The 228633-nt window shown below is 73.6% G+C and carries 190 protein-coding genes and 13 pseudogenes (2 of these 203 cut by a window edge); 123 read left to right on the top strand and 80 right to left on the bottom strand.

The window, feature by feature from the left end; translation table 11 throughout:
* On the bottom strand, positions 1-784 hold the 5' end (the start) of the coding sequence (locus tag ACGFQ9_RS21395) for a serine hydrolase (protein ID WP_393575660.1). 947 nt of this gene lie to the left of the window's left edge; 784 of the gene's 1731 nt are visible here — the first part of the coding sequence; its start codon is at positions 782-784; the stop codon falls past the left edge of the window.
* A 564-nt stretch (positions 785-1348) separates the two neighbouring features.
* Here ACGFQ9_RS21395 and ACGFQ9_RS21400 point away from each other — a divergent pair.
* The 5 genes from ACGFQ9_RS21400 to ACGFQ9_RS21420 all read left to right on the top strand — a co-directional run bounded on the left by ACGFQ9_RS21400 (position 1349) and on the right by ACGFQ9_RS21420 (position 7280).
* The gene (locus ACGFQ9_RS21400) at positions 1349-2455 is read left to right on the top strand and encodes an NAD(P)H-dependent flavin oxidoreductase (protein ID WP_393575661.1); all 1107 of its coding nucleotides are present in this window, start codon (positions 1349-1351) and stop codon (positions 2453-2455) included.
* A 17-nt stretch (positions 2456-2472) separates the two neighbouring features.
* Positions 2473-4065, top strand: a complete 1593-nt coding sequence (locus tag ACGFQ9_RS21405) for an acyl-CoA synthetase (RefSeq protein ID WP_393575663.1) — start codon at positions 2473-2475, stop codon at positions 4063-4065.
* An 89-nt stretch (positions 4066-4154) separates the two neighbouring features.
* Positions 4155-5255 carry a calcium:proton antiporter gene (locus ACGFQ9_RS21410; RefSeq protein ID WP_393575664.1) on the top strand — a complete coding sequence of 367 codons (1101 nt, stop codon included), beginning with the start codon at positions 4155-4157 and terminating at the stop codon, positions 5253-5255.
* A gap of 77 nt (positions 5256-5332) precedes the next feature.
* Positions 5333-6817, top strand: coding sequence for an AMP-binding protein (locus ACGFQ9_RS21415; RefSeq protein WP_393575665.1), 1485 nt, complete (start codon positions 5333-5335; stop codon positions 6815-6817).
* 109 nt (positions 6818-6926) lie between these two features.
* Positions 6927-7280 (top strand): hypothetical protein, encoded by a 354-nt coding sequence (locus ACGFQ9_RS21420; protein WP_393575992.1) that lies wholly within the window; start codon positions 6927-6929, stop codon positions 7278-7280.
* 48 nt (positions 7281-7328) lie between these two features.
* On the opposite strand, the gene ACGFQ9_RS21425 is transcribed toward ACGFQ9_RS21420, so the two are convergent.
* The 3 genes from ACGFQ9_RS21425 to ACGFQ9_RS21435 form a co-directional block, all read right to left on the bottom strand.
* Positions 7329-8216: a squalene/phytoene synthase family protein gene (locus tag ACGFQ9_RS21425; protein WP_393575666.1), complete on the bottom strand. Its 888-nt coding sequence runs from the start codon at positions 8214-8216 to the stop codon at positions 7329-7331.
* Between the two features lie 107 nt (positions 8217-8323).
* On the bottom strand, positions 8324-9139 hold the full coding sequence (locus ACGFQ9_RS21430) for a YhjD/YihY/BrkB family envelope integrity protein (protein WP_393575993.1): 816 nt from the start codon (positions 9137-9139) through the stop codon (positions 8324-8326).
* A gap of 146 nt (positions 9140-9285) precedes the next feature.
* Positions 9286-10005 carry a TetR/AcrR family transcriptional regulator gene (locus ACGFQ9_RS21435; RefSeq protein ID WP_393575668.1) on the bottom strand — a complete coding sequence of 240 codons (720 nt, stop codon included), beginning with the start codon at positions 10003-10005 and terminating at the stop codon, positions 9286-9288.
* 100 nt (positions 10006-10105) lie between these two features.
* Here ACGFQ9_RS21435 and ACGFQ9_RS21440 point away from each other — a divergent pair, with 100 nt between their 5' ends.
* The gene (locus ACGFQ9_RS21440) at positions 10106-11479 is read left to right on the top strand and encodes an FAD-dependent monooxygenase (protein ID WP_393575670.1); all 1374 of its coding nucleotides are present in this window, start codon (positions 10106-10108) and stop codon (positions 11477-11479) included.
* Here ACGFQ9_RS21440 and paaK read toward each other — a convergent pair.
* A complete protein-coding gene (gene paaK / locus ACGFQ9_RS21445; protein ID WP_393575671.1) occupies positions 11448-12737 on the bottom strand; it encodes a phenylacetate--CoA ligase PaaK in 1290 nt (429 codons plus the stop codon). The two genes, ACGFQ9_RS21440 and paaK, sit on opposite strands and share 32 nt — an antisense overlap.
* A 102-nt stretch (positions 12738-12839) precedes the next feature.
* Between paaK and ACGFQ9_RS21450 the strand changes: the two genes are divergently transcribed.
* Both ACGFQ9_RS21450 and ACGFQ9_RS21455 read left to right on the top strand, forming a co-directional pair.
* On the top strand, positions 12840-13697 hold the full coding sequence (locus tag ACGFQ9_RS21450) for an alpha/beta fold hydrolase (protein WP_393575673.1): 858 nt from the start codon (positions 12840-12842) through the stop codon (positions 13695-13697).
* Positions 13698-13774: 77 nt separating this feature from the next.
* Positions 13775-13993, top strand: coding sequence for a hypothetical protein (locus ACGFQ9_RS21455; protein ID WP_393575674.1), 219 nt, complete (start codon positions 13775-13777; stop codon positions 13991-13993).
* A 105-nt stretch (positions 13994-14098) separates the two neighbouring features.
* Here ACGFQ9_RS21455 and ACGFQ9_RS21460 read toward each other — a convergent pair whose 3' ends face one another.
* Positions 14099-15739, bottom strand: coding sequence for an acyl-CoA synthetase (locus ACGFQ9_RS21460; RefSeq protein ID WP_393575676.1), 1641 nt, complete (start codon positions 15737-15739; stop codon positions 14099-14101).
* A gap of 187 nt (positions 15740-15926) precedes the next feature.
* On the opposite strand from ACGFQ9_RS21460, the gene ACGFQ9_RS21465 reads away from it, so the two are divergent.
* The 11 genes from ACGFQ9_RS21465 (at position 15927) to ACGFQ9_RS21515 (ending at position 26962) form a co-directional block, all read left to right on the top strand.
* A complete protein-coding gene (locus tag ACGFQ9_RS21465; RefSeq protein ID WP_393575678.1) occupies positions 15927-16727 on the top strand; it encodes a crotonase/enoyl-CoA hydratase family protein in 801 nt (266 codons plus the stop codon).
* A 74-nt stretch (positions 16728-16801) separates the two neighbouring features.
* Positions 16802-17767, top strand: a complete 966-nt coding sequence (locus tag ACGFQ9_RS21470; RefSeq protein ID WP_393575680.1) for a Zn-ribbon domain-containing OB-fold protein — start codon at positions 16802-16804, stop codon at positions 17765-17767.
* Positions 17764-18840 carry a thiolase domain-containing protein gene (locus ACGFQ9_RS21475; RefSeq protein WP_393575681.1) on the top strand — a complete coding sequence of 359 codons (1077 nt, stop codon included), beginning with the start codon at positions 17764-17766 and terminating at the stop codon, positions 18838-18840. The genes ACGFQ9_RS21470 and ACGFQ9_RS21475 overlap by 4 nt, the downstream gene beginning before the upstream one ends.
* Complete coding sequence (locus ACGFQ9_RS21480; protein ID WP_393575682.1) at positions 18837-20036, top strand: thiolase domain-containing protein; 1200 nt, start codon at positions 18837-18839, stop codon at positions 20034-20036. The genes ACGFQ9_RS21475 and ACGFQ9_RS21480 overlap by 4 nt, the downstream gene beginning before the upstream one ends.
* A gap of 203 nt (positions 20037-20239) precedes the next feature.
* Positions 20240-20467, top strand: a complete 228-nt coding sequence (locus ACGFQ9_RS21485; RefSeq protein WP_393575994.1) for a DUF397 domain-containing protein — start codon at positions 20240-20242, stop codon at positions 20465-20467.
* A gap of 97 nt (positions 20468-20564) precedes the next feature.
* Positions 20565-21041, top strand: a complete 477-nt coding sequence (locus tag ACGFQ9_RS21490) for a GNAT family N-acetyltransferase (protein WP_393575683.1) — start codon at positions 20565-20567, stop codon at positions 21039-21041.
* 230 nt (positions 21042-21271) lie between these two features.
* The gene (locus ACGFQ9_RS21495) at positions 21272-24142 is read left to right on the top strand and encodes an ATP-binding protein (protein WP_393575685.1); all 2871 of its coding nucleotides are present in this window, start codon (positions 21272-21274) and stop codon (positions 24140-24142) included.
* A 95-nt stretch (positions 24143-24237) separates the two neighbouring features.
* On the top strand, positions 24238-25191 hold the full coding sequence (locus ACGFQ9_RS21500) for a helix-turn-helix transcriptional regulator (RefSeq protein ID WP_393575686.1): 954 nt from the start codon (positions 24238-24240) through the stop codon (positions 25189-25191).
* Positions 25188-25937, top strand: a complete 750-nt coding sequence (locus ACGFQ9_RS21505; protein ID WP_393575688.1) for an SDR family oxidoreductase — start codon at positions 25188-25190, stop codon at positions 25935-25937. Before ACGFQ9_RS21500 ends, ACGFQ9_RS21505 begins: the two co-directional genes overlap by 4 nt.
* A gap of 38 nt (positions 25938-25975) precedes the next feature.
* A complete protein-coding gene (locus ACGFQ9_RS21510; RefSeq protein WP_393575689.1) occupies positions 25976-26353 on the top strand; it encodes an NTP pyrophosphohydrolase in 378 nt (125 codons plus the stop codon).
* A gap of 108 nt (positions 26354-26461) precedes the next feature.
* Complete coding sequence (locus tag ACGFQ9_RS21515) at positions 26462-26962, top strand: hypothetical protein (RefSeq protein ID WP_393575691.1); 501 nt, start codon at positions 26462-26464, stop codon at positions 26960-26962.
* 25 nt (positions 26963-26987) lie between these two features.
* On the opposite strand, the gene kstD is transcribed toward ACGFQ9_RS21515, so the two are convergent.
* Positions 26988-28751, bottom strand: coding sequence for a 3-oxosteroid 1-dehydrogenase (gene kstD / locus ACGFQ9_RS21520; RefSeq protein WP_393575692.1), 1764 nt, complete (start codon positions 28749-28751; stop codon positions 26988-26990).
* Positions 28752-28872: 121 nt separating this feature from the next.
* On the opposite strand from kstD, the gene ACGFQ9_RS21525 reads away from it, so the two are divergent.
* Positions 28873-29532 (top strand): ankyrin repeat domain-containing protein, encoded by a 660-nt coding sequence (locus ACGFQ9_RS21525; RefSeq protein WP_393575693.1) that lies wholly within the window; start codon positions 28873-28875, stop codon positions 29530-29532.
* Between the two features lie 82 nt (positions 29533-29614).
* A complete protein-coding gene (locus ACGFQ9_RS21530) occupies positions 29615-30346 on the top strand; it encodes a flavodoxin family protein (protein WP_393575995.1) in 732 nt (243 codons plus the stop codon).
* Between the two features lie 67 nt (positions 30347-30413).
* Here the strand turns inward: ACGFQ9_RS21530 and ACGFQ9_RS21535 are convergent, their stop codons facing one another.
* Positions 30414-31538 carry an aminoglycoside phosphotransferase family protein gene (locus ACGFQ9_RS21535; RefSeq protein ID WP_393575694.1) on the bottom strand — a complete coding sequence of 375 codons (1125 nt, stop codon included), beginning with the start codon at positions 31536-31538 and terminating at the stop codon, positions 30414-30416.
* 230 nt (positions 31539-31768) lie between these two features.
* Here ACGFQ9_RS21535 and ACGFQ9_RS21540 point away from each other — a divergent pair, with 230 nt between their 5' ends.
* The gene (locus ACGFQ9_RS21540) at positions 31769-33262 is read left to right on the top strand and encodes a hypothetical protein (RefSeq protein WP_393575695.1); all 1494 of its coding nucleotides are present in this window, start codon (positions 31769-31771) and stop codon (positions 33260-33262) included.
* Positions 33263-33557: 295 nt separating this feature from the next.
* Here ACGFQ9_RS21540 and ACGFQ9_RS21545 read toward each other — a convergent pair whose 3' ends face one another.
* Together ACGFQ9_RS21545 and ACGFQ9_RS21550 are read right to left on the bottom strand one after the other, a co-directional pair.
* Positions 33558-34985 carry a PP2C family protein-serine/threonine phosphatase gene (locus tag ACGFQ9_RS21545; protein WP_393575696.1) on the bottom strand — a complete coding sequence of 476 codons (1428 nt, stop codon included), beginning with the start codon at positions 34983-34985 and terminating at the stop codon, positions 33558-33560.
* A gap of 235 nt (positions 34986-35220) precedes the next feature.
* Positions 35221-35469 (bottom strand): SCO4226 family nickel-binding protein, encoded by a 249-nt coding sequence (locus tag ACGFQ9_RS21550; protein WP_393575697.1) that lies wholly within the window; start codon positions 35467-35469, stop codon positions 35221-35223.
* A 282-nt stretch (positions 35470-35751) separates the two neighbouring features.
* Here ACGFQ9_RS21550 and ACGFQ9_RS21555 point away from each other — a divergent pair, with 282 nt between their 5' ends.
* The 6 genes from ACGFQ9_RS21555 to ACGFQ9_RS21580 all read left to right on the top strand — a co-directional run bounded on the left by ACGFQ9_RS21555 (position 35752) and on the right by ACGFQ9_RS21580 (position 43733).
* Positions 35752-37962, top strand: a complete 2211-nt coding sequence (locus ACGFQ9_RS21555; RefSeq protein WP_393575698.1) for a molybdopterin cofactor-binding domain-containing protein — start codon at positions 35752-35754, stop codon at positions 37960-37962.
* A 59-nt stretch (positions 37963-38021) separates the two neighbouring features.
* The gene (locus ACGFQ9_RS21560) at positions 38022-38477 is read left to right on the top strand and encodes a (2Fe-2S)-binding protein (RefSeq protein ID WP_393575699.1); all 456 of its coding nucleotides are present in this window, start codon (positions 38022-38024) and stop codon (positions 38475-38477) included.
* A 217-nt stretch (positions 38478-38694) separates the two neighbouring features.
* Entirely contained in the window at positions 38695-40284 is a 1590-nt protein-coding gene (locus tag ACGFQ9_RS21565; protein WP_393575701.1) for a helix-turn-helix domain-containing protein, read from the top strand.
* Positions 40285-40333: 49 nt separating this feature from the next.
* Entirely contained in the window at positions 40334-42352 is a 2019-nt protein-coding gene (locus tag ACGFQ9_RS21570; protein WP_393575702.1) for an APC family permease, read from the top strand.
* A gap of 40 nt (positions 42353-42392) precedes the next feature.
* Positions 42393-42992 (top strand): TetR/AcrR family transcriptional regulator, encoded by a 600-nt coding sequence (locus ACGFQ9_RS21575; protein WP_393575704.1) that lies wholly within the window; start codon positions 42393-42395, stop codon positions 42990-42992.
* Positions 42993-43133: 141 nt separating this feature from the next.
* Positions 43134-43733 carry a DUF6461 domain-containing protein gene (locus tag ACGFQ9_RS21580; protein ID WP_393575705.1) on the top strand — a complete coding sequence of 200 codons (600 nt, stop codon included), beginning with the start codon at positions 43134-43136 and terminating at the stop codon, positions 43731-43733.
* Between the two features lie 33 nt (positions 43734-43766).
* Here the strand turns inward: ACGFQ9_RS21580 and ACGFQ9_RS21585 are convergent, their stop codons facing one another.
* Together ACGFQ9_RS21585 and ACGFQ9_RS21590 are read right to left on the bottom strand one after the other, a co-directional pair.
* Positions 43767-44435 carry a response regulator gene (locus tag ACGFQ9_RS21585; protein ID WP_393575707.1) on the bottom strand — a complete coding sequence of 223 codons (669 nt, stop codon included), beginning with the start codon at positions 44433-44435 and terminating at the stop codon, positions 43767-43769.
* A gap of 19 nt (positions 44436-44454) precedes the next feature.
* Entirely contained in the window at positions 44455-45684 is a 1230-nt protein-coding gene (locus ACGFQ9_RS21590) for a sensor histidine kinase (RefSeq protein WP_393575708.1), read from the bottom strand.
* A 180-nt stretch (positions 45685-45864) separates the two neighbouring features.
* Between ACGFQ9_RS21590 and ACGFQ9_RS21595 the strand changes: the two genes are divergently transcribed.
* From ACGFQ9_RS21595 to ACGFQ9_RS21625, 7 genes are all read left to right on the top strand, one after another.
* Positions 45865-46152, top strand: a complete 288-nt coding sequence (locus tag ACGFQ9_RS21595) for a hypothetical protein (RefSeq protein ID WP_393575709.1) — start codon at positions 45865-45867, stop codon at positions 46150-46152.
* A gap of 458 nt (positions 46153-46610) precedes the next feature.
* On the top strand, positions 46611-47075 hold the full coding sequence (locus ACGFQ9_RS21600; protein ID WP_393575711.1) for a hypothetical protein: 465 nt from the start codon (positions 46611-46613) through the stop codon (positions 47073-47075).
* The gene (locus ACGFQ9_RS21605; protein ID WP_393575712.1) at positions 47072-47860 is read left to right on the top strand and encodes a transcriptional regulator; all 789 of its coding nucleotides are present in this window, start codon (positions 47072-47074) and stop codon (positions 47858-47860) included. The genes ACGFQ9_RS21600 and ACGFQ9_RS21605 overlap by 4 nt, the downstream gene beginning before the upstream one ends.
* Positions 47857-48324 carry a roadblock/LC7 domain-containing protein gene (locus ACGFQ9_RS21610; RefSeq protein ID WP_393575713.1) on the top strand — a complete coding sequence of 156 codons (468 nt, stop codon included), beginning with the start codon at positions 47857-47859 and terminating at the stop codon, positions 48322-48324. The genes ACGFQ9_RS21605 and ACGFQ9_RS21610 overlap by 4 nt, the downstream gene beginning before the upstream one ends.
* A 94-nt stretch (positions 48325-48418) precedes the next feature.
* Positions 48419-48793 (top strand): hypothetical protein, encoded by a 375-nt coding sequence (locus tag ACGFQ9_RS21615; protein ID WP_393575714.1) that lies wholly within the window; start codon positions 48419-48421, stop codon positions 48791-48793.
* Between the two features lie 187 nt (positions 48794-48980).
* A complete protein-coding gene (locus ACGFQ9_RS21620) occupies positions 48981-52559 on the top strand; it encodes a CDP-glycerol glycerophosphotransferase family protein (RefSeq protein ID WP_393575715.1) in 3579 nt (1192 codons plus the stop codon).
* 167 nt (positions 52560-52726) lie between these two features.
* Positions 52727-53212 carry a VOC family protein gene (locus ACGFQ9_RS21625; protein WP_393575716.1) on the top strand — a complete coding sequence of 162 codons (486 nt, stop codon included), beginning with the start codon at positions 52727-52729 and terminating at the stop codon, positions 53210-53212.
* 37 nt (positions 53213-53249) lie between these two features.
* Here ACGFQ9_RS21625 and ACGFQ9_RS21630 read toward each other — a convergent pair whose 3' ends face one another.
* Together ACGFQ9_RS21630 and ACGFQ9_RS21635 are read right to left on the bottom strand one after the other, a co-directional pair.
* Positions 53250-53987, bottom strand: a complete 738-nt coding sequence (locus ACGFQ9_RS21630; RefSeq protein ID WP_393575717.1) for an NAD-dependent deacetylase — start codon at positions 53985-53987, stop codon at positions 53250-53252.
* A gap of 41 nt (positions 53988-54028) precedes the next feature.
* A complete protein-coding gene (locus ACGFQ9_RS21635) occupies positions 54029-54328 on the bottom strand; it encodes a hypothetical protein (protein WP_393575718.1) in 300 nt (99 codons plus the stop codon).
* A gap of 247 nt (positions 54329-54575) precedes the next feature.
* On the opposite strand from ACGFQ9_RS21635, the gene ACGFQ9_RS21640 reads away from it, so the two are divergent.
* A complete protein-coding gene (locus ACGFQ9_RS21640; protein WP_393575720.1) occupies positions 54576-55199 on the top strand; it encodes a hypothetical protein in 624 nt (207 codons plus the stop codon).
* Positions 55200-55285: 86 nt separating this feature from the next.
* Positions 55286-56140: a GNAT family N-acetyltransferase gene (locus ACGFQ9_RS21645; protein WP_393575721.1), complete on the top strand. Its 855-nt coding sequence runs from the start codon at positions 55286-55288 to the stop codon at positions 56138-56140.
* Between the two features lie 62 nt (positions 56141-56202).
* On the opposite strand, the gene ACGFQ9_RS21650 is transcribed toward ACGFQ9_RS21645, so the two are convergent.
* The 4 genes from ACGFQ9_RS21650 to ACGFQ9_RS21665 all read right to left on the bottom strand — a co-directional run bounded on the left by ACGFQ9_RS21650 (position 56203) and on the right by ACGFQ9_RS21665 (position 59098).
* Positions 56203-56646, bottom strand: coding sequence for an SSI family serine proteinase inhibitor (locus ACGFQ9_RS21650; RefSeq protein ID WP_393575722.1), 444 nt, complete (start codon positions 56644-56646; stop codon positions 56203-56205).
* A 302-nt stretch (positions 56647-56948) separates the two neighbouring features.
* Positions 56949-57410: a Crp/Fnr family transcriptional regulator gene (locus ACGFQ9_RS21655; RefSeq protein WP_393575723.1), complete on the bottom strand. Its 462-nt coding sequence runs from the start codon at positions 57408-57410 to the stop codon at positions 56949-56951.
* 194 nt (positions 57411-57604) lie between these two features.
* Complete coding sequence (locus ACGFQ9_RS21660) at positions 57605-57940, bottom strand: hypothetical protein (RefSeq protein ID WP_393575725.1); 336 nt, start codon at positions 57938-57940, stop codon at positions 57605-57607.
* 171 nt (positions 57941-58111) lie between these two features.
* On the bottom strand, positions 58112-59098 hold the full coding sequence (locus ACGFQ9_RS21665; protein ID WP_393575726.1) for an Lrp/AsnC family transcriptional regulator: 987 nt from the start codon (positions 59096-59098) through the stop codon (positions 58112-58114).
* Positions 59099-59353: 255 nt separating this feature from the next.
* Between ACGFQ9_RS21665 and ACGFQ9_RS21670 the strand changes: the two genes are divergently transcribed.
* From ACGFQ9_RS21670 to ACGFQ9_RS21685, 4 genes are all read left to right on the top strand, one after another.
* A complete protein-coding gene (locus ACGFQ9_RS21670; RefSeq protein ID WP_393575727.1) occupies positions 59354-60799 on the top strand; it encodes an MFS transporter in 1446 nt (481 codons plus the stop codon).
* Complete coding sequence (locus ACGFQ9_RS21675; protein ID WP_393575728.1) at positions 60796-62058, top strand: amidohydrolase; 1263 nt, start codon at positions 60796-60798, stop codon at positions 62056-62058. Before ACGFQ9_RS21670 ends, ACGFQ9_RS21675 begins: the two co-directional genes overlap by 4 nt.
* 111 nt (positions 62059-62169) lie before the next feature.
* Positions 62170-64905, top strand: coding sequence for a DNRLRE domain-containing protein (locus tag ACGFQ9_RS21680; protein ID WP_393575729.1), 2736 nt, complete (start codon positions 62170-62172; stop codon positions 64903-64905).
* 119 nt (positions 64906-65024) lie between these two features.
* Entirely contained in the window at positions 65025-65699 is a 675-nt protein-coding gene (locus tag ACGFQ9_RS21685; protein WP_393575730.1) for a hypothetical protein, read from the top strand.
* On the opposite strand, the gene ACGFQ9_RS21690 is transcribed toward ACGFQ9_RS21685, so the two are convergent.
* Positions 65690-66046, bottom strand: a complete 357-nt coding sequence (locus tag ACGFQ9_RS21690) for an ArsR/SmtB family transcription factor (protein WP_393575731.1) — start codon at positions 66044-66046, stop codon at positions 65690-65692. The two genes, ACGFQ9_RS21685 and ACGFQ9_RS21690, sit on opposite strands and share 10 nt — an antisense overlap.
* A 73-nt stretch (positions 66047-66119) precedes the next feature.
* Between ACGFQ9_RS21690 and ACGFQ9_RS21695 the strand changes: the two genes are divergently transcribed.
* Together ACGFQ9_RS21695 and ACGFQ9_RS21700 are read left to right on the top strand one after the other, a co-directional pair.
* Positions 66120-68159: a heavy metal translocating P-type ATPase gene (locus tag ACGFQ9_RS21695; RefSeq protein ID WP_393575732.1), complete on the top strand. Its 2040-nt coding sequence runs from the start codon at positions 66120-66122 to the stop codon at positions 68157-68159.
* Between the two features lie 121 nt (positions 68160-68280).
* Positions 68281-69804: a hypothetical protein gene (locus tag ACGFQ9_RS21700; protein WP_393575734.1), complete on the top strand. Its 1524-nt coding sequence runs from the start codon at positions 68281-68283 to the stop codon at positions 69802-69804.
* Positions 69805-70148: 344 nt separating this feature from the next.
* Here the strand turns inward: ACGFQ9_RS21700 and ACGFQ9_RS21705 are convergent, their stop codons facing one another.
* The 3 genes from ACGFQ9_RS21705 to ACGFQ9_RS21715 all read right to left on the bottom strand — a co-directional run bounded on the left by ACGFQ9_RS21705 (position 70149) and on the right by ACGFQ9_RS21715 (position 72749).
* A complete protein-coding gene (locus tag ACGFQ9_RS21705) occupies positions 70149-71789 on the bottom strand; it encodes a penicillin-binding transpeptidase domain-containing protein (protein ID WP_393575735.1) in 1641 nt (546 codons plus the stop codon).
* A gap of 54 nt (positions 71790-71843) precedes the next feature.
* Positions 71844-72098, bottom strand: a complete 255-nt coding sequence (locus ACGFQ9_RS21710; RefSeq protein ID WP_393575736.1) for a hypothetical protein — start codon at positions 72096-72098, stop codon at positions 71844-71846.
* Positions 72099-72251: 153 nt separating this feature from the next.
* Complete coding sequence (locus ACGFQ9_RS21715; RefSeq protein WP_393575737.1) at positions 72252-72749, bottom strand: hypothetical protein; 498 nt, start codon at positions 72747-72749, stop codon at positions 72252-72254.
* A 140-nt stretch (positions 72750-72889) separates the two neighbouring features.
* Between ACGFQ9_RS21715 and ACGFQ9_RS21720 the strand changes: the two genes are divergently transcribed.
* Positions 72890-73327 carry a hypothetical protein gene (locus ACGFQ9_RS21720; RefSeq protein ID WP_393575738.1) on the top strand — a complete coding sequence of 146 codons (438 nt, stop codon included), beginning with the start codon at positions 72890-72892 and terminating at the stop codon, positions 73325-73327.
* Here ACGFQ9_RS21720 and ACGFQ9_RS21725 read toward each other — a convergent pair.
* Both ACGFQ9_RS21725 and ACGFQ9_RS21730 read right to left on the bottom strand, forming a co-directional pair.
* Positions 73264-74088, bottom strand: coding sequence for a MerR family transcriptional regulator (locus tag ACGFQ9_RS21725; RefSeq protein ID WP_393575740.1), 825 nt, complete (start codon positions 74086-74088; stop codon positions 73264-73266). The two genes, ACGFQ9_RS21720 and ACGFQ9_RS21725, sit on opposite strands and share 64 nt — an antisense overlap.
* A gap of 101 nt (positions 74089-74189) precedes the next feature.
* Positions 74190-74684 (bottom strand): hypothetical protein, encoded by a 495-nt coding sequence (locus tag ACGFQ9_RS21730; RefSeq protein WP_393575741.1) that lies wholly within the window; start codon positions 74682-74684, stop codon positions 74190-74192.
* Positions 74685-74862: 178 nt separating this feature from the next.
* On the opposite strand from ACGFQ9_RS21730, the gene ACGFQ9_RS21735 reads away from it, so the two are divergent.
* Positions 74863-76101 carry an MFS transporter gene (locus tag ACGFQ9_RS21735; protein ID WP_393575742.1) on the top strand — a complete coding sequence of 413 codons (1239 nt, stop codon included), beginning with the start codon at positions 74863-74865 and terminating at the stop codon, positions 76099-76101.
* A 33-nt stretch (positions 76102-76134) separates the two neighbouring features.
* The gene (locus ACGFQ9_RS21740; protein WP_393575744.1) at positions 76135-77289 is read left to right on the top strand and encodes a peptidoglycan-binding protein; all 1155 of its coding nucleotides are present in this window, start codon (positions 76135-76137) and stop codon (positions 77287-77289) included.
* Between the two features lie 36 nt (positions 77290-77325).
* Here the strand turns inward: ACGFQ9_RS21740 and ACGFQ9_RS21745 are convergent, their stop codons facing one another.
* Positions 77326-78066 carry an SDR family NAD(P)-dependent oxidoreductase gene (locus tag ACGFQ9_RS21745; RefSeq protein WP_393575746.1) on the bottom strand — a complete coding sequence of 247 codons (741 nt, stop codon included), beginning with the start codon at positions 78064-78066 and terminating at the stop codon, positions 77326-77328.
* A gap of 93 nt (positions 78067-78159) precedes the next feature.
* A complete protein-coding gene (locus tag ACGFQ9_RS21750) occupies positions 78160-79137 on the bottom strand; it encodes an SMP-30/gluconolactonase/LRE family protein (protein WP_393575747.1) in 978 nt (325 codons plus the stop codon).
* 123 nt (positions 79138-79260) lie between these two features.
* Here ACGFQ9_RS21750 and ACGFQ9_RS21755 point away from each other — a divergent pair, with 123 nt between their 5' ends.
* Positions 79261-80328, top strand: coding sequence for an RNA ligase (ATP) (locus tag ACGFQ9_RS21755; RefSeq protein WP_393575748.1), 1068 nt, complete (start codon positions 79261-79263; stop codon positions 80326-80328).
* 40 nt (positions 80329-80368) lie between these two features.
* On the opposite strand, the gene ACGFQ9_RS21760 is transcribed toward ACGFQ9_RS21755, so the two are convergent.
* The 4 genes from ACGFQ9_RS21760 to ACGFQ9_RS21775 form a co-directional block, all read right to left on the bottom strand.
* Complete coding sequence (locus ACGFQ9_RS21760; RefSeq protein WP_393575996.1) at positions 80369-81646, bottom strand: radical SAM protein; 1278 nt, start codon at positions 81644-81646, stop codon at positions 80369-80371.
* A gap of 126 nt (positions 81647-81772) precedes the next feature.
* The gene (locus tag ACGFQ9_RS21765) at positions 81773-82579 is read right to left on the bottom strand and encodes a hypothetical protein (protein ID WP_393575749.1); all 807 of its coding nucleotides are present in this window, start codon (positions 82577-82579) and stop codon (positions 81773-81775) included.
* Positions 82580-83209: 630 nt separating this feature from the next.
* The gene (locus ACGFQ9_RS21770; RefSeq protein ID WP_393575751.1) at positions 83210-86218 is read right to left on the bottom strand and encodes a poly(A) polymerase; all 3009 of its coding nucleotides are present in this window, start codon (positions 86216-86218) and stop codon (positions 83210-83212) included.
* Positions 86218-88092 carry an RNA ligase family protein gene (locus ACGFQ9_RS21775; RefSeq protein ID WP_393575753.1) on the bottom strand — a complete coding sequence of 625 codons (1875 nt, stop codon included), beginning with the start codon at positions 88090-88092 and terminating at the stop codon, positions 86218-86220. The genes ACGFQ9_RS21770 and ACGFQ9_RS21775 overlap by 1 nt, the downstream gene beginning before the upstream one ends.
* Positions 88093-88254: 162 nt before the next feature.
* On the opposite strand from ACGFQ9_RS21775, the gene ACGFQ9_RS21780 reads away from it, so the two are divergent.
* The 6 genes from ACGFQ9_RS21780 to ACGFQ9_RS21805 all read left to right on the top strand — a co-directional run bounded on the left by ACGFQ9_RS21780 (position 88255) and on the right by ACGFQ9_RS21805 (position 92924).
* On the top strand, positions 88255-88458 hold the full coding sequence (locus tag ACGFQ9_RS21780) for a DUF2191 domain-containing protein (protein ID WP_393575755.1): 204 nt from the start codon (positions 88255-88257) through the stop codon (positions 88456-88458).
* A 192-nt stretch (positions 88459-88650) separates the two neighbouring features.
* Positions 88651-88950 (top strand): hypothetical protein, encoded by a 300-nt coding sequence (locus ACGFQ9_RS21785; protein WP_393575757.1) that lies wholly within the window; start codon positions 88651-88653, stop codon positions 88948-88950.
* 110 nt (positions 88951-89060) lie between these two features.
* On the top strand, positions 89061-90092 hold the full coding sequence (gene galT / locus ACGFQ9_RS21790; protein WP_393575759.1) for a galactose-1-phosphate uridylyltransferase: 1032 nt from the start codon (positions 89061-89063) through the stop codon (positions 90090-90092).
* Between the two features lie 17 nt (positions 90093-90109).
* Entirely contained in the window at positions 90110-91252 is a 1143-nt protein-coding gene (galK, locus tag ACGFQ9_RS21795; protein WP_393575998.1) for a galactokinase, read from the top strand.
* A 200-nt stretch (positions 91253-91452) separates the two neighbouring features.
* Complete coding sequence (locus ACGFQ9_RS21800) at positions 91453-92025, top strand: GNAT family N-acetyltransferase (RefSeq protein ID WP_393575761.1); 573 nt, start codon at positions 91453-91455, stop codon at positions 92023-92025.
* Between the two features lie 71 nt (positions 92026-92096).
* Complete coding sequence (locus tag ACGFQ9_RS21805; RefSeq protein WP_393575763.1) at positions 92097-92924, top strand: class I SAM-dependent methyltransferase; 828 nt, start codon at positions 92097-92099, stop codon at positions 92922-92924.
* A 141-nt stretch (positions 92925-93065) separates the two neighbouring features.
* On the opposite strand, the pseudogene ACGFQ9_RS21810 reads toward ACGFQ9_RS21805, so the two are convergent.
* Positions 93066-94870 (bottom strand): annotated as a pseudogene (locus ACGFQ9_RS21810) (ABC transporter ATP-binding protein).
* A 371-nt stretch (positions 94871-95241) separates the two neighbouring features.
* On the opposite strand from ACGFQ9_RS21810, the gene ACGFQ9_RS21815 reads away from it, so the two are divergent.
* On the top strand, positions 95242-95466 hold the full coding sequence (locus ACGFQ9_RS21815) for an acyl-CoA carboxylase subunit epsilon (RefSeq protein ID WP_393575764.1): 225 nt from the start codon (positions 95242-95244) through the stop codon (positions 95464-95466).
* 63 nt (positions 95467-95529) lie between these two features.
* Here the strand turns inward: ACGFQ9_RS21815 and ACGFQ9_RS21820 are convergent, their stop codons facing one another.
* Entirely contained in the window at positions 95530-97188 is a 1659-nt protein-coding gene (locus ACGFQ9_RS21820) for an FAD-dependent oxidoreductase (RefSeq protein WP_393575765.1), read from the bottom strand.
* Between the two features lie 283 nt (positions 97189-97471).
* Between ACGFQ9_RS21820 and ACGFQ9_RS21825 the strand changes: the two genes are divergently transcribed.
* From ACGFQ9_RS21825 to ACGFQ9_RS21855, 7 genes are all read left to right on the top strand, one after another.
* Positions 97472-98590 (top strand): SchA/CurD-like domain-containing protein, encoded by a 1119-nt coding sequence (locus ACGFQ9_RS21825; RefSeq protein ID WP_393575766.1) that lies wholly within the window; start codon positions 97472-97474, stop codon positions 98588-98590.
* Positions 98591-98740: 150 nt separating this feature from the next.
* Positions 98741-99205 (top strand): cupin domain-containing protein, encoded by a 465-nt coding sequence (locus tag ACGFQ9_RS21830; protein ID WP_393575767.1) that lies wholly within the window; start codon positions 98741-98743, stop codon positions 99203-99205.
* Positions 99202-100485, top strand: coding sequence for a beta-ketoacyl-[acyl-carrier-protein] synthase family protein (locus tag ACGFQ9_RS21835; RefSeq protein WP_393575769.1), 1284 nt, complete (start codon positions 99202-99204; stop codon positions 100483-100485). The genes ACGFQ9_RS21830 and ACGFQ9_RS21835 overlap by 4 nt, the downstream gene beginning before the upstream one ends.
* Positions 100482-101762 (top strand): beta-ketoacyl synthase N-terminal-like domain-containing protein, encoded by a 1281-nt coding sequence (locus ACGFQ9_RS21840; protein WP_393575770.1) that lies wholly within the window; start codon positions 100482-100484, stop codon positions 101760-101762. Before ACGFQ9_RS21835 ends, ACGFQ9_RS21840 begins: the two co-directional genes overlap by 4 nt.
* Before the next feature lie 14 nt (positions 101763-101776).
* Positions 101777-102034 carry an acyl carrier protein gene (locus ACGFQ9_RS21845; RefSeq protein WP_365105103.1) on the top strand — a complete coding sequence of 86 codons (258 nt, stop codon included), beginning with the start codon at positions 101777-101779 and terminating at the stop codon, positions 102032-102034.
* Between the two features lie 2 nt (positions 102035-102036).
* Positions 102037-102483 (top strand): SRPBCC family protein, encoded by a 447-nt coding sequence (locus ACGFQ9_RS21850; protein WP_393575772.1) that lies wholly within the window; start codon positions 102037-102039, stop codon positions 102481-102483.
* A 13-nt stretch (positions 102484-102496) separates the two neighbouring features.
* Positions 102497-102823 (top strand): TcmI family type II polyketide cyclase, encoded by a 327-nt coding sequence (locus ACGFQ9_RS21855; RefSeq protein ID WP_393575773.1) that lies wholly within the window; start codon positions 102497-102499, stop codon positions 102821-102823.
* Here the strand turns inward: ACGFQ9_RS21855 and ACGFQ9_RS21860 are convergent.
* Positions 102812-103714 (bottom strand): LysR family transcriptional regulator ArgP, encoded by a 903-nt coding sequence (locus ACGFQ9_RS21860; protein ID WP_393575774.1) that lies wholly within the window; start codon positions 103712-103714, stop codon positions 102812-102814. The two genes, ACGFQ9_RS21855 and ACGFQ9_RS21860, sit on opposite strands and share 12 nt — an antisense overlap.
* 95 nt (positions 103715-103809) lie before the next feature.
* Between ACGFQ9_RS21860 and ACGFQ9_RS21865 the strand changes: the two genes are divergently transcribed.
* Together ACGFQ9_RS21865 and ACGFQ9_RS21870 are read left to right on the top strand one after the other, a co-directional pair.
* Positions 103810-104433 (top strand): LysE/ArgO family amino acid transporter, encoded by a 624-nt coding sequence (locus tag ACGFQ9_RS21865; RefSeq protein ID WP_393575776.1) that lies wholly within the window; start codon positions 103810-103812, stop codon positions 104431-104433.
* Between the two features lie 95 nt (positions 104434-104528).
* Positions 104529-105449: an NADP-dependent oxidoreductase gene (locus ACGFQ9_RS21870; protein WP_393575999.1), complete on the top strand. Its 921-nt coding sequence runs from the start codon at positions 104529-104531 to the stop codon at positions 105447-105449.
* 511 nt (positions 105450-105960) lie between these two features.
* Here the strand turns inward: ACGFQ9_RS21870 and ACGFQ9_RS21875 are convergent.
* Both ACGFQ9_RS21875 and ACGFQ9_RS21880 read right to left on the bottom strand, forming a co-directional pair.
* The gene (locus ACGFQ9_RS21875; protein ID WP_393576000.1) at positions 105961-108615 is read right to left on the bottom strand and encodes a SpoIIE family protein phosphatase; all 2655 of its coding nucleotides are present in this window, start codon (positions 108613-108615) and stop codon (positions 105961-105963) included.
* Positions 108616-108662: 47 nt separating this feature from the next.
* Complete coding sequence (locus tag ACGFQ9_RS21880; RefSeq protein WP_393575777.1) at positions 108663-110693, bottom strand: SpoIIE family protein phosphatase; 2031 nt, start codon at positions 110691-110693, stop codon at positions 108663-108665.
* Positions 110694-110802: 109 nt separating this feature from the next.
* Between ACGFQ9_RS21880 and ACGFQ9_RS21885 the strand changes: the two genes are divergently transcribed.
* Both ACGFQ9_RS21885 and ACGFQ9_RS21890 read left to right on the top strand, forming a co-directional pair.
* Positions 110803-112866: a SpoIIE family protein phosphatase gene (locus ACGFQ9_RS21885; protein ID WP_393575779.1), complete on the top strand. Its 2064-nt coding sequence runs from the start codon at positions 110803-110805 to the stop codon at positions 112864-112866.
* 183 nt (positions 112867-113049) lie between these two features.
* Positions 113050-113718, top strand: a complete 669-nt coding sequence (locus ACGFQ9_RS21890) for a DUF4360 domain-containing protein (protein WP_393575781.1) — start codon at positions 113050-113052, stop codon at positions 113716-113718.
* 121 nt (positions 113719-113839) lie between these two features.
* Here the strand turns inward: ACGFQ9_RS21890 and ACGFQ9_RS21895 are convergent, their stop codons facing one another.
* From ACGFQ9_RS21895 to ACGFQ9_RS21905, 3 genes are all read right to left on the bottom strand, one after another.
* Positions 113840-116626, bottom strand: coding sequence for an AAA family ATPase (locus ACGFQ9_RS21895; protein ID WP_393575783.1), 2787 nt, complete (start codon positions 116624-116626; stop codon positions 113840-113842).
* Positions 116627-116913: 287 nt separating this feature from the next.
* Positions 116914-118674 (bottom strand): S8 family serine peptidase, encoded by a 1761-nt coding sequence (locus ACGFQ9_RS21900; RefSeq protein WP_393576001.1) that lies wholly within the window; start codon positions 118672-118674, stop codon positions 116914-116916.
* Between the two features lie 428 nt (positions 118675-119102).
* Positions 119103-119918: a VOC family protein gene (locus tag ACGFQ9_RS21905; protein WP_393575784.1), complete on the bottom strand. Its 816-nt coding sequence runs from the start codon at positions 119916-119918 to the stop codon at positions 119103-119105.
* Between the two features lie 349 nt (positions 119919-120267).
* Between ACGFQ9_RS21905 and ACGFQ9_RS21910 the strand changes: the two genes are divergently transcribed.
* The 5 genes from ACGFQ9_RS21910 to ACGFQ9_RS21930 all read left to right on the top strand — a co-directional run bounded on the left by ACGFQ9_RS21910 (position 120268) and on the right by ACGFQ9_RS21930 (position 126772).
* On the top strand, positions 120268-122754 hold the full coding sequence (locus ACGFQ9_RS21910) for a TIM-barrel domain-containing protein (RefSeq protein WP_393575786.1): 2487 nt from the start codon (positions 120268-120270) through the stop codon (positions 122752-122754).
* 105 nt (positions 122755-122859) lie between these two features.
* The gene (locus ACGFQ9_RS21915) at positions 122860-123873 is read left to right on the top strand and encodes a DUF1996 domain-containing protein (RefSeq protein WP_393576002.1); all 1014 of its coding nucleotides are present in this window, start codon (positions 122860-122862) and stop codon (positions 123871-123873) included.
* Positions 123874-123990: 117 nt separating this feature from the next.
* Positions 123991-124572 carry a sigma-70 family RNA polymerase sigma factor gene (locus ACGFQ9_RS21920; protein WP_393575787.1) on the top strand — a complete coding sequence of 194 codons (582 nt, stop codon included), beginning with the start codon at positions 123991-123993 and terminating at the stop codon, positions 124570-124572.
* Positions 124569-125303 carry an anti-sigma factor family protein gene (locus ACGFQ9_RS21925; RefSeq protein WP_393575788.1) on the top strand — a complete coding sequence of 245 codons (735 nt, stop codon included), beginning with the start codon at positions 124569-124571 and terminating at the stop codon, positions 125301-125303. The genes ACGFQ9_RS21920 and ACGFQ9_RS21925 overlap by 4 nt, the downstream gene beginning before the upstream one ends.
* Positions 125304-125482: 179 nt before the next feature.
* Positions 125483-126772: a S8 family peptidase gene (locus tag ACGFQ9_RS21930; protein WP_393575789.1), complete on the top strand. Its 1290-nt coding sequence runs from the start codon at positions 125483-125485 to the stop codon at positions 126770-126772.
* Here the strand turns inward: ACGFQ9_RS21930 and ACGFQ9_RS21935 are convergent.
* Positions 126760-127725: a nucleoside hydrolase gene (locus tag ACGFQ9_RS21935; protein WP_393575790.1), complete on the bottom strand. Its 966-nt coding sequence runs from the start codon at positions 127723-127725 to the stop codon at positions 126760-126762. The genes ACGFQ9_RS21930 and ACGFQ9_RS21935 overlap by 13 nt on opposite strands.
* Before the next feature lie 119 nt (positions 127726-127844).
* Here ACGFQ9_RS21935 and ACGFQ9_RS21940 point away from each other — a divergent pair.
* Positions 127845-128225, top strand: a pseudogene (locus ACGFQ9_RS21940) (SDR family NAD(P)-dependent oxidoreductase); the annotation flags it as partial.
* Positions 128226-128380: 155 nt separating this feature from the next.
* Here ACGFQ9_RS21940 and ACGFQ9_RS21945 read toward each other — a convergent pair.
* The 5 genes and pseudogenes from ACGFQ9_RS21945 to ACGFQ9_RS21965 form a co-directional block, all read right to left on the bottom strand.
* Positions 128381-128659, bottom strand: a pseudogene (locus tag ACGFQ9_RS21945) (caspase family protein); the annotation flags it as partial.
* Positions 128644-130122 (bottom strand): glutamate-cysteine ligase family protein, encoded by a 1479-nt coding sequence (locus tag ACGFQ9_RS21950; protein ID WP_393575791.1) that lies wholly within the window; start codon positions 130120-130122, stop codon positions 128644-128646. The gene ACGFQ9_RS21950 and the pseudogene ACGFQ9_RS21945, both read right to left, overlap by 16 nt.
* Before the next feature lie 78 nt (positions 130123-130200).
* Positions 130201-130767 carry a TetR/AcrR family transcriptional regulator gene (locus tag ACGFQ9_RS21955; RefSeq protein WP_393575793.1) on the bottom strand — a complete coding sequence of 189 codons (567 nt, stop codon included), beginning with the start codon at positions 130765-130767 and terminating at the stop codon, positions 130201-130203.
* A gap of 5 nt (positions 130768-130772) precedes the next feature.
* On the bottom strand, positions 130773-131135 hold the full coding sequence (locus ACGFQ9_RS21960; protein ID WP_393575794.1) for a DUF1304 domain-containing protein: 363 nt from the start codon (positions 131133-131135) through the stop codon (positions 130773-130775).
* A gap of 88 nt (positions 131136-131223) precedes the next feature.
* On the bottom strand, positions 131224-131763 hold the full coding sequence (locus ACGFQ9_RS21965; protein WP_393576003.1) for a TetR/AcrR family transcriptional regulator: 540 nt from the start codon (positions 131761-131763) through the stop codon (positions 131224-131226).
* A 197-nt stretch (positions 131764-131960) separates the two neighbouring features.
* On the opposite strand from ACGFQ9_RS21965, the gene ACGFQ9_RS21970 reads away from it, so the two are divergent.
* Both ACGFQ9_RS21970 and ACGFQ9_RS21975 read left to right on the top strand, forming a co-directional pair.
* Positions 131961-132398, top strand: a complete 438-nt coding sequence (locus ACGFQ9_RS21970; protein WP_393575795.1) for a nuclear transport factor 2 family protein — start codon at positions 131961-131963, stop codon at positions 132396-132398.
* Entirely contained in the window at positions 132395-133267 is an 873-nt protein-coding gene (locus ACGFQ9_RS21975; RefSeq protein ID WP_393575796.1) for an NAD(P)H-binding protein, read from the top strand. The genes ACGFQ9_RS21970 and ACGFQ9_RS21975 overlap by 4 nt, the downstream gene beginning before the upstream one ends.
* Positions 133268-133354: 87 nt before the next feature.
* Here the strand turns inward: ACGFQ9_RS21975 and ACGFQ9_RS21980 are convergent, their stop codons facing one another.
* Entirely contained in the window at positions 133355-133651 is a 297-nt protein-coding gene (locus tag ACGFQ9_RS21980) for a hypothetical protein (protein ID WP_393575798.1), read from the bottom strand.
* Positions 133652-134047: 396 nt separating this feature from the next.
* Between ACGFQ9_RS21980 and ACGFQ9_RS21985 the strand changes: the two are divergent.
* The 27 genes and pseudogenes from ACGFQ9_RS21985 to ACGFQ9_RS22115 form a co-directional block, all read left to right on the top strand.
* A pseudogene (locus ACGFQ9_RS21985) lies at positions 134048-134640 on the top strand (MFS transporter); the annotation flags it as partial.
* Positions 134641-134653: 13 nt separating this feature from the next.
* Positions 134654-134956 (top strand): annotated as a pseudogene (locus tag ACGFQ9_RS21990) (PucR family transcriptional regulator); the annotation flags it as partial.
* A gap of 28 nt (positions 134957-134984) precedes the next feature.
* Complete coding sequence (locus ACGFQ9_RS21995; RefSeq protein WP_393575799.1) at positions 134985-137012, top strand: protein kinase; 2028 nt, start codon at positions 134985-134987, stop codon at positions 137010-137012.
* A 56-nt stretch (positions 137013-137068) separates the two neighbouring features.
* Positions 137069-137590, top strand: a complete 522-nt coding sequence (locus ACGFQ9_RS22000; protein ID WP_393575800.1) for an SMI1/KNR4 family protein — start codon at positions 137069-137071, stop codon at positions 137588-137590.
* Between the two features lie 170 nt (positions 137591-137760).
* Complete coding sequence (locus tag ACGFQ9_RS22005; protein WP_393575801.1) at positions 137761-139101, top strand: phytase; 1341 nt, start codon at positions 137761-137763, stop codon at positions 139099-139101.
* A gap of 202 nt (positions 139102-139303) precedes the next feature.
* The gene (locus ACGFQ9_RS22010; protein ID WP_393575803.1) at positions 139304-140869 is read left to right on the top strand and encodes a phage tail sheath family protein; all 1566 of its coding nucleotides are present in this window, start codon (positions 139304-139306) and stop codon (positions 140867-140869) included.
* Between the two features lie 51 nt (positions 140870-140920).
* A complete protein-coding gene (locus ACGFQ9_RS22015; protein WP_393575804.1) occupies positions 140921-141448 on the top strand; it encodes a phage tail protein in 528 nt (175 codons plus the stop codon).
* 3 nt (positions 141449-141451) lie between these two features.
* Positions 141452-142177, top strand: coding sequence for a hypothetical protein (locus ACGFQ9_RS22020; RefSeq protein WP_393575805.1), 726 nt, complete (start codon positions 141452-141454; stop codon positions 142175-142177).
* Positions 142174-143040: a hypothetical protein gene (locus ACGFQ9_RS22025; RefSeq protein WP_393575807.1), complete on the top strand. Its 867-nt coding sequence runs from the start codon at positions 142174-142176 to the stop codon at positions 143038-143040. The genes ACGFQ9_RS22020 and ACGFQ9_RS22025 overlap by 4 nt, the downstream gene beginning before the upstream one ends.
* Positions 143037-144248 (top strand): DUF4255 domain-containing protein, encoded by a 1212-nt coding sequence (locus ACGFQ9_RS22030; protein ID WP_393575808.1) that lies wholly within the window; start codon positions 143037-143039, stop codon positions 144246-144248. The genes ACGFQ9_RS22025 and ACGFQ9_RS22030 overlap by 4 nt, the downstream gene beginning before the upstream one ends.
* The gene (locus ACGFQ9_RS22035; protein WP_393575810.1) at positions 144248-146629 is read left to right on the top strand and encodes an ATP-binding protein; all 2382 of its coding nucleotides are present in this window, start codon (positions 144248-144250) and stop codon (positions 146627-146629) included. The genes ACGFQ9_RS22030 and ACGFQ9_RS22035 overlap by 1 nt, the downstream gene beginning before the upstream one ends.
* On the top strand, positions 146626-146970 hold the full coding sequence (locus ACGFQ9_RS22040) for a hypothetical protein (protein ID WP_393575811.1): 345 nt from the start codon (positions 146626-146628) through the stop codon (positions 146968-146970). Before ACGFQ9_RS22035 ends, ACGFQ9_RS22040 begins: the two co-directional genes overlap by 4 nt.
* The gene (locus ACGFQ9_RS22045) at positions 146967-147626 is read left to right on the top strand and encodes a hypothetical protein (protein WP_393575812.1); all 660 of its coding nucleotides are present in this window, start codon (positions 146967-146969) and stop codon (positions 147624-147626) included. Before ACGFQ9_RS22040 ends, ACGFQ9_RS22045 begins: the two co-directional genes overlap by 4 nt.
* A 10-nt stretch (positions 147627-147636) precedes the next feature.
* Positions 147637-147978 (top strand): LysM domain-containing protein, encoded by a 342-nt coding sequence (locus ACGFQ9_RS22050; protein WP_393575813.1) that lies wholly within the window; start codon positions 147637-147639, stop codon positions 147976-147978.
* 10 nt (positions 147979-147988) lie between these two features.
* Positions 147989-149089 carry a hypothetical protein gene (locus tag ACGFQ9_RS22055; RefSeq protein WP_393575814.1) on the top strand — a complete coding sequence of 367 codons (1101 nt, stop codon included), beginning with the start codon at positions 147989-147991 and terminating at the stop codon, positions 149087-149089.
* Positions 149086-149619, top strand: a complete 534-nt coding sequence (locus ACGFQ9_RS22060) for a phage baseplate assembly protein V (protein WP_393575815.1) — start codon at positions 149086-149088, stop codon at positions 149617-149619. The genes ACGFQ9_RS22055 and ACGFQ9_RS22060 overlap by 4 nt, the downstream gene beginning before the upstream one ends.
* Before the next feature lie 5 nt (positions 149620-149624).
* On the top strand, positions 149625-149975 hold the full coding sequence (locus ACGFQ9_RS22065) for a hypothetical protein (protein WP_393575816.1): 351 nt from the start codon (positions 149625-149627) through the stop codon (positions 149973-149975).
* Positions 149976-149979: 4 nt separating this feature from the next.
* Positions 149980-150378, top strand: a complete 399-nt coding sequence (locus ACGFQ9_RS22070) for a GPW/gp25 family protein (protein ID WP_393575817.1) — start codon at positions 149980-149982, stop codon at positions 150376-150378.
* On the top strand, positions 150375-153293 hold the full coding sequence (locus ACGFQ9_RS22075; protein WP_393575818.1) for a putative baseplate assembly protein: 2919 nt from the start codon (positions 150375-150377) through the stop codon (positions 153291-153293). The genes ACGFQ9_RS22070 and ACGFQ9_RS22075 overlap by 4 nt, the downstream gene beginning before the upstream one ends.
* The gene (locus ACGFQ9_RS22080; protein ID WP_393575819.1) at positions 153290-156805 is read left to right on the top strand and encodes a putative baseplate assembly protein; all 3516 of its coding nucleotides are present in this window, start codon (positions 153290-153292) and stop codon (positions 156803-156805) included. The genes ACGFQ9_RS22075 and ACGFQ9_RS22080 overlap by 4 nt, the downstream gene beginning before the upstream one ends.
* Positions 156802-158964 carry a hypothetical protein gene (locus tag ACGFQ9_RS22085; RefSeq protein ID WP_393575820.1) on the top strand — a complete coding sequence of 721 codons (2163 nt, stop codon included), beginning with the start codon at positions 156802-156804 and terminating at the stop codon, positions 158962-158964. The genes ACGFQ9_RS22080 and ACGFQ9_RS22085 overlap by 4 nt, the downstream gene beginning before the upstream one ends.
* Positions 158965-159057: 93 nt before the next feature.
* Positions 159058-160575 carry a DUF6519 domain-containing protein gene (locus ACGFQ9_RS22090; RefSeq protein WP_393575821.1) on the top strand — a complete coding sequence of 506 codons (1518 nt, stop codon included), beginning with the start codon at positions 159058-159060 and terminating at the stop codon, positions 160573-160575.
* Complete coding sequence (locus ACGFQ9_RS22095) at positions 160572-162167, top strand: DUF4157 domain-containing protein (protein ID WP_393575822.1); 1596 nt, start codon at positions 160572-160574, stop codon at positions 162165-162167. Before ACGFQ9_RS22090 ends, ACGFQ9_RS22095 begins: the two co-directional genes overlap by 4 nt.
* A 125-nt stretch (positions 162168-162292) precedes the next feature.
* The gene (locus ACGFQ9_RS22100) at positions 162293-163030 is read left to right on the top strand and encodes a BTAD domain-containing putative transcriptional regulator (RefSeq protein WP_393575824.1); all 738 of its coding nucleotides are present in this window, start codon (positions 162293-162295) and stop codon (positions 163028-163030) included.
* Positions 163031-163164: 134 nt separating this feature from the next.
* Positions 163165-163494 carry a 2Fe-2S iron-sulfur cluster-binding protein gene (locus tag ACGFQ9_RS22105; protein ID WP_393575826.1) on the top strand — a complete coding sequence of 110 codons (330 nt, stop codon included), beginning with the start codon at positions 163165-163167 and terminating at the stop codon, positions 163492-163494.
* A complete protein-coding gene (locus ACGFQ9_RS22110; RefSeq protein ID WP_393575828.1) occupies positions 163491-164795 on the top strand; it encodes an NAD(P)/FAD-dependent oxidoreductase in 1305 nt (434 codons plus the stop codon). The genes ACGFQ9_RS22105 and ACGFQ9_RS22110 overlap by 4 nt, the downstream gene beginning before the upstream one ends.
* Before the next feature lie 165 nt (positions 164796-164960).
* Entirely contained in the window at positions 164961-166427 is a 1467-nt protein-coding gene (locus ACGFQ9_RS22115) for a hypothetical protein (RefSeq protein WP_393575829.1), read from the top strand.
* 34 nt (positions 166428-166461) lie between these two features.
* Here ACGFQ9_RS22115 and ACGFQ9_RS22120 read toward each other — a convergent pair whose 3' ends face one another.
* The 3 genes from ACGFQ9_RS22120 to ACGFQ9_RS22130 all read right to left on the bottom strand — a co-directional run bounded on the left by ACGFQ9_RS22120 (position 166462) and on the right by ACGFQ9_RS22130 (position 169828).
* Complete coding sequence (locus tag ACGFQ9_RS22120) at positions 166462-168132, bottom strand: FAD-dependent monooxygenase (RefSeq protein ID WP_393575831.1); 1671 nt, start codon at positions 168130-168132, stop codon at positions 166462-166464.
* 117 nt (positions 168133-168249) lie between these two features.
* The gene (locus ACGFQ9_RS22125; protein ID WP_393575832.1) at positions 168250-168621 is read right to left on the bottom strand and encodes a hypothetical protein; all 372 of its coding nucleotides are present in this window, start codon (positions 168619-168621) and stop codon (positions 168250-168252) included.
* Positions 168622-168757: 136 nt separating this feature from the next.
* Complete coding sequence (locus ACGFQ9_RS22130) at positions 168758-169828, bottom strand: alpha/beta fold hydrolase (RefSeq protein WP_393575833.1); 1071 nt, start codon at positions 169826-169828, stop codon at positions 168758-168760.
* Between the two features lie 129 nt (positions 169829-169957).
* Here ACGFQ9_RS22130 and ACGFQ9_RS22135 point away from each other — a divergent pair, with 129 nt between their 5' ends.
* Positions 169958-170575, top strand: coding sequence for a nucleoside/nucleotide kinase family protein (locus ACGFQ9_RS22135; RefSeq protein ID WP_393575834.1), 618 nt, complete (start codon positions 169958-169960; stop codon positions 170573-170575).
* Between the two features lie 29 nt (positions 170576-170604).
* On the opposite strand, the gene ACGFQ9_RS22140 is transcribed toward ACGFQ9_RS22135, so the two are convergent.
* A complete protein-coding gene (locus tag ACGFQ9_RS22140) occupies positions 170605-171255 on the bottom strand; it encodes a DUF4360 domain-containing protein (RefSeq protein WP_393575835.1) in 651 nt (216 codons plus the stop codon).
* Positions 171256-171508: 253 nt separating this feature from the next.
* Positions 171509-172324, bottom strand: coding sequence for a hypothetical protein (locus tag ACGFQ9_RS22145; RefSeq protein ID WP_393575837.1), 816 nt, complete (start codon positions 172322-172324; stop codon positions 171509-171511).
* Positions 172325-172483: 159 nt separating this feature from the next.
* Between ACGFQ9_RS22145 and ACGFQ9_RS22150 the strand changes: the two genes are divergently transcribed.
* Positions 172484-172972, top strand: a complete 489-nt coding sequence (locus ACGFQ9_RS22150) for a hypothetical protein (RefSeq protein ID WP_393575839.1) — start codon at positions 172484-172486, stop codon at positions 172970-172972.
* Positions 172973-173364: 392 nt separating this feature from the next.
* Here ACGFQ9_RS22150 and ACGFQ9_RS22155 read toward each other — a convergent pair whose 3' ends face one another.
* The 5 genes and pseudogenes from ACGFQ9_RS22155 to ACGFQ9_RS22175 form a co-directional block, all read right to left on the bottom strand.
* Positions 173365-176184, bottom strand: coding sequence for a hypothetical protein (locus ACGFQ9_RS22155; RefSeq protein ID WP_393575840.1), 2820 nt, complete (start codon positions 176182-176184; stop codon positions 173365-173367).
* The gene (locus ACGFQ9_RS22160; protein ID WP_393575841.1) at positions 176181-177302 is read right to left on the bottom strand and encodes an AAA family ATPase; all 1122 of its coding nucleotides are present in this window, start codon (positions 177300-177302) and stop codon (positions 176181-176183) included. The genes ACGFQ9_RS22155 and ACGFQ9_RS22160 overlap by 4 nt, the downstream gene beginning before the upstream one ends.
* A gap of 46 nt (positions 177303-177348) precedes the next feature.
* The gene (locus ACGFQ9_RS22165; RefSeq protein ID WP_393575842.1) at positions 177349-178800 is read right to left on the bottom strand and encodes a VWA domain-containing protein; all 1452 of its coding nucleotides are present in this window, start codon (positions 178798-178800) and stop codon (positions 177349-177351) included.
* Entirely contained in the window at positions 178797-180239 is a 1443-nt protein-coding gene (locus ACGFQ9_RS22170; RefSeq protein WP_393576004.1) for a hypothetical protein, read from the bottom strand. The genes ACGFQ9_RS22165 and ACGFQ9_RS22170 overlap by 4 nt, the downstream gene beginning before the upstream one ends.
* A 66-nt stretch (positions 180240-180305) precedes the next feature.
* Positions 180306-180821, bottom strand: a pseudogene (locus ACGFQ9_RS22175) (hypothetical protein); the annotation flags it as partial.
* 182 nt (positions 180822-181003) lie between these two features.
* On the opposite strand from ACGFQ9_RS22175, the gene ACGFQ9_RS22180 reads away from it, so the two are divergent.
* The 3 genes and pseudogenes from ACGFQ9_RS22180 to ACGFQ9_RS22190 all read left to right on the top strand — a co-directional run bounded on the left by ACGFQ9_RS22180 (position 181004) and on the right by ACGFQ9_RS22190 (position 184474).
* The gene (locus ACGFQ9_RS22180) at positions 181004-182578 is read left to right on the top strand and encodes a PQQ-binding-like beta-propeller repeat protein (RefSeq protein WP_393575843.1); all 1575 of its coding nucleotides are present in this window, start codon (positions 181004-181006) and stop codon (positions 182576-182578) included.
* Positions 182575-183600 carry a hypothetical protein gene (locus ACGFQ9_RS22185; protein WP_393575845.1) on the top strand — a complete coding sequence of 342 codons (1026 nt, stop codon included), beginning with the start codon at positions 182575-182577 and terminating at the stop codon, positions 183598-183600. The genes ACGFQ9_RS22180 and ACGFQ9_RS22185 overlap by 4 nt, the downstream gene beginning before the upstream one ends.
* Before the next feature lie 45 nt (positions 183601-183645).
* Positions 183646-184474, top strand: a pseudogene (locus ACGFQ9_RS22190) (IS5 family transposase).
* 90 nt (positions 184475-184564) lie between these two features.
* Here the strand turns inward: ACGFQ9_RS22190 and ACGFQ9_RS22195 are convergent.
* Together ACGFQ9_RS22195 and ACGFQ9_RS22200 are read right to left on the bottom strand one after the other, a co-directional pair.
* Positions 184565-185431 carry a YncE family protein gene (locus tag ACGFQ9_RS22195; protein ID WP_393575846.1) on the bottom strand — a complete coding sequence of 289 codons (867 nt, stop codon included), beginning with the start codon at positions 185429-185431 and terminating at the stop codon, positions 184565-184567.
* A gap of 301 nt (positions 185432-185732) precedes the next feature.
* Positions 185733-185837, bottom strand: a pseudogene (locus tag ACGFQ9_RS22200) (IS5/IS1182 family transposase); the annotation flags it as partial.
* Positions 185838-186116: 279 nt separating this feature from the next.
* On the opposite strand from ACGFQ9_RS22200, the gene ACGFQ9_RS22205 reads away from it, so the two are divergent.
* A complete protein-coding gene (locus ACGFQ9_RS22205; RefSeq protein WP_393575847.1) occupies positions 186117-186629 on the top strand; it encodes a hypothetical protein in 513 nt (170 codons plus the stop codon).
* Between the two features lie 439 nt (positions 186630-187068).
* Here the strand turns inward: ACGFQ9_RS22205 and ACGFQ9_RS22210 are convergent.
* The 6 genes and pseudogenes from ACGFQ9_RS22210 to ACGFQ9_RS22235 all read right to left on the bottom strand — a co-directional run bounded on the left by ACGFQ9_RS22210 (position 187069) and on the right by ACGFQ9_RS22235 (position 191327).
* Positions 187069-187544 (bottom strand): annotated as a pseudogene (locus ACGFQ9_RS22210) (hypothetical protein).
* A 37-nt stretch (positions 187545-187581) separates the two neighbouring features.
* Positions 187582-188091, bottom strand: a complete 510-nt coding sequence (locus ACGFQ9_RS22215) for a hypothetical protein (protein ID WP_393575848.1) — start codon at positions 188089-188091, stop codon at positions 187582-187584.
* 124 nt (positions 188092-188215) lie between these two features.
* A pseudogene (locus tag ACGFQ9_RS22220) lies at positions 188216-188665 on the bottom strand (IS5 family transposase); the annotation flags it as partial.
* Positions 188666-188868: 203 nt separating this feature from the next.
* Positions 188869-189038: pseudogene (locus ACGFQ9_RS22225) on the bottom strand (transposase); the annotation flags it as partial.
* Positions 189039-189126: 88 nt separating this feature from the next.
* The gene (locus ACGFQ9_RS22230; RefSeq protein ID WP_393575849.1) at positions 189127-190155 is read right to left on the bottom strand and encodes a helix-turn-helix domain-containing protein; all 1029 of its coding nucleotides are present in this window, start codon (positions 190153-190155) and stop codon (positions 189127-189129) included.
* 179 nt (positions 190156-190334) lie between these two features.
* The gene (locus tag ACGFQ9_RS22235; protein ID WP_393575851.1) at positions 190335-191327 is read right to left on the bottom strand and encodes a hypothetical protein; all 993 of its coding nucleotides are present in this window, start codon (positions 191325-191327) and stop codon (positions 190335-190337) included.
* 85 nt (positions 191328-191412) lie between these two features.
* Between ACGFQ9_RS22235 and ACGFQ9_RS22240 the strand changes: the two genes are divergently transcribed.
* The 3 genes and pseudogenes from ACGFQ9_RS22240 (at position 191413) to ACGFQ9_RS22250 (ending at position 192653) form a co-directional block, all read left to right on the top strand.
* Positions 191413-191937: a hypothetical protein gene (locus tag ACGFQ9_RS22240; protein WP_393575853.1), complete on the top strand. Its 525-nt coding sequence runs from the start codon at positions 191413-191415 to the stop codon at positions 191935-191937.
* Positions 191934-192149, top strand: a pseudogene (locus ACGFQ9_RS22245) (transcriptional regulator); the annotation flags it as partial. The gene ACGFQ9_RS22240 and the pseudogene ACGFQ9_RS22245, both read left to right, overlap by 4 nt.
* 84 nt (positions 192150-192233) lie before the next feature.
* Positions 192234-192653: an SRPBCC family protein gene (locus tag ACGFQ9_RS22250; RefSeq protein WP_393576006.1), complete on the top strand. Its 420-nt coding sequence runs from the start codon at positions 192234-192236 to the stop codon at positions 192651-192653.
* Between the two features lie 50 nt (positions 192654-192703).
* On the opposite strand, the gene ACGFQ9_RS22255 is transcribed toward ACGFQ9_RS22250, so the two are convergent.
* Together ACGFQ9_RS22255 and ACGFQ9_RS22260 are read right to left on the bottom strand one after the other, a co-directional pair.
* Entirely contained in the window at positions 192704-193327 is a 624-nt protein-coding gene (locus ACGFQ9_RS22255) for a flavodoxin family protein (RefSeq protein WP_393575855.1), read from the bottom strand.
* A 137-nt stretch (positions 193328-193464) separates the two neighbouring features.
* Positions 193465-194835 carry a M64 family metallopeptidase gene (locus ACGFQ9_RS22260; RefSeq protein WP_393575856.1) on the bottom strand — a complete coding sequence of 457 codons (1371 nt, stop codon included), beginning with the start codon at positions 194833-194835 and terminating at the stop codon, positions 193465-193467.
* Positions 194836-194975: 140 nt separating this feature from the next.
* On the opposite strand from ACGFQ9_RS22260, the gene ACGFQ9_RS22265 reads away from it, so the two are divergent.
* Positions 194976-196364: a tetratricopeptide repeat protein gene (locus ACGFQ9_RS22265; RefSeq protein WP_393575857.1), complete on the top strand. Its 1389-nt coding sequence runs from the start codon at positions 194976-194978 to the stop codon at positions 196362-196364.
* 16 nt (positions 196365-196380) lie between these two features.
* Here the strand turns inward: ACGFQ9_RS22265 and ACGFQ9_RS22270 are convergent, their stop codons facing one another.
* Positions 196381-197682, bottom strand: a complete 1302-nt coding sequence (locus ACGFQ9_RS22270) for an MFS transporter (RefSeq protein WP_393575858.1) — start codon at positions 197680-197682, stop codon at positions 196381-196383.
* A gap of 129 nt (positions 197683-197811) precedes the next feature.
* On the opposite strand from ACGFQ9_RS22270, the gene ACGFQ9_RS22275 reads away from it, so the two are divergent.
* Positions 197812-198222 (top strand): YciI family protein, encoded by a 411-nt coding sequence (locus tag ACGFQ9_RS22275; RefSeq protein ID WP_393575860.1) that lies wholly within the window; start codon positions 197812-197814, stop codon positions 198220-198222.
* 289 nt (positions 198223-198511) lie between these two features.
* Here the strand turns inward: ACGFQ9_RS22275 and ACGFQ9_RS22280 are convergent, their stop codons facing one another.
* Entirely contained in the window at positions 198512-201241 is a 2730-nt protein-coding gene (locus ACGFQ9_RS22280) for a DUF6493 family protein (RefSeq protein WP_393575861.1), read from the bottom strand.
* Positions 201238-202680 carry an SWIM zinc finger family protein gene (locus tag ACGFQ9_RS22285; protein WP_393575862.1) on the bottom strand — a complete coding sequence of 481 codons (1443 nt, stop codon included), beginning with the start codon at positions 202678-202680 and terminating at the stop codon, positions 201238-201240. Before ACGFQ9_RS22285 ends, ACGFQ9_RS22280 begins: the two co-directional genes overlap by 4 nt.
* Positions 202681-202847: 167 nt before the next feature.
* Between ACGFQ9_RS22285 and ACGFQ9_RS22290 the strand changes: the two genes are divergently transcribed.
* Positions 202848-203561, top strand: coding sequence for a class I SAM-dependent methyltransferase (locus ACGFQ9_RS22290; protein WP_393575864.1), 714 nt, complete (start codon positions 202848-202850; stop codon positions 203559-203561).
* Between the two features lie 36 nt (positions 203562-203597).
* Here ACGFQ9_RS22290 and ACGFQ9_RS22295 read toward each other — a convergent pair whose 3' ends face one another.
* Positions 203598-204146: a 2'-5' RNA ligase family protein gene (locus ACGFQ9_RS22295; RefSeq protein ID WP_393575865.1), complete on the bottom strand. Its 549-nt coding sequence runs from the start codon at positions 204144-204146 to the stop codon at positions 203598-203600.
* Positions 204147-204304: 158 nt separating this feature from the next.
* Here ACGFQ9_RS22295 and ACGFQ9_RS22300 point away from each other — a divergent pair, with 158 nt between their 5' ends.
* A complete protein-coding gene (locus tag ACGFQ9_RS22300; RefSeq protein WP_393575866.1) occupies positions 204305-204751 on the top strand; it encodes a GNAT family N-acetyltransferase in 447 nt (148 codons plus the stop codon).
* Between the two features lie 158 nt (positions 204752-204909).
* Complete coding sequence (locus tag ACGFQ9_RS22305) at positions 204910-205587, top strand: DUF4232 domain-containing protein (protein WP_393575868.1); 678 nt, start codon at positions 204910-204912, stop codon at positions 205585-205587.
* A gap of 59 nt (positions 205588-205646) precedes the next feature.
* Here ACGFQ9_RS22305 and ACGFQ9_RS22310 read toward each other — a convergent pair whose 3' ends face one another.
* From ACGFQ9_RS22310 to ACGFQ9_RS22320, 3 genes are all read right to left on the bottom strand, one after another.
* Positions 205647-206372, bottom strand: coding sequence for a hypothetical protein (locus ACGFQ9_RS22310; RefSeq protein WP_393575869.1), 726 nt, complete (start codon positions 206370-206372; stop codon positions 205647-205649).
* A gap of 277 nt (positions 206373-206649) precedes the next feature.
* Positions 206650-208710: a DNA topoisomerase (ATP-hydrolyzing) subunit B gene (gyrB, locus tag ACGFQ9_RS22315; RefSeq protein ID WP_393575871.1), complete on the bottom strand. Its 2061-nt coding sequence runs from the start codon at positions 208708-208710 to the stop codon at positions 206650-206652.
* A gap of 325 nt (positions 208711-209035) precedes the next feature.
* The gene (locus ACGFQ9_RS22320) at positions 209036-209512 is read right to left on the bottom strand and encodes a hypothetical protein (RefSeq protein WP_393575872.1); all 477 of its coding nucleotides are present in this window, start codon (positions 209510-209512) and stop codon (positions 209036-209038) included.
* A gap of 245 nt (positions 209513-209757) precedes the next feature.
* Between ACGFQ9_RS22320 and ACGFQ9_RS22325 the strand changes: the two genes are divergently transcribed.
* A complete protein-coding gene (locus ACGFQ9_RS22325) occupies positions 209758-212124 on the top strand; it encodes an ATP-binding cassette domain-containing protein (protein ID WP_393575873.1) in 2367 nt (788 codons plus the stop codon).
* Positions 212125-212212: 88 nt separating this feature from the next.
* Here ACGFQ9_RS22325 and ACGFQ9_RS22330 read toward each other — a convergent pair whose 3' ends face one another.
* Positions 212213-213883, bottom strand: a complete 1671-nt coding sequence (locus ACGFQ9_RS22330; protein WP_393575875.1) for a multicopper oxidase family protein — start codon at positions 213881-213883, stop codon at positions 212213-212215.
* Positions 213880-214452, bottom strand: coding sequence for a hypothetical protein (locus ACGFQ9_RS22335; RefSeq protein ID WP_393575877.1), 573 nt, complete (start codon positions 214450-214452; stop codon positions 213880-213882). Before ACGFQ9_RS22335 ends, ACGFQ9_RS22330 begins: the two co-directional genes overlap by 4 nt.
* A gap of 360 nt (positions 214453-214812) precedes the next feature.
* On the opposite strand from ACGFQ9_RS22335, the gene ACGFQ9_RS22340 reads away from it, so the two are divergent.
* Together ACGFQ9_RS22340 and ACGFQ9_RS22345 are read left to right on the top strand one after the other, a co-directional pair.
* Entirely contained in the window at positions 214813-215952 is a 1140-nt protein-coding gene (locus tag ACGFQ9_RS22340; RefSeq protein ID WP_393575878.1) for a sensor histidine kinase, read from the top strand.
* 50 nt (positions 215953-216002) lie between these two features.
* The gene (locus ACGFQ9_RS22345) at positions 216003-216602 is read left to right on the top strand and encodes a response regulator (RefSeq protein ID WP_393576008.1); all 600 of its coding nucleotides are present in this window, start codon (positions 216003-216005) and stop codon (positions 216600-216602) included.
* A 39-nt stretch (positions 216603-216641) separates the two neighbouring features.
* On the opposite strand, the gene ACGFQ9_RS22350 is transcribed toward ACGFQ9_RS22345, so the two are convergent.
* The gene (locus ACGFQ9_RS22350; protein ID WP_393575880.1) at positions 216642-217139 is read right to left on the bottom strand and encodes a GNAT family N-acetyltransferase; all 498 of its coding nucleotides are present in this window, start codon (positions 217137-217139) and stop codon (positions 216642-216644) included.
* Between the two features lie 418 nt (positions 217140-217557).
* Here ACGFQ9_RS22350 and ACGFQ9_RS22355 point away from each other — a divergent pair, with 418 nt between their 5' ends.
* Both ACGFQ9_RS22355 and ACGFQ9_RS22360 read left to right on the top strand, forming a co-directional pair.
* The gene (locus ACGFQ9_RS22355) at positions 217558-218064 is read left to right on the top strand and encodes a hypothetical protein (protein WP_393575881.1); all 507 of its coding nucleotides are present in this window, start codon (positions 217558-217560) and stop codon (positions 218062-218064) included.
* A 118-nt stretch (positions 218065-218182) separates the two neighbouring features.
* Positions 218183-219628 carry an APC family permease gene (locus ACGFQ9_RS22360; RefSeq protein ID WP_393575883.1) on the top strand — a complete coding sequence of 482 codons (1446 nt, stop codon included), beginning with the start codon at positions 218183-218185 and terminating at the stop codon, positions 219626-219628.
* Between the two features lie 60 nt (positions 219629-219688).
* Here ACGFQ9_RS22360 and ACGFQ9_RS22365 read toward each other — a convergent pair whose 3' ends face one another.
* The gene (locus ACGFQ9_RS22365; protein WP_393575885.1) at positions 219689-220522 is read right to left on the bottom strand and encodes a glutaminyl-peptide cyclotransferase; all 834 of its coding nucleotides are present in this window, start codon (positions 220520-220522) and stop codon (positions 219689-219691) included.
* 119 nt (positions 220523-220641) lie between these two features.
* Entirely contained in the window at positions 220642-221868 is a 1227-nt protein-coding gene (locus ACGFQ9_RS22370) for a saccharopine dehydrogenase family protein (RefSeq protein ID WP_393575887.1), read from the bottom strand.
* 115 nt (positions 221869-221983) lie between these two features.
* On the opposite strand from ACGFQ9_RS22370, the gene ACGFQ9_RS22375 reads away from it, so the two are divergent.
* The 4 genes from ACGFQ9_RS22375 (at position 221984) to ACGFQ9_RS22390 (ending at position 226447) form a co-directional block, all read left to right on the top strand.
* Positions 221984-222694: a TetR/AcrR family transcriptional regulator gene (locus tag ACGFQ9_RS22375; protein ID WP_393575888.1), complete on the top strand. Its 711-nt coding sequence runs from the start codon at positions 221984-221986 to the stop codon at positions 222692-222694.
* 165 nt (positions 222695-222859) lie between these two features.
* Positions 222860-224425 (top strand): APC family permease, encoded by a 1566-nt coding sequence (locus ACGFQ9_RS22380; protein ID WP_393575890.1) that lies wholly within the window; start codon positions 222860-222862, stop codon positions 224423-224425.
* A 127-nt stretch (positions 224426-224552) separates the two neighbouring features.
* The gene (locus ACGFQ9_RS22385; protein ID WP_393575892.1) at positions 224553-225989 is read left to right on the top strand and encodes an amidohydrolase family protein; all 1437 of its coding nucleotides are present in this window, start codon (positions 224553-224555) and stop codon (positions 225987-225989) included.
* Positions 225990-226021: 32 nt separating this feature from the next.
* Positions 226022-226447 carry a VOC family protein gene (locus tag ACGFQ9_RS22390; protein WP_393575894.1) on the top strand — a complete coding sequence of 142 codons (426 nt, stop codon included), beginning with the start codon at positions 226022-226024 and terminating at the stop codon, positions 226445-226447.
* Between the two features lie 80 nt (positions 226448-226527).
* On the opposite strand, the gene ACGFQ9_RS22395 is transcribed toward ACGFQ9_RS22390, so the two are convergent.
* The 3 genes and pseudogenes from ACGFQ9_RS22395 to ACGFQ9_RS22405 all read right to left on the bottom strand — a co-directional run.
* A complete protein-coding gene (locus ACGFQ9_RS22395; protein ID WP_393575896.1) occupies positions 226528-226935 on the bottom strand; it encodes a hypothetical protein in 408 nt (135 codons plus the stop codon).
* 52 nt (positions 226936-226987) lie between these two features.
* Positions 226988-228344: pseudogene (locus ACGFQ9_RS22400) on the bottom strand (cytochrome P450).
* 119 nt (positions 228345-228463) lie between these two features.
* On the bottom strand, positions 228464-228633 hold the 3' portion of the coding sequence (locus ACGFQ9_RS22405) for an aromatic acid exporter family protein (RefSeq protein WP_393575897.1). Its footprint extends 883 nt past the window's final position; only the last 170 of its 1053 coding nucleotides appear in the window; its start codon lies off the right edge, out of view; it ends in the stop codon at positions 228464-228466.

Consider the following 228633-nt stretch of genomic DNA (forward strand, 5'->3'; position numbering starts at 1 on the left):
GCTGCACCTCGGTGGCTGCGGTGATCCGGCGCCAGGAGAGCGGTGGGTTGTAGCGCGTGCGGTGCATTCCGAGCGGAGCGGTGATCTCGTCGTGGAGCAGGGTGTCCAGGGTGCGACCGGTGATCCGTTCCAAGAGCAGCTGCAGCGCGATCAGGTTCAGGTCCGAGTACCTGTACACGCTCCCGGGCGTCTCCTGAGGCTGCACCGACCACAGCAGCCGCAGCCGGCCCTCCCGGGTGGACTCGTGGTAGAAGGGCGCCCACGAGCGCAGCCCCGAGGTGTGGGTGAGCAGCTGACGGACCGTGATCCGCTCCTTGCCGCCGCCGGTGAACTCGGGGAGGTACCGGTCGACCCGGGCCTCCAGATCCAGCCGGCCGCGTTCCATCTGCTGCACCGCGAGCACCGAGGTGAACAGCTTGGTCAGCGAGGCCAGGTCGAAGACGGTGTCCTCCGCCACCGCGATCCGCTCCGCGGCGGGGAACTCGCGCGGCCGGTCGGTCCGGCCGTCGTAGTCGGCGTACCGGACCGCGTCCCCCATCGCCCGGTGCAGGGCGACCGTACGCCCCCGTCCCGCGAGCACCACGGCACCGGCGTAGTAGGGGTGCTCCGGCGAAGGACCGAGGAAACGCCGGGCCGCGTCCGCCACCGCCTCCAGGTGCCGCTCCACCAGTCCCGCCTGCCGGGCCGATCCGTACCGCAGCCGCAGCCCCTGCAACGCCCGCCGCTCGGCCGGCCCGCCCGCCGCCCCGGCACTCCCGGGCAGCGCGGCCCCGAGCAGCACCACCCCGCCGAGGGCCAGCAGGCGCGCCCCGAGCCGCCTCCGGCTCAGCCCGCCTCCGGCCGCGCCCGGGCGCCCGCCTCCGTGCCCGCCCGCCGCAGGCGCGCAGTCCTCGCCCCCGCTCCGGTGCGGGGCATCCCCGGCCGCGGCATCCGTCCCTCCGCGCCCGCGGCCGCGGAGGCCGCTCGTGCGCGTGCCGCCGCCGTCCCGGTCGCCCCGCCAACTTCCGTGCCCGCAGGGGCTCGTCCGGCCGTCGTCGGCCGGGCCCCCGGCGGCATCCGCTGCCCGGGCCGTGGGGATCCCGTCCGGGGCGGCCGCCCCGGACGGTGCGCCCGTCCTGCCCGACCCGCCGGGGAGGCCGGCCGCCGGCCCCTGGTGCGCCCCCGCGCACGCCCCTTCGCACGCCCCCGTCTCCCCGTCCATGAGCCGTCCTCCTGTCCGTCCTCGCGCACGCTAACGGTTATCTGCCCGCCCGCCCGGCACCTGGCGCCCCGACCGGCCCGCAAAGAATCTGACGCTGCATCAGAAAACCTCTTCCCTCGGCTGCCGCGCTGCGGCATCCTGCGCCCCATGGAGACGGAGCTGAGCAAGAAACTGGGAGTCGAGCACGCCATCTTCGGCTTCACGCCCTTCCCGGCGGTCGCCGCTGCCATCACCCGCGCCGGCGGCTTCGGCGTCCTGGGTGCGGTGCGCTACACCGCCCCTGACGAGCTCAGGCGCGATCTCGACTGGATACAGGCCCACACCGACGGCAAGCCCTACGGCCTGGACGTCGTCATGCCCGCCAAGAAGGCCGTGGACGGTGTCACCGAGGCCGACATCGAGGCGATGATCCCCGCCGGGCACCGCGAGTTCGTCCGCGACACCCTCGCCAAGCACGACGTCCCCGTGCTCCCCGAGGGCGAGGCCTCCGGCTGGCGCATCACCGGCTGGATGGAACAGGTCGCCCGCAACCAGCTCGACGTCGCCTTCGACTATCCCATCAAGCTCCTCGCCAACGCCCTGGGCTCGCCGCCCGCCGACGTCATCGCCCGCGCCCACGACCACGGCGTGCTCGTCGCCGCCCTGGCCGGCAGCGCCAAGCACGCCCGCCGGCACGCCGAGGCCGGCATCGACATCGTCGTCGCGCAGGGCTACGAGGCCGGCGGCCACACCGGCGACATCGCCACCATGGTCCTGGTCCCCGAGATCGCCGAGGCCGTGGCCCCGCTGCCGGTGCTCGCCGCCGGCGGCATCGGCAGCGGCGAACAGGTCGCCGCCGGCCTGGCCCTGGGCGCCCAGGGCGTCTGGCTCGGCTCCCTCTGGCTCACCACCACCGAGGCCGACCTGCACTCCCGGGCCCTCACCGAGAAGCTGCTCGCCGCCGGCAGCGGAGACACCGTCCGCTCCCGCGCCCTCACCGGCAAGCCCGCCCGCCAGCTCCGCACCGAGTGGACCGACGCCTGGGACGACCCGAACGGCCCGGGAGCCCTCCCCATGCCGCTCCAGGGCCTCCTCGTCGCCGACGCCGTCTCCCGCATCCAGAAGTACGAGGTCCAGCCCCTGCTCGGCACCCCCGTAGGCCAGATCGTCGGCCGGATGAACAGCGAACGCAGCGTCCGGGCCGTGTTCGACGACCTCACCCGCGGATTCGAGCGGGCGGTCGACCGCATCAACCGCATCGCCGGCCGAGCCTGAGGAGGAGCGAGCCCGCCATGACCGAGCCCGCCAAGACCGAGCCCGCCGAGACCGAGACCGCCACCAAGGTGCCGAACGGATTCTGGGCCCAGGCCGCCGCCGACCCCGACCGGATCGTGCTCACCGCTCCGAACGGAGAGCAGTGGTCCGCCGGCCGCCTCCACGCCGACGCCAACCGCCTCGTGCACGGCCTGCGCGCCGCCGGTCTGGAACGCGGCGACGCCTTCGCCGTCGTCCTCCCCAACGGCGTCGAGTTCTTCACCGCCTACCTCGCCGCCTCACAGGCCGGCTTCTACCTCGTCCCCGTCAACCACCACCTGGTCGGCCCCGAGATCGCCTGGATCGTCTCCGACTCCGGCGCCAAGGTGCTGATCGCCCACGAGCGGTTCGCCGAGGCCGCCGGAGCCGCCGCCGACGAGGCGGCCCTGCCCGCGAGCCACCGCTACGCCGTCGGAACCGTCGCCGGCTTCCGCCCGTACGCCGGACTCCTCGACGGCCGGCCGGACACCGCCCCCGCCGAGCGCACCCTCGGCTGGGTGATGAACTACACCTCCGGCACCACCGGCCGGCCGCGCGGCATCCGCCGCCCCCTGCCCGGCAGGCTTCCGGAGGAGACTTACCTCGGCGGCTTCCTCGCCATCTTCGGCATCCGCCCCTTCGACGACAACGTCCACCTGGTGTGCTCGCCGCTGTACCACACGGCCGTCCTTCAGTTCGCCGGGGCGTCCCTGCACATCGGCCACCCGCTGGTGCTGATGGACAGGTGGACCCCCGAGGAGATGCTCCGCCTCATCGACGCCCACCGGGCCACCCACACCCACATGGTGCCCACCCAGTTCCACCGCCTGCTCGCGCTCCCGCAGCAGACCAGGGACGCGTACGACGTGTCCTCCATGCGGCACGCCATCCACGGCGCCGCGCCCTGCCCCGACCACGTCAAGCGGGCCATGATCGAGTGGTGGGGCCACTGCGTCGAGGAGTACTACGCGGCCAGCGAGGGAGGCGGCGCGTTCGCCACCGCCGAGGAATGGCTCAAGAGGCCCGGGACCGTCGGCAAGGCATGGCCGATCAGCGAGCTCGCCGTCTTCGACGACGAGGGCAACCGGCTGCCCGCCGGTGAACTCGGCACCGTCTACATGAAGATGAGCACCGGCGGCTTCAGCTACCACAAGGACGAGGGCAAGACCCGGAAGAACCGCATCGGGGACTTCTTCACCGTCGGCGACCTCGGGGTCCTCGACGAGGAGGGATACCTGTTCCTCCGCGACCGCAAGATCGACATGATCATCTCGGGCGGGGTCAACATCTACCCCGCCGAGATCGAGTCCGCGCTGCTCACCCACCCCGCCGTGGCCGACGCCGCCGCCTTCGGCATCCCGCACGCCGACTGGGGCGAGGAGGTCAAGGCGGTCGTCGAGCCCGCCGAGGGCTTCACCGCCGGACCCGCCCTGTCCGCCGAGATCCTGGCCCACTGCGCACGCCGTCTCGCCGGCTACAAACGCCCCAGGAGCGTGGACTTCATCGCCGCCATGCCGCGCGACCCCAACGGAAAGCTGTACAAGCGCCGACTGCGCGACCCCTACTGGGAGGGCCACGACCGCCCGATGTGACCCGGGGACCGGGAGCCCGGGGGCGGACCCGGCCCTCCACGAGGTGTCGGGTTCGTCCCGGCTGTCCACGTCATGGCAGGTTTGGGGGCATGAGTACGGCAACGCGGAGATCCCCCCTGACCGACTGGACCCTGCTGGTCCCCCTCGTGGCGCTCGTCGCGCTGATCCTGAGCTGGGGGCGGGCCCTGCCCGGCTGGGCGGTGGGACTGGTGGCGCTCTGCCTGGCCGGTGCCGTCCTGGCCGCCGTCCACCACGCCGAGGTGGTGGCCCACCGGGTCGGCGAACCCTTCGGCTCGCTGGTCCTCGCCGTCGCCGTCACCGTCATCGAAGTGGCCCTGATCGTCACCCTGATGGCCGACGGCGGTCCCAAGACCGCCACCCTCGCCCGCGACACCGTCTTCGCCGCGGTGATGATCACCTGCAACGGCATCGTCGGCCTGTCCCTGCTCGTCGGGGCCCTGCGCAACCGGGTCGCCGTCTTCCACGCGGAGGGCTCCGGCGCCGCCCTCGCCACCGTCGCCACCCTCGCCGTGCTGAGCCTCGTCCTGCCCACCTTCACCACCAGCAAGCCCGGCCCCGAGTTCTCCACGCCCCAACTGGCCTTCGCCGCAGTGGCCTCGCTCGCCCTCTACGCGCTGTTCATCGGCGTCCAGACCGTCCGGCACCGGGACTACTTCCTCCCGGTGGAGACCGGCGGCACCTCCTCCGAAGACGATCACGCCGAGCCGCCCGCCCTCCGCGCCGCCGTGCTCAGCTTCGGCCTGCTGCTGGTGGCCCTGGTCGCGGTGGTCGGCGACGCCAAGGCCGTCTCGCCCACCATCGAGTCCGCCGTCGCCGGCGCCGGCCTCCCACAGGCCGTCGTCGGCGTGATCATCGCCCTGCTGGTGCTGCTTCCCGAGACCCTGGCCGCCGTCCGCGCCGCCCGCCGCAACCGGGTCCAGACCAGCCTCAACCTGGCCTACGGCTCCGCCATCGCCAGCATCGGCCTCACCATCCCCGCCATCGCCCTGGCCTCCGTATGGCTGTCCGGGCCGCTGGTCCTCGGGCTCGGTCCGACCCACATGGTGCTGCTCGCCCTGACCGTGGTCGTCGGCGCGCTGACCGTGGTCCCCGGCCGGGCCACCCTCCTCCAGGGCGGCGTCCACCTGGTCATCCTCGCCGCCTACCTCTTCCTCGCGGTGAGTCCCTGACGGTCCGGAGCCCTGCCGGAAGACGCCCGGATCTGCCAGCATCCGGCTTGACATCCCATCGGTGAGACGAGGTCGGCGTGACGAAGCAGCAGGTCCGGCACCACACCGTCGACGGCCTGGTCCGGGACAGTGCGGCCCGGGTCCCGGACCGGACGGCCGTCCGCTACCGGGACCGGTGCTGGACGTACGCCGGACTCGACGCGGCGGTCTCCGCCGCGGCCGCCCTGTTCCGCGGGCCCTGGGGACTGGCCGCGGGCGACCGCGTCGCCACCTTCGCCCACAACTCCGACGCCTACCTGGTCGCCTATCTGGCCTGCGCGCGGGCCGGGCTGGTGCACGTACCCGTCAATCAGAACCTGACGGGCGAGGACCTGGAGCACATCCTGGGCAACTCCGGCAGCTCCCTGGTCCTCGCCGACCCGGAGCTCGCCGGGAAGGTCCCCGCCGGGTACCCGGTGCGTCCGCTGCAGGCCGTGACGGCCGCGCCCCCGGCCCCGTACGACCCGTCCGCCGACCCCACCGTGCTGCTGCAGCTGCTCTACACCTCCGGGACCACCGCGCTCCCCAAGGGGGCGATGATGACGCACGAGGCGCTGTGTCACGAGTACGAGAGCGCCATCGAGGCCCTCGACCTGGCGGAAGGGGACCGCCCGGTCCACTCCCTCCCGCTCTACCACTCGGCGCAGATGCACGTCTTCCTGCTGCCCTACCTGGCCGTCGGCGCGGAGAACACCATCCTGGACGCCCCGGTCGCCGAGCGGATCTTCGACCTGGTGGAGGAGGGCCGCGCGGACAGCCTGTTCGCCCCGCCCACCGTGTGGATCGGCCTGGCCAACCACCCGGAGTTCACCGTCCGCGACCTGGGCGCGTTGCGCAAGGCGTACTACGGCGCCTCGATCATGCCCGTCCCCGTCCTGGAACGGCTCCGGAGCCGGCTGCCGGGCCTGGCCTTCTACAACTGCTTCGGCCAGTCCGAGATCGGCCCGCTCGCCACCGTCCTCGGGCCGGACGAGCACGAGGGCCGGATGGACTCCTGCGGCCGCCCCGTACGGCACGTGGAGGCGAAGGTCGTCGACGAGGAGGGGGCGGACGTCCCCGACGGCACGCCCGGCGAGGTGGTGTACCGCTCCCGGCAGCTGTGCCAGGGCTACTGGAACGACCCCGCCGCCACCGGACAGGCCTTCCGCGAGGGCTGGTTCCGCTCGGGCGACCTGGCGGTCCGCGACGCGGAGGGCTACTACACCGTCGTCGACCGGGTGAAGGACGTCATCAACTCGGGTGGCGTCCTGGTCGCCTCCCGGCAGGTCGAGGACGCCCTCTACACCCATGCGGGCGTGGCGGAGGCGGCCGTGATCGGCCTGCCGGACGACCGGTGGATCGAGGCCGTCACCGCGGTCGTCGTCCCGCGCGGCACGGTGACGGAGGAGGAACTCCTCACCCATGCCCGCGAACGCCTGGCCCACTTCAAGGCCCCCAAGCGCGTCCTCTTCGTCGACTCCCTCCCGCGCAACGCCAGCGGCAAGATCCTCAAACGCGAACTCCGCACCCGCTTCACCGGCTGACACGCCGGAGACCAGGGGAAATCCCGTGGCCGACGGGCTCGGGAGACCGGTAGCGTCCGGTCTCCCGCGGGCCGTTCCAGTGGCCCGCCCAGCGCGGAGAGCGATGACGATGACCGACCGGCGACCTACGACGACCCTGTGGCGGCCCACCGGGCCCGAGGAGCTGGAGCTGGTCCGGGAGTCGGACTGGCGCGCCTGGCCGCCGCGGCTGCCCGACCAGCCGATCTTCTATCCGGTCCTGAACGAGGACTACGCGATCAGGATCGCGCGGGACTGGAACGTCAAGCACAGCGGCGTGGGGTACGTGACCCGATTCGAGGTCGAGTCGGAGTTCGCCGCCCTGTACCCGGTGCGGCAGGCGGGGGGACGGACGATCCTGGAGCTGTGGGTGCCGGCGGAGGAGCTGGCCGAGTTCAACGCGCACATCGTCGGCAGGATCGAGGTCGTGCACGAATTCCGTTAGCGGCGGACGGCGGACGGCGGACGGCGGACGGCGGGTGGCGTCCGGCTGTCAGCGGCCGGTGGCGGCGCGGGCCAGGATGCGCAGGGGGGCCAGTGTGCCGTAGCCGATGTCCTGGCTCAGGGCCGCGGGTCCGGCGCGTTCGACCAGCGTGAGCTGGTGGGCCATCAGCTCCAGCATGGTGCGGCCGACCCGGCGCAGACCCGGGTCGGAGTGGCCGACCACGTCCCGCGCGGCGTCGAGCGCGGCCCGGGCGAGGGCGCACTCACCGGCCAGGAGCGCCCGCACCCCGGTGGTGTCGCGCCCCTGTTCGAGGTCGGTACGGGTCACCCCGTGCCCGTCCAGCCGGTCCAGCGGCAGGCACAGGCGGCCCGAGGCCAGGTCGCCCGCCAGATCGGCGAGGAAATCGACCCGCTGCGCGGCGTCCACGAAACGGCGCCAGGCCGCGGCCTGTTCCGCGTCCGGTCCGCCCGGGTACTGCAGTCCGGTGAAGACTGTGATCCCCGGCCAGGCATAGGCCTCCACGTACGCCTGGAAATCGGCCTCGGTGGCGAAGCCGGTGAACCCCGCCTCGGCGGTCTCCGCCCCCGCGAGGAAACTCTTGATCCAGTGGTCGGGCAGCCCGCGCACCGACACGGCGTGCGCGTAGGCGCGCAGGACCGGATCCGTGCCGCCGCCGGCGGCGAGCCGCTCGGCCAGCGAGGCGAGGCCGGAGGAACGTTCCTCCGCCGTGCCGTTCTCGGCGATGTCGTCGACCAGGTTCATGAAGGCCAGACCCGCCGTCAGATACGGGACCAGGGGCGGCGCGGCCAGCAGGCGCAGGGCCAGGTAGGGGGCCTTCTCGCGGCTCAGCACCCGTCGGGCGGCGGCGGTGTAGTCGGCCCGCAGGGCCGGGCCGGTCACGTCGGCCGAGGTGAGGGTGCGGCGCCAACTGGGCAAGGGACTACTCCATTCGGGTGATCGTGTGATCACCGTACCCGGAGGGTTCCGGCGGGTCCTGGCAGGTCCCGGTGGGTTCGAGCGGTCCCGGAGGCCGGCCGGGGGAGTCAGTCGTGGGGGAGTACACCCGTCCGCCGGAGCTGGCGGAGGGTGAGGTGCTCGTGCATCATGCGGCCCACCATCGCCCCGCCGTAGACCACGAAGCCGACGCCGACCAGCCAGGACTGGACGACCAGGAGGGTGCCGAAGGGACCGTACGTGACGGCGTTCGACGCGATGAGCGGCGAGAACACCAGCTGGGAGAAGATGCGGAGCCCCAGCAGGCCGAGGCTGGTCGCCACCGCGCCCGGCAGCAGCGCCCGCCACCGCACCCGGCCGCCGAGCAGGACGCGTTGCGAGACCCAGAAGAACAGGCAGGTGCCGATGAGGTCCCCGAGGGTGCCCGAGACGGTGCCGAAGGTGTTGTGGGGCGGGGCCGGGATCAGGACCAGCAGGCCCAGGTAGCAGCACAGCAGGGCCAGCCAGACGACGTGCCGCCACATGGTGTGCCAGCGCGCCGTGGGTACGTCCCAGATCTTCTCGTAGCAGGTCTGGACGGCCGAGCCGAAGGTCAGGCCGAAGACGGTGACGGCGGCCAGGCCGAACGCGGTGGTGCGTTCCAGGGCCAGGTCGGCCGAGCCGAACAGGGCCTCCAGCTCCGCCCGCGAGGACCGTGTGACCCCGAGGGCCTGCGCGAACCAGCGGCCGAAGTTCTCGCCGCTGCCGGGCGCGGCCGCCGCCACGACGATCAGCAGCGGCACCAGGGTGAGGAAGCCGAGCGCGGCGAACCCCATCGCCCGGTGCATGAGCTCGATCTCCCGGCCACGGCTCCAGGCCAGACCGATCCGGGAGGCCAGGAGCCTGTCGTACAGGTGCCGGAACATCGAGGTCACACCAGGTGCCCTACCCGCCGTCCGGCCGCGGTCCGCGGGACCGGGCGGCAAGAGCGCCCGAAGGGGTGCATCCGGCCGTGCGTGCCGTCGCGGCCGCACCCCGGGCCGCCGGCCGGGCCGGAGTCCGCCCCGTACGGCTACCTCCGCGCGGTGACGAGCGCGTCCAGGCCGTCGAGGATGCGTTCGAGGCCGAACTCCAGAGCCTGGTTCCGCTCCTCCGGCCGGTTCGCGGCCCCGCTCAGGGCGGAGGTCAGGGCAGGGTAGCGGTCCGCGTGTTCGGCCGTCAGCCGGCCCATCACCGAGGCCAGCTGTTCCTCCGGGTCCTCGCCGGAGCCCGACAGGGCGCGGGTCTGCTGGGCGATGCCCCGGACGTGGCCGGTGAGCAGGACCACCGCGTCCAGCCGCTCGGCCCCGGTCAGGCCGGTCCCGTCCAGCGCGCCGAGCGCCTCCTCCGTCCAGTCGAGTTCCCTGGGGCCCGCCACCCGGGCTCCGAGCGTGGCGTCCAGCAGCCAGGGGTGCTGCCGGAAGACCGCCGCCAGGGACCGGGCCCAGTGGCCGAGCCGCCCGCGCCAGCCCTCGCCCGCCGCGCTTACCCCGGTCGCTCCCGGTGGGTCGCCGATCGCCGACTCGACCATCAGTGCGACCAGTTCGGCCCGGCCGGGGACGTAGCGGTAGAGGGACATCTTGGTCTTGCCGAGCAGTTCGGCCACGCGCTGCATGGACAGCGCGGACAGCCCCTCGGCGTCGGCGACCTCGATCCCGGCCGCGGCGATCCGGTCCAGGCTCAGCGCCGGCTTGGGCCCCCGTCGCGGTCCGGCCGGCGGACCCCACAGCAGCCGCACCGTCTCTTCCGTCACCGCTACCTCCCTTGCGAGGGTCAAAAACTGTGTCTACGGTACACATATAGAAACTGTGTCCCTGGGACACGGTTAATGTGATCCCGACCGAGGAGCGTTCATGACCCGCAGCGCCCGTACCGTCCTCGTCTCCGGCGCCGGCATCGCCGGCCCCACCCTCGCCCACTGGCTGGGCCGCCACGGCTTCGAGGTCACCGTCGTGGAGGTCGCCCCCGGTCCGCGCGAGGGCGGTCAGGCGGTGGACTTCCGTGGCGAGACCCACTTCACCGTGCTGGAACGGACGGGAGTGCTCGACCGGCTGCGGGCCGTGGAGACCGGCGGCAGCCCCATGCGCTTCGTCGACGAGCGCGGCAGGGAACTGCTGCACCTGCCCGCCGAGTTCGCGGGCGGCGACATCGAGGTCCTGCGCGGGGACCTCGCCCGGGTGCTGTACGAGCACAGCCTCCCGTACGCGGACTACCGCTTCGGCGACTCGATCACCTCGCTGAGGGACACCGGGGACGGGGTCCACGTCACCTTCCGCCACGCGGAGCCGGCCCTGTACGACCTCGTGATCGGAGCCGACGGCCTGCACTCGCACGTACGCCGCCTCGCGTTCGGCCCGGAGGAGCGGTACGTGCGCCACCTCGGCTACTGCGCGGCCACCTGGAGCCTGCCCAACCACCTCGGCCTCGGCCCCGGCGAGGGCTCCGTGGGCCTCAACGGCCCCGGCCGGCTCGCCAGTGTCGGCACCGACCACCTGCGCCCCGACCGGGCACGCGCCTTCTTCGTGTTCGCCGCCCCGGAGCCGGTGTACGACCGCCATGACCTCGGCCGGCAGAAGGCCCTGATCGCCGAGGCTTTCGCCGGCCTCGGCTGGGAGGTCCCGAGGCTCCTGGAGTCCCTGGAGGAGGCGCCCGAGGTGTACTTCGACTCCATCAGCCGGGCCGACGTGGACTCCTGGTCGGCCGGCCGGATCGCCCTGGTCGGTGATGCGGCCTGCGGTGCCACCATCGGTGGCATGGGCACCGGCACGGGCGTCGTCGCCGCCTACGTCCTGGCGGGCGAACTGGCCGCCACCCCCGACCACCGGACCGCGTTCGCCCGCTACGAGCAGCTGATCCGCCCCTACGCGGAGGGCTGCCAGAAGGGCGGCGACCGCACGGGCCCCTTCCTCGCCCCCGGCACCCGCGGGGGCCTGCTCGCCCGCAACGCCCTGCTCCGGCGGCCCCGGATCCTCCGCTGGATGATGGAGCAGGGCAGGAAGGCCACCAACACGGTCGCCCTGCCCGACTACCGACCGGCGGCCGCGCGCCCCGAAGCGGCCACGGCACCGGCCGCGGTTCCGGCGGCGGCCACGGCCACGGCCACGGCCACGGCTCCGGCTCCGGCTCCGGCCATGGTCCCGGCACCTGCCTCGGCCACCCCTCCCGCGGTGGCCACCACGACCTCTCCCGCCGCGGCTACGCGTCCCGCAGGTCCACGATCCGCTTGATCTTGCCGATCGACCGCTCCAGGGTCCCCGGGTCGAGGATCTCCACCGCCACCGAGACCCCGATGCCCTCCTTCACCGCGCGCACCACGGACGCCGCCGCGATCTCCCGCTCTGCGGCACCCAGCCCGGCGCGGGCCTCCGCGCGGACCGTCAGGGCGTCCATCCGGCCTTCCCGGGTCAGCCGGAGCTGGAAGTGCGGGGCCACCCCCGCCGTGCGGAGCAGGATCTCCTCGATGTTCGACGGGTAGAGGTTGACCCCGCGCAGGATGATCATGTCGTCGGTACGCCCGGTGACCCGCTCCATCCGGCGGAACGCCGGCCGGGCCGTGCCCGGCAGCAGCCGCGTGAGGTCGCGGGTGCGGTACCGGACCACTGGCATCGCCTCCTTGGTCAGGGAGGTGAACACCAGCTCGCCGGGCTCGCCTTCCGGGAGCACCTCGCCGGTCACCGGGTCCACCACCTCGGGCAGGAAGTGGTCCTCGAAGACGTGCAGCCCGTCCTTGGTCTCCGCGTACTCCTGCGCGACACCGGGGCCGATCACCTCGGACAGCCCGTATATGTCCACCGCGTCGATGCCGAGCCGTTCCTCGATCTCCCGGCGCATCTCCTCGGTCCAGGGCTCCGCCCCGAAGATGCCCGTCCGCAGCGAGGTCGCGCGCGGGTCGATGCCCTGGCGCTCCATCTCGTCCAGCAGGGTCAGCATGTAGGACGGCGTGACCATGATGATCCCGGGCCGGAAGTCCTGGATCAGCCGGACCTGGCGGTCCGTCATCCCGCCGGACGCGGGCACGACCGTGCAGCCGAGCCGCTCGGCGCCGTAGTGCGCGCCGAGGCCGCCGGTGAACAGTCCGTACCCGTAGGCGATGTGCACCACGTCCCCGGGCCGGCCGCCGGCCGCGCGGATCGCCCGCGCCACCACGTCGGCCCAGACCTCCAGGTCGTGCTCCGTATAGCCGACCACCGTGGGGCGGCCGGTGGTGCCGCTGGAGGCGTGGATGCGCCGGACCTCCGTCCGCGGCACGGCGAACATCCCGAAGGGGTAGTTGTCCCGGAGGTCCGCCTTGGTGGTGAAGGGGAAACGGGACAGGTCGGCCAGGGACCGGCAGTCCTCCGGATGCACGCCCGCCTTGTCGAAGGACTGGCGGTAGAACGGCACCCGGTCGTAGACCCTGCGCAGGGTCGCCCGCAGCCGCTCCAGCTGCAGCGCCGCCAGCTCGTCACGGCTGAGCCGCTCGCCCTCGTCCTTGCCCTCGTCCATGCCGTCGCCCCCTCGCGCCAACCGACCGATCATTCGGTAGCTTGCCGGACCGGGCCCGCTTATTCAATGACTCGAACGAGTGATCGCTGCTTTGATGACCCCATGCCGATCTTCACCACACATGACGGAACCCGCCTCGCCTACCGGGTCGAGGGGCAGGGCGATCCCCTGATCTGCCTGCCCGGAGGGCCGATGCGGGCCGCCGAGTACCTGGGAGACCTGGGCGGACTTGCCGCGACCCGGCGCCTGATCCTGCTGGACCTGCGCGGTACCGGCGACTCGGCCGCCCCGGCCGACGAGGGCACGTACCGGGTGGACCGCCAGGTCGCGGACGTGGAGGCGCTCCGCGCCCACCTCGGCCTGGAGCGCATGGACCTGCTGTCCCACTCGGCCGGCGGCCTCCTCGCCCAGCTGTACGCCGCCGCTCACCCCGGGCGGCTGCGGCGCCTCCTGATGGTCACGCCCAACGCCACGGCCCTCGGCCTTCCCGCCACCCCCGCACACCGGCTGGCGGCGGCGCGGCTGCGGCAGCACACGGTGCCCGGCTTCGACGCGGCGGTGGCGGCGTACGAGCGGATCCTCGCGGGGGAGGACGAGGACGACGCGCTGTGGGACCGGGCGATGCCGGTGTTCTACGGCCGCTGGGACGAGAACGCACGGGCGGACGTGGAGGCGGGCGCCCGGCAGCAGAACGAGAAGGCGGCCGCCGCCTACTCCGGGCCGGGCGCCTTCGACCCGCCCGCGACCCGTGAGGCGCTCCGGGCCGTGACCGCGGAGGTGCTGGTCCTGGCGGGGGAGTTCGACGGCAACCCGCCGCCCGTGCTCGCGGAGGAGATCGCCGCGGTCTTCCCCCGGGGCGCCGTCGCGGTCCAGCCGGGCGCCGCCCACTTCCCGTTCCTGGACGACCCGGCGTGGTTCGCCGCCCGCGCGGAGCGCTTCCTGGCGGAAGGCCTCGAGTAGAACGTCCGGCGGCGGGCGGTGGCCGCGCGCCCGGCGTACCGTCGGAAGGGAGACCACCGCCGAAGGGAGGAGCGGCGATGTCCGTCATCGACCCCGCGGTCTCCGTCCACCTGGGTGCCTCTGACGCGCGCCGGCTCGTCGGCATGCTGGCCGAGGTCTCCCGGCTGCTGGAGGACACCGGGCCCGACCGGCTCACCGACGCGCAGGTACGAGCGCTGGCCGGCTCGTCCGCGGACCGGCAGGAACTGGCCGAACGCACGCGCAACCTGGCCGCCGAACTCCGAGGCAAGCTCTAGAAGGCCGCTGCCTCGGCCTCGTTCCGGCGGCCCGGGGAACAGGTACGGCGGCTGCGTGAGCACTGGGGCCGGTGCGGTCCTCCCTCGGCGGACGGCAGGGCGTGGCTACGGGCCGGCGTCGGCGCCGGGGCGGTCGGCCTCGGCGGCGACCGCCTTGGCCCAGCGGTAGTCCGCCTTGCCGCTCGGGGAGCGGTGGATCTCCGGGGTGATGACCAGCTGGCGGGGGATCTTGTACCCGGCGAGCTTCGTGCGGCAGTGGGTCTGGATCTGCTCCAGGGTCGGGGCCGCGGCGCCCGGGCGGACCTGCACCACCGCCGCGACGTGGTTGCCCCACTTCGCGTCCGGAACCCCGGCGACCAGCGCGTCGTAGACGTCCGGGTGTGCCTTCAGGGCCTGTTCGACCTCCTCCGGATACACCTTCTCCCCACCGGTGTTGATGCACTGCGACCCGCGGCCCAGCACCGTGACGATGCCCTCCTCGTCGACCGTCGCCATGTCGCCCAGCAGGACCCACCGCTCCCCGTTCCGCTGGAAGAAGGTCTCCGCGGTCTTCGCCGGGTCGTTGTAGTAGCCCAGCGGTACGTGGCCGCGCTGGGCCAGGCGTCCGGGTTCGCCGACCGCGACCGGCTCGTGCGTCACCGGGTCGACCACCGCCGTGCGTTCGTTCACCTCCAGGCGGAAGCCCTTCTCCGGTCCGGAGTCCTCCGTCGCCTTCCCGTTGGAACCCGACTCCGAGGAGCCGAAGTTGTTCAGCAGCAGGGCGTTCGGCACCAGCTCCCGGAGTTCGGCGCGCACCGTGTCCGACATGATCGCCCCGGACGAGGAGATGCTGAACAGGGAGGACGTGTCCGTGCCCCGCAACGGCCCGCGCAGGGCGTCGATCAGGGGCCGCAGCATCGCGTCGCCGACCAGGGAGATGCTCGAGACCTTCTCCTTCTCGATGGTGCGCAGCACCTCCTCGGGCGCGTACTTGCGGTGGATGACGATCCGCTGCCCGTAGTTGAAGGCGACGAACGAGGTCAGTGTCGACGTGCCGTGCATCAGCGGGGGAGCGGGGAAGAAGGTCAGCCCGGCGCCGCCCGCGGCCACCCGTTCCGCCAGTTCCTCCGGCCGCTTCACGGGCTCTCCGGACGGCGCTCCGCCGAACAGCCCGGCGAAGAACAGGTCCTCCTGGCGCCACATCACGCCCTTCGGCATGCCGGTGGTGCCGCCCGTGTAGATGATGAACAGGTCGTCGGCCGAGCGCGGTGCGAAGCCGCGCTCCGGCGAGCCGGCCGTCTCGGCCGCGGCGAACTCCACCACCTCCAGGGCGGGTGCGTCCGCGGGCGGTTCCCCCACCCGGACCAGATGCCGCAGCTTCGTCGTCTGCGGCAGCGCCGCCGCCACCCGCCCGGTGAACTCCGCGTCGAAGACGAGCGCGGCCAGGTCGGCGTCGGCGTAGAGGTAGACCAGTTCCTCCTCCACGTAGCGGTAGTTCACATTCACCGGCACCAGCCGCGCCTTGAGGCAGGCGAGCACCGTCTGCAGGTACTCGACGCCGTTGTACAGGTGCAGCCCCAGGTGCTCGCCGGCCTGCAGCCCGCTGTCCAGCAGGTGGTGGGCGAGGCGGTTGGCCGCGTCGTCCAGTTCCCGGTACGTCAGCCTGCTCTCGGCTCCGGTGCCGGGGTGGTCCACGTACACGAGGGCCTCGCGGTCCGGCACCACGTCGACCACCGACTCGAACAGGTCGGCCAGGTTGTACTCCACCGTTCCTCCTGATCCCGTGCCCTGGGTTGTCCCGGTTGCCCTCGGCCTGCGATGGCGGTCATTAGAGCGCCGCCCACCCCAACAGGGAAGGGGCCCGGAGAAATTGATCTGACTGGCCGTCAGAAAGCTATTGAACTGCACCCGCCCCTCCTGCAACCTGTTCTAGTCTTGAGACGGGAGGACGGCAATGGGTGGGACGGAACACCTGACCGTGGAACGGCAGGGCGCCACACTGGTGCTCACCATGAACAGGCCCGAGGCCAAGAACGCGCTCTCGCTTCCCCTGCTGGTCGGCCTGTACGACGGCTGGCTGGAGGCCGACGAGGACGACGAGGTCCGCTCGATCGTGCTCACCGGCGCCGGAGGGGACTTCTGCGCGGGCATGGACCTGAAGGCCCTCGCAGGCCGGGGCATGGACGGCGACCACTACCGGGACCGCCTGAAGGCCGACCCGGACCTGCACTGGAAGGCGATGCTGCGCCACCACCGCCCGCGCAAACCGGTGATCGCCGCGGTCGAGGGCTACTGCGTGGCCGGCGGCACCGAGATCCTCCAGGGCACCGACATCCGCGTCGCGGGCGCGGGCGCCACCTTCGGCCTCTTCGAGGTCAGGCGCGGCCTGTTCCCGATCGGCGGCTCCACGGTCCGCCTGCAGCGCCAGATCCCGCGCACCCACGCGCTGGAGATGCTGCTCACCGGCCGCCCGTACAGCGCCGGGGAGGCCGCCCGCGTCGGCCTGGTCGGTCACGTCGTCCCGGACGGCACCGCCCTGGCCAAGGCCCTGGAGATCGCCGAGCAGATCAACGCCTGCGGTCCGCTGGCCGTCGAGGCCGTCAAGGCCTCGGTCTACGAGACCGCCGAGCTGACCGAGACCGACGGCCTCGCCGCCGAACTCGCCCGCGGCTGGCCCGTCTTCGACACGGCCGACGCCAGGGAAGGCGCCCGCGCCTTCGCGGAGAAGCGCCCCCCGGTGTACCGCCGCGCCTGAACCCCGCGCCGTACGCCCGCACCCCGCGCCGCACTCCACCCGCCGCCGTACGCCCCGCAGATTCGGAGAGCCCCATGACGCAAGCCGCGCCCCCGCCCGACCTGCTCCGCGCCCCGCTCGTCGTCGAGTTCCCCTTCACCCGCTCCCTCGGACCCGTCCAGAGCGCCTTCCTCACCGGCCTGCGCGAACGCACCGTGCTCGGCGTGAAGACCTCCGACGGCACCGTGATGGTCCCGCCCGTCGAATACGACCCGACCACCGCCGAGGAGCTCCGCGAACTCGTCGAGATCGCCCCCACCGGCACCGTCACCACCTACGCCTGGAACGACCACCCCCGCCCGAACCAGCCCCTGGCCACCCCCTTCGCCTGGGTCCTCGTACGGCTCGACGGCGCCGGCACCGCCCTCCTGCACGCCCTCGACGCGCCCGGCCCGGACGCCGTGCGCACCGGCATGCGGGTCCGGATCCGCTGGGCCGCCGAACGCACCGGTGCCATCACCGACATCGCCTGCTTCGAGCCCGGGGACGCTCCCGCCCCCGCGGCGGAACCCGCTCCGCACGACGGCACCTTCACCGACCCCGTCACCGGCATCGTCGCCCCCGCCCGGCTCGACTACACGTACAGCCCCGGCCGCGCCCAGACCGCGTACATCGCCGCCCTCTCCGAGCGGCGGACCGTCGGCGAGCGCTGCCCCTCCTGCCACAAGGTGTACGTCCCGCCCCGCGGCGCCTGCCCCACCTGCGGGATCGCCACCACCGACCGGGTGGAGGTCGGCCCGGCCGGCACGGTCACCACCTTCTGCATCGTCAACATCAAGGCGAAGAACCTCGACATAGAGGTGCCGTACGTCTACGCGCACATCGCCCTGGACGGAGCAGGCCTCGCCCTCCACGGGCGGATCGGCGGCATCCCCTACGACCAGGTCCGGATGGGCCTCCGCGTCGAACCCGTCTGGACCGAAGGCGGCCGTTACCCCGACCACTACCGCCCCAACGGCGAACCCGACGCCGAGTACGACACGTACAAGGAGCTGCTGTGACCGACGCGCCCCGGAACCGGAACCGATACGCGCGCGAGGTCGCGGTCGTCGCCTTCGCGCAGAGCGACCACCTGCGCCGCACCGACGAGCTCAGCGAGGTCGAGATGGTCATGCCGGTGCTGCAGGAGGTCCTGCGGCAGACCGGCCTGAAGGCCGGGGAGATCGGGTTCACCTGCTCCGGGTCCTCCGACTACCTCGCCGGGCGCGCCTTCTCCTTCACCATGACCCTCGACGGCGTCGGCGCCTGGCCGCCCATCTCCGAGTCCCACGTGGAGATGGACGGCGCCTGGGCCCTCTACGAGGCATGGGTGAAGCTCCAGACCGGCGAGGCCGACACCGCGCTCGTCTACTCGTACGGGAAGTCCTCGCCCGGACCGCTCCGCGACGTCCTCACCCGGCAGCTCGACCCGTACTACCTCGCCCCGCTGTGGCCCGACTCGGTTGCCCTGGCCGCGCTCCAGGCGCAGGCCCTCATCGACGCGGGCGAGACCGACGAAGCCGCCCTCGCCGCCATCGGCGCCCGCAGCCGGTCGGCCGCCGAGGCCAACCCGCACGCCCAGCTCCGCGGCACCGTTCCGCAGGGCGACTACCAGGTCCGGCCGCTGCGCACCGGGGACTGCCCGCCGGTCGGCGACGGCGCCGCCGCCGTGGTCCTCGCGGCCGGCGACGCCGCCCGCCGGCTGTGCCGTCGCCCCGCCTGGATCACCGGCATCGACCACCGCATCGAGGCCCACTCCCTCGGCCTGCGCGACCTCACCGACTCGCCGTCGGTCCGGACCGCCGCCGAACACGCCGGGCTCTTCGACGGGCCCGTCGACACGGCCGAACTCCACGCGCCGTTCACCGCGCAGGAGGTGGTGCTCCGCAAGGCCCTCCGGCTGGACGACACGGTCACCGTCAACCCCTCGGGCGGCGCCCTGGCCGCCAACCCCGTGATGGCGGCCGGCCTGATCCGGATCGGCGAGGCCGCCGCCCGCATCCACCGCGGCGCGTCCGACCGGGCCGTCGCCCACGCCACGTCCGGCCCGTGCCTCCAGCAGAACCTGGTCGCCGTCCTCGAGGGGGAGTCATGAGCAAGACCACGGCACCGGCGGCACGGGCGGCGGGGAAGGAGCCGGTGGCCGTCGTCGGCATCGGCCAGACCAAGCACGTCGCCGCCCGCCACGACGTGTCCATCGCCGGACTGGTCCGCGAGGCCGCCACCAGGGCCCTCGCGGACGCCGAGCTGACCTGGGCCGACATCGACGCCGTCGTCATCGGCAAGGCCCCGGACTTCTTCGAGGGCGTCATGATGCCCGAGCTGTACCTCGCGGACGCCCTCGGCGCCGTCGGCAAGCCGATGCTGCGCGTGCACACGGCCGGCTCCGTCGGCGGCTCCACGGCCCTGGTGGCCGCCAACCTGGCCGCCGCGCGGGTCCACCGGACCGTCCTCACCCTCGCCTTCGAGAAGCAGTCCGAGTCCAACGCCATGTGGGGACTCTCCCTGCCCGTGCCCTTCCAGCAGCCGCTGCTGGCCGGCGCGGGCGGCTTCTTCGCCCCGCACGTGCGGGCGTACATGCGGCGCACCGGAGCCCCCGACAGCGTCGGCTCCCTCGTCGCGTACAAGGACCGCCGCAACGCGCTGAAGAACCCGTACGCGCACCTGCACGAGCGCGGCATCACACTGGAGAAGGTCCAGTCCTCCCCGATGCTGTGGGACCCGATCCGGTACTCCGAGACCTGCCCCTCCTCGGACGGCGCCTGCGCGATGGTCCTCACCGACCGGGCGGGCGCGGCCCGTTCCCCGCGCCCGCCGGCCTGGCTGCACGGCGGCGCGATGCGCAGCGAGCCCACCCTCTTCGCCGGGAAGGACTTCGTCTCCCCGCAGGCGGGCAAGGACTGCGCCGCCGACGTCTACCGGCAGGCGGGCATCACCGACCCGCGCCGGCAGATCGACGCGGTCGAGATGTACGTGCCGTTCTCCTGGTACGAGCCGATGTGGCTGGAGAACCTCGGCTTCGCGGAGGAGGGCGAGGGCTGGAAGCTCACCGAGGCCGGGGTGACGGAACTCGACGGCGACCTCCCGGTGAATCCGTCGGGCGGGGTCCTCTCCACCAACCCCATCGGGGCCTCCGGCATGATCCGCTTCGCCGAGGCCGCCCTCCAGGTCCGCGGGCAGGCCGGCGAGCACCAGGTGCCGGGGGCGCGCCGGGCGCTGGGCCACGCGTACGGCGGCGGCGCCCAGTTCTTCGCGATGTGGCTGGTGGGTGCCGAGCCCCCGGCCTCCTGAGCGGAGCCGCGGCCGGAACGGGCGCGGTACGGCGGGACGAACGCCAACCGATCGGGACGGAAAGGGAATTCGGGACGGCGGGAACGGACCGGCCACGTGGGACGCGAGTGACGCACCGTGGCCTGTCCGGCACCGGCCGCTGTGGTTAACCTGGCCCCCGGACGACGTACGCGGTACGGGAGGAGCACCACGTGGCCGAGAGCATGACTTCGCAGCCCCTCGCCGGCTGGGGCAAGCCGGAGCTCGATCTGACCGGGGCGGACTGGCAGTCGAGCAGCCAGGGAACGGGCGACGTACAGATCGCCTTCGTCGAGGGCTTCATCGCCATGCGCAACAGCGAGCGCCCCGAGAGCCCCTCGCTGATCTTCGCGCCGGACGAGTGGCGGGCGTTCGTCCTCGGCGCCCGCGGCGGTGAGTTCGACCTCACCTAGTGCGGTGACCGGGGCTCCCGGACGGACCGGTGGGTTCCGGCCGGGGCCCCCTGCCCGCGCGGGAGCCGCGCGGCTCCGGTGCGCCAGGATGTCGTGCATGACCGACATGACGTTCCGCCCCGCCGGGCCCGGAGAACTGGCCGCCGTCGCCGAGCTGCGGTGGCGCTGGATGGAAGAGATGTACGGACCGGGCGGAGCCCCGGTGGAGGAGTTCGTTCCCCGGTTCACCGCCTGGGCGCGGGAGAACGAGCGCACGCACCGGTGCACGGTGGCCGTCCGGGACGGCCGCGTCATCGGAATGGCCTGGCTGGCGGTCACCCGGCGGGTGCCGCACACGCGGGCGTTCGAGCGGGCTTCGGGCGACCTGCAGTGTGTCTACGTCACGCCGGAGGAGCGGGACCGGGGCGTGGGCGGGGAGCTGATCGACGCGGTCCTCGAACAGGCCCGGGAGCTCGGTATCGAACGAGTGGTCGTGCACTCCACCGAACGCGCCGTGGCCGCCTACGCCCGGCACGGCTTCGCCTCTTCCCACCGGCTCCTGGAGGTCGAAGTCCCACGTGACGGCATGATCTGACGAACACTCGGCCCTGGGCCGGCCCGGGGCTCGGCCCAGGGCTCGGTCCGCCCTGCGGACCGCCGCCCGATATGGCCGGTCCGGGGATGTCCGGGCCTGCCGCGTCGTGTCATCGGAGGCACCCCCTCCGATCGCTCCGATGAAGATCCGATCTTTCGCGGACAGATGGCTCCACCCGCGCGTGCGCGGGCGTACGCTGAACCTCCGAACAGGCCGGGGGGTAACCAGCGATGACGGACCACCGGCGCCGGACGCAGATGCGGCGCACCATGCTCGAACGCGAGGCCGAACTGGTCACCGTCGACGATGCCCTGGACCGGCTCGCCGGTCCCGAGGCCGACGGAGGCGGAGCCCTGCTCGCCTTCTCCGGCCCGGCCGGCCTCGGCAAGACCACCCTGCTCGCCGAGTTCCGACGCCGCGCCCACGCCCGGCACTGCACCGTGCTCTCCGCCCGCGGCGGCGAACAGGAACAGAGCCAGCCCTTCCACGTCGCCCGCCAGCTCCTCCAGCCCCACCTGGCCGGCGCCGGCGAGGAGGAACTCCGATCCGCCCTCGGCTCCTGGTACACCATCGTCGGACCCGCCCTCGGACTGTGCGCACCCGAGGAAGGCGGTCCGCCCGACCCGCAGGGCCTGCGCGACGGCCTCGACTGGGTGCTCACCCACCTCGCCGTCCAGCGCGCCCCCATGGTCCTCGTCCTCGACGACGCCCACTGGGCCGACCCCGAATCGCTCGGCTGGCTCGCCGCCTTCGCCCCGCGCGCCGAACACCTTCCGCTGCTGCTGGTCGTCGCCTACCGGCCCGACGAACTCCCCGCCCACGCCGAGGCGTTCCGTACCCTCCCCGGCCGAGCCGGGCAGCGCCCCCTCACCCTCGAACCCCTCACCGCCGACGCCGTCCGCACCCTGGTCCGGGAGACCGTCGGCACCCACGCCGACGAGGTCTTCTGCCGGGAAGCCTGGACCGTCACCGCCGGAAACCCCTTCGAGGCCGTCGAACTCACCGCCAAGGTCCGCGCCCTCGCCATCGCCCCCGTGGAATCCAGCGCACCCCTGCTCCGCGATCTCGCCGCCGCCCAGCAGGGCGACGGACTCGTCGCCCGGCTGCACAGCCTCGGCCCCGCCACCGTCCGGTTCGCCTGGGCCTGCGCCGTACTCGGCACCGCCATCCCGCACGAGATCGCCGCCCGGATCGCCGCCCTCGGTACCGCGGAGACGTCCGCCGCCACCGCCCGGCTGCGCGCCGCCCGCATCCTCTCCGCCGCCGGAGAGGACGACGAGGGCCTCGAATTCGTCCACCCGCTCATCGCCACCGCCCTCTACCGCTCCATCCCCGAAGCCCTCCGGACCGCCCTGCACGGCAAGGCCGCGGCAGCCGTCGTCGATGCCGGGCTCGGCGCCTCCGCCGCCGCCCGCCACCTCCTCGAAACCCACCCGGAGAACGACCCCTGGGTCGTCCGCACCCTCCGCGAGGCCGCCCGCGAGAACCTCCGGGCCGGCGCCCCCGAAGCCGCCCGCCGCCAGCTCGCCCGCGCCCTGCTCGAACCACCCGACTTCGGCGAACGCGCCGCCGTGCTCTACGAACTCGGCTGCGCCTCCCTGCTCACCGAACCCGCCAACACCGTCAACCACCTGCGCGCCGCCCTGGACGAACCCTTCGACGACCCCGCCCTCCGCCAGGGCATCGTCATCCGGCTCGCCCAGGTCCTCGCCCACAGCGACCGCCTCGCCGAAGCCTCCGAGGCACTCGCCGCCGAGATCCCGCACACCGCGGACTCCCGCAGCAAACTCCGCCTGACCTCCGAACAGTTCATGTGGGACGCCTTCCGCTCCGACGAACCCGACTCCCCGGCCCGCTCCCGCCGCCTCGCCCGCCTCGCCGACCGGCTCACCGGCCGCGACCTCACCGAGCGGTACGTCATCGGCCTGCGCGCCTGGGACGCCACCCTGCGCGGCGAACCCGTCGACGTGGTCCTCCACCACTCCCGCCGGGCCCTCGGGGACCGGCTCAGCTGGGCCGAGGAGGACCGCGGCTTCGAAGTCCCCGTCCTCGTCGCCCTCACCCACCTCTACGCCGACCGCCCCGGCCGTGCCGAGGAGCTCTTCGAGGCGGGCACCGCCGAATTCGAACGCCGCGGCTGGCGCGGCGCCCACCTGTCCTTCGCGTACAACCTGCACGCCTACATACGCTTCCGGCGCGGCCGGCTCGCCGAGGCCGAGGAACTGGCCAGGGCCGGCCTCTGCCTCGCCGAGCGCGTGGGCCGCCGCACCCCCGTCCACTGGTACGCCGTCGCCATCCTCGTCGAGATCCTGCTCGCCCGCGGGCGGACCGGCGACGCCTGGGAACTCGCCCGGGAGCACGAGTACGGAGAACCCTTCCCGGCCGCCGTGGTCTTCCCCGACTCCCAGACCGTCTACGCCGAACTCCTCCTCGCCCGCGGCGACCGCAAGGCGGCCGCCGCCGAACTCGAGGCGGTGGACCGGCGGCTGACCCCGCGCGGCATCCAGAACCCGTCCTGGTGCCCCTGGCGGCTCCACCTGGCCCGCGCGGTGGCCCCCGACGACCCCGCACGGGCCCGCGACCTGACGGCCGAAGCCCTCCGCCGGGCCCGGGCGTTCGGCGCCCCCTCCGCCATCGGACAGGCCCTCCGGTACGCGGCCGAAGTGGCTCCGGAGGCCGACCGGATCCCGCTGCTGACGGAGTCCGTCCAGCTGCTCTCCGCCTCCCCGGCCGGCTACGAACTGGCCTGCGCCCTCGCCGCGCTCGGCACGGAACTCGGCGACACCGAACTGCTGACCCGGGCCGTGGTCACGGCCCGCGAATGCGGAGCCGACGGCCTGGAGGAGCAGGCCGTGAACGCCCTGCTCCGGCTCGGCGGCGACTTCCCCTGCAGATTCGCCGCCGAGGAGGGCCTGACCGAGGACGAACGGGAGGTGGCGGAGCTCGCCGTCCGCACCACCCCGCCGCCCCTGGTCATCCTCGACCACCCGCAGCGCCCCGCGGACGCCCTGCTCTCGGCCGTCTACCGCAAGCTCGGCACCGACCGGGCCGGCCTCGCCGAAGCCCTCGCCGCCGCCGGCGCGGGCTCCGCCCGCCCCTGAGAAGGAGCCCGGCGTCCGTGGCGTGAACGTTCAAGACGCCCGGCGGGCGCCGGCCATAACGTCTTCCCCGTCAGAGAACGACGGGGAAGAAGACCATGCACGAATACGGGAGTTCCACGCTGGTCACGGCGGTGCAGCGGGCACTCGCCGAGGACGGCATCACCGCCGCGGCACCACCGGTGAACGGAGCCCTGCTGCCCTTCGAGGCCAAACGCCGGTACCTCACCGGCATCGCGGCGCGCCACGGGCTGCTGCCCCTGCTGCGGGTCGGCCGCGTACTGCCGCGGATGGGATCCGACCCGGCCGTCTCGGCACTCCTGCACGCCGGCACCCCGCTCGACCTGTTCGAGCGCTGGGGCCGGCTGGAACGGTTCACCCACTCGCGGAACCGGGTCGTACTCGCCGGGACCGGAGAACGGGAGATACGCGCCCGGCACGCCGGCCCGCCCGGATCACCGCCCGAACCCGCGGCCGACGCCCTCGTCCTCGGGGCGCTCACGGAGCTGCTCAGGGCCATCGGCCTGCAGGAGGTCACGGTCACGGCCGGAGCCGCCACGGCCGGCCGGCCCCCGGTCCGCGTCTACGCCGACGGCGCCTTCACCCGGCCGGCGCACGGAGCGGACCTCGCGCACTGGCGGTTCACCTGGACGGCCGAGACCCGGCCGCCGGCCCGGCCGGGCGGCCCCACCTGCCCCTCCCAGGACCCGGTCTCCCGCGCCCGCAGGCTCCTGGACGGAGACCTCGGACGCCGCTGGAGCCTGGACGCCCTCGCCGCGGGCCTGGGCGTGTCCTCCCGCACCCTGCAGCGCCGCCTCCACCCGGCCGGCGGCTTCCGGGGACTGATCGCCACCGCCCGCGCCGAGGCCGCCGCCGACCTCCTCATGAACAGCCGGCACGCCCTGTGCATCGTCGGATTCGCCTGCGGCTACACCGACCAGTCGCACTTCACCCGCGACTTCAAACGGCGTACCGCCATCACCCCGGCGGCCTACCGGGCGGCCTTCACCCGCACGACCCGCCGATCCCACGCCATGAAGGGAACCGCATGAACCTCAGCGGCAGAACCGTCCTCGTCACGGGCGGCGCCCGCGGCATCGGCCGGGAACTCACCCACCAACTCGTCGGGCAGGGCGCCCACGTGGTGGCCGTCGGCCGCGACCCCGGCCGGCTCGCCTCCCTCGCCGCCGAGCACACCGGGCGCGTCACCACCCACACCCTCGACCTCGCCGACGCGCACGCCGTCGACGCCTTCGCCGAGGAACTGCCCGGGCGCCACCCCGAGCTCTCCGTGGTCATCAACAACGCCGGGGTTCAGGAGCACACCGACTTCTTCCGGGACGACCCGCGCACCGCCCGCCCCGCCCTCCGGCGGGAGCTGGCCGTGAACCTGGACTCCGTCGTCACCCTCTGCACCACACTGCTGCCGCACCTGGACCGCCAGGGATCCGCCGCCATCGTCAACGTGACCTCCGGCCTGGCCCTCGCCCCCAAGGCGTCGGCGCCGGTCTACTGCGCCTCCAAGGCGGCCGCGCGGACGTTCACCCGGGCCCTGCGCTACCAGTGCGAGGACGCCTCCTCCGGCATCCGGGTGATCGACGCAGTGCTGCCGCTGGTCGACACCGACATGACGCGCGGCCGCGGCCACGGGAAGATCAGCGCGGCGGAGGCGGCCGAGGCCGTGATCCGGGGCATCCGCCGCGAGACCGCGGAGATCCGCATCGGCAGGGTCAAGCTGCTGCAAGCCGTGCTGCGCCTTTCCCCGTCACTCGGCTACCGGATCCTCCGCAAGGGGTGATCCACCGGAGTCCGGCAGCGGCCTGGCAGAGTGGGACCGTGGAGCGGAACGTACTCATCGTGGACGGCGCCAACGTGGTCGGATCCGTCCCGGACGGCTGGTGGCGCGACCGGCGCGGCGCCGCCGAACGCCTCCGCGACCGGCTCGCCGCCGCCCCGCCCGGAACCCTGCCCGGCAGCGCCCCGGAGACCACCCCGGTGATCGTCCTGGTGGTCGAGGGAGCGGCTCGCGGGGTGACCTCCGTCCCCGGCGTACGGGTGGACAGCGCCCCCGGCAGCGGCGATGACCGCATCGTCGAACTGGCCGCCGAGTACGCCGGCCGCGGCTGCGTCGTGGTCACCGCCGACCGGGAGCTGCGCGCCCGGGTCGAGGTCCTGGGCGCCACCTGCACCGGCCCTTCGGCCCTCCGCCCCTGACCCGGCCCGGGGCCGAGCTCCGGGCCGAGCCCGGGGCCGGGCCCGGGGGCCGGGCCGGAAGCGGGCCCCCGAGCCGGAAAAACTCACACGGCCACGTACCATTGCCGCATGTCCTTCCTCCGCCGCCACCGCGCCGCCACACCCGCAGGCCCGGACTTCGACGTCCTGGCCATGGATCCGGGGGACTGGCCGGGCAATCTCGGGGCCGGGCTGCTGCCCGCCGCCGACGGCAGCTGCCAGGGTGTCTTCCTCCGCTACGACCTCTTCGGCGGCCGCGGCCCCGCGATGATCATCGGCAACCTGCCCGAGGGCTCGCCGGCCCGGGAGCTCGCCGAGAAGCAGGTCCCCTTCGAGGTCGCCCAGCTCCTCGACGCCCTGGAGAACGACGAGGACGTCGAGGTCACCGGGGTCGAGGACTGCCCCGTCATGCAGGGCGACAACCTCCTCATCGTCCGCCGGATCAAGCTGTCCGAGTCCCGGATCAGCTGTGTCCAGTTCGACCGAAGCGACAACGTGCTGGTCACCATCGCCAGCTGGGACCGGCCGATCACCGACGACCTCTACGCGCTGCTGAAGCCGCTCCCGGCCGAGCTCTTCCAGCAGGGCTAGACCCCGGGTCACCGCCGGGCGGTACCTACGTGGCGGAGTCCGCGATGTCGTTCGCCGCCACGTAGCCGAAGGTCATCGCGGGCCCGATCGTCGAACCCGCCCCCGCGTAGCTGTGGCCCATCACCGCCGCGCTCGCGTTCCCCGCCGCGTACAGCCCCCGGATCACCGATCCGTCCGGCCGCAGCGCCCGCGCGCGTGCGTCCGTCACGATCCCGCCCTTCGTGCCGAGGTCTCCCGGCACGATCCGGAAGGCGTAGAACGGCGGCGCCCACAGCGGGGCCAGGCAGGAGTTCGGGAGCACCCCCGGGTCGGTGTAGTAGTGGTCGTACGCCGTGTTCCCGCGCCCGAAGTCCGGATCGGTGCCGTTCCAGGCCTGCGCGTTGAACCGGTTCAACGTCGCCCGGAAGGCGGCGGCCGGCACCCCGATCTGCCCGGCCAGCGCGTCCCAGGTCCACGCCTTCCGCACCGCGCCCGACGCGTACCAGGAATCCGGGAAGACGAACGTCGGCAGCACGTCCTTGAACAGGTACTTGCTGCGGTAGTTCTGATCGACGATCAGCCACGCCGGGATGTGCGAACCGGGCGCCCCCCGGTCCTTCTCGTACATCACGTGCACCACGTCGCTGTACGGGGCCGCCTCGTTGACGAAGCGGGTGCCCCGCGCGTTCACGATCAGCCCGCCCGGCAGCGTCCGCTCGGCCAGACAGAAGTACGGCTCACCGGGCAGCGGGATCGACGGACCCCACCAGGCGTCCTCCATCAGCGCGAGCGCCGCGCCCGCCCGCTCCCCGGCCCGGATCCCGTCCCCGGTGTTCTCCTTCGCGCCCACCGTCCACTGGGTTCCGATGGGCTGCTGCTGGTACCGGGCGCGCATCTCCGCGTTGTGCTCGAACCCGCCCGAGCCCACGATCACCCCGCGTCGGGCCCGTACGACGCCCCGCACGCCGGCCTTCTCCACCACCACGCCGGTGACGGCCCCGCCCTCCTGGACCAGGTCGACCAGCGGGCAGTCCAGCCACACCGGGACTCCCGCCCGCTGCAGCCCCGCCCGCAGGCCCGCCGCCAGGGCCTGGCCCATGGTCAGCGGCTTCTCCCCGCACAGCGCCGCCTTCGTGCCGCGCGCGAGGCACTCCGCGGAGACGGCGGCGCCACGGGCGTTCACTGCCGCCAGCGTCAGCCATTTGTAGTCCTGGCTGAACACCACCATGCCGGCGGGCACCGGCATGTACGCCGGGTTCAGCCGGGCCAGTTCGGCGCCCAGGACGTTCCCGTCGAGCTGGTCGGGCTCGATGGACCGGCCGTTCGGCAGCCCGCCCGGCAGGTCCGGGTAGTAGTCGCTGTAGCCCTCCATGAACCGGAACCGCAGCGGGCTGTTCGCCATCACGAAGTCCAGCATCCGCGGCCCGTTGCCGAGGAACGCGGCCTGCCGGTCCGCGGGCACCTCGCCGCCGACCACCGCCGCCAGGTACGCGGCCGCCTTCTGCGGGGTGTCCGGCACACCGGCGGCGAGGATCACCGAGTTGTTCGGCAGCCAGATCCCGGCCCCGGACCGGGCGGCGGAACCCCCGAAGGTCGGGGCCTTCTCGACCACGACCACGCTCAGACCGCGTGTGGCGGCCGTCAGCGCCGCGGTCATGCCGGCCGCGCCGGAGCCGACCACCACGACGTCGTACGCACCGAGCGGCGAGGCGTCGGCGGCGCGGGCCGTACCGGAGGGCAGGACGCCGGCGGCGAGCAGCCCGGCGCCGGTCGCGGCCAGGACCGTACGGCGGGCGGGTGAAGAGGACATGGCGGCCTCCAGGGGCAGTGGGCGAGGGGACCTGATGCTGAATCAGAAAAGTGTTCGGGGGATCATGTGAAGTCAAGGCGCGTGCGGGGCCCCGCCCCGCCGCCGTTCGAGGGAAGGTGCCGTGACGACGAACGAACGAACCGACTGGGACGGTGTCACCACCGCCGACGTGTACGCCGACGACACCGTCCGCAAGCGCGGACGCCTGGCCGATGCGGCCCGGGACGGCCGCTGGGAGCAGGTGCTCGAACTGCTGGCCGAGGATCCGGAACGGGTCAACTCCACCAGGATCGGAGGCGCGAGCGGATACTCCCCGCTGCACCAGGCCGCCTGGCACGGCGCCGGCCCGGAGGTGACCGGCCGGCTCGTGGACCTCGGGGCCTGGCGCACCCTGCCCACCGGCTCCGGCGAACGCGCCGTGGACATCGCCCTGTCCCGCGGCCACACCGACCTGGTGCCGCTGCTCACCCCCGTGGTGCGCCACCCCCTGCCGCCGGCCGTGCAGGGCGGGCTGGAACGCCGACTGCACGCCCTGATCGCCGCGGACAGCCGCGGACTCGCCGAACGGCACCGGCTGAGGATGCCGCCGCTGGGTCCGCTCACCGAACTCACCCGGCCGAGGATGTACTTCCCGGTCCCGGGCATGTACGGGGGCTTCTCCTGGGAGCTCGACGGCGCGGCCCTCGTGGTGGAGAGCTGGAGCCGGGTGGCCGGCGGTTCGGGACGCCGGCACCGCGTCACCCCCGAGGCCACCGAGCTGATCGCCGAGGGATTCGTCTGAGCGGCCGGGGCCGCGCGTACGGCCCACACGGGTGGCGGCCCTCCGGACCCCGGCACACCCTGGAGCGGTGAACGACGATCAGATGCCGGGCCGGGACGGCCAGGAGCACCCGTACCGCTATCCCGGCCTGCGGGCCGTCTACGTGAACTGCACCCTCAAGCGCTCGCCCGAGGCCAGCAACACCGAGGGCCTCATCGCCCGCAGCCGCGCCGTCATGGAGGCGAACGGAGTCACCACCGAACTCATCCGGGCCGTCGACCACGACATCGCCACCGGAGTCTGGCCGGACATGACCGACCACGGCTGGGAGACCGACGAGTGGCCGGTCCTGTACTCGCGGATCATGGCCGCCGAGATCCTCGTGCTGTGCGGCCCCATCTGGCTGGGCGACAACAGCTCCGTGATGAAGCAGGTCATCGAGCGGCTCTACGCCTGTTCGAGCCTGCTCAACGAGCAGGGCCAGTACGCGTACTACGGCCGGGTCGGCGGGTGCCTCATCACCGGCAACGAGGACGGCGTCAAGCACTGCGCCATGAACGTGCTCTACAGCCTCCAGCACCTGGGCTACACGGTCCCGCCGCAGGCCGACGCCGGATGGATCGGCGAGGCCGGCCCCGGACCCTCCTACCTCGACCCGGGGTCCGGCGGCCCGGAGAACGACTTCACCAACCGGAACACGACCTTCATGTCGTGGAACCTGATGCACCTCGCCGCGATGCTGAAGCAGGCGGGCGGCATCCCCGCCCACGGCAACCAGCGCTCGGAGTGGGACGCCGGCTGCCGCTACGACTTCCCCAACCCCGAACACCGCTGAGCCCCCGGGCGGAGGAAAGCTCCCGGGGGCTCAGGGCGGGGCGGGCGGGGCGTGGGGTGGACCCCGGTCAGCGGGTGCCGACCGCCGCCCGCACCGCTCTGCGGGCCATCCCGCAGTCGTCGTGCAGCCGGCGCAGCAGCAGGCGCTGTTCCTCACCGGAGGACAGGGCGCCCACCGGCAGTGGCTGCGTCGGGGCGGTCGACAGCATCGAGCGCTGGACGGCCATCTCCGACATCCGGATCTCCCTGGTCAGCACCAGCATCAGGTTCACCAGGAAGGCGTCCCGGGCCGCTGCGCCCTGCGACTGGGCCAGCCGGCTGATGCTCGACCGGGCGGCCGGCGCATCGCCCAGCACCGCCCACAGCGTGGCCAGGTCGTACCCGGGCAGGTACCAGCCGGCGTGCTCCCAGTCCAGCAGCACCGGACCGGCGGGCGACAGCAGCACGTTCGACAGCAGGGCGTCGCCGTGGTTGAACTGCCACTGCGGCCCCGACACCGCCAGCCCGTGCAGCAGCTTCTGCAGGTCTCCCAGGTCCCGGTCGGTCAGCAGCCCCAGCTCGTGGTACCGGGTGATCCGCGAGGCGTAGTCCAGCGGCCGGCCGAACAGGTCGCCCGGAGGGCGCCACTGGTTCACCCGGCACACCGCGCCGAGGACCGCGCGTACGTCGCCCCGCGGCGGGGCCTCCATCGGGTGGCGCTGCAGGGCGGCCACCCGGCCCGCCATGCGCTCCACCACCAGCGTGCAGTTCTCCGGGTCGGCCGCGATCAGCCTCGGCACCCGCACCGGCGGGCGGTGCCGGACGAACGCCCGGTACGCACTTATTTCGTGCCGGTACCGCTCGCGCCATTCCGGCGAGTGGTCCAGTAAAACCTTCGCGACGGCGGTCGCCCGCCCGGTGGTGCCGACCAGCAGGACCGACCGTCCGCTCCGGCGGAGCACCTGAACCGGAGCGAACTCCGGACAGATCCGCTGCACCGAGGCGAGCGCGGTGCGCAGTTGCGCTCCCTGCGGCCCCGACAGGTCGATTCTTCCGCTCAGCGGCTGGGCTCCGGCGCCCGGCATCCGCCGCGCCCGAACGGCGCCCTGCGCCGGGACGGCGGCGCGGCCGGGTTCCAGGTACGGGCCGCCGCCCGCCTGGAGCGTGCGGTGCGGCCGGACGGGGGCGGACACGGAGGACGATGCTGCGTACATGGTGGATACGGATCCCTTCGTGTGCCGACGAGTTGCGTACGCCGCCCCGCCCGATCCCCTCGTCACCCTGGGGAGTTCCGCAGGGGACCGGGTCGGGGAGGCGCATTCCTACCTGACACCCCGGCGCGGGTGGCGGAACATCGGGCGTGCCCTGGCGAACCCTGGCGAATAGTCGCTCGGCATCTGACCCGGGGTTACTGTCAACTCAGCCGAGAACCTGGGGGCTTGACGTGAGCAGAGGACCAAACACCCGTCTGAACGACCTGTTCGGCCTGGCCGGCTGGTCGAAGGGCGAGCTGGCGAGGATGGTCAACCGGCAGGCGGCCGCCATGGGCCACCACCAGCTGGCCACGGACACCTCGCGGGTGCGGCGCTGGATCGACATGGGGGAGACCCCGCGCGAACCGGTGCCCACCGTACTGGCAGCCCTGTTCACCGAGCGGCTCGGTCGTGTCGTGACCATCGAGGACCTCGGGTTCGTACGGCAGAGGCGCACCGCCAAACGGCAGCCGGACGGGGTGAAGGACAACCCCGACGGTGTGCCCTGGGCGCCGGAGCGCACGGCCGCGGTCCTCACCGAATTCACGGGAATGGACCTCATGCTCAACCGACGCGGTCTGATGGGCGCGAGCGCCGTGCTCACCGGCGGCTCCGCCCTCAGCAACGCCATGTACGACTGGCTGCACACCGAACCCCGGCGGGACCGGGACCCGCTCCGGTTCGCCGACTCCCACCACGCCGACCAGGCGGGATCCGACCGCTACGAGGCGGCCCCCATCGGTTCCCAGGAGATCGAGGCGCTGGAGCGCTCGGTGGAGGTCTTCCGGGCCTGGGACGCGTCCAGAGGCGGGGGCCTGCAGCGGAAGGCGGTGGTCGGCCAGTTGAACGAGGTCGGCGGCATGCTGGCGTACCACCATCCGGACCACCTGCAGCGCCGGCTGTGGGGGGTGGCGGCCAACCTGGCGGTCCTGGCAGGCTGGATGTCCCATGACGTGGGCCTGGAGCCGACCGCGCAGAAGTACTTCATCATCGCCGCGCACGCGGCCCGCGAGGGCGGCGACCGCCCGCGGGCCGGGGAGGCGCTGTCGCGGGCCGCCCGCCAGATGGTCCATCTGGGCAAGCCGAACGAGGCCCTGGACCTGATGAAGCTGGCCCGTTCCGGGGCCGGCGAGGAGGCGCTGCCGCGGACCCGGGCCATGCTGCACACCATCGAGGCGTGGGCGCAGGCCGCCATGGGCAAGGGCCAGGCCATGCGGCGCACGCTGGGCGAGGCGGAGGACCTCTTCGTGTCCGACAAGGGCGACGTGCCGCCGCCCTCGTGGATGCAGCACTTCGACGAGGCCGACCTGCACGGCATGCAGGCCCTGGCGTACCGCACCCTGGCGGACCACGACGCGTCGGCGGCGCCGATCGCCGCCCGGCACGCGAAGGAGGCGCTGCGGCTGCGCGCCTCCGGGCACAACCGGTCGCAGATCTTCGACTACATCTCGCTGGCCTCGGCCTGCTTCATCGCCGACGACCCGGAGCAGGCCGACCGGTACGCCCGGCTGGCGCTGGTCTCCATGAACGAGACCTCCTCGCACCGGACGTGGGACCGGCTGCGCGAGATGTACCGGCTGACCGGCGAGTACGCGGGCTACGGCCGGATCGAGGACCTCCGGGCGGAGATCGCGCAGGCTCTTCCCGGGAGCCCGGGTGTGGGGGCGCGCGGGACGGAGGTCTGAGCGGGGGGTTCCCGTGGGGGAACGGGGGTTCCAGCGGGGCTTTGGGGCGCGGTGCGAGCCGGTTCGCCCATCCGGGGAGCGGGTACGGGAAAGCGGGGTTCGGGGAGGCGGGGTTTCATGGCGCCGAGGCGCGCTGCGGTGCCGTGTGCCCACCCACCCCCAAGCTCTCGACTTCGCTCGAGCAGGGGGTACCCCCATCGCCCTGCGGCACGATTGCCCACACGGCGGTGCGGCTGCCCACACGGCGGCAGGGGCCCACACGGTCGTCAGCCGGTCGTGAGCCCCGTCGGGAGGGTCAGGCGCCGATGCGGGCGACGAGTACGCAGGCGTCGTCCTCGCGTTCGCCCTCTCCGAACTCCTCGATGACCAGCCGCACGCATTCCTGTGCCGACTTCGCAGCCGAGAACAGCGGGGCCAGCGCCAGCAGCCGCTCCGTTCCGTCGGTCTTGCTGAACTCGATGCTGCGCGGGGTCAGTCCGTCCGTGTGCAGGACCAGGACGTCGCCCACCTCGAGCCGCTCCTCCGCCTGCCCGTAGACCGCCCCGGAGGTCGCACCGAGCAGGATGCCCTCCGGTGAGGCGAGCGAGCGTCCGGAACCGTGCCGGAACAACAGCGGGGCCGGGTGCCCGGCCTGGGCCCAGGTCAGCACCCGGCCGACGGGCTCGTACCGGCAGCAGACGGCGGAGCCCAGCGCGGGCTGCACCGAGGTCTCCAGCAGCTGGTTGAGCCAGCCCATCAGCGGCCCTGGCGCGATGCCGGCCATCGCCATGCCGCGCAGCGCGCCGAGCAGCATGGCCATGCCGGAGGTGGCGGTGACGCCGTGTCCGGTCAGGTCGCCGACCGTCAGCAGGGAGCAGCGGTCGGGGAGTTCCAGCGCGTCGTACCAGTCGCCGCCGATCAGCGCGCTGCTCGCGGAGGGCAGGTAGTGCGCGGCCACGTCCAGCGCCCCGGTGCTTCCGTGCGGGAAGCGCAGGGAGCCGCGCCACGGGGGGAGCACGGCTTCCTGCAGTTCTACGGCCAGCCGGTGCTCGGTCCGCGCGATCTCCTGCTGCCGCTGCAGCGAATCGCGGGTCTCGCGCACCGCGCGCTGGCTCCGGCGCAGTTCGCTCACGTCGCGCAGCACGGCCCACATGGAGGCCGTGCAGCCGTCGGGGTCGAGGGCCGGCTCGCCCCGCATGTGGAGTGTGCGCACCCGGCCGTCGGCGCGGACGATGCGGAACTCCCCGTCGATCGGCCGCCCGTCCACCAGACAGGCCGTCACCATCGCGGTGAGCAGGGGCTGGTCCTCGGAGAAGAGGGTGGAGCCCAGTTCGTCGAGGGAGAGCGGCCCGGCCTCGGGGGACCGGCCGAAGATCTGGAACAGCTCCTCCGACCAGGTGACCTCGTCGGTGAGCAGGTTCCACTCGGCGCTGCCGACCCTCGACAGGTCCGTGCCCGGCTCGTACGGGGCCGGCTCGGGCAGGGCCTCGTGGTCGGGGGCGACCACGGACGGGATGCCCTCCTTGAGCTGCCCGAGGTGCTCGCCGAGATCGTCGAGCTGATGGACCGCGAGGTCGCAGAGAGCGCGCTGCCAGCGGCCCTGGGCGTCGTGTTCGTCCACGACGGTGTCGCGGCGCACCGCGTCCACATCACCGCGCAGCCGCCGGGTCTGCTTGATCAGCGCGTCCACCGACCCGTGCTGGGGCGGTTGCGCGGGACGGTCCGCGAACAGGTGGGACGGCATGGGGACTCCGATACAGGCGCGGCACGGCGAAGTCTGAGGGAAGGACTCGTGACGACTGTGGCACAGGCCGGGACACGCTGTAAGGCGTTTGGCAACATCCGTTAAGTCCTTGCGTGTGGCATATGCCAACGGCCTTCCGGCCGAGCTGAGCCGTGCGAACGGTTCCGGCCAGGGCCTCGGCCCGCCCGGAACCGTCCGCACGGTCGGATGCGATCAAACAGGGATCAGAAAACGATCAGACGACGAGCGGAACGGGGTGGATCTCGTCCGCGGGATGCCCGGTCCGCCGGTGGATCGCCTGCACCGCCTCCGCCGAGGGCGCCTCGGAGAGGCAGTACACGTGGCCGGACTCGGGGTCCGCCCAGGCCTGCTTGAAGTGGACTCCCCGTTCGCTTTCGATCGCCAGGTCCGCCTTGTGGGCGGCCATCAGCTCGTCCTTCGTGATGCCCTTCATGCCGGTGTGCACGTCCATGAACGCGGGCATGTCGCACCTCCTCCTCGCGGGTGCTTGCTTCTCCCTTCCATGGTCGACCCATGGCCGGAAAACGTCCCTGCGAAACGGGTGCACCGTACGTGCGGGCGAGCTGTACGACTGCCGGGACCTGGGGAGTTCCCGGAATAACCACCCCGAACGGGGGACCCCGTCACTTCCGCCCGTTCCGCTTCCCCGCACCCCCCGTGCTCGCTACTCTACGTGGCGGTAATCAGCTGATACTCGCACGTCACTTCCCCGTGCGCACGTGCCGGCACAACAGGCGGAGAACAGATGACAAGACAGAGCCGGCGCACCTTCCTCACGTACCTGGTCGCGGCGCCGACGCTGGCCGTCGCCACCCGGGCCGGGGCCGAGACGCTGGCCCCGCAGCAGGCCCACGCGGTCATCCCCACCCTGCCCGCCCCCGCCGACCTGATCGACCTCGGCGACCTGTTCATCCTCGCCGGTGCGCCCACCGCCGGACTGCTGGTTCTGACCGTGGAGGCGGACGGCACCATCCGGTTCCGGCTGCCCCGCGAGGAGGTCGGCCAGGGCCTGACCACCGCCGTGGCCATGCTCGTCGCGGAGGAACTCGACACCCCGCTGGACCGGGTCCGGGTGGAACTCGACGACGCCCGCCCCGAACTGCTCTTCAACCAGCTCACCGGAAGTTCCAACTCCATCCGCTCGCTCTACGGGCCGGTCCGGCAGTGCGCCGCCACCGCCCGGGCCCGGCTGGTCGCGGCCGCCGCCGCCCGCTGGGGGCTCGCCCCGTCCCTCCTGACCACCGAGAACGGCGCCGTCCGCGCCGGCGACGGCCGGACCGCCTCCTACGGCGAGCTCGCCGAGGCGGCCGCCGACCCCGCGCTGCTCGTCCTCGGCGCCACCCCCAAACCCGCGGCCGAACACACCCTCGTCGGCCGGCCCACCTCCCGGGTGGACGCCCGCGCCATGGTCACCGGCCGCCAGCAGTACACCCTCGACCTGGACGTACCCGGGGCCAAGCCCTGCGTGGTGCGCCGACCGCCCACCCTCGGCGGCACCGTGGTCTCGGTCGCCAACACGGCGGCCGTCCGGGCCATGCCGGGCGTGCTCCACGTGGTCACGGTCCCCACCGGTGTCGCCGTCGTAGCGGAAACGTTCGGTCAGGCCCTTGATGCCAGGGCCGCCCTCCAGGTGACCTGGGGTCCCGGACCCGCGGACCACCTCTCGGACGACGGGATTCGCGCGAAACTCCGGGCCGCCACGCCGCCGTTGCTCGTGCCGCCGCTGCTCACCCCTTACCTGGACGCCGAGTTCGACTTCGCCTTCGTCAGCCACGCCCCGCTGGAGACCAACTGCGCGATCGCCGACGTACGCGCGGACCGCGCCGAGATCTGGTCCGGTCTGAAGTCGCCGATCGTGGCCCGCCAGACCATCGCCGCCGAACTGGGCCTGCCCGTGGACCGGGTGGCCGTCCACGTGGTGCAGGCCGGCGGCTCCTTCGGGCGGAGGCTCTTCTTCGACGGCGCCCTGGAGGCCGCCCGCGTCTCGAAGGCGTGCGGGCGGCCGGTCCGGCTGATGTGGACCCGGGTCGACGACACCCGGCACGGCCGGATGCGTCCCGCCACCCACCACCGCATACGCGCCACCTACGCGCTCGGCGAGGTGCTCAGCTTCGAGCACCGGGTGGCCGCCGCGGAGACCGACTTCCGGCACGGCCTGGGCGAGATCATCACCGCCACCGCCGCGCACCTCCCGCTGGGCATCGGCAACGCCACGCTCGCCCAGACCCTGTTCCTCACCACCGTGAAGTCCCCGTACCACTTCGGCCTGACCACCCAGGCGCTGACCGAGGTGCCCACCGGCATCCCCACCGGGTCCTGGCGCTCGGTGTACTCCGCCAACACCCGCGGCGCCGAGGAGATCGTGGTCGACGAACTCGCCGCCCGGCTCGGCCGGGACCCGTACCGGTTCCGCCGCACGTTCCTGAAGACCGCGGCCCAGCGCGCGGTGCTGGACAGGGCCGCGGCCGAGGGGGACTGGGGGCGGGCCATGGAGCCCGGCCGCGCCCAGGGCATCGCCTTCCACGAGGAGTACAAATCCCGCACCGCCTGCCTGGTGGAGATCGACGCCCGGGACCGGGAACGGGTCCGCGTCACCAAGGCGGTCATCGTGGTGGACGTGGGCCTGCCGGTCAACCCGCGCGGGCTGGAGGCGCAGATGGCCGGCGGGCTCGTCGACGCCATCTCGACCACCCTCCGGGCCGGGCTGCACATCGACAAGGGCCTCCCCGTGGAAGGCAGTTACAGCCAGTTCCACTGGGCCAGGCAGCAGGACACCCCGCGCGAGGTCAAGGTGATCGTGATGCCCGCCACGGGCGACGAGCCGGGCGGAGCCGGTGAGCTCGGGGTGCCCGCCGCCGTCGGCGCAATCGCCAACGCCTACGCCCGGGCCACCGGGACCAGGCCCCGCAGCTTCCCCCTCGACTTCGACATCGACTTCACTCCCTACCCGCGCTGACCCGGGCCCCGCCGACCCCCACCCGCCACCCGCTCCCTCCGAGATCCTGGAGTTCCCGCGTGCCCTCGCACACCTTCACCGTCAACGGGCGGAACGTCACCGTCGACGCTCCCGACGACCTGCCGCTGCTGTGGGTGCTGAGGGACATCCTGGGCATCCGCGGCCCCAAGTACGGCTGCGGGGTGGACGTCTGCAAGGCGTGCACCAGCCACCTCGACGGTGCCGACATCCGCCCCTGTGTGGTCCCCGTGTCGGCGTGCGCCGGGCGCGAGGTGACCACCATCGAAGGACTCGCCGACGGGGACACCCTGCACCCCGTGCAGGAGGCGTGGCTGGAACAGGACGTCGCCCAGTGCGGTTTCTGCCAGCCCGGCCAGATCATGGCGGCCGTCGCCCTGCTGAAGCGGACCACCGATCCCACCGACGAGGACCTCGACGCCATCGCCAACATATGCCGCTGCGGCACGTACGTCCGCATCCGCGAGGCGATCCGCAGCGCGGCCGCCCGTATGTGACGACCTGCGGGGAGGGCGCTCGGAGCAGCGTCCGAGGCGTGCCCGGGGCGCGTGAGGGGGCGTGTTCGGGGGCGGGGCCCGGCGCTCCCCCGTGAGTACCGGGACCCGACCGCCCGGGCACCAACCTAGGCCGGTCCGCGGTCCGTTGCAGGATTCGTTCTGCCCAGTGGTTCAAGGAGACCGGTATCACTGCGCACAGTGTGCGTCCCGGTGTTGAATGACCGGTCCCGCCATCCGAAGGGACCCCGCCATCCAGCCCTGGAACCGCTCCGACGACATCCTCAAGGCGCACCGGCTCGCCCACACCGGCGGCTCGGCCGCCCTGCTGCGCTGGCTCTCCGTCCGGCTGGGCGGCTGGACCGGTGTCCTGGAGGCCGGCGGCCCGCCGGCCGGGCCGGAACCCGGGCTGGCCGCCCGGGCCGCCGCCGAGCTGACCGCCCGCCAGGTCAGCTCCGCCGTCGTCGACGGCCCGGCGGCCACCGCCCTGCTGTTCGCGCTGGACGGGCGCGGCGCGCTGGCCGCCGTACTGCCCCGCCCCTATCCGCCGGGCGCGTCCGCGCTGCTGGCCGACGCGGCCGTGCCGCTGGCCCTGGTCCGCCGGGCCGAGGAGGCCGCACGGCGCGAGGAGCGGGTCGCGCTGGCGGAGTCCCGGGCCCGGGAGGCCGTGCTGCACCTGCTGATGAACGGCCGGCTGTCCACCGCCCACCAGGTCGCCGAGGCCCTCACCCCGTCGCTGCCCGACCCGATGCGGATGTACGTGGTCGAGTGCCGCACCGGGACCCGGGAGGAGGTGGGCCGACTGTGCGCGGAACTGACCGGCGGGCGGGCCTGGGTGGTGCGCTGCCCGGTGTACGTACGCCATCTCATCGCGCTGGTCCCCACCGACGTGGCGGCGGTCTCCGCCGACCAGGACCCACTGGCCGGGGCGCTGGCCGCGGCCGCTCCCGACTGCGTGACCGGGGTCAGCGAGGAGACCGCGCTGCGGGACGCCCCCGCGGCCTACTCCCAGGCGTTCCACGCCCTGGCCGTGGCGCGCGGGCGCGCCGAACGGCACGCCCGCTTCGGCCCCGGCCCGGAGCTCGAACTGGCCGCGCACGCCGCCGGGGCCGGGTGGGCCGAAACCCTGCTCGCGCCGCTGCACACGTATGCCCCCAGGCGCCCGCAGGACCCGGGAGCGCAGGAGCTGCGGGCCACCGCCCACGCCTGGCTGAATTTCACCTCGCACGCCACCCGGCTGCTGCGGATCCACCGGAACACCCTGGCCACCCGGCTGCGGCTGGTGGAGGACATCCTCGGGCTGGACCTCACGCGGCTCGGGCACCAGGCGGCGCTGTCGCTGGCCCTCCGCCTGACCCCCGGGGGCGCCGGCGGCAGGCCGGGTGCCGGGTCCGCATCGCATCCCGTGGCCGCGCCGGGTCCCGTGGCCGCGCCAGGTCCCGTGTCCGCACCGGGTCCCGTGTCCGCACCGGGCGGCTTCCCGGCGGGGGACTCCGGGCCGGTCGGCTCAGGGCTGGACGACGTACTGCGCGCCCCCGACCTGGCCGACTGGGCCCGCCGCCACCTGGCCCCGCTGACCGGGCCCGACGCACCGCCCGGCGCCCGGGACACGGTCCGCGCCTGGCTGCGCCACGAGGCCCAACTCGTCCCGGCGGCGGCCGCGCTCGGCATCTCCGTACCCGGCGTACGCAAACGGCTCACCCGGATCGAGATGCTGCTGGAACGGTCCCTGCTGCAGTCGCCCAGTGCCCGCCACGACCTGTGGCTGGCCCATCGGGCCGAGGAACTCACCGGGTGGCACACCCGCTGAACCACCCGGGGTCAGACGAAACGGGCTGATCGTCGCCGATCATTCCGGAATGAGGCGTATCAACCCGAAACGCGTGCTGGTCGGTGAACCGCTCGACACCGCCCGGCTGGGCGAGACCCTGCTCCCCAAACGGCTCGCCCTGCCGATCTTCTGCAGCGACCCACTCTCCTCGGTCGCGTACGCCACCGAGGAGATCCTGATCATCCTCGCCCTCGGCGGGGTGGCGCTGCTCCACCTCGCCTGGTATGCGGCGGCCGCGATCGTCTTCCTGCTGCTGGTCGTCGTCGCTTCGTACCGGCAGACCTGCCACGCCTACCCCAACGGCGGCGGGGCGTACGTCGTCAGCAAGGAGAACCTCGGCGAGTCCGCCGCGCTGACCGCCGCGAGCGCCCTGCTCGTGGACTACGTCCTCACCGTCGCCGTCTCCGTCGTCTCCGGGGTCGACGCCATCACCTCCGCGATCCCCGCCCTGGACGACCACGAAGTCGGCCTGTCCGTCGGCTTCGTGGTGCTGCTGACGGTGATGAACCTGCGGGGGGTGCGCGAGTCGGGACGGGTCTTCGCCATCCCCACCTACGGGTTCGTCCTCATCGTCTACGTGATGTTCGCCGTGGCCGCCGTCCGCCTCGGCACCGGCCAGACCATCCGCGCCGAATCCGCCGACCTCCCCATCATCCCGACCGGCAGCTACACCGGACTGGCCGTGGTGCTGCTCGCGATGCGCGCCTTTGCCTCGGGCTGCACCGCGCTCACCGGCGTGGAGGCCATCAGCAACGGGGTGCCCGCCTTCCGCAAGCCCAAGAGTCGCAACGCGGCCACCACCCTGACCGCGATGGGGGCGCTGTCGGTCACCATGTTCTCCGGCATCACCGCGCTGGCCATGGTGTACCAGGTGCACGTGGCTGCGGATCCGACGGAGCTCGGCCTGCCGCCCGGGACCCCGACCTCCACCGCCCTCGCCCAGATCGGCCGCGCCACCTTCGGGGACTGGCACTTCCTCTTCTACCTGCTCCAGGCGGCCACCGCCGGGGTGCTGATCCTCGCCGCGAACACCGCCTTCAACGGCTTCCCGATGCTCGCGTCGATCCTCGCCCGGGACCGGTACGCGCCGCGCCAGCTCGCCAACCGCGGCGACCGGCTCGTCTACTCCAACGGCATCGTGCTGCTGGCCCTCACCGCCATCACGCTGATCGTCGCCTTCGACGCCAGTCTGACCCGCCTGATCCAGCTCTACATCATCGGCGTCTTCGTCTCCTTCACGCTCTCCCAGTCCGGAATGGTGCGGCACTGGAACCGGGTGCTCGCCGATCCCGCCACCCCGGCCGGCGAACGCGTCCGGATCCACCGCAGCCGCGCGATCAACGCGGTCGGCGCCACCATGACCTGTGTGGTCCTGGTCATCGTCCTGATCACCAAGTTCACCCACGGCGCCTGGCTGGTGGTCATCGCCATGCCGCTGCTGTTCCTCGGCATGAAGACCGTACGACGGCACTACGACCAGGTCGCCCGGCAGGTGGCGGTCGCCCCCGGGGTGAAGCCGCGCAGGCCGGCCCGGCACCACGTCGTGGTCCTGGTCTCCGCCGTGCACGCACCCACCCTCAAGGCCCTCGGGTTCGCCGGCGCGCTGCGTCCGGACACCCTGACGGCGCTGAGCGTGGCCGCCGACGAGGCCGCGGCCGCCGAGCTGCGCGAGCAGTGGGCGGCGCACGATCCCGGCGTCCCGCTCACGATCCTGCACTCGCCCTACCGCGAGGTGGTCCGCCCGGTGCTGACGCACCTGCAGGAACTCGCCGCCCGGGAGTCCGGAGGCGTGCTGTCCGTGGTGATCCCCGAATTCGTGGTCGGCCGCTGGTGGGAGCAGCCCCTGCACAACCAGAGCGCGCTGCGGCTCAAGGCCCGGCTGCTGTTCACCCCGGAGGTGGCGGTGATCGACGTCCCCTACCTGCTGGAGTCGGCGAAGCGGACCTCCCGGCCCGGAGGCGGTGGCCGCGGCCGCGTCGACGGAGGGGAAGGGGACGGTGGGGGAGAGGACGGAAGGGAGCAGTGGGGCGGGGGTGGGCTAACGTGAGCTGAGCACTGCACTTGCAGTACTCACACACCGTACCCGCATGCCGCACGCGCATGCCGGATCCGAACCAGGGGAGGACGCCGTGCGCCAGAACCCGGAGCGCCGTGCCGCGCTGCTCGACGCCGCCATCGAGGTCCTCGCCCGCGAGGGCTCACGCGGCCTGACCCTGCGGGCGGTGGACAAGGAGGCGGGCGTACCCACCGGCACCGCCTCGAACTACTTCGCCAACCGGGCCCAGCTGCTCGGCCAGATCCTGCACCGGACCCGCGAGCGGCTGGTGCCCGACGAGTCCGTGCTGACCGGGCCGCTGGACACCGCGCACCTGCTGCGCGACCTGCTGGCCCGGATGCGGCGTGAGCGCAGCGTGCACATCGCGATGCTGGAGCTGCGGCTGGAGGCCACCCGGCGCCCCGAGCTCGGGGAGGAGCTGGCCGGCTTCCTGGCGGCCGAGCTCGAGGCCAACGTGACCTGGCACCTGGACGCGGGCCTGCCGGGCGACCGGACCGGCGTGGTGCTGCTGTACCTGGCCATGCTGGGGCTGATCGTGGACGACCTGACCGTGCCCGCGCTGCTCGATCCGTACCCGGTCGACGGGCTGATCGACTCCATGGTGCGGCGGCTGCTCCCGACGGAACGGTGATCCGCGGTGATCCGCGGAGGTCCGGCGGCGGCGCAACCGTGATCCGCTGCCGCCGAAACCGTAATCCACAGGCACCCGATCCGGATCGCATCGGGACGTATCGTGGTGTGCCGGGGAACCGACCGCACCTCGGGAGGCACCGTGGAGCACGGCATCGCATGGCTGGCCGACTGGCCGGACTGGTACGCGGGACTGACCTTCGCCCGGGGCATCGGCCCCGAGGAGCTCGCCGCCCGGCTCGGCGCGGTGCCCGGGATACGCCCGGGTGATCTCGGTGCCTCGGATGCCTGGAGCCTCGCGATGGACGCGGTGGACGGGGACGGCGTGGCCCGGGTCGGAACGTGGGGCGACTGGTCCTTCGCGGTGGAGCACGGCGCCCCGGCCGGAGCGGAGCTGCTGGCCGAGATAGGCCGTGGCGGCACCGAGGCCGTGCACCTGGACCCGCAGCCCGATCACCCGCCCAAGCAGTTCTGGTACGCCCGTGACGGCGTGGTCGTCTGCTGCTTCGGACTGGGCGAGGAGGTGTGGCGGGGCGGGCACGAGCCGGACTTCCTGCTGCCGGAGCTCGTCTCCGCGGGCATACTCCACCCCGACGGCACCGATGCCAGGCCCGACCACGAACCGGGTGAGGAACGCGACCGGCGCACCCTGACCATGCTGGAACACCGCTTCGGGCTCTCGCTGCCGCGCCGTCTGGTCGCGGAGGCGCTCCTGCCGGCCTTCGTGACCGGCGCGGCCTGACCCGGCCGCCGGGCCGCGTCAGTCCGGGCCGCGTCAGTCCGTGCCGGACTCGCCGGCGTCGTGCACGAGCAGGGCGAGCTGCACCCGGTTGTTCAGGTCCAGCTTGGCCAGGATCCGCGAGACATGGGTCTTCACCGTCGGCAGCGAAAGGTACAGCTCGCGGGCGATCTCCGCGTTGGGGCTGCCGCGTCCCACGGCGAGCGCCACGTCCCGCTCCCGGCTGCCGAGCAGGGCCAAGCGGGCGCGGGCGGCCTCGGCGCGCTCCTCCCGGCCGTCCCGTCCCTCGCCCGTGACCTGGTCGATCAGCTGCCGGGTGATGGCGGGCGACAGCACCGGCTCCCCGGCCGCCACCTTCCGCACCGCCGTGACGATCTCCTGCGGCGGGGTGTCCTTCAGCAGGAATCCCGCAGCCCCGGCACGCAGGGCCCGCAGCACGTGCTCGTCGGTGTTGAAGGTGGTCAGCACGATCACCTCGGGCGCGCCCGGCCGGGCGCGCAGCGACTGGGTCGCGGCCAGTCCGTCGGTGCCGGGCATCCGGATGTCCATCAGCACCACCGCGGGGGAGTTCGCCGCCACCAGCGCGGGCACCTCGCTCCCGTCGGCCGCCTCACCGACGACCTCCAGGTCCGGGGCCCCGCCCAGCATCAGACGCAGCCCCGCCCGCACGATCGGGTCGTCGTCGACCAGCAGCAGCCGTATCACGGGCGGTACCTCACAGTCCTCACAGTCCCGGCGCGGGAGACTCCCAGGGTAGCCAGGCGGAGATCATGAACTCCCCGTCCACCGCCCCGTACGCGCACCGGCCGCCGGCCAGCCGGGCGCGCTCCGCCAGCCCGGCCAGCCCCTGACCGCCGCCACCGGCCGCCGCACCGGCCGCGGCCTGCGGCGGACCGGAAGCCGGACCGGAAGCCGGACCGGACACCGGGCCGGGCAGCGGGTTGGCCACCCGGACGGTCAGGCCGTCCCCCGGTCCGCCAGACACCGTCAGGCGCACGGGCGTCCCGGGTGCGTGCCTGCGCGCGTTCGTCAGCGCCTCCTGGACGATCCGGTACGCCGCCCGGCCGACGGCCGGCGAGGGCTCCGGCGAGGGCTCCGGCGGGGCCGGCGTCCCGCCGTCCCGCTCCGGGGGCCCGTCGAAGCCGATGTGCATCCCGGCCTGCCGGGACTCCGCCACCAGCCCGGCCACATCGGCCAGTCCCGGCTGCGGACGGCTCCCGAACCCCCCGGGCGGGGACCGCAGGACGCCGATGACCTCGCGCAGGTCCTGCAGCGCGAGGTGCGCCGACTCCCGGATCACCCCCGCCGCCCGCTCGATCTCGGCCCGGGGCGCCCCCGGATTGAACTCCAGCGCGCCCGCGTGCAGGCTCAGCAGTGACAGCCGGTGCCCGAGTACGTCGTGCATCTCGCGGGCGATCTCCTCCCGCGCCGTCCGCTGTGCCCGCTCCGCCCGCAGCGCCGCGTCGGCCTCCGCCAGCTCGGCCCGTTCCCGCAGCGAGGCGATCAACTGCTGCCGGGACCGCCGGAACAGCCCCCAGCCGAGCGCCCCGGCGATCAGCACGAAGTACGTCACGGCCGAACCCGCCCGGTCCTCCGCCAGGCCCGGCAGCCGCCACAGGAAGACCGGCAGCGGAGCGAACGCCAGGGCGGTGACCCAGGCCGTCACCCGCCAGGAGCGGCTCGCGGCCACCGTGAACACCGCGACCAGCGCCGGCCCCGTGAGGTAGTGCGCCACACCGCCCCCGAGGAGCAGCACCACGGCCAGCTGCACCGGCCACCGGCGGCGCAGGAACACCGCGGCACAGCCCAGCGCGCCGACCAGCTGGTCGGCGGTCCCCCAGGCCCCGGCGTACTCCTCGCCGGCCGGTACGGCACGGGTGCTGAGCACCGCGACGAAGGCGGCGAGCAGGAACAGTCCCAGGTCGGCCGCCCGGTCCCGGCGATCGGCGCGCATGCCGGGCAATCTATGCCGGGGGTGGGCGTTCCGGCGTCCCGGGTCCCGTGCCGGAGACTTCGGACGCGTGCACCGGTACTTGAGTACGACCCACCGGGACCCTGACGGCCGCCTTTCGTCACGCGCTCCGCCACCCGAAGCCCGACGCCCCGGGGGCCCGGCCCGCCCTACCGTCGGCTCATGACCTCATCGAGCTCTCCGACGCCCCGACCCACCTCCTCCTCCTCCTCGTCCTCCTCGTCCTCCTCCTCGTCCAACAAGGGATTCCTCGGCACCGTCGGGTTCCTGCTGTTCCTCGGCGCCGTCAGCGGCCTGCTGCACGAATGGCTCGGCTGGATCCGCCTGTTCGGCTTCCTCCGGTTCCTCGTGCCCTCCGGTCAGGAGGTGTTCGGGTACGCGGTGATGGCCGTGCTGGGCCTGGCGCTGTCCGCGTCCGCCGACCGGCTCAGCCGGCGTGGTCGCGGATGACCACCTCGGGAAGAGCTGCTCGCCGTGCCGGTGCGCGAGCCGCCGCCGTACCCGCTCGATCCGGCCAAGCTCGTCCTCCGGCGCACCCGGATGCACGTTCCGGTCGCACTCGGGGCACCAGATGACGAACCGGTCGGATCCGGTCCGTGCGTGGGTGCAGCCGGGGCAGTTCCCGCGCTGTGCCGCGAGGACCGTCCGGCTGCTGTTCAAGAGTTCCTCCCCCAGGTGCGGCCCTGTCCCGAGCCCCGGTCCGGGCAGGATGGGCGGTCGATTCGGTGATCTTCCGCTCGCGATGTGACCACCGTCAGCCGGATTCGGCCAATCCGAGTCACCTTCCGCGCATGTTCCGCTGGAAAATGCCAGAACCCCCTTCCGTAGTACGGAAGTTCAGTAAGTTCCTCTGTGTCGCCGCCGTACGACCGTGCGCTACGGAACATCTGGCCGGGAGGGGAGCCCGCGTGCCCGGGATCGATGAATGCCTGTTGCAAGCCATGACCCTGCCCGGTGCCCGGGGCGCCGCGCTGGTGGACTGGAGCAGCGGGCTGGCCCTCGGCACCGTGGGGGAGTCGCCCGTCGGCGACCACGAGACCACGGCGGCGGAGACCGCCGAACTGGCCCGGGCCGCCGCCGAATACGAATCCTTCGCGTCCGCCGGTGTGCCCGCGGACGAGCCTACCTTCATGTCCGCCGTGCGGGGTGCGGACGGCGGAGCGGCTGCCGCCAAGGGCGCGGCGGTGCCGGACGGGCCGCCGGTCGAGGACCTGATCGTCACCACCCGGACCGGGTACCACGTGCTGCGTTTCGTGAACACCAGCTTCGACAGCAGCGTCTTCCTCCACCTCTGGCTGGACAGAACGGAGGGCAACCTCGCCCTCGCCAGACTCAGACTCCGCGATCTCGCCGAAGGGCTGGTGCTGAGATGAGCGGCGCCCGCCAGATCGCCGACTGCGCGGTCGTATCGCCCCTGCTGAGCCGGCTCGCCGCCGAGCGCGCCACCGGTGCGCTGCTCCGCGACCGCGGCACCCTGTTCCTCGAGAACGGGCGCATCGTGCACGCGGAGAGCCCCGCCACCCCGGGCCTCGACGTGCTGCTGACCACCGGCGGCGGACTCGCCCCGGAACGCTGGCGGGAGGCCGTGGACCGGGCCGGAGCCCGCCGTCAGGTGGCCCGCTTCCTCGTGGACAGCGGTGGCCTGGCCGACGGCGAACTGGAGATATGCCACCTCGCCGCCATGTACGACGCGGCGTTCTTCGCCCTCTCTCCGGGCTCCGGCCCGTCCCGGTTCCGGCGCGGCGCCACCCACTGGATGGGCCAGGTCCGCTCCGTCCCCGCCGAGGCCGTCGAGCGCGAGACCCGGCGGCGCCGCGAACTGCTCGACGCGGTCTGGCCCTACCCGGCCCTCGACGCCGCTCCCGTGGTGCCCCGGCCGGCCGCCCCCGGCCAGACGGTCACCACCCGCCAGCGGATCCTGCTCCGCAAGGCGGACGGCCTCCGCACACCCGCCCAGCTGGCCTGGGTGCTCGGCCGTCCGGCCTTCCACACCCTGCTCGACGTACGGCGGCTCGCCGCGGCCGGACTGGTCGAGACCCCGCACGCGCCGGCCCCCCGACCGGTTGCGCCCCCCCTGCCCGACTGGGTCACCCAGGCGCAGAGCCCGGACGTGGCCCTGCTCCGCCGGCTCCGCGATGCCCTGGAGGCAAGCCTGTGAGGCTCCCGCTGCGGCCGCGTGCCGACCGGCGCCAGCCCGAAAGGAGAACGGTGACGGTTCCCGCCGAAGCCGAGACCGAGATACTCGCCGAGCTCCGGCGGCTGCGGGCCCGGGTCCCCCAGCTCACCGGGGCCCTCGCCGCCAGCGCCGACGGCCTGGTGCTGGCCCAGGACTCCGCGACCACCGAGGCCGAGGCGGTGGCCGCGCTCACGGCCGCCGCCCTCGGGGTCGCCCAGCGACTGGCGGACACCACCGGGCAGGGCGCCTTCCGTGAACTGCTCGTCCGCGGGGAGCACGGCTACATCGCCACCTACGCCGCGGGCGAGGCGGCCGTCCTCACCCTGCTCGCCGAGCCCCGTGCCAACGTCGGCCGGCTCCACCTGGAGGCCCGCCGCTCCAGCCTGCACATCGCCGGACTGATCGACGCCACCCTCGCCCGCCGGGGTCCCGGCGGGCGGCTCTGAAACGCCGCACACCCGGACATAACTGTCCATTTGCATCACAGTCCTCGTACATCACCGTCCCCGTACATCACCGTCACCGAAACGGAGAACCCTCATGGCCAACGTGGAAACCGTCCTCAAGGAAGCCATCACCACCATCGACGGCGCGGTCGGCGCGGCCCTCGTCGACTACAGCAGCGGCATGGCCCTCGGCACGGCCGGCGGCGGAAAGGACCTCGACCTCAACGTGGCCGCGGCAGGCAACACCGACGTGGTGCGCGCCAAGGTCCGCACGATGGAGCTGCTGAACCTGAAGGACGAGATCGAGGACATCCTGATCACCCTGGGTGGTCAGTACCACCTGATCCGGCTCCTCAAGGGGCGAAACTCCCAGGGCCTCTTCCTCTACCTGGCCCTCTCCAAGGACCGGGCCAACCTCGCGATGGCCCGTCACCAGCTCCGGCAGATCGAAACGGGCCTCGAGGTCTGACCGTCGTCAACGGAGCTGTCACCGGTGGGTCACAGTCCAGCGGCGGGCGGCTTAAATCTGGCCGCCCGCCTTGCCGACCTGCAGTCATATGTCCGCTTACGTCCAGATTTCACAAAGTCGTTACCGCGTAAGATGTTGTACTTAGCTGATCATTGACTGACAAAGCCCGCTGGAGAGCCCTCACCTCATGTCACCGCGCCTGAGCATCGTCGTCCCCGTGTACAACGTCGAGCTCTACCTCGACGAGTGCCTGGAGTCCCTGGCCGCCCAGACGTTCCGCGATTTCGAGGTCGTCATGGTCGACGACGGTTCGACCGACTCCAGCGCGGTCATCGCGAAGGCCTTCGCCGCCAAGGACAAGCGGTTCCGCCTGGTCATGCAGGAGAACGCGGGCCTCGGCGCCGCCCGCAACGTCGGCGCCCGGCACATATCCGAGGGCAGCGAGTACCTGGCGTTCGTCGACAGCGACGACACCATGCCGGACAACGCCTACCAGTTGATGATCGACAGCCTTGACGGGACCGGCTCCGACTTCGTCGCGGGCAACGTGCTCCGCTTCCGCTCGGTCGGCATGAACCAGTCCTGGGGGCACAAGGTCCCCTTCGCCAAGACCCGTCTGAAGACCCACATCTCGAAGTTCGCGCCGCTGGTCACCGACCGCACCGCCTGGAACAAGGTCTACCGCCGCACCTTCTGGGACAAGCACGGCTTCCAGTACCCGGAGGGCATCCTCTACGAGGACGCCCCGGTCAGCATCCCCGCCCACTACTTCGCCGAGAACGTCGACATCCTCAGCGACGTCGTCTACCACTGGCGGGTCCGCGAGACCGGCGAGCGCTCCATCACCCAGCGCTCCACCGACCCGGTCTCCCTCACCGACCGCGTCACCTCCGTGCGCCTGGTCCGGGATTCCCTCAAGGCCAAGGAAGGCCAGGTCTACGCCAAGTACCTGCGCGAGTACGACCACAACGTGCTCGTCGAGGAACTCCCGCTGATCTACAAGTACGTACCCGAGGGCGGAGCCGACTTCCGCGCGGCCTTCGTCAAGGACGTCGGCGGCCTGGTCCGCGAGATCGGCACCCAGCCCTGGGCCGACCTCGCCGTAGGCGACCGGCTCAAGGCGTACTTCGCCCGCGAGGGACGCGTCGAGGACTTCATCGCGCTGCTCAAGCACCAGGAGGACTTCTCCTGGAGCATCCCGGTCAAGGGCCTCGCCCGCCCGCACGCCGACTACCCCTTCCTCCAGGGCCGCCCGCCGGTCCCGGCACCGCTCCTCGCCGTCGGCCGCCGCGAGCGCCGCCTGGTCAGCGGTCTGGAAACGGTCAAGTGGGCCGACGGCAAGCTGCTCCTCCGCGGCTTCGGCTTCCCCGGCCAGCTCGGCGCCGAGAGCCGGCTGCGCTCCCGCAAGAAGCTGGTCTTCCGCGAGAAGGGGCAGCGCCGCAAGGTCGTCGTCGGTGCCCGCACCATCGCCGACCCGCTGGTCAGCGCCACCCACGCCCACCTCACCCTGCGCCACGCGGACTGGGCCGGCTTCACCGCGGTGCTCGACCCGACCGCCTTCCAGCAGGGCGGCCGCTGGCAGGACGGCGTCTGGAACGCCTCCATCGTCGTCAAGGACGTGGCCATCCCCTACCAGGCCCGCCTCAAGGCCGGCGACCACGACAGCGCCCAGGCCCCGCCGGCCCACTGGGTCGACAACGACGTCCGCATCGTCGCCTCGACCGCCGGGAACGCCCTGTCCCTGAAGGTGGAGAACGTCAAGGCCCGCGTGCTGGACGCGCGTACCCCCGACAGCGACGCCTTCGAGCTGGCCGGCGAACTCGCCGACCACCCCGGCGACGGAGCCGTGCTGCGCGCCGAGCACCAGCACACCGGCACCGTCGCCACCTTCCCGCTGACGCCCGGCGCGCTCGCCGGCAACGGCCACACCCCCTTCACCGTGCGGGTCCCGCTCGCCGAGCTGGCCGCCGTCCCCGACCGCGAGGCCGGACCCGGCCACTGGACGCCCGAGCCGTGGTCCCTCGCCGTCGAGAAGGCCGACGGCACCCGCCTGGACCTCGCGCACGACGAGCGTGGCGGTTTCCACGGCCTGGTCCTGCCCGTTCCCGGCGACACCACCGGCCGCGCCCTCTTCGTCAAGCGCACCGCCGTCGGCCACCTGCAGTTCTCCATGCAGCCCTCGCCCCCGCTGGTCGAGCGCGCGAGCACCGAGAACGGTGTGATCACCCTCAGCGGCACCTTCCACAAGCCGGCCGCGCACGCCGGCGAGGAGTTCGAGCTCGTCCTGCACAACTGGCGCGGCGAGGAGTACAGCCACCCGGTCAGCACCGCCGACGGCCGCTTCGAGGCGGTCTTCACACCGGTCCTCCCCGAGCACTACGCCGGCCGTGCCACCCTGCCCGAGGGCCGCTGGTGGCCGACCCTCCGCCCGCTCTCCCAGGCCGGGACCACCGCGGGCCTGCTCGGCGTCGACCGAGGCGCCCCGGTGCAGATGACCGCCCCGGCCCTGGGCGGCGGCCCGGTCACCGCCGGAGTCGACGGCCGCCGGATCCACGTCCAGTCCCGCTTCTTCGACCGCATGGCCGTGGTGGCCGACTCGCTGCGCAGCCCGCACGACCGCGCCCGCTTCCACCAGCGCGTCATGCGCGACGAGACCTACCCGAAGCTGCGCACCGCCCCGCTGCGCGACGTGGTCGTCTACTCCACCTTCCAGGGCAACGGCGTGGGCGACGCCCCGCTGGCCGTTCACCGGGAGCTGGTCCGCCGAGGCGCACAGCTGGAGCACGTCTGGCTGGTCAACGACGGCTGCGCCGAGGTCCCCGAGACCGCCCGCGCCGTGGACCCGTACTCGCAGGAGGCCTGGGAACTGCTGGCCCGCGCCAAGTACTTCGTCACCAACGACAGCGTTCCGCGCTGGTTCGAGCGCCGCGAGGGCCAGACCGTCGTACAGACCTGGCACGGCACGCCGCTCAAGCAGATCGGTCTCGACTACATCCACGACTACTACACCAGCCCCGCCGTCCTGGAGGCACTGGAGCACGACAGCGCCCAGTGGACGCTGCTCGCCTCGCCGAGCAGCTTCGCCACCCCGGTGCTCACCCGCGCCCTCGGCTTCAAGGGCGAGGTGCTGGAGGTCGGCAGCCCCCGTACGGACGTCCTGGTCGAACGCGACGAGGAGCGGGCCGCCGAGGTCCGCCGCCGGCTGGGCGTGCCCGAGGGCAAGAAGATCGTCCTGTACGCCCCGACCTGGCGGGAGAACCGCGAGGGCTGGAGCGGCGGCTACAAGCTCGACCTGCGCATCGACCTGGACGCCGCCCGGCGGGAGCTGGGCGAGGACCACGTCCTGCTGGTCCGCGGCCACTACCGGGTCGGCGAGCAGGTCCGTGACGCCGTCCGGGACGGCTTCGTCAAGGACGTGTCGCGCTGGCCCGACACCACCGACCTGCTGCTCGTGGCCGACGTGCTGATCAGCGACTACTCGTCCGTGCTGTGCGACTTCGCGCTCACCGACAAGCCGATCCTGCTGTTCACGTACGACCTGGCGCACTACCGGGACACCCTGCGCGGCTTCACCTTCGACTTCGAGGAGAAGGCCCCCGGTCCGCTGCTGGCGGACTCGGACAGCCTGATCGCGGCGGTGCGCGACGCGGACGCGCTGGGCGCGGAGTACGCGGAGAAGCGGGCCGCCTTCCGGGCCGGGTTCGCCGACCTCGACCGCGGCGACGCGGCGGCCCGGGTCGTCGACCGGATGCTCGGCACGAAGTAGCGGCCGAGGCCGGCGGCCGCCGGCCGGGCTTCGGGCCGTCTTCGGTTCGGCTTCGGTTCGGCTTTGGGCCGGACGAGTGCTTCCCGGGCAGGTCCCGGGCCCCACCGATGAGTTCGGGGCCCGGGACCGGTCTGTATGGGGGAGACCCCCCGTACCTGGAGGCAGAAATGAGCAGCACCGGTTTCACCACGTGCCTGTGGTTCGACGGGCAGGCGGAGGCCGCCGTCGACTACTACCTGTCGGTGTTCAAGGACGGCAGGCGCGGCCGGGTCGGCCGCTACACCGACGCCGGCCCCGGCGAGCCCGGATCGGTCATGGTCGTCGAGTTCGAGATCAACGGGCAGAAGTTCGTCGGCCTCAACGGCGGCCCCGAGTTCATCTTCAACGAGGCGATCTCGTTCCAGATCCACTGCGCCGACGAGGCGGAGGCCGACTACTACTGGGACGCCCTCACCTCCGGCGGCGGCCAGGAGGTGGCCTGCGGCTGGGTGAAGGACCGCTTCGGAGTGTCCTGGCAGGTCATCCCGGCCGGGGCGATCGAGCTGCTCAGCGACCCGGACCCGGAGCGCGCGGGCCGGGCCACCCGCGCGATGATGCAGATGAAGAAGCTCGACGTGGCGGCGATGCGCCGGGCCGCCGACGGAGAGGAATAGCCTCCCGCCGGCCTGCCCTCCGCCGACCTGCCCTGCGCTACGGCCTGCCCTCTGCGGCGATCCGCCGCAGCAGGGCCGGCAGCGCGCTCCCGATCGGCTCCCGTACGACCTCCTCGGCAAGGGGGTCGTACGGGGTCTCCTCGTCGTTCACGATGATCAGCCGCGCGCCGTGCTCCGCGGCGATCCCGGCGAGCGAGGCGGCCGGCTGCACCTGCAGGGTCGTCCCCACTGCGATGAAGATCTCACAGCCCTTGGCCACGGCCATGGCCTGTGCGAGCACCTCGGGGTCGAGCCGCTCGCCGAACATCACGGTGGCCGACTTCAGGATGCCGCCGCAGGCCGTGCAGGAGGGATCCGGGTCGCCCGCGGCCACCCGGGCCAGTGCCTCGTCCATGCCGGACCGGACGTGACAGCGGGTGCAGACCACGGCCCGGGCCGTGCCGTGCAGCTCGAACACCTTCCGGTCCGGCAGCCCGGCGAGCTGGTGCAGGCCGTCCACGTTCTGCGTGAGCACCCGGACCGGGGTGCCGCCGCGCTCCAGTTCGGCCACGGCGAAGTGGGCGGCGTTGGGCTTCGCGCCGAGCGCGCCGACCTCCGCACGCATCCGCCAGGACCGCCGCCGGATCTCCGGATCGGCCATGTAGTACTCGTACGTGACCAGCTTCTCGGCGTCCGGCTCGCGCCGCCACAGTCCGTTCGGCCCGCGGTAGTCGGGGATCCCTGAGTCGGTGGACATTCCGGCCCCGCTGAGCAGGGCGACGAGCGGCTTTCCCATGCGTGGACTCTAAGGACCGCCGTGCCCCTCCGGCCACCGCTTTACCGGGCCAGCGCAGCGAGCAGCAGCGCCGCCGTCGCCGTCCAGACCGCCGCCACCGAGCCGAGCAGCCCGCGCAGTTCCCGGCCGACCGTGGCGAACCGCTGCGTCAGGCCCAGGGTGCCGCCGGCGCCCGCCAGCAGTCCGAGCGCGGCGGCGAGCGCTCCGGGCAGCGGAACCAGGAGTGCCGAAGCGGCCGCCGGCCCGGCGCCCCCCGCCAGGACCAGCCCGTAGAACACCACCGCCACCTGCCGCGCCGCACGCGTCTCGACGAGCACCGCGCCCCCCTTGCCTGGCTCCACACCGCCTCCGCACCGCATCCGCTGGGAGCATGCCTCAGGACGGCGGACACCTAACCGACCCGCCGACCACGGACGGGTGAACCTGCACGGGGACTTGTTCTACGGCCCGGCCGGCGGCGGCGGGATCGAGAGTCGTGCCACGGATCACGTACGGGCTCTCGGCAACGCGCATCAGCAGCCCGGTCCGTCGGGGTCGTCGTGCAGAATCGGTTCTGTCGTTGCCCTCCACCGCACCGGGAGAACCGAGTTGATCCGCCGTCCTGCCCATGGTCCCGCCATCGCAGTCCTGTTGGCGGGCTCGCTCGCCCTTGCCGCCTGCGGTACGACCAAGGCCGGGGCCGGTGCGGGCGCATCGGGCTCCGCCACTCCCGACTACGTACGGCAGGCGCAGGCCTCCGCGGAGGCGGGAAAGCAGGCGCACGACCGGAAGTTCCCGGACATCGCCGCCCGCTGCAAGGACGCGGCGGCCGCCCCGAGCGCGTCCGGCAGTCCCGGTGCGAGCAGTGCGGCGGAACCCCTGGATCCCGAGGCCGCCAAGTACGCCGAGAACCACGCCTACAAGACGCAGGCGAGGCTGTCGCCGGAGGCCGGGTGCCGGGGCGGCGCGCACGCGGCGCGGATCACCAAAGGCCTGGTCGGAACCGGGAAGACGGCCCCCACGACCGAGGACGGCCTGCGAAAGGCCCTGGAGGCGCTCGGATACCCGGCCACCGAGGACGAGGTGTTCACCTCCGGCGGGGCCCTCGGCTTCGCCTTCTCCGTGCCCGGCGCGGGCCCGTGCGTCACCGGGTACCTCGGCACCCCGCCGAAGGTGGAGGCGCACGGCCAGTACATGGAGGGCGGCTGCATGGAGCCCCGCGGCGGACACTGACCCCCCGCGGTGGGCACTGACCGCCCCGCCGCCCGGCAGGCCGGAACCCACCGGGGCACCGGGCACGATCTGGTACAACACCCCGCATGACGGGACTCGAGATCTCCGGCGCGAGCGCCGCAGACATGGCACTGTTCACCGCGTGGGCCGACGAGGAGGGCTGGAACCCCGGCGACACGGACCGGTTCGCGTTCGCCGTGGCCGATCCGGAGGGCTTCCTGCTCGGCCGGGTCGACGGGAAACCGGCCGCCTGCATCTCCGCGGTCCGCTACGGCCCCGGCTTCGGTTTCATCGGGTTCTACATCGCCCGCCCCGAGTTCCGCGGCCAGGGCTACGGCATCCAGCTGTGGCGGGCCGGTATGGACCGGCTCGACGGGCGGCTGGTCGGCCTCGACGGGGTGGTGGACCAGCAGGACAACTACCGCAAGTCCGGATTCCTCCACGCCTGGAACAACGTCCGGTACGAGGGCGTGCCGCAGGGCTCCGCGGACCCGGGTGGTGCCGGGCCGGGCGTCTCGGTCGTCGACGCGGCCACGCTCCCGTTCGCCCGGCTCGCCGCCTACGACCGGCGGTTCTTCCCCGAGGCCCGCGACGCCTTCCTGGCCGCCTGGACCGGGCTGCCCGGCCGTACCGCTCTCGCGGCGGTCCGGGAGGGGAGGATCGAGGGCCTCGGCGTGATCCGGCCGTGCAGCGGCGCCTCCCGGATCGGACCGCTGTACGCGGCGACGCCCGGTATCGCCGCCGCTCTCCTCCACGGCCTGGCGGAACGCGCCGGCGGACCCGTGGCCGTGGATGTGCCGGATGCGAACCCGGCCGCCACCGCCCTGGTGGAACAGCTCGGCATGGCGCCCACGTTCGAGGCCGCCCGGATGTACACCGGGCCGGCGCCCGAGGTGGATCTGGCGGGGATCTACGGGGTGACCAGCCTCGAACTGGGCTGACGGGAGCAGGACATGACGGCGGCCCGCCGGAGGCGTACGGCGGGCCGCCCGTCCCCGCGCGCTCAGAACGAGAACACGGCCCCGCTGCCGTTGCGCAGGGCGCAGCGGTTGGCGAACGTGTGCTCGTAGCTGACCCGGCGGCCCTCCCAGACACCCGACGCGGTCACCGTCACCGGGTCCCACTCCCGGGTGCAGGCCAGCTCCCGGCCGGCGTCCGTGATCGCGTCGAACTCGGCCCCGGCGGAGCGTAATTCGGCACAGGCGGCCGACGGGTCCGGGTGCGTGCCGGCCGGCGACAGCGAACAGGACAGGGTGACCGCCCGAAGGATCGTCCCCTCGTAGGCATCCTCCCCGGCGGTGATGTCCAGGACCAGCGCGGACGGCGCGTACAGGCGCTCGGCTCCGGACGGCGCGGCGCCCGCGGGCCCGGACCAGGCCAGTGTGGCGAGCACCGTCATCGCCGTGGCGGTGGCCGCGAGCCCCAGACTGCGCATGATGGATCGCATTGCGAACACTCCTCGGATCTTGGTTCCGGATAACGGACAGGAGTCTTGCTCACCTTGGCCGCGGGCGCCGCTCACCCGTACGAAATCGCGTCACGTCCGGTGACCGCATGTGTGCAGCCCGTGGCCATGCCGCGGCCTCGACCTGCGGCGGAGCCGAGCTCGGAATCGTCCGGTCCGCACCGGGCCCCACCAGCGGAGGCAGGGCCGGCCCCACCCTGAGGAGCCGGCCCGGGGCCGGCGCCCCGGGGCCGCCGCGCCGGTCGGGCGGAGCCCGTGGAAATTGACGCGATCCGGAGCGTGGGTCAGCCGAAGCTGCCGGTCCGTGGCAGGTAGAGGTCCAGCAGCCGGGTCCGGGTCTGCTGCAGCCGGTGCGCGAGGACCCGCGCGACCCAGTGGCCGATCGCGGAACCGAACGCCGGATCGGCGTCCATGTGCATCCGCACGGTCTCCCCGTCGAACTCGTACGCCCGGACCGGTGTCATCGCTTCGGCGCTCAGCTGCCACACGTAGGGCGGGAACAGCCAGGACCAGCCGACCAGCTCACCGGGGCCGAGGCTCTCGATGACGGCCGGCCGGCGTTCGGGCACCGGCAGTTCCAGCGTGACCGTGCCGGACCGGACGATCCAGAACGAGTCCGCCCGCTGGCCCTCCTCGAAGAGCCGGGCGCCTTCGGGGAAATTGATCTCACGGGCGAAGGACATCAGCCGTCCGCGGTGCTCGGTCGACAGGACGGCGGCGATGCGCGTGGGGGAAGGTGTGCTCACGACGGCCTCCGATCAGGGCCCCCCGTCCCTCCAGTGTCCGCTGTCGGACGGAAGAAACCCCTCCGCGAGCGTCGCGTTCCGGTCGGTCCTCAGCCATTTGGTTTCGGGCCCCGGCCCGGATCCCCGGCCGGCATCCCCGGTCCGGAACCCCGGTCACCCGTCCTGGTCATCCCGTCCCGGTCATCCCGTCCCGGTCAGTCCTCGGCCTGTGCCTCCAGGCAGGCGAGCTCCATGGAGTCGAGCACGGCCTCGTGGCTGCGCCGGCTCAGCTCGGCGACGTTCTCGATCTGCGCGGTGGCCCACGAGGACAGGGTCATGACCAGCACCCGGAGGCCGTCCGGACCGTGCTCGGCCAGGACGGCGTCGGCCAGTGCCATGGCCCCCTCGGGGACCCGCTCGGGGGGTTCGAGCCCGACCAGCTCGCGCAGCAGCCCGATGGTCCGCCTGGAGATCTCCGGGGTGATCATCGCCAGCCGCCGGTCCTCGTCCCCGTCCGTCCCGTCCATCCGCCGCCCCGCCCTCCGTGCCACACGTGCCCCTCCCCGCACGGTAGAGCGCGCGGCGGCCGCCCCGGGCGGCTTTCGCCGGATCGGGTCCGGACCAATGGGGCCCGCAGCCCGCAGCCCGCAGCCCACAGCCCGCAGCCCGCCGCGCGCTGCCCGCCGTACGCCGCGGCTGCCGACGGTGGTGGCCGGAGGAGGTCAGCCCTGCTCGGCGACGCCCGCCCGTTTGTACGTCCGCATCAGCAGGGCCGTCTCGGCCTGCGTGACCCCGTCCAGCTGGGCGAACACGCTGGTCGCGAAGGTGTGCAGGGCGCGGGTGTCGCGGTGGCTCGAATAGCCGAGCAGATTGGTGCTGCCCGTGGTCACCACCAGGTGCCGGATCGCCGGCTCCCGGGCCAGCAGCTGGATCGCCGCGCCCAGCCGTCGGTGGTCCACGCCGATGCGGAACCGCGCCTCCACCGGGTACCCCAGCACCGCCGGGTCCGCGTGCAGCCGCAGGTGCAGGATGTGCGAGCCCATCAGCCGGGCCAGCCGCCGCCGGGCCGTGGTCTCCCCGACCCGCAGCTCACGCGCCAGCCGGGTGGTGGACATACGGGCGTCCCGGCGCAGCAGGGCGACCAGGGTCCGGTCCAGCTCGTCCACGGCGGGCGGCTCGGGCAGCGGCCGTCCCTCCATCGCGTGACGGCGGACGCCGGTCGGCTCGTCGTCGTAGGGGGCCCAGTCGCTGGCCGTCAGCAGCAGCCGCAGCACCACCGAGGAGTGGATGTCGACGACCCCTTCCAGCCGGCCGACGGCCGAGTCGATGAGGGTGAGCAGCGCGTCGTGATCGGGCGCGGTCAGCTCGGCGAAGACGTCGAGGGGGCCGGTGGCCACCTCCACCGAGCGCGTCTCCGGCCGCCGGGCCAGGGCCAGCGCCGTCTCGTGGACCCGTCCGGGTGTGCAGCGCACGGCCAGCTCCGCGGTGATGCCCTCACCGAGGTGCTCGGGGATCAGCGCGGCCGTGAACCTCACCTGGCCGGTGGCGGTCATCCGGTCGAGACGGCGCGCCACGGTCCGCTCGTGCACCCCGGCGGTCTCGGCCACCTCGGCGAACGCCGCCCGCGGATCCCGGTGCAGGGCGCGCAGCACCGCGTGGTCGACGGCGTCGAGCAGGGGTGGCGGTTCGCCGCGCTGTCCGTTGGTCATGCCGCGTCATCCTCTCGCATCCGGAGGCGGTGTCCGCACCGGGCACAACGGAAGACCTCCGTGCCGGAATCCGCCGCAGGTGCCACCCGGAGTGACGCGTTCGCCCGACTCTGGCGGCCGCTCTTGCCCGCCGGTGCTCCCTCTGGCGACATTGTCATGCGGAATCCGCACCTCCGCCCTGATGGCGACGGGGCCGGCGCGGTCCGCCCCTTCCTGCCCGGCCCGCGAGGCCATTCCCCGAACGAGGTGGTACGTATGACGGACACCGCTGCTCCCACGGACACCGTCAGACGGCGCGGCGTACGGGCGACCCCGGCCGCGGCCGTGATCGCCTCCGTCGCGCTCGTCGAGCTCGTCTCCGGCATCAACCAGGGCTTCCTCTCGCCGCTGCTGCGCGGCCTGACCGACACCCTCGGCGTCACCGCCGCCGACCTCAACTGGATCAGCATCGCGAACCTGCTGTCCAGCGTGGCGTTCACGCCCGTGCTCTCCAGGATGGGCGACCTCTACGGCCACCGCCGGATCCTCCGCTGGAACCTGCTCATCGTGCTGCTCGGCGCGGTACTGGTCGGCCTCAGCCGCTCCTTCGGCATGCTGCTCGTCGGCCAGATCCTCCAGGGAGCCTTCGCCGGCTTCTTCCCGCTGCTGGTCGGCATCCTCCGCAACCGGGACCGGGACGGCGCCGAAAGCCGCCGGGGCATCGCCATCATGGTGGCCGCGCTCGTCGGCGGACTCTCCCTCGGCCTGGTCGCCAGCGGTTTCGTGGCCCGCTCGGTGGACAGCCCCACCGCCGCCCTGTGGGTGCCCGCCGTGGCCACCGGCCTCGCCCTCGCGGTCACCTGGCCGCTGCTCCCCGAGTCCGGCCACCGCCCCGGCGGCCGCATCGACTGGGCCGGAGGTGTCCTGCTCTGCCTCGGCCTGGTGGCCGTCATGCTCGGCCTCGGCCTCGGCGGCACGCCCGGCTGGGAGTGGACCTCCGCCCGGACGCTGGGCTCCCTGATCGGTGGCGTGCTGGTCACCGCCCTCTGGGTGACGGTGGAACTCCGCACCGCCGAGCCGATGATCGACGTACGGATGTTCCGGCACCGCAACGTGGTCGTCGTCTCCCTGGTCACCCTGACCTTCACCTTCTGCATGCTCGGCCTGCAGATCGCCAACCCGGTGTTCCTGGGCACCAGCCCCGCCGAGACCGGCTACGGGCTCGGCCTGGACCCCTTCGCCATCGCCCTGGCCATGCTGCCCAACCTGCTGGCCCTCGCCCTCGGCGCGCTGATCGCCCCGGCGGTCGCCGCCCGGGTCTCCGACCGGCTCACCCTGGTCGTCGGTTCGCTGCTCATGGCCTCCGGCTACCTGCTCTCCTTCACCTGCCACTCCGACCGGCTGCTCTTCCTGGCCGGCACCGCCGTCGCCGGCCTCGGCACCGGCTTCCTGCAGCATTCCACCCGCACCCTCGCGGTCGAGGCCGTGCCGCACGACCAGACCTCCGTGGGCTCCGGCATCAACGAACTGCTGATCAACGTCGGCGGCTCGGTGGGCGCGGCGGCCGTGCTGACCGTCTTCGCCGCCCGCACCCCGGCCGGCCAGGTCCTGCCCGAGCTCGGCGCGTACACCACCTCCTGGACCGTGTGCGCCCTGGTGTCCGTGGCCGGCGCCGGCATCGCCCTGCTGTACCGCGACCCCGCCCGGAAGGACCGCGCATGACAGGCATGACCGGAACCGCCACGGCCGACGGCACCCGCGGCGACGGCACCGAGGCCGTCACCGACGCGGTCGCCGCGCTGCGCGAGCGAAGCCGGAAGACCCTCACCGGCCTGCAGGACACCGTGCTCGGCCTGAGCCACGCCCTGCACGCCGACCCCGAACTCGCCTACGAGGAGCACCGCGCGGCCCGCCGGATCGCCGACCTCGCCGAGCACGCGGGCTTCGAGGTGACCCGTGGCGCGTACGGGCTGCCGACCGCCCTCGGCGCCACCGCCGGCACCGGCGACCTGGTCATCGGCATCTGCGCCGAGTACGACGCCCTGCCGGGCATCGGCCACGCCTGCGGCCACAACGTCAACGGCGCCGCCTCGGTGGCCGCCGCCCTGGCCCTCGCCCCGCTCGCCGACGAACTCGGCATCACCGTCAAGCTGCTCGGCACCCCCGCCGAGGAGTTCGGCGGCGGCAAGATCGACATGATGCGCGAGGGCGCCTTCGACGACGTGGCCGCCGCGATGATGGTGCACGCCGCTCCCTCCGACTCGGTCGGCATGAGCTCCCTGGCCATCAGCAGCTGGAAGGTCGGCTACACCGGCCGTGCCGCGCACGCCGCCGCGATGCCCGAGCGGGGGATCAACGCCGCCGACGCCATGATGATCGCCCAGGTGGCCATCGCCGCCTACCGGCAGCAGATGCGGCCCGGCACCGTGGTGTCCGGCGTGGTGACCTCCGGCGGCGAGGCCGCCAACGTCATCCCCGCCCGTACCGCCGCCGACTACGACTGCCGCGCCGTCACCAGCGAGGAGCTGGCCGAACTCCAGGCCCGGGTCCGGGCCTGCTTCGAGGCCGGGGCACTGGCCACCGGAGCCGAACTCGTCCTGGAGACCGTCGGCAACGACTACGCCGATCTCCGCCAGGACTTCGACATCGGCCGCCGCTACCTGACCGCGGCCCGCGACCTCGGCCGCCGGGTGCTGGACGCCGACCCGACCCTGCGCGGCGGCTCCACCGACATGGGCAACGTCTCCCACCTCGTGCCGACGATCCACCCGATGATCGGCTACGACTGCGGCGACGCGATCATGCACAACCCGGAGTTCACCCGCTACGGGGTCACCGACGCGGCCGACCGGGCGGTCCTGGACGGCGGCCTGGCCATGGCCTGGACCGTCATCGGCCTCGCCACCGACCCGCACCACCGCGCGGGTCTGCTGGCCCGCCTCGCGGCGCGGCCCCCGATCACCGCCGCAATGGGCAGGTAATCGGCCAAGACGGGTGCCGGGGACGGCCGGTAGCCCTATTGTGCGCCCGTACGGATGTCGTACGGGCGCACAGTCATGTGTACGGCCCATCGCATTGCAACAGGGGGGTACATGCGCAGAACCAGGTGGCTGACAGCCGCCGTCGTCCTGTCCGTGGCCGGTGCCGGGGCGGGCCTCGGGCCCGGCACCGCACCCGAGGCCGCGGCGATCACACCGCCGGTGGCCTTCACCGCCGACCCGCTGCCCACCTGGCAGCCCAACGGCGTCGTCTGGGCCCTCGCCGAGGCGAACGGCACCGTCTACGCGGGCGGCACCTTCTCCACCGTACGGCCGCCCGCCGGATCCGGCGGAGCCGAGCAGTCCGCCGTCAACTTCACCGCCCTGGACGCCGCCACCGGCGCCCCCACCTCCTGCAAGCTCTCCTTCACCGTCGCGAGCGGCACCGCCACGGTCCGCGCCCTGGCGCTCTCGCCCGACAAGAAGACCCTGTACGCCGGAGGCTACTTCGGCGCCGTCAACGGGACCCCGGTCAGCAGCCTCGCCGCCATCGACACGGCCACCTGCACCCCGAAGGCCGCCTTCCGGCCGGCCTTCGCCGCCACCGTCCGGGCCCTGGCCGTCACCGCCGACACCGTCTACGCCGGCGGCGACTTCCTGACCGTCGCCGGGCAGCCCCGGCAGCGGTTCGCCGCCGTCGCCGCGTCCGACGGCGCCCTGCGCCCGTTCACCGCCGACGCCGACGAGCCCGGCCGGGCCGTCGAGGTCACCCCCGACGGAAGCAAGGTCCTCCTCGGCGGGGACTTCTTCACCGTCAACGGCACCGCCTCGCACGCGCTGGCCGTGGTCGACGCCGGCAGCGGGGCCGTCACCAAGGCGTACCCCGGCTTCATCGAGACCAACTCGGTCGTCAAGGACATCGCCACCGACGCCACCGGCTTCTACACAGCCAACGAGGGCACCGGCGGCGGCGTCTTCGACGGCCGGATCGCCCTGGACCTCGGCGGCTTCGGCCAGCGCTGGCGGGACACCTGCCTGGGCGCCACCCAGGCGGTCCTGCCGTACAAGGCCGTGCTCTACAGTGCCTCGCACGCGCACGACTGCTCCAGCGTCGGCGAGTTCCCCGACGGCCGCCGCTACCACCTGCTGGCCCAGCCCACCACGAGCACGGGCAAGCTCGGCTGGGCCCCGGACACCAACGACGGCATCGGCGAGGGCATCGGCCCGCGGGTGATGACCGTCGGCTCCAAGGGCGGCGTTCCGTACCTGTGGGTGGGCGGCGAGTTCACCACCGTCAACGGCGCCGCCCAGCAGAGCCTCACCCGCTTCTCCTCCACCGGAGACACCGGCGCACCCACCACGCCCGCCGCGAGCGCGGCGAGCTTCCGGCCCGGCCAGGTCCAGGTCCGCTGGCGCACCAGCCTCGACCTCGACGACAGCAGGCTGACCTACCGGATCTACCGGAACGGCGCTGCCGCCCCGATCGCCACGGTGGAGGCCGACTCGCTGTTCTTCCGCCGCCCGCAGGCGTCCTGGACCGACACCGCGGTCACCGCCGGCCAGACGTACACCTACCGGGTCACCGCCACCGACGCGGCCGGCAACACCAGCGCCCTGTCGGCCACCGCCTCGGTGACCGTCCCCACCGCCCCGGAGGCGTACCCCGACCGGGTCCGCTCGGACGGCGCCCGGCTGTACTGGCGCTGGGACGAATCCGTCCTGCCGTACGTCGCCGACTCCTCGGACGGCGGCGACACCAGCGGCGTGCACCACAACGCGCCCGCCCTGCGGCAGACCCCGGCGGCCGTCACCGGACCGAGCACCGCCATCGGCTTCAACGGGTCCGACAACAAGGTGTACGGCGACCGGCGGACCACCGTCGGCAGCACCTACACCCTGGAGACCTGGGTGAAGACGAACACCACCCGCGGCGGCAAGCTGCTCGGCTTCGGCAACAACACCGAGCGCGGCAGCAGCCAGTACGACAAGCACCTGTACATGACCAACGACGGCCGGCTGGTCTTCGGCGTGTACACGGGAGCCACCCGCACCATCACCACGGGCGGCACCGACCGCTACAACGACAACAAGTGGCACCACGTGGTCGCGACCCAGGGCCCGTCCGGCATGGTCCTGTACGTGGACGGGGTCCAGAAGGGCACCCTGAACGTCACCACCCACGAGAACTTCGCCGGGTACTGGCGGGCCGGAGGCGACAGCCTCGGCGGCTGGCCGGACCGCCCCACCAGCGAGTTCTTCGCCGGACAGCTGGACGAGACGGCCGTGTACCCGACGGTGCTGACGGCAGCCCAGGTACAGAACCACCATGCCCTGGCGAGCGCGCCGGCGAGCACCGTCACCCGGGTCACCGCGGCCGAGGACACCTACGCCAACGCGGGCGCCCCGGGCACCAACTACGGCACCTCCGGCTCGCTGGCCGTGCGCGGCAGCGCCCTCTACGCCTCCTACCTCCGGTTCGGCCTGCCGGCCGCGCCGGCCGGAACGGTGCTCAAGTCGGCCACGCTGAGCGTGAAGACCAGCACGCAGGCGGGGGCCGGGACCGCCGACACGGTGTCCGTGGTCCCGGTCACCGGGGCGTGGACGGAGGCGGGCACCACGTACGACAACCGCCCGGCGCTCGGAGCCCCGGCGCTGGGCACCTTCGCCGGCATCCCGGACGGCTCGGCCGTGCACACCACCGGCCTGGACACGGCGGCGGTGGCGGCGGCGCTCGGCGGCAGTTACGGCGTGGCGCTGACCGGCAGCGGCACCGACGCGCTCTGGCTGTGGTCCTCGGAGGCCGCGGCGGGCGAGGGCACCCCGCAGCTGACGCTCACGTTCGGACCTTAGGGGCGGGTTGCCCGGTTCCGGGCCGAACGCGGGGTTCCGCGGCTAGTGTTCCCCCCGTCGGGCCGCGCCCGCGGCCCAGGGGGGAACCACCGCAGATGACACGCTCGGAACACTCCCGCATGCCCGCAGTCCTGACCCGATTGCTCCTGGCGTTCCTGGCCGGCGCAGCCCTGGTGCTGGCCGGCCCGGGCGCCGCCCACGCCTCGCAGACCGTCGAGATCCCGGCCGCCGAACCGGGCGGCATCTCCGTGACGGCCCGCTTCCACTCGGCCGTCGTCCCGCAGGCCTACGATCCGGACCCGACCGCGGCCTACGGCCCCCGGCAGTGCCAGCTCCGTTACCACGAGTACTACGGGACACCCGGCTGTGGCGGCTTCCAGATCGGCTTCACCCTGCACGACCTGCGCAGCCGCCCCGGCTACCAGGCCGGCCTGTGGGCCGAGGACAGGAACTTCGACGCCTTCGCGGACACCGCCCGCACCTTCCGGTGCGTCCGGCCCGACGGCGGCTTCGACCCCGCCCACAACCTGGTCGTCCGCACCTCGCAGACCCCGCTGTCGGCCACCTACTACATGACCGACTCCAACTGGGTCATCTCGCAGCACCGGGCCTACCCCGACCAGGAGTTCGGCCCGCACTTCTATGTGAACTTCGCGCCGGTGGAGGTGTCCTGCCCCGCCGGGACCACGCCCACGCAGTACGGCCTCAAGGTCACCAACCTGCGGCTGACCATCGACGACCCGGCCGTGTACGGCCACCTCGGCTGGACCCACCCGGGCCCGTTCTACGCCTGACCGGCCCGTTCCCCGTCGCGGCGGGACCGGACACCGGTACCGGTACCGGTCCCGCCGTGGCCGACGTGGGCCAGGATCTGCTGGAGCAGGGCCGTCACATGGGCGTCGTGGAGTTCGTACGTCACGCTGCGGCCCGAGCGGCGGCCGGTGACCAGGCCGAGGTGGCGCAGCAGGCGGAGGTGGTTGGAGACCGTGGGCTGGCCGAGGGCGAGGTCGGCCGCGAGGTCGCCGACCGTGCGGGGGGAGTCCAGCAGATGCGCCAGGATGCGGATCCGGGCGGGGGAGGCCAGGCCCTGCAGGACCTCCGCGACGGCCTCGGCGTCCGTCTCCGGGAGCGTGGGTTCCATGGCCGAAGCCTAGGCGGTGGAGATCATGACGTCTACACGTTCACATATTTGGATGTGCTGATATATTGATGTCATGACTTCAGTGAGTGAGCACACCGCGCACCGGGTCCCGGACCCGGCCTGCGGGGCCTGCAGCGCCCGGGCGAACCCACCGCGCCGCGCCCCCAAGGCACAGGTCCAGCAGGCATCCCGGCCGCCGAACCACGAGCGCGCCGAGCTGGCCTTCGCCCTGGCCGCACTCGCCGCCTACCTCACCGGACTCGGCCTGGACCTCACCGGCAGCGGCGGAGCCCTCTCCTCCGGCCTGTTCACGGCCGCCTACGCCTTCGGCGGGTTCTTCACCTTCCGGGAGGCCCTCGCCGCCGTCCGCCGCGGCACCTTCCAGGTCGACTTCCTGATGCTCGTCGCCGCGGCCGGAGCCGCCGCCATCGGCAAGTGGGAGGAAGGCGCGGTCCTGCTGGTCCTCTTCAGCCTCGGTCACGCCCTGGAGAGCTACGCCATGGGGCGCGCCCGCCGCTCCGTCGAAGCCCTGGGCGAGCTGGCCCCCCGTACCGCGTGGCGGCTCCGCGAGGGCACCACCACCGAGCTCCCCGTCGAGGTCCCGATGGAGGTCCCCGTCGAGGACCTTGCCGTGGGCGACACGGTGCTCGTCCGGCCGCACACCAGGATTCCCGCCGACGGCCGCGTCACCTCCGGCACCGGCAGCATCGACCAGTCGGCCGTCACGGGGGAGAGCATCCCCGCCGACAAGCGCCCCACGGACCGCCCGGAGACCGCCCCCGGACCCGAGAACCTGGTCCACGCCGGGACGGTCAACGGATCCGGCACCCTCGAGATCGCCGTCACCCGCCTCGCCGCGGACAACACCCTCGCCCGCGTGCTCCGCCTGGTCCGGGAGGCCGAGGAGCGCAAGTCGCCCACCCAGCGGTTCACCGACCGCTTCCAGAAGGCCTTCGTACCGGCCGTGCTGGCGCTGGTCGCCGTCCTCCTCGCGGCCGGCACGCTCTCCGGCGAGCCCTTCAAGGACTCCTTCTACCGCGCCATGGCCGTGCTCGTCGCCGCCAGCCCGTGCGCCCTTGCCATCGCCACGCCCGTCGCCGTGCTCAGCGCCGTCGGGCGGGCCGCGCGGAGCGGCGTCCTCATCAAGGGCGGGGCCCCGCTGGAGGAGTTCGGCCGGCTCCGCACCCTCGCCTTCGACAAGACCGGCACCCTCACCGAAGGCAGGCCGCGGCTCACCGACGTGGAGCCCGCCGCCGGCGCCGGGCGCGCCGAACTGCTGCGCGCCGCCGTCGCCGTGCAGCGGCAGAGCGACCACCCGCTCGCCCGGGCCGTAGTCCGCGACGCCCCCGGCACCACCGCCCGGGCGGTGGACGTACGGGCCGTGGTCGGGCGGGGCGTCACCGGCGAACTCGACGGCAGCCCCGTCCACATCGGCAGCCTCGCCCACGCCGACACGCTCGACGGCCCGCCCGTACCGCCGCCGCTCCGCGCCCGCACCGGGGAACTCGCCGCCGCCGGCCGCACCACCATGCTCGTCCGGCACGGTGACCGCTGGCTCGGCGTCCTCGGCCTGATGGACGCCCCGCGCGAGGCCGCGGCCGGGACCGTCGCCGCACTGCGCGGCCTGGGCGTGACCCGTATGGTCATGCTGTCCGGGGACGACCGGCGGGTGGCCGGGGCCGTCGGCCGGGCGGTGGGCATGGACGAGGTCCGAGGCGGTCTGATGCCCGAGGACAAGGCGGCCGAGGTGGCCCGGCTCCGCCGGGAAGGGGGCCGTACCGCGATGATCGGTGACGGGGTCAACGACGCCCCCGCCATGGCCGGTGCCACGGTGGCCGTCGCGATGGGCGCGGCCGGCTCGCCGGTGGCCCTGGAGACCGCCGACATCGCCCTGATGTCGGACGACCTGCGCCGGCTGCCCTTCCTCACCGGCCTCAGCCGCCGGGCGAGCCGGATCATCAGGCAGAACCTCTGGCTGAGCCTGGGCATCGTCGCCGTCCTGGTCCCGGCCACCGTCCTCGGCCTGGGCATCGGACCGGCGGTCCTGGTCCACGAGGGCTCCACCCTCATCGTGGTCGCCAACGCCCTCCGCCTCCTCCGCCACCCCGACTGACCCGCTGCCCCTCCTGACCCTCGTCAGCCTCCGAGCCCGCTGCGGCCGGGCCGTCACACCGTGGCCCGGCCGCAGCGGGCCCGCCCGGCGGTCGCACGCATGTGCTGGTTAGGGTGCGGCCATGTACCGCACCCACATCGACGGCGTGCCCGTTCTGCGGCTGTCCGAGCCCGGACCGCTCCGGGCCACCCTCCGGTTCGGGGCCGGAGCCCGCGACGAGGACTTCCGTACGCTCGGGATCAACCGCCTGATCGCCGCCCTCGCGGTGCGCTGCACGGCACGGCCGGAGGGGGCGGTCCATGAGGAACCCGCCGGCACGGGAGCCGCCGCCGGCACGGAATCCGCCGGCACGGGAGCCGTCGGGGCCGCCGGTCCCGAGGAGACCCGGTTCGAGGTCTCCGGCAGCCCCGAAGAGGTGGCCGCCTGCCTGGAGTCCCTCTGCCGGGCCCTGTCCGACCTGCCGGCCGGGCGGCTCGGCGAGGTGGCGGACGTCCTCGACGGCGGAGACACCCGGTACCTCGACCCGCGGGCCGCCGTCGCCCTGAACACCCGGTTCGGTTCGCAGGCCGCAGGTCTGCACGGCCACCACCGTGACGGGGACCACCTGCCCACCGAGGACATGCTGCGGGCGCACGCGGCGGCCTGGTTCACCCGGTCCAACGCGGTCGTCACCCTGACGGGCCCCGTCCCGGCCGGGCTCCGCCTGCCGCTGCCCGGGGGCGAACGGCCGCGCCGGACCGCCCCCGTCGCCCGTTGCCCGCGCCCCTCCTGGACCTGCCGGGAGACGGACGGCGTCGCCCTGTCCACCGAGGCTGCGATCGGGTCCCTGGCTGCGGCGGCCGCCCACGGGCTCCTGCGGGAACGGGTGACCGCCGTCCTCTCGGGACGCCCGGGGACGTCCGCCCCGCCCGAGGAGACCACGGTGCTCCGCGACTCCGTCACCGTCGTCCGGCTGCTCCTCGCGGATGCCTCGGGAGACGACGCGGCGGCGGTGGCCGCAACGGTGTGGGCGGAAGCGCTGCGGCTGGCCCGGGAGGAGCCCGCGCCCGACGAGGTCGCCCGGCACATCCACCGGCCGGAGGGCGCCGCCGGGCGGCTGCGCACCCTGGAGGACGCCGCCCGCCACGAGCTGTTCGGAACCCCGTGCCTCGACCAGGGGAGCCTGAGCCGCGCCGGGGAGGCCGTCACCCCCGCGGACGTCAGCGACGCCTGGAGGCGGGCCCTGGCACAGGCGCAGGTGGTCGTGCCGGCACCGTTGGCCCTCGACCTCGCCGGACCGGACGGGCGCGTGCTGTGGGGCACCTTCTGCTGGGTCTGGGACGAACTGCCGCCGTGGGGAGAGGAGTTCCGCAGGCCCCGCCTGACCCGGATGCTCCGCCGGGACCCGGACGGAACGGACTGGGTGGTGCTGACACCCGACGCGGTGGTCTCCTGCCGTCCGGGCCGGATCCACGAACTGCGCTTCGAGGACGTCATCGCCCTGGAACGGTGGGGCACCGTGCGCAACCTGATCGGCAGGTGCGGCTGCAGCATCGGCATCGACCCGTCCTGGTACCGCGGCGGCGAGCGCCTGGTCCGCGCCGTGGACGAGGCCGTTCCGGCACACCTCGCCTTCGAGGCAGCGGATCCGGAAGAGAGCGCCTAGGGGGGTGTCTCGCCGATCACGCCGGGCTCGCGGCGTCTGGCACCGCGCTCCCCCGTTAGCCCTTCGGGCACGGGAGGTGCCCCCACGCCGCGTTGTCCTCAGTCGCCGATGTCCCCCAGCTGCCGCTGGGAGGTGCCCCCACCGCATCGACTCCATCGTCCGCCTTGCGATGCACGGCGCCAGACGCGTCCGTGACGGCACTCTGCCCGCTACTGTCCCCCTCGGTCGGCCCCGTGTGGACGTACTGGAACGAGACTGGCCACGGCGTCGACAGCCTCCGCCGTCGTATCGTGCGCCTCGGCCCGTCCGGCCGTCTCCGCGCTGCCGACCGGACCGTCTCCGCCCTACCGTGCGTTCAGCACGGACGCGACGACGTTGCCCGCCGGCCCGCTGCCGTAGCCGCCGGACTGGACGACCGAGCCGGCGGCCAGGTCGTCCGCGTAGCCGGTGAACCAGCTGTTGGAGTCGCTCTGCCCGTCGACCTCGGCCGACCCGGTCTTGGCTCCCTTGTCGCCGCTGACCGCGGACATCGCCTTGGCGGCGGTGCCGTCGGTCGCGGCGGCGCCCATCACGCTGCGCAGGGTGGCGGCCATGTTCCCGGGCAGCGGCTGGGCGGTGGTCAGCTCGCCCTTGATCATCTCCCTGGGCACGATCACCGGCTGGCGGAACGCGCCGTTTTTCACGGTCGCCGAGAGGGAGGCGACGCTGAGGGCGTTCATGGTGACCTTGCCCTGGCCGATGTAGGAGGCGGCCGTCTCGGGACCCTTCGAGACCGGGATGCGGGCGTCGGTGGAGACGATCCCGATGGACCACACCCCGCCCAGGCCGAAGTACTTGCGGGCCGTCTGGCTCAGGGCGATGTCCTCCACGCCCTTGGCGTTCAGCGGGCCCAGCGCCTTCATGAAGAAGGTGTTGCAGGAGCGGCGGAAGCTGTCCCGGAAGGTGCCGTTCGCGATGGAGAAGTTCTTGTTGTTGTGGAAAGTCCGGCCCGACCAGGTCACCTCCTTCGGACACTCGACCGGGGAGGTCGGTCCGCCGACCAGGCCGTGCTCCAGCATCATCGCCGCGGTCACGACCTTCATCGTGGAGCCGGGGGCCTGCGCCCCCTCCATCGCCACGTTGAACCCGCCGGCCGGGCTGTTGGCGACCGCGCTGATCTCGCCGGTGCTGGGCCGGACGGCGACCACCGAGGCCCGGTCGTACTTCTTCACCGCCTGCTCGGCGGCGGCCTGTACGTCGGCGTCCAGCGTCGTCTGGAGCTTCTTCGTCTTTCCCTTGGCGAGGGTGAGCAGCGTCCGGTTCGGCGCACCGGCGTCGGCCGGCTCGATCCAGGTCTCGACGCCGGGCTCGCCCGCGGCCCCGTCCGCGTACCGGGTACGCAGGGCGTCCAGCACGGGGGCCAGCGACGGGTACTTCTCGGCGGTCAGCTCCCGACCCTCGCGGTCCACCGCCTGGATCGTCTTCGCCTCACCGGTCCGCAGGGTTGCGCCCTCGACCAGCCCCGGGTGCAGCACCGTCGGCCGCCAGTCCACCAGCGCCCGCCCACTGCTCTTGCCCCGCACCACGGTCAGCTCCGAGGCGTACGCCAGCTCCTTCTCGTGCCCCTTAAAACTGATGGTCGCCTTCACCGTGTACGGCACCGTGGCGCCGCTCGCCGCGCCCGGCGTGACCACGGCGTTCTCCACATGCCCGGTCTCCCGGAAGCCGCGCAGCGCCTCCGCGGCCGCCGCCGGGTCGTCGGTCAGCGTCCCCGCAGCGTCCGCGTCCCCGCGGGCCCACGCCGACAGGAAGTCCCGCGATGTCCGCTCGACCTCCTTGGCAGTAACCTCCCCGGACCCGGACGCGTTCAGCGTCGCGGCGTCCGCGCCACCGAGGCCCGCACCATCCGAGTCCCCGCCCAGCATCTCGTAGCCCGCGAACCCCACCCCGCCCGCCACCAGGACGAACACGCCGCCGACGAAGGCGGTTTTCACTCCGCTGCGCATGGTGCAGTCCCTCCCCAAGAGCCCCGTACGGACGACCCGGCGTACGAACGATGTTCACTTGAACATGTTCAAGACATAGATACGTGTGCACTCTACGGGGTCGTATGTCACCCCTGAGCCGCCAGAGCCGATCGTTACCCGACCGGAACGCACGAATCGTGCCTTACGCGGACTCAAGCCGCGAAGCGACCATCCGCGCACGTAGTCCCGCATCCGGCGGCGGGGTTCGACGCGGCCGAAGTGGTGCCCGATGGTGGTGAAGAGGTGGTCCAGGTTTCGGTCCCAGGCCTCGGCCTGATCGGTGATCATGACCCGAGGCTTCCCCGACCCGGGGTGTTCACGTCGTCGTGGGCACTCCTTCGAGGGGCCGGAGGGCAGAACCCGTCCGTGACGGCACTCTGCCCGCCACACTCCCACCGCCCGACGTTTCCCCAGGTCAAACCACGAAGTACTGCTGGAGTACTAGCCGGGTGGCGGTTCCACCTCCAGGAAGCGACGGCCGTGGGGGCCGCGGTAGAGGAGTGACTGCCAGCCGAGTTCTGCCAGGCGGTCCGCGCAGGCGGCCAGCCGGCGCGCCTCGTCGGATCCGGCGCCGCTGCCGGGTGGGCCGACCCACTCGACCCTGACCCCGCCAGGAGTCCCGCCGGGAGTGGCGAGGTAGCCGGTGGCGGTGCGGCGGCCCGTCGCCGGGTCGACTGCGGAGGGCGGGAAGCCGGACGCCTCCAGGGCCAGGGGGACTGCCTGCAACGGGCGTTCCCGCTCCCAGGCCGCCGGTCCCTCGGTCCGCATGACCCGGCGGATCTGCCGGAGGCCCTCGAAGGCGGTGCGCACCTCCGCCGCGCGCCGTCCGGCCGTACCGGGCGAGGGCGGCGGGCCGTCCCCGGTGGCCGCCTCGAAAGGCCCCGCGCCCGGCCCGGTTCCCGTACCGGACCCCGCCCCGTCCCCGGCTGCCGTCCCCATGTCCGTACCACCTCCGCGTCCGCATGCCCGGACCTGCACACCTGCACACCTGCACACCCGCGCATCTGAGTATGTGGTGCCGAACGGACTGAGTACGCACCCCGATTCCCGGCCGCGGGACCGCTGGTCGAATGATCTCCATGAACCGCATCTCCGGCAGGGCCCGTTTCCTGCGCGCCTCCCGGCCGCAGCCGTCGCCGCGCGTCCGGCAGGTCACCGTCGCGGGACGGGCCCTCGCCACCGCGCTGCTTCCCCTGGCCCTGGGGGTGTTGCTGGCGAGGGCCGCGGCCGGGGACCCGATGACCCCGGTGAACGCGCTGATCACCAACGGTGCCCAGCGGGCCCGGGTGTCACCGGCCGAGTGGCGGCGCTGCGGCCGGGCCGCCCTGCGCCGCGGCGCCCTCCGGAGCGACCGCGACGGCGACGGTGGCCGTGACCGCGGCCGCGGCCGCGGGCGCGGCCGTCCCGGGGGCGGTCGGCGCGGCCGCGTCCTCGGCCTGGTGCGCGGCGGGGGTCAGTCCGCCGCGGTGACCGGCTCCTGCAGTTCCGTCACCCACTCGGCCGGGTCCTCCGAGTAGTGCAGCGTCACCTCCCGCGCGTACCCCGTGGACCGGTAGCCGTTCTCGCCGATCCACTGCGCCAGCGCCTGGACGGTGGGCAGTACGCCGTCCATGGCCCCGCGGTGCACGATCGTGGCGGCCCGCTCGACCGCGGGCAGCACGACCACCGACACCCCCTCGGCCGCCGGCGCGTCGGCGGCGACCGGAAGTCCCGCGTGCACCGTGATCGCGCCGTCCGGCCCGGCGTCCTCGTAGTACGCGGTTCCCGGGCCGGACGGGGCGGCTCCGGCAGCCTCCAGCCGGGCGCACAGCTCCTCGAACAGCGGGCCGATGACCGGGCCGATCTGTTCCGGTTCAAAGCCGGGCGCGGTGGCCGTCAGCTCGGCGAGCCGGACCGCGGGCAGACTCTTCAGGACGATGTCCTCGGTGGGCATGGAACCCTCGCTCTCGATGAGCCGGAGCCTCGTCTCGACCCGGGCCAGCCGGGTGGCCGCCTCGGCCACGGCCGTCTCCAGCTCCGCCCGCCGCAGCCGCAGCATGCCGCGCAGTTCCTCCGGCCCGACCTGTTCGTCGAGGATCGCCTGCACCTGCTGCAGGCCGAAGCCGAGGTCCTTGAGCGCGATCACGCGGTTGAGGCGGGCGAGCTGGTCGGCCCGGTAGAAGCGGTACCCGCTGGCCGGGTCCACACGGGCGGGCGGCAGCAGCCCGATGGCGTCGTAGTGACGCAGCATCCGGACCGACACCCCGCCGTGCTTGGCGAAGTCTCCGATGGTGAACATGACGCGCTCCACTCCATGCCCTCACACGGTGAGAGGGTCAAGTCCCCATCCTGGGGCCCTCGCCCGCCCGTTCCGGGCGGGGGGTGGCCGGCGCCGGGCGGTCAGCGTCCGTACTGCCCCACGCACAGGTCCACCACCGAGGGCGGAACGGTGCCCTCCGCCGCTCCGCACACGTCCTCCATGCCGTACGGCTGCCCCGCGCCGGCCCCCGGGACCGGCAGGTGACGGTGGGCTCCCGCCGGCGGACGAGGGTGCGCCTTGCGGGGTGCCGCCGGGCGCGCGGGGCGCCGGGCCCCGGCCCCCGGCGGCGCCGGGCGGGTACCGGCGCGCGGCGGCTGCGGGTCCTCCGGGTGCCCTGGTTCCGACTGCCCCTGCCGGCCGTGCCGCTCCTGCTGCCCGCCGTCCGGCTCCGGCAGGCGGTCGAGCGGAAGCGCCGGCGGCGCGGCCGACGGCCCCGGCTCCGGCGCACCACCGGGCGGCACCGCGGTCACGGCCCCGGCCGGCGGCACCCCCCGGGGACCGGCGGACACGCACCCGGCACTGGCGAGGAGCACGGCGAGGGACAGGGTCAGGCGGGCGGCCCGGCGCAACTGCATCGCACCACCATGCCGTACCGTCGCCCACCCGTGCCGCATTCCGTCACGCCTGTGGGTGATACCGGCGGAATCGGGGCAGGGGAACGACTGTTCGCCGTAACACCGGATCCGCCGCACCGGATCCACCGCACCGGAGATCCGTCCCGACGGATCACGTACCGCAGTGGAGAGTCCGCGCATGACCACATCCGCCCCGCCCACCCCCACCAGCCCGCTCAGAGCCTGGTCCGCGGTGTTCGCCGCGTCCCTGAGCATCTTCTGCGCCATCACCTCCGAGCTCATGCCGGTCGGCCTGCTCCGGCCCATGGGCGCCGACCTGGAGGTGTCCGACGGAACCGCGGGCCTGATGATGACCGTCCCCGGGCTGGTCGCCGCCGTCTCGGCCCCCTTGGTCACGGTCGCCACGGGGCGGGTGGACCGACGGCTGACGCTGTGCCTGCTGATCGCGCTGATGGCCGTCGCGAACCTGGCCGTGGCGGTCGCCCCGAACTTCCCCGTGGTACTCGCCGCCCGGGTGCTGACGGGGGTGAGCGTGGGCGGGTTCTGGGCGATAGTCGGGGGACTGGCCATGCGGCTGGTCCCGGAACACCAGGTCGGCCGCGCCATGGCCGTGATCTTCGGCGGGACTTCCGCCGCCTCGGTGCTCGGCGTCCCCGCCGGCACCCTGATCGGTGAGGTCAGCGGCTGGCGGGCCGCCTTCGCGGCCGTCGGCGGGCTGGCCCTGCTGACTCTGCTCGCCCTGTCCCTGCTGCTGCCGCCGCTGCCGCCCCGGCGGGCGGTCACCTTCGCCGAACTGCCCTCCCTGCTGCGCCGCCACGCGGGCGTCCGGGCCGGGGTCATCGTCACCTTCCTCCTGGTCACCGGCCAGTTCACGGCGTACACGTTCGTCCGGCCGGTGCTCCAGGACGTCTCCGGCGTGGCGGCCGGCCTGATCAGCCCCCTCCTGCTGGGCTACGGCCTCGCGGGGCTGGCGGGCAACTTCCTGTCCGGGACCCGTGAGGCCCGCCGCACCCTGCTGGTGATCAGCCTGGCTCTGACCGCCGTCCTGCCGTTGCTCGCCCTGCTGGCCCACCCGGTCGCCGGGGGAGTGCTGGTGGTGCTGTGGGGCCTGGCGTTCGGAGGGGTCTCGGTCAGCGTGCAGAACTGGATGAACCAGACCGCCCCGGAGTCGGTCGAGGCCGCCTCCTCGCTGATGGTGTCCATGTTCTGCCTGGCCATCGCCGCCGGAGCGGTGATCGGAGGGTTCGCGGTCGACGGGATCGCCGTCGGGGCTGCCCCGGCGGCCGGTGCCGTCCTGACCCTGCTCGCCGCCGTCACCATCCTGGTCACCCGGCGGGCGCGGAGCGGAAGGGCGGAGTCCGCCCAGGTCGGCAGGAATCGGGACACCCTGCAGGGTGAGGACCCGGCACGGGTTTGACCTCGGCTCCGGGGTGCGCAAGAGTGCGGCTCCGTGTCCCAGCAACGTGACGAGAGCGGAGCCGTCGTACCCGACGGCCCTCTCGTGCGCCCGTACGCACCGGCCTCGGTCCGGCCCGAAGCGGAAGCCGACGGGCCGTCCCCTGCGAACGACCCGGTGGACCCGTGGCCGGCGCCCTGGCCCGGGCCGCTGTCCGGACCGGAGCAGTTCCCCGCAGCCGCGTCCGGAACGTCGTCCGGAACCTCGTCCGGCACTGCGCCCGGGACCGGGCCCGTGCCGGGAGCCGTCCCGGGTCCCTCGTCCGCGCCGGAGTACGTACACGGTGTCGGTCCGGGGCACGAGTACGGGTACGAGTACGTGGCCGGGCACGAGCCCGCGGCCGCCCATGGGCGCGAGTACGAGCCCATGGCCGGGTATGGTCCCGGGCCCGTGACGGGATGGCCGTCGGCGTCGGCGTCGGGGTCCACGGCCGCGGTGGCCGGCGGGGACGCGACGGACGCGACTCGGCTCGTGGCCGGGTTCGGGCCCGGGGCGGCACCGGGGGGCCGGCCGCCCGAGCCGCCGTCCACGGCCGCGGCGGAGGCCGGGGACCACATGGCCCGGCCCCGGTCCGGCACCGCCGGAAGCGGCGCGCGGGCGGCGGGCCGGGAAGCCTCCGAGCGGCGCGCACGCCGTACCCCGTTGGTCGTCCTGGGCCTGGTGGGGCTCGTCGGGGTGGCCGGGCCGTTGTTCCTGCTCCAGGCCACGGAGGCGGAGCCGGAGCGGCCGAAGGCCACCGGCCCGCTGCCGATGAGCCGCGTCCCCGGCCTGCTGGGCGGCGGCGGTGCCGACCCGACCGAGCCCTCCGCCGGGCTCACCGCCACCCCCTCCGCCGCCTCGCCCTCGGCGTCCTCGGCCGCGCCGAGCGGCAGCGCCACGGGCAAGGGATCGCCCTCGGCGAAGCCCGGCCCGTCCCGCCCCGGCCCGTCGCAGGCGTCCGGCACGCTCCGGCTCGGGGCCAACGGTGCCGAGGTGAGCGCCCTGCAGCAGCTGTTGTTCGGCCAGGGGTTCACCTACGTCTCCACCACCGGGGTCTACGACAAGGACACCCAGCGCGGTGTACGCCAGTTCCAGCGGGACCGCGACCTGCACGACGACCCGGCCGGCGTGTTCGGTCCCGCCACCCGCAAGGCCCTCGGCGGTCCCTGAGCGCCTGCCGGCGCCCACCGGGCGGCCGGGCGCCGCTCAGCGGCCCCCGGACACCCGGAGCACCGTCCCCGTGGTGTACGAGGCCTCCGGCGACAGCAGCCAGGCGACCGCCGCCGCGATCTCCCCGGGCGCGCCGGGCCGTCCCAGCGGGATGGAGGCGGCCGCCTTGGCCGGCCGGTCGGGATCGCCCATCGCCGCGTGCATGTCCGTCTCGATGATCCCCGGGGCCACCGCGTTGACCCGGATGCCCGACGGGCCCAGCTCCTTGGCCAGCCCCACGGTCAGCGCGTCCGTCGCCGCCTTGGTCGCCGCGTAGTGCACGTAGTCGCCGGGGCTGCCCAGGGTCGCCGCGGCCGAGGACAGGTTGACGATGGCACCGCCGCCCGTGGCCGTCATGTCCCGGGCCGCCCGCCGGCAGCACAGCAGGTACCCGAGCAGGTTCACCTCCACCACCCGTCGCAGGTCCTCGGTCCGGGCCTCGGCCAGCCGGCCCAGCGGCCCGGTCACCCCGGCGTTGTTGACCAGTCCGGTCACCGGCCCGAGTTCGGCCGCGGCCCGGTCGAACAGCCGGTCCACGTCGGCCTCCACGGAGGTGTCCGCCCGGACCGCCACGCACCGCGCGCCGGCCGCCCGTACCGCCTCCGCGGTGGAGTCGGCTGCCGCCCGGTCCCGGACGTACCCGAGGAGCAGGTCGTGTCCGTCCTCGGCCAGCCGTACGCAGGTGGCCGCGCCGATGCCGCGGCTGCCGCCGGTGACGAGGGTGACGGGACGTGACATCGGCGGTGTTCTCCGGATGGTCGGTGGTCGGACGGATCCCGGGGAGTCTAGACGGCGTCCACGGCGGAATGGGCGAGGCGGGGACCGGGATCGTTACAGCGGTACGGCCACCACCGTCGACGAGGTCGCCGGATCGCTCCAGTCCGCGTCGAAGCGGGCGTTGACCACGTACAGCCGGCCCGCGTACACCGCCGCCGTCGTCGGCTCGTCGAAGCGCGGATCGGTGATCCGCCGCACGAACCGCGCGCGCCCGCCGTCGGGGGCGATCCGGAACACGTCAACCGCGTAGGCCCAGTTGCGCACCACGTAGAGGGTCCGGCCGTGTACGACCAGGCCGTCGCCGTTCTTCGCCGATCCGCCGCCCTCCAGCACCGTACGCTTGGCCCTGCCGGTCCGCGGGTCCACCCGGAACAGGGCCTCCGCGTGGTTGCTCACCACCAGCAGGGCCCGTCCGTCCGGGGTCCGCTCGATCCCGTTCGAGCCCCAGTGCTGCCCGCCGGGCGGGAGGGGTACCCATTCCCCGCCCAGCGGGAGCGTCGTCGGGGCGCCGGCCCCGAGCGGCAGCCGGTACAGGACGTCCTTGAAGGAGTCGGTGAACCAGGCCGCGCCGCACCCCACCACCACGTCGTTGACGAACCCGGCTGCGCCGTCCGCCCGGTGCACCGCCAGGACCCGGCCGGACCGCCGGTCCACCACCCGCATTTCGCCACCGGCCCCGCCGGCGACCAGCAGCCGCCCGTACGGATCCACCTTCATCCCGACCGCGGCCGGGCCACCGCCCCGGCTGATGATCCGGCCGTCCCCGGTGGCCGGCTCGAAGGCGTACAGCGAACCGTCCAGCAGGGAACCGGTGTACGCCGTGCCGTCGGCGGCGACCGCGATGCCCTCGGGCTGGAAACCGGGAGCGACGGCTATGGTGTCCGGCCACGTGCCGCCGTTGGACGCGTGGGCGGCGGACGGCAGGACGGGGCCCAACAGGGCGGCGCCGCCGACCGCCGCGGCGGCACCGAGGACGGAACGGCGGGAGACGGAACGGTGGGAGGCGGAACGGTGGGAGGCGGAACGTGTCACGGTGCGGATCCTTCCGGCGAGGGGGAACTCCGGGACGTGAATGCGCTGACGCGTGGCACTTCAGCACATAGCAGAGCGGAAAACCGGTCGCCCAGCGGAAAACGGCCGATCAAAGTGAGGTCCATGTCGACCTTGCGAGTAACCGCCGAAGTCCTGACCGTCCACGAACATCCCAACGCAGACGCCCTCGAACTGGCCCAGGTCGGCCTCTATCGAGCCGTCGTCGCCAAGGGCCGCCACCGCACCGGGGACATCGCCCTCTACATACCCGAACAGGCCGTCCTGCCCGATGAGCTGATCGAGGAGCTGGGGCTCACCGGCCGCCTCGCCGGGAGCGCCGCCAACCGTGTCAAGGCCGTCCGGCTGCGGGGGGAGCTGTCCCAGGGCCTGGTATGCGTACCCGCCGCGCTGGCGGGCGTGGACCTGGAGCTCGCGGCGAAGGAGGGCACCGATTTCGCGGAGCTGCTCGGCATCACCAAGTGGGTGCCCCCGGTCCCGACCACCATGAACGGTGACGTCGAGTCCGCCCCCGATCTGCTGCCCTGGGTCGACATCGAGAACCTGCAGCGCTACCCGCACATCTTCGAGCCGGGTGAGCCGGTCGTGCTGACCGAGAAGCTGCACGGCACGGCCTGCCTGGTGACGTACCTCGCCGAGGAGGGACGGGTGCTGGTCTCCTCCAAGGGCTTCGGCTCCAGGAACCTCGCGCTCAAGGAGGACGAGCGCAACGTCTACTGGCGGGCGGTGCGCGCCCACGGGGTCCCCGAGGCCGCGGCCCGGCTCGCCGAGCGGCTCGGCGCGAGCCGGGTCGGGATCTTCGGCGAGGTGTACGGGGCGGGGGTGCAGGATCTGTCCTACGGTTCCGACGCCCGCACCGAGGGCCCGGGCCTGGCGGTCTTCGACGTGTCGGCCGACATCGACGGCCAGGTCCGCTGGCTTGACGCGGCAGCCCTGCTCGACGGTGAACTGCCGCTGGTGCCCCGGCTGTTCGAGGGGCCGTACGAGCTCGACACGGTGCTGGAACTGGCCGGCGGCCAGGAGACCGTGTCCGGCCGGGCCGTGCACCTGCGCGAGGGCGTGGTGATCCGCCCGGCCACCGAGCGGTACAGCCCGGTGACCGGCGGGCGGGCCATCGCGAAGGCCGTCAGCCCGGCCTACCTCACCCGCAAGGGCGGCACCGAGTACGAGTGAGGCGGGGCCGGGGCGAGGGCGGGCTCCGGCCCGCCCGCCCTCACTCGTCGTTGGCCGGCAGGCTGTCCATGAAGGAGCTCACCGAGAACACGGCCCGTCCCGGACCGGCCGGGCCGTACCCGGGCGGGGAGCTCAGCCCGAACTCCTCCATCGTCGCCCGGTACTCCTGCAGCAGCCGGATGTGGTACTCCAGGGGCGCGCCCTGCGGGTTCGCCTTGCCCAGCGGGGTGGTCGGCTCCGGGCACCAGGTGGTGAACCGCGGGGTGATCCCGCGCGACATGAAGAAGCGCAGCCCCTCCACGGTCGAGTCGATGGCCTCGTCGACGGTGGTGAAGCCGAACGGCTCGGCCATCTCCACGCCCGCCACGAAGTTCGGGATCACGTTGCGCGCGCCGAACACCTCGGCGGACTCCAGGATCCGGCGGTGCCACTCGTCCCGCCCGATGTACTGCTCCTTGCCGGGGCAGTACAGCTCGAACAGCCGGCGGTCCCACACCTCGTAGTTGGGGTGGTAGATCCGCACGCCGTAGTCGTAGAACCGCTGCACGTCCTCTCGGGGCAGGGCCTGTGCGACCACCTTGCCGGTCCAGCGGCCCGGGAAGCGCTCCTCGATGGCCTTCGCGTACTGCCCGTAGAAGTCCGCCTCGTCCTTGCCGCCGACCTGCGAGGTGATGGCCCCGCCGGTGAGGGTGTACGCCTTGGAAGCCTTCGCGGTGTCGTACTTGTCGATGATCTCCAGGGCCTCGAGGATCTCGTCGAGCTGCTTGACCCCGGTGTAGGGGCGGCCGGCCGCCTTGTGCTGGCGCCAGTTGTGGTTGATGTCGCAGTACTGGCACTCCTGCTTGGCGCCGAAGTACTGGCAGACCCGGAACACGGTCAGGTAGATCAGGTAGCCCCACTGGATGGTGGGCGCCACCTCCATCACGGACTTCCCGTTGCTGAGCTTGTGCCGGTAGTACTCGGGCATCGGCGGGAGCCCTACGTCCGCGATCCGCGCGCCGTCCAGCCACAGCCCGAGCATGCCGTCCTCACCGGCCGCGACCCGGTACGGGGAGGCCGGGTTGACGCGGACGGACACCACCGTCCGGCGCAGGTCGTACGGGCCGCCGGTGAGCACGATCTCCTCCGGCGGGCGGCGCAGCGCGGCCGCGCCGAGCTCGGGCAGGGTGCGGTGGTCGAAGGAGAAGATGAAGTACGACTTGGGCTTGACCTCACCCGACTCGTTGTCGCTGAGCGCGGATTCGTCGAAGGCGATGCCGCCGCGCAGCAGGTCCTCCTTGATCACGGCTTCGCGCGGAACCAGCGGGAAGCGCGCCATCAGCGACTCGATGGTGTCGGTACGACGCGGTGCTGCGGGGGTGTGCGGGGTTGCCGCGATGTCTCCGGTCACCCCACCAGGAATATCAGCCCGGGTTTGCCCGGCTTACGGCGGGTCCGTGAACGGTCAGGCGTCCCAGGGCAGCCGCACGGCCTCGATCGAGGGGTCCGAGAGGAGGGCGGCGACCAGCGCGGGCGGCCCGGCGACCTTGGTGCCCCACAGGTCCCAGTCGGTGTAGGTGACCCAGGACCGGTCGGCCGGCCAGACGTTGGACGGGGTGCCGAGCACGCCCGGGTAGTCGTACAGGGCGCGGGCGTCGCCCAGCCGGCCGGTGACCACGCAGTGGGCGCGGATGTCCTCCCACTGCTGGGTCAGGAACGGGCAGAAGTAGGCGAAGCAGCGGGTGTCCGCGCCGTCCCGGCTGTGCGCCGTGAGCAGGTCCACCAGGCGGTCCCAGGTCGGCCGGTCCAGCCCGCCCTCGGTGGGCGGCCGGATGCCGGCCGGCCAGCTGCCGTCGTCGAGGGCGGCGTCGGGCGCGCTGCGGTGCGAGGGCGGCATGCCCTCCACGACGACGGGCCCGCCGGTCCGGGCGGCCAGCTCGGACCAGCGCAGCCGCCGCCAGCCGGGCCCGGGCCGCTCGGCCCGCCCGAGCCGGGCGCCGGTGGCGACGCCGTGCGGGAGCCGGCTGAAGTCCACGCCGCCGACGCCGAGCGGGATCTCGATGTCCCCGGCGGCGATGTCGGCGCGCAGCAGTTCGTCGTGCGAGACGACACCGGGGCCGATCTCGCTCTCGTACATGTCGTGCAGCACCCAGGCGGCGTCAGGGCGGCCGGGCACGGGGAAACCGGGGATGCCGTCGTCGTCGCCGAGTCCGCCGAGCCAGTCCGCTTCCGCGGAGGCCGCGGGGGACCAGAGTTCACCGATGCCGGGCATACGCCCATCCTGCCACCCGGTCCGGCGACGCCTCCGCCGAGGTCTGGGCGGGCGCTCTGCGGGGCTCTGCCCCGTCCCGCCGGGGCGCGGGTGCGCCTCGGCCGAGGTCTGGGCGGGCGTTCCGCGGGGCTTTGCCCACCCTGCCGGGGGTGTGGGCGCGGCTCTGCCGGAGGTGTGGGCAGGCGTTCCGCAGGGCGGAACGGGTGGGCACACCGGAACGCCGCTCCGCAGGCAACGCTCGCGCCCCACCGAAGCGATGGCCGGGCTCGGCCGCAGCCGCTGCCCCGGGCCCGGGCGGGGCTCCGCCCCCGGCACCGCCCCGGAGCGGAGCTCCGCCGGAGCGGGGCCCGACCCCGAAGCCGGGCCGGGGTGCGGGCACACGCTGCGCGACCGGCGCGGGCCGGTGTGCCGTGTGCCCACCCGTGCCGCCCTGCGGCACGCCTGCCCACACGGCGCGGGGTGCGGCCGCCCCGCCCACCACGGCCGAGGGAGTGGCCGGCATGCACGCGGCGCGGGGTGTGGCTGCCCCGCGCATCGCGGTCAGGGGAGTGGCCGGCATGCACGCGGCGGCGGGGTGCGGCTGTCCGGCACATCGCGGCCGACCCGCGCGCACGGCCGTGGCGGTCGGCGCTACGGGAGGGACGGGAGGTCGCCGCCGGCGACGCGGGTGACCTCCACGCCGCGCAAGTCGCGGGCCCAGGCCAGGGCGAGGGCGGTGAGGTCGGCCTCCATCGGCGGCGTGCGGCCCAGCCCGATCGCGAAGCGGGCCGAGACCGGGCCGCTCCGGAACGGCCGCGGCCACGCGTGCGCGTCGGGCACGCCCGCCTCCTCGAGGGCGGTCAGCAGGGCCCGGGTCCGCCCCCGCACCCGCCCCAGCAGGTCGTCGAACTCCGCCGGGCTGTGCCCCCGTACGGACACCACGGCCCAGGCCGCGTGCCGCCGGTGCAACGGCGGCGGTGCCCAGAGTGCGCCGGAGCCGCCGGCACCGGCACCCGCATCCGCACCCGCACCGGCATCCCCATCGCCCTCCAGCGCCTCCCAGGCCTGGTACAGCTCCTGCACCAGCAGGTCCCGGAAGCCGGGGCCCACCTGAGTGGTGCAGCTGCGGACCGGGGCGGTGGGGGTGAGCACCGTCACCGGCGCGTCGGGGTACGCCGCCCCGGGCGTGCCGGTGAGGGCCACCGGCCGGCGCCAGTCCCAGGCGGCCCAGCGGGCGAAGAACTCCCGCAGCAGGCCCTCGCCGTCCGCCGCCGGGTCCGCCTCCAGCACCGTACGGGCCGCGAGGACCGACCAGGCCAGTCCCGGAAGGCCGCCGTGCGGAGCCGAATCCAGGCCGCGGACCCGCGCCCAGCCCTTGACCCGGCGGGCCAGGTGCTCGAAGGAGGGTGCCCGGCCGGCCACCGCCGCCCGGACGGCATCCGCGTCCGAGAGCGCGCTGAGCGCGACCGCCGCCGCCTCGCCCAGCGATGCCCGGTCCGCGACCGCCCGGGCCGGATCCACCGCTCCGGTGCCGACCAGCACCAGGTCGACGGCCAGTCCGCCCACGGCGAAGCGCAGCCCCGGCACCCGGGCGCCCTGCACCCGTCGCAACCGGTCCGCCTCCGGCAGCGCGGCGGCGATCCGTGCCTCCGTCATGCCGTCGTCCGCTGCACCGGGCACCGCCGCCACCAGGTCCAGGTCGGCGCCGGGCAGCGAGCACCCCATCCGCCGGGATCCGGCCACTTCCACGGTCCCCGCGCCGAGCGCCGCCGCGACCCGGGCGGTCACGGTGTCCACGACCAGGGCCTCCGCCTCCCCGGGCCCGGCCGGATCCAGAACAGCCGGTTCCGGAACGCCCCGTCCTGGAACGGCCAGATCCAGAACGGCCAGATCCAGAACGGCCAGATCCGGAACGGCAGGATCCGGGACGGCCGCCCCGGCCTCCCGCGCCCAGCGGACGGCGCCCGTGCCCAGGGCGACCGTGGCGCGCACGCGCATCGGCTCGGTTCCGCGCCGCGACAGCAGGACCAGTTCCCCGGCCCGGGTCGGGGGCAGCGCCGCCAGCCGCTCCCCGCACTCGGCGGCGACCCGCTGCCAGTCCGGCGTACGGCCCAGCGACAGGTGCGGGGTGAAGCCCACGGCCTGGCCCCGGCAACGGGGGAAGCGGGCCGCCAGGGCCGCCCGCAGTTCCTGCCACGGAGCCTCGCCGGCACCGGTGGGGTCGAGCCAGACCGTCGCGTCCTCGCGGTGCCCGAAGGTGTGCACCCCGCCCCACCGCACCGGGAACCCGTCCGTCGCCACGGCCGCCTCGGCGACCAGCGGCACCGCCCGGTCGAACTCCGCTTCCGGTACGAAGCCGAAGAGCAGGTTGACGTGCGGCGGCCAGCGGTCGACCTGCGGGTCGTACGCCCGGCGCAGTTCCTGGACCGCGGGCCACAGCCCGGCCGGGGGAAGCCAGGCGAGAGCCGTCCGCGCCGTCCCGGGCACGTCCAGAACAGCGAGTGCGTCCGGGACTTCCCGGCCCTCTGCCCCGGCAACGGGTCCCGTGCCCGGCCCGTCGAGCATCAGGTCCGCGCGCACCCCGTAGTGGTCCGAGACGAACAGGCCGTCCCGCCCCGGTACCTCGCCCAGCAGCCCGGCGCCCGCCACCCGCGCGGCGCCCCGCAGCAGGATCCGGTCGAGCCGGGCCGACCGGCCGCTCAGCGAGGACACCGCGGCGAGCGGGTTCACCGCCGGGTCGAAGGTCGGCGTGCGGTCGTCCGCACCGTGTGCCTCCGTCCAGGCGTCCCGCAGGCCCAGCCGCCCCGCCGGCCCCTCGGGGCCTTCCCGGCCGTCGTTGAAGTCGCCCAGGAGCACGAGTTCCGTGTCGACCGCGCCCAGCCCCTCGGCCAGCCGGGCCAGTTCGGCGGCCCGCCGTCCCGCCCCGTCCTCCGAGTGGTCGCTGCTGAGGTGGGCCGCGGCCACCACCACCGGCCCGGCGCCGGTCTCCACCGCGATCGCGGCGACGGCCTTGTGCGGGCCCAGCACGTGCCCGCCGGCCTCCTTCACCGGGAGCCGGCTGAGCAGCAGCACCCCGCTGTCGGCCACGTCCGCGCCGGCCGGGTGGGTGCCGAGCGTGTATCCCGCGCGGACCCAGTCCGCGGCCAGCAGCATCTCCAGCAGGGCCGGTTCCACCTCCTGCAGTGCGAGGACGTCCGCGTCGGCCGCAGCCAGGGCGGCCAGCAGCCGGGGCCGACGCACCGCGGTGTCGATCCGGTCGGCGTCGTACCGGTCCCACAGGGTGTTCCAGGTCAGCACCCGCAGCGAGCCGGCGGATGAGGCACGTGGCGCCGGCGCCGGGGCCCACCGTCCGGCCGCCGGGTCCCAGGCGTGGGGGGTGCGCGCCGTGAAGAACGGAGCGGGCAGCCGCAGCGGCTCCCGCACCCGCCCGGCGTCCGACCGGCCGACCACGTCCAGGCCGCTGGCCCGGTCCCACACCAGCTGCCCGTCGGCCTCCACGAACAGCACCCGGTGCCAGGGGATCTCGCCGCCCGGCACGAACGAGGGGAGCGGAACCCGCTTGGGCCCGGCACCGCGCTGGTGCAGGCCCAGGACGAACCGCGCCGCATCGAAGCGCGGGTCCCAGCGCACCTGGTGGTAGATCTCCTCGCTGGTACGCATCAGTTCCTCACGCCCCGATCGTGCCGTGTGCCGTCGTGTGCCCAGGGCTCCGTGTCCTGTCCGTCCCCTCCGGCCGGTCCCGAGTCCGGTCCCGGTCCCGGTCCCGCCGGGTCGGCCAGTCCACCGGCCCGGTCCCCGATCCGGCCGTCCGGGCCGGCGTACCAGGTGCGGTGCGCCCGCCCCGGATACGGCGGGCTGAACCGGCGCAGCTGTCCCGCCAGCACCTCCGGCGGCACCGGATGCGGCCGGACGCCGTTGCGCAGTACCAGTTCTTCCTCGTCCACCACCATCACGACCTGGGTGACCAGGGCGTCCCGGCGCCGCGCCACCCCGAGCACCAGGCCGCGCTGCTGCTCGGTCAGCGAGGTGGCGTCCCACACCACTGTGCCCCCGCGGGCCAGGGCGCTGTCCAGCCGGTCCAGACCGGCCCGCAGCACCTCCGCGTTGGCCCGCTGGTCGGCGCGGTCGCCGCGCGCCGAACGCAGGTCGTCCAGGGAGACGTACGCGTCGACGCCGGGCAGGCCGCGCGCCACCGTGCTCTTGCCGCTGCCCGAGGGGCCGACCAGCTGGAACAGCCGCGGGAATGCCCCGTCCCGCCAACGCCAGGTCGCCGCGACCGCCTCCCCGACGGTCCGGACCCCGCCCCGGGCGCACGCCTCCCGGGCCTCGGCCCAGCACCGGTCGGCCGCGTCGGGGTCCCGGAGGGCCAGGTCCGCCAGTGCCTCGCGCAGCCCGGCCCGCAACGGCTCCAGCGGAGGCCCGTCCAGCAGTCCCTCGTCCTCCGCGTACAGGGCAGACCAGTCGAGCCGCTCGCGCGCGGCGACCGTATCGGGGTCCCCGCCCGGTGCCCCGGCCAGTACGGCGCCGGACACCGCGTGCAGCACACCGAGATCGGCGGCGGCGGACAGCCGCAGCAGCCCGCCCCGGCGCTCCTCGTCGGCGAAGGGCCGCTGCGGGAGCGGGTACAGCCCGACCAGGTCGGCCACCCGGCGGGCCAGTGGCAGGCCGAGCGGCCCGGCCAGCGCGGCCGCGAGGGTGCCGCGTGGCCGGTCGTGCAGCGCGGCCGCCAGTACGCCGGCCAGCCGGTCGTCCCCGGTCCGCCCGAGCAGATCGAGCCGGCCGGCCGCGTCGCGCACCACCGAGTCGCGGTCGACCGCGTCGCGCTCGACCGGGTCCCGGCCGTCGAGCCCCACCGCAGCCGAGAGCGCGACCGGGTCGGGCTCGGCCCCGGACCGGACGGCCCACAGTGCGGCGGCCGGACCCAGCCCGTTCTCGACCACGGCGGCGTGCATCCAGTGCGTGTCCGTCCGCACGTGCCCGGTCCGCACCCACTTGGCCACCCGCCGGCCGAAGTCGCCCTGCCCGAAGCCCTCGACGGTCCGGACGACGTACCCCTCCTGCCGGGCCGTGTTCAGCCGGAGCCTGCGCAGCACCCGTTCGTCGAACACCCCGCGCCACAGCACCCGCGGCACCGGCACCCCGAGCGCCCGCAGGAATCGCACGGTCGCGTCCCAGTCGAGGCACCGGCCGGTGCCGTCCCACACCGAGAACCCGTAGAACCAGCTGTCGAGTTGCTCGTAGGCGAGGGAGTGCCGGGCGTACATGTTCTCCCCGCACACCCGCCAGCCCGCCGGGATGCGGTCGCCGATCCGGCCCTGCAGGCCCTTCACCCAGGCCCGCGACGGATGGTGCCCGGAGTCCAGCGACCGGGCGTGCAGCCCGTCCGCGTAGAGGGTGGTGTTCTCCCCGTCGAGCTTCTCGGTGACCACGACCTCGCGCCCGGCGAAGCCGGACAGGTCCCCGGCCCGGACATCATCCGACGACGCCCCCGGCGACCACGGCAGATGCGGCGTCCGGGGATAGTGCGTACGCATGATGACCTGCTCTGTTCCGGCGCCGATGGGTGTCGGGCCACTCTAGGAATCGGGAACGGGGCGGAGCCACCCATTAACCGCGGGTCCGGCGGGCCCGCACCGGTCCACGGCGCTCGCGCCGACTACAGTCGCGTCAGGAGCAGCCGCGCCGAAGGGGGAGTCATGGCCAAGGTCAGCATCAGCCTGGACGCCGAGCTGGTGGTGGAGGTGATGGTGCTCGCGGGTGTGGGCTCGCCCCAGGACGTGGTGGAGGTGGTCGTCCGCGACTACATCGAGCGCGCCCACCGCACGGAGGCCCGCATCGAAGTCAAGGACCACCGCCACCACCACGCCACCCCTCCGCCGCCGAACCCGGAACAGGGCTAGGTGTGCGGTCCGGCGGGTCGGCAGCAAGTCCTGCCCGGACCCCCCGGGCGCGCGGCGCGCACGGCGTGGCCGCGATCCCCTCCGCGCTGCCGCACACCCTCTCCGCGTGGCTGTGCTCCAACGGCCGGGCCAGGAGGATGGAGAGGTCCGGGAACCGGACCTTGAGCGAGGCCTGCGAGAGACGGGAAGACGATGGCTGCAGTGCTGTCACTGACCTGGGCCGGGGTGACCCCCGAGCAGTACGAAGCGGTGCGCGAACAGGCGCGCTGGGAGGAGCAGGTGCCGCCCGGACTGGTGCTGCACGTGGCATGGTTCGAGGGCGGGGCCCTGCGCGTGACGGACGTCTGGAACCGCCGGGAGGACTTCGAGAGCTTCTTCGCCGAACGGCTCGCGCCCGCCGTGGAGAAGGCCGGCATCTCCGGTGCGCCGGCGAGCGACTTCCTGCCCCTGCACAGGCGCTTCGTGGCCGCCGGCGTCACCGGCGCCGGCTAGGTCCTCGAGCCGGCCGGCAGCGGCCTTGCCGCGCGGCAAGGCCGCTGCCATCGGCCCCGCCCGGCCGGGCGGCCGGGCCCGCCCGGGCCGGGCGCGCTTACTCTTGGCGGGTGAAGAAGAGCATCACGAAACTCGCCGACGGTCGTGAGCTGATCTACTACGACGCCGACGAGAGCAGCGCCGTGCGCGACGTGCCCGACCCGCGCCCGCTCACCCCCGTCGAGAGCCGCCCCGAGCTCCGCCGCGACGAGGCGACCGGCGACTGGGTCACCATCGCCGCCCACCGCCAGACCCGCACCCACCTCCCGCCCGCCGACGCGTGCCCGCTCTGCCCCGCCCGGGAGGGCCACACCGGCGAGATCCCCGCCGCCGACTACGAGGTCGCGGTGTTCGAGAACCGATTCCCCTCCCTCGCGGGCGGGGCCGGCCGCTGCGAGGTCGTCTGCTTCACGCCCGAGCACGACGCCGGATTCGCCGATCTCACCCCGGCCCGGGCCCGGCTCGTCCTCGATGCCTGGACCGACCGCACCGCCGAACTGTCCGCCCTCCCCGGCATCGAGCAGGTGTACTGCTTCGAGAACCGCGGCGCCGAGATCGGGGTCACCCTCCCGCACCCGCACGGCCAGGTCTACGCCCTCCCCTTCACCACCCCGCGCACCGCCAAGATGACCGCCGCCGCGGCCGCGCACCGCTCCGCCACCGGCCGCAACCTGTTCGAGGACCTGCTGGCCCGCGCCCGCACCGCCACCGAACGCCTGGTCCTGGCCGGCGAGCACTGGACGGCCTTCGTCCCGTACGCCGCCCGCTGGCCCTACGAGGTCCACCTGTACCCGAACCGCCGCGTGACCGACCTGACCCGGCTCGGCGAGGCCGAACGGGACGAGTTCCCCGCCCTCTACCTCGACCTGCTGCGCCGCTTCGACCGGCTCTTCGGCCTCCCCGACCCCACCCCGTACGTCTCCGCCTGGCACCAGGCCCCCGCCCGTGGCGGCGCGGAACTCGCCCTGCACCTGGAGCTGTTCACGGTGCGGCGGGCCCCCGGCAGGCTCAAGTACCTGGCGGGCACCGAATCCGGCATGGAGGCCTTCATGAACGACGTGGCCCCCGAAGAGGCCGCCCGCCGGCTGCGGGAGGTCCGGTGAACGCCCCGGCCCCCCTCATGGAAGCCGCCTTCCGCCGGCTCTACGGCACCGCCCCGGAGGGCGTCTGGTCCGCCCCCGGCCGGGTCAACCTGATCGGCGAACACACCGACTACAACGACGGGTTCTGCCTGCCGATGGCCCTGCCCCAGGCCACCCTGGTCGCCGCCCGCCGCCGCACCGACGGCCTGCTGCGGCTGCACAGTGCCCAGGGCGACGGCAAGGTCACCGAACTCCCGCTCGCCGGCCTCGCACCCGGTACCGCCACCGGCTGGGTCCGCTACCCCGCCGGGGTGGTCTGGGCGCTGGCCGAGGCCGGCCACGACGTGGGCGGCGCCGACCTGCACATCGACAGCACCGTTCCCACCGGCGCCGGACTGTCCTCCTCCGCCGCCCTGGAGTGCGCGGTCGCCGTGGCGTACGACGACCTGTACGGGCTGGGACTGCCCGGCCCCGAACTGGCCCGGACCGCCCAGCGGGCCGAGCACGCCTTCGCCGGCGTACCGTGCGGGATCATGGACCAGATGGCCTCCGTCTGCAGCGCCGAGGCCACCGCCCTGCACCTGGACTGCCGCACCCTGGCCCACCGGCGGATCCCCTTCGGCCTGGCCGCGGACGGCCTGCGGCTGCTGGTCGTCGACACCCGGGTCAAGCACGACCTCGGCGACGGCGCGTACGCCGCCCTGCGCGCCGGCTGCGAACGCGCGGCCACCCTCCTGGGCGTGCCGGCCCTCCGCGACCTGGCCCCGGCCGACCTGGGCCCCGCGCTGGCCGGCCTGCCGGCCGATCTGGCCCCGCTGGTCCGGCACGTGGTCACCGAGAACGAACGCGTCACCCGTGCCGTCGACCATCTGGAGGCGGAGGACACCGAGGGACTCGGCCCGCTGCTCACCGCCGGCCACGCCTCGCTCCGCGACGACTACGGGGTGTCCTGCGCCGAGACCGACCTGGTGGTGGACACCGCGGTCGCCGCGGGCGCGCTCGGCGCGCGGATGACCGGCGCCGGCTTCGGCGGTTCGGTGATCGTGCTGGCCCGGGACCGAGAGGCACGCGCGATCGCCGGCGCCGTCACCGAAGCCTTCCACCGCGCCGGCCACCACCCCCCGGCCGTACTCGAAGCGGTACCCTCCCGAGGCGCGGGCCGGCTGACCATGGGCGGGTGACCGGAAGCGACTTCCTGCAACTCGACATGGCCCAGGCCCGCCCGCCGGGTCCTCGCCGCGGAACTCCGAGTCTGGGACCGAGGCCTTGCCGCGCTGCACCGCACGGCGGCCCCCGGCGGCATATTCCACTACGCCTTCTTCAAGGCCGAAGCCGTCAACCCGGGTCCGTCCGGTCCTGACCGGCGGTAGAGTGCCGGGCCATGCATCCGGTCCATCGCCAGGGTCCGCGCCTGGAGCTCCGTGAGGTCGGCACCGCCGACGTGGACGCCGTACTGGCGGTGTACGGCAGCCCGGAGGCGACCGAGCACCTGTCCTTCGAGCCGCGCACCCGGGACGAGGTCGAGCAGATCGTAGCCCGGTCCGTCGCCTCCTCCGCCGCCGTCCCCCGCACCGAGTACGCCGTCGCGGTCGCGGAGCGCTCCGGCGGCCCGCTGGTCGGCTTCGGCCGGCTCGCCGCCGACCCGCACCAGACCCGGGCCGCCACGTTCGGCTTCGCGCTCCGCCCCGACTCCTGGGGGAGGGGCTACGGCCTGGAGACCGTACGGCTGCTGCTCGGGCTCGGCTTCGAGGAGCTCGGCCTGCACCGCGTCTGGGGCGCCCGGTCCCCCCGGAACGAGGCCTCGGCCCGGACCATGGCCCGCGCGGGGATGACCGAGGAGGGCCGGATCCGTGAGCACATCCACAAGGGCGGGGTCTGGAGGGACTCGGTGGTCCACGCGATCCTCGACCGTGAATGGAGTGCGCTCGAGCCCGAGTGGGGCCCCCGGGTCTGAGGAGCGGTCGTGTTCACCCGCGGGTGGGCCTGGGCGCGCGCGCCGGGGACCCCCGGTGCATGCTCGGAAGCATGACCGAGGCGAGCGACGCGGCCGCTGCTGACCGCGCTCTGAAGACCAGGCACCGGCAGATGTGGGCGCTGGGCGACTACCCGGCGGTGGCGTCGCGGCTCATCCCCGAACTGGGCGAGGTGCTGACCCGCGCCTGCGGGGTGACCAGCGGTCAGCGGGTGCTCGACGTCGCGGCCGGCTCCGGCAACGCGGCCATCCCCGCGGCGAAGGCCGGAGCCCATGTCGTCGCCTCCGACCTCACCCCCGAACTGCTGGACGTGGGCCGTCAGCTCGCCGGGGAACAGGGGCTGGACCTGGAGTGGGAGGAAGCGGACGCCGAAGCGCTGCCCTACGCCGACGGCGACTTCGACACCGTGATGTCCTGCGTGGGCGTGATGTTCGCCCCGCACCACCAGGCCACCGCCGACGAACTGGTCCGGGTCTGCCGGTCCGGCGGCCGGATCGGCCTGGTCAACTGGACCCCCCAGGGGTTCATCGGGCAGATGTTCAGCGCCATGAAGCCGTTCGCACCCCCGCCGCCGCCCGGGGCGCAGCCGCCGCCGCTGTGGGGCGACGAGGCGCACGTACGGGCGCTGTTCGGCGACAAGGTCGCCGATGTGGAGGCCCGCACCCGGACCGTCCGGGTCGACCGGTTCGACCGCCCGCTGGAGTTCCGCGAGTTCTTCAAGAACTGCTACGGCCCCACCATCGCCGTCTACAAGGCCAACGCGGACGACCCGGCCAGGACCGAGTCCCTCGACCGGGAGCTCGACGCCCTCGCGGAGCGGTTCATGAGCAACGGAGCCATGGACTGGGAGTACCTGCTGTTCACAGCACGCGTGCTCTAGGGTCTGTCCGGTCGACAAGACCACCGAGAGCGGGTTCATCGAGCGGTCCTGACCGATTTCGCGGTGGCCGCCGGGTCCGCGGTCCGCCCCCGCACCGGGGGAGGGCCGCGGAGCCCCGCCGTGGGCGGCCCGCGGGCGCCGCTACGCGGACAGCACCGCAGGACGGTCCTCCGCCGCGGCCAGGAACTGGGTCGCGGCCAGCTCCCCGTACAGCGGGTCGCCCGCCACCAGCTCCTCGTGGGTCCCGGTGGCCCGGACCCGCCCGGCCTCCATCACCACGATCCGGTCGGCCAGGGTCACCGTGGACAGCCGGTGCGCCACCACCAGCACGGTGGTGTCCCGGGCCGCCTCCGCCACCACGTCGCGCAGCGCCAGCTCGTTGACGGCGTCGAGCTGCGAGGTGGCCTCGTCGAGCAGCAGCAGCCGGGGCTTGCGCAGCAGCGCCCGGGCGATCGCCACCCGCTGGCGCTCACCGCCCGACAGCGTGGACCCGCGGTGCCCGACCAGACTGTCCAGCCCGTCCGGAAGCCGGTCGACCAGGCCGTCCAGCCGCGACCGCCGCAGCACGTCCGCGATCTCCTCCGCGGTGGCCTGCGGAGCGCCCATCAGCAGGTTCTCCCGCAGCGTGCCGGCCAGTACCGGGGCGTCCTGCTCCACGTAGCCGATGGCGGCCCGCAGCTCGGCCAGCGGCCAGTCCCGGACGTCCCGGCCGTCGATGAGCACCTGGCCGCCGGTGGCCTCGTAGAACCGCTCGAGCAGTCCGAAGACGGTGGTCTTGCCCGCGCCGGACGGGCCGACGAAGGCGGTCATGCCGGCCCCCGGCACCTCGAAGCTGACCCCGTGGTGCACGGGCGGCAGGTCCGGCCCGTACCCGAAGCGCACGTCCCGGAAGGCCACGGCGGCCGGGACGCGCCGTCCCACGTCCGGCGCCTGCGGAGCCGGGCCGCCGACCGGCTCCGTCTCCAGAGCCTCGGCCTCCACGATGCGGGCCAGCGCGGCCGACCCCACCTGGTACTGCGAGGCGGCGTCGGCCAGCTTGGAGATCGGTTCGATCAGGTAGAAGAGGAACAGCAGGAAGGCGACCAGGGTGGACACCGAGATCGTCCCCGAGGCGACCCGGGCCCCGCCGATGCCCAGCACCGCGAGGAACGACACCTGGACCGACAGGCCGATCGAAGGCCCGGCGACCGCCTGCCACTTGGCGGAGGTCACGCCGTGCCGCCATGCGTCCTCGGCCGCCGCCTCCACCCGGGCGGTCTCCCGGGCCTCGGCGCCGGACGCCTTGATGGTCCGGTAGGCGCCGAACGCCCGCTCCAGCACCGTCGAGATCTCGCCGACGGCCTCCTGCGCCCGTTCCGAGGCCTTCGCGATCTTCGGGTACACCACGCCGGTGGCCCCGCCGACCAGCACGATCACCCCGAGGGTGACACCGAGCAGCACCAGGTCCATGGCCGCCATCAGGGCCACCGTCGCCAGGAAGGTGACGCCGCCGGTCGCGGCGGACACCACCGACTTGGTGGTCACGGCACGCAGCAGCGTGGTGTCGGAGGTGACGCGGGACATGAGATCACCGGGCCGGGACGCTCCACCTCCGTCAGCCGCAGCCGCATCAGACGCCCCACCAGGCTCCGCCGCGCCGCCAGGACCACCGACTCGCCGGTCCGTTCCAGCACGTACGCGCCGAGCGCGTCGATCACCGTGGCCAGCACCACCAGGGCCGTGAGCAGCACCAGAAGGCCGGCCACCGAGTCCCCGCGGCCCAGCCGGTCCACCAGGGCCTTCGCGGCCAGGGGCTGCGCCAGCCCGCTCGCCGCGCCGATCAGCGAGAACAGCGCGCCCAGCGCGACGGTCCACCGGTGCGGCCGGAAATGCCGGTACAGCGCCTTCCAGTTCTGCGCCGCGGGCAGTTTCCGCGCGGCTTCCTTCTCCGCCTCTGCATAGTCCATGCCGGCCAGCATGCGAGGAACCCGGCGGGCGGGCTGCGGCAGCGGAGAGGGTTTGTCACCTGCCGTACCCGTCCGCTGTCCGCTGTCCGCTGTCCGCTGTCCGCTGTCACCCGGAGCCCCCCGTCACCCGCCCGGCCCAGCGGGCCCCCCGACCGCCCCGCCCGACGCCCCGTGCGGCGTACCGCCGGTGACACGAACGGACGCGCCCGCGCGGGCCGTTCCCGCACGACACGCCGAAGACCGGCTTGTAGCGTCGTCGTACGCCACCCGGCGTCCGCGGCCCAGCCGCCGGACCGCCGCGGGAGGGGGGCTTGGGGGCTGTCTTGCCGTCGGGCAGGGCCCGACGGCACTCCGTACGAGGAGCCGAGCCGATGCGAAACGACCTTCCGGGCACCGCCCTGCTGCGGATAGAGCGCGGCCACGCCGAACCCGAGGAACTCGCCGCGATAACCGCCGTGCTGACCGCCTGCGCGGCGGGCCGCCGTGCCCTCGCCCTGCACGCCGAGCAGCACGGCACGACGCCCGGCCACCGTTCCGTACGGCGGCCGGGCGTCACGCATTCGGCCTGCTGGGCCGGGTGCTGGGCCTGCCGCTGACGGCGGCGGTACCCCGCGACCCGGCCCGCGCACCACGGGCGCGGAGGGGGTGCGCCCCGGCGGTCAGCCGCGCCGCAGCACCCGCTCCAGCACCGAGGACAGCTCGGCCTCCGGGTCCGCCACCGGGCCCTCGGACCGCCACGCCACGTACCCGTCCGGCCGCACCAGCACCGCCCCGTCGGCCCGTACCCCGTGTGCGGCCGCCCAGTCGGCGCCGTCCTGCGTCCGGAGCTCCGCGTCCGGGCCCTGGCCCAGGGTGCGCCCCGCCAGCCGTACGGACATCCGCCCGGCCACCCGCTCGGCCGCGGCCCGCCACGGCGTGCCCGGGGAACTCACCAGCGTGAACGAGCGCTCGTAGAGGTCCAGGGTGGACATCCGGCCGTCCGGCCCGTCCAGCCACAGGTGCGGGGCCCGGGTGCCCGGCGACCCGTCGAGCAGCATCCCGGGCGGGATGATCTCCCGTTCCGGGTCGCCGCCGATCAGCGCGCCCCGCGGGTAGCAGTACGCCATGGCGGTCGGCAGCATCCGGCTGTCCTTGCCGGCCTTGGCGCTCGGCCCGCCGGGCACCCCGGGCGCGCCGGGCAGTGGGGAGTAGCCCGGGTGGTCGTGCTCCACCGAACGCGCCGAGGCCCGCTCGCTGGTGGCCAGCGCCACCGGGCGCCGCTCCTCCCCGTAGGTGTCGAGCAGGCCCGGTCCGGCCTCGCCCGCCAGCACCGCAGCGAGCTTCCACGCCAGGTTGTGGGCGTCCTGGATACCGGTGTTGGAGCCGAACGCCCCGGTCGGCGACATCTCGTGCACGGCGTCGCCCACCAGGAACACGCGGCCGGACGAGTACCGGTCCGCCACCCGTTCGGCGGCGTGCCACGCGGCCTTCCCGCCGATCTCCACGTCCAGGTCGGGCTTCCCGATGGCGCGCCGGATGTGGTCGACGCAGCGCTCGTCGGTGAAGTCCTCCATGGTCTCGCCGACCTCGGGGTGCCACGGGGCGTGGAACACCCAGTTCTCGGCGTTGTCCACCGGCAGCAGCGCCCCGTCCGCACCCGGCTTGACCAGGTAGCAGACGATGAACCGCAGATCGCCCAGCACCTCGGGCAGCCCGCGGGACCGGAAGGTCACGCTCACGTTGTGGAACAGGTCCCCGTTGCCGGTCTGCGCGATGCCCAGCTGCTCACGGACCGGGCTGCGCGGCCCGTCCGCGGCGACCAGGTACTGGGCCCGCACCCGGATGTGCGCGCCGCTGTCGCGGTCCTTGACCACCGCGTCGATGCCCTCGGGGTCCTGGTCGAACGAGATCAGCTCGGTGGAGAAGCGCACGTCGGAGCCCGCCGCCCGGCTGAGCTCCGCCAGCACCGGCTCGATGTTGTTCTGGCTGCACAGACACCACCGGGTGGGGCTGAACCTGGCCAGCGCGCCGCCCGGGTCGGTGTTCTCCACCAGCCACCGGGGTTCGCCCTCGGTCAGCGAGGTGGCCTGGATCAGCCCCTTGTTCTCCTCCAGCACCGCCGCCGCCCGGCGGACGTGCGGCTCCGCGCCGGCCACCCGGAACAGCTCCATGGTCCGGGCGTTGATGCCGCGGCCGCGCGGGTGCGGGGACACGCCGGCGTGCTTCTCGACCAGCAGATGTCTGATCCCGTGCCGGCTCAGGAACAGCGAGGTGGACAGCCCCACCAGGGAGCCGCCCACCACCAGTACCGGCACTTCGACGTCGTACTTCTCTTCCATGGCCTGCTCGGCTCCTTCCCGCGGGGGATGACGCAGCTTTCTATGCCCGCTGACCGGCCGCTTCTGGCGGTAATTCACCCGCTTGATCTGCATGTGTCGCGTTCCGTGGAGGCTGCGGCAACGATCTGTCTTGAGGAGGAGCAGCGCCCGTGCCCGGACGACGGGCCGGCCTGCCGCCGGAACCACGGGCCGGACGCCCGCCCCGGTCCCACCGACTCCGACAGCCCGAGGACACGAGGCCCGCGCCGAGCGCGGCCGTTGTCAGCACAAGGGAGCGTGCAAGATGACCATCACCCTGCCGGATCGCGTCTCGCAGTCGGCCTTCGACGGGTCCCGGCTCCGGGTCGTCATGCTGGTCGACCTGCACGAGGGCACCCAGAAGCGGTTCCTGGACGCCTACGAGCAGATCCGCCACCATGTTGCCGCGACCCCGGGCCACCTCAACGACCAGCTGTGCCAGTCGTTCGAGAATCCCTCCCAATGGCTCATCACCAGCGAGTGGGCGAGCGCCCCGCAGTTCCTCGACTGGGTCAACAGCGAGGCGCACATCGACCAGATCCGGCCGTTGAGCGCCTGCATCCGCACCACCTCCTCGATGCGCTTCAACGTGCTGCGGGAGACCGGCGAGAAGGTGACCGGCGGCGCGGTCCAGAAGGCCCCGCGGCTCGGTGACGACCTGGTCCGGCACGCGCTGACCTTCACCGTGCGCCCCGGCAGCGAGGAGGCCGTCGCCCAGCTGCTCGCCGAGTACGACCCGCCGTCCGCGAAGGTCGACGACACCACCCGGCTGTGCCGGACCACCCTCTTCATGCACGGCAACCGGGTCGTGCGCACCGTCGAGGTCAAGGGCGACCTCACCAAGGCCCTGCGGCACGTGGCGCGGCAGCCCGAGGTCCGGGCCGTCGAGGAGGCCATCAACCCGTACCTGGAAGTGGACCGCGACCTCGACGACCCGGAATCCGCGCGGGTGTTCTTCACGCGGGCCGCCATGCCGGCCGTGCACCACGTGGCCGCGCACGGCGACGCCGCCCGCGTCCGCCCCGGAGAGGTGGAGCGGCACGCCGTGTACTACCGGGCCAGGCCAGGGCGCGGCACGCTGCTGGCCAAGTTCCTCGCCCGGCAGGCCGAGGCCGCGGCCGGTGACACCACCGGACCGGTGGTCAGCAGCACCGTCTTCCAGCGCGACGACATCGTCGTACGCCTGATCGACGTGCGCGGCCCGCTCGGTGAGGACCCCGTCGCGGTCCTCGGCATCCAGGGTCCCCGCAAGAACGCGGTGCTCGACCGGCTGCTCGACGGCACGGCCTACCGGCCGCCGGCCACCGCACAGCAGCCCGCGCACCTGCTCGTCCGCTCCGGCATGCGCCTGGTCACCGACCGGTCCTCCGCCCCGGAGGCCTGAACCCGAAGGCCCGCCCCGGAGGCCTGTCCCGGACGCCGGAGGCCGGACGCCCGACCCGGGCGTCCGGACCGGCCGCAACCCCCGAACCGTCCCCGAACCGTCCCCGAACCGCCCCCGCCCCCAACCCGCCCCGCCAGGAGGAACGCAGTCATGACCACGCACGCCCCACGCATCGTGGACCTCAGCGAGACTCAGCCCAACCGCAGGCGGGGCGGTGATCTGCGCGCCGTGCTCACCCCGACCTCATGCGGTGCCACCAGCGGCTTCATGGGCCTCGCGCTCATGGAGCCCGGCGAGTGGATCGCCGAGCACTACCACCCGTACTCCGAGGAGTTCGTCTTCCTGGTGGCCGGCCGCGTCGAGGTCGACCTGGACGGAGTCACCCACGAGATGCGCCCGAACCAGGGCCTCCTCGTACCGATGAACGTCCGCCACCGGTTCCGCAACACCGGATCCGAGGAGGTCCGCATGGTCTTCCATCTCGGCCCGCTCGCCCCCCGCCCCGAGCTCGGCCACGTCGACACCGAGACCAACCCCGCGGGAGCGGGGCACCCGGCCCCGGCGCACGCACCGGCCCACACACCGGCCCCGGCCCCGTCCGAGGCAGTGTCGTGACCCGGCGGGTGGCCGTCACCGGCATCGGCGTGGTCGCCCCCGGCGGGATCGGCGCCCCGGCCTTCTGGGACCTGCTGTCCCACGGCCGTACGGCGACGCGCGGCATCACCCTGTTCGACCCCGCCGGATTCCGCTCGCGGATCGCCGCCGAGGTGGACTTCGACCCCGCCGCACACGGCCTCGACGCCGACACGGTCGCGCGCTGCGACCGCTACATCCAGTTCGCCCTGGTCGCCGCCCGCGAGGCGGTCCGCGACAGCGGGCTGGACCTCGCCGCGGCCGACCCGTGGCGCACCGGTGTCTCCCTGGGCAGCGCGGTCGGCGGAACCACCCGCCTGGAGTCCGACTACACCCTCGTCAGCGGCAAGGGCGCCTGGTGGGACGTGGACCACCACCCCGCCCGCCCCGACCTGCACCGGGCGTTCACCCCGGCCACCCTCGCGGCCACGGTCGCCGAGGACGTCGGCGCCCGCGGCCCGGTGCAGACGGTCTCCACGGGCTGCACCTCCGGCCTCGACGCCATCGGCTACGCCTGCCACTCCATCGAGGAGGGCCTGATGGACGTGTGCGTGGCCGGCGCCTCCGACTCGCCGATCTCACCCATCACCGTGGCCTGCTTCGACGCGATCAAGGCGACCTCGGCGAACAACGACGACCCGGAGCACGCCTCCCGGCCGTTCGACGCCCGCCGCGACGGCTTCGTACTCGGCGAGGGCAGCGCAGTCCTGGTGCTGGAGGAACTCGAGCACGCCCGGGCCCGCGGCGCCACCGTGCACTGCGTGATCGGCGGCTACGCCACCTTCGGCAACGCCCACCACATGACCGGGCTCACCAAGGAGGGCATCGAGATGGCACGCGCCATCTCCACCGCCCTCGACCACGCCCGCCTCGCCCCCACCGAGGTGGACTACGTCAACGCGCACGGCTCCGGCACCAAGCAGAACGACCGGCACGAGACCGCCGCCGTCAAGCGGGTCCTGGGCCCGCACGCCTACCGGACCCCGATGAGCTCCATCAAGTCCATGGTCGGCCACTCGCTGGGCGCCATCGGAGCCATCGAGCTGGTGGCCTGCGTGCTGGCGCTCACCCACCAGGTGGTGCCGCCGACCGCCAACTACGAGCACCCCGACGAGGAGTGCGACCTCGACTACGTCCCGGTCACCGCCCGCGAGCGGAAGCTGAACACCGTCCTGTCGGTGGGCAGCGGCTTCGGCGGGTTCCAGTCCGCGGTCGTCATGTCGAAGCCCCCCGAAACCCGGACGAAGGTGAGGACGGCATGAGCCCGGAACCGGCTCCTCCCGCCGCGGGGACCGCCCCCGGCCGCACCGCGGTCATCACCGGCATCGGCGTCGTCGCCCCCAACGGCGTGGGCATGAACGCCTTCTGGAAGGCCACCCAGGCCGGTGCCTGCGTACTCGACCGGATCACCCGCAAGGGCTGCGAACACCTGCCCCTGCGGGTGGCCGGAGAGGTCAGGGACTTTGACCCGCACGGCCTGATCGAAGAGCGCTACCTGGTGCAGACCGACCGCTTCACCCACTTCTCGCTGGCCGCCGCCGACATGGCCCTCGAACAGGCCCTGCTCGGCCGCGCCGACTACGAGGACGACTCCTTCTCCATCGGCGTGATCACGGCCTCCGGCTCCGGCGGCGGCGAGTTCGGCCAGCGCGAACTCCAGCAGCTGTGGGGCCAGGGACCCACGTACGTCGGCCCCTACCAGTCCATCGCCTGGTTCTACGCCGCCACCAGCGGCCAGATCTCCATCCGGGGCGGCTTCCGCGGCCCCTGCCAGGTGGTGGCCAGCGACGAGCCCGGCGGCCTCGACGCCTTCTCCCAGGCCGCCCGCATCATCCGGCGCGGCACCTCCGCCGTGCTGGTCGGGTCCGCCGAGGCACCCCTCGCCCCGTACTCGATGGTCTGCCAGCTCGGCTACCCCGAGCTGAGCACGAACCCCGACCCGGAGCGCGCCTACCGCCCGTTCACCGCCTCCGCCTGCGGTTTCGCCCCCGCCGAGGGCGGCGCCGTACTCATCGTGGAGGACCTCGAAAGGGCCGCCGCCCGGGGCGCCCCGATCCGCGCCGAGGTCGCCGGCCACGCCGCCACCTTCACCGGCGCCGGACAGTGGGAACGCTCCCGGGAGGGACTGGCCCGGGCCATCACCGGAGCGCTCCGCCAGGCCGGCTGCGCCCCGGAGGAGATCGACGTGGTCTTCGCGGACGCCCTCGGCGTCCCCGAGGCGGACCGCGCCGAGGCCCTCGCCCTCGCCGACGCCCTCGGCACCGCGCACGGCCGCACCGTGCCGGTGACCGCCCCCAAGACCGGCACCGGCCGCGCCTACTGCGGCAGCGCCGCCCTCGACGTGGCCGCCGCCGCACTGGCCCTGGAACACGGGCTGGTACCGCCCACACCGAACGTCTTCGACGTGTGCCACGAACTGAACCTGGTCACCGGCACCGCGCTGGCCTCCCGGCCCCGGACCGCACTGGTCCTCAGCCGCGGCCTGATGGGGTCCAACTCGGCCCTCGTCCTGCGCACCCCCGCCCGCCCCTCACGCTAGAAGGAGCAACCACCATGTCCGACCGACTCACCGTCGAAGAGCTCAGCGCGCTGATGAAGCGCAGCGCCGGCGTCAGCGTCGAACCCGCCGTCCTGGCGGACCGGCCCGACGCCGAGTTCGCCGACTACGGCCTCGACTCGCTCGGCCTGCTCGGCATCGTCGCCGAGCTGGAGAAGCGCCACGGCCACCCGCTCCCCATCGAGGTGGAGCACTGCAAGACCCCCCGGGCCTTCCTGGACCTGGTCAACGACTGCCTCGTGACGGGAGCCTGAACATGCCCGGCCGCACCGACAACGAAATCAAGATCGCCGCGCCCCTGGACCTGGTCTGGGACGTCACCAACGACCTGCCCACCTGGCCCGATCTGTTCAGCGAGTACGCCTCCATCGAGATCCTCGCCGAGGAGGGCGACACCACGCGCTTCCGGCTGGCCATGCACCCCGACGAGAACGGCGTGGTGTGGAGCTGGGTCTCCGAACGCACCGTCAACCGCGACGAACTCCAGGTCAGGGCCCGCCGGGTGGAGACCGGACCGTTCGAGTTCATGAACATCCACTGGGAGTACACCCCGGTGCCCGGCGGCACGAAGATGCGCTGGCGGCAGGAGTTCGCCATGAAGCCCACCGCTCCCCTCGACGACGCGGGGATGACCGACCGCATCAACGCCAACTCGAAGATCCAGATGGAACTCATCCGGAAGAAGATCGAAGCGCGAGTCTGAGGAGGCCGCCCCGATGCACCAAGCCCTCATCATCGCCCGGATGCAGCCGGACTCGGCGGACGACATCGCCCGCGTGTTCGCCGAGTCCGACGCCGGTGAACTCCCGCACATCGTCGGGGTCACCCGCCGCTCCCTGTTCCAGTTCGGCGACGTCTACCTGCACCTGTTCGAGACCCCGCACCCGCCGGGTCCCGAGGTCGCCAAGGCGGCGAAGCACCCGCTGTTCCAGGACATCAGCGAACAGCTCTCCGCCTTCGTGCGCCCCTACGACCCGCAGACCTGGCGGAGTCCGAAGGACGCGATGGCCCGCCAGTTCTACAGCTGGCAGTCAGGGCGCTGACCGCAGCGCCTCCGCCGCTTCCGCGACCACCGCCGCGGCGACCGCGGACAGCGCGGGGGAGTGCAGCTTCCACTGCTGCCAGTAGAGGGCGACGTCCAGCGGACGGTCCGGCGCCAGCTCCACCAGTGCGCCGGACCCGAGCAGTGGCAGCGCCTGCGGTTCCGGGACCAGCCCCCAGCCGAGCCCGGCGGCGACCGCGTCCCGGTACCCCTCCGAGGCCGGCACGTGGTGGCGTACCGGCCCGGCTCCCGTACGCCCGTCCGTCAGCGTGCGGGTGAAGGCGTCCTGCAGGTCGTCGCTCCGGTCGAAGACGATCACCGGAGCCCGCGGCAGGTCCCGCTCCAGCGGCCCGCCCAGATACCGCCGCGCGAAGGCGGGGGCGGCCACCGGCAGGTAGCGGGCCAGGCCGAGCCGCCGTACCGAGCAGCCCGCGACCGGGTCCGGGGAAGAGGTGACCGCGGCCATCACCTGCCCCTCCCGCAGCAGCATCGTGGTGCGGCTCTCGTCCTCCCGGTGCAGCTCGACACAGACCGGGGGATCCTGCGGCACCCGGGTCAGGGCGGGCAGGAACCAGGTCGCCAGCGAATCCGCGTTCACCGCGATCGGCAGCCGCGCCGGACCCAGGCCGTCACCGATGCCCAGCTCGGCCCGGGCGTCCCGCTCCAGCCGGGCCAGCTGCCGCGCGAACCGCACCACCACCTGACCCGACCCGGTGGGCCGCACCGGCTTGGTGCGCATCAGCAGCACCCGACCGGTGCGCTGCTCCAGTGCCTTCACACGCTGGCTCACCGCCGAGGGCGTCACGTGCAGCGCCGCCGCCGCGGCCTCGAAGGTGCCCTCGTCCACCACCGCGAGGAGCGTCCGTACGTGTTCCAGGGGCAGCTCGTCCATCACAGCTCCGAGACTAGCCCAATCTGAAGCCCAGCTAAGGATGCGTAAGAATCTTTAGCTGTACGCATGATCGACCGGTCCGTACGGTCGGAGCCATGAGCAGCGCAACCCTCACAGCCGCCCTCGCCGGCTTCGGCACCGGACTCTCCCTCATCGTCGCCATCGGCGCGCAGAACGCCTTCGTCCTGCGCCAGGGCGTCCGCCGGCACGCCGTGCTCGCCGTCGTCGCCATCTGCGCCCTCTCCGACGCCCTGCTCATCGCCCTCGGCGTGGCCGGCGTCGGAGCCGTGGTCACGGCCTGGCCGGCCGCCATCACCGCCGTCGGCATCGCCGGCGGGCTCTTCCTCGTCGGCTACGGCATCCTCGCCGCCCGCCGGGTGCTGCGCCCCGACCCCGACGCCGCCCTCTCGGCCGACGGACGGACCGCCGGCTCCGCCCGCGCCGCCGTCCTCACCTGCCTGGCGATGACCTGGCTCAACCCGCACGTGTACCTCGACACCGTGCTCCTCGTGGGCTCCCTGGCCACCGACCGCGGCGACCTGCGCTGGGCCTTCGGCATCGGCGCCGCCCTGGCCAGCCTCACCTGGTTCACCGGCCTCGGCTACGGTGCCCGGCTGCTGCGCGGGCTGCTGTCCACGCCCCGGGCCTGGCGCGTCCTGGACGGTCTGGTGGCCGCGACCATGCTCACCATGGGGGGTCTGCTCCTCGCCGGAAGCTGATTCCCCCTCGCCTGAACGCGATGTCCGTGGTGCTATGGAGGACTATGGGGCGGGCCGCACACGCGAAGGGCCGGCACATGTCCGAGACCACCAAAATGCGGGCGATGGTGTACGAGACCTACGGCGGGCCCGAGGTGCTCGCCGAGACCTGGCTGCCCTGCCCCAAGTACGGGCCGGGCGAGCTCCTGGTCCGGGTCCGCCGGGCCGCCGTCAACCCGGTCGACTGGAAGATCATGGCCGGTGCGCTCGACGGACTGATGGAGATCATGTTCCCGGTCATCCCGGGCTGGGACGTGGCCGGCATCGTCGAGGCCGTCGGCATCGACACCCCCGAGTTCTCCGTCGGCGACGAGGTCATCGCCTACGCCCGCAAGGACTGGGTGCACGGCGGCACTTTCGCCGAGTACGTCACCGTGCCGGTGCGGGCCCTCGCACCGCGCCCCACCGCACTCGACTGGGACCAGGCGGCCGGCCTGCCGCTGGCCGGCCTGACCGCGTACCAGCTCCTGACCCGCCTCGGCACCGATCGCGAAGACGTGGTGCTGGTGCACGGCGCGGCCGGCGGCGTCGGCTCGATGGGCGTCCAGATCGCCCGCTCCCTCGGCGCCCGGGTCATCGGCACCGCCTCCGTCCGCAACCACGACCGGGTCCGGGCGCTGGGCGCCGAGCCGGTGGAGTACGGGGACGGCCTCGCCGACCGGGTCCGGGAGCTCGCACCCGAGGGGGTCACCGTCGTCGCGGACTTCGTCGGAGGCACCCTGGAGACCACCCGGGCCGTGCTCCGCAAGGGCGGCCGGCACGCGTCGATCGCCGACCCCTCCGTCCTCGGCGCGGGCGGCCAGTGGATGTGGGTCCGCCCCAGCGGCAGCGACCTCGCGGAACTGGGACGCCTGGCCGACGACGGCCGGCTGAGCGTGCCGGTGGCCGCGACCTTTCCCCTGGAGGACCTCCCGGCGGCCTTCGCCCTGAGCCAGACCGGCCACGCCGCCGGCAAGATCACGGTCTCCCTCGACTGACCGACGAGCGCTCCGCGAAGGCGCGGGCCGTTCCGCAGGTCCCTGCCCCGCCCTGGCCGGGGCGCGGCTTCCCCGAAGGTGTGGCCAGGCGTTCCGCAGGGCTTTCCCCACCCTGCCGGGGTGCGGGCGCGGCTCCGCCGAGGTGTGGGCAGGCGTTCCGCAGGGCGGAACGGGTGGGCACACCGGAACGCCGCCCAGCAGGCTCGCTCCCGCCCCGCCGAAGCCTTGGCCGGGCTCGGCCGCAGCCGCTGCCCCCGGGCCTGGGCGGGGCTCCGCCGGCCCCGGCACCGCCGGGAGCGGAGCTCCGCCCTCGCGGGGGCCGACCCCGTCAGCGGGGTCGGGGCACAGGCACACGCTGCGCGACCGGCGCGCGCCGTCGTGCCGTGTGCCCACCCGTGCCGCCCTGCGGCACGCCTGCCCACACGGCCGGTGACTGCGCGGCACGCCTGCCCACACGGCGGCGCGGTGCGGCGGCCGCACACGGTGGCGGGGTGCGCGCGGCATCGGCGGGTTACCAGGCGAGGTCCTCCAGGTCGTCCAGGCTCAGGCCGGTCAGGCCCGGGACCACCGGGGAAGCCGCCGGGCCGGCGCCGGACAGGGAGAGCTCCGCCCAGATGACCTTCCCGCGCCCCGTGTACCGCGTGCCCCAGCGCTCCGCCATCTGCGCCACCAGGAACAGCCCGCGTCCGCCCTCGTCCGTGCTCGCCGCGTACCGCAGGTGCGGTGCCGTACTGCTGCTGTCCCAGACCTCGCAGGTCAGCACCCGGTCCCGGAGCAGCCGTACCCGGATCGGCTCGCCCCCGTACCGGATCGCGTTCGTGATCAGCTCGCTGAGGATCAGCTCCGCGGTGAACGCGACCTCCTCCAGCCCCCAGTCGGACAGCTTCGCCGAGGCGGCGTTGCGCACCCGGGACACCTCCGCCGGTTCCGCCGGCACGTCCCATGCCGCGACCTGGTCGGCCGCCAGCAGCCGGGTCCCCGCCACCAGCAGCGCGATGTCGTCACTCGGTGCCGGGAAGAGCAGCGCGTCCAGCACGTCCACACAGGTCTCCTCGGGGGTGCGGCCCGCCCGGGACAGCGCTCCGCGCAGCAGCCCCAGTCCGCTCTCCAGATCGCGGTCCCGGTCCTCCAGCAGCCCGTCCGTGAACAGCACCAGGCGGCTCGCCTCCGCCAGGTCCAGCACCGCCGACTCGTAGGGCATTCCGCCCAGTCCGAGCGGCAGCCCGGCCGGCACCTCCGGGAACTCCACGTCCCCGTCCGGGTGCACCAGCGCCGGCCCGGGATGCCCGGCCCGGGCGATCGAGCACTGCCCGGCCGCCGGGTCGTAGACCGCGTACAGGCAGGTGGCGCCCGTGATGCCGGGACCTTCGCGGGACTCCGCCTGGTCCATGTCGATACGCCCGACCAGCTCGTCGAGGTGCCCCAGCAGTTCGTCGGGCGGCAGGTCCAGGGTGGAGAAGTTGTGCACCGCGGTCCGCAGCCGGCCCATGGTGGCGGCGGCGTGCAGCCCGTGCCCCACCACGTCGCCGACCACCAGCGCCACCCGGGCCCCCGGCAGCGGGATCACGTCGAACCAGTCCCCGCCGACCCCGGCCTTCGCCGGCAGGTACCGGTACGCCACCTCCACCGCGTTCTGCTCCGGCAGCACCCTCGGCAGCAGGCTGCGCTGCAGCGTGACCGCCATGGTGTGCTCCCGGGTGAACCGGCGCGCGTTGTCGATGGACACCGCCGCCCGTGCCGCGAGCTCCTCGGCGAAGGACAGGTCCTCCTCGCCGAAGGCGTCAGGGGTGTCGGCCCGCCAGAAGTTGGCCATCCCCAGCACCACCCCGCGGGCCTGCAGCGGCACCGCGATCAGCGAGTGGATCCCGTACGCCACCGCCTCCGCGGCCCCCTCCGGGTCCTGGGCCCGCCAGCCGGGAGCCGTCCTCAGGTCCGCCTCCAGCACCGCGCGGCCGGTCTCCAGGGCCGCCGCCATCGGCGTGGTCTCCACCACGAACCGGATCAGGTCGCCCACCGGCTGCAGCGGGGGATCCGGCCGCACCCCGCACAGCGCGGTCCGCCGCATCTCCGTGTGCGCCCCGGAAGGCTCCTCGCCGCGCAGCACCGGGTCCAGCAGCTCCACCGTGACGAAGTCGGCGAACCGCGGCACCGCCACCTCCGACAGTTCCTCCGAGGTCCGCTGGACGTCCAGGGTGGTGCCGATCCGCACCCCGGCGTCGTACAGCAGCTGCAGCCGGCTCCGGGCCACCTCGGACCGGCCGGCCAGCGCGGCCAGCTCGGTGGAGTCACGGAGGGTGGCCACCGTGCCGGTGGGTTCGCCCCGGTACTGGGTGGCCCGCACGTTGACGGCCAGCAGCCGGTCCCCGGCCAGGTGCACCTCGTCCGTCGCGGTCCGCCCGGAGGCCAGCAGGCCGCCGATCTCCGGAGGCAGCCCGAGCCGGCCCACCGGCCGCTGCTCGGCGTCGGGCGGCAGGTCCAGGAGCCGTCGCGCCTCGTCGTTGGCGAGCTGCAGCCGCCCGTCCGCGCCGATGATCAGCACGCCCTCGCGGACCGCGTGCAGCACCGCCTCGTGGTGCTCGTTCATCCGGCTCAGCTCGACGGGTCCCAGCCCCCGGGTCTGCCGCCGCAGCCGCCTGCTGACCAGCGCGGTCCCGGCCGTGCCGACGATCAGGGCGCCCGCGGCCGCGCTGAGCAGCAGCGGCAGCTGGCCCTCGACCACCTGGCCGACGTTCCGGATCTCTATCCCGGTGCCGACCAGACCGATCACCTTGCCGTCCTTCCCGCGCACCGGGACCACCGCGCGGACCGCGTCACTGGGCTCGCCGCGGAACACCTCGGTGAAGGACTCGCCTGCCGCCGCCCGGGCGATGTTCCCGGAGGCGCGTTTGCCGATCAGGCTGGGCAACGGGTCCGTGTACCGGACGCCGTCCTTGCTCATCACGGCGAGGAAGTCGATTCCGGAGGCGCGCCGGGCCGCCTCCGCCCGCTGCTGCAGCACTGCCGTGGGATCGGGGGAGAGCAGCGCCTCCTCGATCCCGGGAGCGTGCGCGAACGCCTCCGCCGCGGCCAGCGACCGGTTGCGGGCGTCCGTCTGGCTGTCCTTCTGGGCCTGCAGGACCAGCGCCGCTGCGGCGACCGTGACCAGCAGCAGCACGATCACCGCCATCAGGGCGAAGACCTGCCCCGACACGGTGCGCGCCCACGCCCGGGGACTCACGGCCGGCTCCGGGCGATCAGCAGCGCGACGTCGTCGGTCTCCTCGGGCCGCCGCAGTTCGTCGAGCAGCCGGTCGCAGGTCTCCTCCAGCGGCCTGGTCGGGTCGTCCAGCAGGGCGACCAGGTCCGCCAGCCGCTCGTCGATCGGGTCGTGCCGGGTCTCCACCAGTCCGTCGGTGTACAGCACCAACTGGTCCCCGCGGCCGAAGGGCACCGCGGTGGTCTCGAACGGGACCCCGCCGACCCCGAGCGGCGCCCCGGTCGGCAGCTCCACCAGCCCGACCCGGCCCCCGGCGCGCAGCAGGGCGGGCGGCAGGTGCCCCGCGTTGGAGAACCGGAGCTGCGCGCGTCCCGGGTCGTAGACGGCGTACAGGCAGGTCGCGATGTAGTGCTCCAGGCCCCCGGTGATCCGGTCCAGGTGCCGGAGGACCTCCGCCGGATCGAGGTCGAGGTCCGCGAACGCGTTGGTGGCCGTCCGCAGCCGGCCCATCGTCGCGGCGGCGTCGATCCCGCTGCCCATCACGTCCCCGACCACCAGCGCGGTCTTGTCCCCGGCCAGCGGGATCACGTCGTACCAGTCGCCGCCCACCTCGCTGGAGCCGTGCGCGGGATGGTACCGGGAGGCGATCTCCAGGCCGGGCGGGTGCGGGGGCAGGCCGGGGAGCAGGCTCCGCTGCAGGGTGACGGCGGAGTTGCGGACGCTCTGGTACCAGCGGGCGTTGTCGATGCTGACGGCGGCGCGCGCGGCGAGTTCGGTGGCCGTCAGGACGTCGTCCTCGTCGAACGGCACCGGGTTGCGGGCACGCTTGAGGTCCAGCGCGCCCAGCACCTCGCCCCGTGCGATCAGCGGGACCGCCAGGTACGAGTGCACTCCCGCCCGCTCCAGCTGCTCCGCGGCCTTGGCGTTGCGGGCGATGCGCGCCAGGTCGTCCGTGCCGACCCGGGGGACGATCACCGGCTCGGCGGTGTGCACGCAGCGGGTGACCAGCCGGTCCTCGCCGTACATGGTGAGCTCGCCGGCCGGGTCGGCGGCGTCCAGCGCCTCGGTCGGGTACGCGGCCTCGACGGCCAGCGCCCGGAACAGCTCCGGCCCGCTCTCCGGCGCCCCGGGGCGGCGGCAGGACAGCGCCGAGTCGAGCACGTCCACCGCGGCGATGTCGGCGAGGTCGGGCACCACCACCTCGGCCAGCTCGTGGGCCGTCCGGTCCACCTCCAGGGTGGTGCCGACCCGTGCCGAGGCGTCGGCGATGACCGCCAGCCGCCGCCGGGCGCGGTCCGCGGCCTGGGCGGACCGGTGCCGTTCGGTGACGTCGATGACGGAGATGCCGACGCCGAGCACCCGCCCGTGCGGGCTCTCCAGCCGGTAGTAGGAGACCGACCAGGCGTGGTCCTCGTCCGGATCGGCGGGGGTGCGGCCGACCGTGAACTGGTCCAGCAGCGGCACCCCGGTGGTCAGCACCCGGAGCACCGTCCCCTCCAGCACGTCCACGTCGAGGAAGGGCAGCATGTCCCGGATCCGGCGGCCGATGTGCTGCTCGGCCGGGATCCCGTTGATCCGCTCCAGGGCCGGATTGACCAGCACGTACCGCAGATCGGTGTCGAGCAGGGCCAGCCCGATGGGTGACTGGGAGACCAGCCGCTCGGACAGCGCCAGGTCGGTCTCCACCTGCTGGACGGTGGCGTGGTCGGCGGCGATGCCGAGCGCGTAGAGGTCGCCGAAGGTGTCCGTCAGCCGCATGTTGCGGAACTCGACCATCCGGGTGGATCCGTCCTTGTGACGGACGGGAAAGGCACCCGCCCAGCTCTCGCCGGTCACCAGGACGTCGGCGAAGAGCCGGATCACCAGCTCGCGGTGTTCCTCGCGGACCAGCAGCCGGGCGGCGAACTTGCCCAGCGCCTCGGACGAGTTCCAGCCGAACAGGCGCTCCGCGTCAGGGCTCCAGAACCGGATCCGCCCCTCCGAGTCCAGTACGACGGCGGCCACGCCGAGGACGTCGAGCAGGCCCCTCGGCTCCGGCGATTCGGTCACTCCTCCATGCTGCCTCCTGGGGGCCGTGCGGGCCTTGTGAGAGCCACCCGCACGGGTCTCCGATAGGGTGTTTTGAGCGAAATGTACCCCTCGGGGCGAGGTCGTTGCCTTGGACACACATCAGTGGGCGAGCGAGGCGCCGGAGCAGCCCCGGCGCGGCGTGGGATACGCGGGCGTGCTCGAGGAGCTGCTCCCGATCGCCCTCTGGCGGGAGGACGCCGACGGCCGGGTGGTCGAGTGGTCGCTCGCCGCGCAGGAGCTGCTCGGCCACACCCCCGACGAGGTCCTCGGCCGTTCCGCCGCGACCGTGCTGGTCCCCGAGGGGAACCGGGAGCTCGCCGAGGAACTGACCCGCCGGGTGCAGTCCGGCGAGACGGTCGGCGGCACCCTCTCCGTACGCCACCGGGACGGCCACCCGGTGACCATGGAGATGTGGATCCTCCCGGCCGCCGACGCCCGCGGCCGCCCCGGGGCGCTGCTGATCGCCGTGGAGACCTCCGAGGTCCTGCGGATGCGGGACTCCCTGGCCGCACTGGAGAGCCTCTTCACCCAGTCGCCGATCGGGCTCGCCACCCTCGGCACGGACCTGCGCTTCCTCCGCGTCAACGAGGCCCTGGCCAGGATGAACGGCGTGTCCGCCCGCAACCACCTCGGCCGGCGGCTGAGCGAAGTGGTGCCCGGGGTCAACGCCACCGCCCTGGAGGCGATGATGCAGCGCGCCCTCGACCAGGGCAGCCCCGTCATCGACACCCGCCGCACCGGCCGCACGCCCGCGGACCCCGCCCGGGACCACACGTGGTCCTGCTCCTACGCACCGCTGCGGGACAGCGCCGGCCGTACGCTCGGCCTGATCGCCTCCCTGATCGACATCACCGAGGGCCAGCAGGCCCTGGTCGAGGCAGACCGGGCGCGCCACCGGCTGGCCCTGCTCGCCGAGGCCGGCGCCCGCATCGGCACCACCCTGGACCTGCAGCAGACCGCCCGGGAGATCGTGCAGGTCCTGGTCCCGGGCCTGGCCGACTCGGCCGACGTCCAGATCCTGGAGGAGGTCATCGCCCCCGACGAGGCCGGCGCCGGCCGGCACGGGCTGGTCCGCCGGCTCGCCGCGGCCTTCCCCGACTCCGACGCGCCCACCGCGAAACTGCTCCCGGGGATGACCTTCCAGATCCCGCGCGGCTCGGTCTACGAGCGGGGCATCGCCGAGGGCCGCCCGATGAACCTCACCCACGCCGACATCCCCGCACTGATCACCGAGCCCCGGGCCGAGGCCCTGCGCGGCTACCTCAGCACCAGGATCGGCTCCGCCCGGCTGATCCCGCTGGTCGCGCGCGGCCGGGCGCTCGGCGCGGTCGCGGTCATGCGGCTGACCAGCCGTGAACCCTTCGACGAACAGGACTCCCTGCTGATCGACGAACTCCTGGCCCGCGCCGCCCTCAACATCGACAACGCCCGCATGTTCACCGGCCAGCGCGAGGCGGCCCTCACCCTCCAGCGCAGCCTGACCAACCACACCCTGCCGGACGTCCCCGGTCTCTCCCTCACCGGCCGCTACCTCCCGGCCAGCGTCCACGACGTCGGCGGCGACTGGTACGACGCGATCAGCCTGCCCGGCGGCCGGACCGGCCTGGTCATCGGCGACGTGATGGGGCACGGCATCCACGCCGCCGCCGTGATGGGCCAGCTGCGCACCGCCGTCCGCACCCTGGCCCGGCACGACGTACCGCCGGACCGGATGCTCCGTTCGCTCGACGACATCGTGGCCGAGCTGGGCGAGGACGAGATGGCCACCTGTGTCTACGCCGTCCACGACCCGGCGGCCGGAGGCTGCGAGATCGCCCGGGCCGGACACCCCCCGCCGGCCGTGGTCACCCCGGAAGGCCGGGTCGCCTTCCTGGACGGCCCGCCCGGGACGCCCCTGGGCACCGGCGCGGGCCGCTTCCGGTCCGAGCACGTCCCGTTGCCGCCGGGCAGCCTGCTCGCCCTCTACACCGACGGCCTGATCGAGTCCCGGCAACGCGACCTCGACGAGGGCATGTGCCTGCTCGCCGAGGCCCTCGGCCGCCCCGGCCTCCCCCTGGAAGCGGTCTGCGACGCCGTCCTGGACCACCTCCCGGTCGCCCCGGCCCAGGACGACGTGGCCCTCCTGCTGGCCCGTCCCCTCTTCCTCGGGTGACCGGGGCCGTGCGGGTGACCGGGTCCATGCGGGTGGTCGGGTCCATGCGGTGACCGGGTCCATGCGGGTGGTCGGGGGTCCGCCGCCCGGCATGGAGCCCGTGATGACAAGTCACATCATGCTGTAGTACGCCCGGAGGGTCCGTACGGCCCCCAGCGCACAGCACGAAAGGCAAGGCACCCCGTGTTCAGATCGGTGTTCATCGGTGGCGCGGCCACCGCCCTCGTCGCAGCAGCCGCCCTCGCCCCCGCGACGGCCGCGCCCCGGCCCGCCGACGACCCCGCCGGCCAGGTCACCATCGACCTCGCCTCCGTCAACGGCTCCGGCTGCCGGCCCGGCAGCTCGACCGTGGACGTCGCACCGGACAACTCCGCCTTCACCGTCACCTACAGCGAGTACCTGGCCCAGGTCGGCTTCGGCGCCCAGCCCACCGAGTTCCGCAAGAACTGCCAGCTGGGCCTCCGCGTGAACGTCCCCCAGGGCTACACCTACGCCATCGCCAAGGTGGACTACCGCGGCTTCGCCAGCCTCCAGGACCAGGCCAGCGGCGTGCAGCAGGCCGGGTACTACTTCCAGGGAATGTCGGGGACCGCGCGGCGCAGCCACACCTTCCACGGGCCGTTCCAGGGCAACTGGCAGGTCACCGACGTCACTCCGGTGGAATCCCTCGCGTTCGCCCCGTGCGGGGAGAAGCGCAACTTCAACATCAACACCGAACTCCGCGTCAACGGCGGCACCTCGAACACGAGCAGCACCACCAGCTTCATGGCGATGGACTCCACCGACGGCACCTTCAGCACCGTCTACCACTTCGCCTGGAAGGAATGCCTCCCCACCCCGGTCCACAAGTAGGGGCGTCCGGCGCCGTCTTCCCCGGCTTCGTCTTCCCCGGCGCGGGGGTGCGCGCCGCCACGCCCCCGCACCCCCGGTCCGGCCCCGCCGCGCACGGGCACCCGTGGCGCGGCCGGACCGGTCACTGCCGGCGCATCGCCGTGGCCAGCTGCGCCCGCGACCGCACGTCCAGCTTCTGGTAGATGCGCGTCAGCCGCGCCTCCACCGTCTTCACGCTCAGGAACAGCTTCGCCGCCGCCTCCTGGTTGCTCGCCCCCTGGCTCACCAGGACCGCCAGCCGCAGCTCGGCCTCGGTGAGCGCCCCGGAACCCGCCGCGCGGCCCGCCTCGGCCCCGCCCCGCCCGGCCCCGCCGCGCCCGGTGCCGCCCACCGCCGACTCCCGCGCCAGCGCGGCCCAGGGCAGCGCACCGGCCGCCGTGAACACCTCCGCCGCGGTCTCCAGCGCCGCCCGGGCCGGTGCCCGGCGCCGCCGCCGCCGCTCCACCCGCCCCAGCGCCAGCAGGGTCCGCCCCCGCTCCCACGGCAGCCCGAGCGACTCGAAGACCTCGGCCGTCGACCCCAGCAGCGCCACCGCCGCCCCGGGCTCCCCGCCCGCCGACAGCAGCAGACCGCGCGCCCGGTCCAGGGCCGCCACCACTCCCGTCCGCCCGAGCTCCACGGCCACCGGCCGCACCCCGTCCAGCAGCGACTCCGCCTCGCCCGGCGCGTCCACCGCGACCAGCGCCTCCGCCAGCTCCCCGTGCCAGCGCAGGACCGACGGGTCCACCACCTGCTGGGCGGCCTCCAGCTCCGCCACCCGGCGCAGCGTGGCCACCGCCCGTACGGTCTCCCCGACGGCCAGTTCCACCAGCCCCAGCGCGTGCAGGCTCCGCGACAGGAACACCTGGTCGCGCTCCTCCTCCGAGGCCCGCACACCCCGCCGGGCGTAGCCGGCCGCCCGGGTGAAACTGCCGCCGGTGTACTCCGCCATCGCCGCCACGTACCAGGCCGGCCCCGGCGACAGCCCCGCCTCGATGGTCAGCCGCAGCGCCCGCCGGGCGCACGCCGTGCCCGCTGCGCACCGGCCGCTCCGCAGCTCCACCTCGGTCAGGCTGCGCAGCACCTCGAACACGTCCTCCGCGGAGCCGGTCCGCTCCACCGCGGGCAGCAGCACCATCAGCTGCTCCCGGGCGTCCGCCAGCCGGTCGTCGAACAGCGCGTGCCGCACCGCCAGGTACTGAGGGGCGTTCCGCATCCCCAGCGGCACCTCCGGCGCCGGCAGCGCGAGCGCCTCGGCGAGGATCTCCTCGGCCCCCGGATCGCCCAGGATCCGGCCCATCCGGGCCCGTACGGTCAGCGCCATCGCCTCCGCCACCCGGTCCCCGCCGGCCGCCGCGAGCTCCCCGGCCTCCGCCGCGGCCGCCACCGACCGCACCGGGTCCCCGTCGCTCAGGTTGTGCTTCCACGCCACCCGCAGCCGTACGGCGGCCAGCAGCGCGGGGTCGCCGGCCGCGTCGGCCGTGGCGTGCGCGAAGGTCTCGTCGAGGTCGGCCAGCGCCTGCCCCGCCGCGTCGATCACCGCCAGCCGGGCCCGTACCCGGTCGGCCCGCGTCGCGTCCCGCTCCAGCACCGCCCCGGCCGCGCGCCGGGCCAGGTCGGCCCGTCCGGACCAGCCCGCGTCCTCGGCGGCCGCCACCAGCCGGGCCAGTTCCTCCCGCGGCCGGTCCACCGGGGTGCGTTCGGCCGCGAGCATGCCCAGTTCCGCTGCCAGCGCCCGGTTCCCGCGGCGCCGGCAGGCCGCCGCCGCCCCGGCGATCTCGGCCGCCAGTTCCTCGTCGGGCCGGTCCACCGCCAGCGCCCGGTGCCGTACCGCCTGCACCGGGTCGTCGACCGCGGCGGCCAGTGCCGCGTGCCCGGCGGCCCGTTCCGGCCACCCGGCGTCCGCGGCCAGCGCGGCCGGCAGCGCCCCGGCGGTGAACGCGACGGTGCCGTCCTGCGCCACCGTGACCAGCGCCGCCCGCTCCGCCTCGGCGAGCTCCGCCTCCGCGTCCGGCCGTCCGGCCCGCCGCAGCAGTGCCGTGGTGGGCCGGGCCGCCAGCGCGGCGAGCAGCAGGGTGCCGTGCACCCGCGCCGGTGTCTGCGCGAGCAGCCGCCTGGTCACGGCCCGGGCAGGCCCGGCCACCGGCAGCGGGTCGGTGTGGTGCGCGCAGCCGTCCCCGGCCTCGGCGAGCGAATGCCCCAGGGCCAGGGCCAGCCGCGGATTGCCTCCGCTGGCCTGGTGGATCCGGCCGGCCAGCCGGGCCGGCAGGCCGCGCCGCGCCAGGAGTTCGGCGACCTCGTCGGCGCCGAGCGGGGGCACCCGCAGCACGGGGGCGTCCGGCCCGCACAGGGATTCCGCCACCGGGGCCCCGCCCGGCGCGCACTCCGCGGCGAGCAGCCGGACCTCCGGAGGGGTCAGCCGCAGCGCGAACCGCAGCAGCGCGGCGCTCTCCTCGTCCAGCCACTGCGCGTTGTCGACGACCAGCAGCACCGGTTCGGCGGCGGCCAGCGCGCGCAGCACCTCCACCACCGCCAGGCGCAGCGCGACGTGGTCGCGGCCGGCCCGCGGCGCGTCCGCCTCGCGGCGCAGCAGGGCGATCGCGGTCCGCTGCGGCCCGGCCAGCCCGTCCAGGACACCGCCGGGGACGCCCGCGAGCAGTGCCGCGGCGCCGCCCTCGGGTATGTGCCGGTCGGCGGCCTCGGGCGCCAGCCGGAGTACGGTCTGGCCGCGGCGTGCGGCGGCGTCCGCCACCACAGCGGCCAGAGTGCTCTTGCCCGCTCCCGTGGGCCCGGTGAGGATCGCCCGGCCGCGCGTGGTCAGCGCGCGGTCGACCGCCTCGATCAGTTCGCCGTGTCCGACGGTCGCCTCAGAGCTCCCCGTCGCCGTCACGCACAGCCACCACCCTCTCGCTCCCCGGATCCTGTGCCTTGTCTGTGAGCGCGAGAATACGAGGTGATGGCCGAAGCGGAACCCGAGTGTGACGCAGAAATCAGCAGGGCGGGGGCGGTCGGGCGGCCGGAGACGGAAATGACCCGCGGGCCTGCCGTCATCGGATGTACCGGCAGGCCCGCGGGGGGAGTTGGTCCGGACCATTGGTCAGATGGTCCGGACCTGTGGGGGGTGGCGGTTCGGGAATGGGGCCCGAATCCTCCTGGGGGTGAATCAGGGGGTGGGGATCAGAAGCCGAGGCTCCAGGAGTCGATGTAGCCGGTGTCGGCGGAGGCGACGTCCTGGACCCGCAGCTGCCAGGTCCCGTTGGCCGTCCAGGCGGAGGCGTCGACCGTGAAGGTGGTGATCACGTTGTCGGCGCTGTCGCCGGAGGAGTTCTGCAGGCGCTTGACGGCACCGCCGGGGCCGACCAGGTCGATGACCAGGTCGCCGCGGTAGGGGTGCTTGATGTCCACGTTCACCTTGAGCGCGGCCGGGGCGTTGCCGGTGCGGCCGGAGACGGCGATCGAGGAGGAGACGGCACCGCCGTTGTCCGGGATGGCCACGTCCGTGGTGTTCTCGTACGCCGGGGTGACCGGGCCGGTGACCGCCGCGACGGTCCTGGCCGCGTCGGCGAGGCCGGCGCCGCAGCCGCCGGTGCAGGTGCCGGCCAGCGGGCGGGCGTTGCTCTTGATGGCCGACTCGATCTGGGCCGGGGTCAGCGCGGAGTTGGCCGACTTCATCAGCGCCGCGAGCCCCGCGATGTGGGGGGCGGCCATGCTGGTGCCCTGGTACGGCTTGTAGTTCTCGGCGCCCGGCGTGCTGGTGCCGGCGTTCAGCGTGGAGAGGATGCCGTTCTCGGGGGTGGTGATGGTGCCGGGCGTGTCGGTGGCGCGGCGGGTCTCACCGCCCGGGGCGGCGATGTCCACGGACGCGCCGTAGTTGGAGTAGTAGGAGCGGTCGCCGGTGCGGTTGCTGGCCGCGACGCTGATCACGTTGCCGCAGCTGGCGGGGGAGAAGCCACTGGCGTCGGCGTTGCTGTTGCCGGCGGCCACGACCACGGTGGTGCCGCGGGCCACGGCCGCGTTGATGGCGTTCTGGTAGCTGGTGCCGCAGGTGCCGGAACCGCCGAGGCTCATGTTGATGACCTTGGCCGGGGTGGCGTTGGCCGGGACGCCGGGCACCGAACCGCCGGACGCCCAGGTGATGGCGTCGACGATGTCGGAGGTGGCGCCGCCGCACTTGCCGAGCACGCGCACGGGCTGGATCTTCGCGCCGTAGGAGATGCCGGCGACGCCCTTGCCGTTGTTGGTGGCGGCGCCGATGGTGCCGGCCACGTGCGTGCCGTGCCACGAGGAGGTGCTCGCCTTGGAACCGACGCCGCACTCGCCGGCCGAGGTCCAGTCGCCCTCGTCCGCCGGGTTGCTGTCGCGGCCGTTGCCGTCGCGGGCGGCGCTGGAGCTGGTGATGAAGTCGTAGCCGGCCACGACGTTCGGGGCGACATCGGAGTGCGCCACGTAGCCGGTGTCGATGACGGCGACGGTGACCCCGGTGCCGGTGGTGGTGTCCCAGGCCGCCGGGACGTTCATGCCGGCGGTGGCCTCGAAGAGGTCCCACTGCTTGGCGTACTCAGTGTCGTTCGGCGTGGCCATCGCGTACGCGCGGGTGTCCGGCTCGACGTACGCGACGTCCGGGTCGGCACGGAACTGGGCCATCACGTCGGCCGCTTCGGCGGGCGCCAGGGTGCCGCCGAGGTCCACGAGCGCGGCCCCGGTGCCGAGGCGGCGCTCGAAGGCCACGGTCTCGCCGGCCTTCTTGCCCTTCGCCTTGGCGTCCGCGTCGGCAGCCGTGTTCGAACTGGCCTCGGTGGTGCCGGACTTGTAGCCGACGATCAGGTTCTCGACCGGGGCGGCAGGCTGCGGCACCGCGGTGGCGGCGTTCGGCGCGGTGGCGGGACGGGACAGCGCCATCGAGGTGGTGACGGTACCGCCGAGCAGGGTGGCGGACATCGCCACGACGGATATGAGCCGTCTGGGTGCGTGCACGGTGTTCCCTTCGCGGTCGGTTCCGGACAGGCCGGAGCGACCGGTTGGTGCGGTGTGGGAGGTGTACCGGCGAAGGTGTCGCGGCCTGAAGTGATCGCCGGTGGGCAGACAGTAGGCAAACCGGGGATGAACCCGATACGGGGAAAACCCTTGCCGGTCCCCTCCCGCCCCCTCGCACCCCCGACGGCCCCCACACCACCCCATCCATCAACTCCATGCCGGACCAGGGGAGTTGAAGATCATGCCAGGTGCGCGCGCCCTCATCGCCCCGGAAAAGAGTTCACACGCCGGACATATTCGTCCGAATATCGGACTTCAGTGTCCGCTGGGTTTGCGACACCCCCGACGCCGCAGCTCACGGCGCGGCAACGCGCCTTGCGGCCGGGGCTGTTTCAGGCCGTCGCGGCCGGTGCGCCCGGCGGGTCGTACGGATCCACGTCCACCGTCGTCGCGACGGTGAACAGCGCCCCGTCAGGGTCCCGCAGGGTCGCGTGCCGGGCGTCCTCGCCGGCCGCGCGGGTGACCAGGGCCCCGCCCAGCGACACCGCCGTGTTCACGGCGGCGTCGAGGTCGGTGACCCGGAAGTTGACGTGCCAGCGCGGCCTGATCGCGGGGTCGGGCGCGGACTCCAGGGCCCCGCCGCGGATGCGCGCCACCGGGTGCCCGCTGTGCCGGAGCACCACGTGGTCGTCCTCGAAGGAGGTCTCGCAGCAGCCGTCGCGGCCGCAGCCCCAGTCCAGGACCTCTCCGTAGAAGATCGCGGAGTCCAGTGCCTGCCGGGTCCGCAGCTCCAGCCAGGCCGGGGCGTTCTCCCGGCCGACGTGCCAGTCGGGGATGGCCGCGCCCTCCCAGATGCCGAACACCGCCCCCTCGCGGTCCGCGGCCAGCGCGGCCCGGCCCGTCCCGAAGGTCAGCGGCCCGACCGCGACGGTGCCGCTGCGCTCCCGGATCCGCGCGGTGGTCTCGTCCGCGTCGTCCACGGCGAAGTAGGGCGTCCAGGCCACGGGTGCGGCGAGCTCGGCGATGGCCCCGATCCCGCCCACCGGTGTCCCCTCCAGCAGGGCGACACGGAAGGACTCACCGAGCCTGGTCGGACGGAACTCCCATCCGAGCACCTCGCCGTAGAACTTCTCCGATGCGGCCAGATCGCGGGCCATCAGGCTGACCCAGCACGGCGCACCGAACACCTCATGGGTAGACGTCGACATGGCTGTCAACCCCATCCGCCTCGGCTGTCTCAAGAATTCTCTCACCCCGGGAAGGCCCGGAACCCCCCGGAGGCATCGGGGATGACGGTACGCGCCTTTCCGGTCACGGTGTGTCGCGACGCGCGGGCGGCCGGGCGGTCGGCCGAACCGGTGGGTACCGGCCGAGCCTTCTCGCTCATCGTGCGGTCTTCTCCCGCCTGAGGGCCGTGTGTGAAAGGCCATGGTGCGTGATGGTGCGCGATGGTGCGCGGAAGTGGCTGGTTTCGAGCAATTCCCTTCATTTGCGCGCGCAGGCGCGCTATGTTGCCGAGCGCATGACAAGTCCGGGACCGCACCGAGGAGCCGCCCCATGACACGTCGTCGACCCCGCCCCGCGCCGGGCCACCGCCCGCACCCGCCGCACACCTCCCGCCTCCCGCGCCGGAGCCGCCGGCGGACCCCGGCAGCGCTGATCGCCCTCGCCCTCGCCGTCGCCCTCACGCTCGCCGCCACCCCCCTCGTGGCCGCGCCGCCCGCCTCGGCCGCGGCCACCGCGACCGCCGGCAACGCCACCGGGATCAGCCGCGCCGGGAACACCTTCACCCTCGCCACCAGCACCAAGGCCAAGGCCCGCGTGGTCGTCGCCCGCGCCGACGTCTTCCGGATCCGGATCTCACCCGACGGCACCTTCGCCGACGACCCGGCCGGCTCCGACCTCGCCGTCACCACCGACTTCGGCCCCGTCACCGCCACCCTCACCGACGCCGGCACCCACTACCGCATCGCCACCGGCGCCGTCTCCATCCGGGTCAACAAGACCCCCCTGCGCTTCTCCGTGTACCGGGCCGACGACTCCACCCCGGTGTGGCAGGAGACCCAGCCCACCCGCTGGACCGGCAACCGGACCACCCAGTACCTGTCCCGCGGCGCGGACGAGCAGTTCTACGGCACCGGGCTGCGCCTGGGGGAGTGGGCCCTGCGCGGCAAGACCGTGCCCGTCGCCGTCGACAACCGGTGGCGCGAGAACGACAACGCCAGCCCCGCCCCCTTCTACATGTCCACCAATGGTTACGGGGTCATGCGCAACACCTGGGCCCCCGGCACCTACGGCTTCAACGCCCCCACCACCCTCACCCACGACGAATCCCGTTTCGACGCCTGGTACTTCACCGCCGGCTCGCTCAAGGGCGTGCTCGACGGGTACACCGACGTCACCGGCAAGCCCTTCCTCGCCCCGCTCTGGGGCTTCGAACTCGGCAACGCGGACTGCTGGAACGCCTCCAGCCCCGACTACCAGGGCGACCACGGCAGGCTCCGCCACCAGACCACGCCCGACGTGGTCTCGTACGCCACCGACGCCCGGGCCGCGGACATGCCCTCGGGATGGTTTCTCCCCAACGACGGCTACGGCTGCGGCTACACCGCCCCGCTGAAGTCCACCGTGGACGCCCTCGCCGCCAAGGGCTTCCGGACCGGCCTCTGGACCTCCACGGGACTCGCGAACATCGGCGAGGAGGTCGGCACCGCCGGCTCCCGCGGCGTGAAGACCGACGTGGCCTGGATCGGCGGCGGGTACAAGGGCGCGTTCAAGGGAGTCGAAACAGCCGTGGACGGTATCGAGAAGAACTCCGACGCCCGCCGCTTCGTCTGGACCGTCGACGGCTGGGCCGGCACCCAGCGCAACGCCGTCGTCTGGACCGGCGACACGTACGGCACCTGGGACGACATGCGCTGGCACGTACCCGCGATCGCCGGGGCGGGCCTGTCCGGCCTCAACTACGCGGCCGGGGACGTCGACGGGATCTTCGGCGGCAGCCCCCGGACGTACGTCCGGGACCTGCAGTGGAAGGCGTTCACCCCGGCCTTCATGACCATGTCCGGCTGGGGCGCCGCCAACCCGGCGGCCGGCTACCAGGACAAGCAGCCCTGGCGGTTCGCCGAACCGTACCTCTCCATCAACCGCAAGTACCTGCAGCTCAAGATGCGGCTGATGCCCTACCTGTACACGATGAGCCGCACCGCCCACGACACCGGCGTGCCCTCCACCCGTGCCCTGGTCCTGGAGTACCCCGACGACCCCGTCGCCCGCGGGAACTCCACCAGCGGCCAGTTCATGGCCGGCGACTCCTTCCTCGTCGCCCCCGTCGTCTCCGACACCACCGTCCGCGACGGCATCTACCTGCCCGCCGGCACCTGGACCGACTACTGGACCGGCCGCACCCACACCGGTCCCGGCTGGCTGAACGGGTACTCGGCACCCCTCGACACCCTGCCCCTGTTCGTGAAGGGCGGAGCCATCGTGCCGATGTGGCCGCAGATGAACCACACCGGAGAGAAGCCCCTCTCCACCCTCACCTACGACGTCCACCCGCGCGGCAGCTCCTCCTTCACCCTCTACGAGGACGACGGCATCACCCGCGCCCACCTGTCCGGCGCCCACTCCCGGCAGCGGGTCGACGTCACCGCCCCGAACTCCGGCAGCGGGACCGTCACCGTCGCCGTGGGCGCCGCCGACGGCAGCTACACCGGCAAACCCGTCTCCCGCGCCTACGAGTTCAGCCTGCACGTCGCCGCCGCCCCCACCGCGGTGACCGTCCGGGGCGCCACCCTGCCCGCACTGGACTCCAAGGCCGCCTGGGATGCCGCGCGGACGGGCTGGTACTTCGACCCCGCCGACCGTTCCGGCATCCTGTGGATCAAGGCCGGCGAGCACTCCGGAGCCTTCACCGTCACCGCCGCGGGCACCGCGGTCCCGGCGGCGGGTCCGGTCCCCGGCTGCGGAACCACCGCCGGCACCCGGCTGATGCCGGCCGCCTGCGGCGGTCCCGCCGACCGGCGCCCGACGTTCACCCCCTGACCACCCCTCCGCCCGACCCGCCCGATACGATCCGCCTCCGGGGCCCCCGCCAGGGCCCCGGAGGCGTGGTTGACGCGGGAGGAGGCACCGGCCACCGTGACCCGCATGGGGATGGACGGGAAAACCGTGAAGGAACGGCGGCTGCTGCTCACGCTGCTCGTCTGCCTGGTGCTGGGCGGAGTGCTCACCGCCGCGGCACTCGGCAGCTCCCGGGGCGCCGCCCCGCACCACGCGGCCGCCGGAGCCCCGCCCGCCGCCGACGACTTCGTCGACATATCCGACGTACCGGCCGGCCCGCACCAGGACCCGCCGCCCGCCGGACCCGACGCCTCCACCGGAACGGTCACCGCCGACTGCGGCCGCAACGAGGAAGCCCACTACAACGAGGACAACCTCGTCGTCTCACCCGGCCTGACCGGCGGCGCCCACCACACCCACGCCTACGTGGGCAACCTCGCCACCCGCGCCGCCTCCACCGACACCGAACTCGCCGCAGCACCCACCACCTGCAAGAACGGCGACCGCTCCACCTACTACTGGCCGGTGCTGCGCCGCACCGACCGCCCCGCCACCCGGCCCTACGAGAAGGCCGCCGGACACGGCAACACCGGGGAGATCCTGCTCCCCGCCGGAGTCCGCCTGGAATTCCGCGGCAACCCGGTCGGCAAGGTCGTCCCGATGCCCCGCTTCCTGCGCGCCATGACCGGGGACGCCGTCGCGTTCACGGCGGGCCGTGACGCCGACGTAAGGGCCCGCTGGGGCTGTTCCGGCTCACCGGACCGCTACACCACCAGGTACCCGGTCTGCCCGAAGGGTGACCTGCTCACCCGCACGCTGGTCTTCCCCGGCTGCTGGAACGGACTGGACACCGCCAACGAGACCCGGACCCACCTGCTCTTCGCCGCCCCCAACGGGGTCTGCCCGACGGGCACCTTCGCCGTGCCCGAACTGCGCCTCTCGCTCGCCTACGACGTGCCGCCCGGCACCCCGATCGCCCTCGACTCCTTCGCCGAGCAGCGGCACAGCCCCCTGACCGACCACGCCATGTTCGTCAACGTGATGACGGACGGCCAGATGGCCGCCGTGGTCGCCTGTCTCAACGAGGGCCGCCGCTGCTGATCCCGCATGTGACGCGGGACACATGAACCGTCCGGGGGCCCCGGCGCGTGTTGGTCACGACGCGGGCGGCGCACGCAGGGAAGACGCGCCGCACGCCGGGCAGACGGAGAGGGTGAGATGGCCGGACCACTGTGGCCCCGGAGCAGGCGGGGCTCGACCGACGAAGCACTGATCAGGTCGGTGTACGAGGAGCACGGCAACGCGCTGCTCGCCTACGCGACCCGGCTCACCGGCGACCGTGCCGCCGCCGAGGACGTCGTCCAGGAGACCCTCATCCGGGCCTGGCGGCACTCCGACGCGCTGGTCAACGGCAAGGGATCGGTGCGCGGCTGGCTGCTGACGGTGGCCCGCAACATCATCACCGACCGCTACCGGGCCAAGGCGGCCCGGCCCACCGAGGTCGCCGAAACCGGTGCGACGCCGCCGGTGGAGGCGGACCACTCGGACGCCGTCGTCGACGCGATGACCGTTCTGGGCGCCCTCGACACGCTGTCCCCCGAGCACCGTGACGTCCTCACCGAGCTCTACTACCGGGAACACAGCGTCGCCGAGGCGGCCGACCGCCTCGGCATCCCCGCGGGTACGGTCAAATCGCGCTCGCACTACGCCCTCAAGGCGCTCCGCGAGACGTTCAGGGAAGGCAGCAGCCGACCGGGCAGCCCCGCACGGCCCGCCGGACTCAGGGAGGTGGTCGCATGAACCGGCAGCAGCACGAAGAACACCAGGAGAACGAACAGCTCGGCCCGTACGTCCTCGGGGTACTCGACGAGGACGAGGTCCGGCGCATCGAGGAACACATGAAGGGCTGCGAACAGTGCCGGCGGGAGGTGGCCACCTTGAGGGAGATGGAGGCGGCACTCGGCGAAGTCCCGCCGGAGGCGTTCCTGGACGGGCCGCCGCAGGGCGGCGACCTGATGCTCCAGCGGACCCTGCGCCAGGTCCGCGGCGAACAGGCGCGGGACGGCCGGCGCCGGACGGCCCTCGCCGGACTCGCGGCCGCGGCCGCACTGGCAGCGGTGTTCTGGGCCGGCACGGCCAGTGGCGGAGCGGAGGACGGGCCCGTCGCACTGCCCCCGCCGCCCTCCACCGCGCCCACCGCTCCGGCCACCCCACCGGCCGGAACCAAGGTCGGCTCCGCCACCGACACGGCCACCGGGGCGAGGATGACCGTGCGGATGACCCCCGCCGCGCAGTGGGTCAAGGTCAACGCCGCGGTCACCGGCGTCCCACCGGGCGAGCGCTGCCGACTGGTCGTGGTCGGCAAGGACGGCAGCCGGACCACCGCGGGAGGCTGGGTCGTCGGCAGCCATGCCAACGGCGAGGCCAAGGGCGCCTCGCTGGACGGCTCCGCGGCGGTCGACCCCTCGGCGGTCGAGGCGATCGCCGTCGAGAACGAGGCCGGAAAGACCTTCGTCACCGTCCCCCTGTAGGGGATTCCGGACGCGACGGAGGCACACAAATCCCTTCCCCGGCACGACGGCGCGTGCCGGGGAAGGCAGACCGGAGCCCGGGTGGCCGTCCCCTCCCGGGCTCCGGCACGCACTCTTGTGCGGGCCCGACGGGCGCGGCACTCTGGCGCCGCCCGCATCCCGCCGAGGGAAGGTCCCGCATGAACCCGTTCCGCCGTCGCCTCCCCCTGTTATCCCTGCTGACCGCAGCAATGCTGGCCGGCGCGCTGCCGCAGGCAGCGGCCCGTCCGGCGGCCCCCACCGGGCCCGCTCCGGTGCCCGCGGCCCCCGTGGCCGCCGCCGTCCCGGACTCGTGGATCGTCCTCCTCAAGCCCGCCGCCCGGGCGTCCGGCCCGGCCGCCGTGACGGCCGCGGCACACGAACTGCTCGGCCGCGCCGGCGGCGCGCGCCTCGGGCACGTCTACACCGCCGCCCTGCACGGCTTCTCGGCCCGGATGAGCCCTGCCCAGGCCGCCCGGCTGGCCGCCGACCCCCGTGTGGAACAGGTCCACCAGGACACCCGCGTCGCCCTGGACACGACCGGCGCGACCGGCACGACGGGCATGACCGGCATGACCGGCATGACAGGCGCGACAGCAGCCGGCACGCAGCCCGGCGCGCCCTGGGGGCTCGACCGGATCGACCAGCGCGCGCTCCCGCTCTCCACCACGTACACGTACCGCACCACCGCCGCCGCCGTCCGCGTGTACGTCATCGACACCGGACTGCGCACCGGCCATGCCGAGTTCGGCGGCCGCGCCTCGGTCGGCACCGACACGGTCGGCGACGGCCGCGCCGGGCAGGACTGCCACGGCCACGGCACGCACATGGCCGGTGTGGCGGGCGGAGCCACCCACGGGGTCGCCAAGGAGGCCCGGCTGGTGGCCGTACGCGTCCTCGACTGCCAGGGGTCGGGCACCACGGCCGGGGTGATCGCCGGCATCGACTGGGTGACCCGGAACGCCGTCCGGCCGGCCGTGGCCAACATGAGTCTGGGCGGCGCGGCCAGTGCCGCACTCGACACCGCCGTCCGCACCTCGATCGCCTCCGGCATCACCTACACCGTCGCCGCCGGAAGCGCCGGCCGTCCCGACGGAGCCTGCGCCACCTCGCCCGCCCGGGTGCCCGAGACCATCGTCGCCGCGGCCTCCGACCGCACCGACCGCCGCGCCTCCTCCTCCAACTACGGCCAGTGCGTGGCCCTGTTCGCGCCCGGCGTGGGCATCACCAGCGCCTGGGCGGCGAACGACACCGCCACCGCCACCCTCAGCGGCACCTCGACGGCCGCCGCGCACACCGCCGGCGCCGCCGCCCTGCACCTCGCGTTCCGGCCCGCCGACACCCCGGACCGGGTGAAGCAGGGCCTGGTCGGCAACGCCACGGCCGGGGTCCTGCAGGGCAGCCCGCCGCCGGTCCCGAACCGGCTCCTGTACACCCTCTACCTGCCGTAGGGGGAGCGAATCCCCGCCTGTGGGCCGAGAGCGGCGACCGCGGCCACCACCCGGTCCCAGAACAGGTCCTGACGCAGCTCCAGGGCCACCCGCGCGTTGACCGGCCGGCCCGTACGCCCGTGCAGGTCGACCACGGTCATGCCCCGGGTGAGCTCCCCGCGCAGCTCCACCGCCACGTTCGTCTCCACGCACCGTACGACGTCCGGATCGATCACCCGGGCCACCGCCACCGGATCGTGCACGGGCGCGGCCGGGAACCCGTACAGGGTGCGGTAGGAGGAGGCGAAGAAGCGGATCAGCTCGGCGCAGACGTGCCCGAGGTCCGTGCCCAGCCCGTCCAGGCGGGCCAGGACCTCGGGCGTGGCGAGCGCTTGGTGCGTGACGTCCAGCCCGCACATGGTCAGCGGCACGCCGCTGCGGAAGACGATGTCCGCGGCCTCCGGGTCCGTGTGGATGTTGAACTCGGCGGCCGGAGTGCGGTTCCCGCGCCCGGTGGAGCCGCCCATCAGCACGATCTCCCGGATGCGGGACGCACATTCCGGGTAACGGGTCAGCAGCAGCGCGATGTTCGTCAGCGGGGCGGTCGGGACGAGCGTCACAGGCTCGGGGTGCCCGGTCAGGATCCGGTGGAGCAGTTCCACCGCGTGCTCCGGCTCCGCCTCCACCGTCGGCTCCGGGAACCACGGGCCGTCCAGTCCCGATTCGCCGTGCACGTCGGCGGCGACCGCCAGCCGCTGTGCGAGGGGCTTCGGGCAGCCCGCCGCGATCGGCACCCCGGTGATGCCCGCGACCGTGCACACCCGGCGCGCGTTCAGCGTCGTCTTCTCCACGGTCTGGTTGCCCGCGACCGTGGTGATCGCCAGCAGGTCGACGGCGGGATCACCGGCTGCCAGCAGGATCGCGAGCGCGTCGTCGTGCCCGGGATCGCAGTCGATGATGATCGGTACGGCCACGGTGGTCTCTCCTCGGCTCTTCGCGGTGCTCCCGGTGTGTGCCTCCACCATGCACCGGACACCGACTGTGGTGCCCGCACCCATGGGCGGCCCGCCCGCGCCGCCCTACGTTTCCGGCCATGACGATCGAACGCGGCGACAGCACCGGGGCGAACACGCCGGTGGACGCCGACCTCACCGGCCGGACGGCCCTGGTCACCGGCGGCGGCAGCGGCATCGGACGGGCCTGCGCGGTGGCGCCGGCCAGGGCCGGGGCCCTGGTCCACGTGGTGGACCGCGATGCGGCGGCGGCCCGGGAGACCGCGCTCGCCACCGGCGGCCGGCCGCACACCGTGGACCTCGCCGACCCGGCCGCGCTGCTGCGCCTGCCCGGCACCGTCGACATCCCGGTCAACAACGCCGGGCTGCAGCACGTCGCCCCCCTGCAGGACTTCCCGCCCGACCGGTTCGAACTCATCCAGAAAGTGATGGTCACCGCGCCGTTCCTGTTGCTCCGACACCCGTGGTGAGACCGTGCACCAGTGCCGCGGCTGCCTCTGAGTTTCGGACCCGCGAAGGCCTCCAGGACGTTTACGTCTTCGCCAGCCCACACGGACATCTCGTGGGAGAAGGCGCCGCCGTAGCGGCAGTCGAGGAAGAGCACCGTGCTCTGGGCCCCCGACTCGCTCTTCAGGCCGTGGCAGGAGAAGTGGAGGATGAGTGCGTCGCCGCGCTTCCGGTCCTCGAAGAAGTCCTCGATCTTCATTTCCGTTACGTGCCGTGGCTCGTTCCTGACCACCTGGACGTCGAAGTTCCCCACCTTGGGATCCGCCAGGACGGCCGCGAGGGCCATGGCGTCCTCGGCCGGCGACACCAACTGCCGGAGCCCGGGATCCTGGTACTCGTCGTTGGCGATGATCAGGGCATGACGCCCGTGGGTCACTCCACCGGCCACGTGTGCGCCGGAGCGTTGAGGTGCATGTACTCGATGTACTGGCGGGTCATCCGCCGCAGTGCCTGGTGCCGGTCCACGTGCGCGATGTCGTGGATGTGGTGGAACAGCTCCGACTGCCACACCGCGCCGTTGCGGCCGCTGACGCACCGCTGTTCGATGATGCCGAGCAGCGGCTCCCGCCAGGCCGCGTCCATGCCGGACCGCTCCAGGCCGAGGTGCGCCATCGGCAGCAGCCGCCTCAGCACCAGCTCGGTCACCGGGATCTGGCCCATCCCCGGCCAGTACAGCTGCGCGTCGATCCCGTGCCGTGCCGCGGTGTGCAGGTTGTCCTCGGCGGCCGAGAAGGACATCCGTGACCACACGGGCCGGTCCTCGTCGACCAGAGCGCGGGTCAGCCCGTAGTAGAAGGCGCCGTTGGACAGCACGTCGGCCACGGTGGGGCCGGCGGGCAGCACCCGGTTCTCCACCCGCAGGTGCGGGACACCGTCGACGACGGCGTAGACGGGGCGGTTCCAGCGGTAGACCGTGCCGTTGTGGAGGGTGAGTTCGGCCAGCGAGGGGGTTCCTCCGCGGTCCAGGGTCTCCTGCGGGTCCTCTTCGTCGCACAGCGGCAGCAGCGCCGGGAAGTACCGTACGTTCTCCTCGAAGAGGTCGAACACGCTGTTGATCCACCGCTCGCCGAACCACACCCGCGGCCGTACGCCCTGCACCTTGATCTCGTCCGGCCGGGTGTCGGTGGCCTGCTCGAACAAGGGGATGCGCGTCTCGCGCCACAGCTCCTTGCCGAAGAGGAACGGGGAGTTCGCCGCCAGGGCCACCTGCACCCCGGCGACGGCCTGCGCGGCGTTCCAGTAGTCCGCGAACTCGTCCGGCGAGACCTGCAGGTGGAACTGGGTGCTGGTGCACGCCGCCTCCGGCGTGATGGTCTCCGCGTAGGTCTCCAGCCGCTCGACCCCGTCCACCGCGATCAGCAGGTCCTCGCCCCGTGCGGCGAAGATCTGCTCGTTCAGCAGGTGGTACCGCGGGTTCTCGGACAGCGCGTGCGGCCCCACGTCCTTCAGTTCCAGCGTCGGCAGGATCCCGATCATGACCAGGTGCGCGCCGATCGCCGCGGCCCTCTCCTCGGCGTGGTTGAGCGCGTCCCGGATCTCCTGCTCCCAGGAGTCGGGACCGCCCGCGGTGAGCCGGCGCGGCGCGATGTTGATCTCCAGGTTGAACCGGCCCAGCTCGCTGGACCAGGAGGGGTCCGCGATCGCCTCCAGGACGTCCGTGCTGCGCATGGCGGGCTCACCGGTGGCGTCCACGAGGTTCAGCTCGATCTCCAGGCCGACCTGCGGCCGCTCGAACTCGAACCGGGACTCCCGCAGCATCCGCGTGAACACGTCCAGACACATGTGCATCTTGTGGCGGAACCGCCGTCGGTCGTCACGGGTGAACACCTGCGCAGGGACGTCGCGACCCATGTCGGCCCTCCCGAGTCTGCTCGGTCCGACCCCCGCCTTCAGCGTGCCACTCCCGGGCCGTCCCGGCCATCGAGGCGGTCAGGTCCAGTCGGGGCCCGGAGCGCGGTGGAGGGCGATCAGCAGACGCCAGACCCGCCCCGCGATCCCCGCCGGGGTTGCCTCGATGAGGCCGTGCAGCCAGTCGGCGAGGATTCCGGCGAAGGTCGCGGTCACGGCCGTGGCGATCAGGTCGGGTTCGGGGGCGCCGGCCAGGGTGCGCTCGGCGCGGCTGCGGGCGCGCAGCTCCTGGTGGAGCACGAGGCCCAGCGGTCCGCCTCCGCCCGGGCGCAGCAACGTGCGGTACAGGCCGGCGTGTTGGGGGAGCCGGTCGAAGAAGGCGGTCAGGGCGGGCGGCGGGGCGGCGGGGTCGGGGACCCCGCGCCAGGCGTGCAGTGCGTCCACGGCCTCGCGGACGATCTCGGCGCAGGCGTCGACGGACAGCGCCTCCAGGTCGGCGTAGTGGAGGTAGAACGTCGCACGGCCGACCCCCGCCCGGCGTACCAGGGCCGCGACGCTGACCTCGTCCAGCGGGCGGCTCGCGCACTCCTCCAGCAGGGCCCCGCGCAGCCTGGCCCGGGTCCGTTCGGTGCGGGGGTCGTCCGGCACGCCGCTCACCCGGCCCGGAGGACGGCGCCGAGCGCCAGTGCGCCGGGCAGTGCCTGGGCGAGCAGGATGCGGCGGTTGGCGGTGAGTCCCCCGTACACCCCGGCGGCCAGCACGCACCCGAGGAAGAAGACCCGGACCTGGAACCCGGTGGGGTCGGCGGCGAACAGGCCCCAGAGCAGACCGGCTGCCAGGAAGCCGTTGTAGAGGCCCTGGTTCGCGGCGAGCGGGGCGGTGGCCCGCGCCAGTTCGGCGTCGAACCCGGAGAGCCTGCGGCCGGGCGCCCGCTCCCACAGGAACATCTCCAGCACCAGGAAGTACGCGTGCAGTGCGGCCACGAGGCCCACCAGCACGGTCGCGGTCGTCTCCATGAACGGTAGCCCCTCGCCAAGTTTGATGGACAGGTGTCCAGAATACATGGACGCCTGTCCATCAGTGCAGGCGGTGCGGTGCAGTGGTTCAGGGTGCGGGGTGGGGGGCCACGACCCTGCCGGCGTAGTTCGCCAGTCGGGCGCGCAGCCGCTCGCGCGGTACGCCGTCCTGGCCGGCCAGTCGCTCCACGAGGTCGGCCCGGGTGGCGGCGAGCAGGGCGTGGGCGGTGAAGTCGGGGTCGTCCAGGTCGGGGATCTGCTCCAGAGCCGACCGCAGCAGGCCGTGCCACCGGGCGTAGTGCTCCGCCTGGTAGAGGCTGCTGGTCCCGCTCTCCTCCAGGGCGAGTGCGAGGCGCCGGTTGTCGAGCTTGAAGCACAGGACGGCGTCGAGCAGGGCGGGCACGCGCTGCTGTGGCGGGGCGGCCGGTCCGAGGGGCGGGGGGCCCGCTTCCGCGGCCTCGCGCACCGGCTCCAGCCGGGCCTCGTACAGGGCGCGGAGCAGCCCGGCGCGGTCGCCGAAGGCGCGGAACAGCGTGCCCTTGCCGACCCCGGCCGCTGCGGCGATGTCGGCCATGGTGAGTTCCTCGGGGCTCTCGGCGGCGGCGAAGAGGGTGTCGGCGGCCTCCAGGACGGCCTGCCGGTTACGGGCCGCGTCCTTGCGGGATCTGCGCTCGGGCCTGCTCTCGGGTCCGGTCTCGGGTCCGGTCTCGGGCTCGCGTTCGGTCTCGGGTGAGGGCACGGGATTCCTCCGGTTGAAAAACGGACCCCGGGTCCGTATTGTCAAAGCGGACCCAGGGTCCGTATATCTAGAGACGGAGGATACCCATGTCCGTGCCCGTATCGATCTCCCCGGCGGAGCTGTACCGCCACAGCCTGAGACTCCTGCTCGACAAGGACATCCCCGGGTGGGTGGGGCTGTGGGCCGAGGACGGGGTGATGGAGTTCCCGTTCGCGCCCCCGGGGTGGCCCCGGAGGCTGGACGGGCGGGAGGCGATCGCCGACTACATGCGCCCCTATCCCGACCACATCGACCTGCACGACTTCCCCGAGGCCGACCTGCGGATCCACGAGACCGCGGATCCGCGGACCATCGTGGCCGAGATGCGCGGCACCGGCCGTCTGGTGGAGGGCGACCGTCCCTTCGACATGGCCTACATCGCCGTGGTGACCATCGAGGACGGACACTTCACCTCCTACCGTGACCACTGGAACCCGCTGGCCGTCCTCGATGCCGGTGCCGACTTCGCGGGGAGTGGCCGATGAGTACGACCGGCGTCACCTCCGTCACCGGCACCACGCTGGTCATCGGTGCCACCGGCACCACCGGCAGCCGCACCTGCGCGCAGCTGGCGGCAGCCGGATACGCGGTCAGGGCGGCCGGCCGGAAGGCCACTCCGGTCGCGGGCGCCGAGGCGGTCGCCTTCGACTGGTACGCCCCCGGCACCCACACCGCCGCCCTCGACGGCGTCGACCGCGTGTACGTGATCCCACCCGTGGGCGATCCCGACCCGGCGGCGGTCGTCCTGCCCTTCCTGCGCCGGGCCCGGGCCGCCGGCGTGCGGCGCGCGGTCCTGCTGAGCGCCTCTTCGATCCCGGAGGGCGGGCCGGCCGTGGGCCAGGTGCACGCGGCGCTGCCCGGCATCTTCGGCGAATGGGCGGTGCTGCGGCCGTCCTGGTTCATGCAGAACTTCACCGGCGGTCATCTGCACGCCCGGAGCATCCGCACCGAAGGGATCATCCGCACCGCCACCGGGACGGGCCGGGTCGGCTTCGTCGACGCCGAGGACATCGCGGCCGTGGCCGTCCGCGCACTGACCGACGTACACGCCCCCGACGCCGATCTCGTACTCACCGGACCCGAGGCCCTCGCTTACGACGACATCGCCGCGGTCGTCACCGAGGTCACCGGCAGGCCCGTGGCCCACCGCGCGCTGACCCACGAGGAGATGCGGGATCGTCTCGCCGCGCTGATGCCCGGGGAATTCGCCGCGATGCTGGCCGGCATGGACCGGGCCATCGCCGAGGGCTCGGAGGACAGGGTCACCGACTCCGTCCTGCGCCTCACCGGGCACCCGGCACGCAGCTTCCGCGCCTTCGCGGAACGGGAGCTGACGTCGGCTCAGTCCGGCTGACGGGCCGGCGGCGACGACCCCGGCCCGTTCCTGCGGTGTGCGACACGGAAACGACGGCAAAGGATTGCGCGTCAGCCTCCTTGAGAATCAGGTGCCGGAGTTGTCGACGAACCCCACGATATCGAGGTACTCGATTTTGGGCGGGACGCCGTAGATCCCCGTCACCTTCTCCACGATCTCCTCCGTGAAGAAGGCGCGGGCTTTCTCCTCGTCGTCCCACACATAGAAGTTCCTTGCCCGAACGCCGTCTTCGTCGAGCATGAAGCTCTTGAAACGAAGGCCGGCCATGCCCTCGAACGGTCCTCGGAGTTCGCCGGCAATCTCTGCCAGAGTTGAACGATCGACCTTGTCGGTCTGCGTGAAAGTCACGAGCACGCCGATCATCGGGCCTCCTGTCGAATGGGTGAGCAATGATCGATCGAGTGACGCTAGCGGCGGATCCTAGTACACGCGGCCGGAAATTCCGGTCGTCAGGTCGCGAGTCGGAGTTGCGGCTCACGCCCGTCACGTCTGCCGGACAGGGCGGGAACAGACTGGACCGATTCAGGCAATCACCGTCCTGACGAATTCGACGATGGCTCCCGCAGAACCTCGGAGAGGGATCCTCCGTGTCGTTCACCGTCAGACGCGCCGGCGCGCCCTGATCCAGCTCTGATGTGGTGATTGCGAGGGTGTCGGCACCCCTGACCATGGCGGTCGCCCACATAGGCCCCTGACCCGCGTGTTCCTATGGTGTGGCGGCACGGAATCGTTCCCGCCCACTGTCCGGAAGTGGTATTCATGGCCGCCTCTGCCACACCGTCAGCGAGCCCTGGCAGCATCAGGAGAGTCGTCGCCGCCAGTCTCGTCGGCACCACCATCGAGTGGTACGACTTCTTCCTCTACGGCTCGGCCGCCGCCCTGGTGTTCAACGCCCTCTTCTTCCCCACGAGCGCCCCCTGGTCGGCACTCTGCTCGCCTTCCTCACGTACGCGGTCGGCTTCGCCGCCCGACCCCTCGGCGGCATCGTCTTCGGGCACTTCGGCTATCGGACCGGCCACAAGAAGCTGCTGGTGCTCGGCCTGCTGATGATGGGCGGTGTCACCTTCGCGATGGGCCTGCTGCCCACCCACGCCGCCATCGGGACCGGCGCCCCCGTCCTGCTGACCCTGCTCCGGCTGGTCCAGGGCTTCGCCCTCGGCGGCGAATGGGGCGGCGCCGTCCTGATGGTCTCCGAGCACGGCGGCGACGCCCGCCGCGGCTTCTGGGCTTCCTGGCCCCAGGCCGGCGCGCCCGGCGGGAACCTGCTCGCCACCGGCCTGCTCATGGTGATCGGGCTGTGGATCAGGATCTCCGTCTCCGAGTCACCGGTCTTCCTCGGCGCCGGGCGGAGGAAGCGGAGGGTGCGGAGTCGTCGGCGTACTCCTGGGCGACCGGGACGGTGTCGCCGGGTACGTACGGCACACCCTCGGCCCGGTCCTGGAGTACGACGCCGGACTCGGCGCCACCCTGGAGGCGTACTTCGCGCACGGCGGCAGCCTCACGCGGACCAAGGACGTCCTGCACGTCCACGTGAACACGGTGGTCCAGCGCCTCGACCGGATCGGCCGGCTGCTCGGTCCGGACAGGAACCGTCCGCCCCGCGCCCTCGAACTCCAGCTCTCCCTGCGGCTGTTCAGGCTGACCCATGCGGTAGATTCCGGAAAATGATTCCAGTTTCGATGGTGGGGTTACCGGCGTGTCAGAGCTGAGGGGGAGCGGGGCCGAGCCGCTGGAGCCGGAGGATCCGCGCCGGATCGGGCCGATTCCGCTCGCGGGCCGGCTCGGTGCCGGCGGTATGGGACGGGTGTACCTCGGGGTCCACGAGGGCCGGTACGTCGCCGTCAAGCAGTTGCTCGCCTCCGTGGTCGGCGAGGACCCGGACTTCCTGCGCCGGTTCGGGCACGAGCTGGACAACCTCGCCCGGCTGCCGGCGGAGAGCACCGCGGAGCTGCTGGCGGGCGACCGTGCCGCGCGACCCCCGTGGTTCGCCACCGCGTACGTTCCCGGGCTGACCCTGCGGGAGGCGGTGGACCTTCACGGCGGCCCCCTGCCGCCCGGCGCGCTGTGGCGGCTGCTCCGGGAGGCGGCGGCCGGCCTGGAGCCGGTGCACGCACGGGACATGGTGCACCGGGACCTCAAGCCGTCCAACGTGATGCTGACCCTCGACGGGCTGGTCCTCATCGACTTCGGCATCGCCCGGGCGGCCGAGCAGAGCAGGCTGACCCGGACCGGGATGGTCGTGGGCACCCCCGCCTACATGGCACCCGAACAGGCCTCGGGCGCACGGGGGCTGAGCGGTGCCACCGACGTGTTCGCACTGGGCTCGGTCCTCGCGTACGCGGCTTGCGGCAGGCCGCCGTTCGGCGACGAGTCGGGCCACGGAGTGCTCTACCGCATCGTCCACGAAGAGCCCGACCTGGAGCCCCTGCGGGTGCTGGACCCGGAGCTCGCCGAGGTGGTCGCGGCCTGTCTGGACAAGGACCCCGACGCGCGTCCCACCGCCGCCGGACTCCTGGAGCGGACCTCGGAGCACGGCCGGGGCGCACCGCCGCCGTGGCCCGGGGCCATCGCCGAACGGCTGTCCGAGCGGGCGGCCTTCGCCGCGGACGTCCGGGAGATCGACGTACCGACGGTCCCGCTCGCGGGCGGAGGGGCGGCGGAGGCGATGCCGGGGGCGTCCGCAGCCGCGGGTTCCGGTGCGGGCCCGAGCACCGGCCCGGATGCCGGCCGGGATGCGGATCCGGGCTCCGCGGAGGGCTCCGGTCCCGAGCTGTCGCAGGGGCCTCAGGGGCCTCAGGGGCCTCAGAGGCCTCAGCGGTCTCAAGAGCCCGAGCGCGCGGCCCCGCCCGCGACGCCGGCCGGGGAGCAGGGGCGGCCCGAGCGGCCGCGACGCAGCCGCCGTACCCGGATCGTGCTCGCCGTCGTCCCCGTGGTCGTGGTCGCGGGCGGCACCACGCTCGTCGTCCAGAACCTGCCGCACACCTCGACGCCGCAGGCCGGGGGACAGGCCTCCCCGTCCGTCTCGGTCTCCGTCTCCGTCGCGGCGCCGACCGCCGGTCCGGCGGCACCCGCCACGGCCGGCGGCCCGTCGGCCCCCGGTTCGTCCGCACCCTCCACCGCCCCGGGCGGCCAGGGCCCGGGAGGGGCCGGCGGGGCAGGAGGAACGGGCCCGCAGCAGAACGCCGCCGGTGGTGCGATGACGGCCGGCCAGGACGGCGGCCCGGGCGGTGGCTCCGGTTCCGGCGGTGCCGCGGTCTCCGGAGGCTCCGGCGGTCCGTCCGGCCCCGGCACCCCCGGAGGCAGCGGAACACCCGCACCGCCCAAGGCGACCACCAAGCCGCCGGCCCAGGCCACCCCGCCCCCCGCCTCGGGCACCGGCCGCTACCGCAACGGCGACAACGGCCGGTGCATCACCCAGGTCTACGGCTCCTCGGCCGCGGGGGACTGTTCGGACGCGTCCGCCCGGTGGACCGTACGCAGCGCCTCGGACGGCAGCTTCAAGCTGGTCAACCAGCAGACGGGCGGCTGCCTGTACTCCAACGGGCTCGGCCAGGCCGTTTTCGTCGGCGACTGCGCCCAGGACACCGGCCGGCTCTGGCGCACGGGATCCGGCGGGAGCCTGCGCAGCCAGTACGGCGGGGGCTGTCTCGACCTCGGCATGACCGAAGGCCTGGTGACCGCCACCTGCGCCGGCGAGGCCTCCCAGCGCTGGACCCGCAGCTAGACGTAGACGCAGGCGCAGAAGCAGAAACAAGGACCTGAGGACGTGAGGACGTAGCGGTGGCGACTCTTCCGGAGATCACGGCCCTGTTGGGCGAACCCCGGTTCAACTGGACGGACCCGACTCCGTGGAGGGAACTGGAGCAGGAACTCGGTGTCGCATTCCCGGCGGACTTCCGTGAGGTCGTGGACGCCTACGGTTCGATCGAGATCAACAAGCAGTTGTATCTGCGGCACCCCGCCGGGCATCTCCTGCACAGTCTCGGAAGGAACATCAGGCTGGATCTCGAGCTCTGGCGCGACGAGGACATGGTGGAGTACCTGCCGAGTCCGGTGGGGGCGAACCCGGGGGAACTGATACCGGTGGCCTCCGCGACGACGGGCGAGGCGGTGTTCCTGCGCCTTCCCGATGGCCCGGCGTCCCCGTGGCGCGTCGTGGTCCAGGAGTTCGACAGTCCGGCCTGGACCCTCTACGAGATGACCTTCGGCGAGTGGCTGCTGGCCTATCTCAAGGGCAGGGACGTGACGTTGTGCTCCCGCAACCGCGCGCCCGACGGCCCGTTCTACGAGTTCCTGCCCTGAGGTACGAAGGTGACACGAGACCGTGGTGGTTCACGACGAGAGTCCGAGTTCACCCGGCGCACACCGGACGGTCGCCGGGCGAACCGCCGGATGTCATCCGGCGGTTCGACGCTCTGCCCGTCCACCCCCCATGGTCCTGACTTTGTCATGGCCCTGATGTTGGAGTCTTCGTGACCCTCAACCGTCACACCAGGCCGGCAGCGCTCACCCTGGGCGCGGCCGCGGTGCTGCTCGCCGCCGCCGTCACCGCCCCGGCCCCGGCCGCTGCCCAGCCCGGGCCCGCCGCGCCGAAGGGCCGCACGGCCCGCACACTGCCCGCGGTGACGCCCACCTCCGAGACCGTGCCGCTGTTCGACGACGAGGAGGGCGGCAACGCCAACGCGGACGACCCCGCGATCTGGCGCAACCGCACCGACCCCGCCCGCAGCCTGGTCGTCGCCACCGCCAAGGAGGGCGGGCTGCGCGTCTACGACCTCGACGCCGCCGAGGTCCAGTCCCTGCCCGCCCCGGCCGGTCCCGGCGCGGACGACGCGCCCGGCCGGTTCAACAACGTGGACCTCGTCCACGGCATGCGCCTGACCGCGGGCCGCGCGGACATCGCGGTGGTCACCGACCGGGGCAACGACCGGCTCCGCTTCTACCGGATCGACCGCAACCGCCCGCAGGGCCCGCTGACCGACATCACCGACCCGGCCGCCCGCCCGGTCTTCTCCGCCGACCAGGCCGAGATCAACGAGCAGCGGACCGCCTACGGCCTGGCCACCTGGACCGACCCCGCGTCAGGGCGCTCGTACGCGCTGGTCAGCCGCCGCCACGAGACCCGGGTCGCGCTCCTCGAACTCCTCGCCACGCCCGGCGGTACCGTCGGCTACCGGCAGGTCCGCACCCTCGACCTGCCCTCCTCCTTCCGCATGCCGAACGGCGCGTCCTGGACGCCGTGCGGCGAGCCCGGCGAACTGCCCCAGGTCGAGGGCATGGTGGTCGACCCGGCCAACGGCGTGCTCTACGCCGGCCAGGAGGACGTCGGCATCTGGCGCGTCCGCGCCGACCTCACCGGTCGCCCCGAACTCGTCGACCGGGTCCGCGAGTACGGCGTGCCGGCCGTGTACGACGAGGCGACCGAGGAGTGCACCGCCGGCGCCGACCCCGGCTTCGGGGGCCGCCACCTGACCGCCGACGTCGAAGGGCTCACCGTGATCGGCGAACCCGGCGGCGACGGCTACCTCATGGCGTCCAGCCAGGGCGACAACACCTTCGCCTTCTACGACCGCGAGGTCGACGAGGACAACGAGTACGAGGCCGGCCTGCGGATCACCGCCCGCTCCCGCGAGCTCGACGGCTCCGAGGAATGCGACGGCGCGGCCGCCCTCAACCAGCCGCTCGGCCCCAAGTACCCGCGCGGCCTCCTGGTCGTCCAGGACGGCCACGACGCCCCGCACGACGGCGAACGCACCGCCACCGGCTTCAAGTTCGTCGACCTCGGCAAGGTGCTGGACCGCATCGACGACTGACCCCGCGCGGTACCCCGGAAAGCCTGGTCCCGAGTTCCGGGACCCGGCTGCCCGGGCTCCGGGCACTCCTCGACCCGGCCCACAGTCCCGTCACTGCTCGTGACGGATCAGTGACGCTGTGATCACGGTCGTGCGGCAGGCTGGCCACCACCGCACAGCGAGAGGAGGACCGGTCGTGCCCGTCAGCCCCACGTTCCCAGGCGTGTACATCGACGAGGTCAGGAGCGCGGTCCACACCATCACCGGGGTGCCGACCTCCGTCGCCGCGTTCGTCGGGGCCGCCCTCCGCGGCCCGACCGACGCCCCCGTCCACATCACCAGCTTCGCCGACTACCAGCGGATCTTCGGCGGCGTCACCCCCGGAGGGCAACTCGGTTACGCCGTCCACCAGTTCTACGCCAACGGCGGCAGCGAGGCCGAGATCGTCCGCATCGTCCACACCGGGGACAGCGAGGACGCCAAGAACGCCAAGGCCTCCACCGTCGAACTCGACGGCCCGAAGAAGGTCCACCTGGTCGCCCGCGGCGAAGGGCTCTGGGGAGACCGGGTGCGGGTCCGGGTGGACCACGACACCAGTGAACGGCTCCCGGCCGGCACCGCGCCCACCCTCTACAACCTCACCGTGCTCGACCAGGGCACCGGAGCCCTCGAACGCCACCTCAACATCAGCTCCCGCCCCGAGGACCCGAACTCCCTCGACAAGGTCCTCGGCACCTCCGCCCTCCTCACCGTCCCCGCCACCGGGGCCGTGCTCGACGCGGTGCCCACCGCCCACGAGGCCATCACCCCCGCGGACCCCAGCCAGGATCCCTTCGACGACGCCAGGCCCGGCCGCTACGCCCGGGCCCGCGGCGGCGCCGACGGCGACCCCCCGCAGCTCTCCGACTACCGCGGCGGTGCCACCGGAGAGGCCGACAAGAAGGGCCTCCACCAGCTCCTGCGGACCGACATCTTCAACCTGCTCTGCCTGCCCGGGGCACCCGCGGCCGCCCTGGCCACGGCCGCCCGGCTGTGCGTGGACCGGCGCGCCCTGCTCATCGTCGACCCGCCCGCCGCCTGGCGCACCGTCGACGCCGCCGCGACCGCCATGGCCGCCCCGCCGGTCGCCGGCGACGACGCCCGCAACGCCGTCGTCTACTTCCCCGACCTGGTCATCCCCGACCCCGCGGGCAACGGCAGTCCGACGACCGTCCCGCCGTGCGGCACCGTCGCCGGCATCATGGCCCGCACCGACGTCCAGCGCGGCGTGTGGAAGGCCCCGGCGGGCACCGCCGCCTCACTCGCCGGGGTGACCCGGCCCGCGACCCCGATGACCGACCGGGAGAACGGCCGGCTCAACCAGCTCGGGGTGAACTGCCTCCGCTCCTTCCCCGTCCTCGGCCCGGTCGTGTGGGGCGCACGTACGCTGCGCGGCGCCGACCGGCTCGCCGACGAGTGGAAGTACCTGCCTGTCCGGAGGCTGGCGCTGTTCATCGAGGAGAGCCTGTACCGCGGCACGCAATGGGTCGTGTTCGAACCCAACGACGAACCCTTGTGGGCTTCCGTCAGGCTCAACGTCGGCGCCTTCATGAACGGCCTGTTCCGGCAGGGCGCCTTCCAGGGCGCCACCGCGCGGGAGGCCTACCTCGTCAAATGCGACCGGGAGAACAACCCGCAGAACGACATCGACCGGGGCATCGTCAACATCGTCGTCGGTTTCGCCCCGCTCAAGCCGGCCGAGTTCGTGATCATCCACATCGAACAGCTCGCCGGACAGCTGCAGGTCTGAGGTCCCCGGCATCCGGTCCACCAGGTCTGACGTCGTGATAAGGAGCCGTCGTTGGCCATCACCGCGCGGGTCGACCCGCTCAAGAACTTCCGCTTCCGCGTCCGCTACAGCGACAGCACCGTGCCCTTCCTCGGCGTCCACAAGATCACCGGGATGAAGCGGACCGTCGAAGTGGTCAAACACCGCGACGGGGGTTCCCCGTCCACCAGCGCCAAACTGCCCGGACGCGTCGAGTACGACCCGATCGTCCTCGAACGCGGCGTCACGGTGAACGGCCACGAGTTCGAGAAGTGGGCCAACAAGACGTGGAGCTTCGCCAACTCGGCGTCCGGACGGGAGACCTCGCTGAAGGACTTCCGCCGCGACCTCGTCATCGACATCCACGACGAGACCGGCCAGAAGGTGCTCTCCTACCACGTCTTCAACTGCTGGGTGTCGGAGTACCAGCCGCTCTCCGAACTCGACGCGAACGCCAACGCCGTCCTCGTCCAGCACATCACCCTGCAGAACGAGGGCTGGGTACGCGACGTGGCCATGCCGCCCGCGGCCGAGGTCTCCTTCGACGACCCGGCGGTGTGACAAGTGCGGGCTCTGACGCAGGACCGGTTGCTGCGCGGCTGGGAGGACGCCGTGGGCCGCACGCCGACGGCCCGCGCCGTCGCACTCGCCGCCGCCGCGGGCGGGCACACCGGCGAACAGGCCGGTGACCTGCCCCTGGGCACCCGCGACGCGCTCCTGGCCGACCTGCGGGACGCCTGCTTCGGCGGGGACCTGGACTGCCTGGCCCGGTGTCCCGCCTGCGGCGCCGAGCTGGAGGTGGCCGTCCCGCCGGCGGACCTGCGCGGCCCCGCCGCACCGGTGCCGGCCGAAGCGGTCCTGGAGGCCGGCGGCCACCGGGTCCGCTACCGCGCCCTCACCAGCCGCGACCTCCTCGCCGTCGGGCCGGCCCCGGTCCCGGCCGCCGAGGCGCGCCGCCGGCTCGTGGCCCGGTGCGTGCTCGACGTCGACGGCACGCCGCCCGCGGACGGCACCCTGCCCGAGCCGGTGTTCACCGCCGTCGCGGAGGCACTGCCCGCTCTCGACCCGCGCGCCGACATCCGCCTCGACCTGACCTGCGCCGTCTGCGCCCATGTCTGGGCGGCCCCGGTCGACGTCGCCGCGCACGTCTGGGCCGACGTCGACGCGTGCGCCCGCGGCCTGCTGGCCGACGTACACGTCCTCGCCCGGGCCTACGGCTGGCACGAGGAGGAGATCCTGGCGCTCAGCCCGGCACGGCGGCGCTTCTACCTGGAGGCGGTCGGCGCATGAGCGATTTCCTCGACCGGGTCCTGGACCGGGTCCACGGCCGGACCGACCCCGCCGCCGTAAGCCCCCGCCCGCTCTCCCTCTTCGACCCGCCACCGGCGCTGTCCGACCCCGGCCGGCCCGGGGACGGGCAGGACGGCCCGGCCGGAGCCTCCGGCGCCGCCGGAGCCGAACCGGGCGCGGCGGTCGGGGGCGCGGCCCGCCCGGGCGGGCCCGGAGCCGGCCGAGCCAGGCAAGCCGGCGTCCGTACGGCTGCCGCAGGTCCGGACGGCTCCCCACCGGGTGCGGCACCGTCCACGCGCGGATCCCGTACGCCGGCCCGGCCGTTCGCCGCGGGCCCGACCGGGAGCGGGGCCGCCGGGGCCCGTCCCGCCCCGCCCGCTTCCCGCGGCGGCAGCCCTCCGGCCCCGCCGACGGGGCTCCGTGCGGCACCCGCGGAACACGAAGCGCCGCCGGGGGAAGGCCCGTTCACCGCGACGGCCACCACGATGCCGACCGGGACCGGGACCGGGACCGAGACCGGAAGCGGGACCGGGACCGAGACCGGAAGCGGGACCCGCACGGGAACGGGAACGGGAAGCGGGCCGTGGGCCGCGGTGGCCGCGTACGGCCGCTCCGCGGCCGCGTCCGGCGGGCCCGCAGCGGCCGGGTGGGCCGATCGGCGCACGGAGCCGCCCGCCGGGCGTACACCGCAGCCGCCCGCGGAGACCACCGTCCACATCACCATCGGCCGGCTGGAGATCCGTTCCGGCGGCACCGGCGGGACCGCCGGCACACCCGCCCCGGCCCCCGTACGCCGCACCCCGCGCGAGCCCTCCGTCCCGCTCGACGCCTACCTGCGCCGCCGCCGGGGCGGTGCCACGTGAGCGACGCTCGGGCCATCGAGGCCGTCACCGAGACCCTGCGGGCACTGGTCGAGGACGGGATCAAGACCGTCGAACCGGGTGCCACGGCGGTCGCCCGGCCCCCGCACCGGGTCAGTCCGACCGGGCAGCCGGGCCTCGTCAACCTCTTCCTCTACCGCACCGCGACGGCCCCGGAGCGGCGCAACGAGCCACCGCCCGGACTGCTCCCCGGCGAGACCGGGGAACCAGCACTGCCCCTCGTGCTGCACTACCTCCTCACCCCGTTCGTACAGGGCGACGACGACCTCGTGGCCCACCGGCTGCTCGGCGCCGCCCTCCAGGCCCTGCACACGCGGCCCCTGCTCACCCGGGCCGAACTCGCCCAGACCGCCGCCTTCAGCGACCTCTCGCGACAGCCCGACCACATCCGGATCACCTGGCACGGGGTCGACGAGAAGGAGATCTACTCGCTGTGGAGCGTCTTCCAGACGCCCTACCGGCTCACCGCGGCCTTCGAGGTGCGCGCCGTCCTCATCGACTCCCGGCGGCCGGCCCGTGCCCCGCTGCCCGTGCTCGCGCGCGGCGCGGACGGACGCGGACCGCAGGCCGCGGCCGACCCCCGGCCGGCCACCCCGGCGGTCCACCGGCTGCGCTACCCGGGCGGCAGGCCGGCCGCCCTGGCCGGCGACACCGTGGAGCTGCACGGCACCCACCTGTCCGGTGTGACCGGGGTCCGGCTCACCCGTCTCGCAGCCGCCCCGGCCCCCACCGGGGCCGCCGTCGACATCCCGGTCGCCGCGCCCGCCCCGGGCGGCCCGGTCCTGCTGCCGCTGCCGGGTGGTCTCGCCGCCGGCGTGCACGCCCTGACCCTGCTGGGCGGCAGCCCGCGGGCCGAACTCCCGGTGGGCCCCTGGTACCTCGCCCTCGCCCCGGCGATCACCAGCACGATGCCGGCCACCGTCGACCGGGACGGTGCGGGAACCGCCCGGATCACCCTGACCGCCGACCCTCCGTTCACGGCGGACCAGCGGGTCTCCCTGCTGCTCGGCGCCGACGCCCACACCGCGCGCGAACTCGCCGGGAACACCGTGCGCTTCGCGATCGAACGCGCCCGCCCCGGCAGCCACCCCGTCCGGCTCCGCGTGGACGGCGTCGACAGCCTCCTCGTACCCGACCGCACGGCGGACCACCCCGCCTACGACCCGACCCAACGGCTGACGGTGACCTGATGCCCACGACCGACCCATGGGAGCACCACAACGCCGAGTTCCTCGCAGCCTCCCTCACCTGGCTGCGCACCCTCCTCCACCAACATGTGCAACCTCCGCCCGCCGTGGGTGCAGGCGAGCTGCCCGCTGCCGCCGTGTGGGCAGGCGTGCCGCAGGGCGATGGGGGTGCCCCCTGCTCGAGCGGAGTCGAGAGCTTGGGGGAGGGTGGGCACACGGCACCGCAGCCCGCCTCCGCAGCCCCGACCCCGCCGGACGCACCCCCACGGTCACCCTGGCGCCGCCGCCCACCCCGACAGCCGCAGTCCGACTGTGGAACGCCCCCAGTCGGAGCGGGAGCCGGCGTCGGCGCCAGCGCCAGCGCCGGCGTCGGCGCCGAAGCCCTGGCCGCCGCCCAGGCCCGCCTCGCCGCCGCCGAAGCGGCAACCACCCCGCCGCCCGCCCTCGTCACCCTCGCCACCCGCCTGAACCTGACCCGCTTCGAGCGCGATCTCCTTCTCATGAGTCTGGCCGAAGAACTGGACCCGTCCATGGGCGGATTGTTCGCCGCCGCCCACGGCAGCCCGGCCATGCCCTTCCCCACACCCGGCCTCGCGCTCGCCGTCCTCCCCGGCCCGTCCTGGGAGGCGGTCTCCCCGCACGGCCGCCTGCGGTACTGGCGGCTGGTGCGGATCACCCGCGCGCCCGGCTCGGCCGTGGTGAACAGTCCGATGCGCGCCGAGGAACGCATCGTCGACCACGTCCGTGGACTCGACCACCTCGACGAACGGCTGGCCCATCTGGTCACCCCCCTCCCGCGTGCCCCGCACCCCGAGCTCCCGGCCTCCCAGCGGGCCGCCGTGGAGCAGTGCACGGCGGCCTGGGACCGCGCCCCGGCCGCCCCGCCCGTCCTCCATCTCGTAGGGGCACAGCCGGGCAGCAAGCGACTGGTCGCGGCCTGCGCCGCGGCCGCGTTCGGACTGCCGGCGTACCGGCTCCCGGCCGCCCTGCTGCCGGCCCGGGCCGAGGAGACCGAGGAGCTGGCCCGGCTCTGGGCACGCGAGGCCGCCCTGCTGCCGTCGGCCCTCTACCTCGACGCCGACGACGACGCGCAGGCCGGATCCGGGTCCGGCCACGCGCCCGGATCCGAGTACGGCTCCGGCCACGCCTCCGGGCACGACCCCGCGGCCGTCGCCCGCTTCATCGGCCGGGTCGACGCCCCCGTGATCGTCAGCTCCCGCGAGGCCGCCCCCGGCCTCGGACCGGATCCGGACTGCGGCGGGACCGGGCGCGGCACCGTCGTCGTCGACGTCGGGCCGCCGACCCCGCGCGAGCGGGCCGACGCGTGGCGGGAGGCGCTCGGTCCGGCCGCCGAGGGCGTGCACGTCGACCTGCTCGCCCGGCAGTTCGCCCTGGACCTGCCCGCGATCGCCGAGGTGGCCGCGGCGCACGAGCCGGGCCGGCTGTGGGACGCCTGCCTGCTGCGGAGCCGCTCCCGGCTCGACGGCCTCGCCCAGCGCCTGCGCCCCGAAGCCGGCTGGGAGGACCTCGTCCTGCCCGGGCCGGCGTGCGACCGGCTCCGGCAGATCGCCGATCAGGTGACCCGCCAGGGGACCGTCTACGACACCTGGGGCTTCGCCGACCGGCTGACCCGAGGGCTCGGCGTGACCGCCCTGTTCACCGGCCCCAGCGGCACCGGCAAGACCATGGCCGCCGAGGTGCTCGCCCGTGAACTCGGCCTGGACCTCTACCGCACGGACCTCTCGGCCGTGATGAGCAAGTACATCGGCGAGACCGAGAAGAACCTCCGCCGGCTGTTCGACGCGGCCGAGGCCGGCGGCGCGGTGCTGTTCCTCGACGAGGCGGAAGCACTGCTCGGCAAGCGGAGCGAGGTAAAGGACGCGCACGACCGGTACGCCAACGTGCAGGTCGACTACCTCTTGCAACGGCTGGAGTCCCACCGGGGGCTGGCCATCATGGCGACCAACATGCGCTCGGCGCTGGACGCCGCGCTGGTACGCCGGCTGCGGTTCGTCGTGGAGTTCCCGTTCCCGGACGCGGACCGCCGCCGCGAGATCTGGCGGCGCGCCTTCCCCGCGGCGGCGCCGGGCCGTGACCGGCTCGACTACGACCGGCTGGCGCGGCTGGACGTGAGCGGCGCCATGACCCGCACCATCGCGGTCAACGCAGCCTTCCTCGCTGCGGCCGCCGGGACCGCGATCACCATGCCGCTGGTGCTCCGGGCGGCCCGCGAGGAGTTCCGCAAGCTGGAACAGCCCGTACGGGAGCGGGACTTCCTCTGGACCGAGCCCGGCACCGGGCCCACGTCCCTGCCGCCACAGCCGCAGCCGCAGCCGCCCGCGGAGCCCCCGCGGCCGATCCCGACCGGTGAGGTGCCGTCATGAGGGTGGAACTGCACATCGAACGCCTCGTCGTGGACGCCGCCCAGCTGCACGGCACCCATCCACCGGCCCGGGAACGCGAGTTCCGGGAGGCGCTCACCGCCGAACTCGCCGCTCTGCTCAGCGGTCCCGCCCCGTGGGCCCCGCGCCGCACCCGGTCCCTGACCGTTCCGGCCACCACCCCGCCGGACGCCCCGCCGGCCGCTCCACCGCCCGCTCCGCCGGACGCCCCCGGAGGAACAGCGGCAGCCTCCGGCCGGGCAGCCGCCCGCTCCCTCTACGCCGCCCTCGCCCCCGGAACCCCGTCCGCCCGCACCGCACCGCTCCGCCGGGAGGCGCCATGACCGGCTTCCCCGGGGCACCCCGGGTGATCCGCGGCGGCTTCGTCCTGCTCGACCCGGGCACCGCCCGCCCCCTGCGGACGGTACCGTTCCAGTTCAATCCCGACTCCCTCTCCCGCACCCTCCAGCCCCAGGGCATCGGCCCCGAGCCCGGCGACCGCCTGGAGGCACAGCGCCTGAAGGGCCCGCCCCACGAGACGTACAGGTTCGAGGCCGAATTCGACGCCGCCGAACAGCTGGAGGACCCGGAGGGCCATCCCCAGGAGGCCGCGCACGGCCTGCTGCCCGTCCTCGCGGCCCTGGAGAGTGCCTTCTACCCGCCCCTCGGGCAGCTGCTCGCCGAGGACCGCATGGCCTCCCTCGGCATGATCGAAGTGGCGCCGGTCGAAGCACCGCTGACGGTCCTGGTGCTCGGCCGGGCCCGGGTCCTGCCGGTCCGGATCACCGAGTTCGGGGTGACCGAAGAGGCCTTCGACACCGCCCTGCACCCGATCCGCGCCAAGGTCGCCGTCACCGCGCGGGTGCTGACCGTCGACGACCTCGGCTTCCACCACAAGGGCGGCCTGCTCTACCTCCAGCACCACGAAGCCCGGGAACGGTTCGCCGCGCAGGTCACCCGTACCCCCTCCGACCTCGGCCTCGGCCTCGGCAGCCTCTGAAGGAGCCGGCATGTTCAGCGCCACCAGCCGCTACCACGACCTCCCCACCGCCACGCTCCGGCTGCCCGACGGCCGCACCGTCACCTATGTCCGCCGCCGCCCGATGCCCGACCCGGACACCCTCACCACCATCGCGGTGCACGTGGTCGCCCACCGCGAACGGCTGGACCACATAGCCGCCCGGCACCTCGGCGACCCCGAGCAGGCGTGGCGGATCGCCGACGCGCACCGGGTCCTGACCCCCGCCGAACTCACCGCGCGCCCCGGCCGGAGGCTGCGCGTCACCCTGCCCGCGGGCCTGCTCCAGGGCGCGGCCCTCCTCGCTCCGGGCGGGGGCCCGGGTGACCGGTAGCCTCCGCCTGATGCTGCTGATGGGGCCGGTGCTGGCCGTCCCCGTCCCCGCACCGCTCACCGACGCCCTCCAGTCGGTGAAGGTGACCACCACCTCCGGGCAGGCCGGCGGCTTCCAGCTGACCTTCGCCGTCAGCGCCCGCTCCGTCATCCAACAGGCCCTGCTCCCGGCCGGATTCTTCGACCCCGGCATCCGGGTGGTCCTCGTCGCCGTGGTGGGCGGCACCCCCACCGTCCTCTCCGACGGGATCATCACCCAGCAGGAGACGGCACCCAGCGCCGAGCCCGGCGCCTCGCTCCTGACCGTTACCGGCGAGGACCTGAGCGTCCTCATGGACGTCCGCCACGTGCGCGCCTGTCACCCCGGCATGCCCCACCACGTGCGGGTCCTCACCATCTGCGCCAAGTACGCGGCGTACGGGATCGTGCCGCTGGCCGTGCCGCCCGTACTGGCCGACGTACCCGACCCCGTGCGGCACATCCCGCTGCAGGCCGGCACCGACCTCGCCTACCTCAAGTCCCTCGCCGCGGAGGTCGGATACGTCTTCCACCTGGAGCCCGGCCCGGTGCCCGGGAGCAGCCTGGCCTACTGGGGCCCGCAGGTCCGCACCGGGCCGGTCCAGCCCGCCCTGACCCTCGGCGCCGGGGCCGCGGCCACCGTGGAATCACTGGACTTCACCTACGACGGGCTGTCCCGCACCCAGTACACGGTGACCCTCACCGAACCCACCAGCAAGATCGGGATCGACCTGCCGGTCCCCGACGTCAGCCTGCTCCACCCGCCGCTCGCCGCCCGGCCCGCCGTCGCCCTCCGGCACGAGCCGCTGCCGGACCTCGGCGGCCGTTCGGTGACCGAGGCCCTGCTCCTGGGCCTGAGCCGCACCTCGACCGGGGCCGACGCGATCCGCGGCACCGGCACCCTCGACGTGCTGCGCTACGGGCACGTACTGCGCGCCCGCCGGCTGGTCGGCGTACGCGGTGCCGGTACCGCCCACGACGGCCTCTGGTACGTCGCCGGCGTCACCCACGACATCAAACGCGGCGCGTACAAGCAGCAGTTCACCCTCACCCGCGACGGACTCGGCTCCCTGACCCCGGTGGTGACCCCGTGACCAAGGCAGCGCCCCCCTTCCACGGCCTCTATCAAGGGGTCGTCGTCTCGAACACCGATCCGCTGCGCACCGGCCGGCTGCTGGTGCGCGTCGCCGACGTGCTCGGCGACGACCCCTGCGTATGGGCGAGTCCCGCCACCCCGCTCGCCGGGCCGGCCAGCGGGATGTACGTCGTCCCGCTCGTCAACTCCGGGGTCTGGGTGCAGTTCGCCGAGGGCGACCCCGACCGGGCGGTGTGGACCGGCTTCTGGCGCGGGAGCGCCGCCGAACTGCCGCCCGTGGCCCAGGCGGCACCCGACGGCACCCCGCAGGTCGTCATCGGCACACCGGCCCAGACCTGCCTCCTCCTGTCCGACCTCGGCGGACCCACCGGCGGCATCCTGCTGCAGCTGAAGGGGCCGGCGGGGCCCTACATCCGGCTGCACGAAGGCGGCATCGAGATCGGCGCCTCCGCCGCCGGTCCCACGATCAAGGTGACGCAGGCCGGGATCGACCTCGGCAACGGCGCGCTCACCGTCCTGCCGGGGTGACCGCGATGCCCTCCAAAGCCTCCTTCGTGGTCACCACCGCCGCCGTCATCACCTGCGGCCACCTCGGGAAGGTGCAGGACAGCCCCGGCCAGCTCCGGGTGCTGGCCGGCGGCGCCCCGGTGGCCACCGCCGCCGACCTGCTGACCGTCACCGGATGCCCGGGCGTGTCCGGTTCACCGCCGTGCACGGGCGTCGCCTGGACCGGACTCGCCGCCCGGGTGCTCGCCGGCGGCCGGCCCGTCCTGGTGCAGAACCCGCCGCCCGCCGGTCCGGTGCCGGGGGCCGGGGTGTGTGCGGGACCGCCGCCGGTGACACCCCTGGTACACCTCATCCAGCTCCGCGTGACGGCGGGGTAGCGGCATGGACGTGGACTTCCCCTTCCGCATCGGGGCGGACGGACGCACCGCGCTCACCGACCCCGCCGACCACGTGCGCGACCTGGTCGAGCAGGTCCTGTTCACCAGCCCGGGGGAGCGGGTCAACCGGCCCGACTTCGGCTGCGGCCTGCTCGACCTGGTCTTCGAGCCCTGCGGCCCCGACCTCGCGGCCGCTCTACGGATCACGGTCCAGGGCGCCCTGCACCGCTGGCTCGGGGACGTCGTCGCCGTCCAGGCGCTCGACGTCGCCGCCGAGGACTCCGCGCTCCGGATCGAGATCCGGTACGCCGTCCTGGCCACCGGCACGATCCGCACCGACACCTTCGACAGCGCCCGCACCTCCTACCCGTCCGACCCCTCCGCCACGGGAGCCGCCCGGTGACCGCCGAAGGCACGCCTGCCGGATCCGCCCTCTCCGGCCGGGCCCGGGACGCCCGCGCGGCCGGCCGCAACGGCATCGAGGCGGTGACCGTCGACCCCACCCGCCGCCGGCTCACCGTCACCCTGTTCGGTCCCGCTCCCGACGGCCTGGTCCCCGCCAACTTCCGCATCGACGGAGGTGTCGTCGCACGCGACCTGCGGGTCCTCGCCGTCACCACGGGCCCCGACGCCGACGCCGACCCAGACCGCCCCGGCCGGATCCACCTCGACGTGGACCGCCCCGGCGACATCTCCCGCTACCGCCTGCACGCCGTCGCCGCCGACCCCTCCGGCAGGCCCGGCACCGAACCCCTCCCCGGCTTCGACCCGTGCTTCGCCTCCGCCGGGTTCACCTTCGGGCAGGACTGCCCGGCACCGGCCGACTGCGCGCCCGAGCCGGTCCCGCCGGCCACCCCGGGCGAACCGCTGATCGACTACCTGGCCAGGGACTACGACAGCCTGCGCCGCGCCCTCCTGGAACGGCTCTCCCTGACCCTGCCCCGGTGGGGCGAACGGCACGCCGCCGACCTCCTGGTCACCCTCGTCGAACTGCTCGCGTACGCCGGCGACGAGATCGCCTGGGAACAGGACGCCGTCGCCGCCGAGGCCCACCTCGACACCGCCCGGCTGCGCACCTCGGTCCGCCGTCACGTCCGGCTCGTCGACTACCCGATGCACGAGGGCTGCGCGGCCCGCGCCGTGGTCTGCCTGTCCTCCGCGGCACGGGTCACCCTGCCCGCGGGCACCTTCCGGCTGCGCGCCGGGGACCAGGTCTTCGAACCGGTCGGGGCCGGCGACGTCACCGTCCGCCCGGCGCACGACCGGATCTCCCTGTGGCACTGGGGCGAACCCGACTTCCGCCTGCCCGCCGGCACCCGCACCGCCGCCCTCTGCGACGGCGAGACCGCGGACGGGGACGGGGCAGGGAGCGGCGCCCCCGGTACGCAGGGCGGTGGTGCGGGCGCCCGCCGACTCGCCCTGGTTCCCGGCGACATCCTCGTCCTGGAGGAAATCCTCGGCGCCGCGACCGGCCTCCCCGCCGACGCCGACCCCACCCGCCGGCAGGCGGTCCGGCTCGTCGAGGTCCGCCGCCGCACCGACCCGCTCTACGGCCGGCGGCTCCTGGAGGTCACCTGGGCCCCCGAGGACGCGCTCCGGTTCCCGCTCCGGGTCCGCGCCGTCGGCGGACCCCGGTGCGAACCGCTGGAGACCGCCGTGGCCCGCGGCAACGCCGTCCTCGTCGAACACGGCGCCGACCCCGCCTTCGCCGGCGCCCCGCCGGAGCGGCTGACCTGGCCGGTCCCGCCGCCCGGGACCCCCGGCTGCCCCTGCCCGCCGGACTTCGGCTGCGCCGACGAGGGCGCCCCGGCCGTCCTGCCCGCCTACCCGGAACTGCCGGACCGGTACGCCCCGGTGGTGCCCGGCGACGCCGCCACCGGGGCGGGCAGGGCCCCGACCCCCGTCACCTGGAGCGCGCCGTACCCGCTGCCCGAGGCCGTGGGACGGGCCCAGGCCGACCTCCTCGACGGCCTGCCCGGCCGGGCCCGCGCCCGGCTCCTCGCCCTGCTGCGCGCCGCCGAAGCCGGGACACCTCCCGGCGCCGAGGCCCTCGCCTGGCTGGAGACCCTCTTCGGGGCCGCGGTGCTGCGCCGCCTCCGGCCGGCCGCCGACCCGGTCACCGCCCTGCGCACCCTGGCGGCCCGGTTCGGTGAACTGCTGCACCGCAAACTCGCCCGGGTCCGCGAACTCGCCTGCCGGGCCCGCGCCGGCCACGTCCTCCTGGCCGCCAACGAGGGCTGGGAGATCGGCCAGTGCTGGGGCAGGCCCGAGGGCGACGCCCTCGACCCGGCCCGCCCCGCCCTCCACGGGCCGATCCGCCACGCCCTGGACCCCGACCCGAGGCAGGCCCTGCCCGCCGTGCGCGCCACCGAACCCGGCCTGCCCGGCGAACCCTGGCTGCCCCGCCGCGACCTCCTCGACTGCGGCCCCGCCGACCGCTGCTTCGTCGGCGAACCCGACGACGACGGCCTGCTCCACCTCCGGTTCGGCGACGGCCGCAGCGGAGCCCGGCCCGCCCCCGGCAGCGTCCTGGAACTGCGCTGCCGGCTCGGCAACGGCACCGCCGGCAACGTCGGCGCCGAGGCCATCGACACCGTCGAACTCCGCGGCCTGACCGGCGTCACCCTCCGGGCCCGCAACCCGCTGCCCGCCACCGGCGGCACCGATCCCGAACCGGTCGCGGCGGTACGCGCCCGGGCACCGCACGAGGCGTCCCGCCGGCCCCTGCGCGCGGTCGGCGAACAGGACTACGCGACCCTGGCCGGCCAGGTCCCCGGCGTCCAGCGCGCCGACGCCCGGCTGCGCTGGACGGGTTCCTGGTACGAGGCACAGGTGGCCGTCGACGCCCTCGGCACGGCCGAGGCACCCGCCCGCCTGACCGCCGGCGTACGCGACGCCCTGCACCGGGTCCGCCGCATCGGACACCAGGTGTACGTCGGCCCGGCCCGGCAGGTGCCGCTGCGGCTGGCGCTGTGCCTGACCGCCGAGCCCACGGCCGTGGCCGGGCACGTGCGCACCGCGGTGGCACGCGTCCTCGGCAGCGGGCTGCTCCCGGACGGCACCCCCGGGCTGTTCCACCCGGACGAGCTGACCTTCGGCACTCCGGTCCGGGTGAGCAGGATCGTCGCCGCGGCGGCCGCCGTCCCCGGCGTGCGTTCCGTACGGGTCACAGCCCTGGAGCGGCTCTTCGAGCCCTCCGGAGAGGCGATGGGCGACGGCGTCCTGCGGCTGAGGCCGGGCGAGATCGCCCGGCTGGACGCGGACCCGGTCCGGCCCGAACACGGCGTACTGGAACTGCTGATCGGAGGGGGCCGATGAACGCGGGACGGGAACGAGGCCATTGCGGCGGTGGCGGTGGTGGCGGCGGCGGTGGTGCGTGCGGCCCCGGAGACGGGTGCGGGCGCGGTTGCGACGGGTCCCTGCCCACCCCGGCGGCGACGGACAACCCGCCCGGTCTCGCCGGACTGCACTGCCGCATCGGCACCCACAGCCGGTTCCTGGAAGCCATGCGCCGCCGGCTCGCCGCCCGCCCGGAACTCCTGCGGCTCACCGCCCGTACGGCGGACGACCCGGCGATCGCCCTGCTCGACTGCTGGGCCGTGGTCGCGGACGTCCTCACCTTCTACACCGAACGCCACGTCCAGGAGGGCTACCTGGCCACCGCGGCCGAACCCGGGTCCCTGGTCCGGCTCGGCCGCCTCGTCGGCCACCGGCCCCGGCCGGCCCTCGGCTCCGGCGTCCACCTGGCCTACACCCTCGACCCGGGCGCGCGGACGCTCGTACCGGCCGGGTCGCAGGCCCGGAGCGTGCCCGCCGAGGGCGGGCTGCCGCAGGCCTTCGAGACCTCCGAGGACCTGCTCGCCGACGCCCGCTGGAACACCCTGGCGGTCCGGCGGACCGCACCGCCCCGGCTCGGCCGGGGCACCGCCGAGAGCACCGCCCGGCTCACCCTGACGGGCCCCGCCCTGGGCCTCAAGGCCGGGGACCGGCTGCTCCTGCTGTTCGGCGAGGTCCTCGACCCGGTGGTCCGGGTGGTCGCCGCCGCCGTACCGGACTACACCGCCGGCCGGACCGCGGCCGACCTGGTCCCGCTCACCGTCCCCGACCCGGTGGAGGCCGCCCGGACTGCCCTCGACCTGGCCCTCCGGACCGCCCCGCCCGGCGCGGCAGCGGCCCCGCTCCGCGAGGCGCTGGGCGCCGCCGCCGAACTCCTCGCGCCCCCGGAGCCGGAGGAGGACAACGAGGAGGACAACGAGGAGGACAACGAGGAGAACGACCAGGGGGACGACCAAGAGGACGAGGGGCCCGACCGCGGGGCCGCCGCGTACGACACGCTCTACCGGCGCACCGCCGAGGCCTCGCGCCTGGTCGCCGAGGGCATCGCCCTGGTCACCGCCCGGCCGAACGGCACGCCCGCCCGGTGGCTCGACGGCCGGGTGGAACCGGCGCGGCGCGCGACGTACGCGGCGCTGCTCACCGTCGCCGCCGACCGGCGCCGCAGCCTGCCCGAGACTGAGTACCTGCGGGCCCTCGCCCACGCCCTGGTCTGCCCGCAGCAGTACGCCGACCGCGCGGACGGGCCCGCCCGCGCCGCGGACTGCGACCGGGCCACCGCCCTGGTCGCCACCGCCGCCGTGCTCCCGGCACTGCGCCGCACCCCGCCCCGCCCGCCGGCCGCCGGAACCGGTCCCGAGGCCGCCCCCGCCGACCTGTGGGACCCCCGCTCCGACGCCGTGCCCCGGCTGCTCGCCGCAGCCGATCCGCGCCTCGCCGACGGCATCCACCGGGCCTGGGAGACCCAGCGGATCGCCCCGCCGCGCCCCGCCTCGGGCGTCCAGGTGCTGCGGGTGAAGGCCCGTCCGCTGGCCCCGCCGCCCGGCGGACCGGCGGAGGACGACGACGGCAGCACCGGGGCCGCCGAGGGGGAGATCCTCCTGGACGGCGTCCACGACGGCATCCTGCCCGGCTCCTGGCTGGTCGCGGAGCAGGCCGGCTCCACCCACGGCCCCTACCGGGTCAGGGTGGTGACGGTGGCCCAGTTGCGGCTGCCCGTCCCCGTGCCGCGCGGCGCACCCCCCGTCACCGTGCCCGTCACCCGGGTCGGGGTCGACGGGCCGTGGCACGACACACCGCCCACCGGGGGAGCCGTGCCGTACGAGGACCTCACCCTCTGGGCGGCCGGCGAACCGCTCGTCCTCGCCGACGAACCGGCCACCGGTGACATCGCGGGGGACCGCATCGAACTCGACGGGGTCTGCACCGGACTGCGCCCCGGCCGCCGCCTGATCGTGTCCGGCGAACGCACCGACGTACCCGGCACCACCGGCGTCCACGGCAGCGAACCGGCCGTGCTCGCCACCGCCTGGCAGTCCGTCCGGTCCCGCCCCGGCCAGGACGACCCGGACGGCGGACTCCGGGACCGGGGAACCGGAGGCCACCGGGCGGCAGCCGGCGGCGCGGAGGACGGAACCGGCGCCGGCGACACCGTCCACACCACCCTGCTCCTGGCCGCGCCCCTCACCCACACCTACCGCCGGGACACGGTCACCCTGCACGCCAACGTCGTCCCCGCCACCCAGGGTGAGACCCGCACCGAGGTGCTCGGCAGCGGCGACGCCTCCCGCCCCGGCCAGACCTTCGCCCTGCGCCAGGTCACCGGCACCGCCCCCCTCACCCACCTGCCCGCCGTCGGCCCCGCCGGAGCCGGACCCGCCCTGGAGGTCCGCGTGGACGGCATGCTCCGGCATCCCGCGGAGGACCTCTCCGGACTCGGCCCGCTCGACGGCGGCTACCTGCTCACCCAGGGCACGGGCAGCGCCGCCGTCACCTTCGGCGACGGCCGGAACGGCGCCCGGCTGCCCACCGGAGTGGAGAACGTCACCGCCGCCTACCGGATCGGTGCCGGCCCGGCCGGCAACCTCCCGCCCGGCCGCATCACCCAGGCCGTCAGCCGGCCCCCCGGCGTCAGCGCCGTCACCAACCCGCTGCCCGCCACCGGCGGCACCGCGGCCGACGGGCCCCGGGACACCCGGACCGGGATCCCCCTGCGCAGCCGCGCCCTGGACCGCCCGGTCTCGGTGACCGACTACGCCGACTTCGCCCGAGCCCGCCCCGGCATCGGCAAGGCCGCCGCGGCCCGCCTCTTCGACGGGCGGCGGGAGGTCGTCCACGTGACCGTGGCCGCGGTGGACGACGCCCCCACCGACCCGGCGGACCCGCTGATCACCGGCCTGGCCGGTGCCCTCGCCGCCTGCGGGGACCCGCACCTCCCGGTCCGCGTCGACGTGCGGGAACTCGTCCTGCTGGTCCTGTCCGCCCGCCTCCGGGTGCTCCCCGACCACTCCTTCGCCACCGTCGAACCCGCCGTCCGCGCCGCCGTACACGAGGTGCTGGGCTTCGCCGCCCGCGAGCTCGCGCAGCCGGCCCACCTGAGCCGCGTACTCGCCGCCGTGCACGCCGTACCGGGAGTCGACCACATCGACGTCGACGTGTTCGCCGGGATCACCGCCCCCGCCGACCCACTGGCCCTGGTCCGGCTCGTCTCCGAACTCCGGGACGCGGCGGAGACCGTGGACGCGCTGCCCGCCCGTACCGGCCGCCGCGAACACACCGCCGGCGAGGACCCCACCGGCCGCGCCGACACCCTCACCTCGATCGCCCTCCGCCACGGGGTCGCCGTCGCCGACCTCGCCGCGGCCGATCCCACCCTGCGCTCGGTGCGGCTGAGGCCCGGCCGGAGGATCCTCCTCTCCACCGGAATCCGCCCCGCGCAGCTCGCCGTCATGCACCCCGACCTGCCCGAAACCCTGATCCTGCGGAGGCTGCCATGACCGAAGGGCCGGAGGCCGCGGACGGCCCCCTCTACGCCCTGCTCCCCGCCCTCCACCGTCGCCGCGACGCCGAACAGGGCCACCCGCTGCGGGCCCTGCTGGCCGTGATCGAGGAACAGCACGCCCTGCTGCGCGACTCCGTGCGCCAGAGCTACGAGGACTGGTTCGTGGAGACCTGCAGCCCCTGGGTCCTGCCGTATCTCGGCGCCCTGGTCGGCCACGACCCGCTGCCCGGCCACGAGGCGGCCCGCGCCGGCGGGGAGGAGGCGGCCGCCCGGCTCGCCGCCGTCCTCGCCGCGCGCCGCGACATCGCCCGCACCCTGGCCAACCGGCGCCGCAAGGGCACCCTCGCCGTCCTCGAGGACCTGGCCCGCGACGTCGCCGACTGGCCTGCCCGGGCCGTGGAGTTCCGTGACCTCCTCGCCTTCCACCAGCCGGTACGCCGCCACTCCGGCAGGCCGGAGGAGACCGCGGACCGGCTGCGCACCGGCCGCCTCGCGGACCTCCGGCACGGGGACGCCCTCGACCTGGCCGGCGGGCCCTTCGACGGGCTCGCGCACACTGCCGACATCCGCCGGACGGGCTCCGCGCACGCGCCCGGCGGCCGGGCCGGCATCGACGGGGCCGGCCTGTTCGTCTGGCGGCTCACCGCCCACTCCGTCACCCGGGCCCCGGCGTACTGCACCGACCGGGACCGCGGCCACTTCACCTTCGGCATCCTCGGGAACGACACCCCGCTGGTGACCCGGCCCGTCCGGGAACCCTCACCCACCCACCTCGCGGACGAGACCAACGTGCCCGCCTTCATCCGCCGCCGGGCCTTCGCCGAACGCACCGCCCACTACTACGGGCCGGGCAAGAGCCTCTGCCTGTGGCGCGACGGCGACACCCCGGTCCCGCTCGCGGAGATCGTCCCCGCCGACCTGACCCACTGGAACCACCCGCCCCGCCACGGCCGGGTCGCCGTCGACCCGGTCCTCGGCCGGATCGCGTTCCCGGCCCGATCGGCCCCCGACACCGGGCTCTGGGTCAGCTACCACCACGGCTTCTCCGCGGACATGGGCGGTGGCGAATACCCCCGCCCACAGCCGGCGGGACGGGCCCCGGCCCCCGCCCCGCCCGAAGCCGTCTATCGGGTCGGCCCCGGCGAGCAGCACGAACGGCTCACGGACGCGCTCGCCCACTGGTGCCGCGACAAGGCCGCCCGCCCCGCCCTGCGCACCGCGGCCGTCGAACTGGTGGGCTCCATCGTCCTCCAGGAGCAGATCGAGATCCGGCTCGACCGGGGCGACCGGCTCACCGTCCGTGCCGCGCCCCGCAGCCGGCCCGTGCTGCGGCTGCTCGACTGGTACGCGAACCGCCCCGACGCCCTGCGCGTCACCGGCACGGGCCGGGGCGAGGGTCCGCTGCCCGTGCTCACCCTGTCCGGTCTGCTGGTCACCGGCCGGAGCGTACGCGTCCAGGGCGCCGTCGGGCGGGTGACCGTACGCCACTCCACCCTGGTGCCGGGCTGGTCCCTCGCCGGGGACTGCCGCTGCGAGCACCCCGCCGAGCCGGCCATCGAGCTGGTCCGCACCCCGGCCTGCCTGGAGATCGGGCACAGCATCACCGGCTCCGTCACCGTGGAGGCCGACGCGACGCGGCATCCGCCGAACCGGATCTTCGTCTCCGACTCCGTCCTGGACGCCACCGCCGCCGCCCTGCCCGCCCTGTCCGGGCCCGGGGACTGCTGCGCGTACGCCGAGTTCTCCGCGCGGCGCACCACGGTCTTCGGCGGGCTGCGCACCCACGCCGTCGGGCTGGTGGAGAACTCCATCCTGGACGGCCCGGTCCACGTGGCGGTCCGGCAGCGCGGCTGTGTCCGCTTCTGCTGGCTGCCGGCGGAGTCGCGCACCCCGCCGCCCTTCCACTGCGAACCGGCCCACTCGGGCGACCCCGGGCGCGTCGTCCCCAGGTTCACCAGCCGGACGTACGGCACCCCGGGCTACGCCCAGCTGGCGCCCGGATGCCCGCCGGAGATCCGGCGCGGCGCCGACGACGGCTCCGAACTCGGCTCCTTCCACGACCTGTTCCAGCCGCAGCGGGAGGACGGACTGCGCCGGCGGCTGGCCGAGTACCTCCCGGCCGGATCGGACGGCGACGTGCTCTTCGCCACCTGATCCCGCCCCGCCCGCCCGCCTGTTTGCCCGTCCGCCAGCCCGCCCCCGCCCGCCTGCCCCCGCCCGTCCCGCCCCACCCAGGAGGCATGCCCCTTGTCCGCCGACATCTCGCGCGTCACCTTCGACCCGGCCAAGCACTACTCCCGGATCGTCCACCAGCAGGGCCGGGTCACCCTGGACTCCGACGCCAACGAACAGACCGCCGTCCTGCTCCACTACCTGCGGACCGTCGTCGCCGACCTGCTCGGACCGAGCGCCGCCCCGCTGGCCGCGCCCGGCTTCACCGTCGCCCGCACGGACACGCCCAGGGACCTCGCCCTCGGCGCCGGACGGCTCTACGCCGACGGGCTCCTCGTCGAGAACGACGCCGCCACCACCTACCTCACCCAGCCCGAGGGATACGTCGACCCCGAGACCGCGCCCGTCCCGGACGGCCCCTTCGTCGTCTACCTGCGCGCCTGGGAACGGGAGATCACGGCCGTCCAGGACCCGTCGATCCGCGAGATCGCCCTCGGCATCCACGGTCCGGACACCGCAGCCCGCGCCAAGGTCGTCTGGCAGGTCGCCCTGCACGCCTTCGACGGCGAGGACCCCGGCCCCGGCGGAGCCGCCGACGCGCTCCGGCTCTGGCTGGACGGGCTTCACCTCCCCACCGGCCTGATGGCGGCCCGCGCCCGGTACGAGCCGGTCCCGCCCGGCGGACCGGGAGAGCCCTGCGCGATCGCGCCCCGGGACGGGTACCGGGGACCGGAGAACCAGCTCTACCGCGTGCAGATCCACACCTCGGGGGTCGGCGCGCCCGCCGGGGACGACACCGTGAGCCCCGTCGCACCGCCCCGCCGCGGCACGGCGAAGGACGCCGCGGAGCGGCCGCCCGCGGCCACGTTCGTGTGGTCCCGGGAGAACGCCTCCGTGGTGCTGCCCGTCGCCCGGATCGCCGGGCCGGTGGTCACCCTGGAGGAATGGGGCCGCGACAGCCGGCTCTCCCTGGACGTCGGCGACCTGGTCGAACTCGTCGACGACGCGACGGCCGTGCACACCGCGGACGAGGTGCCGGCCGGGCCGCCGCAGCGCATCCACCGCGTCCTGGCCATCGACCCTCCGGCCCGTACGGTCACCCTCGACGCCGACCCCAACGCACCCGCCCGCCCCGGTGGTTCACCGCCTCCCACGGTCAGCGGCGACCCGGAGCTGCACCCCCACCTGCGCCGCTGGGACCACCGCCCCGCCGGGACGGCGCACGCCCTGCCCGTGGTCCTCGACACCTGGATCCCGCTGGAGGACGGCGTGGCCGTCCGGTTCACCGGCCCGCCGCCCGGCCGCCCGGCACGGCCCGCCGGGCCCGCCCGGAAACAGCCGCCGGTCCAGGCCCGGTTCCGCCGCGGCGACCACTGGCTGGTCCCCGCCCGCACGGTCCCCGGCGACGTGCTGTGGCCGCAGGGCGAGGACGGCCCGGCCGCGGTCCGCCCGCACGGGGTGGACTACCACTACGCCGCGCTGGCGTACGTACCGCCCGGATCGGGGGAGCCGCACTCCCTGATCAGCACGTTCGCCCCCGCCGCGGAGCCGCCCGCCTCCGGGACCGCGCCGCCGCCCGGGCCGACGCCGTGACCGGCGAACCGGTCCGCGAGGTGCTCGGCCGTCCCGTCGCCCGCCTGGCCGCCCCGGACTCGGCCGCCGAACGCGAGGCCCGGGAGTGGGCCGGACCGCTCGCCCGGGGAGCCCCGCTTCCCGGCCGGCTGTCGCTCGACCTCACCGGCATACGCGTCCACACCGGTCCGGCGGCGGCACGTTCCGCGCGCGCCCTCGGAGTCCCCGCCTACACGGCCGGCCAGGACATCGTCTTCGGCGAGGGCCGGTTCCGTCCGGACACACCCGCGGGCCGGCACCTCATCGCCCACGAGCTCGTGCACGTCGCCCAGAACCGGCCCGACACCGTGCACTGCTTCGAGGCACCCGAACACCAGGACTTCGGCGACGCCGGACTCGTGGAACTGGAGGAATACCTGCGCACCCCCGAAGGCGCCGCCTTCGCCCGGGCCCTCGGCACCGCGGACCCGGCCGCCCGGATCCGCGAGGACGCCTTCTTCCGCGGCCGGACCTTCCGGGTCAACGGGGTGCCGCTGACCGCGGGGGACCTCCTCGCCATGGGCGGCGACTTCTACACCTCGCCCGAGGCACTGATGCACGCCGACCCCGGCGAACTCACCGAGATCCGCGACGCGATCCGCGAGGAGCGCTCCGGCGGCCTTCCGGGGGGCCGGGCCAACGAGCGCTACCAGAACATCACCCTGAAGTACATCGGGCGCGGCAAGCGGGCCGCGGCGGACACCTTCCTCGGCATGGCGCAGGTCAACGCCCCGCACTTCACACCGACCAACCGGGCCGCCTGGAAGGAGCTGCACACCCGCGCGCTGCGGCTGGCCCGGTCCGCGGGCGGCGACCCGGCCCGGATCCGGGAAGCGCTGCTCGTCGACGCCTTCGGTGGGCACTTCCTCACCGACGCCTTCGCCTCCGGGCACCTCTTCGACAAGAAGACCCTGGAAACGCAGATCGCCCTCTGGGTGTCCCGGAACCAGGTCACCCCGGCCAACCCGGAGATGCGGGCCTACTACGCCATCGTCGGGGCCGACATGCCCCAGCTGATCCTCAAGAACATCCACGACCGGCTCAACACCGAAGGAGTGGAGGTCACCAACCGGCTCGGGATGAGCTGGCGGGCGTTCGGCGACAGCCACCTCGCCGCCGGACCGCAGACCCTGCGCGTCGGCGCCTGGGCCGTGCTCGCGTCCCGCCGGCAGATCACGGACGCCGCCGCCGGTACCGCCGCCCGTAGTACCGCCGTCCGTCCCGGCGACCGGACCGTCTCGCCCGCGGACGACGACGCCCTGAGCGAGCGGGTGCTCGACCTGCTGCCCGACCAGGCCACGGTCGACCGCGTCACCGCCCTGGCCATCGGCTTCATCCCGGCGGCCGCCCGCGACATCACCGCGCTGATCCACCGCCAGCGGGGCGCGGGCATGCTCGAACTCAAGGCCCGCTGGGGCGCCCTGGGCACGCTCGCCGCCCCCGTCATCGGCGCGAACCTGGCCGTCGTATCGGATCCCGGCCGGGAGAAGGATCTCCTCCGCCTGGAGGAGGAACGGGGACGCGACGGCCGCGGCCCGGATGCCGCCACCCAGTTCCGGATCCTCGAATGGTGAGGCGCCGCCGGCGGCGGCGAGGAGACGGGCCGGGCGCCGCGACTTCACCCGCCCGAGCCGGTTCCGGAACCGGCAGGAAGGGAAGGCAAACCTGGCATGGCGACAGAAGGGGGAGAAGGGGGACGATGCCGTACGACACGTCACTTCCGGCGCCGGCCCTGCGGCTGCTCGGCACCTTCCGCCTCGAAACCCGCGGCCCCGACGGCCGCACCAGGACCGTGGCCGTCGAGGCTCCCGGACAGCGGGTCCTCGCCTTCCTGGGACTCCACCCGCCGGCCGGCCGGAGCGTCCTCGCCGGCACCCTGTGGCCGGAGGTCGCCGAGACGAACGCGCAGGGCAGCCTGCGCACCGCACTGTGGCGGCTCCGGCGAGGCGGCCCGGGCCTGATCGACAGCCGGGGCGAGACGCTCGCGCTGCGCGAGGACCTCACCGTGGACGTCCACTCCTTCGTCCGCACAGCCCTGCGCGTGGTCAACTCCGAAGGCGACCCCGGCGAGGAACCGGGCCTCGGCCTGCTCTTCGCCGGCGACCTGCTGCCCGGCTGGGACGAGGAATGGGTGGTCTTCGAACGGGAACGGCTGCGCCAGCTCCGGCTGCACGCCCTGGAATCGCTCAGTGCCCGGCTGACCCGCAAGGGCCGGCACGCCCTCGCCCTGGACGCCGCCCTCACCTGCGTGAGCATCGAACCGCTCCGCGAGAGCGCCCACCGGGCCGTGGTCGCCGTCCACCTCGCCGAGCACAACACCGTCGAGGCCGTCCGCCAGTACGGCGCCTTCCGCCGCCTGGTCCGCGCCGAGCTCGGCCTGGAACCCTCGCCCCGCTTCACCGCCATGCTCCCCACCGGACCGGCGGACCTCTGCTGACCGGCGGTGGCCACGGGGCCCGGAGACGATAGTGCGCCGGTAACCGGTCGATAGGGCCCGTTCCTAACGTCGTGGCCAGAAGAAGGAACACCACCGACCACCCGACACCGACACCGGCCTCCGCAGGAGCACTGATGCCCAAGATCACCTACCTCGCCACCGACCGCAGCAACGAGACCACGCTCGACCTCCCCGTCGGCACGAGCATCATGCGCGGCGCCATCTCCAACGACCTCGACGGCATCGTCGGCCAGTGCGGCGGCTACGCCCAGTGCGCCACCTGCCACGTCTACGTCGAGCCCGAGGGCCTGGGCAAGCTGGCGGAGCCGGAGCTGGAGGAGGACGAGATGCTGGAGTTCACGGCCTGCGGCCGCGAGTCCAACAGCCGCCTGAGCTGCCAGCTCACGGTCACCGACGAGCTCGACGGCCTGGTCGTCCGCCTCCCCGAGCGGCAGTGCCAGTGAGCGCGGCCACCGGGGCCGCACAGCCGGCCGCCACAGAGTCCCCGACCACCGCCGGGCACATCGTCGTCCTCGGCGCCGGCCAGGCAGGCCAGCAGACCGCCGCCTCCCTCCGCGAGCACGGCCACCAGGGCCGCATCACCGTCATCGGGGACGAAGGAGTCCTCCCCTACGAACGCCCGCCGCTGTCCAAGGCCTACCTCAAGGGCGAGGCGGACGAAGACCGGCTCTGGCTCCGACCAGAGACCTTCTACGAGCGCAACGCGATCGAGCGGGTCACGGGCACCGCCGTCGCCATCGACCGCACCGCCCGTACCGTCCGTCTCGCCGACGGCACCCTCCACCCCTACGACCACCTCGTCCTCGCCACCGGCGCCAGGCCCCGCACCCTCCCGGTGCCCGGCTCCGACCTGCACGGCATCCGCACCCTGCGCACCCTGGAGGACGCCCGCCTGCTCAGGAAGGACCTCGCCGGCGCCGCGCACGTGGTGGTCGTCGGGGCCGGGTTCATCGGCCTCGAATTCGCCGCGGCGGCGCAGGAACTGGGACACCGGGTCACCGTCGTCGAAGCCCTCGACCGGCCGCTGGCCCGGGTCGCCTCGGCCCCCACGGCCGCCCACTTCACCCGCGTGCACCGGGAACACGGCAACGAACTGCTGCTCGGCCAGGGCGTCTCGGCCTTCCACGGCGACGGGGAGGGCCGGGTGGCGGCGGTGGAACTCACCGACGGCCGCCGACTGCCCGCGGACCTCGTCCTGGTGGGCGCGGGGGTCATGCCCTGCACCGAACTGGCCGAAGCGGCGGGCCTCACGGTCGCCGGCGGCGTGGTCACCGACCACCGGCTCCTGACCGGCGACCCCCGGATCTCGGCCGTCGGCGACTGCGCGGTCTTCCCGCACCCGCGGGCGGACGCACCGCTGCGCATCGAGTCGGTGCAGAACGCCGTCGACCACGCCCGCCTGGTCGCCGACCGGCTCACCGGAGGCGTCCGCACCTACGACGACCTGCCGTGGTTCTGGAGCAGCCAGTTCTCCACGACCCTGCAGATCGCCGGGCTGGGCCACACCGCGGACTCCGAGCTCGTCCTGGGCGACCCCGACGGCGGTGCCTTCTCGGTCCTGCTGTTCCGCGACGGCGAACTGGTGGCGGTGGAGTCGGTCAACCGGCCCGCCGACCACATGGCGGCCCGCCGGATGCTCACCGGCGGCATCCTGCTCAGCCCCTGGGAGGCGGCAGCCGACGGCTTCACCCTCCGCGCCCACCTCAAGTCCCACACCACCCGCCGAGTCCCCGTCGCAGCCTGACCCCGGCCGGGAGCCTGTATCCACGGGCCTCCCGGCGGCGGCCGCCTGCCTCCCGGGTACCGGTCGCGGCCGTGCGCCGACGGGGGTACACCGGCTCTCGCGGACCATGTGTCCCTGGGCACAACGGGGGTTGATAATTTGTTGATCATGGGGAGAAACGCCTGGGTGACCAGGTCTCTGGGTGGGGGAGCGCTGCTGTTCGCGGTGTCGGCGCTGTGGACGCTCCTGTTCGGCTCGGCTGTTTCGGTGTACCGGCCGGACGTGGCCGTACTCGGGGCGGTGGCCCTGGCGCTGGCCGCCGGGTGGGTGTGGTCGGGTTCCCGGCCGATCCCGGTCACGCCACCGAGGCAGGTCGAGCCGGTACCGGCGCCGCCCGCGAAGCTGCCCTGGAGGCGGCCGTTGAGGGACTTCCTGCCCCTGCTGCTGGCCGTGGTGGTGGTCCTGCCCGCAACGGCCGTGGTCACCGAACTGGTGTCCCGCCCGGACGGCGTGGACTTCCAGCGGATCGCGGCGATACAGAAGGCCGGGGCCGAAGTGACCCGGGGGACCATCGCCGACGTCCACCGGGTGGACGGGAGACCGACCAAGGAGAAGGTGACCAAGGGCGACGCGACGGTCGAGGTGCCCCTGTACGCCCCGGGGGGCCGCGCGACGGACACCAGGCGGCTCGAAGTGGTCAACGGCCATTTCGAGTACCCGTACGGCATAGGCCGTACGCTCGATCCGGACGAGGCACTGCGCGACCTCCCGGGCGCGTCAGCCCTGGTGCTGCACGCTCCAACGGCACCCGAACTGGGCGGCGTCGTCGACGCTTCCGGCCGTGTCGAGCGTTACGTGGAGAAGGACTCGCTGTTCGCGTTCTCCCTCCCGTCCACGGCCACCCTGATCGGACTCGGGGTGGGAGCGGTACTGACGTTCTTCGGGTCGCTGCTGTTCGTCCGGATCCGCCCGTCCGACCCCGTCCTGCGAACCCTGCGCGAGGACGCCGCCGCCGGGGCGGCGCTGCCCGCCGTTCGGGCACGGATCCTCGCGGCACGGCGGAACGACCACACGACGTTCGGAACGGTGGACGGCACGGTCCGGGTGAGATCGGACCACAAGCTGCGCTTCGCGCTGGAAGACGGTTCCGAAGTGCTGATCGGCAATCGGGCGGTCGAGCCGGCCGGGCTCGCCCTCCTCGCGGCGCGCATGGGAGAACGGCCGGGCTGGCTGTGTGGTGCCCGGAACTGGCGGCTGATCCGCAACGGCGAACAGCCGGTCGTCTTCGTCACCGACGAGGGGGAGGTGGCGTGGCTGACAATGGACCGCACGGAGTTCCAGCGGGTCCTGGAGCCCGCCACGCAGGTGCAGCCCGACCCGGAACGCCGGACACGGCTCTCCCCCTGGCCCACCACGGTGGTGCCCGGGGCCCACTGGCCCTGGCTCGGGGGCATGGTGCTGTCCTACGGACTCGCGGTCCTCGTGCTGACGCTGCCGATGTCCTGGCTTGCCGCGGCGCTGAGCACCGCACTGGCCTTGGCGGTGGCCGTGGCGGCCTGCGTGGTACTGGTGCGCCGCAGGGCGGCCCTTTCCGACCGGACGGGCCGCTGGGAGGTCCGCGCGACCCGCGACCCCGAACTGGGCCCGGCCTGACGGCGGTCCATGACGGCGGGTGCGGCCGCCCCGCTCAGCCGAACACGCCCGCGAAGTACTCTCGGAGCTCCGCCACACCCGGCCGCGCCAACCGTGCCCCGACATACCCGTCAGGCCGCACCGCGAAGGCCGTCACCCCGTCCGCGACCCCGTACAGCCTGGCGAACTCGCCCCGCCCGTCGCGGTACACGGGCAGCAGCGTCCCTCCGGCCTGCGTCCCGTCCCCACCCTCCCCGTCCGCCCCGCTCACCGCGAACGCCTCCACCCGCCCACCCGACGACTCCCTTGCTGCGTCAACCAATTCGTCAGACCAGCCCTGGTCCGCCCCGCCTCCGCCGTCGTACAGCACCAGCACGTGCTCCCGTCCCCGCAGCACGTCGTACAGCCGCATCGGGTACCCGGCGATCCGGTCCGTCAGACCACCGCAGTCCGGGGCGCGGTCGCCCGGGCGGGGCCCGCCGCCGGCGCCGACCGTACCCGCCGGACCGACGACGGGACTGCCCCGGTACCCGACCAGCAGCTGCGCCTCGCGCAGCACCAGTGTGGCCGGATCGTCCATGTCCGCCTCCATGCCCTCCGTGGCATGCCGCACCGTCCGCCCGACGACCTCCTCGCCCACCGGCCGCCGCTCGGCGTCGTAGCTCGCCAGCAGACCGGCCCCGGCGGCCCCCTCGACGGCGAGGGCGAGCTTCCACGCCAGGTTCCAGGCGTCCTGGATGCCGGTGTTCATGCCCTGGGCGCCGGTCGGCGGGTGGATGTGCGCCGCGTCCCCGGCGACGAAGACGCGGCCCTCGCCGTACCGGTCCACGATGCGGTGGCTGATCCGGAACACCGAGGCCCAGCGCAGGGCCGACGCCGTGGTCGGCTGCGGCGCCAGCCGGTCCAGCACGGCCTGGATGTCGGCCAGTCCGGGGGCGGCGCCTCCCTCCAGACCGTGGGCGACACCGTCGGGACTCCCGCCCGCCGCCCCGCCCTGCTGCGCCGCCGACAGTTCGGGCGGCACCATCATCGACATCCGGTACCGCTTCCGGCCGGGCAGCGGGATGCACACGAGCACGTCGTCCACCGTGCCGTCCGGGCCCAGGTGCGAGGAGCGCACCGTGTACCCGTCGGGGACGTCCCAGTCGACCTCCACGTCGCCGAGCATGTACTCCTCGGGGAAGGCCCCGCCCTCGAAGGACAGTCCGAGCCCCTTGCGGACCGCACTGTGCGCGCCGTCGCAGCCCACCAGGTACCGGACCCGCAGCTCCTCCTCCATTCCCGCGGCCGAGACCAGCCGGCAGGTCACGCCCGAGGCGTCCTGGCCGAACGACACCAGTTCCGTGCCCCGCTCGATCCGCCCGCCGGAGCGCTCCAGGACCCCGGTGAGGATGCGTTCGGTCTCGTACTGCGGCAGGGCGGCGAAGCGGTACGGGACTTCGGGCGGCAGGACGAGGTCGAAGCGGCCCGCCGGGGCCCCGTTGACGTACGCCAGCTGACCGCGCAGCGGAACGGAGGCCTCCAGCGCCTCGCGGACGATCCCCATCCGGTCCCAGACCTCCAGCGTGCGCGGCTGGATGCCCACGGCCTTCGCGAAGGGGAGCCTCCTCACCAGCCGGTCGACGATCCTGCAGGAGACCCCGCGCCGCCGGAGTTCCACGGCGGCGGTCAGGCCGACCGGGCCGGCGCCGACCACGAGTACGTCCGTTGCGCGACTCTCTGCCACGACCGCCTCCGGGCGTGCGGCCCCCCGCGGATGGGTCCCCGGCACCATGGTCACCCGCCGTCCGGGGCCGCCGCCAGTCGAACACGCTCCGTGCTCGACGGCGCCGGCCCCGGCGGATCAGCGGGCGGTCAGCCGGAGCCGGGTCTCCACCTCGTGTTCGCCGGGCACGGTGCCGAGGTCCTGCACCGCGAAGGCCCGCTCCAGTTCCTCCCGCACGAGGCGGACCTGTTCGGCGGGGCCGTAGAGCTCCGCCGTCACCGGCGAATCCAGCGCCGCCGGTGCGGTGTCGGAGTCCTTGCGGGCCGATGCGTCCACCGTGAGCGACCACACGGTCGCCGCGCTCCCGCCGGAGGTGGCCCGTACCGTCCCGCCGGGGGCCGACACATCGGAGAACGAGTGGCGCAGGGCGTCGAAGACCACCTCGGCGGTTTCGTGGTCGCAGTCGGACAGGTGCAGGCTGACATGGTCGGTGCTTTCCCCGGCAGTCATCGCGAGGTTCCCTTCCACCGTTGGGCACACGGGCGCACGCCATCGTAGGGATCACCACGCCGTCCCGGCCGTAGCCACCACCGCACGCCGGAGCCATCACCCGTTCGCGTCACGACCGGGCGGACGCCCGCGCGGCCTACGACCGGCAGAGGAGGGCGATCCGCTCCAGTTCCGCCGCGAGCACCCCGGGGTCGCGCGGCCCGATGTGCGGCGCGGCGAAGGAGCGGACGCGGAAACGATTCCCCGGAGTGGTCTCGTCCGCCTCGCGGATCATCAGGTCCTGCAGCGGCAGCGGGATCGACCGGTCCTCGGTGAACCGCAGGAAGGTCCGCGGCACCCGCCCCCACCGGTCCGGCAGTCCGCGCGCGTCCGTGGCCCCTATCGCCGCCGACTCGTCCGGCTCCAGCAGCGACATCAGCATCCGGATCTCCTCGTCCGGGTAGTCGGCGGCCAGCGCCAGCTTCGCGGCCCGGAACACGGCGGGGTCGTTGGACCGCCAGTTGACCCGGTTCACGCCCAGCTCCGGCGGGGTCGGCACGGCCGGGATGCTGAACAGCGCGCTCCCCGCGTTCTCCGGCGTGAAGGCCAGCGAGACCACCGTGGGGTGCTTCGTGGGGCAGAAGGCGGAGGCGTACACCAGGTGGGCCAGCAGCTCCGGGACCCGGTTCGCGACGGCGTTCACGGTCACACCGCCCATGCTCTGCCCCACCAGCACCACCGGCCCGTTGCGCCGGACCCGCCGGACCACGGCCTCCACGTGATCGGCGAAGTCGTCGAGCGTGACCTTCGTGAGCGGCGACGGCTCGGTGCGCAGCCGCTCCGGGTCCTGCGGCGCCTGGTAGGAAGCGGGTACGTAGGCCTGCCAGCCGTGGCCGGGCAGGTCCACCGCCACGGCCCTGTGCCCGCGGATCCCCATCTCCGCCACCACCGGCTGCCAGGAGGCCGAGTTGGCCCCGGCTCCGTGCACGAACACGAACGTCGGCGGCCCGGACCGGCCGCCGGCCCGTTCCGCCGCCCCGGTCGCGGCACCCGCCGCCGGAGCCCCGGCCGCGGCTGCCCCCAGCGCTCCGGCCCCCGCCACCGCGGCCCGCAGCAGCGTCCGGCGCCCGTTTCCCCCGGCCGTCTCACCCGTCGTGCCCGCCACGTGCGTCCCTCGTATCCCGTGCGTCCCGCTCGTCCTGCCCGTGTTACCCGTCGGTTCGGTCATGTGCCGCATCGTAGATCCGGCCGGATCCGGCCTTTCTTCCCACCGAAACGATCAAGCCAACGAGCGGAAGGGGGCCCGGGGAGGGAGGTGGTGTCGACCGTCCCGCCGCGCCGGGGAGAGGATGGCCCCATGGAGACGACGGAGCTGGTGGAGCGGGCGGGCGTGCTCGCCGCCCGGGGCGTACGGCGCATCCTCGGCATCGCCGGGCCGCCGGGCGCGGGCAAGTCCACCCTGGCCGCCGCCCTCGCCCGGGCCCTCGGGCCGGCGCGGGCGGTGGTGGTCCCGATGGACGGCTTCCACCTCGCCGGGGCCGAACTGGACCGCCTCGGCCGCGCCGACCGCAAGGGCGCCCCGGACACCTTCGACGTGTCCGGATACACCTCCCTCCTCGACCGTCTCCGGACCCCCGGAACGGCCACCGTCTACGCCCCCGCCTTCGACCGCACCCTCGAGGAGCCCATCGCCGGGAGCATCCCCGTGGGCCCCGGCGTTCCCCTGGTCATCACCGAGGGGAACTACCTGCTGCACGACGCGGGGGAGTGGGCACGGGTCCGGCCCCTGCTGGACGAGGCGTGGTACCTCGCCCCCGACGACGGCCTGCGCGTACGGCGCCTGATCGACCGTCACGTCCGGCACGGCAAGGAGCCCGGCCACGCCCGTGCCTGGGTGACGCGCTCGGACGAGGCGAACGCCCGCCTGATCGCCCCCGGCCGGCACCGCGCCGACCTCGTCGTCGACGGCACGTGACACGGCCGGGGGCGCACGCCCGCGGTCCGTCAGGACCCGGGGCACTCCCGCCAGGCCAGGTGGTAGACGGTGCTGATGTCACCGTCGGTGGAGTCCATCGTCATGTAGCTGGTGGACGAGGGGGCCGAGGTGCCCTTGCGCACCCGCAGTTCGGTGTTGATGTTGAAGTTCCGCTGCACCCCGCACGGTGCCCACACCAGCTGCGCCCAGTCGGTCGTGTCGGTGGCCTGCCAGTTGTCCTCGTACGGGCCGTTGAACGCGTGCTCCCGCGCCGCCGTCTGCGGCGATCCCTGGAAGTAGTACGAGGCCTTCGTGGTGCTGCTCGCGCCGGGCGCGAGGGAGGCGTAGCCGCGGTAGTCCGCGCTGGCGATCGCATAGGTGAACCCGTGCGGCACGTGCACGATGAGGTTGAGCTGGCAGTTTCTGCGCGCGGCGGTCGTCGGCGCGCCGCCGCCGACCTGTGCGAGGTACTGGCTGTAGGTCACCGTGAAGGCGGTGTTGTCCTGGGACACGGCGACGGCGGCGGTGTCCTTGGGACACCCGGACCCGTTGACCGTCGCGACCTCGATGACGATCCGGTCCGGCGGCGTGTCGGTGATCACCGAGGTGTCGTGCTGTGCGGGCAGGGCCGTTGCGAGCAGTACGCCGATCGCGCTGCTCACCAGAACTCCTCCGGCCATGACTCTCCAATCCGCTGCTACGGGAAATGCGGGTGAAGTGGGGGGCGCACAGCCGGCGGAAGCTGGCGGGTGGTGCGGGCGCGCGCCATGGGCATGGGGTCATGCACATGACAAGATTCATCGCATCCGGCGCCCGTGAGGAGCAGCACCCGGACAGCGGAATCGTAGGCTCCCCCACCGCCCCGGACCAGCGCGCAGTTTGGCCATTCCCCGGCCCTGCAGGACCGGGGCGATTCCGGCGCCGGTCCGTCCGTCAGCCGGTCGTTCCGGCCGGGGCCGTGCGGCGGCGGGGGCGGCCGCGGTTGCGGCCGCGGCGGGTGCGCAGCCGGCTCGTGCGCAGCCGGTACGCGGTCTCCGGGTCCCGCTCGGCGAGTTCGGTGAGTGCCGGGTGCCACCTCAGCACGGCCACGTGTGCTTCGAGGAGCTCCTGCAGGCTGCCCGTCCTCTTCCTCTGTCGGCCGTACAGGCCGAACCAGACGAACTGGGCGACCAGAGACCACCAGATCACCCATCCCGCGGTCCGGTCTCCCGGCCCCGTTGGCGGGATGGCCATCAGCACGACCGTGGTGTACACCTGCCATCCGAGCAGCAGCCACACTCCGGCGGTGGCCAGGGCGGAGCTGCGCATCTGCTCGGGCAGGTGGGCCCACAGCCTGGCGAGGGCGGTGATGTGGAAGTTCTTCCGAGCCGTCTGGAACGCGCTGTCGTTGAACGCGATGTTCCCGAGGGGCGTGGGCGCCGTTCGACGGCGCAACGCGTCGAGTACGGCGTCCGGCAGCGGGTGCCCGGCGCTGCGCCCGGGGTTGGAACCGGCCGGGGTGAGGGACAGGTTGCCGCGGTGGTTGACCGTCACCAGCCCGTCGAGCAGCAGCCGCGCTCCGGCGGCCGCGACGTCGTCCTCGCCCCACCAGCGCTTGGCGGCTGCGTGGTACGGCTCCACCACGAGCGCCGCGCAGCGGTCCACCGCCATCTGGAGCCACCGCCGTTGCCGGACCCCGTACAGGCCGAGCATCCCGTACAGCAGTGCTGTGACGGGAAGTTCGACGCAGGCGATGACGACGGGGTCCATGCGCCGAGGGTAGGACGGGCACTCCACGCCCGTACATTCGATATCCGGGTGCCCGGATCCTCAGGAAGTTCTCATCCGGCACCCAGCCTCCGCTCAGCCGAGGCTCCCACGATGAGCTCCGTCGACCGGAACTGCCGGTCGAGAGCACGGAGGGTGTCCATGAACAACGTCCGCAAGCGCGCGGGGATCGCCGTCGGCGCGGCCCTGGCCGGTGTCGGCCTGGTCTTCCCGGCCATGGCCTTCGCCGAGGACTCCGGAAAGCCGGCGGCCGCCTCGGAGGCCCAGCCGGTCCCGAAGAAGGAGAAGGCCGCCGAACGGCACGAGCAGCGGCAGAAGGAGCTGGCCGAGTCGCTCGCCAAGGACCTCGGTGTTCCCGTGGAGAAGGTGACCAAGTCCCTGGAGAAGTTCCGGGCCGCGCAGCGCGAGGAACACAAGAAGGGCGCCGAGGGGCGTGAGGCGCTTCCGAAGGACCGCCGCGACATGCGGCGTCCGGACCCGGCCGAAATCCGGGAGAGGCTCTCCGAGCGCCTCGACCAGGCCGTCAAGGACGGCAAACTGACCAAGGCCCAGGCGGACGCGATCCTGGCGGCGGCCGAAGCCGGTGTCCTCCCGGGCCCGGCCGGCGGCCACCCCTTCAAGGCCCGCTGACCGCAGTCCCCGTACGTCCCGGCGGCGGGCCGGCCGGTACGGCAGCCTGCCGCCGGTGGGAGTGCGCCGGGGCGGGGCCGACTGACCGACTGCGGTCAGGGCAGGGCGCGGCGGCGCGGGGCTCGGCGGCGCGGGGAACGGAGGGGGCCGGTGCCGTCGGCCGCCTTCACCGCGAGCGCGGCCGGGCCCTCCGCCCGCGCGGCCGGCCGAGGTACTCCCGGACCGCTGCGCCACCTCAGGGGTGGCCGCGGCACCCCGCGTGCTCCGGCGCCACTCCGGAACCGCGGCTCCGGCACTCCTCCGGCACAGCTCCGGCACTGCACCGGCATTCCTCCGGCGCCGCTCTGGCGCCGCTCCGGCACTGCACCGGCGCCGCCGTCGGGCCGGCGTGTTCAGACCCCCGCCAGCAGCGCCCCCAGCGCCTCGGCCGTCGCCGGATGCGCGGTCAGGAGCGCTGCTCCCGCAGGGTCGCCGCCGGACGGCTCCCAGGAGCCCTCACAGCCCAGCAGTGCCGCCACCGCGTCACATGCCGCCGGATGGGCGGCGAGCAGCGCGCCCGCCGGGCCGCGCTCGGCGCGCCGTGCCGGACGTACGTGCTCGGGACCGGCCGGCTCCCGCCACGGCGGCACCCACGCGTCCAGCTCCGCGAGCCGCGCCGGGAAGATCCGCCCCGCCTCCCGGACCAGCAGCGGCGCCAGGTCCGCGCCACCCGCCCGGAGCGTGCCGATCAAGGTCGGCAGCCACGGCAGCAGCACCGGGTCGGGCAGTCGCCCGAAGGCGTTCGACACGGCTTCCACCACGAAGTCGGCGAGCCCCGGCACCGGTTCCAGCGCCTGCACGAACCCGCTCAGGTAGCGCGGGTAGGCGGGCACCACCAGCGGATTGCCCAGCAGTTCGTCGCACATGGCCCGGAGCTCCGCGCGCGACAGCCGCCCCAGGTGGGTCCGGGCCGCCCACAGCAGTGCCGTCTTCGCCGGGTCCTCCGGATGCGACTGAGCCACCGCCAGCTCCAGCTGCGTCCGGTCGCAGCCGAGGGACAGCGCCAGGCCCTCCATGCCGAACAGGAACCCCAGCGTCGCCGCGACCTGGCGGAGCGTCGCGTCCTCGTCGGTGAACACCGTGGGCAGCAGCGTGCAGTAGTGCGCGTACCCCGTCTTCACGAAGGACTCGATCCACGACGGCAGCACCGGCTCGCTGGTGCGGTAGAACGCGAGCAGCCGACGCACCCGGCGCAGCACCTCCGGCGCCCCGTCGACGTTCCGCTCGGCCGACAGCACCTCCAGCGCCCGCACGCCCAGCTCGTCCGCGAGCCGGCGGCTGCCCAGGTACAGGGTCGCGTCCTCCACGGCCTCCAGCACCGTCGCCGCCGTGGCCTGCGGCGCGTACGCCGTGCGCCGCAGCCGCTGTTCCAGGACCTGCTCGATGCTGACGCCCTCGTAACCCAGCTCGATCAGCGCCCGCTGGTGGGTGCCCAGCGACAGGTCCCAGGATTCCTGGATCGGCCGCTCGCCGAGCCGCCGTTCGCCCATGACCGTCCGGGCGGCACCCTGCGGCAGCAGGTACCGCAGCATCCACAGCACGTCGGAACACCGCTCCAGTTCAGGCCGGGAGGCGATGTCCAGCAGCGCCCGCTGCACACCGCGCTGCTGGAGTTTCAGGCCGAGCGGAGCCAGCCGGTCGTGTACGTCCCGTGCCAGCGGAGGCAGGGCGTCGTACCCGACCTGGCCGGTCCGGTCACCGCCCATCATGATCTCCACGAGCCGGCGCACGTCGCGCCGTCCGGGCACGGAGTCCTTCTCGATGCAGGTCACCGCCGCGTCCTGGAAGTCGTACGGGGTGGGCTTGGCCCGGTCCCGCATTCCCGCCAGCAGGATCGACGTCTCGAACACGGCGATGGCGTCCGCCGTCGAGGCCAGGTACCCGTTGCGCCGGGCCGCCCGCACGACCTCCACCGACCAGCCGAGCAGTTCGGACTCGTCCAGCCGGTCGAGGACGGGGGGCCGTTGGAGGAAGCCGGTCAGCCGGTCCGCCGGCACCCCCGCCTCCGCCTCCGCGGCGGCGGCAGCGGCGGGCACGGCACGGGCCCGCCCGCCGGCCTTCGGCTTCTTCGCACCCGCCTGCCCGGCCAGCCGGTACGGCTCCACCCGGGTCCGCTTCAGCTGCTTGGCCCACTCCGACGCGGCGATCGACACGGACCCGGCCGCCAGGCCGAACTGCGCCTCGATCGCCGCATGGCTCGACGGGATCAGACCGTGCTGCCACGTGGTCGCCGTCCGAGGCCCGATCTCGAACGTGTCGGCGCCGTGCACCCCGAACTCCGCGACGCGGCTGGCCGCGTGGAAGGCACCGCACACGTAGATGCAGTCCGCGGGGTCGGCACCGGTCGCGGCCAGGTGCTCGCGCATCCTGGTCCACATGTAGCGCTCGCGGTCCTCGTCCACCCGCACCCGGTGCGGATCGCCGGGCGCCAGGCGCCGGAACAGGCTGCCGATCAGCAGCATGACCTGGCGGTAGGCGTCGTGGTCGGCGTCGCCGAGCGGCAGTTCGACGTACTGGTGCCACCACTCCGACCAGTGCCGCACCCGGCCGTGCCGCAGCAGGTGCTCCTCCAGTTCGGCGAACCGCGGGCGCAGGTCGCCGATCTCCACGCCGACCGCGTCGCCGTGCAGCGCGGAGTCCTCCCCGTCGGGCGGGGTGTCCGGACCGGTGTGTGCGCCGGAGCCGGTCCCGCGCGCGTCCCACTGGAAGACGTGGTCCGAGGAGCGGTCGACGAGGACCAGCTCGACCCCCGGCGTGTCCAGGGCGTACGCGATCGCCTGGTACTCCGCCGACGCCTCGGTGACCGGGGCGACCACCGACAGCGGTGCCCACTCGGCGGGGAAGCCGGCCGTCTCGGTCGCGAACGCCTGGACGGCCACCGGCAGCCGGCAGTTGCGCAGCTCGGTCAGCAGCGGAGCCATGTCCTCGCACAGCTCCAGGTACACCACCTTCGGCTGCTTCTCCCGCAGGCGGCGGGCCATGGCGAGCGCCGAGGCGGGGGAGTGGTGGCAGACGGGGAAGATCTCCAGCGGCTCGCGCACCGCCCGGTCGACGTCGTCGACGATGCCGAGCAGGATGCCCTCCAGCGCGGCGGGCCCGTCGGCGAAGGCCGCGGCCGCCTCCTGCAGCCGGCCGCGCAGCGCCTCGAAGGACCCCTTGTGACCGCCGCTCACGACAGCGTGGCGATCGCGTCGCGGCCGCCCTCCAGGAACTCCGGCCAGCAGCCGCCCTCCTCCTTGCTGCGCGGCTCGACGACCCCGTGCAGGTACTTGTTCAGGATGGCCAGGTCCTCCGGCTCGCGCCGGGCCAGCGAACCGACCAGCGAGGACGCGAGCGTACGGGCCGTCAGGGCGCGTTCGCCGAAGAAGGTGCCGTGCAGGATCGCGTCCTCGAGCACGCCGATCTGTTCGGCGGTGGACAGCGCCGACTCCAGCTTCTCGTCGTCGCTGCCGGCCGCGGCCGACGAGGCGCGCAGGTCGGCGAAGCTCTGCAGCAGCACGTCCAGCAGGGTCGGCGGTAGGTCCAGCTCGATCCGGTGGCGGCGCAGCAGCTCCTCGGTGCGGAACCGGACGATCTCCGCCTCGCTCTTCTTGTCCGTCACCACCGGGATGCGCACGAAGTTGAAGCGCCGCTTGAGCGCCGAGGACAGGTCGTTGACGCCCCGGTCACGGCTGTTGGCGGTGGCGATGACCGAGAATCCGGGCTTGGCGAAGACGATGTTGTCCCCGCCCTCCCCGTCGAGCTCGGGCACGGAGACGTACTTCTCGGAGAGGATCGAGATCAGCGCGTCCTGGACGTCGCTGGTCGAGCGGGTGAGCTCCTCGAAGCGGCCGATCGTACCGGTCTCCATCGCGTTCATGATCGGCGAGGGGATCATCGACTCCCTGGACTGCCCCTTGGCGATCACCATGGACACGTTCCACGAGTACTTGATGTGGTCCTCGGTGGTGCCGGCCGTGCCCTGCACCACCTGCGTGGAGTTGCGGGAGATCGCGGCGGCCAGCAGCTCCGCGAGCCAGCTCTTGCCGGTGCCCGGGTCGCCGATCAGCAGCAGCCCCCGGTCGGAGGCGAGGGTGACGATCGAACGCTCGACGAAACTGCGGTCGCCGAACCACTTCTGCGAGATCTCGCGGTCCAGGCCGTCGGAGCGCTCGGAGCCCAGGATGAACAGGCGGACCATCTTGGGGGAGAGGCGCCAGGAGAAGGGCTTGGGGCCGTCGTCGACGGACTCCAGCCAGTCCAGCTCCTCGGCGTACTTGATCTCGGCGGGTGCGCGCAGCAGATCGGACATGGAAGGGCCTTTCCGAAGAAGAACAGGAAGAGGAAGAAGAAGAGGTTTAGGCGAGGAAGGACTTGAGCTCGTGCACGAGCTTGCGGATGTGTCCGGAGAGCACCGGCGTACCCAGGTCCTTGAAGCGCTCCCGGAACCACGGGTTGACGCTGCCGCGGCCGGAGCTGGTGACGGACCCGACGGGGATGAACTTCGCCCCGGAGCGGTGGACGGCCGCCATGCTCTCGAACAGCTTCTCGGACTGCCATTCGTAGAAGTCGGAGATCCACACCACCACGGTGTTGCGCGGCTCGGCGATCTTCGGCTGGGCCAGGGCCATCGCGACCGTCCCGTCGGTGCCACCGCCCAGATTGGTGCGCAGCAGCGTCTCGAACGGGTCGTGCACCCAGGGCGTGAGGTCGAGCGCCTGCGTGTCGTACGCGATCAGGTGGACGTCCACCTTCGGCAGCCCGGCGAAGATCGACGCCAGGATGGTGCAGTTCACCATCGAGTCGACCATCGAGCCCGACTGGTCCACGACCACGATCAGCCGCTGGGGCGTGGTCTTGCGTGCGGTGTGCCGGTAGTAGAGGCGGTCGACGTACAACCGCTCCTCCTCCGGGCTCCAGTTGGTGAGGTTCTTCCAGATGGTGCGGTCGAGGTCGAGGTTGCGGAACACCCGCTTGGGCGGCACCGACCGGTCCAGCGCTCCCACGGTGGCCTTCTCCACCTGGGTGCGCAGCACCTCCGCCACCTCGTCGACGAAGCGGCGGATCAGGGACTTGGCGTTCGCCAGGGCCACGCCCGACAGGTTGTCCTTGTCCCGCAGCAGCTGTTCGATCAGCGACATGCTCGGGGTGAGCCGCGCGGCGAGCGCGGGGTCTGCCAGGACCTCGCGCAGGCGCATCCGCTTCACCAGGCCGGCCTCGATGGCGCCGAGTTCGGGGCCGATGGCCGGGATCAGCCGGCTGAGGTCCGGGCCGGCGCCCCGGCCGCCGGTGCCGGTGGGCCCGGCCCCGCGGCCTGCGGTGCGCCCCGCGGCCTGCCCCGCTCCGCGCCCGCCGCGGAGCTCGCCGGGCCGGCAGCCGAGCGCACGCTCCAGCCAGTCCGCGTCGGACTGCCAGCGCGCCAGCTGCCCCGCGGAGACCGGGCCGGAGCCGGAGGCGTACACGTTGAGCAGCACCTTCGACACCAGTGCGGCGCGGCGCACCTCCGCGGCCCGGTCACGGGCACCGTCCTCCTCAGGTGCGGGCGCCATCAGTCCGTCGAACTCGGCGGCCAGCTCCGGGTGCCGCTGCACGACCGAGTCCACGGAGGCGTTCGGGTCCAGCAGCGCGGCCGGCAGACCGATGTCCTCGACGACCGCGAGGCTCGCGGATTCCAGCGGGGCCTGCTCCTCGTGGTCGAAGAGACGGGCCAGGAGCCGCCAGTACAGCACCTGCCGGCGGTTGTCGTGGGGGTCGGCCGCCCCGGCCGGGCCGTTCGCCACGGTGCCCGGCACGTTCTCGTTCTCCGTCATTTCCGCAGCAGCCTTCCCGCCCGCTCCCGCAGCACGGCCACGGCGTCGGTGGCGGCCTTCTCGGCCTTCACCCCGGCCTTGTCCGCAGTGCCCCCGGCCCAGCCGCCCGCGTGCACCGCGACCGCCTTCCTCCGCACGGTCGCCTCCACCGCCAGGGGCTGGACGCGGAACGCCCCTGCGTCCCAGCGCAGCAGCCCGATGCAGGCACCGGACGCGGCGACCGCCGCCGGTGTGAGCGGGCCCGCGACCGGAATCCGGTCCGTGTCCACCGCCAGCGGTTGCCCGGCCACGGTGAACACCAGAGCCTCCTCGCCCTCTGCCGCGCCGGCGTCGCCGTGCCCGCCCGCGCCCGTGGCCCGCCTGACGGCGTACCCCTCCAGGAAGACGGGCACGGCGATCCGGGCCGGATGCCGGTCCAGGGGAGCGGTCGCCGCGGCGGTCGCGCCCGGCAGTGCCACCCGGGCCGTGGCGAACGCGTCGACGGGCTCGCCCGGACGGGCGTGCTCATCACTCCAGACCAGGTCGCCCTCGGCGGTGACCGGCATTCCGGTGAGCTCCATCGAACGCCCCTCACCGACGGCGGCCAGCAGCGACAGGTGGGGGCGGAGCAGCTGCCAGACACCCGCCCCGACGACGGTGTCCGGCTTCGGCACCGACACCCCGGCGCGCACCACCCGGGACGCGGAACCGTCCGCGGGCTCGAACACGGCGTGGACCTGGGCCTGTGCGGCGGTCGGGTGCTCCTGCAGGTCGACGCCCAGGGGCAGCAGGCGGCCCGTGGCCGTACCGGTGACGTCCGGCCCGGCCGCGCCGGGCACGGTCAGCAGCATCGCCCGCGACCACAGGTCCGCCCAGCGGCGCACCGGCACCCGCTCCAGGGACGCCCCGGGGCAGGACGCGGCGAGCTCGGCCGCGAAACCGTCGAGCAGCGTGGCCAGCCGCCGCAGCGCCGGTTCGGGCAGCATCGCGGACACCACCGGAGCCGCCCCGGACACCACCTCGTGGTCGATGCCCCGCCACCCGCAGCGCGCCAGGTCGGACAGCCAGGACCGGGCCGCGGCCAGCACGTTCACCCCGGTCCCGGGCACCGGCACGGGGAGGGAGTCCTCCGCACCCGCGGGCCGTCCGGCCGTCTCCGCGGCCCGGACCGCCAGCGCGTCGTGCACGGAGCCGAGCAGCGCCGTACGCGCGGCGGCGAGCGCGAGGAAGTGGTCCTCGCCCGCGGCTCCCGCCGCGGCCTTTCCGGCGGCCTCGGCCACCCGCGCGGCCAGCGGTGTCCCCGCGACCGCGTCGGCGAGCGCGGCCAGGCCCGCCGCCTCCCCGGCCCGCGGCCGCAGCAGGCCGGCGGTCAGCGCCCGGTCGAAGCCGTCGACGGCCTCCAGCGCCTCGTCAAGACCCTCGTCAAGCCCTTCGGCGAGCCCCCCGGCATGTCCCTCCACGGGTCCGGCCGAGAGCCCCGTCTCCTCCCCTGCGCCCGGTTCGGACGCGACCCGGGGGACACCCGGGGCCGCTGCCCGGGTCGGCGGGAACCACTGCATCTCCGGCAACGGCGCCGTGGACGGGGCCAGTTCCAGATAGGACAGGTGCCGCAGGAACCGGCTGAAGACCTGAGCGGCGGGCTTGCCGGCCGCCTGCGGCGGGCGTGCCGCGGTCATCTCGGCGGTGATGCCCGCGGCACTCGGCTCCCCGTCGGCCGGCTCCGCCTTCAGGTACCGGGCGACACGCCCGGCGCCGTACTGCAGCACCGCCTCGTTGACCAGGGCCCGGATGTGGTTGCAGAACGACCCGCGGGCGCCGCCGCACGGCCGGTTGTTGTTGGTGCTGCACGCGAAGGCGTACGTACCGGCCTCGACCGACGAGACGTAGACCCGGCCGATGTCCGAGCCGCTGGACACCACACCCTGAAGACGTCCGTCGGCCAGCTCGACGAACGGAACCTTGGCGAGTTTGCGCGGCCGGGCGGGCGCCGTCACCCGCGCCGTGCTCGACCTCTCCCAATCTGACAACGCACCATCTCCCATGCACAAAACAGCACTTCAGTGCCGCACCGGCGGAACATGAACGAACATAGGGGCGACCACTGACAACGCCGTCCGGGCTGTGCACCGGGCACCTCGGCGGGACCGGACCCGATGTTCGGAAACTAAAGAAAAGGTCTAAAAAAAGATTCCAGAAGGCATGTCTCACGGGCCACACTTCCCTCATGACCGGTCGTGACTTCGGTGAACAGAGAGACCCGGGCGGACCAGGGCACGGCGTGCCCGGGTTCGGGCCGCCGCCCCCGGCGTTCGACCCCGGGGGAAGGAGCCGGCCGCCGGCCCGCCGCCCCGCGGTGCTGATCGCGGCGGTGGTCGCGGCCGTGCTGCTCGTCGGAGGGGGCGTGTACGCCGCGACCCTGGCCGGCGACGACGGCCGTGACACCGCCGGAAAGCCCACCGCCCAGGGTTCGGATCCGGCCACACCGTCCGCCACCCCGTCGGTCGACAAGGGCGACGGCGACGGACCCGGCGGCGGCCCGGAGACCTACGACCCCAACGCCGGAATCAAGGCGGGCGAGGCACCGGTCTGGGTGGTCGCCAACCGGACCGAACTGACCCGTTCGGGTGCCACGCAGCACGGCCCGTGGCGGGTCGGCGACGCGGTGGTCAGGGCGATGTACCGGGAGGTCGTCGCCCACGCGGTCACCGACGGCAAGGAGAAGTGGAAGGTCTCCCTGGAGACTCCGATGTGCGGAGTCCCGCAGGCCCCGGCCGCGGGCGGGAAACTGGTCGTCGCGGTCCTGGAGAGCACGTCCAAGGGAGCCCACTGCACCCACCTCCAGCAGATCGACCTCACCACCGGCAAGACCGGCTGGAAGACCGAGGTGCCACAGGAGAACCCTGCGGACCGGTCCCTCGAACTCCAGCTGGCGATCTCGGGGGACACCGTCGCCGCGGCCCGCTCGGCCGTGATGAGCGGTTTCTCCGTGACCGACGGGAGGAAGCTGTTCGGCACGTCGAAGACCGGCAACTGCTTCCCCACGGGCGTCGGCGGGGGCGCCAGGCTGCTCGTGCTGCGGGGCTGCCCCGAGCCGGACAGACCCGGCGGCGGCCTGCAGGCCATGATCGAGGAAGCGGACCCGCTGACCGGCGCCCCCAAGTGGAGCCACCGGTACGAGAAGGGCTGGACCATCGGCCGGGCCCTGTCCGTGGACCCCCTGGTGGTCGCCGCGTACCACAGCGGGCAGAAGGTCTGGAGCATCACGGCGTTCGCCCCCGACGGCAAGGTCCGTTCCCGGACCGAGCCGAAGTTCGGGGTCACCGGCCGGTGCAACGGCTGGGGAGACGGGACCAACGGCCTGCACTACTGCCACGCCGCGGCTGCCGACGCCGACACGCTCTACCTCGCGGCCGGCAAGGCGGGACGTGAACTAGGCATCGACACCACCGACGAGGTCGTCGCCGTCGACCTGAACACCGGGCAGGAGAAGTGGCGTGCGGCCGCCCCCAAGGGGCGCGCCATGTGGCCGCTGGCCGTCGCCGACGGCAAGGTCACCGTCTACCTCGCACCCGCCACGGGCCAGGCGGCCGCCGTCGCCACGCTCCCGACGGCCGGCGGCGCCCCGCAGGTGGTGCTGCAGAGTCCGGCGGCCGCAGCGGGAGCCGAGGCCGTCTTCTACCCGTTCCACGTGCGGGTCGCCTGGTCGGAGGGACGGCTGTTCCTGCTGAAGGGCAGCGTGACCAGCCCCGAGGCCAAAAAGGTGGACCACGCCCTCCTCTCCTTCGGCAGGCAGTCATGACAGGACAGCAGCCCCCTCAGCCCGGCCCGCAGCCGCAGCCGTACGGACAGCAGCCGTACGGACAGCAGCCGTACGGGGAGCAGCCGTACGGGCAACCCCCGTACCAGAACACCCCGTACCAGGACACCCCGTACGGGCAGCCCCCGACAGCCGGCTCCTTCGGTCCGCCACCGCCACCGCCACCGCCACCGCCGCCACTGCCCCTGCCGTCTCCGGCTCCGCCGACGCCGCCCCCACCGCCTCGGCCGCGGAACGGCACCGGCAGGCGGACCACCCTGGTGGCGGTCTGTTCCGCGGCAGCGGTGCTCGTCACCGCCGTGGTCACTGCCGCCGTGGTCCTGACCGACGAGGCGGGCGGCGGCCGGGCGGCGGGCGGCAGCAGTCCCGCGCCGTCCGCCGCCGACCCCTCCAAGCCGTCGATCGCGGGCTGGAAGACCGTGGTCAACCCACAGCACGGCACCGCCTTCGACGTCCCGCCCGACTGGGAGGTCGCCGCCCCCACCGTGTTCAGCGGCTACGAGGACCGCGCCGACCCGAAGAAGGTGATCATCGGGCACACCGCGCCCGCCTTCCACAAGTCCAAGTGGTGCAGCGTCGACTCGAACGGCGACGGCATGATCAGCGACTTCACGCTCGCATCGGCCGGCAGCAAGGGGGCCGACGGTGCCACGGACACCGACGACGTCGCCCGGAAGACCGCCACGGCCTGGGTCTACGGCGCCTACGCCCAGCCAGACAAGTCGGCCGTGAAGTGGGACGACCCGGTCCCGTACACCACCAAGTCCGGTGTGCGGGGCAGCTATGTGAAGGCCCGTTCGGAAGGCGTCCGGCGCACCCACAAGTGCGCCGGCGACGGCCAGGCCGTCGCCTTCGGCTTCAAGAACTCCAAAGGCGACTTCGTGGCCTGGGACTTCTACGGCCGGACCGGCGTGCCCGGCGCCGTCACCGACGAAACGATCATGAAGATCCTGAGCACGGTCCGCCTGGCCGGCACCCCCTCCCCGCACCCGTTGCTGCCCTAGAGCTTGTCGTCAAAGTGATCTTGGATTGTGGATCATGGAGGGGTGATACGCCGCCATGAACTGTCCGATGCCGAGTGGGAACTCATGCGGCCGCTGCTGCCCCGGCCTGTGCTGGGGCGGCCGCGGCTGGACGACCGCACGGTCCTCAACGGGATCGTGTGGAAGTTCCGCACCGGGGTCGCCTGGCGGGACGTGCCCGACCGGTACGGCTCCTGGACCAGCCTCCACACACGATTTCGCAGGTGGGCGGCGGACGGCACGTTCGACCGGATGCTCCAGGCCGCGCAGGCGAAGGCCGATGCGGCAGGAGACATCGAGTGGCTGGTGTCGGTCGACTCCACTATCGTCCGCGCCCACCAGCACGCGGCCGGCGCCCGAAAAGGGGGCACCGCAGCCCGGCCCTCGGCCGTTCCAGAGGCGGACTGACCAGCAAGATCCACTCGCCTGCGACGGAGCGGGCCGACCTCTCGCCTTCACTCTGACCGGCGGGAACACCAACGACTGCACCCAGTTCACCACGGTGATGGACGCGATACGAGTTCCCCGGATCGGGCCGGGCCGACCGCGCATCAGGCCTGACCACGTCATCGGCGACAAGGGCTACAGTTCGAAGGCCATCCGTACCTGGCTGCGGCGCCACGGCATCACGCACACGATCCCGGAACGGTCCGATCAAGTCCGCAACCGGATCCGGCGAGGCAGCCGGGGCGGTCGGCCGCCTGCCTTCAACAAGCAGGTCTACAAGCACCGCAACGTGGTGGAACGGTCCTTCAACCGGCTCAAGCAGTGGCGCGGCATCGCGACCAGGTATGACAAGACCGCCCAGTCCTACCAAGCAGCTGTCACCCTCGCATCGCTCCTGATGTGGGCCTGACACTTTGACGACAACTCCTAGCGGCGTTGGCGATGCAAGGGTCCGTCGGCTGCCACGAGGCCGGCCGTGAATCTCAGCCCGGGCCGCAGGTCAGCCCGGTGCTGGCGGGCTTTCGGGAACCGGGACGACGAAGACCGCGCGGCGGTGCCGGTCGGTCACATAGGCGCGCTTGCCGTCCGCGGCGATAGCCATCGTCTGGGGCTGGGCGGCGGACCATGAGGCGGGGCAGCAGGTGACTTTGTGCGTGGTGGTGTCGAATACCACGACGTTGTGATCGGCGCTGGGCTTGCTTCCACCTTGTGCCACGTAGAGGCGGCGCCCGTCTGGCGTGATGACCACGTCTCTGATGGGACCCATCATGGTGATGTCGAAGACGAACCCCGTCACTTTATGGGTCGCCAGGTCGATTACCGACAGAACTTCGCTGCCGTCCAAGGGCACGTAGGCACGTTTACTGTCCGGTGTGATCGCCATCGCGTCAAGGCGCGAAAAAGGCAATGTGTCCACTGTGTGGGTGGCGAGGTTGATTACGACCGGACTGCCATCGAAGAAGCTCACGTAGGCGCGGCGGCCGTCTGGGGTGATCTCCACTCCGCTCGGGTCCGAAGGCAAAGTGATTCTGGCGGTGATTGTCAAGGATGCCGTGTCGATGACGGACACCTCACCCGAAGGGCTGCCACCATGAGAGACCAGTGCGTAAGCCTCGCGCCCATCCGGAGCGAGTGCAACGCCATTCACGGATGGGAAAGGGTTGTCAGCACGGATCTTGGCGACCACCTGGTTCGTGGCGATGTCGACCACCGTCACGTGCCTGAGCGTGGTCACATAGACGTGGCGCCCGTCCGGGGTGACGGCCACATCATTTCCGAGACCGAAGCCGTCGACGTCGATTTCGGTGATGACCGCGCCGGACGCCGTATCGATCACACTCAGGCGGTCCTTGTCGGAGAGGTCCACAGACGTTGTCACGTAGGCTAGGCATCCGTCCGGAGTGATCGCTATCCTGAAAGGCCGCCCGGTCACCGGTATCGTGGCCGGCTCTGCCGTGGGATCTTGAGGCATGAACCATTCAACTCCGCAATGTAGCAGTGCCTTGCTTCTTGGCTCTCATCAAGAATCACCCACTGAGGAAGGCATCGCACCCTGAACGAACGCTGCTCGGCGGTGTCGTCGTCGCGCCGATACAGCCTGCGCCGCCCGCGAGGAGGTCCCAGAAGTTTTCCAGCCTTGGGGACGGGGAGCAGGCTGAGGCCTTTTAAAGCAGCCAGGAGACGTGCTCAACCAGCGCGTACGGGACGTCAAGCATGGCAGGATAGGGGACCAACGAAGCCCCTGACGTCGATGTGATGAGTGGAATCACCACACCAACGACAGGGGCTTCGCCATGTCACCACCACTCCGCTGACCAGTGCTTTCACCCCTCAGAGACAGGTTGAAAGAGGTTCAGTGTCCTGGGCGCCGGCCCGCGCCCCGCCACTCCCACCGCACAGCCCACGGCCGACCGCTGAGCAGCCAACTCGGCATCCAACGGTCGGGGACCCAATCGGATCACCCCAGTTGCAGGATGTACACAGGCGCTGGAACGTTGAGGCGCCGCCACACTCGTGCGACGGCTACACCCCGCTCCTATGGAGGTCCTGAAATGGAAAAGTCCTCACTGGCTGCGCTGGAGTCGATTGTGCGCAGCGGAAAGACGGTGATGACGGCGGAGGATTCGATCATTTTGGCCGCAGTGCAGGACGCCACCAGGACTGGAAGAACCGCGACCTTCTACGTCAATCTGCGTGTCTTTAAAGCCTGGAGCTGTTGGTACTGGACTCCGAGGCTAGTCAAAGACTCGGGCCTTGAGCCTGTCTCAGCCGAGGAGAAGGAACGGATCAGGACAGAGCTGGGTCTCGAAGGTATTGACGTCGCTTACTCAAACCGCATCGAGTGCCAGTGCGGCGGCGTCTACGGCGCATTTGAGTTCATGCAGGAGGGAGTGCAGGAACACGGCAAGGAAGCCGTTCAAGCAGTATTCGACCTCCAAGAAATGGCCGTGATCCGCGTCAACCCTGTGCAAGACACAACGTGCCCCAATTGCCGAGCGTCCTTGTTGGGTAAGCACTGGTACGAACACAAGAAGTATGGCTGCAGCAGATCCGAAGCAAAGTAACGGAACCGAGGTGTGGACAGTCAGGCTCATTGCAGCCAAGCCGTCTTCAGATAGGCGCTTCGTGGCGGCAAGACATCCTCTGCCTGGCTGACGCTCATCCGGTGTCACAACCGAGCCCGTTCACACCAGCGGCGGCGGCCCGTCGAGGCAGAGATCGTCCTGCGCGTCTGGGTCGGCGGCGGCATCGACACCAGCGACGCCGCCCAACGCCAGGCTCTCGAAGACCTCGTCGCAGTGGCGAGATGATCCAAGACGAAGAAGAAGCGGCCTCCCTTCGCATACCGAGGGAGATCATCCTGCTGACAGGCCAGAACCTGTTGGTAGGCATGAGAACCCCCATACACCGAGGCGTACGGGGGGCGGTGCGGTCGACGCCGGGAGGGCGGCTTGGAGGCGGACCTCCCAGCCCCGCCAGGGCCATCCTTCAGGAAGCCAAGCGTTACCGGGACGCCCCGTCGGGCCACAGCACGCGTACGGGGATACCAGTGCGTTCGGCGTAGGCGACGACGTCGGCGGTGCCGCCGAACCCTCGTGCGGGCTTGCCGTCCCAGACGGCGAGCAGGTGACATCCGACAGGCCGACGAGGACCTCGCTGCCGGCCATGTGCGCGGCGGAGTCCGATGCGGTCATGCCGGTGTGGTGGACTTCGGCGGCTGCGGCGTGCAGCCGGTCGTAGACCGGCCGGTGCCACTCGGGCAAGTCCTGGCGGTACTCCTCGGCCGGTATGACGACTTCGATCCGGCCGCCGTGGGCCAGGACGGTCTCGGCCCACCAGGCGTCGGGTCCGTCCGCGATGCATGAGACTCCAACCAGTTCGGCCGGGTCGTATCCGGCGACCGCATCGGCGAGCAGCGCGCGCACGCGGTCTTCCACATCGGTGCTCAGTCCCCGGTGTCCGGTGATTCCCACTCGCATGTTCAGCCCCTTCTCTCGGTGATGTCACAGGTACACGTCATGCAACTGCTGGTCGAACTGCCGCACCACCTTTGGCGGGGAGGTGAGTGTGAGCGAGCGGCGTATGGCCCGGGCCCGGTCGACGATTCGGCCCGACCGGTAGGTGAAGGCCGGTCTCCACTGCTCGCCCGGTGAGCGCAAACGCGGCCTTGATGCGCCCGGCGGCGAGGTGACCGGCGGCCAGGTCGAGCACAATGAGCGCGCGGCTCTTCTCGGTGAAGCCGGCGAGGGCGTCAGTGTCGGCGGACAGCACCCAGTCCGCCACCCCCAGCTTTGCCCCGCAGGCCACCCGTACCCCGGCGACCTTCTCGGGGCCGACATCGGCCGCGCCCTCCGCCTCAACAAGGGCGGCACCACGAAGATCGCACGCATCATCGTGCCCGTGTTCCTGGAGCCGGGCGAGGACCCCACCGACATGGTCGCCTCCGCGAGCTTCAAGCCTCTTGTAGCCGTCCTCCAAGGCCTGCGTTCTCACGATGAGCACCTGGTCGAACAGCTCGCTTCCCACGCCGTTACCAGCGGGAAGCGCAAGGTCCACCTACGCCGCAACGCGGACGGGCGGATCGTCGGAGCCGGCGGGGAGGGCGAGGACCAGGAGGACGGCGCTAGGAGATGTCGTCAAAGTGCCACGCCTACATCAGGAGCGATGCGAGGGTGACGGCTGCTTTGTAGGACTGGGCGGTCTTGTCATACCTGGTCGCGATGCCGCGCCACTGCTTGAGCCGGTTGAAGCACCGTTCCACGACGTTGCGGTGCTTGTGGATCTTGCGGTCGAAGGCCGGCGGGCGGCCTCCTCGGCTGCCTCGCCGGGTCCGGTTGCGGACCTGGTCGGACCGCTTGGGGATGGTGTGGGCGATGCCCCGGTGCCGCAGCCAGGTCCGGATCGCCTTGGAGCTGTAGCCCTTGTCGCCGATGACGTGATCGGGCCTGATCCGGGGCCGGCCGGGCCCGATTTGGGGGACCCTTATCGCGTCCATCACGGTGGTGAACTGGGTGCAGTCGTTGGTGTTCCCGCCGGTCAGCACGAAGGCGAGAGGTCGGCCCGCTCCGTCGCAGGCGAGGTGGATTTTGCTGGTCAGTCCGCCTCGGGACCGTCCGAGTGCCGGGTTCTGAGGCCCCCTTTTTCGGGCTCCGGCGGCGTGCTAGTGGCGCGGACCATGCTGGAGTCGACCGACACCAGCCAGTCGATGTCACCGGCGTCGGCTTGCGCCTGCGCGGCTTGGAGCATCCGCTCGAACGTCCCGTCCGCGGCCCACCTGCGGAAACGGGTGTGGAGGCTGGCCCACGACCCGTATCGCTCGGGCACGTCCCGCCAGGCGACCCGGTCCGGAACTTCCACACGATCCCGTTGAGGACCGTCCGGTCGTCCAGCCGGGGCCGCCCCAGCACAGGCCGGGGCAACAGCGGCTGCACAAGTTCCCACTCGGCATCGGACCGTTCATGACGGCGTATCACGACTTTATGATCCGCGATCCAAGATCACTTTGACGACAGACCTTAGGGGGACAAGTCCTCTTCCGGCGCCGGGCGCCGCCCGTGATCCTCAGCGGATCGCGAGCGGCGCGTGGTGGTGTTCGTGGAGTGCCGGGTCCCCTTGTTCTGCGTGCCGTGGGGCGGCCAGGGAGGACGCACGGTGTTCGGTGGGGGTGATCCCGTAGGCTCCGCGGAATGCCCGGCTGAACCCGGTGGCGCTTGCGAAGCCCCAGCGGTCCGCGATGACTTGTATGGACTGATCGCCGAGTTCCGCGCGTGCGAGGTCGGTGCGGGCGCGCTCCAGCCGGCTGTGGCGGATGTGTGCCGCGATCGTCAGGGGCTGGTCGCCGAAGAGGGCGTAGAGGCGCCGCAGTGACATGTTGTGCCGATCGGCGATCGCCTGGGGAGTCAGGTCCGGGTCACCGAGATTGTTCTCGATGAAGCGGTGGATCCGGTGCAGCGTCTCCCGTGCCCGTGCCTCGGCGGGGGCCTCACCGGGGTCACCGAGCTGCCGCGCGAGAAACGCGGTGGCCAGGTCGAGGGTGACGGCCCCCATCCCGCGCAGTTCCTCCGGCTGACAGTGCGGGCCGCGTGCGAGCAGCGTCTTCAGGAAGTCGGCGAGGATCGCCCCTGACCCGGTGTCCGCGGCCAGGCCACGTGCGAGGAGGCGGTCCACCCGGTCCGAGCCGAGCGCCAGGGCCTGACGGGGGATCTGCATGACCACCGTCTCGACCTGCTCGCCCGTACACGCCCCCTCACTCGGTCGTGAGGTGTCCGTGAGTACGAGTCCCCCCGTGACCACCGACTCGTTGCCTCGCTGGGAGATCCTGAAAGCACCTTGTGTGAGCAGCGCCAGCTGCAAGAGCTCGGGATCGCCTCGCCGGACATGGGTCAGGGTCCGGCGCGAGCGCACCGGTGAGCATGCCAGAGCGGACAGCCGCACCACCCCGAGATCCAGGTCCGTGACGCTCGCCCGGAAGTCGGCCGCATGCGGGGTGCTGAGCATGACGGGCATGAAATGGCTTGAGACCGTCTCGCAGAACCAGTCAAACCTGTCCTCGCGCGCCCCGGCAGCATCCGACGCAACCAGCGATCCCATGCGATCCCCCCACCTCGACGTGACGGCGAACCCAGCCCGTCACCGGTTCGTCGCGCAGCCGTGCTCCATCACCACCGCCACGTGATCGATTATCGGCATACATTTTCGGACGGACGCTCGGGTCGCCGTGGCGTTCGCCGGCGAGCCGAGGCCTGCCGGCCATGATTCGCCGACAACTTCTAGGGGTTGTCCGGGGAACCGGGGCCCGGCCCCGGTTGCCCGTCCTCGGCTTCCTCCCGCTCGCGGCGCCGCCGCCGGCGCAGCTGCCACACCGTGCCCGCCCCGATCGACGCCACGACCAGAGCGATCCCCAGCACCGGCCAGTTGCTCCCGAAGAGCCGCAGATCGGCGAACAGCACCACGAGCACCAGGCCGAGGGGAACCAGCAGGGAGGAGAGGGTCCGCAGCACTCCCGCCAGCGCCCCCGGATCGACCCGGGACGCGTCCCGCCGCCGCGTCGGCAGCGGGACGTCCGACAGGTAGAAGGCGACGGCGCGGGGCATGATCCGCGCGGTGGCCTTCCGGTAGGACACCGCCATGTACGGCAGCCAGACCAGTGGCGCCACCATCCCCACCAGCAGCACCACGATCAGCAGGAGCCACGATCCCACCCGGGCCAGCCGGGTCCGCCAGGTACGGGTCACCTCCTGGCCCGGGGTCACCAGCCCCAGCAGCTTCGCCATCCGGAGCGTCAGCGCGGTCAGGGCCGGGAGCCGTCCGGGCTTCACGGGGCCCCCGGCTCCCGGTGCCGGCCCCTCCGCGAGTGCCTTCGCCGCCGTGCCGGTGTCCGGGTACACCCCTTGCAGCACCAGGAGTTCCGCGGCCCGCTCCGGAGCGGTCGGATCGAGTCCCGCGACGGCGGCCAGCTCCAGCATCGTGCGCGCCTGGCTCAGCAGCGCCGCGCAGAACGCCACCGGGATGAACAGCAGGAAGGGGCCCCCGACGAACGCCCCCTCGGTCACCGTCCGCCGCATGCCGCGGGCGACGACCTCCGCGCCGAGCGCGGCGGCGTCCGCATCGGGCTGCCGGCTCCGCATCCGGGCCACGCCGCGGGCGGCGCGCGGACCGGAGAACCGCAGTGCGAAACCGGCCAGCAGTTCGGGCAGCCGGCCCGGCTCCGCCAGCCCGGCGCGCAGCAGGTTCTTGGGCTTTCCGTCCGGCGTGGCTGCCATACCTGCCATTCAAGATCCCGGTCCGGCCTCCCGCAGGCCCGGATGCGCCGTCCGGGCGTACCGGCCGCTGTGCATACTGCCGGGTATGACGTCCACACTCGGCAACCGCGTCCACCTGATGATCACCGGAGTGCTGGTGACCTGCGGGGCGCTGGGCGGAGCCCTGTTCGGCCTGCTCCTCGGCGGGTGGCTGACGGCCGTGCTCGCCGCCGCGGCGGCCGCCCTCGGCGCGGGCCTCGGAACGCGCCTGGCCCGCCGCCATGTGACCGGCTTCCCCGGGCACGAGGGACCGGCCACCGGATCCGGGCCGGGAGCGGCGACCCGTGCCGACGGCTACGCGGAGGGCATCGCCGACGCCGTCGTCATGAGCATCGCCACCTACCAGGCCGCGGTCTTCCCCCTCACCCCCGACGGGGTGTCCGAGGAGGAACGGGCCGCCCGCCGCACCATCGCCTACCGGATCTCCGCCTACGACGGTCTGCCCCGCCCCGTGCGGATCTCCGCGGCAGAGGCCCTGGAGGCCATCGACCACGGTGCGGACGCCACCCGCGCCGAGGCCGCCATGAAGACCCTGGCCCTCACGGTCTACGAGCACCGCGGCGCCCGCTGAGCCCGCCTCATCCCGGGACCGGCGGCCGCCCCGGGCCCGGGCGCACCCGGGCGACGGCCGGGGCCGGCGACCCCGCCGCGGTGCGCCTGGTGGAACGGCTGCGGACGGCGAGCGAGGAGTTCGCGGACCTGTGGGAGCTGCACGAGGTCGCCGTACGCCGTGCCTCGCGCATGCGCCTCACCCACCCGCTGATCGGGCCGGTGGAGGTGGACTGCCGGATCCTCCGGGGAGGGGGCCGGGCCGTCCGGTCCGATTCGTTCAAGACCGGACGGCCCGTGACGTCCTACCGTCACCTCATGGACACCCATGGAACGGGCGCACCGACCACCCGTCACATCAGCACGCACATCGACCGCCCCGCCGCCGACGTCTACGCCTTCGCCTCGAACCCGGCCAACCTCCCGCGGTGGGCCCACGGCCTCGGCACGACCATCGAGCACGTCGACGGCCGGTGGATCGCGGACTCGGCCGGCCCGGGCCGTGTCGTGGTCGCCTTCGCCCCGCGGAACGAGTTCGGCGTACTGGACCACGACGTCACCCTGCCCACGGGCGAGACGGTCCACAACCCGATGCGCGTCCTGCCCGATGCCGCCGGCTGCGAGGTGGTCTTCACCCTCCGCCGCCGCCCCGGCACGACCGAGGAGGACTTCCGGCACGACGCCGCGGCCGTCCGTACCGACCTGACCACGCTCAAGGAGCTCATGGAGCGGCCGTGAGACACCCCCTGGGGTGCCGCCGTGCCGCGCGGGGCGCTGCCCGGCGGCCTTCAGCGGGCCCGGGCCTGCTCCTCGTAGGGGAAGTAGGCGAGCGGGGCCTCCTGCTGGAAGAAGGTCTTGGCGCGGACGGTGGCGCGTTCGTCGTCACGCACCTGACCCGGCCGGGACCCGTTGCCGAACAGCAACCCGCCGAACCGCATCCGCATGTACGCCGCCGTGTGGGTGAGGGTGGTCACCAGGCCGTCCGCGACGACCTCCTCCTCGTGCGCCATCACCGTCACCCCCCACAGGGTCCGCCCCGCCATGCGCTCCTTGAAATCCAGGCCCGGCACCGCCAGCCAGCCCGACCAGTAGTCCAGGTAGCGCTTGGTGTGCGCGGACAGGGTGTACCAGTACAGGGGCGAGGCGAGGACGATGTCGGTGGCTTCCAGGGTCGCCTGCCGCAGCTCCTCCTCGGCCTCGCCGACCGGCCACCCCTCGGTCTCGTGCCGTCCGTCCTGGAAGTCCGGCAGCGGCAGCCGGCTGAGGTCCACCCACCGCTGCGGAACACCGGCGGGAAGCTGCTCGGCGGCGGCCCGCGCGAGGATCTCCGTATTGCCCTCGGGCCGGGAACTGCCGAGGAGGAAGAGGAAGGAACGGTCCGTGCCGGGCTGTGCACCAGTGTCAGGAGTCATGAACGTCACCAACTCCGGACCCCCGGCGGAAAATTCCGGCCGGGGTCAGCGGTTCGCGGGTCCGGGGGAGCCGGGGAGCCGGGGGACTTGGGGGAGCCGGGGAGTCGCGCACCCGGAGTCTGCGGCCGCCGCCGCCCCTACAGCCGGACCTTCCACTCCACCTGCGCCCCCAGCGTCCGCACGATCTCCGGGTCCCGGACCGACGCCGTCCGGTCCTCGACCCGCACCGACAGCCGGTGCGTGCGGAAGTCCAGCAGCGGCAGCCCCAGCTCCGCCACCCACACCCGCTCGCGCCCCGCGAGGGACCGCAGCTCCCGCCCGTCCAGGTACCAGCGGACGGACGGCTGCCGCGCGTCCGCCCCGGTCAGCCGGGGCACCGAGATCTCCGCCGACCGGTGGCCGCGCAGCGTGTCCCCCGTCGGCGTGAGCGCGGTGACCGGCCGCGCGTGGCGGTAGAAGCCGGCGATCATGGCCTCGACCCCGGGCAGGTTGAACGGCCGGTCCAGCACGCGCATCAGCGAGCCGTCCGTCGGCCGGTACAGCCCCTTCACGTAGTACCCGCCGCCCTCGTACGCTCCGACGGTGCCGCCGTCGGGGGACGGCTCGCCCAGCCACCGGTGCCACTTCTCCCCGCGCGCGGCCATCGCCCCCGCGTCCAGGCCGGACACGTTCGGCTCGGCCGGCTCCGGGCCGGTGTAGCGCTCGTAGTCGGGCACGCTGGGATAGAAGTACTCGTCGGCCAGCCACCCCAGGGAATGCCCCGTCTCGTGCACGGCGACCTGCCCGGACTTCGCGTTGCGCGCCGAGGCCGTCGCGATCCCGTCGTAACCGAGCGTCGCGCTGGGCTCGTTGTAGCCCGCCCCGCCGTACTTGGAGCTGTTCGCGAGCACCAGCACCAGGTCCGCGTCGGGCACCCGCGCCGCGTACGCGTCGACCTTCGCCTGGTCGATGCAGAGCAGCCGCTCGATGTCCCCGCACCAGAAGTACGACCCGAGCGCGGTGTCCCGCACCACGTCCCGCCCCGGGTCGCCGCTGACCCCGGACTCCTGCGACACCGCGTCGACCGTCCACACGTTGAACAGTCCCTGGTACGTCGTGTACGGCTGTACGGCGGCCAGTTCGCCCCACTTCGCCCGTGCATCGGCGTGGAACCCCGCCAGCTCGTCCGCCGTGTACCCGTCACCGATCACGACCACGTCCAGCCGGTCGGCGGACGGGCCGTTGTCGATCATCTTGGTGACGCCGCCGTCCGCCCGCAGTGCTTCTCCCGACAGGCGGCGCCCGCTGGGAGCCGACCGCCCCGCGGTCGGCACGGAGGCGTGCCCCGATCCGGCCGTCACCCCGTTCTCGGGGCCGGGTATCTCCACCTCCACCAAGGGTCCGGGCCCGGGACCCGGTGACGCCGTGCCCGGCAGGGCGGTCGCCGTGCCCGGCAGGGCGGCGAGTGCGGCGGCGGTGGCCGCGGCCACCCCCGCCGACAGCAGGGAACTGCGCAGGGCAGAGCGCACGGCATCCTCCCGGACACGGCAATTAACCATGGACTTAAGCGAATTGAACCGGTCGCTTAAACTAGGGGGTGCCGGAGGGGATGCGCAATGATCGTGTCCCCTTGAAAACCAGGGGAGTTGAACGACCAGGGGGCCATGCCATGGACGAACCGGCCGAGATCGGCAGACGAGTACAGCGGCTCCGCACCGAGGCGGGCCTGACCCAGCGCCGGCTCGCCGAGCCCTCGTACACGGCCGCCTACATCTCCACCCTCGAATCAGGACGCGTACGCCCCTCCGAGACGGCCCTGCGCTTCCTCGCCGACCGCCTCGGCACCACCTACGAGGAACTCGCCACCGGACGCCCCGCCCACCTGGCCACCGAACTCCGCCTCGCCCTGACCGACGCCCAGCGGACCCTGGCCACCGGCGCGGCCGACGAGGCCGCCGTCCACTACCGGCAGCTGCTCACCGACGCCGAACGCCACGACCTCCCCGCCGAGCGGGCCGAAGCACTGCTCGGCCTGGGCGACTGCGCCCTCGAGACCGGCGACCTCGCCGACGCCCGCGCGCACTTCGCCGAGGCCGAAGCCCTGCAGGCCGGGGAGCCGCTGTCGCGCCGCGCCCGCGCCATCCGCGGCCGCGCCGTCGCCCATCTCCTCGCCGGGGAACTCCGCTACGCCTGCTACCTGCTCGAATCCACCATCGACGAACTCGGCGCCCGCGGCCTCGCCGACCCCGAGGCGCTCGTCCTGCTCTACGCCGCCGTCATCGGCCCGTACATCGACATGGGCGCCCACGCCCGCGCCGCCCACGCGGCCGAAACCGCCCTCGCCCTGGCACCCCAGGTCACCGACCCCGCCCTGGTCGCCGGCATGTACCGGCAGGTCGCCCGCACCTTCCTCGCCGAGGGACGCACCGCAGAGGCCGACGCCTCCCTCGCCAAGGCCCAGGCCGTCTACCGGCAGCTGCAACTGGCCACCGACCTCGCGCACTGCCACTGGATGCGCGGCTACGTGAAGGCCCAGTGCGGCGAACTGCACGCCGCCGAAAAGGAGCTGCGCACCGCCCGGGGCATGCTCGCCACCCGCCGTGCCACGCTCTACACCGCACAGGTGGAGGTGGAACTCGCCGACGTACTGCGCCGGCTCGGCCGCCACCGGGAAGCCGCCGAACTGCTGTCGGCCCTGCTCGACCTGGACGACCGCCACGGTGCCGTGCACGCCGGCGGCGCCCACCGGCTGCTCGGCCTCATGGCCGAGGAACGAGGCGAGACCGAAGCCGCCGAGGAACACTACGTGCGCGCCCTGGCCCTGCTGGAACGCAGCGGCGCGACCGGTGACCTCGCCGACCTGTGCCGGCTGCTGGGCGACCTGCTGCGCCGCACAGGCCGCACCGAGGCGGCCCTCGACGCGTACCGCACCGGCCTCGGCCACCGCGCGGCCATCGGCACCACCACCCTGGGCCCCGCCCCGACCGCCGCCCCGGATCAGGGCGGGCCGGACCAGGGCGCCCCGGACCAGGGCGGGCCGGGGCGGTGGCGCCCCTGACGTGCTCGTGAGGAGCTCAAGCCGCCGTGGGCGTGCCCTCCGGCCCGGTGGCCTGAGCCGCCCGGCGGCGGGCGTCCGGATCGGTACGCGCGTCGTACACCAGCAGCGCCGGCAGCAGCGCCGCCAGCACCGCCACCGAACCCACGCAGGCCAGACCACCGCTCCAGAACGCGGTACGGGTGCCGGTCCAGCCCGCCGACCAGCCGGCCCGCACCTGCCCCAGCTGGGGCCCCACGCTGTACGACAGCACCTCGATCCCGGCCAGCCGCCCGCGCAGCCCCTCCGGGATGGTCTGGTTCCAGATCGTGGAGCGGCCCAGCCCGCTCAGCATGTCCCCGCCTCCGGCGGCCGCCAGGCACAGCAGCACCACCCAGATGCTCGTGCACCAGCCTGCCGCGGCCACGGCCAGACCCCACACGGTCGCCCCGCCCGCGACCAGCAGCCCGTGCCGGTGCACCCGGGAGGTCCAGCCGCTGGTCAGCCCTACGACCAGGGAGCCCACCGACCCGGCCGCGTACATCAGCCCGAGCGCCCACGGCGCGTCCAGCTCGTCGGCGAGGAAGGGGAAGATCGTGTTCGGGAAGGCGAAGAACATCGCCGCCAGATCGATCGCGTACGTGCCCAGCAGCACGGGCCGGCTCCACGCGTAGCGCGCGCCCTCCGCGATGCCGCGCAGCGACGGCCGCTCGGCGTCCCGGGCGGGCGGAGCCGGAGTCAGACGGGTGCACAGCAGCACCGACACCGCGAACCCGGTCACGGTCACCGCGTACGCGGGGGCGTGGCCCGCGTAGGCCACCACCAGACCCGCCAGCGAGGGCCCGGCGATCGCGCCGATCTGGTAGCGCAGCGAACTCAGCGCGGCCGCGGCGGTCAGCTGGTCGTGCGGCACGATCCGGGCGGTCAGCGAATCGAGCGCGGGGCGCTGCAGCCCGGACAGCGCCGAGACGCCGGCCGCCACCACGTACAGCGGCCACAGCAGCGGCTCCGGCAGCAGCGCGTTGACCAGCAGCACCAGAGCCAGCAGGCCCAGCCCCGCCTCCGTCCACAGGATCAGCCGCCGCCGGTCCACGGCGTCGGCCAGCGCCCCGCCGTACAGCCCGAACACCACCAGCGGCACCAGCTCGACGGCGCCCATCGCACCGACGGCGAGCGGCGACCCGGTCAGGTCCTTGATCTGCAGCGGCAGCGCGACCATCGCCATGAAGCTGCCGAAGTAGGTCACCGTGCCCTGGTAGAAGAGCAGCCGGAAGTCACGGCTGGAACGCCAGGGCGCGGTATCGGGCAGGACCGAGGCCAGCCGGGTGCGTGCTTTGCTCACTCGCTCGATCGTTCGCGAGGACCCGGTCCGGGAGCAACCGGTTTTTCTTCCGGCTCCGTGCGGGGGAAAAAGCGGCCGCGCCCGCCCGACCGCGCACCCCGCCGGGCGGCGACCTGCTTCGCTGGCCCGGTGAAATACTTCGTGACGGTCCAGGCGACCCAGGCGGACTACGCGGCGATGGAAGGGACGGAGTCGCCGGGCTCGCCCCGGTGGAGCCGTGAGGAACTGCTCGCCATGGTCAATTTCATGGGCGAGCTCAACAACGAACTCGCCGCCTCCGGCGAGCTCCTCGACGCCCAGGGCTTCACCGCCCCCGCCGAAGCCCGCTTCGTCACCGGATCACCCGGCGGCGAACCGCGCATCACCGACGACCCCTACGCCGCCACGGACGTTCAGCCGGCCGGCTACTGGCTGCTGGAGTGCTCCGGCCTGGACCGCGTCACCGAAATCGCCTCCCGCATCACCCAGTGCCCGGTCCCGCCCGGCTCCCCCGAACACCCGGTCGTCATCCGCCCCATCGGCGAAGCCCCCACCCCCTGACCAGACACCTGCCTCCCCCACCCCCGGTGTGGGCAGGCGCCCCAACCCACCCCCGGTGTGGGCAGGCGTCCCGCAGGGCGATGGGGGTCCCCCCTGCTCGAGCGGAGTCGAGAGCTTGGGGGTGGGGGTCCCCCCGGACGGAGTCTGGGGGAGGTGGGCACACCGGGACACCACCGCTCAGCGACCGCACCTCGCCCAGCCGGAGCCCCGCACCGTGCGGGCCAGGCACGGGCAGCGCGGCGGCCGGCGCCGTACCGGCCACAGCTCCCCGCCCCGCTAACCGCCCCCGCTAGCCGCCCAGCGCCACCCGCAACCGCCGCGCCTGCCTCACCAGCTGCGAGGACCCGCCCCGCGCGGCAGCCTCCGCCACCTCCACCGGGCACGGACCCACCGCCCCGCTCCGCTCCACGCACTCCGCCGCCACCGCGAGCAGCTCGCCCGCGCCCCGCAGCGGCTCCGCCCCCAGCGCTCCCGGCACGGCATCGGCCAGCACCGTCCAGACCGTCCCGTACGCCCCGGTCGACGCCGCCGTACGCGCCGCATCCGCGAGCCGGTTCGGCTTGACGGTGCCCCGGCGCAGCAGCTCCGCGAGCTCCCGCCCGACGAGAGCCGCGTCCAGCTCGCCGCGCGCCGCCAGGACCAGCAGCGCGTCCACCGCCGCCAGCCGGTCGTCGGCGTGCCGGGCACCGAGCCCGGTCGCCACCAGCAGGTGCAGGGCCGGACCCGCGGGACCGCCGAGCTCGGCGAGCCGGGGCAGCTGACCGCAGGCCCCCTCCTCGCCGGCCGTGGCGCACGCGGTGACGCCCACCGTCGCCCACGCGGCCAGTGTCTCCCGGTCCTCCGGAACCACCGCCGTGTGCTGCGGGTCGTACACCGGCCAGTGGTAGCAGCGCCAGCAGGTGGCGGTCCGCGCCTCGGCGAACCGCCGGAAGGCGACCGGGAACTCCCCGCGCACCACGGAGTGCTCCGCGGTCTCCCACAGCGTCTGCTCGTAGTCGGCCCGTGTCCGGTTCCACACGTGCACGGGAGTCTTCGACGGGTCGTGCAGCGACCGCTCCGGTGCTCCCCGCTCGCCCCCGCCCGCCAGCCAGTCCGCCAGCCGCGCGCCCTCCCCGGTGTTCAGCGCGCGTGCCGCCGCCACCGCCCCGGGATCCCGCCGCACCCGGAGCAGCGCCTGCGCGAAGTCCACCGGGCCGACCGCGACCCCGTCGTACGCGTCCAGCCGGGCCACCAGATCGGCCGGTTCGATCGTGCCGGTCTCCCACGAGGGCGTTGCCAGCAGGAACGGCTGGGGGTCGGTCAGCACCCGCAGCGCGGCCTCCCGCATCCGGGCGTCGATCACGTCCTCCACGGCGTCGGACGGGCAGGACGCGCGGCCGGGGTGGCGCTCCCGGGGGAGCCGCAGCTCGCCCGCGCGGACCGTGCCGAGCACGGCCGCGACGGGCAGCGCCAGCCCGGTGAGCCCGTCGGGGGCGGAGCCGTGGGTCGCCCACCACAGCCCCGCCAGGGCGGGCCGCAGCGCCAGCGCCAGCGCAGCCCGGTCGCGGTGGGCGTGCCGGACCAGGCCGTCCAGAGCCCGCTCGAACTCGGCCGGCTCGACCGGGTCGGGAGCACGCCACCCCTGGCGGCGGCCGGCGAGCAGCGCGGTCACCAACTCCACCGTCTCCTCCACCGAATCCGGCGCGGCCGGCTGCGGCCTGCGCTCCGGCGCAGGAGGCAGCACCTCCTCGTACGGGAGCGTCCCGGTCGGCCCCGTGAGCCCGCCGGGGGCGTCGGCCGCACCGGCGGCCCCCTGCGCGCCGCCGCCCTTCGGCACACCGCCCAGCACCTCCGCCGCCCGCTCCCGCAATGCGGCACTCAACACCGGGGCCTGCCCCAGCAGTTCCTCCCGGAGCACGGTGTCCTCCGCCCGCAGATGGCGGGCGACGAGCGCCAGCGCCCGCTCCTGTACCTCCAGGTCCGGGTGCCCGAACGCGGGCCCGGCCACCGGCAGCAGCGCGTGCCGTGCCCCCGGATCGCGCCGCAGCACCTTCCCGAGCAGCACCAGCTGCGCCCGCGCGAACTTCTTCTCCGGCCGGAACAGTACTGCCGCCGACACCTCGGCCAGTCGTACGGGGTCCACCTCGCCCGCCTCGGCCAGCCCGGCCAGCACTCCCTGCGCGTACCCGGCGGGACCGGACGGGCCGTCCGCGGCGAGTGCCGCCCAGTCGGCGAACCTCTCCACCTGCTCCGTACGCGTCGGCTCCAGTTGCTGCAGCAGCGCCAGGAACACCTTCAGCCCTGCCGGGCGCCCGCCGCGCACCAGCCGTGACACGCACCCGTCGAGCAGCACACGCCGTTCGACCAGCCCCTCCGCCGCCAGCGCGGCCAGTTCCGCCGGCCAGTGCCCGGGGGTGGCGGGCCGGTCCCATCCGGCCATCGAGGGTGCCGGCTCCACCGTTTCGAACACCCGGGGCACCAGCTCCGCCGTCCACGGGTGCCGCCGCAGCGCCGCCCCCAGCGGCGTCTCGCCTTCCGCCACCTGGCTGCCCCGCGCCCCCAGCCGCAGCGCCTCGTCGGTGAGGGCCCGCACCCAGCCGTGCACGAACGGCTCGGTGGCCGGCACGGCACACCCGGAACGGCTCACCAGGGCGGCGATCAGCTCGTGGTCCTCTTCCGCGGTGGCCTGGCGGGCGGCCAGCCGGTGCGCCACGTCCCCCAGCCACTCCGCCGGCTGCCCGTCCAGGACGGTCATCAGGTGCGCGGACCGGCTCCGGGACGGCTGCGGCCGCAGGTCACGGGCACCTATCCAGGCCGCTGCCGCCGCCGCCCCGGTGTGGCAGCCGGCACCGGCCAGCCACAGTCCGCGGCTCAGTGCGGCCCGCTCGTGCCACCGGGTCCAGCCCCAGCCCCTGGCCTCCTTGCGGAGTGCCTGCAGTTCGGTGAGCAGCGTGCGCCGCGCGGCCCGGTCCAGCGGGGCCAGCAGCCCGGGGATGAGGTCGCTGCGGCCCGCGCGGACCGCGTTCATGAGCTCGTTCACCGGGTGGCTCCGTTCGTGGCGTCGTACTGCTCGGCAGCGGGGAAGGGGGCGGAACCGGCGGCTCCGGAGGCCTCGGCGCGCCGCGCCATGCGTACCGCCAGGGCGTGCTTGCAGGGGCCTCGCCGCCCGCGGTAGTCCACCCACCACTGGCAGGTGCAGCTGAGCACCCCGCCGGCCGACTCCCTCACCTGGTAACGGCGTTCACCGGAGACCACGGTCGACGCGGCGGCGGCGTCGTCGGCGGCCGGCCGCACCGCCCCCTCCGCCAGCAGCTTCCGGGCCGCGACCAGCCGGGGATTGGCGCGCTCCGCCCGGGAGGCGTCGTAGGGCAGTTCCCGGTGGAAGTACGCCGCGTCCGCCGCGTCGTACCCCACCCGGCCGGCGGTGCCCAGCCTGGCCAGGGCCGCCCGCACCCGCGCCGTCGTCAGCCCGGACTGCTCGGCCAGGTCCGCCGGGTCGATCCGCGGCTCCCACGCCAGCAGTACCGACACCAGCTCCGCGTCGGCGGCCGCCTCGTCCGTGGCCAGAGCCTCCAGCACCCCGCCCTCGCCGGAGAACCCGCGCGCCGCCTCCGGGGACAGCGTCAGCGTCAGCCGCATTCCCGGCAGCATCACCTCCCAGGCGCTCGCCGACGGCAGCCCGCCGTGCCCGGCCGGGCCGTACACCCGCAGGCCGGTGGCGTGCCGCAGCACCCGGTGCAGTGCCGCCAGCCGCTCCGGGCCGGGCAGGCACACCGCGCCGGGCACCGCGCGGGTGGTCGGCCGCAGCCCCCGGCCGGCCGCCACCACCCACATCGGCCGCGCGCCCGCGCCCCGGGCGCCACCGCCCGCAGGCCGCGGGAGCGAGCGCAGGAACCGGACGGCCTCGGTGGCCGACAGCTCCGCCCGCAGGTCGAATCCCGCGCTCACCACCTGCGATTCGGCGAAGCCGCGGAGCCAGCGCTCGGGCAGCGGCACCTTCTTCTCCACCACGGCCCCCGACACGGTGGTGACCGCCAGTTCGTCGGGCCCGACCCGCAGGTGCAGCGGCTCGTCCCCGGTGAGCCGCGACAGGGCCTCCCGCAGCGGGTTGTTCACGTCCACGTTGGTGGTGCCGTGTCCCGTGTCGGCCCCGCCGAGCCCCTCCTGCAGCACGTCCAGCCGGGCGTACACCCCGCAGCACCCGGAGAAGGACTCGAACCGCAGCCGGTCCCCGTTGCCGGTGACGACCGGGTCGAGCGAAGCGGCCAGGTTGCGCTGGTAGTAGCGCGCGGCCGCGACGTCGGCGACGGCGAGCAGCCCGTGCGCGGCCGCCTGGGGTGACGCCAGGAAACCTGCGAAGAACTGCGGATGGGCCTCCGCGCCGACCGGCGTGGTGCCGCCGGCGGTCTCCAGCCCGAGCTGCTGCCCGGACAGGGCGGAAGGACGTACGTAGGCCAAGGCCTGCACGGATCGGTTCATGTCCGGAACGCTAGAGCCGCCCACTGACAACGCCCCTGACAGCCCGTCGGCCCTGTGGACCGCAGGGCCCCGAGGGCCGTCGCACACCACGGCAGCCCGGCGCGCCGGTGCCGGGGCTGTGAACGAACCTTGGTGCCCGACGGGGGACACGCATAGTGTTCCGGCCCATGACCGAACCCTCTCCGCACCTCGCTGCGACGGCGGACGCGTACGACGCCGTCGCCGGCCTCTACGCCGAGCTCTTCCGCGACGCGCTCGACGCCCGCCCACTGGACCGGGCGATGCTTGCCGCGTTCGCCGAGCTCGTGCGCGGCAGCGGCACCGGCACTGGCACCAACGCCGGATCCGGCACCGGATCCGAAGCCGGACCCGCCGCGGGACCCGTCGCCGAGCTGGGCTGCGGCCCCGGAGCGGTGACCGCGTACCTGCGGGACCTGGGGCTGGACGTCTTCGGCCTCGACCTGTCACCCGTGATGATCGGCATAGCCCGCGCGGCCCACCCGGACCTGCGGTTCGAGGTCGGATCGATGGACGCCCTGGACGCCCTGGACGTGGCCGACGGCACCCTGCGGGGCATCGTCTGCTGGTACTCGGTCATCCACACCCCGCCGCACGAACTGCCCGCCTACTTCGCCGAGTTCAGGCGGGTCCTGGCACCGGACGGCCACCTCCTGCTCGCCTTCTTCGAGTCGGAGGGCGACCCGGTCACGGAGTTCGACCACAAGGTGCTGACCGCCTACCGCTGGCCCGTCGACGGCCTCGCCGGTCTGGCCGCCGCGGCCGGGTTCACCGAGGTCGGCAGGATGCTGCGGGCTCCCTGTGACGGGGAACGCTTCCACCACGGCCGTCTCCTGATGCGCAAGGACGGCGAAGCGGGCTGAGCGCCGGACGATCCGGCGCCCGCGTGCCGGACGGCTTCAGTCCGTATCCGGGAGCAGCGCGAACGAGGCCCGCTGCTGCCACTTCACACCGTCGTACACCATGAGGTCCACCGACGAGACACGGCAGGTGAACGGGAGCCGGCCGCCGACGGCGGCCTCGATCTCGTCGAGGACCTCGTCCTCCTCGCCCTGCACGACGGTCAGATGGGGCACGACCTCGGTGAACTTGCCCGCATAGGGCGGAGCCTCGGGCCATCGCGCCACGACCGCCTCCGTCAGACGGCGCAACGGCCCGTCCGGCTCGGGCGCGAGGTAGAGCACCCCGGGAAACCGGCCACACCGCGCGAACCGCAGGTCGAACTCCGCATGGCGGGCGAACACCTCCGCGAGGGCCGTGCACAGACCTTCGTCGATACGGCTCTCGTCGAGGAACGGATAGAGAACGGTGACGTGTGCCGGGACCCCCGCCCGGGCCGCGGGATCCAGCCGTTCGCGCCACCCGCGCACGGCCGGTTCGGCCTCCGGGACGCCGATGACGAGTCCCGTCTGCCCGGCCTCGAAGACACTGCTCTGCTCGTCTGCCATGAAACGGCATGCTGCCACCTCCGCAGCCACCGGCACGGCGGATTGCCGCATCCGGCCCCTGACACAGGGAGGGCGCCCCCGCTCCGGCGAGACCACGGCCCACCGGCGGGACGCCCCCTCCCGAGAGGGTGTCCGGACACCGGGATATCGTCCTGCCCATGAAGATCATCGACCTTGAACCCGGCGACCCCCGCCTGGTCAGTGACCTCCTCCCGGTCCTGCGCGAGCTGCGCCCGCACCTCACCCCGGAGCTCTTCCTCGACGTGTACGAGCACGGGCGCGCCCAGGGCCTCCGCTTCACCGCCGCGTACGCGGACGACGGCAGCTGCGTCGGCGCGGCCGGCTGGCGCGTCATCGACAACACCAGCTCTCTGCGCAAGTTGTACGTCGACGACCTGGTGACGGCGGATTCCGCCCGCTCCACCGGCGTGGGCCACGAGCTCATCGCCCACCTGGAGGCCCACGCCCGCGAGGCCGGCTGCCACGAGCTCAACCTCGACTCCGGCACCCAGCGCACCCGCGCCCACCGCTTCTACCTGCGTGAGCGCCTCGACATCGTGGCCTTCCACTTCAGCAAGGAGCTGAAGCCCGGGGCGGACGACTGACCCGGGGGCGAGCGCGCCCCACTCGGGCGTGAGCCGGCCGCGCGGCGACAATCGTGGTCGACTCGGCAACACACCGTCACCAACCTGTGAAGCTCGGGCGGGACGCTGGTCTTCGTCAGCCCAGCGCACCGCGCACTTCACAGCCGGGGGTACCCCACATGAGCACCGTACGCAGAGCCGCCGCCGCCCTCGCCGCCGCATCCGCCCTGGCCGTCCTGACCGCCTGCGGTCCCACCGAGGACGACGCGGCGGGCGGGACCGGTACGCCGACCGCGAGCCCGACGAGCACCACGGCGCCGACCACCCTGCCGACGACTCCGACCAAGCTGCCGACGCCGCCGAAGCCGTCGAAGCCGGGGGTCCCGCACGCCTCCCCGACCAAGACCCCGCCCGGCGGCGGCTCGTCGACCGACCCCGACTACGACGTCTTCCCGTGCAGCACCTTCGACGTGACGTTCACCGCCAGTCTGGCCGAACCCACGACCAGCAGCTATCTGCTCAAGATCACGAACAAGGGCACCAAGCCGTGCCGGGCCCTGGGCCACCCGGTCGTGACCTTCGGCGACCTGGACGGACAGGCCACCGAGCGCGGCGCGGCACCCGACATCGAGCACGCGATCAAGCTCGCGCCCGGCCAGTCGGCCTACGCCGGCCTCATGGGCGGGGCCAAGGACGGCAAGGGCAAGACCGTCAACTCGATCGCGATGACCATGAGCACCGACTCGGACCTGAAGCAGACGCCGCTCAAGGCGTCCACTCCCGGCCTGTACGTCTCGCCGGACAAGAACTCCGTGACCCCGTGGATGACGAACGCGGAGGACGCGCTGAGCCTGTGACGGCACGGCGGCCGGCACGCACCGGCCGCCCCCCCCGAGGCGGAGGGGTACCGGCCCGCTCACGGACCGGGCCGGCCGATGGACAGCCAGGCGCCGAGCGCCGCGTGAAGCTCGGCCGCCGCCGCCCGGTTGAGGTACTGGCCCGTGCGTCCGGCGTGCAGCCGGACGGCGTCACCACTGACCGTCCAGCCCACCGCCAGGTCACGCGGTGACGACAGCACCTGCCCGTGCACGAGCATGCGGGCCATCGCCTGGGCCCGAGGCGGAAGCGGGGCGCCGCCGGCGCCCCGGCCGCCCTGCGCCGGCCGTGAACGGCCCGGCGGCGAAGGGTCCGGAAGCGACCGGTTCGGCAGGCCGAGCAGCTTCCGGAACGCCCGGATGGCCTCCTCCAGCGACTGTTCCGCACACGGCGCCTCACCCACGAACGCCTCGGCCAGCTCCCGGTGCGGCAACCGCGGCCGGTCCGGCGCCGGCACCTCCAGCCGCTCGTCCACGTCGAGTACGGCGATCCCGGGCGGGATGAGCACCCGCGTGTAGCCGTTCTCCAGGCACCGGGCGTGGTACCTGCGCAGGGACGCGATCGGCCTGGCCAGCGGATGCTCGCCACCCGCCGACGGCGACGCCGGACCGTACAGGGCGGGCGAGAGCTCGGGCTTCCCCAGAGCGGGAGCCTTCCCGTACGGGCCGTTGGACCGGTACAGCACACCGGTATGGGAGACCATCACGGTGATCTGCCGGCCCCGCACGTCGCAGCCCATCCGGAACCCCACCACCGTCGTCGCCACGGTCCCTCCCAGCGCCCGCTGCCCATCCGCGTCCACGCTAGCGGCGCCACCCGTTCCGCCGGGCCGATTCGCCGCTACGCACCCGAGTTCGGCCACGATTCCCTCGACTCCGCGCAACCCCGTTGTGGAGTGGCACTCCTCGAACAGGAGTGCAGCGAACCATCGTGGAGCAGGTGTACAAGCAGGCGGGGGCCGGCAACGGCATGGCAGACCGTCGGCACGGCCCCTCGCCCTCCTCGGGCGACGGCCCGTCTGACGGCCGCCGGCGGGCCCGCCGTCAGATGTCGAGGAAGCGGACGTCCTTGGCGTTGCGCTGGATGAAGGAGCGCCGGGCCTCGACGTCCTCACCCATCAGCACCGAGAACAGGTCGTCGGCCTGGGCCGCGTCGTCCAGGGTGACCTGGCCGAGCACGCGGTGGTCGACGTCCATGGTGGTGACGCGCAGCTCCTCGGCGTTCATCTCGCCCAGACCCTTGAAGCGCTGGATGGTGTCGTCACGCAGCCGCTTGCCGTGGCGTCGGCCGTGTTCGACGAGGGCGTCCCGGTGCCGGTCGCCGTAGGCGTACCGGACGTCGTCCCGGCCCCACTTGATCTTGTAGAGGGGTGGCCGCGACAGGTAGACGTGGCCGGCCTCGATCAGCGGCCGCATGAAGCGGAACAGGAAGGTCAGCAGCAGGGTGTTGATGTGCTGGCCGTCGACGTCGGCGTCCGCCATCAGGATGATCTTGTGATAGCGGAGCTTCTCGATGTCGAAGTCCTCGTGCGCACCGGTGCCGAAGGCGGAGATCAGCGCCTGGATCTCGGTGTTCTGCAGGATCTTGTCGATCCGCGCCTTCTCGACGTTCAGGATCTTGCCGCGGATCGGCAGGATCGCCTGGTACATCGGGTTCCGGCCGGACTTCGCGCTGCCGCCGGCGGAGTCACCCTCGACGATGAAGATCTCGGACAGGGCCGGGTCCTTGGACTGGCAGTCCGACAGCTTGCCGGGCATGGCCGCCGTTTCCAGCAGGCCCTTGCGGCGGGTCAGGTCCCGGGCCTTGCGGGCGGCGGCCCTGGCGGTGGCCGCGGCGCCCGCCTTGCGGATGATGTCCGCCGCCTCGCCGGGATGGCGGTCGAACCAGTCGGACAGGTGCTCGTACGTGACGCGCTGGACGAAGGCCTTGGCCTCGGTGCTGCCCAGCTTGTCCTTGGTCTGGCTCTCGAACTGCGGATCGACCAGCTTCACGGAGACGATCGCGGTCAGACCCTCGCGGATGTCGTCACCGGTGAGGTTCTCGTCCTTCTCGCGCAGCAGCTTCTTCTCCCGCGCGTACTTGTTGACCACCGAGGTGAGCGCCGTACGGAAGCCCTCCTCGTGGGTGCCTCCGAAGTGCGTGTGGATGGCGTTGGCGAAGGAGTGGACGCTCTCGTTGTAACCGGTGCTCCACTGCATGGCGATCTCGGCGGACAGGGTCCGTCCTGGGCCGGCTCCCTCGAAGGAGATCACACCCGGGTGGACGGTCTCGCCCTTGCGGGAGTTGAGGTAGGCCACGAAGTCGGCGATGCCGCCCGCGTAGCGGTAGGTCACGGTGCGGGCCTGCGCGCCTCCGTCCCCCTGCACGGCTGCGTCCCCCTGCACGGCTGGGCCACCGCCCGCGGTGCCCTCCGCGCCCGCGGCGCCCGGACGTTCGTCCCGCAGGCTGACCGTCAGGCCCGCGTTGAGGAAAGCCACTTCCCGGAACCGGCGCGAGAGGGTCTCGAAGGAGTAGTCGGTGGTCTCGAAGATGTCGCCGTCGGCCCAGAAGGTGATCGTGGTGCCCGTCGTGGCGGTGACCTCCCGCCGTTCCAGAGGGGCGGCGGCCCTCCCCGCCTTGAACTCCTGGACGTAGCGGTGCCCGTCCTTGCACACCTCCGCCCTGACCTTCGTGGACAGGGCGTTGACCACGGACAGGCCGACCCCGTGCAGCCCGCCGGAGACGGAGTAGCCGCCGCCGCCGAACTTGGCGCCCGCGTGCAGCACCGTCATGACCACCTCCAGCGCCGGCCTGCCCTCCGAGGGGACGATGTCGACCGGGATACCGCGCCCGTTGTCGGTCACCCGCAGGCCGCCGTCGGCCAGGATGGTGACCTCGATGGTGTCGGCGACCCCGGCCAGCGCCTCGTCGACCGCGTTGTCGACCACCTCGTACACCAGGTGGTGCAGCCCCGGTTCACCGGTCGAGCCGATGTACATGCCGGGCCGCGTGCGCACCGCGTCCAGTCCGTCCAGGACGGTGATGGCGCTGCCGTCGTACGCGGCACGGCCCTCATGGGACGCGGGGACGGCGACGGGCGGGGCGGCGAAACCGGAAACGGTCACCAAGGGCTCCTTCGGGCGCAGCACGAAGCACGCTCCCGCCACGGCGGGCGGGAGCGTGTCACATGACGGGGAGACGGTCGGCCGGACAGCCGACGGCGCGACAGCACGGTCGGCGGTCACGTGGATCGGCCGCCGACTCCTCCAGGCTATCGACTCGGCCACGCAAAGTCATCGCGCTTGCGTGTTTGGTGAGCTGTGGGCGGGTGTGAAATGGTCCGTGAAGGTGCTCAGCGCGCTACAGGGGCTCTGTTCAACCCGATGCTCGATCCCCCGCACCCGAGTGGCCATTGAGGCCGCCAGATCGACGTACAGGGATTCCACGCCTTCAGAAGGCGATCTTGTACGTGACGTCGTGGGGGACCGGTGCCGGTGCGGCGTCGGGGTAGACCAGACGGATCGTGGTGAAGCGCTGCGTGTCGGGCCGCGCGTCCCACGCCTCGGGCCGGCTGAGGGTGACGTTCACCGGGTACGCCCGGAACCGGCCGGCCGCGCAGTACGGCACACAGTCGTTGACCATGTCGATGCCGCGGGCGGTCGCGGTCTGCGCACCCCACTTGTCCCACTTGAGCTCGACGAGGCGGTTGTTCCCGTCGCCGCAGGCGAGCAGGTAGTCCTCGGGGCGTACCTGTGGCTCGCCGAAGCAGTCGACGACCACCACGGGCCTCTGCGGTTGGACCGGCCCGGCCGCGGAGGCCGCCGGTACGGGGGCGGTGGCGAACGCCGCCGCCAGGCACAGCAGTGTCGCTGCGCGGGCCCTGCTCCAGACTGCGCCGGCGTTCCGGCGGGCGCCCGGTGTGTTCACGAGACCCCCTCCTCGCCCTTCCGTTCCAATGGGTCCGGCCACCGCCAGCTTCCCCCATCCGGGCGCACCTCGCACCCGCTGAGGGTCGGCGCCGCCCGCCCGCCGGGCTGTCCCGGAGCGGTCGCGGAACGGACTTCCCGCCCGCCGCGCGGGCCGTTCCGGTCATACTGCACGAAGTTGATCAGATGGAGCCCGGTGCGCCGCCGGAGCCCGCGCGGGCGGCGCCACCCCCGGATGGAGACACGATGAGCAAGCCTGTGCAGCACGTTGCCGACAGTCATGATCTGATCCGCGTGCACGGCGCACGCGAGAACAACCTCAAGGACGTCAGCATCGAGATCCCCAAGCGCCGTCTGACGGTGTTCACCGGAGTCTCCGGATCGGGCAAGAGCTCACTGGTCTTCGACACGATCGCCGCCGAGTCCCAGCGGCTGATCAACGAGACCTACAGCGCGTTCCTCCAGGGCTTCATGCCGACCCTGGCCCGCCCCGAGGTCGACGTCCTCGAAGGGCTCACGACGGCGATCATCGTCGACCAGCAGAGGATGGGCGGGGACCCCCGCTCCACGGTCGGCACCGCCACCGACGCCAACGCGATGCTGCGCATCCTCTTCAGCCGCCTCGGCACGCCGCACATCGGCTCGCCCAAGGCGTTCTCCTTCAACGTCGCCTCGATCAGCGGCGCGGGCGCGGTCACCTACGAACGCGGCGGCCAGACCAAGAAGGAGCGCCGCGAGTTCAAGATCACCGGCGGTATGTGCCCGCGCTGCGAAGGCCGCGGCAAGGTGACCGACCTCGATCTCACCCAGCTCTTCGACGACACCAAGTCGCTCAACGAGGGCGCCCTCACCATCCCCGGCTACAAGCCCGGCGGCTGGAACTACCGCCTCTACACCGAGTCGGGCCTCTTCGACCCGGACCAGCCGATCCGCGCGTACACCAAGAAGGAACGGGACGCCTTCCTCCACCAGGAGCCGACCCGGATGAAGATCGCGGGAATCAACATGACCTACGAGGGTCTGGTCCCGCGCATCCAGAAGTCGATGCTCTCCAAGGACCGGGAGTCGATGCAGCCGCACATCCGGGAGTTCGTGGACCGGGCGGTCACCTTCACCACCTGCCCCGACTGCGACGGCACCCGCCTCAACGAGGGCGCCCGGTCCTCGAAGATCGAGGGCAAGAGCATCGCCGACGTGTGTGCCATGCAGATCAGCGACCTCGCCGAATGGGTCGGCGGTCTCACCGAGCCCTCCGTGGCCCCGCTGCTCACCACGCTCCGGCACACCCTCGACTCCTTCGTGGAGATCGGCCTCGGCTACCTCTCCCTGGACCGGCCCGCCGGAACCCTCTCGGGCGGCGAGGCACAGCGCGTCAAGATGATCCGCCACCTCGGGTCCTCGCTGACCGACACCACGTACGTCTTCGACGAGCCCACCACCGGCCTGCACCCCCACGACATCCAGCGGATGAACAGCCTGCTGCTGCGCCTCCGGGACAAGGGCAACACCGTCCTGGTGGTCGAGCACAAGCCGGAGGTCATCGCGATCGCCGACCACATCGTCGACCTCGGCCCCGGCGCGGGCACCGCGGGCGGCACCGTCTGCTTCGAGGGCAGCGTCGAGGGACTCCGGACCGGCGGCACCATCACCGGCCGCCACTTCGACGACCGGGCCTCCCTCAAGGAGAGCGTACGGAAGCCCACCGGCGCGCTGGAGATCCGCGGCGCGTCCACGCACAACCTGCGGGACGTGGACGTCGACGTCCCGCTCGGTGTGCTCACCGTCATCACCGGTGTCGCCGGCTCCGGCAAGAGCTCCCTGATCCACGGCTCGATCCCGCCCGGCGCGGACGTGGTGTCGGTCGACCAGGCCCCGATCCGCGGCTCCCGGCGGAGCAACCCGGCCACCTACACCGGGCTGCTGGACCCGATCCGCAAGGCGTTCGCCAAGGCCAACGGCGTCAAGCCGGCGCTCTTCAGCGCCAACTCCGAAGGCGCCTGCCCCAACTGCAACGGTGCCGGCGTCATCTACACCGACCTGGCGATGATGGCCGGCGTCGCCACCACCTGTGAGGAGTGCGAGGGGAAGCGGTTCGACGCGTCCGTCCTCGACTACCACCTCGGCGGCCGCGACATCAGCGAGGTGCTGGAGATGTCCGTGACCGAGGCCGAGGAGTTCTTCGCCGACGGCGAGGCCCGCACTCCCGCGGCCCACCGCATCCTGGAGCGCCTGACCGCCGTCGGACTCGGCTACCTCACCCTCGGCCAGCCGCTCACCACCCTCTCCGGCGGCGAACGGCAGCGGCTCAAGCTGGCCACCCACATGGCCGAGAGGGGCGGCGTCTACGTACTCGACGAACCGACCGCCGGCCTCCACCTCGCCGACGTCGAGCACCTGCTTGGCCTCCTCGACCGGCTCGTCGACTCCGGCAAGTCCGTCATCGTCATCGAGCACCACCAGGCCGTCATGGCCCACGCCGACTGGATCATCGACCTCGGTCCGGGTGCGGGCCACGACGGCGGCCGCATCGTCTTCGAGGGCACCCCCACCGACCTCGTCGTCGACCGCTCCACCCTCACCGGCGAACACCTCGCGGCCTACGTCGCCCCCTGACCGAAGCACCGAAGGCCCGCGACGGACCCGCCCGCGCGGCGACCCCGTCGCGGGCCGGACACCCGGACACCGGACACCGGGACGCCGGTCAGACGACCCGGAAGTTGGCCATCATCGCCATGTCCTCGTGCTCCAGGTTGTGGCAGTGCATCATGTACCGCCCGCGATAGCCGTCGAACCTGGCCAGGACCTCGACGACCTCGTACGGCCGCACATCCACCGTGTCCTTCCAGCCGCCGTCCGTCGCCGACGGGCCGCCCGCGCCCCGGCCCACCACCGCGAAGTGCGCCAGGTGTACGTGCACCGGATGGTGGAAGTCGCTGGAGAAACGCCACAGTTCGACCGTCCCCAGCGCCGGATCGGCCAGCGAACCCTTCACGTCGAACGGCGTGCCGTTGATGGTCCACATCGCCCCGCCGTCACCGTTCGTCCGGCGGAAGTCGAACGTACGGGTGCGCACGGCGCGGTTCCGCCGGGGCAGGTCCAGTTCCGCCAGCACCGGTCGCAGGACCGAGTCGTCCCGGGCCGAGCGCACCACCCGGAAACGCATGACGTCCCGCGTCGCCTCGGTCTCGCCCAAGGTGTTGCGGACGGTGACCAGCGTGCCGACCGGGTAGCGCGCGAAGTCGATGACCAGGTCGAAGCGTTCGGCCGGGGCGATCGGCACCTCGCCGTGCGGGCGCGGTCCGGCGAGCAGCCCGGCGTCGCTGCCGATCTGCGTGAACGGGGCGCTGCCGTCCGGCGGGGGAGGGTCGAGGCGCAGACGGTAGCGGCGCGCGTTGGACGCGTTGAGGAACCGGAACCGGTAGCGGGCGGCGTCCACCTCCATCTCCGGCCACGGCGCCCCGTTGACGAGGAGCACGTCGCCCAGCACGCCCTCCATGTACGCGTCCGCCACACCCGGGACGCCGGTGAGGGCGGGATCGGTCGCCGGGTACCGGAACTGCCCCTCCGCGTCGAACGACCGGTCGCACAGCATCAGCGGCACGTCCCGGGCGCCCCCGGGAAGCCCCGAGGCGTCCTCGGCCGCGTCGCCGACCAGGAAGAACCCGGCCAGCCCCCGCCACACCTGCGGACCGGTGAAGTCCATGCGGTGGTCGTGGTACCAGAGCGTCGCGGCCCGCTGGTGGTCGAGCGGGTAGACGTACTCCTTGGTCCGCTCGTGCAGCGTCCACGCGTCCGCCGGTACGTGCGCCATGTGCGCGCCGCCCTCCCTGTGACCGCCCCCGCCGCCACCGTGCTTCGCGTGGCCGGCGGCCGGCGCGGCGGCACCCGGCCGGAAGCCGCCCGGCGACACGACCAGGTCGGTCGGATAGCCGTCCGACTCCGGAGGGGTCACCCCGCCGTGCAGGTGGGTCGAGGTCGGTACGGTGAGCTCGTTGGTCACCCGTACGGTCGCCGCACGCCCCGACCTCACCCGGAACGTCGGCCCCGGGAAGGTCCCGTCGTAGCCCCAGACCGTCGTCCGGACGCCCGGCAGGATCTCGGCCCCGGCACTGCGCTGCACCACCTCGTACAGCTCGGCGCCGCCCGGTCCGCCCGCGGCGACGGCCTGCGCGGTCCGCGGAACGGGCAGCGGCACGGTGAACCGGCGGGGGAGCTTCGCCCCGCCGCTGCGCAGCAGTTCCCCGCTGGTCTCCCGGCCGCACCCGGTGCCGAAGGCGCCGGTCAGCCCGGCGACGGCGGCTCCCGAGGCGGCAGCCAGGACCCGCCGGCGGGTCAGGTCCGCGCGGGGCGCACGCCCCACCGGGCCCGTCATCGGGCGGCCTCCTCGCGCGCCGCCGGGACGGACCGGAGGGCCGGGACGCCGCCGTCCCTGTCCCCAGCGTCCCCGGCGTCCCCGGCATTGCCGGTCCCCCCGGTGGTGAGGTGCCGGCGGTAGCCGTACGCCCACATCACCAGCGCGACCGACAGCCCGAAGAGGCCGACACCGAGGGGAATGTGCAGCTCCACGCTGCGGCTCTCCCCGGCCCCGATCTGTACGCCGACCAGGACCAGCAGCAGCACGGGGAACGCCGCGTACCAGGGCCGTCCGCCACTCCACCGCCACAGCGCCGGCGAGCAGAGCAGCATGAGCACCGGCAGCAGGCTCAGGGACCCGCCGACGGCACTGTGGACCTTCAGCAGGTCCACGTCACCGGTGACGAAGCGCCCGGCGAGCACCGCCTGGACGATGACGCCCACCAGGAACAAGGTGGCCAGCGCGCGCGCCACGACGACGGGCCAGCGCCGCAGCCGTGCCCGGGGCCTGGTCCCGGTGGATCCGTCCGGCCGCCGTCCGGCCGACACGGTGCCGGCAAGCCCGGTCTGCGAGGAGCGTCGTCTCATGGGCATGCATCGTGCTGCCCGGGCCCGGCGGGCCGCGTCGGCCCGGAACGGCAACCGGGAGGTACACCCGGGGGAGTAGCGTCATCCCCCGGCGGTATCCGGCCGGTGCCGCACCGGGAGACGCGGCCCGGGGGACCGGAGCGCCAGGGTTGCACCGTGAAGCGCCTCCGGAACCCGGCATCCCCGCAGGTGCTCCCGTCCGGTCCACCACCCCGACCGCCGTCCCCTGAAGCCCGTGAAGCCCCTGAAGCCCCTCAACAGTCCGTGTCTGCCGGTCACTTGGGTGCACACCCCGTGGCCCGGCAAGATGTCCGCGGCGGCGCAGGGTATGCGCGCGGGACACGGCGTGGGGGGTAGGACGTGTTACGAGCGGCCGACATCGGGCTGGGTGCCGGGCTGACCGCCCTGGTGCTGACCACCGGATTCCTCCGGGTGGGTCCGGCGGGACCTTCCGGCGCCCTGGACCTGGGCGCGGTGGCGCTCGCGGCGGTGGCCGGCGCGGGGGTGGCGTTCCGGCGCCGGCTGCCCCTGAGCTGCCTGCTGGTGCTCAATCTGGTCACCTTCGCCTGGTTCCACCTCGACTACCACGGCAGGCTCGTCACCGTCGCGCCGCTTGTCGGCTGCTACACGCTGGCCGCGTACCGCGGCCTGAGCGCCGGGGTGGCGGGCGGCCTGCTGACCGCCGTCACCACGGTGCTGGCGGTCCGTACCGGGGTGGACGGCGAGTGGTTCGGAGACCAGGTGTTCAACGCGGTGACGCTGGAGGCCGCCGCGGTGGCCCTGGGCGGGGCGGTCCGCTACCACCAGGCGTTCGCCGCGGGCGCCCGGGAGCAGGCCGAGCGGATCGCCGAGGCCACGTCCGAGCAGGCCCGCCGGCAGGCGGCCGAGGAGAGGCTGGAGATCGCCCGTGAACTGCACGACGTCTTCGGCCACACCATGGCGGCGATCAGCGTGCAGGCGGGGGTGGCGGTACACGTGATGCACCGCAAACCGGAACAGGCGTCCGAAGCGCTGAACACGATCAAGCGGATCAGCGACGAGGGCCTGGCCGAGGTACAGGTGCTGCTGCGCGCGATGCGGTCCCCCGACATGCGCACCGCCACGGGAGGCCTGGACCGGCTCGAGAAGCTCCTGGACACCGCGGGGGTCGACGTGGAACTGACGGTGCGCGGCGAGGACCGGACCGTGCCGGTGGCCGTGGACGTCGCCGCGTTCCGGATCATCCAGGAGTCGCTGACCAACGTACGGCGGCACGCCCGGGCCTCGTCGGTGCAGGTGGAGCTGAACTACGGTTCGCGCGAGGGCGGGATGCTGGAGATCGCGGTGCGCGACGACGGGCAACCGGTCGACACCGTGACGGCCGTCGGCGGCCACGGCATCGAGGGCATGCGGGCACGGGCGGCCAAACTCGGCGGCACGCTCCGTGCCGGACGCCGACGCCGGCCGGAAGGGGGCTTCGAGGTGCACTGCACGCTGCCGACAGGGAAGGACACCCAGTGATCAAGGTGCTCATCGCCGACGACCAGGCGCTCGTACGCGGCGGCTTCCGGATGCTGATCGACAGCGAACCGGACATGACGGTCGTCGGCGAGGCGAGCGACGGCGCCACCGCCGCCGAACTCGCCCGCTCCACCTGCCCCGACGTCATCCTGATGGACATTCAGATGCCCGGCAGCGACGGGCTCGAGGGCATCCGGAGAGTGGCCGCGGACCCCACCCTGACCGGTGTCCGGGTGCTCATCCTCACCACCTTCGACGAGGACGAATACGCCGTCGAGGGCCTCCTGGCGGGGGCGAGCGGCTTCCTGCTCAAGAACACCGATCCGGGCCAGCTCCTCCACGGCATCAGGGTGGTCGCGGGCGGCGAGGAGCTGCTCTCGCCGGGCCTGACCCGCCGCCTCCTGGCCCGTACGGGCTGCCCGGCCGGCGTGGTCAACCACGAGGTGTTCACCCGGCTCACCACGCGGGAACGCGAGGTCGTCGCGCTCGCCGCGCAGGGCCTGAGCAACGAGGAGATCACCGCCCGGCTGGTCATCAGCCCGGCCACGACGAAGACCCACGTCAGCCGCGCCCTGGCCAAGCTGGGCGCCCGCGACCGGGCCCAGCTCGTGGCGATGGCCTACCGCCACGGCCTCGTGGAACCGGGATGAGCAGACCGCGCCCGCCGGCCGGCCCCGCCCCCGGCGGGGTCAGCACACGCGGTGGTACTCGACCTGCTCCAGGGAGTTCCCCGCGCCGAAGTCGCAGCTCCGTGCGGCCCCGCTCTCGGCGAAGCCGCACTTGCCGTAGAAGCGGCGCGACTGCGGAGTGTCCCGCAGCGTCCACAGGTGCACCTCCGCGAATCTCCCGGCGCGCAGGAGGCGCAGCGTCTCGGTCATCAGCACGGGAGCGATGCCGCTGCCCCAGCCGTCGGGATGGTTGTAGAAGCTGAGGATCTCGGCGAGTCCCGGCCGGGTCGCGGACGGCGCGAAGGAGGACAGGGCCAGCGGGCGGCCGTCCAGTTCGGCGATCAGGATCTCGGCCGTTCCTCCCGCGACCCTCTCGTGCCACCGCGTACGCCTGCTCCGGACCTCCCGCACCGCGAACCCGCTCTCAAAGAAGGGCGCGTACACCTTCTCCCACGCGGCGGCGTGTATCTCGCCGAGGACGTCGCCATCTCCCGCCCCGGCCCGGCGAACTCCGATCATGCCCCCAGCCTATCCCCAACACCCTCTCCAGGCAGGGAACTTGAGGCGGGGCCAGGGCGCCCGCACCTATGCGGGCACTCGCCTGAGGGGATCCCCGGGCGCGGGTCACCGCCCGAGGGCGTTCATCAGGATGATCGCCAGGAGATCCGCGAAGATGACGGCGAAAACGCCGATGATCATCGCCCAGGCCTTGGCCGACTCGTCCGGATGCATGCGCCGCCTCCCGACCGGGCCACGCCCTTCCCCGACGTGGCGGACGCCCGCGCGCCGGCCCACTGGTCTCCCGCCATGGTGACCCGGTTCCGCGCCGCGCACATCTCGGGCCTGTCAAGCCCCGAAATCCAGGGGCGTGCGGGGCCCGCCGCACTCCGGGCCTAATGGATCTCCCGCCGGCCTTTCCGCTTCAAGGAGATCCCTCATGACCCGCATGCCCCGGAAGCAGCGTTTCGCGATGCTCGCCCTGTCCTCCGCGCTGGTCGGAAGCGGTGCGCTGCTGTCCACCGGGGCCTTCGCCGCCCCTGCCCGACCGCAGCCCCAGGAGGTGGCCGCGGTCGCAGCCGGTCACACCGGGCGCGCGACGGGTGACCAGGACGGCACGGGTCCGGAGGTGCGGGGCGTGGAGAACATGCCGGGCTGCACGTTCTACGACGGCAAGGTGTACTGCGAGTACGAACCGGACGCACCCGACAGGCCGGGCCCGACGCCGGCGCCCCCGAAGCCCGACACCTCACCGGACGGCACACCGGACACCAAGCCGGAGTCGGCGAAGCCAGAGACGCTCCCGGCTCCGGAGCCGCAGCCCGTGCCCGAGCCCCCGAACCCGGATCCTGACAAGCCGGACACCAAGCCCGCAGCCGCGGAGCCGGAGATCCTCACCCACGAGATGACCCTGGAGTACCGGCTCCCGGAGCTGGACCTGATCTGACGGCCATCCGGGGGGACCACCCCGTGCGCCGCCCGCCGTGGACCTCGCCGAGGGGGTCCGGAGGGGACACTGACCGCGGCCGGGGAATCGCGAGCCCGGGAAGGGCATGGTGAGCGGGGTGGCGCAGGAGAAGACCGGCGGGGGCTACCGGCAGGAGCTGAAACGGACTCTCGGCCCGTTCCAGGTGTTCGCCATCTCCTTCGCCTTCATCTCGGTCGCGGTCGGGATCTTCGCGACGTACGACGAGGTGCTGGTGTCCGCGGGTCCGGTCGGGATCTGGCTCTGGATCATCGCCGCGGTCGGGCAGACCCTGGTGGCCCTGGTGGTCGCCCAGTTCGCCGCCCGCATCGCGCTGAGCGGCTCCTCCTACCAATGGGCCTCCCGGCTCGGCAGCCCCGCGGTCGGATGGTGGTTCGGCTGGCTGACCTTCTGCTACCTGGCCGTCGCCGTGGTGGCCATCGACAACGCCCTAGCCAGCCAGGCGTTCATGCCGCTCGCCGGGATGCCGGCGGACGAGGACACCGCACGCGTCATCACCCTGGTCGTGCTGCTCGTCCAGGCCGTGCTCGCCATCGTCTCCACCCGACTGATCAGCTGGATCAACACCACCGCGGTCGGGCTGGAACTCGCCCTGGTCGTCGCGGTGGCCATCGCGCTCGTCATCGCCGTCGCGGTCACCGACATCGGCTCCGCCGCCAACCTCACCTCCCGCGGGATCACCGCGGGCGCCCCCGACTACTTCGGCATCGGCGGCGGCCTCATGATCGCCATGATCATGGGCCTCGCCACCCTCGTCGGCTTCGACTCGGCCGCCAACCTCGCCGAGGAGGCCAAGGACCCCTACCGCACCGTCCCGCGCGCCATCGTCGGATCCGTCGTCGCGGCCGGAATCCTCGGCATGCTCTTCCTGATCACGCTCACCGTCGCCATCGAGGACATCCCCAGGATCAGCCACGAGTCCTCCCCGGTGGCCGCGATCATGCACGACCGCCTCGGAGTCGTGGCCGAGCGGGTGCTGCTGACCGCGATCACCTTCGCCTTCTTCGGCGCCGGGATCGTCGTGATGGTCTCCTGCTCCCGCCTCGTCTACGCGATGTCGCGCGACTCCCGCTTCCCCGCCCACCGGGTGATGCGGCGTGTCAACCCGCGCACGCGGACGCCGATCCCGGCCACCCTGCTGATCCTCGGCCTCGGTGTCGTCCTCATGGTCGTCCTCCCGGGAGCCGCCCTGCTGGAGCTGATCACCGCATCCACCATCCTTCCCGCCCTGATCTACTGCGCGACGATCGTGCTCTACCTGGCGGTCCGCAAGCGCCTCGACCGGCGCAAGGGCGCCTTCGACCTCGGACGCTACGAGACGCCCGTCGCCGTCAGCGCCCTGACCTGGACCTTCCTGGCCCTCTTCGTGCTCGTGTCGCCCGGCGAGGCGCGTACGTCCGTCGTCATCGTGGCCGGGCTGCTCGTTCTCGGCGGAGTCTTCTTCGTCGGCATGCTCGCATTCGACCGCCGGGCTCTGGACAGCCAGCCCGGAAGCGAGGACGACGAGGACACCTTCGCCCACTGACCCCGGCGGGCCGTCCCGTCACCCGCCCGTACGGTCGCCTCCGGGCCCCGTCGGGAGGGCTCACGCGGGGACGAACACCACCCGGAAGGTCCGGGGCCAGTTCTTGCCGGTGAGCAGGAACTCGCCCGTGCCGGGGACCTGGGCGATGCCGTTGAGGACATCGGCGCCCGCGGCCCGTTCCGCGGGTCCGATCAGACCCGAGGCGTCGATCGTGGCGGTGACCGCGCCCGACGCCGGGTCGATGCGGACGAGCCGGTCCGTGGGGAAGACGTTGGCGTAGACCGAGCCGTCCGCCGCGCACTCCAGCTCGTTGAGCCGTTCCAGCGGACGGCCGTCCTCGGTCACCGTGACCGAGCCCTCCGCGGCGAACGTCTCCGGATCACGGAAGACGAGGGTGGCCGACCCGTTGCTCATCACCAGCCGGCCGGGCTGTGCGCACAGGCCCCAGCCCTCACCCTCGTACGGGACCCGCCGCCGCTCGGCGAGCGTGGTCGCGTCCCGCTCGAAGGCGATGCCGTCGCGCCAGGTCAGCTGCCACAGCCGGCCGCCCGTGACGGTGATGCCCTCGCCGAAGAACTTGCCGTCCAGCCCCACCCGGCGGGTCGGCTCCTGCCCGGGGGGACCCACCGTGACCGCGGACCGGCCCGTCAGGCCGGTCCCCTCGTACAGCAGCCCGCCGTGCAGCTCCAGGCCTTCGGTGAACGCCGTCCGGTCGTGCGGCAGCGTGCCGCGCACCCGCACCTTCCACGGCTGTGGGCGTTCGGCCGCGCGGCTCGCCGTGGCGGCGGGCGGCGGATCCTCCCGCTGCCCGGCAACCCCCGGGACGGGACCGAGCAGCAGTACGGGGACCGCGGCGCCGACGATCAGCGGCCCGCAGCGCGACAGAGCACCCACCACCGAGCCGCCTCACCGCCGTGCGAACGATTGCCAACGGGATCATCCCCGAGCACCGGGAGGAGCCCACGGACGCCGCCGCGGAACTCACCCGGCCGGACGCCCCCGCCGACGCCCGGTCAGCCCTGTTCCCGGACCCCCCACGGGGAGCCGTACGCGGTCAGCAGGTCCAGGAACGGGCGCGGCGGAAGGGCCTCCGGGCCCAGCACGCCGGACTCCGCCCACACCCCGCCGGCCATCAGCTCCAGCGCCACGACCGGGTTCACCGCGGTCTGCCACACCACGGCCTGGGAGCCGTACTCGCCCATCGACCACTGGTTGTCCACCACGTGGTACAGGTACACCTCGCGCGGGTGGCCGTCCTTGGTGCCCTTCACCCAGGTGCCCGCGCAGGTCTTGCCGGTCATCCGCTCGCCCAGCGTGGCCGGGTCGGGCAGGCACGCGGCGACCACGTCACGCGGGGAGACGCGCACCGGGGTGCCGTCCGCGCCCCGGACCGTGACCGGCCCGGTCGAGTCCAGGCCCAGCGCGTGCAGGGTCTTCAGCTTGCCGATGAAGTCGTCGCCCAGCCCGTACTTGAAGGTGACCCGCCGGGCGTCCACCCAGCGCGGCACCAGCAGCACCTCCTCGTGCTCGACGTTCACGCACTCGACCGGGCCGATGCCCTCCGGGAATTCAAAGACCTCCGGCTCGCTGAACGGCTCGGTGGTGAACCATCCGCGGTCCCGCTCGTACACCACGGGCGGGTTCAGGCACTCCTCGATCGTCGTCCAGATGTTGAAGGACGGTGCGAAGTCGTAGCCCTCGACGGTCAGGTTCGCCCCGTCGCGGATGCCGATCTCCTCGATCTCGTCGAACAGCTCGTCGGCCGCGTACCGGGCGAACACATCGGACAGGCCGGGCTCCACGCCCATGCCGACCAGCGCCAGCCGGCCCGACTTCCGCCACGCTTCGGCCCGCTCGAACTGCTCGTCGCCGAGCTTGACCCCGCACTCCGCGTACGGCCGGCCGGGATGCGGCCGGGACAGCGACATCGCCATGTCCATGTAGTGGCTGTCCGCCGCCAGCGCGGCCTCGAACAGCGGCATCACGAACCGCGGATCGGTGGCGTTCAGCAGGACGTCGCACCCCTCCTCGCGGAGGAGGGAAGCCACCGCCGTCTCGTCGGAGGCGTCGATCCGGCGCGCCCGGAACCGGCCGGCGGCGTCGCCGAGCGCGGCCACCGCCGCCTCCGCGCGGGCGAGGTCGTAGTCGGCGACCACGAAGTGGTCGAAGAAGTCCCGGCGGGCCGCGATCCGGGTGATCGCGGTACCGACGCCACCGGCGCCCACAAGCAGAACACGCATGACGAAACCCTCTCTCGATGAGGTCCGCGGAGGTCCGCGCCTCATGGGAAGCGATGAAAACCGGCCGCACAAGATAAGGTCAATGGTGTTGGCATAAGGTTGAGGAGGCTTCGGAATGGCGAAGAAGGTGGTCCCCGAGGAGGCGCGCCGGCGGCGGCGCCCCACCCGGCAGGGCACCGTCCTGTCCGAACGGCTGATCGTCGAGACGGCCCTGCGGATGCTGCGTGAACACGGCAGCGCAGGGCTGTCCGCCCGCCGCCTCGGCGCTGCCCTCGGCGCGGACCCCAGCACCCTCTACCGGTACTTCGACGGCATGGACGGCCTCACCCTCGCCATCGGCGAAGAGCTGATCGGCCGGGCCCTGGAAGGGTGGAAGGCCACTGGGGACTGGCGCCGTGACCTGCGGGAACTCGGTCTGCGCATTCACGGCGCCTACCTCGCCCACCCGCAGGCCGCCGTGCTGACCGCCAGCCGGGTGACGGGCCGGCCCCGCGAGATCGCCGCCGACGAGGCGGTGCTCGGCATCCTGCGCACCGCCGGCTTCCCCGACCCGGAGGCGGTCCTGATCTACCACGCCTTCATCGACCAGAGCCTGGCCTTCGCGGCCCTGGACGCCGGCGCCCTCGCCCTGGGCGAGCCCTCCCGGACCTCCGACGAGCAGCAGTGGGAGTCCACGTACGCCCGGCTGCCGGCCCAGGAGTACCCGCACATCGCGGCCACCGCGCGGCTGCTGGCGGCCCGGATGAACCACAGTGCCTACCCGGTGGCCCTGGACATGCTGCTCGCCAGCGCGGAGAGCCGGCTCCAGGCCCTGAGGGGCCGCTGAGGAGTCCCTGCGCACGCCCTTGCCCCGGCCCTTACGCCAACACCATTGACCCTGTGCGGCCGCGCGGGTTTCCTCATCCCCATTCACGCCCTGTTCACACCGCGCCCGCCGCGGCGCGGTCCGCACCCCGCGCCCGGCACAGCGCACTCAGCACAGCGAGGGACGATGGCCGTAGACACCCCGCGGGAAACAGCCCCCACCGCCGGAACTCCCACCGCCGGAGCCGCCACCGCCGTGACGGCGGCAGAGGCGGCGACGGCCACGGTGGTGACGGCCACCGCCCCTCCGTCCGGCGCGCTCAAGCGGGACGCCATCGGCTTCTTCGACTCCCTCGCCATCGGCCTGAACGCCACCTCGCCGGCCTACTCGCTGGCCGCCGTCATAGGCCCGGTCGTCGCCTTGGTGGGCGTGCACGCGCCGGGGGTGATGCTGGCCTCCTTCGTCCCGATGCTGCTGATCGCCTCCGCCTTCCACTTCCTCAACCGGGCGGATCCGGACTGCGGAACGACCTTCTCCTGGGTCACCAGGTCCATGGGGCCCACCACCGGATGGCTGGGCGGCTGGGCCATCGCGATGACCGGAGTCCTGGTGGTCGGCTCGCTCGCCGACGTGGCCGTCGGCTTCGGCCTGCTCGCCGTCGGCGCGGACGGACTCGCCGGGAACGCCCTGGTCCGCGAGGTCCTCACGGTCCTGCTGATCCTCCTGATGTCCTGGCTCTGCGTGCGCGGCACCGAGGTGTCGGCCCGCTTCCAGAACGTCCTGGTCCTGCTCCAGGTCGTCTGCCTCGTCGTGTTCGCGGCCGTCGCGGTGTACCGCGTGTACGCCGGCACCGGCACCGCCGGCTCGATCCGCCCGGCCGCCGAATGGCTCAACCCCTTCGGGGCGGGCGGCACCGCCCTCACCGGCGGGCTGCTGCTCGGCGTGTTCGCGTACTGGGGCTGGGAGTCGGCGGTCAACCTGACCGAGGAGACCAGGGACCCCGCCGATGCCCCGGGGAAGGCCGGCCTCTGGTCGACCGTCGTCCTGCTGGTCACCTACCTGTCCGTGGCCCTCGCGGTCGTCGCCTTCGCGGGCACCGGTTACCTCACCGGACAGGCCGACGCGGAGGAGGAGGTCTTCGCCGCCCTCGCCGGCGACGTGCTCGGCGGCTGGGACTGGATCCTGCTCCTGGCCGTCAGCACCTCGGCCCTCGCCTCGACCCAGACGACCATCATCCCGGCCTCCCGCACGGCCCTGTCGATGGCCCGCCGCCGGGCGCTGCCGGACCGGTTCGCGCGGGTCGACCCCCACCGGGGCACACCCGGCACCAGCACCCGGTGGGTGGCCGGCACCGCGATCGTCTGGTACGTCGTCATCCACCGGATCAGCGAGAACGCCCTCGCCGACTCCCTCACCGCCCTGTCGCTGCTCATCGCCTTCTACTACGCCCTCACCGGCATCGCCTGTGCCGTCTGGTACCGGCGCCTGCTGACCCGCGGCCCGCGCTCCTTCCTCCTCCTCGGCGCGGGCCCGCTGCTCGGCGCGGCGATGCTGATCTGGCTGCTGGCCGAGTCCGTCGCCGACATGGCCGACCCGGCCAACTCCTCCAGCGGCACGGCCTGGTTCGGGCTGGGCGCCCCACTGGTCATCGCGCTGCTCCTGGCAGCCGCCGGGGTGGTGCTCATGCTGCTGCGCCGCGCCGCGTCCGGAGCCTTCTGGAACGAACGGCCCGGAGCGTACGAGGAGCCGTGACCGACCCTGCGGAGGCGGGTCTTCCATACCACACACACCCTCCATCGTTCGGGTGGAAATGGAAATCCGTTCTCGTTGTCCGGAAACTGACCTTGCGTGAGTGCGGTGTGCGAGAGATACACCCCACATGACCGATTCCTCGCACCCCAGCCGCAGGAACCTCCTCGCCGGCCTCGCCCTCGGCCCGCTCGCCCTCGCCCCCCTGGCCGCCGCCGCACCCCCCGCCGGTGCCCGTGGCCCCGCGGCGTCCGCCCCGCCCCCGGCCCAGCCGCCGGACGGGACGGACGCCGTACTGCTCCGCGGAGCGGAACTGATCCTCACCATGGACCCGGCGGTGGGGGAGGGCCCGCTGGGCACCCTGTCCGGTGCCGACCTGCTGATGCGGCAGGGGACGATCGCCGCGGTGGGCCGGCGGCTCCCCGCGCCCTACGGCACCCGGGTCCTGGACATGGCCGGCCGGATCGTGATGCCCGGATTCGTGGACATCCACAACCACCTGTGGCAGTCCAGCATGCGCGGCGGATGCTCCGCGCAGGACCTGTACGGCTGGCTGGGCGCGTGCAACCGGCCCACCCTCGCCCGCATCGGCGCCGAGGACATGTACGACTTCGTCCGGCTCTCCGCCCTCGACGTCCTCGGGGCCGGCGTCACCACGGTCGTCGACTGGGTACACCCCATCCCCTTCGACACCAGCGAGCGCTACGTCCGGGCCCTGGCCGACACCGGCCTGCGCTTCGTCTACGCCATGGCCCAGGACGTCCGGTCCGCTGACCTGGTGCCGCGCGTGAAGAGAGAACTCCTGGACCCGCTGCCGCTCGCCTCGGCCCAGGTCGCCGTGCACGCCCAGCAGTCCGCCCTGGACCCGCTGTACCGCTTCCACGGGATCGCCCGGGACCTGGGCGTCATGCTCAACTCGCACGTGCTGGAGCATCCCGACGACCGCGGGGACGATCCGATCGGAGCCCTGCGCCGGGTCGGCGCGCTCGGCCCGCACCTGCTGATGAACCACGCGATCCACCTCACCGACGACGAGATCGCCGAGGTGGCCGAACGCGACGTCCGCGTGGCCCACTGCCCCCTGAGCAACATGCGGCTCGCCTCGGGGATCATGCGGCTGCCCGCCCTGCACGCCCGGGGGGTGCAGGCGGGGCTCGGGCAGGACGGCGGGGCGAACGACACCTCCGACATGTTCGGGCTGATGAAGGCGGCCGTGGGCCTCCAGCGGGCACTGCACCGCGACGCCTCGGTCCATCCGGCCGTCCCCGCCGTGCTGCGCATGGCGACCCTGGGCGGCGCCGAATGCATCGGCATCGCCGACCGCGTGGGATCGCTGACCCCCGGGAAGCGCGCCGACGTGATCGTCATCGACCCGGCGGCACTGAACTTCGCCCCCCGCACCGACTGGACCGGCCAGCTCGTCCTCAACGGGCACCCTTCCAACGTCAGCCACGTCTTCGTGGACGGCCGGCCGCGCAAGGCCCAGGGCGCCCTGGTCGACGTCGACGTACCGTCCGTCGTACGCCGCGCCGAACGTGCCGCCGCCCACCTCCGCGCGGCGGCCTGAGGCAGGCCGGTGACGTCCGGCACAGTGGAGTCATGAACGAGGACGACAGCAGCCTTCTCGCCCGGGGGCGGGTGGCGACCAGACTGCCGGCCCGGGACCTGGACCGGGCCCGGCGCTTCTACGCCGAGAAGCTCGGCCTGGAACCCGTCGACGAACGGCCCGGCGGGCTGCTGTACCGGTGCGCCGGAACGGAGTTCGCCGTGTTCGCGTCGGTGGGCTCCTCCCCGGGCACCTTCACCCAGATGGGATGGGCGGTCGACGACCTCGACGCCGTCGTGGCGGAACTCGGGCGGCGCGGCGTGGTGTTCGAAGACGTCGACGTACCCGGGATCCGCACGGAGGGAGGGATCGCCGACATCGAGGGCAACTACCCGAGCAAGGGCGCGCGGGGAGAACGGGCTGCCTGGTTCCGCGACAGCGAGGGGAACCTGCTGGGCATCGGCGAGCCCGTCTTCTGAAACCCCGGGGCCCGGCGGCGGGAGGCTGCGGCCACCGGTGAGTCCGTCCTTCGGCTCGACGACCGCGGCGTGTCCCGCGATCAGCCGGACCGGGCCGGGCCGTGGGAGGCGATGAACCGGCGCAGAGCCTCGCCGGGGTCGGGGAGCCGTCCATACCACGAGCCCCCGTCGGCCGGGTCGCCCTTGGGGATGGCCCGGAGCAGCATGTCGCGCATGTCGCCGGTCGCCCGCTCCCGGGCCTCCTCGATCCGCCTCCGGCTCTCCTCGGTGCCGTCCCCGGTGGCGAGGACCTCGGCCAGGGCCTTCTCCCAGGCCCCCACGCGCCCCCAGACGTACATCTCTCCCTGCGCGGAGCCGGCGTACTGGAGGCCGACCAGCGCCCACCCCTGACTTTCCGTCAGGGGGGCATCCGCCGACACCCATCCGGTCGCCAACTCGGCAGCCTGTCGGGCGAGTTCCTCAAGCGTCTCCTGCTGTGCCTCATCCATGAACTGATCATAACCGATTATCGTCTGAATGACGATAATCGGTTGGCTCGCGTCACGCCCGGCGGAGTACGGCGCGCACCGGTTCGGCCGGCTGGAGGGTTCAGGCCCGGAAAGACCGGCACCGGGGCCGGGCCCGTGTCCAGGTGGAAGCGCCGGCCCAGCACCGCCAGCACCAACACCGCCTCGACCAGAGCGAAACGGGCTCCCAGACAGGCCCGGGGACCGCCCCCGAACGGGATCCAGGCGTGCTCCGGCACCGGGTCCGGTGCGTCCTCGTCCCAGCGTTCGGGCCGGAAGGCCAGCGGCTCGGGGAACCAGCGCGGGTCCCGGTGCAGCGACCAGGGGCTCGCCCACACGGTGGTTCCCGCCGGCACCGGACGCCCGCCGATGCACGCCCCGTCCCGCGCCACCGCCGAAATCAGCCAGATCGGCGGGTAGATGCGCAGCGCCTCCTTCACCACCTGCTGCGTCCACGGCAGCCGCGCGTAGTCCTCGTACGCGGGCAGCCGGTCGCCCAGCACCCGGTCCAGTTCCTCCGTCAGCCGGGCGCGGGCCTCCGGCGCACCGGACAGCAGCTGCCAGGCCCAGGTCAGGGTGGTGGAGGTGGTCTCGTGCCCGCCGATGTAGAGGGTGATCGACTCGTCCCGCAGCTCCCGCCGGGACAGCGGGTTCCCGTGCTCGTCGCGGGCGGCGAGCAGCCGGCCGAGCAGGTCGTCGCGTTCCTCCCCGGCCGCCGAGGCCTTCTCGTGCTCCCGTATGACGTGGGCGATCTCCCGGTCGAGCACGGCCACGGCCCGGCGCATCCGGGTCCGTCCCGGCGTCCGCACCCACGGCGGCAGGAAGAGCGTGACACCGCGGAACTCCGCCCCCAGCTCGTGCTGCGCGGTGGCCATGGCGGCGCTGATCGGCGCCTCGCGGCCGGCGGCCTCGCTCCCGAACAGGGTGCGGACCGCGATCCGCTGGGTCAGCCCGGCCATCTCCCGGTGGACGTCCACCCGTTCGCCTTCGCTCCAGCGCGCGGCGAGGGCGTCCGCGCACGCGACCATCTCGGCCGCGTACGCCCGCACCTGGCGCGGCCGTACGGCCGGCTGGACGAGCGCGCGTTTGCGCCGCCAGTCGTCCCCGGTGGCGACGACCACCCCGTTGCCGAGCAACTGCCGGAAGGCCCAGCCCAGTTCGCTCGGCGCGAAGGAGGTCTCCACGGCTGCGAGGAGTTCGCCCGCGTGGGCCGGCTGCGAGACCAGCACGTTGCGCCGCGGCCCGAGCGCCCAGGGCACCCAGTCCCCGTACTCGTCGCGCAGGTGCTCGAAGAAGGCCAGCGGGTCCCGGGCGAAGGCCGGCAGATTGCCGAGGAGCGGCCACCGGCGGGGTCCCCGCTCGGTACCGGAGGGCAGCAGGGTGGCGGTCACGCCCGCATCGTGACACCGCCGCCGTACGTGCACCAGACCCCGTGCGGCCGGACAGCCGGGTACGCCGCGGCCGGAAGGCCGGTCCGGCCGCAGCCGTTCCGTCCCACACGCGAGGCCGTTCAGCCGGGTCGCCCGGCGGCGTCGACGGTGTCGAGCAGCCTCAGGAAGGGCCGCCGCAGGGCCACCGCGACCGGGCGCGACTCCGCGGCCGAGTACGCGGCGAAACAGCTCCGGGCCTCCGCGACGGCGGGCCCGGGGTCGTGCCCCGCCAGGGCGTCGTCCACCGCCC

It is taken from the genome of Streptomyces sp. NPDC048603, assembly GCF_043199475.1.
Classification (GTDB): Bacteria; Actinomycetota; Actinomycetes; order Streptomycetales; family Streptomycetaceae; genus Streptomyces.

Bases quoted from the DNA above. Each gene is read 5' to 3' on its own strand.
- ACGFQ9_RS21400 (WP_393575661.1), top strand. From the start codon at position 1,349: ATGGAGACGGAGCTGAGCAAGAAACTGGGAGTCGAGCACGCCATCTTC.
- ACGFQ9_RS21405 (WP_393575663.1), top strand. From the start codon at position 2,473: ATGACCGAGCCCGCCAAGACCGAGCCCGCCGAGACCGAGACCGCCACC.
- ACGFQ9_RS21410 (WP_393575664.1), top strand. From the start codon at position 4,155: ATGAGTACGGCAACGCGGAGATCCCCCCTGACCGACTGGACCCTGCTG.
- ACGFQ9_RS21420 (WP_393575992.1), top strand. From the start codon at position 6,927: ATGACCGACCGGCGACCTACGACGACCCTGTGGCGGCCCACCGGGCCC.
- ACGFQ9_RS21430 (WP_393575993.1), bottom strand. From the start codon at position 9,139: ATGTTCCGGCACCTGTACGACAGGCTCCTGGCCTCCCGGATCGGTCTG.
- ACGFQ9_RS21440 (WP_393575670.1), top strand. From the start codon at position 10,106: ATGACCCGCAGCGCCCGTACCGTCCTCGTCTCCGGCGCCGGCATCGCC.
- paaK (WP_393575671.1), bottom strand. From the start codon at position 12,737: ATGGACGAGGGCAAGGACGAGGGCGAGCGGCTCAGCCGTGACGAGCTG.
- ACGFQ9_RS21450 (WP_393575673.1), top strand. From the start codon at position 12,840: ATGCCGATCTTCACCACACATGACGGAACCCGCCTCGCCTACCGGGTC.
- ACGFQ9_RS21455 (WP_393575674.1), top strand. From the start codon at position 13,775: ATGTCCGTCATCGACCCCGCGGTCTCCGTCCACCTGGGTGCCTCTGAC.
- ACGFQ9_RS21465 (WP_393575678.1), top strand. From the start codon at position 15,927: ATGGGTGGGACGGAACACCTGACCGTGGAACGGCAGGGCGCCACACTG.
- ACGFQ9_RS21470 (WP_393575680.1), top strand. From the start codon at position 16,802: ATGACGCAAGCCGCGCCCCCGCCCGACCTGCTCCGCGCCCCGCTCGTC.
- ACGFQ9_RS21480 (WP_393575682.1), top strand. From the start codon at position 18,837: ATGAGCAAGACCACGGCACCGGCGGCACGGGCGGCGGGGAAGGAGCCG.
- ACGFQ9_RS21485 (WP_393575994.1), top strand. From the start codon at position 20,240: ATGACTTCGCAGCCCCTCGCCGGCTGGGGCAAGCCGGAGCTCGATCTG.
- ACGFQ9_RS21490 (WP_393575683.1), top strand. From the start codon at position 20,565: ATGACCGACATGACGTTCCGCCCCGCCGGGCCCGGAGAACTGGCCGCC.
- ACGFQ9_RS21495 (WP_393575685.1), top strand. From the start codon at position 21,272: ATGACGGACCACCGGCGCCGGACGCAGATGCGGCGCACCATGCTCGAA.
- ACGFQ9_RS21500 (WP_393575686.1), top strand. From the start codon at position 24,238: ATGCACGAATACGGGAGTTCCACGCTGGTCACGGCGGTGCAGCGGGCA.
- ACGFQ9_RS21505 (WP_393575688.1), top strand. From the start codon at position 25,188: ATGAACCTCAGCGGCAGAACCGTCCTCGTCACGGGCGGCGCCCGCGGC.
- ACGFQ9_RS21515 (WP_393575691.1), top strand. From the start codon at position 26,462: ATGTCCTTCCTCCGCCGCCACCGCGCCGCCACACCCGCAGGCCCGGAC.
- kstD (WP_393575692.1), bottom strand. From the start codon at position 28,751: ATGTCCTCTTCACCCGCCCGCCGTACGGTCCTGGCCGCGACCGGCGCC.
- ACGFQ9_RS21530 (WP_393575995.1), top strand. From the start codon at position 29,615: ATGCCGGGCCGGGACGGCCAGGAGCACCCGTACCGCTATCCCGGCCTG.
- ACGFQ9_RS21535 (WP_393575694.1), bottom strand. From the start codon at position 31,538: ATGTACGCAGCATCGTCCTCCGTGTCCGCCCCCGTCCGGCCGCACCGC.
- ACGFQ9_RS21545 (WP_393575696.1), bottom strand. From the start codon at position 34,985: ATGCCGTCCCACCTGTTCGCGGACCGTCCCGCGCAACCGCCCCAGCAC.
- ACGFQ9_RS21550 (WP_393575697.1), bottom strand. From the start codon at position 35,469: ATGCCCGCGTTCATGGACGTGCACACCGGCATGAAGGGCATCACGAAG.
- ACGFQ9_RS21555 (WP_393575698.1), top strand. From the start codon at position 35,752: ATGACAAGACAGAGCCGGCGCACCTTCCTCACGTACCTGGTCGCGGCG.
- ACGFQ9_RS21565 (WP_393575701.1), top strand. From the start codon at position 38,695: ATGACCGGTCCCGCCATCCGAAGGGACCCCGCCATCCAGCCCTGGAAC.
- ACGFQ9_RS21570 (WP_393575702.1), top strand. From the start codon at position 40,334: ATGAGGCGTATCAACCCGAAACGCGTGCTGGTCGGTGAACCGCTCGAC.
- ACGFQ9_RS21575 (WP_393575704.1), top strand. From the start codon at position 42,393: ATGCCGCACGCGCATGCCGGATCCGAACCAGGGGAGGACGCCGTGCGC.
- ACGFQ9_RS21590 (WP_393575708.1), bottom strand. From the start codon at position 45,684: ATGCGCGCCGATCGCCGGGACCGGGCGGCCGACCTGGGACTGTTCCTG.
- ACGFQ9_RS21595 (WP_393575709.1), top strand. From the start codon at position 45,865: ATGACCTCATCGAGCTCTCCGACGCCCCGACCCACCTCCTCCTCCTCC.
- ACGFQ9_RS21605 (WP_393575712.1), top strand. From the start codon at position 47,072: ATGAGCGGCGCCCGCCAGATCGCCGACTGCGCGGTCGTATCGCCCCTG.
- ACGFQ9_RS21615 (WP_393575714.1), top strand. From the start codon at position 48,419: ATGGCCAACGTGGAAACCGTCCTCAAGGAAGCCATCACCACCATCGAC.
- ACGFQ9_RS21620 (WP_393575715.1), top strand. From the start codon at position 48,981: ATGTCACCGCGCCTGAGCATCGTCGTCCCCGTGTACAACGTCGAGCTC.
- ACGFQ9_RS21625 (WP_393575716.1), top strand. From the start codon at position 52,727: ATGAGCAGCACCGGTTTCACCACGTGCCTGTGGTTCGACGGGCAGGCG.
- ACGFQ9_RS21630 (WP_393575717.1), bottom strand. From the start codon at position 53,987: ATGGGAAAGCCGCTCGTCGCCCTGCTCAGCGGGGCCGGAATGTCCACC.
- ACGFQ9_RS21645 (WP_393575721.1), top strand. From the start codon at position 55,286: ATGACGGGACTCGAGATCTCCGGCGCGAGCGCCGCAGACATGGCACTG.
- ACGFQ9_RS21650 (WP_393575722.1), bottom strand. From the start codon at position 56,646: ATGCGATCCATCATGCGCAGTCTGGGGCTCGCGGCCACCGCCACGGCG.
- ACGFQ9_RS21665 (WP_393575726.1), bottom strand. From the start codon at position 59,098: ATGACCAACGGACAGCGCGGCGAACCGCCACCCCTGCTCGACGCCGTC.
- ACGFQ9_RS21670 (WP_393575727.1), top strand. From the start codon at position 59,354: ATGACGGACACCGCTGCTCCCACGGACACCGTCAGACGGCGCGGCGTA.
- ACGFQ9_RS21675 (WP_393575728.1), top strand. From the start codon at position 60,796: ATGACAGGCATGACCGGAACCGCCACGGCCGACGGCACCCGCGGCGAC.
- ACGFQ9_RS21680 (WP_393575729.1), top strand. From the start codon at position 62,170: ATGCGCAGAACCAGGTGGCTGACAGCCGCCGTCGTCCTGTCCGTGGCC.
- ACGFQ9_RS21685 (WP_393575730.1), top strand. From the start codon at position 65,025: ATGCCCGCAGTCCTGACCCGATTGCTCCTGGCGTTCCTGGCCGGCGCA.
- ACGFQ9_RS21690 (WP_393575731.1), bottom strand. From the start codon at position 66,046: ATGGAACCCACGCTCCCGGAGACGGACGCCGAGGCCGTCGCGGAGGTC.
- ACGFQ9_RS21695 (WP_393575732.1), top strand. From the start codon at position 66,120: ATGACTTCAGTGAGTGAGCACACCGCGCACCGGGTCCCGGACCCGGCC.
- ACGFQ9_RS21700 (WP_393575734.1), top strand. From the start codon at position 68,281: ATGTACCGCACCCACATCGACGGCGTGCCCGTTCTGCGGCTGTCCGAG.
- ACGFQ9_RS21705 (WP_393575735.1), bottom strand. From the start codon at position 71,789: ATGCGCAGCGGAGTGAAAACCGCCTTCGTCGGCGGCGTGTTCGTCCTG.
- ACGFQ9_RS21710 (WP_393575736.1), bottom strand. From the start codon at position 72,098: ATGATCACCGATCAGGCCGAGGCCTGGGACCGAAACCTGGACCACCTC.
- ACGFQ9_RS21715 (WP_393575737.1), bottom strand. From the start codon at position 72,749: ATGGGGACGGCAGCCGGGGACGGGGCGGGGTCCGGTACGGGAACCGGG.
- ACGFQ9_RS21720 (WP_393575738.1), top strand. From the start codon at position 72,890: ATGAACCGCATCTCCGGCAGGGCCCGTTTCCTGCGCGCCTCCCGGCCG.
- ACGFQ9_RS21725 (WP_393575740.1), bottom strand. From the start codon at position 74,088: ATGTTCACCATCGGAGACTTCGCCAAGCACGGCGGGGTGTCGGTCCGG.
- ACGFQ9_RS21730 (WP_393575741.1), bottom strand. From the start codon at position 74,684: ATGCAGTTGCGCCGGGCCGCCCGCCTGACCCTGTCCCTCGCCGTGCTC.
- ACGFQ9_RS21735 (WP_393575742.1), top strand. From the start codon at position 74,863: ATGACCACATCCGCCCCGCCCACCCCCACCAGCCCGCTCAGAGCCTGG.
- ACGFQ9_RS21745 (WP_393575746.1), bottom strand. From the start codon at position 78,066: ATGTCACGTCCCGTCACCCTCGTCACCGGCGGCAGCCGCGGCATCGGC.
- ACGFQ9_RS21755 (WP_393575748.1), top strand. From the start codon at position 79,261: ATGTCGACCTTGCGAGTAACCGCCGAAGTCCTGACCGTCCACGAACAT.
- ACGFQ9_RS21760 (WP_393575996.1), bottom strand. From the start codon at position 81,646: ATGGCGCGCTTCCCGCTGGTTCCGCGCGAAGCCGTGATCAAGGAGGAC.
- ACGFQ9_RS21765 (WP_393575749.1), bottom strand. From the start codon at position 82,579: ATGCCCGGCATCGGTGAACTCTGGTCCCCCGCGGCCTCCGCGGAAGCG.
- ACGFQ9_RS21770 (WP_393575751.1), bottom strand. From the start codon at position 86,218: ATGCGTACCAGCGAGGAGATCTACCACCAGGTGCGCTGGGACCCGCGC.
- ACGFQ9_RS21775 (WP_393575753.1), bottom strand. From the start codon at position 88,092: ATGCGTACGCACTATCCCCGGACGCCGCATCTGCCGTGGTCGCCGGGG.
- ACGFQ9_RS21780 (WP_393575755.1), top strand. From the start codon at position 88,255: ATGGCCAAGGTCAGCATCAGCCTGGACGCCGAGCTGGTGGTGGAGGTG.
- ACGFQ9_RS21785 (WP_393575757.1), top strand. From the start codon at position 88,651: ATGGCTGCAGTGCTGTCACTGACCTGGGCCGGGGTGACCCCCGAGCAG.
- galK (WP_393575998.1), top strand. From the start codon at position 90,110: ATGGAAGCCGCCTTCCGCCGGCTCTACGGCACCGCCCCGGAGGGCGTC.
- ACGFQ9_RS21800 (WP_393575761.1), top strand. From the start codon at position 91,453: ATGCATCCGGTCCATCGCCAGGGTCCGCGCCTGGAGCTCCGTGAGGTC.
- ACGFQ9_RS21805 (WP_393575763.1), top strand. From the start codon at position 92,097: ATGACCGAGGCGAGCGACGCGGCCGCTGCTGACCGCGCTCTGAAGACC.
- ACGFQ9_RS21815 (WP_393575764.1), top strand. From the start codon at position 95,242: ATGCGAAACGACCTTCCGGGCACCGCCCTGCTGCGGATAGAGCGCGGC.
- ACGFQ9_RS21820 (WP_393575765.1), bottom strand. From the start codon at position 97,188: ATGGAAGAGAAGTACGACGTCGAAGTGCCGGTACTGGTGGTGGGCGGC.
- ACGFQ9_RS21825 (WP_393575766.1), top strand. From the start codon at position 97,472: ATGACCATCACCCTGCCGGATCGCGTCTCGCAGTCGGCCTTCGACGGG.
- ACGFQ9_RS21830 (WP_393575767.1), top strand. From the start codon at position 98,741: ATGACCACGCACGCCCCACGCATCGTGGACCTCAGCGAGACTCAGCCC.
- ACGFQ9_RS21840 (WP_393575770.1), top strand. From the start codon at position 100,482: ATGAGCCCGGAACCGGCTCCTCCCGCCGCGGGGACCGCCCCCGGCCGC.
- ACGFQ9_RS21845 (WP_365105103.1), top strand. From the start codon at position 101,777: ATGTCCGACCGACTCACCGTCGAAGAGCTCAGCGCGCTGATGAAGCGC.
- ACGFQ9_RS21850 (WP_393575772.1), top strand. From the start codon at position 102,037: ATGCCCGGCCGCACCGACAACGAAATCAAGATCGCCGCGCCCCTGGAC.
- ACGFQ9_RS21855 (WP_393575773.1), top strand. From the start codon at position 102,497: ATGCACCAAGCCCTCATCATCGCCCGGATGCAGCCGGACTCGGCGGAC.
- ACGFQ9_RS21860 (WP_393575774.1), bottom strand. From the start codon at position 103,714: ATGGACGAGCTGCCCCTGGAACACGTACGGACGCTCCTCGCGGTGGTG.
- ACGFQ9_RS21865 (WP_393575776.1), top strand. From the start codon at position 103,810: ATGAGCAGCGCAACCCTCACAGCCGCCCTCGCCGGCTTCGGCACCGGA.
- ACGFQ9_RS21870 (WP_393575999.1), top strand. From the start codon at position 104,529: ATGCGGGCGATGGTGTACGAGACCTACGGCGGGCCCGAGGTGCTCGCC.
- ACGFQ9_RS21875 (WP_393576000.1), bottom strand. From the start codon at position 108,615: ATGGCGGTGATCGTGCTGCTGCTGGTCACGGTCGCCGCAGCGGCGCTG.
- ACGFQ9_RS21900 (WP_393576001.1), bottom strand. From the start codon at position 118,674: ATGTCCGCCACCCTGCTCGGCGGTACCGTCACCACCTCGATGGCGCTG.
- ACGFQ9_RS21905 (WP_393575784.1), bottom strand. From the start codon at position 119,918: ATGTCGACGTCTACCCATGAGGTGTTCGGTGCGCCGTGCTGGGTCAGC.
- ACGFQ9_RS21910 (WP_393575786.1), top strand. From the start codon at position 120,268: ATGACACGTCGTCGACCCCGCCCCGCGCCGGGCCACCGCCCGCACCCG.
- ACGFQ9_RS21915 (WP_393576002.1), top strand. From the start codon at position 122,860: ATGGGGATGGACGGGAAAACCGTGAAGGAACGGCGGCTGCTGCTCACG.
- ACGFQ9_RS21920 (WP_393575787.1), top strand. From the start codon at position 123,991: ATGGCCGGACCACTGTGGCCCCGGAGCAGGCGGGGCTCGACCGACGAA.
- ACGFQ9_RS21925 (WP_393575788.1), top strand. From the start codon at position 124,569: ATGAACCGGCAGCAGCACGAAGAACACCAGGAGAACGAACAGCTCGGC.
- ACGFQ9_RS21930 (WP_393575789.1), top strand. From the start codon at position 125,483: ATGAACCCGTTCCGCCGTCGCCTCCCCCTGTTATCCCTGCTGACCGCA.
- ACGFQ9_RS21950 (WP_393575791.1), bottom strand. From the start codon at position 130,122: ATGGGTCGCGACGTCCCTGCGCAGGTGTTCACCCGTGACGACCGACGG.
- ACGFQ9_RS21960 (WP_393575794.1), bottom strand. From the start codon at position 131,135: ATGGAGACGACCGCGACCGTGCTGGTGGGCCTCGTGGCCGCACTGCAC.
- ACGFQ9_RS21970 (WP_393575795.1), top strand. From the start codon at position 131,961: ATGTCCGTGCCCGTATCGATCTCCCCGGCGGAGCTGTACCGCCACAGC.
- ACGFQ9_RS21975 (WP_393575796.1), top strand. From the start codon at position 132,395: ATGAGTACGACCGGCGTCACCTCCGTCACCGGCACCACGCTGGTCATC.
- ACGFQ9_RS21980 (WP_393575798.1), bottom strand. From the start codon at position 133,651: ATGATCGGCGTGCTCGTGACTTTCACGCAGACCGACAAGGTCGATCGT.
- ACGFQ9_RS22025 (WP_393575807.1), top strand. From the start codon at position 142,174: ATGAGCGATTTCCTCGACCGGGTCCTGGACCGGGTCCACGGCCGGACC.
- ACGFQ9_RS22035 (WP_393575810.1), top strand. From the start codon at position 144,248: ATGCCCACGACCGACCCATGGGAGCACCACAACGCCGAGTTCCTCGCA.
- ACGFQ9_RS22040 (WP_393575811.1), top strand. From the start codon at position 146,626: ATGAGGGTGGAACTGCACATCGAACGCCTCGTCGTGGACGCCGCCCAG.
- ACGFQ9_RS22045 (WP_393575812.1), top strand. From the start codon at position 146,967: ATGACCGGCTTCCCCGGGGCACCCCGGGTGATCCGCGGCGGCTTCGTC.
- ACGFQ9_RS22050 (WP_393575813.1), top strand. From the start codon at position 147,637: ATGTTCAGCGCCACCAGCCGCTACCACGACCTCCCCACCGCCACGCTC.
- ACGFQ9_RS22055 (WP_393575814.1), top strand. From the start codon at position 147,989: ATGCTGCTGATGGGGCCGGTGCTGGCCGTCCCCGTCCCCGCACCGCTC.
- ACGFQ9_RS22065 (WP_393575816.1), top strand. From the start codon at position 149,625: ATGCCCTCCAAAGCCTCCTTCGTGGTCACCACCGCCGCCGTCATCACC.
- ACGFQ9_RS22070 (WP_393575817.1), top strand. From the start codon at position 149,980: ATGGACGTGGACTTCCCCTTCCGCATCGGGGCGGACGGACGCACCGCG.
- ACGFQ9_RS22080 (WP_393575819.1), top strand. From the start codon at position 153,290: ATGAACGCGGGACGGGAACGAGGCCATTGCGGCGGTGGCGGTGGTGGC.
- ACGFQ9_RS22085 (WP_393575820.1), top strand. From the start codon at position 156,802: ATGACCGAAGGGCCGGAGGCCGCGGACGGCCCCCTCTACGCCCTGCTC.
- ACGFQ9_RS22100 (WP_393575824.1), top strand. From the start codon at position 162,293: ATGCCGTACGACACGTCACTTCCGGCGCCGGCCCTGCGGCTGCTCGGC.
- ACGFQ9_RS22105 (WP_393575826.1), top strand. From the start codon at position 163,165: ATGCCCAAGATCACCTACCTCGCCACCGACCGCAGCAACGAGACCACG.
- ACGFQ9_RS22125 (WP_393575832.1), bottom strand. From the start codon at position 168,621: ATGACTGCCGGGGAAAGCACCGACCATGTCAGCCTGCACCTGTCCGAC.
- ACGFQ9_RS22130 (WP_393575833.1), bottom strand. From the start codon at position 169,828: ATGACCGAACCGACGGGTAACACGGGCAGGACGAGCGGGACGCACGGG.
- ACGFQ9_RS22135 (WP_393575834.1), top strand. From the start codon at position 169,958: ATGGAGACGACGGAGCTGGTGGAGCGGGCGGGCGTGCTCGCCGCCCGG.
- ACGFQ9_RS22140 (WP_393575835.1), bottom strand. From the start codon at position 171,255: ATGGCCGGAGGAGTTCTGGTGAGCAGCGCGATCGGCGTACTGCTCGCA.
- ACGFQ9_RS22145 (WP_393575837.1), bottom strand. From the start codon at position 172,324: ATGGACCCCGTCGTCATCGCCTGCGTCGAACTTCCCGTCACAGCACTG.
- ACGFQ9_RS22150 (WP_393575839.1), top strand. From the start codon at position 172,484: ATGAACAACGTCCGCAAGCGCGCGGGGATCGCCGTCGGCGCGGCCCTG.
- ACGFQ9_RS22160 (WP_393575841.1), bottom strand. From the start codon at position 177,302: ATGTCCGATCTGCTGCGCGCACCCGCCGAGATCAAGTACGCCGAGGAG.
- ACGFQ9_RS22165 (WP_393575842.1), bottom strand. From the start codon at position 178,800: ATGACGGAGAACGAGAACGTGCCGGGCACCGTGGCGAACGGCCCGGCC.
- ACGFQ9_RS22180 (WP_393575843.1), top strand. From the start codon at position 181,004: ATGACCGGTCGTGACTTCGGTGAACAGAGAGACCCGGGCGGACCAGGG.
- ACGFQ9_RS22185 (WP_393575845.1), top strand. From the start codon at position 182,575: ATGACAGGACAGCAGCCCCCTCAGCCCGGCCCGCAGCCGCAGCCGTAC.
- ACGFQ9_RS22205 (WP_393575847.1), top strand. From the start codon at position 186,117: ATGGAAAAGTCCTCACTGGCTGCGCTGGAGTCGATTGTGCGCAGCGGA.
- ACGFQ9_RS22230 (WP_393575849.1), bottom strand. From the start codon at position 190,155: ATGGGATCGCTGGTTGCGTCGGATGCTGCCGGGGCGCGCGAGGACAGG.
- ACGFQ9_RS22235 (WP_393575851.1), bottom strand. From the start codon at position 191,327: ATGGCAGCCACGCCGGACGGAAAGCCCAAGAACCTGCTGCGCGCCGGG.
- ACGFQ9_RS22240 (WP_393575853.1), top strand. From the start codon at position 191,413: ATGACGTCCACACTCGGCAACCGCGTCCACCTGATGATCACCGGAGTG.
- ACGFQ9_RS22250 (WP_393576006.1), top strand. From the start codon at position 192,234: ATGGACACCCATGGAACGGGCGCACCGACCACCCGTCACATCAGCACG.
- ACGFQ9_RS22255 (WP_393575855.1), bottom strand. From the start codon at position 193,327: ATGACTCCTGACACTGGTGCACAGCCCGGCACGGACCGTTCCTTCCTC.
- ACGFQ9_RS22265 (WP_393575857.1), top strand. From the start codon at position 194,976: ATGGACGAACCGGCCGAGATCGGCAGACGAGTACAGCGGCTCCGCACC.
- ACGFQ9_RS22285 (WP_393575862.1), bottom strand. From the start codon at position 202,680: ATGAACCGATCCGTGCAGGCCTTGGCCTACGTACGTCCTTCCGCCCTG.
- ACGFQ9_RS22290 (WP_393575864.1), top strand. From the start codon at position 202,848: ATGACCGAACCCTCTCCGCACCTCGCTGCGACGGCGGACGCGTACGAC.
- ACGFQ9_RS22295 (WP_393575865.1), bottom strand. From the start codon at position 204,146: ATGGCAGACGAGCAGAGCAGTGTCTTCGAGGCCGGGCAGACGGGACTC.
- ACGFQ9_RS22300 (WP_393575866.1), top strand. From the start codon at position 204,305: ATGAAGATCATCGACCTTGAACCCGGCGACCCCCGCCTGGTCAGTGAC.
- ACGFQ9_RS22305 (WP_393575868.1), top strand. From the start codon at position 204,910: ATGAGCACCGTACGCAGAGCCGCCGCCGCCCTCGCCGCCGCATCCGCC.
- ACGFQ9_RS22325 (WP_393575873.1), top strand. From the start codon at position 209,758: ATGAGCAAGCCTGTGCAGCACGTTGCCGACAGTCATGATCTGATCCGC.
- ACGFQ9_RS22330 (WP_393575875.1), bottom strand. From the start codon at position 213,883: ATGACGGGCCCGGTGGGGCGTGCGCCCCGCGCGGACCTGACCCGCCGG.
- ACGFQ9_RS22335 (WP_393575877.1), bottom strand. From the start codon at position 214,452: ATGAGACGACGCTCCTCGCAGACCGGGCTTGCCGGCACCGTGTCGGCC.
- ACGFQ9_RS22345 (WP_393576008.1), top strand. From the start codon at position 216,003: ATGCTGATCGACAGCGAACCGGACATGACGGTCGTCGGCGAGGCGAGC.
- ACGFQ9_RS22350 (WP_393575880.1), bottom strand. From the start codon at position 217,139: ATGATCGGAGTTCGCCGGGCCGGGGCGGGAGATGGCGACGTCCTCGGC.
- ACGFQ9_RS22355 (WP_393575881.1), top strand. From the start codon at position 217,558: ATGACCCGCATGCCCCGGAAGCAGCGTTTCGCGATGCTCGCCCTGTCC.
- ACGFQ9_RS22370 (WP_393575887.1), bottom strand. From the start codon at position 221,868: ATGCGTGTTCTGCTTGTGGGCGCCGGTGGCGTCGGTACCGCGATCACC.
- ACGFQ9_RS22375 (WP_393575888.1), top strand. From the start codon at position 221,984: ATGGCGAAGAAGGTGGTCCCCGAGGAGGCGCGCCGGCGGCGGCGCCCC.
- ACGFQ9_RS22380 (WP_393575890.1), top strand. From the start codon at position 222,860: ATGGCCGTAGACACCCCGCGGGAAACAGCCCCCACCGCCGGAACTCCC.
- ACGFQ9_RS22385 (WP_393575892.1), top strand. From the start codon at position 224,553: ATGACCGATTCCTCGCACCCCAGCCGCAGGAACCTCCTCGCCGGCCTC.
- ACGFQ9_RS22390 (WP_393575894.1), top strand. From the start codon at position 226,022: ATGAACGAGGACGACAGCAGCCTTCTCGCCCGGGGGCGGGTGGCGACC.
- ACGFQ9_RS22395 (WP_393575896.1), bottom strand. From the start codon at position 226,935: ATGGATGAGGCACAGCAGGAGACGCTTGAGGAACTCGCCCGACAGGCT.